The sequence below is a fragment of the Halomonas sp. AOP7-E1-9 genome, assembly GCF_052376035.1.
In the GTDB taxonomy this organism is placed as follows: Bacteria; Pseudomonadota; Gammaproteobacteria; order Pseudomonadales; family Halomonadaceae; genus Vreelandella; species Vreelandella citrativorans.
In genome coordinates, this window is the sequence record NZ_JBQSVC010000002.1 from 1 (window position 1) to 209,261 (window position 209,261).

Sequence of the window (209,261 nt, forward strand, 5' to 3'; positions counted from 1 at the left end):
AATGAAATTGCCACTTTCTAAAGCCCTCTCCATTGGAGAGGGCTGTTGGCATGGCTTGGATAGCATGAAACCGCATGGCTGATTTGAGTTGGTAAAGTGTGTTAAAGTTAGTGCTGATAATCCCTTAAAGCGTCAATGTGGTGGCAAGGATGTTTTCCATCGCTACGGTCCAAGTATGAAAACTGGTCAGACATTTAAATAACGAAAGGTGGCTTTGATAGAGCAGTAAGAAATCTTTTTTATAATTCGTGAAAACTCAATGTTTGTTATCTTTAGGGTTGGCGTTTTCAGTCAATGTTGATTGGGTGTTGTAAGTGATTGACGGGTTTGGTTAAGTTTTACTTTATTAAACCGTTAAAAATCGCTTAAGCGATGTTGGTTTAATCCACGTTATAAAGGCTGTGTTATGCCTTGCAGAGACGTATAAGTTAGCTACCTTGTTATGGCAATGACATTGGTCTGAAATTTAATCATACAAGGAGTGGATTAGATGACAGTCAGCAATCTATCTTTTCATAATGTGACCGCCCATAAGCATTACAGCGAGTTAGCGGATTCGCCCTCTTCGCAACATGCGAAATTTTATGATCCCTATCCATCGCGCTTGGCACAGCCTCCTCAAGCACTTTGGCAGGCGCGTCAGGACGCCGTTGTAAAAGGGCGTCACCTGTCAGGGCCTTTAAGCGAACCTCAACTGGATGAATTTGAACGTAAAGGCTTTTTGTTTATCCCGAATCTGATTAGCGGTAGTGAGCTTGATGAGCTACGTGCTGAGATGCAGGCACTTATGAGTACGGATACTTACCGCGATAAAGACTTCAGTATTACTGAGCCTGAAAGTAACGAAATTCGTTCACTGTTTGCGGTACACCACCTTTCAGAACGCTTGGGCGCACTGGCCAGAGATGAGCGCGTGGCGGGCGCCGCTCGGCAGGTGATTGGTGATGATCCTTATGTGCATCAGTCACGCATTAACTACAAGCCGGGGTTCGCCGGTAAGGGCTTTAACTGGCACTCGGATTTTGAGACTTGGCACGCTGAGGATGGTATGCCCGGCATGCATGCAGTGAGTGCGTCCTTGATCCTGACCGATAATCACGAATTTAATGGCCCGCTGATGCTGATTCCTGGCTCGCACAAGAAGTTTGTGCCCTGCATGGGGGAGACGCCAGTGGATAACCATAAGCGTTCGTTGAAAGCGCAGGAAGTGGGCGTGCCAAGCCCAGAGGCTCTCACTGAACTGGTCGCCGAGCACGGTATTGAAGCGCCGAAAGGTAAGGCCGGTGGGCTATTGCTGTTTGATTGCAATACACTGCATGCCTCAAACGCTAACTTGTCGCCGGACCCGCGCAGTAACGTATTCTTCGTCTTTAACCGCCCCGATAATCGCTGCCGCGAGCCATATGCGGCCCCGCAGCAGCGTCCGGACTTTCTAGCCCATGACCCAGGCCATGAGTGGCGAGTCGATAAGTGATTGGGAGGATGAACGATAACCTCGTATTAGGTTGTGGAACATGCACATAGGTAGGGTAAACTGTTGCGTCTGTTGTTAAGAACGCGGCACGTATAATGAGAAGGAGAGTACCCGCCATGCGTCTTGTTCCACAATTTACTGACGGTCAGGCATTTCCCCATGCATTGGGTAAAGTCGTATGTGTTGGCCGCAACTATGCTGATCACGCGAAAGAACTGGATAATCCCGTTCCCAGCGAGCCGCTGTTATTTATTAAGCCTGCGACGAGTGTCGTGGATATAGAGCAGCCGCTGAGCCCGCCTTTTTCTCAAGGCGATGTACACTACGAAACCGAACTGGCCCTATTAGTTGGGGAAACCCTCACCCACGCGACGCCGGATGAAGCGGAACGTGCGATTGTGGGTATTGGTTTAGCGCTTGATTTAACGCTACGCGATGTACAAACGAAGCTGAAAGAGAAGGGCCACCCGTGGGAGATCGCCAAGGGTTTTGATGGGTCTTGCCCGCTATCCAGGTTCCTGCCGCTAAGCCGAGTACCCAACTGGAATGCGCTGGCCTTTACGCTGGAGGTTGATGGTGAAGCGCGCCAGCATGGGGAAGGTTCGGATATGATCTTTGCGATTCCCTCGCTGGTCGCGGAAATGAGCCGTCATTTCACGCTTGAGCCGGGTGATGTCATTTTAACCGGCACCCCCGCCGGTGTCGGTGAATTAACTCGAGGCACATCACTGCGCTTAACGCTGACCGGCGGTCTGGAAGTGACAACCACTGTTACTGAATAAGCCAGCGTTGCATAGTGAAAGCGCCCCTTGGTCATCCAGGGGGGACGCTTTCTATTGGTGCTGAAAAGTAAGGCAAAAAAGTAAGGCGATAGCGTTACTCTAAATACGTATAGCCTTCCAGTCCTTCGTGCAGGCTTGCCGCAAAGCTTTCCTGCTCTTGCTCTGAGAAATCGCTATTGACGATCTGCTCAGTCAGCTTTTGCATAAGTTCCTTGGCGTCAAAGTTGACGTAGGCCAGTACATCGGCAACGGTATCACCCGCCAGCGGATTGGAAAGCACCCACTCGCCGTGCTCGTTTAATGCGGCGTCAACCGAGTCGGTATCGCCGAACAGGTTATGCAAGTCACCCAGAATTTCTTGATACGCCCCCACCAGGAAAAAGCCTAGCCAGCGCTCATCTTCCGAGGGCCATTCGGGAAGGGGTAGGGTGCTTTCTACACCTTGTCCATCAACGTAGCTGTCGATACGTCCGTCTGAATCGCAGGTAATATCCTGAATGACAGCACGGCGTGTTGGGGGTTGATTCAGCCCGCTTAATGGCAGTACCGGGAAGATCTGCTCAATGCCCCACACATCAGGCACCGACTGGAACAGCGAAAAGTTAACAAACAGCTTGTCAGCCAGCTTCTCGGCGAGCTCGTCCATAATTTCGCGGTGTGCCCGATTACGAGTATCCAATTGACTGCGCAAACGCGCACAGGCGGCCAAATACAGGCGCTCGCCTTCGGCACGGGCATTGATATCGCTCAGGCCCAGCACAAACCTGTCCTGTAACTCGCTTACTGCCTGCAAGAGGTCATGCCAGGCCTCGACCAGCATGCGCGGCTCCTGAGGCGTGGCAAGCTGGTCGAACACGCGCCACAGGGCATCAACCTGTATATCGTCCCGAGGCGCCTTCTCGGGCGGCGTATCATCAATGCGCTCTTCGCCAATCACATTGGTAATAAGCACTGCGTGGTGGGCCGTCAATGCCCGGCCCGATTCGCTGATTAAATGGGGCTGAGGTAAATGGGACTCTTCGCACAGCTGAGCAAAGGCGCTCACCACGTTACGGGCATATTCACGCATCGAGTAGTTGGCAGAGCAGTAACTGCGCGAGCGAGTGCCTTCATAGTCAATGCCTAGGCCGCCGCCCACATCGACCGTATCAATCGGTGCGCCAAGGGTAATCAGGTTCTGATAAAAGCGGGCACACTCACGCAGGCCACGCTGAATGTCGCGAATATTGGCGATCTGCGAGCCCAAGTGGAAGTGCACCAGCTGCAGGCTTGCCAAGGCGTCCTGGGCGCGCAGCGTTTCCACCACTTCCAGAATTTGGCTGGCAGTCAGGCCGAACTTGGATTTTTCACCGCCGGTATTTTGCCACTTGCCTTTCCCTACTGAGGCCAGGCGCGCACGCAGGCCAATACGCGGGGTAACATCCAGCTCCCGGGCCTCTTCCATGATCATCGCAAGCTCGGAGAGCTTTTCCACGACCAGGTAAACACGGTGGCCAAGCTTCTCGCCCAGCAGGGCAAGGCGCACGTACTCACGGTCCTTGTAGCCGTTACACACGATTAGCGATGACCCGCCGCCCGAGAGAGCAAGCACGGCAAGAAGCTCGGGCTTGCTGCCCGCTTCCAGGCCCACTCGGCCATTACCGCGCTCGGAAGTCGCCAGAATTTCCTCGACCACGCGGCGCTGTTGGTTAACCTTGATGGGGTAAACCGCCGTGTAGCCGCCCTGGTAGTCAATATCACTCATGGCAGCATCAAAGGCGCCGCACAGCTGTTCAACCCGGTCGTGCAGAATATCGCTAAAGCGCACCAGAATAGGCAGGCGTAGGCCCGCCTCCTGCAACTGAATCACCAGCTCACGCAGGGGCAGGGTAGGGCCTTCGGCGTCGCTGCCTAGGGGGCGTACCAGAGCTTGGCCGTGGTCGTCTACATCAAAGTAGCCGCTGCCCCATTGGTCGATATTCCATGTGCGGCGAGCACTTAGTGCTGACCCACTTTGCGTTGCACTCATAAGTCAGCCTCAGGAAGAGGTAAGGCGCCATACGCAATGCGCGCGTTTAAGATGGTATGAAAACGCTCGGGGTCGTGAGGTGTTAAATCGTGAGCCGGTGGGTCAACGTAGACGACCAACAGGCGCGATAACCAATAGCGTAGCGCCGTCATGCGCAGCATTATCGGCCATACGTCACGCTCATCGTGGGTGAGTGGTCGGCGTGCCAGGTAAGCCCCCAGCAAGGCATTATAGCGCTCTGCATTGAGCGTGCCGTCTTCATTTGATGCCCAGTCGTTAATCACGATGGCGAGATCAAACAGCAGGTCACCAGTACAGCCATTATAAAAATCAATGATGCCGCCAAGCTGGTCGCCATCGAACAGCGTGTTGTCGCGAAACAGGTCACCATGGATAGCCCCTTGGGGCAGCTTGGCGTACTGACTGAAGGCGCTTTCAAAATCCTCGACTTCGTTTTTCATTAATGCCTGATCATCAGGGCTTAAGTACGCCAATACTTTATGGTGCATGGCCTGTAGCCAGTGCAAGTCGCGGGGGTTCGGGCGATGGCCGGAGAAGTGCTGTGAGATCACATGCAAACGCCCCAGCGTATCCCCAAGCGCCCGGCACTGCGCTAGGTTAGGGGCGACGGGATGACGGCCCGGCATACGCGGAAATAGCAGGGCCGGTTTATTCGCCAGGCTGTGCAGTGCAATGCCATCGCGGTCATGAACCGGGCCTGGCACTGGCAAACGGTGTTCATCCAGGTAGTCCAGCAGGTCGACGAAGAACGGCAGCTCTTCATGTTCACCTTGTTCAAACAGGGTGAGCACCAGTTCTCGGCGCTGCGTGGTAACAAAAAACGTTGAATTTTCGGTGCCGCCCGCGACTCCTTGCAGAGACACAAAGCCACCAACATCAAAGTTGTCTAAAAACGTAGCGACCTGTGCGTCGCTAAGCGGGGTGAATACAGCCATGAAAGTCTCGCCCAGGTTGCTAAGCTGATTATTGTAGCGGCTTGCTGGCTGAGTTGGCAGCGTTGTTAAGCGCTTAAGCGTATTTGTATCCGCCAGTTTATTTCAGCCGCTGGCGCTTAGCGCGTATCATGACCCTATACTTTTTTTGCAATGGATATTGGTTATGGCCCGTGCCCCGATCGTGCTCGTCGATGGTTCCTCGTACTTGTATCGTGCCTTCCACGCGCTGCCGCCGTTAACAACCTCTAATGGCCAACCGACGGGAGCCGTTAAGGGCGTGCTGAACATGCTCAAACGGCTCATAAAGGATTATCCGCAAAGCCCAATGGCGGTGGTGTTTGATGCGCCGGGCAAAACCTTCCGTGATGAGCTCTTTGAAGACTACAAGGCGCATCGCCCACCGATGCCGGATGATTTACGCAGCCAGGTTGCCCTACTGCATGCCTGCGTAAAGGCGCTTGGTTTGCCGCTTTTATGCATTGACGGCGTGGAGGCGGATGACGTGATAGGTACGTTAGCGCACCGTGCCACGCAGGCGGGTCGGGATGCAGTGATCTCCACCGGCGATAAAGATATGGCGCAACTGGTGAATGCGCATATCACGCTGGTTAATACCATGAAGGATGAAACCCTGGATGAGACCGGTGTGGAAGACAAGTTTGGTTTGCCGCCTGCTCTGATTATCGATTACCTCGCCTTGATGGGCGACAAGGTCGATAACATCCCGGGCGTGCCGGGCGTGGGCGAGAAAACCGCCTTGGGGCTGCTGCAGGGAATGGGCGGCGGGCTGGACACCATTTACGGGGATTTAGAGCGGGTTAAAACGCTCTCGTTTCGTGGGGCCAAAACGTTATCCAAAAAGCTTGAAGAGCACCGTGAGCAGGCCTATCTCTCCTATCAGCTCGCCACCATCAAAGTCGACTGCGATCTGCCGGTTGGGCTGGATAATTTAGATATTGCGCACCCGGATCGCGAACAGCTGGTTGCGCTTTATAAAGAGCTTGAATTCAGGCAGTGGCTGGCTGAACTGCTGGAGGGAAAAGATGAAGGCGTGGATGACGTAAAAGGCGGCGAACCGGTACCTGAGGATGCTGAGGAAACCAGTGATGCGCAGCCAGCCAGCCGTCAAGAGCGCCAGGACCATGTCATCGTTAAGCAAAGCGAACTGGACGCTTGGCTCAAGCGCTTAAAAAGCGCCAAGCGGTTCTGTTTTGATCTGGAAACGACCAGCCTGAATTACATGGAAGCAGAAATTGTGGGAATTGGCCTGGCGCTCGACGCTGGCGAGGCGGCCTATATTCCGCTGGCCCACGACTATTTGGATGCTCCCGCTCAGTTGGATAGAGCCAAGGTTTTAGCTGCGCTTAAACCGCTGCTCGAAGATCAAAAGATCGTCAAGATTGGCCAGAACCTCAAGTACGATATTTCCGTATTGGCCAACTACGACATTATCGTTGCTGGAACGCTGGCCGATACCATGCTGGCCTCTTATGTACTGAATTCCACGGCAACGCGCCACGACATGGATTCGCTGGCACTTAAGTACCTGGGCGAGAAAACCACCTCGTTTGAAGAGATCGCTGGTAAAGGCGCCAAGCAGCTGACCTTCAACCAGATAGCGTTAGAGCAGGCAGCACCTTATGCCTGTGAAGATGTGGATATTACCCTGCGCTTGTACGATGTGTTGCGCCCGCAGGTAGATAAAGAGGGGCGCCTGGCCCAGGTGCTGGATCACCTGGAGCTGCCGCTGATCAAGGTGATTTCCCGCATTGAGCGTAACGGCGTGGCGATAGATGCTGAGCGCCTACACGCGCAGAGCCAACAGCTGGATAAGCGCATTCGTGAACTGGAAATTGAAGCGTTTGACCTGGCCGGGCGTGAGTTTAATCTGGGCTCGCCCAAGCAGTTAGGCGAAATTCTGTTTAATGAGCTGAAGATCCCTGTTCTCAAGAAAACACCCAAAGGCGCGCCATCAACGGCCGAAGCGGTGCTTGAGGAGCTGGCGCTGGATTACCCGCTGCCCAAGGTCATCATGGAGCATCGCGGGCTTTCCAAGTTGAAGTCCACCTACACCGATAAGCTGCCGCGCTTGATCAACAAGGCAAATAACCGGGTACACACCAGTTATCACCAGGCGGTCACCGCCACCGGTCGTCTCTCTTCATCGGACCCGAACCTGCAGAACATTCCGATCCGCACCGAGGAGGGGCGCAAGATTCGCCAAGCATTTATTGCTCGGCCTGGCTATCGCATCGTTGCCGCCGACTACTCGCAAATTGAGCTGCGCATCATGGCGCACCTTTCAGAAGATAAGGGCCTGCTGGAAGCGTTTGCCGAGAATCGCGATATCCACACGGCCACTGCTGCGGAAGTCTTCGGCACCGCGCTGGACAAAGTGTCCAGTGACCAGCGGCGTAGTGCTAAAGCGATTAACTTCGGGCTGATTTACGGTATGAGCGCGTGGGGCCTTGCGCGCCAGCTGCATATCGAGCGCAATCAGGCGCAAACTTATATCGACCGCTACTTTGACCGCTACCCAGGCGTGGCTCGCTATATGGACCGGATTCGCACCCAGGCCGCGGAAGATGGGTTTGTGGAAACCGTGCTGGGGCGCCGCCTGTACCTGCCGGAAATCCACTCGCAAAACCGCAACCGCCGTCAGGGCGCCGAGCGTACCGCGATCAACGCGCCCATGCAGGGCACCGCCGCGGATATCATCAAACAGGCCATGATCGACGTGGACGCTTGGCTTGCAGAGGGCGAGTTCGATGCGCTGATGGTCATGCAAGTACATGATGAACTGGTGTTTGAGGTGAAAGAAGAGCAGGTGGAAGCGTTTATTGGTGAAGTGCAAACGCGTATGCAAGCCGCCGCTGAGCTTAAAGTACCGCTGATTGTTGAAGCCGAAAGCGGTGCCAACTGGGATGAAGCCCACTAAATGTAAACAGTGCTTACATGAAAACGGCCCGCCAAATGGCGGGCCGTTTTGTTTGCGTGGGGGAGGGCTTAGCGCCAGCCGACGCGGTCAAAAATACGAATGGCTTCGGGGTTATTCTCACCCAGCACATTAATATTCAGCTCATCCTTTTTGAAGTCACCCCATGACTCTAATACCGGGTCTTTCTTGACTCCTTCGACGACCGGGAACTCATAGTTACGCTCGGCGAAGATTTCCTGGGCGCCATCAGATGATAAGAATTCCAGGAATTTAATGCCGTTTTCCGGGTTTTGCGCATTGGCTACCAGGCCTGCACCGCCAACGTTAACGTGGGTGCCACGGTCGTTCTGGTTGGGGAAAATTGCTCCCACCTTGCGCGCTGCTTCACGGTCAGACTCGTTGTCGGAATGGAGCATACGAACATAGTAGTAGTGGTTGGCAACGGCCAAGTCACACTCGCCACTGGCGACCCCAAGAATCTGGTCAGTATCACCACCTTCGGGGTTACGTGCCAGGTTGTTAACCACGCCCTGGGCCCACTCTTCGGCACCCTCTTCACCGTGATGCTCAATCATGGAGGCAAGCAGCGACTGGTTATAGATGTTGTTGGAGGAGCGAATGCACAGCTGGCCTTCAAACCGAGGATCGGCTAAATCTTCGTAGCTTTCGATTTGGCTGGGGTCGAAGTTATCGCGGTTATAGAAAATTACCCGTGCACGCTGGCTAAAGCCAAACCATAAATTGTCAGGGTGGCGCATTGACTCCGGCAGACGCTCGCTCAGTACCTCAGAATCCACACTTTGGAACAGGCCATCCTGCTCGGCGCGCCATAAACGGCCCGCATCAACCGTCAGCATGACGTCGGCGGGGCTGGCAATGCCCTCACGCTGCATGCGCTCCATCAGTTGATCGGAGTCGCCTTCCAGAACGTTCACTTCGATGCCCGTCTCGTCGGTGAACGCTTTATAGAGGATTTCATCCGAATCGTAGTGGCGGGCAGAGTAAATGTTAACCGAATCGGCAAGTGCTGTACTTGATACAGCAGCGCCCGCAAAAATGGCGGCGATAGCGACTGAAAGACGTGTTGTTTTCATATAGTTAGCGTCCTAAATGATTATGAGAATAAGTTGCATTAAGTTTTAATATTGAATACTTTCGCAGTACCCGCGTCAAGGGAAAAAAGAACAAGGTGTTCGTGGTTGTGCAACCCTGCGTGCATATCAAGCGAATGAAAAATACAATGGTGTTGATATTCAACGCAGTCTGCCGAGCAGCACGCCAAAAGTGCTGGCTAAGTGAGACGCTGGTTCAACGAGAACATGGTGACATTATGGCAGTAACCGTATCAGCTCCCGATAACGCCACGCTACAGGCGCTTTCGCTACACGATGTTCACCATACGTATGCGGCAAACCAAGTGGTGAAAGGTGTCTCGTTAGAGATTTCCCCTGGAGAAGTCGTGTGCCTGCTGGGGCCATCGGGATGCGGTAAAACCACGCTATTACGTATTGCCGCGGGGCTGGAAGCCCTTCAACAAGGTAGCGTTAGCCTGGAAGGGCAGGCCGTCGCGTCACCCGGCCAGCGTCACCTTCCGCCGGAAAAGCGTAATGTCGGCCTGGCATTTCAGGACTCGGCGCTTTTCCCTCACTTAAGCGTGCTGGAAAACGTCACCTTTGGGCTCAAACAGTTGCCCGCACGTCAGCGCCGTGAACGCGCGGTCGAGCTGTTGACTCAGTTGGGGATGGCGGATTATATCGATACCTACCCGCACATGCTGTCTGGCGGGCAACAACAGCGCGTCGCCTTGGCCCGGGCGCTTGCGCCAACACCCAAGCTGATGCTGCTCGACGAACCCTTTTCGAGCCTGGATGCACGCCTGCGTGACCGTATTCGCGACGATACGCTGCACGTGTTGAAGAAACTGGGGTCAGCCACGTTACTGGTGACCCACGACCCCGAAGAAGCCATGTTTATGGCCGACCGAATTGCCCTCATGCGCGATGGCCGAATTATTCAAACGGGCACGCCACGTGAGCTTTACTGCACGCCGGTCGATCCGTTTGTGGTGACCTTTTTTGGTGAAGTAAATGAACTCAGCGGCACGGTTAAGCAGGGCCGTGTGCAGACCCCGGTAGGTGAAATAGATGCCAGCTGGCTGCCCGAAGGCAGTAAGGCGCGGATCATGATTCGCCCTGAGGCGCTGCGGCTTCAGGAACGCGACTTGCCCGCAGCCGCCCACCGCCATAGCCACGTGGTCATGGCAAAGTTACTCGGGCGCTCCAGCCTCATTCATTTGTGCGCCCACGGGGCTGATGGCCAGGAGGCGCATCTACATGCCCGCGTGCCTGGCGTCTTTCTGCCCCAGGAGGGCCAGCCGATTGATATCGACCTGGACCACTCTCAGGTGTTTGTTTTTCAGGATGAAGCCTAGGTAGACTTACTGAGTATGGCTGCCGGGCCGAGCCCGGCGCATGGCCAGGCTAAGCAGAATCACCGGCAAGATGCCGACCACCACAATAGCCAGCGACGCGGTGGAGGCCTCAGCCAAGCGCTCATCAGACGCCAGGCTATAAGCACGCACCGCCAGAGTATCGAAGTTAAACGGCCGCAGGATAATCGTCGCGGGCAGCTCCTTCATTACATCCACAAACACGAGAATTCCGGCGGCCAGCAGGCTGCTACGCATCAGCGGCGTATGAATACGGCGCAGCGTGCCACCTGCGGTTTGGCCTAAAGTGCGCGAGGCGGCGTCCATATTGGGAGTCACTTTGCCCAGGCTTGCCTCAACCGCATTAAATGACACGGCCAAAAAGCGCACGACATAGGCATAAATTAAAATAAACGCCGAGCCGCTAAACACCAGGCCGATAATTTTTCCGTAGTGGGCGTGTAGCCACGTATTCAGCGTGCTATCCAGCCAGGCAAAGGGAATCAAGATACCCACCGCCACCACCGAGCCGGGAATGGCATAGCCCATGGCGGCGATTCGGGTAAATAGCCGGGCGCCGGGCGAATTATGTAGCCTGACGCCATAGCTCAACAGCACCGCCAGGCCCACGGCAATCAACGCTGCTACTGTGGCAAGGCTTAAGCTGTTGGTAGCGAAGCGGATAAAGCGCGTGCCCAGCAGGGCGTCGCCATGCTGAATGGCAAGGTTCAGCAGAATGCCGCTGGGCAATAAAAAGCCGATGACGATAGGCAGCAAACAGGCGAGCGTTGCGCCGAGGGCGCGCCAACCGTGCAGGCGATACTCAGGCAACTGCTGGTAGCGGTTGGTGGTATGAAAATAGCGCCGCTTCCCGCGCGAGAAGCGCTCCAGCAGCACCAGTACAATCACAAACGTCAGCAAACAGGCCGCCAACTGAGCGGCTGCCACGGGTTCGCCCAGCCCAAACCAGGTGCGATAGATGCCGGTGGTAAAGGTATCCACGCCAAAAAACTGCACCGCGCCAAACTCGTTGAGGGTTTCCATCAGTACCAGCGAAACGCCGCCCACCAGGGCGGGGCGCGCCAGCGGTAGAGCAACGCTTGCAAACAGATGCCAAGGGCCACGACCCAACGTGCGCCCTACATCGAGTACGCATACCGATTGCTCAAGAAAGGAGGCGCGGGCGAGCAAATAAACGTAGGGATACAGCACAAACGTGATCAGCGTTGCGGCGCCGCCTAGCGAACGTACATTGGGGAAGTAGTAGTCGCCATACTGCCAGTTAAACCATCCTCGAAGCGCACTCTGTAGCGGCCCTGCCACCTGCAAAAAATCCGTGTAAGCGTAGGCGATAACATAGGTCGGCACCGCCAGCGGCAATAAAAGCGCCCATTCAAAGATTCGTTTGCCTGGAAAGCGACACATCACCACCAGCCAGGCGCTGCCGGCGCCCAGGATTAACGTACCCAGCCCCACCCAGAGCACAAGCCAAAAGGTATTCGACAGATAGCGGCTCAAGACGGTGCTCGCCAAGTGCTGCCAGACGCCTTCAGTCGGCACAAAGATATAGCTCAAGACGACCAGAATCGGCAGTGCCACCGTCAGCGCAATCAAGAACAGCGCACATGACCAGGGTGTGAGTGATAGCCTAAAGCGGGATATACCGTCAGCGAGTAGCGCCAATCGTGAACGGCGAGCGGGAATGGGCACGTCGTTGTCTCCTAAGACGAGGCTGGCAGGCTGACTCGTCAATGCGAAAAAATAACAGCTGTAAATAGTATCACTTGGGTAGTGTGGCTGCAGCTATCTCCGCGCCCAACCCCTCGTTAAGATACTCCGCGCCCTGTTTAGCCAATGAGTGTTGTGCAAAAGGGAAAAACGGCGAAAATAGACCTACTTTTCGAGCATTATTTTAAGCAAGAACTTAAGCAATAACGCGTGTCAGGAGTCTTGATGCCAGGGTTATCACCACCAAGCGAGCTGACGGAAACGTTAGGCATGGCTAGTGAACGGCCAGTTCAAACGCTAGTTGCCCATTCCAAGCGGCTGGAGAGGAGGCGTTGGCGTCAACTGGTATGGCTAACCGGTAGGCCTTGCGAATGCCGTGCCCACGCGCATCGGCTGTGGCAGGCTGCTAACTGGACAGCACCCTTATGGGTTGCTCATCAGGCCGATGATGTGCCCGTTGCGCCTTGGATAACGCCCCGTAAGGCGCGCACGCGTTTAGGTGCAGAGCATCAGCTCATCGTGCTGGATGCCAGTGGCGAGGCGGGCTTTGATCCTGACGCGCTAGGCGCGCTGGCAGGCACGTTGACAGCGGGAGGCTTGCTGGTGCTTATTACTCCCAAGCCTTGGGGCCGTCATCCGGACCCGGATTACGCGCGTTTTGCTGACCACCCTTGGCACTGGGAGCAGTTAACGTCGCACTATCTGGCGCGATTGGCTCGCCTGCTTTATGAGCGTACAGATGTCATCCCTTGGCATGCCCCTGGAGTGCCAAAGCTTCCCCGTTTACCCGCCAGCACGAATTGTCCACAGAGCGTTAGCGATAGCGCGTGTCTCACGGCGGATCAATCGGCTATCGTTGCCCAGCTTGTACGTTTGAAGCGCCGCCGCCCGGTGGTGATTACCGCTGATCGTGGGCGGGGTAAAAGTGCCGCGCTTGGGATCGCTTGCGCACGGCTTTTAGAAAATGGAACCTCGAATATCATTGTGACGGCTCCCAGGTTAAGCGCCGTGGAGAGTCTGTTCGCTCGGCTTGAAGCCCTGTGCCCTGACGGAGCGCGCATCGCCCCAGGACGTTTTCAACTCGCAGATAACCGCGAGCTGAGCTTTTTGCCCCCGGATGTACTTACCGAGCAGGTTGCGGCCAAACAGTTGGGAGGTGATGGCAGCTATTTAATGGTGGATGAAGCCGCGGCGATTCCTGCTGCCTTGTTGGGTCAGTGGCTGGCGGCGTTTCCACGTATTGCGTTTGCGACCACCGTTGATGGCTACGAAGGTTCGGGGCGAGGGTTTGCCTTGCGCTTTAAAGACGTATTGACCCGGCTGACGCCGCAATGGAAAGCCTTGACGCTGGACACCCCCATCCGTTGGAATGCCGGTGATCCTCTTGAAGCCGCCATAAACCGGTTGCTGCTACTCAAGGCGCCTTTGCCAGCCTTGGGGCAACGTGACAATTACGCGGATAACTCATATACACTCGAACGTGCCTGCCTTGCCCAGGAGGAAGCTGCTCTTGAAGCGCTGTTTGGCCTGTTGGTGCAGTCTCACTACCGGACCTCTCCAAGTGACGTGCGTCAGCTGTTAGACGGACCCGGAACCACGCTGCGTCTACTGGGGCACAAACATGCCCCTCAAGCGGTTCTGGTGGCACGAGAAGAGGGCGGTTTTGATGCCTCGCTTGCCGAGCAAGTCGCACGGGGAGAGCGCCGCCCGCAAGGGCATTTGATGGCGCAGTCGCTGGCCGCCCACATGGGCAGCCGTACAGCACTGACCGCCCGTTGGCGGCGTGTCGTGCGTATCGCCACTCATCCAGAGCGCCGCCGGGAAGGACTGGGGCAACAGCTTATTGCCGAGGATGTTCAGGAGGCCGCGCAGCAAGGCATTGCGCTTTATGGCGCCACCTTCGGCGCCGAAGCGTCGCTACTACGCTTCTGGCTTGCCCAAGGGTTTCAGCCCGTGCGGCTGGGCATCACCCGTGAAGCGGCTACCGGGGAATTTGCGGTGATGGTTGCCAAAGCGCTGAACGTTGAGGGGCGCGCGGTACTGCATTCGTTAACGGCAGGGTTCAGCGCAGCGCTGCCCAGCTTGCTGGCCTTTGAATTAACCACGCTGCCCGCCGAGGTAGTCACACTGTTACTACGCGGGCTGCCTTCTGCACCGCTAACCGCAAAGGAGCGCCAAGCCATCAACGATGTCGCCTATGCGCATCGTGACCCGGCGCTGGCGCGGCCTGCGCTACAAGCGCTGGCGCGAGAAGCCAGCCACGTGCCCTCATCAGGCATGGCAACCGCGCATCACCAACTGGCGGCGTGGGCCTTTCAAAACCAGCCTTTAGCCGCTGCGCATAATGCGTCCGTTCGTGCACTACGCCAAGCGGTGGGGCAGGTGGCATCAATGCATGCTTTTCCCTCGTCGCCTTGAGGAGTAAAGTGGGTCGGTTACCGATAATGAAGAGCTTTTATGAACGCACATTTAGACGCGTTAACGCCGCCTATCGTTTGGCGCCATTTTCGTACGCTGTGTAATACGCCGCGCCCTTCTGGCCAGGAAGCTGCGTTGGTCGCGATACTAGAAGCCTGGGCCGATGCTCAAGGGCTTGCTCACGACCGCGATAGTTTTGGCAATTTACGCATTTGTAAGCCGGCATCACCTGGTTGTGAACACGCCCCAGGGGTTATTTTGCAGGGCCATCTGGATATGGTGGCCCAGGCCAATGCTGACAGCGCCCATGATTTTTCGCGTGATCCAATAAGCACCTACGTCGCCGATGGTTGGCTGCATGCTGAGGGTACGACGCTCGGGGCTGACAACGGAATGGGCGTAGCGGCTATTCTTGCCGTGCTAGAGGATGCAGAGCTTACTCATGGCCCGCTTGAAGCGCTGTTTACTCTGGAAGAAGAGACCTCAATGGGAGGCGCGCTGAACCTGGCAGAGAACTGGCTGAAAGGCTCATTGCTGCTTAACCTGGACAGTGAAGACCGCGGTGAAGTGTATATCGGCTGCGCGGGCGGTGGCGATGTGGTGGTGGATGCCCAGCTACCCGTTGCCAAGCTACGCGACGATGAGCAACTGGTCGAGATTGCACTGACAGGCCTTAAAGGCGGCCATTCAGGCATGGATATCCACAAGCCGCTGGGCAATGCCAATCGCCTGCTGGTGCGTGCGCTGCGTACCCTTGAGGGGTTTGATGGGCGGCTGGTTAGCTACCACGGCGGCACGCTGCGTAATGCGATTCCTCGTGAAGCGTTTGCTCAGCTGGCCTTGCCCGCTGACGAAATGGATGCCGCCTTCGACGCGCTAAAAGCGCTGGAAAGTACCCTGCGTGCCGAGCTTGGTAGTGGCGATAGCGGTCTGGTGCTGACGGCAACGCGTGCGGTGAATAATGCGTCAGTAGACCCGCTAACCCTGGACGCCAGTGCCATGTTGGTGGCCGCGCTTCACGCAGCGCCCTGCGGCGTCGAGCGCATGAGCGCTGATGTGCCCGGTGTTGTTGAAACGTCCAATAATCTGGGCGTACTCAGCCTGAAAGAGGGGCGTTTGCATCTGTGTGCGCTGGTGCGCTCTTTGCACGATACCGCAATGATCGCTTTGGCCGACCGTTTTGAGGCACTGTTTGGGTTGATTGGCGCACGTGTCCGTGTCGAGAATAGCTACCCCGGTTGGGCGCCGAACCCTGGCAGTGCGCTGTTAGCGATTTTTAACAAACGCCATGCCGCGCTGTTTGAGAAAGAACCCGCTGTTAAAGTCATTCATGCGGGGCTTGAGTGCGGCATTCTGGGCAGTAAATATCCCCACTTGGATATGATATCGTTTGGCCCGCTGATTCGTGGGGCTCATTCCCCGGACGAGCGGGTGGAGCTTGCATCGGTCGATGAGTTCTGGCGTATGCTGCGCGCGTTGATGGAAGACCTCGCTCAGAAAGGCTAGTCTCAGCTAAACAAAAACGGCACCGAGAAGGTGCCGTTTTTGCATCTATCGCTGAGAAGAGCGCTTATCACTTACCGAGATAGGCATTCAGCATCCAGATGGTTTTTTCCTGCTCGCGAATGTAGTCGCTGACAAGCGAGGCCGTTCCTTCATCGTCAGCGTCAGAGGCGAGTGAGAGCACTTCGCGCTGTAGCTCAATCAGAGTTTGATAGCCTTTGATAATGCCGTTAACGCAGGCTTTGCCCTCGTGTACGTCTTTATCTTCCTGAATATGCGAAAGCGTGGCGTAGTCACTGTAAGCGTGCACCGGCTTGTGGCTCAAGGTGAGGATACGTTCGGCTACTTCATCGACCTTGGTCAGCAGGTCCGTGTAAAACTCTTCAAACTTGACGTGCAGTTCAAAAAAGTCGCTACCCTTCACGTTCCAGTGGTAGCCGCGCACGTTCATGTAAAAAATCTGATAGTTCGCCAGCAGGTGGTTGAGTTTCTCGGCAAGCTGGCTGGCACTGCCTTCATGAAGGCCGATGCTATTGGTATCGGTCATACTGTCTCTCCTTGTTGGAGCCGTGTAGCACGGCTATCAAATCGTTTGATTAGCATAAAACGCTGCTGGAACATTGCAAAACAGGTTTTTTGCATCGTACTCATAGCGTTATGACATTACCGTGACAGCAACACCGCCCAATTTTAATAACGGGATCTTAAAACGGACCATGTATCGACGTGGCGTTCACGAAGGCTGCCTAACTATAGTAATACTGCCGTTCGAGATATTTTTCAAGTGACCGCCGGGGTTACCCATAAACGAATAATTGTTTCACAGCGTGCCGCCAGCAACTCGGCTGTTCTGGGTAAAGCCTGCTCCAGCGTCATGGGGCCATCGGCCAAGGCAAAGGCCGCGGTTACACCTTCATCAAGACAGGCTTGCCAACCATTGCCCAAGCTGCCTGCTAAAATAACCACGGGTTTACCCAAGCGCTTGGCCGCACGAGAAACGCCAATAGGTGTTTTACCCGACATGCTTTGCCCATCCAGCCGTCCTTCACCGGTAATAATCAGGTCGGCGTTATTGAGCAGAGTGGGCATATTTGCGTGCTGCATAATCAATTCGATGCCCGGTTTCAGCGTCGCGTTAAGAAACGCGCTGGCTGCAAACCCCATTCCGCCTGCGGCACCTGCGCCGGGTAGGTCTCGGTAGTCATGCGCCAACGTGCTGGCGCAAATATCGGCAAAGCGGGCAAGCGCTTGGTCAAGCTGAGCTACCTCTTCAGGGGAGGCGCCTTTTTGAGGGCCAAATACCGCACTGGCGCCCCGCTTACCCAGCAGCGGGTTATCCACATCTACCGCTGCTTCCACGTTGAGTGAGGACAAGCGTGGGTCCAGCCCAGAAATATCCAGCAATTCAAGGCCTGCAAGCGCAGCACCGCCTGGCGCAAGTGGCTTGCCATGTGCATTCTGAAGCCTGGCGCCCAAGGCTTGTAGCATACCAGCGCCGCCATCGTTGGTGGCGCTTCCTCCCAGCAGTAGCAGTACGTTTTTGGCGCCCTGGTTAAGCGCTGCGAGAAATAACTCGCCTACCCCAAAGGTGGAGGTTTGTAGCGCGTTGCGCTCTTGAGGACTTAAGTGTTGTAATCCGCTGGCTTCTGCCAGTTCTATAAACGCGGTACGCTGTTCGCTAAGCCAACCCCAAGCGGCATCGCGGGGGCGTCCAAGTGCATCGTGAACCGTTTGATAGCACCGCTTGGCACCGGTTGCGGCAATTAATGCATCCAGGCTTCCTTCGCCACCATCAGCCAACGGGCAGCAGTGTGTTTGCGCGTCGGGGACCGCACTACGTACGCCTTTCGCCATCGCCTTGGCTGCTAATTCAGCGCTTAGGGCGTCTTTAAAACTATCGGGGCAAAGCAGGATATTCATCGCACAACCTCCGCAAATGACGGTCTCTAATCTATTGTAATGATGAGAGGAGCTTAACGCGCTGCTTGCTGATAGACTAGTTGTGATCATCGCTCGAGGATCTAACATGAAGTCGATACCGATTAGCTTAATCTGCCTGCTGGCGTTGGCTGGCTGCCAGGTGACGCCAGACCGTCTGCCCCAGGCCGAGCCTGCCCCCTCAGCGGCCTGCTATTTTTCTAACAGTGCTGAAAGAGACTCCCAAGAAGTGCTTCGCCAAAGCGTTGCGCTACTCACCGAATCGGGATTTGAACTGAATTCGACGGATGCGACGTTAGGCTTGGTCACTGCTAGCCGCACCCAAGCGCTGCGTGGCTATTACGACCCTTATGATAACGCCTACGGTTATGGGCGCGGCATACGTGCCTTCGGCGGGTTTGGATTGGGAGGCGGCGGCGGTATCGGCATCGGAATGGGCTTTGGGGGCGGGCTGCAACAGCAGCCAGTCGAGGTCGAGCGGGTCTCGCTGTTGATCCACGACGACCATATTCGTATCTCGCGCGATATCCGCCGCTTCGACCATCTGGGCGATATGCGGGAGTCGTACAGCGCGAGCAACGATGATTTTTGTCAGCGCTTTCAAACGGCGCTTGAGCAATACAGGGTGCCAACCGGGAGAGGGTTATGAGGCGAGGCCGTTGGGATATCAGGTGGGTGGGCGTGATGCTTTTGGGTGCATGGCTTACCGGCTGTGCAACGACGTCGCCGTCTGTCCCGCGTGAGCTTGTCTATCCAGCCTCGGTCGATACGACGTTTCGAAGCGCTGTGGAGCTGATGATGAAGCAAGGGTATGTGGTACGCCACGCCGATTTGACCCTGGGGCGTGCAGAAGCCTCGCTAGCCCGCTGGCCTGAATACCGTTTGCAACTGCAGGTGAGTGAAGCCGGGAGTGGTAGCCAGGTGAGTGTCATGGCTTGGCGTGGCAATCAACCATTGGCGCCTTATTTATTGGATCCGTGGCTAGTGGATTTACAAGCAACGTTGGGATTAGCACCGTGAAGCAGTGTGGTGATCAAAGAGTAAGTACTTTTTATAGCGGCAAATGTTGGGCGCTGGGCGCTGGATTGATCGGCTTGCTGATGAGCCCGCTTGCAACCGCACATCCGCATGGCTGGATTGATTTCAGTATCCGAGTCATGACCGACGAGGAGGGCGTTGTGCGCGGGTTGCATCACGCATGGCGGATGGACCCTTTTTATAGCCTGGTGGTGTTTGAAGAGCTCCAGCATGTGGATGGCGTTAGCCTGGAGGTTGGGCTTGACCGGTTAGGCACTGAAATACGCGATAATCTTGCGGGTCAGCACTACTTTACAGACGTTCGTCTGGATGGCGAGCCGTTGGCATTGGGCGAGGTAACCGAATACACGGCCAGGGAGCATGACGGGCGGCTTAGCTTTACGTTTATCCTCCCGCTACAAACGCCCCAACCCTTGGCGGGCCACGTGCTTGATTATCAAATATACGATCCAACGTATTATATCGAGATGGTTCATGAGTCAGAAAATAACCAGCCTAAAGACGACGCCTTGGTGCTGCACGGGGAACCTGCCTGCGAGCTAAGCATCTTAATCGCCGAACCTGACCCTGAGCTGGTCCTGCAAGCTGCTCTGCTGGACCAGGATGAGGAAGCCGAACCAGGGCTTGGACGGTTTTTTGCCGAAACAGGGCGTGTTGATTGCCGCTAATCACAAGCTGCAGACCCGACGAATTCTATGAATGTATGAAATAAGGTAGTGCTTTATGCGATCACTCGTTATGCGCAGGCCCATTATGCTGATTGCGCTATTAGCACTTGCTGCTGGGGCAGTGATATTTTTATGGGAAGGGGGATTACAGGGCACAAGCTACCAGATGCTGGCTTGGCAGCGGAGCTTTAACCGCTCGCTCACGCTGGCGATTACCGAGCTTGCCCGCGAACCTTCTCAAGCCACCTGGTGGGTATTATTGAGCGTCAGTTTTGGTTACGGCGTTTTTCACGCGGCAGGGCCTGGGCACGGGAAGGCGGTGCTGGCAACGTATCTGGCCTCTCATGGGGGCGCCGTGCGGCGAGCATTAGGGCTTTCGTTTGCCGCGTCTCTGTTGCAAGGCGTGACTGCCATTGTCATGGTGGCCATTCTGGTTCACGGCCTGGGGTGGCTAACGCGTCAGGCCATGGGCAGTGTTGTTTGGGTTGAGCAGGCCAGTTTTTTACTCATAACGCTATTGGGTGTTTGGCTATGCGTTCGGGCCTACAAGCAGTTGCGCCGTGCTTATCAGCCCATTACGTTTTATCCGGTTCAGCACGACCACGGCAATGGCCATAGCCATCATCTCAATCACGACCACAGTCATGGCCACCACCACTGCTGTGGCGGCGCGCATCATATTGAACCCGAGCAGGCGTTGGATTGGCGTACAGCCATCATGACGGTCGGCGCGATTGGTATGCGTCCTTGCAGTGGCGCGGTACTTTTACTCGGCGCCGCCAGCCTATTGGGGCAATTTTATATTGGCGTTTTATCGGTACTGGCCATGTCGCTGGGTACAGGAATGACGGTGTCGGCGCTGGCGCTTGCCAGCGTGTTTGCACGCCGCTGGGCAACGCGGCGTTTAGCCAGGCAGCAGCACGCTTCTCAGTCGGCGCATAAAGCGGTGGGTTGGGCGGCGCTGGCCGGCGGCATGTTGATTGTTCTATTGGGCGTTATGCTTGTCACAACGAGTGTTTCTCAACCCGCCGGGGCGCCCTTGCTTGGCGAGCCGCCCGCAAGGCAAAGCAGCCCGCTTTTAAGGCCCTGACAGCAACTAAGCGTTTAAGCGGTCAATATGCGCAATAAGTTGATCGCGCAGGTCGGCAAGTGGCTCCAACTCATACGGTTCGGCGCTGCCATTGCCCCATACCGGCGCAGGCCAAGTGGCATCAGCCTGGTGGCGCACGACCACATGGATATGCAGCTGTTTGACGACGTTACCTAAGGTGGCGATATTCAGTTTATCGCCCTCGAAGAGGGTTTTCATCACGCTGCCCAGTTGGGTTGCTTCCTGCCATAGCTGGGCCTGGTCAGTCTCGGAAAGCTCAAATACTTCGCTGATATTATTCAGCCGGGGCACCAGAATCACCCAAGGATAGCGCGCATCATTCATTAACAGCACACGACAAAGCGGCAGGTCGGCGATGGGGAAGGTGTCAGCATCCAGACGTTGGTCGAGAGTGAAATCGTTCAAAGGGCGCGCTCCAGGTAGTCTTCAATGGTGTATATGATAGCCGATGCTTTGGGTAGATGACGCGGTGTAGGGAGCAACCTTCGGGAAAACAGGCGAAATTACCCAAACACTGTTACGCTAAAAGTACCCCTTGGAAAGGGTAGGCGCTACCAGAGGCGCTGTTGCTAGACACGTTAAGGAGAACTCAAATGAAAAAGCTTTTAGCGACTGGTTTTATTCTACTTATGACAGCAGGCGCGTTGGCCGGTTGTAACACGGTGGCTGGCGCAGGCCAGGATGTGGAAAGAGGCGGCCAGGCCGTTCAGGACGCCGCAAGCTAAGGTCCATGAACCCTTGACGATGTTGAGTGGGCCAGGCAATTGCCTGGCCCACTGTGTGTTTGGCCTGCAGGTTAATAATCATTCGGGGTAGGTTTATGAATACGTGGCGATCCACTTATGGGTTTCAGTACATGAAATTATTAGCCGCCAGCGGCGGCATTATTCTGCTTTCTGCATGCGCTGCCGGTTCTGACACGGCTAGAACGTCGGGTTCGGGCGATCAAAATGGCCAACCGGTATCCATGGACAGCTGCGATACCGCCTCAATTCGCTACGCCATAGGCGAGGCCTTCGATGAAGCGAACGTTTCGCAGTTGCAAAGCGAAAGTCAGTCGCGCCAGGTGCGCGTGCTACGTCCAGGCGATGTGGCCACTATGGACCACCGGCCGGACCGCTTGAATATCCATGTTGATAGTAATGAAACGGTCGAAGCTTTACGCTGCGGTTAGCGCAATATCAGCACTACACAAGCGGCGGTGAGCACTCCCATGGTGACGTTAAATATTCGCCAGGCACCGTCGCTTTTAATCCAATGACCGATCGCCATGCCAAACCCCGCCCATAGCGCCAAACAGGGGAAGGCAACCAGCTCTACAAAACCCACCAGGATTAACGCGTTTGCAACGGTTGAACCCTGATCAGGAATAAACCCCGCGATTAACGCAAGCCCCATGACCCACGCCTTGGGATTGGCGAATTGAAACGCGGCGGCCTGCCAGAAGGTAAGGGGTACGCTGTGTGCCTTGCTCTTTAAATCAGGCGGTGGCGCGCTGGCAATTTTCCATGCGAGGTAGACAAGTAAGCACTGCCTAACCAGCGCAGGGCGAACTGTAGGGAAGGATAGCGCTCAAACAGCACGCCTAACCCCAAAGCAATACTGAAAAACAGCAAAAAGCAGCCGCCGACAATACCCACCATATGCGGCAGCGTGCGCTTAAAGCCAAAGTTGGCGCCTGACGCGGTCAACATAATGTTATTAGGGCCGGGCGTTAGGGTCATCGACATCATGTAAAGGGCGGCTGGCCCAAGAATAACCCACTGACTATTCATAACGATCCTTCCAACGCTGGCGATTCACCTGCTCTTTAAGCATTTCAAGCATATCGTAAAGCACCAATTCTGTGATTCGTTGGCTGCCTTCATCGACGGTCAGCCAGCTGTTAAAGCCGCTCTCTGCGGTGCGTTCAACCACTTGCCTAAACTCGGGAGAGTGGATGCCCAGCGCAAGCTCATCCACTAACCGTTGGGCAACGCCGCTAATAGATGCCTGCATGGCATTCGTGGCGGTTTGGCCCATCGGCAGGCGGTGCAAGCGCTGAATCTCGGGGCTTTCACGTAGCGTGCGGCTTACAAGTTCATCAATGGCTTGCATCGCGTGCGTGCGATTTTGTTGGTACGCCTCGCCCACGGTACTTTCCAGACGCTGCACAATTTCACTAATCAACTGCTTTTTGCGCGGCATGATGACTCGGTCGACCACCCGCTCAGTTAGCGAGTCGCTGGACAGAATTTGCTGCTGTACATTGCCCAAAAGCCGTAGCGCGATACGATCAGAAAGCTCCTCAAGCAGGATATCGTAATATTTAAAGAAAAATTGATATATCGACCAGTGAGTAATGTTAATAAGCCGCAGACGATGTAAGCGATGAAGTAATGACACCACACGCAGTATTCTGAGTAGGCGAAAACCGCTTAATGGAATACAGCCCAGAACGTCATACCAGTGCACAAAGGGGTAGAAAAACCAGCGATGATAGCGCCTTTCGGCCACGGCGACGGTCCAGCCCAGCAGAACATCGGCAACAAAAAAAGCGACAAAGAACAGATCAATCGTAAAAAAGCGGCTATGGACTTGGGTGTCATAAAATGTATAAAAGGCGGGTGCCAGGCCTGCAATAGCCTGGTTAACAGGCTCGATTAAAAACAGTGAATCAAACAGCAAAAGCCCTAAATTAAGCACCACCGCGATGAGAATCAGTAAATCCCAGCCAATATGAGCGTACTCAACAGGCTTGGGCAATTGTGGGTAGCGCCGTCTGGTGGGCATGTAACCTCCTTGTGAATGGGTATTAAAGCAGCATCAAGCACTTAGCCCACCTGATTCGGCCGCTGCCTACGACGCCTCGTAATATCCGGGTTAGCCTATTAAGCCTGCGCCTGGCAGTTAAGCCTGCGCCTGATAGTGCTGCTGGGTAAGTTTTTCTTCCTGCTCTGCCTGTTTACGATGCTTTTTTCGCAGTGCTGCTTTTTCAAAACGGAGCTGTTGAATAGGGGTGGTAAGCGTCAAAGGGGGAACGCTGGCGGGTTTTCCGTCAGGGTCCACCGCGACCATGGTGAGGTAGCAACTGTTGGTATGGCGGATGAGCTTATTACGGATATCTTCGGCGACCACCTTAATGCCGATCTCCATTGAGGAGCGACCAACATGGTTAACGCAGGCCAAAAAAGTGACGAGTTCGCCCACGTGAATGGGCTGTTTAAATAGCACCTGGTCGACGGAAAGGGTGACGACATAGTGGCCCGAATAGCGGCTGGCACAAGCGTAAGCGACTTCATCCAGTTTTTTAAGAATAGCGCCCCCGTGTACTTTACCGCTGAAGTTCGCCATATCGGGCGTCATTAGTACGGTCATTGACAGCTCATGCTGTCCTGGTAAGGCCGTGTGTGCGGCATCTGACATAACGTGTCCTTGGTTAACGCTGCCCGCCCTGTGGGGCGGGCAGATAAAAGCTTAGAACCAGACCAAGCCTATGGAAATAATCACCCCGGTGACAAACAGCTGAATCAGGCAGAAGCCCATAATATCTTTGGCTTTTAGGCCTGCGATGGCAAGCACCGGCAGCGCCCAGAAAGGTTGCAGCAAGTTCGTCCAGGCATCGCCCCAGGCAACGGCCATAGCCACCCGTGAGATATCGGCACCCAGCGCCTGGGCCGCTGGCAGCATCACGGGCGCTTGCACTGCCCATTGGCCGCCGCCGGAAGGCACAAACAGGTTAACAATGCCCGCGCTAATAAACGACCAAAAGGGCAGCGAGGTTGCTGTCGCAAACGAGATTAGCCACTCCGACATGCTTTGGGCCAAGCCTGACTGCACCATAATGGCCATAATGCCGGCATAAAACGGAAACTGAATAACGATGCCAGCGCCGCCCTTAATGGCTTCGTTAAGGCTAATCAGCAAACTGCGTGGCGTGCGATGAAGTACGATAGCTAAAAACAGAAACAGAAAGTTCACGATATTCAGGTTTAAACCGCCACCCCGAAGAATAAAGTGATCAAGCAGATACAAAAGCCCTGGCACGCCCACCAGTAGCGAAAGTACCAGGCTATTTTCGAGTTTTTCCGCCGGGCGGGTAATACGCTCCTTCGACGCGGGAGCATCTTCAAGCAGCTTGCTATCGACATACACACTGTCTTTTTCGTCGGGTAGCATTAACCGATTAACCAGTGGTACCACGATAAACAGACACACAACAATCGCCAGGTTAAAAAAGGCGAAGATCGTTGAGCCGGTGCCAATCACGCCAATCGCATCGGCAGTGAAGTGTCCTTCGGTGGCGATAGTCAGCGGCACGGAACCCGCAAGGCCACCGTGCCACACGATGAAGCCCGAATAGGCACTCGCCACGAGCAAGCGGTAATCCACGCGTACCAACCGAGCTAACTCCTTGGCAAACAGTGCCCCCACCACCAGGCCAAACCCCCAGTTAATCCAGCTGGCCACAAGCGAGACCAGCGTCACCAGGATAATTGCGCCACCGGCACTTTTTGCCGTTCCGGCAAGCTTTTGCAGGATACGCTTCACAGGCGGTGAGCTTGCCAGCATAAAGCCGGTTACCAGGGCCAGCAGCATTTGCATCGAGAAGGTTAACAAGCCCCAAAAGCCGTCTCCCCACATGCGCATCACCGCAAGGGGCGTTTGGCGCTCCACGGCAATGGCGGCAGCGGCCGCCACGATCGTCAGTAGCAAAACAAAAATATACGGGTCGGGGAGATAACGCTCAACCAGCTTAACCGCTGGTTTCGATATCATTTTTAGCATGACGGGCTCTCTTGTTTGTTATAGGAAGTACATGGCTAATATACGGCGATGCGCCATGGCTTTCACATTTAAAGTCGTACTTTAGAACGATAGCGCAGCTAGCCAATAACGGGAGGACGGGTTTAAACGCTTATTGCCAACGCGAGCGCCGGTAGCGTTGATAGTAACCAATCAATACACCCGAACGCACCGTAATAAACAGGGTAAAAGCGAACCATAAGCCATGATTGCCTAGCCCTTGGGTCAGCCACCAGGCCGGCAGGTAAACCAGCATGGCGATAAAGATACTATTGCGCATTTCACGCACGGCGGTAGCACCAATAAACACGCCATCCAGAAGATAGCTCCAAACGGCAATCAGCGGCATCACCACCATCCACGGAAGGTATACCGCGGCCGCAGTGCGTACTTCGTCAAGCCCGGTTAAAAGTGCCACCAACTGATTGCCGCCAAGGGCAAACCCCAGTGAGGCACCGGCCGCTGTCCAAAAGGAGAACTGCGCTGCCCTGCGAACAATGAGTGAAAGCTCCTGCCAGTCACGGCGACCAAAGGCGCGACCCACCAGCGATTCTGCCGCGTGGGCAAAGCCATCCAGGGCGTAGCTGGTGAGCATAATAAATTGCAGCAGCACCGCATTGGCGGCCAGCACCGTATCGCCTTGGCGCGCCCCTTGAGCCGTAAAGAAGGCCATGACGAACAGCAAGCCAAGCGTGCGTACAAACAGGTTGGCGTTGATATTGAAAAGGGCCGTATAGGCCGACAGTGCCAGCAGGCGTACACGCGATAAATGCCCAGAAAGCGTTTTAAGTTGGCGCGTCACCAAATAGCCGCCAAACGCTAGTGCACTGTAGTCGGCAATAACGCTTGCCCAGGCAACGCCATTGCTGGTCATTCCCAGGCCCACCACAAACCACAGGTCGAGCACGATATTGACGCTGTTGGTCAGCAACAAAATCATCAGCGTAACGCGAGAGTTTTGTTGGCCTAAAAACCATCCTAATATTGCATAGTTGGCCAACACGGCAGGTGCCGACCATAGGCGTATTGCGGCATATTCACGGGCCAGTGGCGTAGCTACCTCGCTACCGTCCAGCAACCAAAGCCCTAGGGAAATAAGCGGTGACGAGAAAAGAATCAGCAGTGCACCAATCGCCCCAGCAATGATCAGCGATTGGCCCAGTAACAGGCGCACATCGCTATCACTTTCACGGCCGATAGCCTGAGCGACCAGTCCGGTGGTGCCCATGCGCAAGAAACCAAAGCCCCAGTAGAGAAAGCTGAAAAGAGTGGCGCCCAGCGTCACCGCCGCCAGATAACGTGAATCGGGCAGATGCCCAACCACAGCGGTATCGACCAGGCCCAGCAGCGGGACGGTAATATTGGAAAGGATAATTGGCCATGCGATGGCCCATATACGCACGCGATCGTCGCTTAGGCAGCGGTAATAATGCGGTACTTCTCTAACAGCTGCTGCTGCGTTTCCTTGCGTGCCGGGTCAAGCGGAATACAGTCTACCGGGCAAACCTGCTGGCACTGTGGCTCATCGAAATGGCCAACGCACTCGGTGCACAGGTTTGGGTTGATGATGTAAATCTCTTCGCCGGGCGAGATAGCATCGTTCGGACATTCGGGCTCGCAGACGTCGCAATTAATGCATTCATCGGTGATCATCAGTGCCATGGGCATACCTCGCAAATGGCTGGCACACCCGGGAATAGCGGCAAGAAATACCCGAGTGTTTTACTCAACAATGTTAGTGGTTACGTAGTGTAGTGCTTACGCAAGGCTTCTGCGACCTGGGAAGGTACCAGTGGTGAAATATCGCCGCCCAACTTGGCAATTTCACGCACGATAGTGGAGGAAATATACGAATTTTCTACGCCAGGCGTTAGAAAAACGCTTTCCAGCTCCGGGTTTTGGGCGCGATTCATGTTGGCAAGCTGAAGTTCGTACTCAAAATCGGAAGCGCCACGCAGGCCACGTAGAATGATGGTGGCGCCTTGTTCGCGCATAAAGGTTGTCAGTAGACTGGAAAAACCCACGACTTCAACGTTGGCAAGCGATGCGCAGACGTCTTTAGCCAAGGACATGCGGGCCTCTAAATCAAGGCTTGGCCGCTTGCCGGGGCTTTCTGCCACGGCAATGATGACCTTCTCGAACATCCTCGCGCCACGCGCTATAAGGTCCATGTGACCGTTGGTGATCGGATCAAAAGTGCCTGGGTACACGGCAATATTGACGCGCGGCGTGTTCATTCCGAGGGCTCCTCGTTGATGCGACCAAAGGGGTTATCACTGGTGAGCGATACCGCCTGGGCATAGCCTGGAATATGAATGCGGTCAGCGTGAATATCCAACTCCGGCCCTTCCAGCACCTCTTCTCCAAACTGATAGCGCGGCGCATAGTGGCCTCTATCCGCTTGAACCAGATAGGCATCTGCCTGGGCGCGCACAGTTTCACGACGCGCTTTCCAGGCGTTGATGGCATCGGCGCCATGGCGCTGGAGCAACAAGCGCTCGGTAACATCGGGTGAAAGCACCACGCCGGTGGCGTTATTGCCGCCAAAGCCCTTGGCGTTAATAAAGGCAGCATCCGCCTTAAAGGCGATGGGGGTTTGGAAAAAACGTAGCCGGTCGGCGTAGACATCGTCTGCCACTTTATTAAGCGTGGGGATGCCGGGCAATATGCCATGGGCAAAACTGCCGAGCGCGCTTACGAGCTGATCGCCCGCTGCCGAGCCTTGGGAGTGGCCAATAAATGACTTGATGGCGACGACTGGCCAGTCGGTAATGCCATTCGCACGGGCAATTTCATCCAGCACATGGGACTCAGTCGTGCGATTTTTCGGCGTGCTGGTGCCGTGGGCATGCAGAAAACTGCGCTCTCTTAGTGCTTTTTCCCCTAATAGGTCACGCACCAGCGACGCGGCCTTGCCCAGGGTAATGTAATTGCCAATACCCGGCGCGGAAATCGAGCGTTTGAAGCCGTCAGCGTTGACAAAGACATCCGGTACCGAGCCCATAATGTCTGCGCCCAGTTCAAGCGCCAGCGAGTCATCCATCAACAGGATAAACTGGCTGGCTTCTGCCATGGTAAAACCACAGTTAAGCGCAAACGGTCGGCTGGCGCGCTGGTAATCCGCATCTGTTAATAGCTCCAGGGCATCAAGCGCTTTTAAGCTAGCGTCGTCTGCCAGGGCGCCCATCGCGCGAAAACCTTCAATGATTTCCGGGGTGATCGGCGCATCAGCGGTGCCTACCATGACCACTTTTCGTCGCCCCGAACGAATGTCTTCAGTACCCAAACGCAGGTTATAGAGAAAACTGGCGCAGGCGCCTAATACCGCCCCGGTACTGCCAACGCTACCCAGAACATAGGCATTTAAAAAGTCGGCGGGCATCTGCCCGTACCCTAGCGGCATCTGTTTTGAGGTGGCGCGTTGACCGCTCACCAGGCTCTTCATCAAGCCGCCCCAGCCAGCATCATCCAACTGACCAATGGAGTTGCCTGCATAAACGGCGATGTGGTCAGGATTAAGCGTTTGGCGCAGCGTTTCCCAAGACAAACCGCTGGCACCCAAACAGTCGCTAGCGCCAAAAATCGCCATCGAAAGTCCGCGAGGGTGATGCACACTGCGGTACAGGCTTGCCGGTTCAAAACCTTGAGGAAGCTGCGCTGCTGCGCGTACTTTTGGGCGCTGGGCATCGGGCAGCAGCGTCTCAAAAACGCCTGCCGGCACGGTGACCTCGACCTCACGGGCGCCCAGTTCGCGGACCTGCCAATTTTCCGGTAAATTTTCCGGAAGCTGGCGACGGCGCAGCGTAAAGCGCAGCGGCTCGCTCAACTGAAGACTGGCCTGACGATTGGCGGGCAGCCCCGGCTCCAGGAACCTGGGGTCCTCGTTGCGGCGAACCAATGTGTGGTTAAGCACCTGATCACGTAACGACTGAGCAGGCGAGTTTACGGGCTGGCCTGCGCGATCGTGCCACCCTTTTTCGGAGTGCTCGACAAGCTGCATAAGGGCCGCCAGGCCCTCCAGGGTCTGGCGCTGCTGGTCAGCGGGAAGGGCATCAAGCACGGTACGACGGAAGGCCTGATGGCCTGAGGTCCTGCCGGCGGGATTGATGCCGCCCATGCCGACAATCACCGGTAAGTGTGACAAGCCGGGTTCCTCGTGGTGCGGTGGTTTTTAATAACAGTTATTGTCAATGGCAGGGTAAAAAGTACGCTGCCATTGAGCTTAATAAATATCTCGGGCGTGATCATAGCACCGGGCACCTTATGACGTCATGCTGCAAGCGCAGGAGACTGATAGAATCACCTCTTTTAAGTCTGAGGGATGGCATGCAGAACACTTCTCGCCCCGTTATATCCAATCAGCCAGGCCCTCACCATGATCTAGCGCGCCGGATCGATCGAGCGTTGGCGACGCCACTACGTAAACCCATTGCGGCACATACTCAGGAAGCATTTGAGCAGGCTAACCGCTGGTATCAAGCGCGTCATGCTCCGTTGATAATCGATGCCGGGTGTGGTGTTGGAATTTCGACCCGCCAATTGGCTGCACAGTTCCCTGACCATGCCGTGATCGGGGTCGACCGCAGTGAAGATCGGCTAGGGCGTGATCATGGCACGCTACCGGATAATGCGTTGCTGGTCCGGGCGGACCTGGTTGACTTTTGGCGCCTGGCGGATCAGGCGCGGTGGCAACCTGAACGCCACTATTTGTTATACCCCAATCCGTACCCCAAGGCCGCTCATTTAAAGATGCGCTGGCATGGGCACCCGGTTTTACCCACACTGTTGGCACTGGGTGGCCAGCTTGAGGTGCGCTCCAACTGGCCGCTTTATATTGAGGAGTTTGCCTTGGCCGTCGCGCAAGTAACGGGCAGACAAGCAGACATCGGCGTATGGACGCCCGATAGTGAGTACTTAACCCCCTTTGAAGCTAAATACGATAAAAGTGGCCAAACGCTTTGGCGCTTACAGGTTCAACTCGAGCGCCTATAACGTTTGTGTTAGGTGAAAAGCCTGGCCTGCCCGCGTGGATGGGTATCACCCTAATGGTGGTAGGTGTGGTGGTGATGCACGTGTTTTCAAAATGAATATACATTGAGGCCGATAACAGTGACGTACTTCTTTAAAGCAACGGTGCGCAAATGGCGTGCGACGATGACCGCCGGGGTAGCCGTTGCTTCACTACTGGCGAGCCCCGTACTGTTGGCCGATTTTAGCCGTTTGGGGCAGTTGCAGGATAAGGGGTTTTCAATTAGCGCGGAGGCGCGCCTGCTTGATACTGATGCGCCTGTGCTGCTGGGAAGCATCAACCCAGCGCGCCAGATGGCGCCCGCCTCTGTTACCAAAGCCTATATGGCAGCCGCTCTATTAAATCGCTTTGGTCCTCAGCATCGCTTTACCAGCCAGTTGGTAAGCAGTGGCGCTATCGATAACGGCATTTTGCGTGGGGACCTGGTGTTTGAAGGAGGCGGCGACCCTGGGCTTACGACAGAAAATCTGTGGCGCCTGGTACAGCGCTTACAAATGGCCGGTGTTAATGAAGTGGATGGTGCGCTCGTCGTAAGCCAGTGGCGTTTTGGCCCTGTCGACTGTATTACCAACGACCGCTGCAACGCCCGCACCCGTGTGACCAATGCTTATAGCGCGCCACTTACCTCCGCGGGGGTTAATTTCGGCAGCTGGTGTGTCAACGTGGCCCCTTCTCAAGTGGCGGGTGAGCCCGCTCGTACCACGCTTTGCGATAGCCAGTTACCATTAATTGATATCGATAACCAGGTCATCACACGTCCGGCCAATAGCGGAACCGAAATTAGCGCCGAGCGAGTAACCGATGAGCGTGGCGATGTAATGCGCCTGAGTGGGCAAATTTCGACCAACGCCATGGCTCGGGATATTTATCGAGGGGCAGGCGACGCCGCTGAAGAGACCGCGCAAATACTGCTTGGCATGCTAAACCAGGCGGGCATTTCTGTCAGAGACCCATGGCGTGTCACTTCAACACAGCCTCTTGCCAGTGCGAAGCGCTTGGCGGCGGTGGATGGCCAACCGCTACAAGAACTCCTGCTGCGCACCATGAACTACTCCAATAACTATATGGCTGATGTGCTGGCCTTAAACCTGGTGGAAACGCCGCAAGCCCAGCTGCGTCAGGCGGGTTCAGCGCTGGAAGTGTATGCCCAGAGCTTATCAGGCCACGGCCCTGTCACCTTATATAGCGGTAGTGGACTGACGACAGAAAACCGTACATCGGCTCACGGCGTTAATGTAATGCTGGAGGACATGTATCTGAAGAGTTCGCTGTTCCCAAGCTTCGTGGCCGCCTTTCAGTCGCCTGCCAACGGCGTCATGCGATTTATTCGACGCGGCTCATCCACGTTTCAAAATAACGTCATGCTCAAAACAGGTACGCTGAATCAGCCTTTTGCCGTACGCGCTGTGGCAGGTTACTTTCGTACGGCCTCCGGGCGTTGGGGTGTTTTTAGTGTATTGGTGAACGGAAGTGGTAACACTCCTTATATAAGCTGGTCTGAGGTGCTTGATCCGTTGTCGCTCGATTTGGACGCAATGATTCTGGCTAATTAATTTCCTCGACGCTTAAAGTGAGACGACTTGCATGAAACCAGAGCATACCGGTCTAACCCATTTGGTGTACTCAACGCGCTACTCTTGGAAAGGATTAAAGGCTGCCTTTCGTAACGAAACGGCCTTTCGCCAGGAAGTGTGTATCACCGCCGTGTTGTTGCCTTTTGCTTGGTGGATCAGTAATGACTCGCTAAGCTGGTTACTGCTGGTGGGCAGCTTGTTTTTCGTGCTCATTGTTGAGCTGTTAAACAGTGCGATTGAAAACGTGGTCGACCGCATTGGTACAGAGCATCACGAACTTTCCGGGCGGGCCAAGGATATTGGGTCCGCCGCCGTCATGCTGTCGTTGATAACGGCCGGGCTTACCTGGGGGCTTTTGGGTGGGCAAAAAATCTTTGGCTAGCGTGTAAACGCTTGGCGGTGAGGTAGCTATGCAACTGGATAATTCGTTTATACCTTTAAACGCGCTGCCTGAGGCGCTTCAGCAAGAGGGCCAAAAGGTGGGTCAGCGGCTGAACGATGCGCTTGGCCAAGCGGATAATACTGCCTCAATGACCCAGCAGCCGCTGCCCTCGGGATGTTGGCAAGCGCTTACTCAACCACGCCTCGAGGCGCTGGCCAAGGTGCTAAGCGTATCCACCTTTGTGCTGGATACGTTCACCCGCTACCCGGGCTGGCTTGCAACGCTTGAAGCCAACGGCGAATTGGATGCGGCACCGGCCCGGAACGATCAACAACAGTGGCTGCACGACGCACTGGAAAGCGCAGAAGATGAAGCGGCCATGCAGCGTGTGTTGCGGCGTTTTCGGCGTGCACGAATGGTGGGCATCATCTGGCGGGATCTAAATCGGCCTGACGGTTATACCATGTGGGATACCACTCAAGCGGTTTCTCAACTGGCTGAGCTGTGTCTTGAGGCCGCGTTACGTTGGCTTGAAGGTTTTTATGCGCCTCGCTGGGGTATGCCAGCGCCCCGTGCCGATGGCGCTGCCCAGCGCTTGGTCGTTCTTGGAATGGGTAAGCTGGGCGCGGGCGAACTGAATCTCTCCTCTGATATCGACCTGATTTTTGCCTTCCCTGAAAAAGGTGAGACGCAGGGCGGGCGCAAGCCGCTGGAGCATCAGGAATACTTTACCAAGCTGGGCCAAAAGCTGATTGCCGCGCTGGATGCCATGACCGCAGATGGCTTTGTCTTTCGGGTGGATATGCGCTTGCGGCCGCTAGGCGATGGCGGACCGCTGGTAGGCAGTTTTGCCATGCTCTCAAGCTACTACCAGGACCAGGGACGCGAGTGGGAGCGTTACGCCCTGCTCAAGGCGCGCCCGGTGGCGGGAAATATAGAGGCGGGCATTGAACTATTGGCTGGCCTGCGCCCGTTTGTTTATCGCCGTTACCTGGATTTTGGCGCCATTGAGTCGCTGCGCGAGCTAAAAGCCATGATTAACCGTGAAGTAAAGCGCAAAGGGATGCAGAGCAACATCAAGCTCGGCCCTGGCGGCATTCGCGAAGTAGAATTTGTGGTGCAGGCGTTCCAACTGATTCGGGGCGGGCGGGATACGGAGCTGCAGGTAACGTCGTTGAAAACGGCCTTGAATCGCCTGCCCGAACTGGGGCTACTGCCTCAAACGGTGGTCGATGAACTCATGCCTGATTACGCGTTTCTGCGCGACCTGGAGCACGTCATCCAAGCGCTTGAAGACCGCCAGACGCAAATGCTGCCGACGGATGAGATCGACCAGGCCCGGATTGCTTTTGCCATGGGCTATCAAGATTGGGCACTACTGATGGCGGCGCTTGATGATGTTCGAGAGCGTGTTCGGCATCATTTTGATGCAGTGATTGCTGACCCCGAGGAGGATGCGGAAGAAACCAACGACGCAAGCCGCTTGGCGCCTGCGCAGTGGCGGTTGATCTGGCGCAACGAGCTGGAAGCGGACGAAGCAATCGCTTACTTACACAGTGCAGGATTCGCCGAACCCGATAAAGTATTGAAGCGTCTGCAGAGTTTTTATCAATCGCGTCAGGTGCAAAGCATGCAGCGAATCGGTTTTGAGCGTCTTGATGCGCTAATGCCGCTACTGCTGGCCGCCGTGGCTGAAAATGAGACACCGGATATCGCGCTTGCCCGCGTACAGCCTTTGATTGAGGCGGTACTAAGGCGAACCGCCTATTTAGCGCTGCTGCGTGAAAACCCTCAGGCGCTTGAGCATCTCATGCGCTTATGCGTTGCCAGCCCATGGATTGCCGAGCGCCTTTCTCGCTATCCGATTCTGTTGGATGAGCTGTTAACGCCAGAAACTCTTTACACCCCAGCGGATAAAGCACGCTTGGCCGATGAGTTACGTCAAACGTTAAACCGGCTGCCTGAAGATGATGAAGAAGCCCAGCTTGAAGCATTGCGGGTGTTTAAACATGCCAAAATGCTTCACGTTGCCGCCTCTGATATCGCTGGTACGCGTCATTTAATGAAAGTAAGTGATTACTTAACGTATATTGCTGAAGTGATTCTGGATGCCGTTTTGGCGATGGCCTGGAAACATGTGACCCGTAAGCACGGAGTGCCCAAGGGGCTTAACGACCATGAACCGGCTTTTCTGATTATTGGCTATGGAAAGTTGGGCGGTATCGAGCTGGGTTATGGCTCTGATCTTGACCTGGTTTTTCTGCATGATAGCGACGGTAAAGGGGCAACCGACGGTCCTCGACCCATTGATACGCCGCTGTTTTTTACCCGTTTGGGCCAACGCATTATCCACCTGCTAACCGCGGTGACGCCCGCAGGCAGCTTGTACGACGTCGATATGCGCTTGCGCCCCTCAGGCAATGCGGGGCTATTGGTGACCTCGCTTGATGCCTTTGCCGACTATCAACAGCAAAATGCCTGGACTTGGGAGCATCAGGCGCTAGTGCGCGCACGGGTCGTCGCCGGAAGCAGTGCGCTTGCCGAACGGTTTAACCAGATTCGTGGAGACATCCTGGGCAGGCAACGTGATAAACACGCCCTGCGTGATGATGTAGTCAACATGCGCCACAAAATGCGAGACCACTTGGGCAGTAAAACCCAGGAACCGCGCTTTAATTTAAAGCACGATGCTGGTGGCATGGTGGACATTGAATTTCTCTGCCAGTACGCAGTGTTAGCGCTGGCTAACCAAACACCCTCGCTGGCTACCTACAGCGATAATATGCGTATTTTAGAGATGCTTGCCGAGAGTGGGCACTTACCTTCAGAGGAGGCTGAGCAGTTAAAAGAAGCTTATCTGGCCTACCGCAGTAGAACACACCGCGCAGCACTGACTGGCGAGAAACTCATTGGTGAGGTCGATGACTTTAAGGAGCATCGCGCTGCCGTCGAAGCCCTTTGGCAACGCTTTTTAGAGCCCTAAACCAGGGCTTGAAAGTTGGGCTCGAGTAGTTTGTTCTGGAGAATTGGCTCTGTGTCTTTCAGTCAAACGCCGCTATTCAGAACAGAGGAGCCGTCATAAAGGCTTCCTTATTGCTTTGGGAAGCCTCATGCCGATGATTAGCGCCGTTAATCACGCGGCGTTGCCTTGTTATCTTCGTGTGTTTTTACCTCGTAACTTCCTTCCAGAACATCCTGCTGATGTGACCGCGTATGAGGCTCTGCGTAGCCGCCGCCAATATCCTGAGCTTGCTCAGCGCGCATCTGCTCCATTCGCTTTTTCATTTTATGGCGCACAAAAGGCATCATGGCCCAGCCAATTAAAAGAAAGAACAGGCCTAATATGACGCCAACCACCATTAGCACGCCAAACGCCAGCCACGTTAGCAGCAATTTTAAGCTGCCCATTAGCCCGCCGGGCTGCGACTGCGCTGCGCGTGTACGCCATTGTTGAGCAGCTTGCCAAGCGGCGTTACGTTGATCGCGATTCATCTGTGGCATAAAAGCCTCCATCGTCGTGTGCCTTATTGGAACATAGTTTGTTAGCCAAGTTCACTGAAGGCTGGCCTATATCTTGCTTTACTAGCGTTAGGGAAACGGTTTGCCTTGAAATACCTCCTATAAGGAACGCTCATGCAAGATAATAGTATTCTTGAACTTGCTTACGGCATTACAACGATTACGCGAGAAAAAATCGGCATGATTGAAAAAATCATGCAGCAAACTGAAATTTTGGCTTTGAATGCACGTATAGAAGCGGCAAGAGCAGGTCCCAGCGGTGCGGCCTTCTCTGTCGTTGCTCAGGAGATGGGACGTGTATCCGGTGCGATCAATGAAATCGCCCGTGATTTTCGACACCAGGTGGAGGCGCACACTGAAAGTATTGAAACGGCCGGTACGTCAATGGCCAATGAGTTTCGCGGGCAGCGCTTTACCGATATTGCTTTGAATGCAGTTGAAATCATTGACCGTAATTTGTTTGAGCGCTCCTGCGATGTGCGCTGGTGGGCGACGGATAGCGCTGTGGTCGAGGCCATACAGCATCCCAATCAGCAGCGCTGTGATTATGCGAGCCATCGGCTGGCCACTATTCTGCGCTCGTATACCGTTTATCTGGATTTATGGGTGGCAGATGCAGAAGGCAATGTGATTGCCAGCGGTCGTCCTGACCACTATCCTGGCGTAAAAGGTGTAAACGTAGCCGACACTGAATGGTTCAAGCGTGCCATGAAAACACCTGATGGAGACGCGTTCGTGGTTAACGATATTGAGCACAATGCCCTGTTGGACGACGCAGCGGTGGCAACGTATGCCACGGCTATTCGCAAAGGCGGAGAGAGTGATGGTGTTGCCATTGGCGTTTTAGGCATATTTTTTGACTGGGCCCCTCAGGCAAAGGCGGTTGTTGAAGGGGTCGGGTTAACCGAAGAGGAGCAGGCTTGTAGCCGCGTTTTATTACTCGACTCCAAGAATCACATCATTGCAGATACTCAGCAAAATACCGTTGGCAACCGGTATCCGTTAGCACGCGACAGCGAACAACGCGGGTATTATCAGGAGAAGGGGAGCTTGATAAGTTTTGCTGAAACGCCCGGCTATGAAACGTATCGAGGATTAGGCTGGTTGGGTGTTGTTGAATATCAGGTAATAGAAAATCCGACTGGATAGGATTGCTAGCACCAAAATAATGCGACTTGGCTAAAAAAGAGCATTTAATGTTCTGTTTTGGTGCAGTGAGCGCGCTAAAGAAGGTGACGGAAAACAATTGTTTGCCCATTTAGATAACGGCGTTAAATACGCATGCCCTTCATGAATAAACGAAGACTGTACATAAACATCGTTAACCCGCTAGGGTTACAGCGTCTATGTATAGTTTCTTTCATTCAATTACTTATCTAACAAGGTGGTTGTATGGCAAATCATGGAGGAAAGTCGGTGTTTATTGCATCGGCTGTCATCATTTTCAGCCTGGTCGTAGTGGGCGCAGCCTTTCCCGAAGGGTTCGGAAGTGCAGCCGAGTCGGCTCTCGCATCGGTAACACGGCTTTTTGGTTGGTTTTATCTATTTTCTGTATTTGGGTTCGTTGTGTTCCTGTTTTCACTCGCCTTTAGCAAATATGGCAAGGTGCGTTTGGGGCCTCAGGACAGTACGCCCAACTACACTTTTTTCTCATGGATTAGCATGCTGCTGGCAGCCGGGTTTGGTGTAGGGCTCGTGTTTTATGGTATGGCCGAACCCATGACGCACTATATTGAGCCGCCCTATGGCGATGTGCCGGCCGAAACGGAAGCCGCTGCCCGCTACGCTATTCAATACAGTTACTTCAACTGGGGCGTTCACCAATGGGCGGCCTTTTCGGTGGTGGGCCTGATCATTGCCTATTTCCAGTTTCGCAAAGGCCAAGCGGGGCTTGTTTCATCGGTGCTTTCGTCCGTTACCGCTAAAAGGCCGCGGCTTCGTCCTTATGCCTCGTGGTTGGATGTATTTGCGGTTGTCGCAACCGTAATGGGGGTGGCAACCTCGCTAGGGCTTGGGGTATTACAGATGAACGGCGGCTTGAACGCTGTTTTTGGCTTGCCGGAAAATGGATTTTGGCAGTTTATTATTTTGCTGGTGATGTTCTGCGCCTATATGGCGTCAACATGGTCAGGGCTTGATAAAGGTATTAAGCGCCTTTCAAACCTGAACATGGTGCTGTGCATCGGGCTAATGGTGTACGTATTGGTGACCGGCCCGACCATTGCGATCCTTGAAACGATTACGCTAGGCATTGGTGACTACCTTCAGAACTTTATTGGGATGAGTCTACGTATCTCCCCGTATAGTGATAATGAGTGGGCCAGTAGCTGGACGATTTTCTATTGGGCCTGGGTCATTGCATGGTCACCGTTTGTAGGTACGTTTATTGCGCGTGTGTCCCGTGGCCGTACGATTAAAGAGTATGTGTTTGGCGTATTGCTGGTTCCGCCACTGTTGGCTTGTCTCTGGATTGGCGTATTTGGGGGAGCAGCGCTAAACATGGAGCTTAACGGCACAAATGTAGGGTTAGCGGCCGCCACTCAGGAAAATATCACCGTGGCGCTGTTTAAAATGTTCGAGCTGATGCCGTTCTCTAACGTACTTTCTGTTGTTGCCATGATGCTCATCTTTATCTTTTTGGTAACATCGGCTGACTCTGCTTCTTATATCGTGGCGCAGATGACCGACAACGGCTCTATTAATCCCCCGCTTTATAAACGTATCATCTGGGGTGTGCTGATTGCGGCAATTTGTTTAACGCTGATTGTGGCGGGAGGCCTTTCCGGGCTTCAGTCAGCAGCAGTGCTGTCGGCACTACCGTTTACCTTTATTCTGTATATGATGGTCATTGTGCTGGTACGTGAGCTACGCGCAGATCGTAAGGCTATGTTGACCCAGCTCTATCGTCGCCACGGTGAAACGCCTGTTGGCGCCGATGCCTTTGAAGCTGAGCAGATGGGCGAAGAGGAGCGCTTACGCCGTGCACCTAATGTTATCAATCGGCGTATTAATAGCTAGGTCAACTTAATCAGGTCTTCAGGAGCAAACACATGGAGCGAGGATGCTGATGGCTCGGCGAGGACGCCACGGTGCAACACGACGCCAGCCCAAGGGGCAGGCGCTTGAGCGTTGGCTGGACCGCTGGCTGGACCGCGTCGTTACGGTCGCCGTTGTAACGGCACTGGTGATTGGTCTGTCGGCTGTCTTGGCACATTGGCTTTTGTAGGCCAACCTGGTGTAACGCAGTCCTGATTGAAATGCAGTCAAAACGCCCGGCGATAAGCCGGGCGTTTTCTTATACAGTAAGCTTTAAGCGTTTTGTCATACTTTACAGGCGCTAATGTGCAGGCTTGCCACTGCCCCTAAAGAGAGACTCCCGATGTTGCTAAATGCTGCCAAGGCTGCTTCTTCCTACGCTTCACGCCGCGAAATATTCGGCTGGGCCATGTTTGATTTCGCTAATCAGGCGTACACCTTGCTGATCATTACGGTGGTATTTGGTGAGCTGTTTACCACCGTGATTGTAGGGGACCGAGGCGATGGTTTTCGGTTGGCCAACTTTCTATGGAGCCTGGCGCTAGCGGTCAGCTATTTAATGGTGGTAATAACGGCCCCACTTTGCGGTGCGATTATGGATTATCGGGCCGAGAAAAAACGCTTTCTGTTTTTTAGCTATCTGGCCACGGTCGCCACCACCGCGATGCTTTACTTTGTATCTCCCGGCTATGTCGTGCTGGGGCTTGTTCTTATTGTGCTGTCCAATTACGCCTACTCCATGGGGGAGTCCTTTATTGCGGCCTTTCTACCGGAGCTTGGGCCGCCTGAAAAGCTTGGCAAGATTTCCGGGTTTGGCTGGTCGCTTGGGTATATTGGCGGACTGTTTGCTGCGGGCTTTACCCTCGTCGTACTGGGGGAGGCAACCGTTGAAAACTATGAGCGTATCCGCTGGGTGGGGCCCTTCGCGGCCGGTTTTTTCTTGATTACCGCTATTCCCACCTTCCTGTGGCTTAAAGAGCGCGGCACGCCCAAACCTTCTGGGGTGGCGTATTGGGATATTGCTCAACAGCGCGTACGTTCAACCCTGCATGAGTTGCGCTATTTCAAAGACTTGAGTGTGTTCCTGGTCTCGCTGCTGTTTTCCATGGCGGGGGTCTACATCATTATTGCGTTTGCGTTTATCTATGGCGCCCAGGTGATTGGCTGGGATGAAAGCGTACGTAATATCATGTTTATTATCGTTCAGATAACCGCGGCGGCCGGAGCGCTCGGGTTTGGCTGGCTTCAGGATCGGTTAGGCGCGAAACACACCTATCAAATAACGCTTGGCCTGTGGGTGGTTGCGATTATTGCCATTTGGGCAACGCCCGAAATAACCGCTTGGGCCAATGTGCATTTTGGTTGGCAGTGGCAGGCACAGCATGTCTTTCTAGCGGTTGGTTGCCTGGCGGGGCTCAGTTTAGGGTCTAGTCAGTCGGCAAGCCGCGCCTTGGTGGGTGTGTTTTCACCGCTTGAAAAATCGGCTGAATTTTTTGGCTTTTGGGGTCTGGCGAATAAATTGGCAGGCGTGATGGGCATCGTGATGCTGGGTGTACTGCAAACGATGGTTGGCCTACAAGCGTCTATCCTTTTATGTGCAGGCCTGTTTGTTATCGCAATGCTGATTTGTGCAAACGTTAATGAGCGACGAGGGCGTGATGCCGCCATCGCGTGGCAGAGCGCTTAATATACCGCAAACGGGGAGCACATAATGCAGACAGCACAGCGTGGCAGCATCGTGATGATGCTGCTTTTCTGGGTACTGTTAATCGGCTTGGGTACCTGGTGGCTGGATGGGGGGATGGAAAAAATACTGAACCCTAATGCCCATATCGTGCAGACTGCGACTGACGGCGGCCCCGTTACTTTACAGCGTAACCGTTCGGGGCACTTTGAAGCACCGGGCGAAATTAATGGTGAGCCGGTGACGTTTTTACTGGATACCGGCGCTACCTATGTGGCCGTTTCAGATGAGCTGGCCAATCGGCTGGGGCTCGAACGTGGGCGCAGCGCCTGGTTTAATACGGCCAACGGTCGCGTACAAGGAAACCTTACTCAGCTTGATGAAGTAACGCTGGGGGGGATCAATATCCGCAATGTACAAGGCTCCATCAGCCCCGGCATGGAGAATCATGTCGTGCTGCTGGGGATGAGTTTTTTGCATCTGCTGAATATTGAAATACGCAGCGGCGAAATGGTTCTGAGCCTACCCGATGCATAAGCGATACTTGTGAATAGTGTATTGGTGTGCTTAGCTAAAAGCCCACGGAAACAAATAGGCAAGGAGTGGCTATGGGTATTGAAGTCGGTGGATTACTAGGTCTGATTTGGCTCATTATTATTATTTGGGCCATTGTCAAAGTTGCTAAAAGTTCGGCAGGCGGTCTGGCTAAAGTGCTGTGGATATTAGCGCTGCTGATCTTCCCACTGGTAGGCCTGATTGCATGGCTACTATTAGGGCCCAAAGGATAGCCAAGCGGGCTAAAGGCTGCGCTGCTGGTTAGCGGTGGCGCTGCAAGTATCGGCTTTAAAAAAGGCAGGCATCGCGCCTGCCTTTTCTATAAGTATGTACCATTACGCACTGTTTCCATTACTGGGCGGCGCTTTATAGTGGCCAGGGATGGTTACTCTTTCCCCGTTGGGTAAATCGCGCACCTGAGTAGGAACATAAACACGCTTGATAACACTTTTAGCTTTACCATCTTTCATGGCTTACTCCTCCAGCCAGATTGTCGACAGTCCGCTGTCTACATTAGTCCTCTGTTTTGGAAGAATCAAGCGGTGTGCGACGGCGAGTAGAGAAAAGCGGCTACTGCTCAGGAGAAGTGTTTGCTGGGTTTTGAGGTATCCTGTGAACAGGTAACCGGCTACCTTTTGAGAACGACTGACGACATGAATGACTAACTGCCTAAGCGGAGTGAAGGATAAGATGGATAATCACTTGGAACAGAAATTTCAGGCGCTTGGGTCACAAGAAACCGTTATGCCTGACTATCCCGCTCAGGATCATATTCTGATCATAGAGGATGATCAGCGCTTGGCTGAGCTGACTCGCGACTATCTGGAAGCCAACGGTTTCCAGGTCACGCTAGAGGCCGATGGGGTGAAAGGGATGGACCGCATTCTTACGCTACAGCCTGACTTGGTCATTTTGGATTTGATGTTGCCCGGCGAGGATGGTTTGTCGATTTGTCGCCGAGTGCGGCCCAATTTTGCGGGCCCCATCATGATGTTGACGGCACGTACTGACGACGTGGACCAAATCCTTGGGTTGGAAATGGGGGCAGATGACTATGTGCCCAAACCGGTGCAGCCTCGTGTGTTGCTCGCCCGTATGCGTGCCTTGTTACGGCGTGCAGATGGCCCTGCGCCCAATGGCGAAATGCGCCTACGGTTTGAAAATTTGGAAATTGATAATGCGACCCGAGAAGCGTGGCTTGCCGGTGAACGTATTGATTTAACCAGCGCCGAGTTCGACCTGTTGTGGTTACTTGCCCGCAATGCGGGCCGGGTATTGACCCGTGAAGAGATCTTCAATGAGTTACGTGGCATTAAGTACGATGGCCAGGATCGTTCTATCGATGTACGCGTATCGAGTATTCGACCCAAGGTGGGCGATGACCCCAACCAGCCTCATCGAATCAAGACAGTGCGCAGCAAAGGCTACCTTTTCGTGAAGGACAGTTGATCAACACAGGGAAGGAAAAGGATTTATGCAGCGGCTGCTTAGCCATAGCGCGTTTTTAAAATTCTATCTACTGCTAGGCTTGGCGCTTTGTGTCGTACTGCTCATCGCGCTCGGCGGCCGCTCTTTTATTGAACAAGTCCGGCGTGAGGATTACCACGAGCAGCTGGCAGCACTGCCCATGTCATTAATGACCCAGCAACTGGCTGATGTCTCCGAAGAAGAAAGAAATTCGCTGGTTAATTACTTTGCCGAGCGGCTGGGTATGCAGCTTACTTTGCGGCGTATGAGTGAGGTAGAGCTTGGCTACTTCGCTGATAAACGCATTGAGCGTGGTAGCGTATTAGTGACTGAAGATCCTTGGCGTCTTCGTCAGCGAGTGCCTGAAAGTCAATGGTTTTTGGAAGCGACCCTGCCTGCCTGGAGCGAACGCCAATGGGAGGGCAGCCTGCTGCTGCTGGGCGAGTGGCTAAAAGCCTTGCCACGTGACGAGCGAGAAGCCAACCTGACGTCGCTGCGTTCCGGCAACTGGCCGCTCACTCTGCTTAATACGCTGCCCGATAACGTAACGTCTCAGCAGCAAAGCCAACTGGCGTTAGGCAACGTATTAACGCTGCTCGTATCCGAAAAACTGGCCGTTAGCCTGCTTTATCAACTGCCCGATGAAGACGTCTGGTTAATGGCCGGTCCTGTCTCGCGCGGTGATACGCTGCCCATGAATTTACAATTGCCGCTGTTGATTGGTGTCATGGCTGTGTTGGGTTTAATTATCTATCTGATTATGCGCAGCATCGAAGCACGTATGGCGCGCCTTGAACTGGCGGCTACCCGGATTGCCAGCGGCCGTCTTGAAACGCGCGTAAAAATAGAAAGTGACGACTTTCTGGGCCGGTTAGGCATGGCGTTTAACGGCATGGCAAGCCAAGTGCAAACGCTGCTGCGTGGCCAGCAAGAGATGATTCGTGCGGTCTCCCATGAGCTTCGCACGCCGGTGGCGCGTATTCGCTTTGCCGTACAGATGGTCGAGGACATGACTGATCAGCCCGCTATTCGGCGCCAGTTGCAGGGAATTGATGCCGATATTTCGGAGCTTGACGAGTTGGTGGATGAAATCCTTACCTATGCTCGCTTGGGCGGTGAAACGGTGAACGGGGCCGAGCTTGAAATGGCGCTGGTGGACTGCCGGGCAATGGCCGAGCGTGTGATTGATACGCTGGCGCCACTCAATGAAGGGCTTACTATTGAACTGGCGGATGGGCCGGATATTGAGCTTTTAGCCGAGCCTCGCTATTTACAGCGGGCGCTGCAAAACCTGGTGGGTAACGCCTGCCGCTATGGCAAAAAACACCTTATTATCCGGCTTTGGAGCGAAGATCAGCTGGTGCGTATTGATGTTGAGGATGACGGCCCAGGCATTCCGGCAGATGCCCGTGTGGATATTTTTAAGCCGTTTACTCGGCTGGACGATAGTCGGGCCCGCAGCCTGGGAGGCTACGGCTTGGGCCTCTCCATCGTGCAAAAGATTATGGCGGGCCACGGCGGTAGCGTCACCGTGGATACCAGCCCTGCGTTGGGTGGCGCACGCTTTACGTTGCTGATTCCTCGTCGTGAGTCGCTGGTTTAATGCCTGTGAGTACCGCAAACGAGGTTTCACGTGCGGTACGTAGAAAATCCTTCATCCAGGGCGCTTCCAGCGTCTCTTCTCGAACGGCCGCGTACAGCGTGCTCCAAATGCCGTTTTCACCCAGCTTAACGGCGCTGACGTAATCGCGCTCCAGATACTCCGTTAGCGCCCAGTTGGGCAGGGCACATACGCCTCGGCCGCTGGCGACCAACTGCATCATCATGATGGTAAGTTCGGCGGTGCGAATCTCCTGAGGGCGTACGTTTGCTGGGTCTAAAAACTGCGTAAATACATCCAGGCGTGCCTGCTCTACGGGGTAGGTGATCAGCGTTTGGTCTGCCAGGGCTTGAGGCTCGATAAAGAGCTTCCCTGCATAAGCGTGCTGACGTGCTACGGCCAAAAGCCCTTCATAGCGAAACAGCGGCGCATAGTGAACACCCTCCAGTGCCTGAGGGTCGGCAGTAATGACCAGATCCAACTGCTCGCGTGCCAGCGCCGGTAGCGGGTCAAAGTGATGGCCGCTGGGAATATCAATTTCCACTTCCGGCCAGTGGTCGCGAAAGTAGTCGACGGTAGGCATTAGCCATTGAAAGCAGCTGTGGCACTCAATAGCCATGTGCAGCCGCCCCTGCTCGCTCCCCGCCAGCCGGGCCACGTCGCGTTCGGCTTTGCGCACTTCCGGAAGTATCTGGTCGGCCAGGGCTAATAGCCGTAAACCTGCCCGAGTAAACTCGACGGGCCGTGTTTTACGCACAAAAAGCGGGCTGTTAACCCGGCCTTCCAGGTCTTTGAGCTGGTGCGAAAGGGCCGACTGGGTAAGGTGAACGCGTTCGGCAGCCTCCACCAGTGATCCCGTTTCACGTAGGGCAAGCAGTGTGCGTAGGTGGCGTAACTCAATCATGGATAATATCTTTCAATTTGAAAGGATTTATCATGACAGTCTCTCATGTACTTGGCTATTGGCGTAGGCGTCTTTGCATGAGTTTAAAAGTGTGAGAAGCGTGCTTGCCAGCAGTAAAGCCGCTTATTAACGGCATTACTGCGCTTACTGGATTTTTCCGGTCATGCACATTGTGCTAGCTTTTGGATGCGAACGCGTAAAGCAGGGTCTCCTGAGCGCTGATCGCATCGCTATCACCAGGGTCCTGCAAGCGATAGGAGCCATCGCTTTGCAGCAGCCAGCTCTGGCAATTATCGACCAGGTAGGTTTCCAGGTCTTTACGCACTCGGGTGGCGAGCTTTTTATCCAATAGCGGAAAGCAGGTTTCTACCCGATGGAACATGTTGCGCGACATAAAGTCAGCGCTTGAACACCAGGTTTCCGATTTACCGTCGTTATGGAAGTGAAATACCCGGGTGTGCTCCAGAAAACGGCCAATAATCGAGCGCACACGAATGTTTTCAGAAATGCCCGGAAGGTTGGGTTTTAGGCAGCACATGCCACGGATAATCAAATCGCACTCAACCCCCGCTTGGGAGGCACGGTAAAGCGCTTTAATCAGCCTGGGCTCGGTGAGTGAATTACACTTGATAATGATATGCCCGCGTTTACCCTTTTGTGCCAGCTGTGCTTCACGGTCAATCATCTCCACCAAACGCTCATGCAGCGTAAACGGTGCGTGCAGCAGCGTATCAATTTTGCGCGCCCGGCCCATCCCTGAAAGCTGCTGGAAGACCTTGTGCACATCGGCACATAGCGCTTTGTTGGCGGTTAACAGGCTGTAGTCGGTGTAAAGCTTGGCGGTTTTAGAGTGATAGTTGCCCGTGCCCAGGTGCGCGTAGTGGCGCAGCTCGCCCTTTTCACGCCGGACAATATGCAGCATCTTGGCGTGGGTTTTATACGCCATAATGCCGTAAATAACGATGGCCCCGGCTTCCTGTAGGCGTGAGGCAAGCTGAAGGTTATCCGCTTCGTCAAAGCGTGCGCGTAGCTCGATAACGACGGTGACTTCCTTACCTTGACTCGCGGCATCCACAAGCGCGCTCACAATAGGCGATTCGGCGCCGGTGCGGTAAAGCGTCTGTTTAATGGCCAGAACGTTTGGGTCGCGAGCCGCCTCACGCAGTAGTTCCTCAATAGGTGAGAACGACTGGAAGGGGTGGTGAAGCAAAACATCGTTTCTGGCAATCGAGTCAAACATGGAGCCGATTTTAAGCGTCTTGGGCACACTCGGCGTATACGGGCGATACACCAGTTCGGGGCGATCAACGTCTCCCAACACCGACATCATGCGGGTCAGGTTAACGGGCCCTTCAACGCGATAGAGATCCTCGGCATCAAGCTCAAACTGGCGCATTAAAAAGTTGGTCAAGTCGTCGGGGCAATTATCGGCGACTTCCAGGCGTACGCCTCTTCCATAACGGCGGGCCAGTAGCTCGCCTCGCAGCGCCGAGGCCAGGTCAGAAACCTCTTCCGGGTCGACGGTCATGTCGGCGTTGCGCGTCAATCGGAATTGATAGCAGCCGCGCACGCGCATACCGGGAAATAGCTCCTCAGCATGGGCGTGAATCATGGAGGAGAGGAAGATATATTCAGAGTAGCCTTCGGCGCAGAGCGCTTTGGGAAGCGCCATTAAACGCGGGAGCGAGCGAGGGGCAGGAAGAATTGCCATGCCGCCTGCGCGGCCAAAGGCATCTTTACCTTCCAGCTCAACAATAAAATTAAGGCTCTTATTGACCAGCCGTGGGAAGGGGTGCGAAGGATCAAGACCTATCGGGCTGATGACGGGCATGATCTCGTTATTAAACATCTCATGTACCCACTGCTTTTGCGCTTCGGTCCACTGTGCGCGGCGCCGAAAACGCAGGCCCTGTTGCTCCAGGGCGGGTAGCAGCGTGTCGTTAAGAATTTTGTACTGACGAGCGATCTGCTGGTGGGCAATTTCGGAAATTTCAGCAAGCACCGCCTTGGGCAAACGGCCATCGGCCGCTGTTGTATCATCGCCCATGGCCATCTGGTGTTTTAAACCCGCCACGCGAATTTCAAAAAATTCATCCATGTTGGATGAGAAAATAAGCAGGAACATCAGTCGATTAAGCAGTGGATGCGCATCGTCCAGTGCCTGTTCCAGGACGCGAATATTAAATTGAAGGTGGGAAAGCTCGCGATTTAAATAGAGTTGGGGGTCGTCCAGGTCGGTTTCACTAATGGCATCCTTGGCATGCACACCGTTGGGCGTACGATTAATGCGTAACGGTAAACCATCAATTTCGACGTTGGGTGGTTCGCTAAGTGATAGCGCTGTAGATGGTGTAACGTGATCGTCCATATAAGGCTCCCCCGCATTAATGGCTTCAAACTAGCATAGCGTGATACCTGCCGTGCAAAGCAGTATGCGGGAGAAAGATGACAGATAAATGTCATATATCTGTCATCTTGAGCGCGGGCTTCTAGCGTTGGGTCTGCAATAGACGAGCGGCTTCCAGGGCAAAATAGGTCAAGATACCGTCGGCTCCGGCACGTTTAAAGCACATTAGTGATTCTAGAATCACCGGCTCGGCTTCCAGCCAGCCGTTATCGAACGCGGCGCGGTGCATGGCGTATTCACCACTTACCTGATAGGCAAAGGTGGGCACTTTAAGCTCGTTTTTAACCCGATGCACCACGTCCAGATAGGGCATGCCGGGTTTCACCATGACCATATCGGCCCCTTCACTGATATCCATGGCCACTTCGTGCAGCGCTTCATCGCTATTGGCCGGGTCCATCTGGTAGGTACGCTTGTCGGCCTTGCCTAGATTGGCCGCAGAGCCGACCGCGTCGCGAAACGGGCCGTAGTATTTGGACGCGTACTTGGCGCTGTAGGCCATGATCCGCACATTGTGCAGAAATTCTTGCTCCAGTACTTGGCGGATGGCGCCAATGCGACCATCCATCATGTCTGAAGGCGCGACAACATCCGCCCCGGCTTCAGCATGGGAAAGCGCCTGCTTAAGCAGTGTTTCTACCGTGCGGTCGTTCTGAACGTAGCCTTGCTCATCTAAAATACCGTCCTGGCCGTGACTGGTGTAAGGGTCCAGGGCGACATCGGTAATAATGCCCAGCTCAGGCAGCGCCTCTTTAAGCGCGCGCACGCTGCGCTGAACCAATCCGTTGGCATTATAAGCCTCTTCGGCAAGCTCGCTTTTCTGCTCGGTACCTACCACTGGGAAGAGCGCCAGCGCGGGAATACCTAACGCAAACGCTTCCTTAGCTTGTTCAATCAATAAATCAATCGACAGGCGTTCAACGCCAGGCATGGAAGCAATGGCTTCACGCTGATTTTCACCCTCTAAAACAAACACCGGCAAGATTAAATCAGACGGTGTCAGGGTCACTTCCTGCATCAACCTACGGGAAAAATCATCGCGGCGCATGCGGCGCAGCCGAGTGTTGGGAAACTGGCGGGGAGTGAGTGTGCTCAAGAGATCTCTCCGTAATAAAGGGTCATAAATAAAGATGCCCATAGGCTTGGATTGAGTATATCAGGCATGTCTTACGGCGAAAGCCGTCTTGTGGCAAACCGCCACACTGACTAAAGTGAGCGATTGCTTTGCTGTATTGCATTCGGCAGACACTGCGATAAGGGAGATAGGCATGACCAAACAGGTGGCAGTGGTATTAGCGGGTTGTGGCGTTTTTGATGGTTCTGAAATTTATGAAACCACGTTAACGCTGTTGCGTTTGGACCAGTTGGGCATCGGTTATCGCTGCTTTGCGCCCGATATTGAGCAACATCATGTTGTTAACCATCTCACTCAGGAAGCTGTAGAAGGTGAGTCACGCAACGTGCTTCAGGAGTCAGCGCGCCTTGCACGTGGCGACATCCAGCCGATGACTGAGCTAAAGGCTGATGAGTTTGACGCGGTCATTGTGCCGGGTGGGTTTGGCGTGGCGAAGAATTTGTCTGACTTTGCAAGCGCAGGGGACGGCATGCAGGTGTTGGAGGCACTAAAAGACGCGCTTTCCGGCTTTCGGGAAGAGGAAAAACCGATTGGGTTAATGTGTATTGCGCCGGTATTGGTGCCACGGCTTTTGGGTGAGGGTGTTGCGGTTACCGTGGGCCATGACCCAAGTGTGTCGGGGGCTATCAGCGCCATGGGTGGCCTGCATCGCAGCTGCACAGTGGATGACATTGTGGTCGACCTGGAGCACCGAGTGGTCACCACGCCCGCCTATATGCTGGCAACGCGTATCAGTGAAGCCGCCACCGGTATTTTTAAGCTGGTAGACCGCATTGACGAAATGATGGGCTAATAAGCGGTAGACGCTGCGCTATAAAAAAGCCTCTGTCATGAATAATGACAGAGGCTTTTTAACGTGGTGATAACGTCAATAACGATGCGGGTTTCAGGTGGTAGAAGCGCCGTTTACGGCTACTGCTCCTCGGTAACTTGCTCATCACGCCGCTTGCGCACCAGGCGACCAAACAGCAGGCCTACCTCGTAAAGCAGGTACATGGGCACTGCCAACAGGCTTTGTGATACCACATCTGGCGGCGTTAGCAGCATCCCTATGACAAAGCAGCCCAGAAAAACATAGGGCCGCTTTTTGGAAAGGCTCTCTACGCTGGTGGCGCCCGACAGGATTAGCAAAAAGGTCGCAATGGGGATTTCAAACGCCACGCCAAAGGCGAAAAAGAGCTTCAGTACAAAGTTCAGGTACTGGTTAATATCGGTCATGACCGTGACGTTTTCAGGCCCAGCCTGGGTGAAAAAGGCAAACAGTAGCGGAAATACCACATAGTAGGCAAAAGCCGCACCCGCATAAAAAAGCCCAATACTTGAGACCAGAATGGGAATCGCCAAGGCTTTTTCATTATCGTATAGCCCTGGCGCGATAAACGCCCATGCCTGATGCAGTACAAAGGGTATAGCGATAAAAACGGCGACCACCAGGGTTAGCTTAAAGGGCGCTAGAAAGGGCGAGGCTACTTCGGTCGCAATCATCTGCGAACCCGGCGGTAGCAGAGCCATCAGCGGCTTGGCCACAAAGCCATAGATATCATTGGCAAAAGCATAAAGGCCCAGAAAAACCACTAAAATGACCACCACCGCACGGACAAGGCGCATGCGAAGCTCAATCAAATGCTCAATCAATGGGGCCTGCTGCTGATCGTTCTGGGGTTCCCGAGCGTCGCCAGAGGTACTCATGGGTTCTGACTATCCTTTTTAGAGGTCGCCTTTAAGGGCTCGTTGGAGGTATGGGGCGCCGCTTCGTTCACTTCCCGCTGCGCTTCATCCAACTGGGCACTTGCCTGGGCTACACGTTGCTCCGTTTCACTCTGGCTTGCCGATGAAGAAGTGCTGCGCGAGGAGGGAGTGTCGAGAATGCTCTCAACGTCTTTTTTAGCACTCTTCAGACTATCGTTAATGGTCTTTTGCTGTTCGTTCAGCGTTTGGCGCAGCTCTTCTGCTTCAAGCTGCGCGCTAATTTCGCGCTGCATGCCGGATATCGTGCGCTTGATTTTACCAACCCAAAGGCCTGCCGTACGCGCCGCCCGAGGGAGGCGCTCAGGGCCAAGTACCAGTAGTCCCACGACACCGACAAGCATCAGTTCAAGAAAGCCGATATCCAACATAAATTATTTGGACTCTTCGTTACGGGCCTTGCGATTTTCGTCGGCCTGAACGTCATAAGTGTTGCCAGGTTCTTCGTGGCTAACCTTGGCATGCGGAGGCTCGGCGTCTTTCTTTTCGTCGTCTTTCTCGTCTTCATGCACCGCTTTTTTAAAGCCTTTAACCGCGCCGCCCAGGTCGGTGCCCACATTGCGTAGCTTTTTGGTGCCGAAGATTAAAATAATGATGCCTAATACAATTAGCAGCTGCCAAATACTGATGCCACCTAACATATGCGTATCCTCGTTAATTCAAATGCGTGTTATTTATTATGGCGTACGTGCGGCTTTTTCGTCATGGCCGGAAATGCCAAAGCGCCGCGCCAACTCGTTTAACACATCCTGATGATCCAGCTCCAGGTGAGAGAGCATAACCAGCGTATGGAACCAAAGGTCGGCGGTTTCCGAGACCAGTGCCTGGCGCTGCTCGTGGCTGCCGTGTTCTGCATCCTTTGCGGCAAGCAGCGTCTCGGTGGCTTCTTCACCCACTTTTTCGAGTATCTTGTTCAAACCCTTATGATGCAAGGAGGCAACGTAAGAATCTTCAGAAGAGGCGCTGCGCCGCTGCTTTAGTACCTCGGCGAGGGTGTCCAGCACGGGGGCGTGATTAGACGTTAAAGGGGTATTCATGAGTCTCCTTTACAACAGTGAGCATCATCATTCGTTAGTGAAAGTCCCACCACGTGCGAACGTCCAATCACGGTTATAACAATGCTATTGCCATAACAGTAGCAGCAAGCCAATGGCGGCTGCGCCTAAAATCGGCCAATCCTGAGTAGCGGCCCAACTGGCAAGCGGCTGCCAGGCCAGTGCAATTGCTACCAAGAGCAGGCCAATTCGTAAGCGGTGATGGCGTTTTCCTTGATCCGCCATTTGGCGCTGCATGTGATGAATCGAGTCGACCTGTTGGTGACGCTGGCGATGTTCAACTTCCATCCGGGTCAGCGCCTGGTGGGCAAGAACGGGCAGTTCAGGCAACTGATGAGAAAGCTCAGGCGCTTGGCGCTTTAACGACTCCCACAGCCCGCTAATGCCCGCGCGGTCTTTCATCCACTGTTCAAGATAGGGCTTGGCAGTGCTCCATAGATCAAGTTCCGGGTAGAGCTGGCGGCCAAGGCCTTCAATATTGAGCAGGGTCTTTTGCAGCAGTACCAACTGAGGCTGGACTTCCATATTAAAGCGCCGAGCCGTTTGAAAAAGCCCTAACAGTACTTGGCCAAAGGAAATGTCTTTTAAAGGCTTTTCAAGGATCGGCTCGCAAACGGTGCGGATGGCCGCGGCAAACTCATTCGCGCGAGTATTCTCGCCCACCCAGCCAGATTCGATGTGCAGCGCGGCGACTTCATAATAGTCTTGATGGAAAAATGCCAAAAGGTTACGCGCGAGATAGTCCTGATCCTCGCGGGTTAAACTGCCCACAATCCCACAGTCGATCGCAATGTATTGAGGATCTTCGGGATTATCGCAATTAACAAAAATATTACCCGGGTGCATATCAGCGTGGAAGAAGTTGTCGCGAAATACCTGGGTAAAAAAGAGTTCTACGCCGCGCTCAGCGAGTTTCTTTAAGTTGACCCCACGGGCGGTCAGCGTCTCCATATCCGCGACGGGTACACCGCGAATACGCTCCTGAACCATCACGTGACGGCGAGTGAAAGGCCAATAAATAGTCGGTACAAACAGCAGCGGTGAATCCTTGAAGTTACGCTTGAGCTGTGAGGTGTTGGCCGCTTCTTTATAAAGGTCCAGTTCGTCGAATAGCGTGGCCTCATAGTCGCGAATCACTTCGACCGGGCGCAGTCGGCGGGCTTCAGGCACCTTGGCAAACAGTTTGGCAACCTGATACATCAGCGCCATGTCCTGGCGCATGATGCGGTCGATACCGGGGCGGATAATTTTAACCACCACCTCTTCGCCGGTATGTAGCTTGGCCGCATGTACCTGAGCGATGGATGCCGAGGCAAGTGGCGCCTGCTCGAATTCAGCGAACGCTACATCAAGTGACATCTCCAGCTCTTTTTCGACCCGGGCGGCGGCAAGTTCGCCCGGAAAGGGCGGCACCTGATCCTGTAGGCGCCTAAGCTCGTTGGCGACATCATCCGGCAAGAGGTCTCGACGCGTGGAGAGCATCTGGCCAAATTTGATAAAAATAGGCCCCAGCGCTTCCAGCGCCAGGCGCAATCGCTCGCCACGACTGCGATGACCAACCGAAAAAAGTCGCAGCGGTGAAAACCATAAAAGCGCTCGCAGCCAAAACGGCAGCCGCTCCATGGGAATCAGAGTGTCTAGCCGATGGCGCGCAATCACCCAAAGAATTTTGAACAGACGCAGGCTCATGCCGACGGCTCCTGTGAGGCAAGCGATGAGTCACGCAGCAGACGGCGATGGAGTCGGTTAAAGCGGGCTTCCAAACGGTCAGTTGCCACTTCAAGTTCGGTTAAGTGGTCACGCAGCACGTCACGCTGCTGGCGGCCTGGCAGTAAACGCGCTTCTTCAAATACATACTCTGAGACATCCTGAAGAAGCTCATTCTTGGTACGCAGCCCCCAGCGCGTCAGGCGGCGCACGCCTTCGGCCAACGAGTGAGCGGGGATATCGCCCAACCAATTGGCAAGCTCGGCTTCCCAGTCGATATCCAGGTCAAACAGCAGGTCGCGGGTGGCTTCCAGCAGATGAATGCGTCCGCGAACCGCGAGCTTGCCGTCAAACATGAGCCGCTCAATGGAGGCGCCGCTGATCCATTCAGAGAAGGTTTCAGGCGTGAGTTCTACCACCGCGTCGACATCGGCTTCGTCTACGTCATCGCCACGTAGCAGGTCAATACCCGCCAAATGGTAATGCAGTACCAGCTGCAGATGTGGCTTTTCCAAACGCACCAAAAGCCGACTGCCTGCCAGGGCCGCTAAGCGAGCCGGTGCGGCAGGGTCGCGAGCGAGCAGGGCATTCAGCGTACGTTCACAACCGGCCAACACAAGTGTCGGGGTTAACAGCATGCTGACCTCGTGATCGTTGATACCACTATCGACGATAACGTCATAACTTGATGCCACGGTGCAAGGCCACAATGCCGCCTGTCAGGTTGGTGTACTCCACCCGCTCAAGGCCTGCTGCTTCCATCATCGCTTTAAGCGTTTCCTGGTTCGGGTGCATGCGAATGGACTCCGCTAAATAGCGGTAGCTTTCGCCGTCTCCAGCGACAAGCTCGCCCATTTTAGGCAGCAGGCGGAAAGAGTACTCATCGTAGGCTTTAGAAAGCAGCGGGTTATTGGGCTTGGAGAACTCCAGCACCAGCAAGCGGCCACCCGGTTTTAGCACGCGGGCCATGGAGCGTAGCGCGGCGTCTTTGTTGGTCACATTACGCAAGCCAAACGCAATCGTAATACAGTCAAAACTATTGTCAGGGAAGGGCAAGCACTCAGCGTTGGCCTGAACGTATTCAACATTGCCACCGACGCCATTATCCATCAGCTTGTCGCGGCCAACCTTCAGCATGGAGGCATTGATGTCGGCAAGCACGACTTTGCCGCGCGGGCCAACAATACGTGAGAACTTAAGGGTTAAATCTCCGGTGCCCCCCGCGATATCTAAAACGTGGTGGCCGGGGCGAACGCCCGCACGCTCAATGGTGAAACGTTTCCATACACGGTGGATGCCCATCGACATTAAGTCGTTCATAACGTCGTAACGGGCGGCGACAGAGTGGAACACATCCGCTACACGTGATGCTTTCTCGTCGACCGGGACTTCTTGATAACCAAAATCGGTGGTGCGCTTTTCCGTGGGGCTCATGGGGCTTTAGCTCCCGAGTTCGAGGCGGTAACAATCGACCAGATGGTCGTCGTATAAAAAAGTTTGGCGATATTGTAGCCTTGTCTGCCCCAATTTGTCTGCGCCTGGTCGGATGCGCTGGGTCATGGTTTTTGAGTTTGGTTCTTGGGTTATGGTTCTTGAAGCATGGTTCTTGAAGCATGCTTCTCGAATCACAGCTGCTTGAATTGGATACCTGCCGGCTCGCGCGATGCACCGGCTTCTTTTAGCCGCTGCAGGTAGTTCTCCCAATAGGCTTTTTGATGCGTGGCGAGTTCAAACAGGTATTCCCAGCTATAAATGCCGCTGCTATGCCCGTCATCAAAGTAAAGCTGTAGCGCATAGTTGCCTGTCTGGACGATGTTTTGTAGCCCAACATCCTTTTTACCGACTTGAAGCACAGCGGTATCACCGCCATGACCACGTACCTCCGCAGAGGGCGAGTAAACCCGCAAAAACTCTATCGGCAACCGGAAGCTCTCACCGCTGGCATAGCCAAGCTCAAGTTCGCGGGCCTTTTTATGATAGTGAACCCGGTTGGGGGCGGGAGCGTTCATGCACAAACCTCTTGGCTCATTGCCGAGATAGCTTGCCCACCTTCTGCGTCCCATTGAAACAGGCATCAGTGGGCAAGCGATTTAAGCGATCATTACAGGATATAGCGCGACAGGTCTTCGTCGACAGCCAGTTCACCTAGTTGGGCATTCACATAATTGGCATCAATGACCAGCGGGCTGTCCATATCGCCGCCCTTGAACGAGGCTTCTTCCAGCAAGCGCTCCATCACGGTGTGCAAGCGGCGAGCGCCGATATTCTCGGTGCCTTCGTTAACCTGCCAGGAGATCTCGGCGATACGCTCAATCCCGTCAGGGGTGAACTCAATACCCAGCCCTTCGGTTGCCAGCAGCGCCTGGTACTGTTTGGTCAATGATGCGGATGGCTCGGTCAGAATGCGCTTGAAGTCGCCCGGCGTTAGCGCATCAAGCTCCACGCGGATCGGCAGGCGGCCCTGTAGCTCGGGGATCAGGTCAGACGGACGCGCCAAGTGGAAAGCGCCGGATGCGATGAACAGGATATGGTCAGTTTTCACCATGCCGTACTTGGTGGAAACCGTAGAACCTTCGATCAACGGCAGCAGGTCACGCTGAACGCCTTCACGAGACACTTCACCACCGCTGGACTGTCCGCTGCCCTTGGCAACTTTGTCGATCTCATCCAGGAACACGATGCCGTGCTGCTCTACGGCCTCAACGGCACGCGCTTTGATTTCATCTTCATTCACCAGCTTGCCGGCTTCTTCATCGCGCAGCAGTACCAGCGCTTCTTTGACCGTTACGCGGCGCTGCTCGCGTTTCTGCTGGCCCATGTTGGAAAACAGGCTCTGCAGTTGATTGGTCATCTCTTCCATGCCAGGCGGCGTCATGATGTCGACACCTGTGCTCTGGGAAGATACCTCTATATCGATCTCTTTATCATCCAGCTGGCCTTCGCGCAGTTTTTTGCGAAAGCTTTGACGCGTGCTGGAGTCTTCACGAGGCTTGTCTTCCTGGCCGCGGGGCGGCGGCAGAAGCGCATCAAGCACGCGATCTTCAGCGGCATCGTCGGCACGATGGCCGACTTCCTCTTTGGCATGCTCGCGTACCATTTTCATGGCCGATTCCATCAAATCGCGAATGATGGATTCCACATCGCGGCCAACGTAGCCTACCTCGGTAAATTTAGTGGCTTCTATTTTGATAAACGGTGCACGGGCGAGTTTCGCTAAGCGACGCGCAATCTCGGTTTTACCCACGCCGGTCGGTCCGATCATCAAAATATTTTTCGGGGTTACTTCAGGACGTAGGTCGTCGTCAAGCTGCATGCGGCGCCAGCGATTGCGCAGCGCAATGGCAACGGCGCGCTTGGCGTCTTGCTGGCCGATGATGTATTGATCAAGCGCGTGGACGATTTCGCGGGGTGTCATCTGAGTCATTAAGTCAGCCTCAACGTTCGTTGATATTCAGCTCTTCGAGCGTCACGTGATGGTTGGTGAATACACAGATGTCACCGGCAATTTGGAGCGATTTCTCGGTGATTTCACGCGCGGAAAGCTCGGTGTTCTCAAGTAGTGCTCGGGCGCTTGCCTGGGCAAAGTTGCCGCCTGAGCCAATCGCGATAATGCCGCGTTCAGGCTCCACTACATCGCCGTTGCCGGTAATGATCAGCGAGGCGCTGTGGTCAGCGACGGCAAGCAGCGCTTCCAGCCGGCGCAGGGCACGGTCGGTGCGCCAGTCTTTGGCTAGCTCAACGGCCGCCTTGGTCAAGTGACCCTGATACTTTTCAAGTTGGGCTTCGAAGCGCTCAAACAGCGTAAATGCGTCAGCGGTGCCGCCTGCAAAACCGGCGAGCACTTTGCCACGGTAGAGGCGACGCACCTTGCTGGCGTTGCCTTTCATCACGGTGTTGCCAAGTGATACCTGGCCGTCGCCTGCCAGGGCAACCTGATTACCGCGACGTACGGATACGATAGTGGTCATGGAGATAACTCCTTGGGGGAGGCGTGCTCCCGATAACTGAACGGCCGCTTAAACGATGATAGAGCGACCGCCTATAAAAGACGATGAACAATAAAGTGCGGGCGGCTGATAAAAAATCAACCGCCCGCTGGGTAACGCCTACCGCTTTATTCGTTTGAGACCCGGTTCTTAAAATCAGTTTTGCAGCTGTATCAACAAGGGTTCAATACCTTGCGTGGTCATTAAATCCTGAGCGCGGTTCAACTCGCGTGTGTCTTCGTAAGGGCCTACCTGGACACGGTGCCACGTATCGCCGCCCGCTTGCACTTCGCTGATTTGCGCCAGTAGGCTTAAGTTGCGTAACCGGCTGCGTAGTTGCTCGGCATCGCTTAGCTCACGAAACGAAGCGGCCTGCAATACGTAGCGATTAGGCGCGCTGGTGCTGGCGGGGGCTGCCGGCTGCGCGGTACTTGTCTGCTCTTCTGGTCGCGTGTTGGCCGCAATCACCTGAGCGATAGGGTCGTCAGTTGATGACGTTTGGGTTGAGGCGCTCTCGGCGGCTTGCACATCAACTTGCTCGGCAACTTCTGGGCGGGTAACGCTTGAAGGAAGCGTGACGCCTGGGGCAATGACCTCGGTTTCAGGCAGCAAGGTATAGAACTCGAACGTGGGCATCGAGGGTTCGCTTGCGGTTTCGTTTTCCCTGGCGGCGGCACGTTCGGCACTTTCGGGTTTGGAGAGTACCGTTGCCTGCGGTTGGTCACTTGGCGTGTCCTGCCAGGGCGCCGTGCCGTGCTGGTGCTGAGCAAGGAAAAAGCCTGCGGCCAAACCGGCAAGACCCCATAGCCACCCCGGCAGGCGAAATCCTCTGCCTTTGGAAGAGCGAGGGGCTTTACGCTGCGAGGTAGCGCCCTGGCGAGAGCGAGCAGGCTTTTTGCGCGGGCTGGCCATGGCTTACATCTCCTCGGGGGCACTAACGCCCATCAAGTCCAGGCCATTACGCAGTACCTGACGGGTTGCCAGACCCAGCGAGAGACGCACGTTACGCAGCGTATCGTCTTCGACCATGACTTTGACCGCGTTGTAGCAGGTATGGAAATCCCCCGCCAGGTCCAGTAGATACTGAGCCACTTGCTGTGGTTCGCGGTTTTTCGCCGCGTTTTGAACCACTTCTGGGTAGCGCGCCAGGCGGTTAAGCACGGCTTTTTCCTGATCGCTGTCCAGCAGCGCGAGATTGGCAAGCGCCAAGGCATGATCAAAAGGCTGACCCGCTGCCTCAGTTTTACGCAGCATGCTGCTTACGCGCGCGTGGGCGTACTGAATGTAGTACACCGGGTTGTCGTTGGACTGCGAGCGCGCCAGGTCAATGTCGAAAGTTAGCTGGGAGTCGGCGCGGCGTGCAGCGAGGAAGAAGCGCGTGGCATCACGGCCCACTTCATCAATCAGGTCGCGCACCGTAACGTAGCTGCCTGCCCGCTTGGAGAGTTTTACTTCAACGCCTGAGCGCGTGACCATCACCATCTGATGCAGTACGTAGTCGGGCCAGCCTTTGGGGATGCCCACTTCCAGCGCTTGAAGGCCCGCTCGCACACGGGTAACGGTCGAATGGTGGTCGGCCCCCTGCTCGTTAATGACGGTGGTAAAGCCGCGCTGCCATTTATCCAGGTGGTAAGCAACGTCGGGCAGGAAGTAGGTATAGCCGCCTTCACGCTTGCGCATGACGCGGTCTTTGTCATCGCCAAAGTCAGTGGTACGCAGCCACATGGCGCCATCTTCTTCGTAGGTGTGGCCGTTGGCGACGAGTTTTTCAACCGCTTCGTTGACCTTGCCGTCCTGATAAAGCGATGACTCCAGGAAGTACACGTCAAATTCAACGCCGAAAGCTTTTAGGTCCAGATCCTGTTCGCGGCGCAGCCAGGCAACGGCAAACTCTTGAATGGCGTCCAGGTCTTCGGCGTCTGCCTTGGCGGTTACTTCGCGATCATCAGCGGTAACCGTTTTACCCGCCACGTAGTCGTTGGCGACATCGGTAATGTATTCGCCGCGATAGCCGTCTTCCGGCCAGCTTTCATCATCAGGGCCCAGGTTTTTGGCGCGCGCCTGTACCGAGCGGGCCAGGTTGGCAATCTGTGCGCCTGCATCGTTGTAGTAAAACTCACGCGTGACATCGTAACCGGTTGCTTCCAGCAGGCGGCACAAGCAGTCGCCAATCGCGGCACCTCGGCCGTGGCCTACATGTAACGGGCCTGTTGGGTTGGCCGATACAAATTCGACCTGCACTTTTTCCGCCTTGCCCATCATGCTGCGGCCAAAGGCGTCGCCGCTATCCAGCACTTGCGCCACAATTTGGGCGGCGGCATCAGGGGCGGCAAAAAAGTTGATAAACCCGGGCCCAGCAATTTCGGTTTTTTGAAGTGCATCGCTTTCTGGCAGTGCGGCAATCAACGACTCGGCCAGCTCACGAGGGTTTTTACCGGCAGGCTTGGCCAGCATGAGTGCCAGGTTCGTGGCGTAATCGCCGTGCGCCTTGTCTTTGGTGGGGTCAACTTTGATGTTGGGCTGAAGGTCATCAGGCAGCACGCCTTGGTGCTTAAGCGCATCAATGGCGCCGTTGAGCAGGGAAACAATCGTGTCTTTCATTTAGGTATCCGGGTAACGTCGGTGGCGGCGTGTGCAAGTGCGCACTTACGAAGTGCATCAGCAAAGCGGCCATTATCAGCATTTGGCGCGCAGTTTCAAAGGTGTTGATGCGATCCTTGCATAAGTGCCCTTGGCAATCCTGGCTATTTCAACGGGCGCGACGCAGACTAGGCAAGCGTTTGAGGGTCGATATCAATCGACCAGCGCACCTTGCGCGCCTCGCGGTTGGCCTCAAGCCATTGCACCAGCCAACTGGCCGCCACGTGCAATTGACTGCGTTTATTGGCGGTCAGCATTAAGTGCATGTGGTAGCGATTTTGACGTCGCTCCATGGGCGCAGGCACGGGGCCCAAGCAGTAAGTGGTAAGGCCTGACGTTTTCAGCCACTCGCGCAGCGCCTGGCCCGCCTGTTGCGCTAAGGCAAGGGCAGCCGGTTCCTGGGGGCTTTCGATCCTTAGTAGCGCCATAAACGTGAATGGCGGCAGGTGTGCCTGGCGGCGCTCTTCCAGCAAGTTTCTCGCCAATGCTCCGTAGCCCTGTTCGGCCAGCAGCCCTAAGTGAGGGTCATCCGGATGCAGTGTTTGCACCAGTACCCGCCCCTGGTCGGCTGCACGTCCTGCGCGCCCGGCAACTTGTTCCAGCAGCTGCGCGCTATGCTCCAGGGCACGGAAGTCGGCGGCGTAAAGACCGCCGTCAGCATTCACCACAACCACCAACGTGACGTGGGGAAGATGGTGCCCCTTGGCAAGCATCTGCGTACCCACCAGCAGGCAAGGTTCGCCACGCTGAATCTCTTTTAGAATCTGCTCAAAGCTGTCTTTCTTGCGGGTGCTGTCGCGATCAATACGGTGCACGGTGACCTTGGGGAAAAGGCCCTGGAGCGTCTCTTCGGTACGCTCGGTGCCGCTTCCCAGCGCGCGTAAGTCACCGCTGCCGCACTCGGGGCAGGCATCCGGCAGGGCACGACGACTATCGCAGTGGTGGCAGGCAAGTAACGGCGGCTGGCGGTGCAGCGTCATGCGTGAATCGCACTGGCCGCATTCCGCCATCCAGCCGCAGGCGTGGCAGGCAAGCGTCGGCGCAAAGCCGCGCCGGTTGATGAAAATCAGCACCTGCTTGCCCGCACTCAGGGTGCTTTTGATCGCTTTAATAGCACCCGGTAGCAGGCCCCCTTGACGGCGCTGGTGGCGTAAATCAAGAAGCTCCAGCTTGGCGGGCTGATGACGGCTGGGCCGCTGAGTAAGGCGCAGGTGGCGATAACTACCGGAAAGCGCCTGCTGTAGGCTCTCAAGCGAAGGCGTGGCGCTGCCCAGCAGTAGTGGAATGCCGTGATAATGAGCGCGTGCAACGGCCAAGTCGCGGGCGTGGTAACGCAGCCCGTCGTGCTGCTTGTAAGAGCCGTCGTGCTCTTCATCGACAATGATCGCGCCTGGGTTGGCAAGCGGGGTAAAGATCGCCGAGCGCGTTCCGATGATAATCAGCGCCCGCCCGTTTGCCGCGGCTTCCCAAACGTCCAGCCGTTCGGGGTCGGTTAAGCCGGAGTGGAGTGCCACTACGGGCACCCGAAAGCGGCTTCTAAAGCGCGCCAGGGTTTGCGGCGTCAGGCCGATTTCCGGCACCAGTACCAGCGACTGCTTGCCTTTGGCGGCAATCGCTTCAATCAGCTGAAGATACACTTCTGTCTTGCCGCTGCCGGTAACGCCTTCAAGCAGGCAAGGGTGGTAGCTTTCAAGCTTTTCGTGTAGCGCCGCAAGGGCGGTGGCCTGCTCACGATTGAGCGGCAGTGCCGGTGTGGCAAGCAAACTGCCACTCGGCGTCTCGGGGGCGGTCAGGGTGATTTCCTGGTGGGTGACCAGCCCCTTCTTGCCCAGTGCTAGCAGCTGGTCGCGGCTAAAGCCGTGGGCGCTGACGGCCCGCGAAGGCAGGCCGTGCGGATGTTGGCATAAAAGCGCATACAGCTCGGCTTGTTTGGGCGCTCGGCTTAAATCCGGCTGAGTATGCGTTACGGCAAACCACAGCGTTTGCGTGCGCCCAGCCATCGGGTGGCCTTGGCGCAGCCGTGCAGGCAGTGCATGGTGGAGCGTATCGCCCAGGCTGTGTTGGTAGTAGCGTGCGGCAAACCGGCATAGCCACAGCCAGTCATTGGGAAGTGGCGCATCGTCCAGCGCTTCGCTGACAGCACGTAACTGGCTGCGTGGTAGTTCACTGGTGGCAGCCAGTTCAGCTACCACGCCTACCACTTCGCGACGCCCAAAAGGTACGCGTACACGAAGCCCTGGCTGCCAGCCGCAAGGGGGAGTGCGGCTGGCGGGCAGGTAATCAAACAGGCGTCGGAGTGGGGACGGCAAGGCGACTTTTAGCACCTGCAAAGAAACAGTGTCAGGCAATTGGCCTCCGGCGATAAGTTTTGCTAAAATATGCGGCCGCTCTGAATCTAAACGATCAGACGGTTAACCGGTTAGTAGTTTTTCCAAACCCGTATGCGGTGCCTGGCAACGGATCAGGTGGCGGCATACCGCTTGAGAGATCATCACGATGAGACAAGGTATTCACCCGAATTACAACACGGTCACCGCTAATTGCTCTTGCGGTGCTAGCTTCCAGGTGGGCTCTACTTCTGGCCAGGATTTCTCGCTAGACGTATGCTCCAACTGCCACCCGTTCTACACAGGTAAGCAGAAGCAAGCGACCACCGGTGGCCGTGTAGAGCGCTTCAACAAGCGTTTCGGCGCTGCTGTTAAGCGCGGCTAATCCTAACGGATCAGCCACACTGCAAGTGCGGGTAAAATACCAGGTACTTGTAAGAAAAACCCACGCTACGGCGTGGGTTTTTTTATGGGCGAATTTCTATAAATGCCTGTTTGGATGAACAAATGGCGAGATGGAAGGGTTTTTCATAAATGCTGCGATACAGCAATAAGCAATGCGTTATAGCTAAAATGCTTCTGCATAAGATTCAGCAAATGGTTGGGAAAAGTAATTAACGTGAAGGAAAAATCGCTAAAAAAAGCGTTTTCTTTTTGAGTTGACGACGCGCTTGAGGCGTCTTGAGTTTTTCTATATTCTGGAAGCACTTATATCTACTTTAGGCTAATTGGACCCTCATTATGACGGATGCAAATAAGCAGGCAGCACTGGACTATCATGCGAAACCGATTCCCGGCAAGCTATCGGTGGAGTTAACCAAGCCCACCGCAACAGCCCGGGACTTGGCACTGGCATATAGCCCTGGCGTTGCTGAGCCGGTTCGCGAAATTGCCCGCGATCCTGAAAATGCTTACCGTTATACGGGCAAGGGTAATTTGGTCGCCGTTATTACCGATGGCAGCGCCATTTTAGGCTTGGGGAATCTTGGCCCGCTGGCCAGTAAGCCGGTGATGGAAGGCAAGGGCGTGCTGTTCAAGTGCTTTGCCGGGATCAACTCGGTAGATATTGAGGTAGACGCAGAAAGCCCGCAGGCGTTTATCGACACCGTTGCCCGCATTGCCGATACTTGGGGCGGCATTAATCTTGAAGATATCAAAGCGCCCGAGTGCTTTGAGATTGAAAAAGCGCTGGTTGAGCGCTGCAATATCCCCGTCTTTCACGATGACCAGCACGGCACGGCTATTGTAACGGCCGCGGGTATGCTGAACGCGTTGGAAATCGCTGGTAAAACGATAGATAGCGTGAAGATCGTTTGCATGGGGGCCGGTGCGGCAGCGATTGCCTGCATGCGCCTACTGGTTTCGTGTGGCGCCAAAAAAGAGAACCTGGTGATGCTGGATCGCCGTGGCGTTATCCATACCGGCCGTGATGGTATCAATGAGTACAAGGCAGAGTTTGCGCTGGATACCGAAATGCGCACTCTGGATGATGCTATCGACGGCGCCGATGTGTTTATCGGTCTTTCCGGCCCGGGCTTGCTGTCGGCTGAGCAGGTTAAAAAGATGGCCGCTGACCCGGTGATTTTCGCCTGCACCAACCCGGACCCGGAAATTCATCCTGACGTTGCCCGTGAAGCGCGCCCGGATGTGATTATGGCGACCGGCCGTTCAGACTTCCCTAACCAGGTAAACAACGTGTTGGGCTTCCCGTTTATTTTCCGTGGGGCGTTGGATGTGCGCGCTACACGGATTAACGAAGCCATGAAGCTTGCCGCTGTGCATGCACTTAAGGATCTGGCCCGCGAGCCGGTTCCCGAGGAAGTGTTGAATGCCTATGAGCGTACGGAAATGAGCTTTGGTCGTGAGTACATTATCCCCACGCCGGTCGATATTCGCTTGCTGGAGCGCGTTTCTTCCGCAGTGGCTCAGGCGGCAGTAGATTCAGGCGTGGCGCGCAAACCGTACCCGGCTCACTACCCCCTCAAAACGATCAATGAGGCTTATGGCCAGTGATGTTTCGGGTGTTTAACACGCCGGTTTGATGGCTCCTTTCAACGCCCGCACTTGCTGCGGGCGTTGTGCTTTTAAGGAGCGGTTTCTAAAGGCTTTTGTACGAAGCTTAGCGAATCGGCTCGTCATGCACGCGTGTTAGCCCTTCCTGGGCGGTAGAGGCAATCAAGCGGCCATCACGGCGATAGATATGACCGCGTGCCAGGCCTCGCGAGTTGCCTGCCCAAGGGGAATCAATCACGTATAAAAGCCACTCATCCAGCCGTGCGTCCTCATGGAGCCATAGCGCGTGGTCAAGGCTTGCGATACGCAGTTTTGGGTCAGTGAACTGAATGCCGTGGGGCAGTAGGCTGGTGGTCAGTAGATTGAAATCAGAGGCGTAGGAGAGCAAGTGCCGGTGCAGGGTGGGGGCATCAGGCAGCGTGCCTGCAAAGCGAAACCATAAACATTGCCCAGCCGGGTCGCCGCTATCTGGATTGCCTTTAATATGCAAAAACTCGATAGGGTGGCCCGGAAAACGTGAGTGCTTGGCGGCGCCGCTCTCAATCAAGGCTTCCGGCGACTCGACATGGGGCATGGCGCGCTGGTGATGAAAACCTTCTTCAGGGCTGTGAAACGACGCGCTACAGAAGAAGATCGGTCGGCCTTTTTGAATCGCCGTAACGCGGCGCGTGGTAAAGCTCCCGCCATCGCGTACGTTATCCACCTGATAGACCACTGGGCGATGCGGGTCGCCAGGGCGAAGAAAGTAACCGTGTTGAGAGTGTGGGTGACGCTCAGCGGGTACCGTACGTGAGGCCGCCGCGAGCGCTTGACCAAGCACCTGTCCACCATAAAGCTGAGGAAAGCCCAGGTCTTGGCTTTGCCCTCGAAAGAGCGTCTCTTCGAGGACTTCAAGCTCAAGCAGGTTTACTAACGTATTCAGCGCGTCGGTCATTCCAGGTATCCTTGGTGCTATCTATTGTTGCCCATAGTGGCGGATATCACATACGGCGAGGCCGCCGTTGCTACCATCATTTTGCTACCTTAGCGGAGTTTGCCTTGATACGCAGCGATGAATTTTACATGCACCGCGCCCTTGAACAGGCGCATTTGGCGGCTGAGGCGGGTGAAGTGCCGGTAGGGGCCGTGGTGGTGAATAGCGAAGGAGAGATTCTTGCCGCTGCCCACAATGCGCCAGTGCTTAGCTGTGACCCTAGCGGCCATGCGGAAATTCGTGCCCTGCGTGAAGCCGGGCAGCAGAGAGCCAACTACCGGCTGGAAGGGTGTACGCTGTATGTCACGTTGGAGCCGTGCATGATGTGCGCGGGGGCCATTGTGCATGCACGCCTAAAGCGTTTGGTTTATGGCGCTGCTGAGCCTCGTACCGGTATGGTGGAGTCCAAGGCTAACCTGCTGGCCCAACCGTGGTTTAATCACCATGTGGAGGTGACGGCGGGCGTGCTGGCGCCATCGGCCAGCAAGTTATTAAAAGCGTTTTTTGCGGCAAGGCGCTAGCGTGTTTTATAGCTCTCTGGCGTGTCAAGAAGCCGCGGGATAAACGTCACCTGGTGGCCACGCACAATGAGTTGCAGAGCAAAGGCTTGGAGTGCGTTAGCGTGGTTGTATCATAGTGGTGATATGACTGCGTAGTGGCTCATGCCCCCGCCTCAGCCTGCGTAAGCGTCGCGTGCTTTAACGCGACCAGGTCAGCGCTGCCGGTACAAAAACAGGCAACGCGCAGCTGCTCAATGAGCGTTTGAAAGTGCTCGATAACGGCATCGCTGGAGGTGGTGGCACTGCTCAGCACCGCCGCTGCCTGACCTACCAGATGAGCGCCTAAACAGAGCGCTTTAGCCGCATCAATACCGCTGGCCACCCCGCCTGAAGCGATCAGCGGCATACCGGGCAGTGCCTGGCGCAAATCGTGCAGTGCTTGTGAGGTGGGGATTCCCCAATCGGCGAAGGCCATGGCGATGGCACGCGCTTGAGGTGTGCTGGCGCGCTCGCCTTCAACTGCCGCCCAACTGGTGCCACCCGCACCCGCAACGTCCAGCATCGCCACGCCTGCTTCGGAAAGTTGGCGACCCACAGAAACAGAAAGCCCAGCCCCAACTTCCTTGACCACCACAGGCACTTCCAGTTTGGCAACGGTGCGCTCAATGGCGGTGAGTATGCCTCGCCAATCGCGATCTCCACCTGTTTGTAGCGCTTCCTGTAGCGGGTTGAGATGAATAATGAGTGCGTTAGCTTCGATCATATCGACCGCGCGTCGGGCATAATCAAGCCCGCGTTCGCCTTTAATTTGGGCGGCTCCCAGGTTGGCCAGCAATGGGATGTCGGGAGCAATTCGGCGCAGTTCGCTCGTGAGGCCCCAGTTGGCTTCGCCTTCAATGGCCACGCGTTGTGAACCCACGCCCATGGCAAGGCCCAGCGTTTGAGCGGCCTCTGCCAAGTGCCGGTTGATATCCTTGGCTCGACTCGCTCCGCCGGTCATCGAACTGATGAGGATGGGCGCTTTTAGAGGTTGCCCGAACAGGTAAGTCCCCAGATCAATATCATCCAGGTTTAATTCCGGCAGCGCACAATGCTCAAAGCGCCAGTGTTCAAAACCTGGACGAAGGGTGCCGACGGCCTGGCGTGGGTGTAGCACGATATCCAGATGGTCGTTCTTACGCTGAGTCAGTTCGGTGTCTTTCATCGTCACTCCCTTGAACCTGAATCTGGCGGAAGCCGCCTGCCAAGTAGGAAACAGTACGTGGTCGGTTAGCTGATGGCTGTGCATGCCTTCCGGCGAAGTCATTAATGGTTTTTGATGTAACCAACTCTTATCTATCTACCCCGTTTCTATTGGTTTAACCAGACATGGCCAACTGCTTATCCAACCAGGTTGGCATAAAGTACCAATGCCCTGGTCGCAGGCGCAGGATAAACGCTTGTAATCGCCAGTACGTTTTTACCTGCTATTTGAAAAGCGTAATCCAAACACCAGAAATTTTCTTTAACCACGAAGGGCAACGTGGGCTCGAGCTGGAAGGCTCTGTAGTGAGGCTATTGATTCAACGGCGGAATTAACTCAAATGGCAGTAGGAGAGAACCGCCGGTTGCGGTTTGACCTAACTGGAAAAATTGCTGACGGCTGTGCTCAACGTACTCAAGCATCTCATAGTAGCGCCGGATATTGCGCACATAAATGACCGGCTCACCACCACGCGCATAGCCGTGGCGCGTTTGGCTATGCCACTCCTGTTGCTGTAACAGGGGAAGCGCCTCGCGAACATCTTGCCAACGGTTGGGGTCCCCACCGAGCTCTTCGGTAATTTTACGTGCATCGTAAAGGTGACCAAGGCCAACATTGTAGGCCGCCATGGCCATATAAAGACGATCATCTCCGGTAATGCTTTCAGGCAGGCGGTCTTTTAGGCTGCGCAGGTAGCGGGCGCCACCATCAATGCTTTGCGCCGCGTCTCGGCGGTTATCCACACCCATTTCGCTGGCGGTAGGGTGGGTGAGCATCATAACGCCTCGCACGCCGGTGGGTGACACCGCTTCCGCGTCCCAGTGGGATTCCTGATAACCCACTGCCGCCAGCAGTTTCCAGTCAAAACCTGTGTCACGTGCCGCCTGTTTAAACAGGTCGGCAAACTGGGGTAAACGTGCATCCAGGTGCGTTAAAAAGGTGCGCGTACCCACGTACTCTAAATAATCGTCATGGCCAAAGTAGCGGTTAACCAGGTGGTCGAGCGTGCCATTTTCCTGAAGGGTTTGCAGGAAGTCATTGGCGGCTTCGAGCAGCCCTAAACCGCGGCCGCGAGGAAGCGCCCATACCATGGAAAGCGGGTCGCCCATTAAAAAGCCGCGCTCTACATTGGGGAAAAAGAGTCGGTTAAGCCGGAACTGATGATCAAAAATAACCGCTGCGTCCAGCACGCCGCTCTCGACCTGGACAAGCAGTTCATCGACATCCAGCTCGTGAGACTCTTTCCAGCTTAAGTCAGCGTAGTCGCGCTGCAACTCACGCAGCGCTTCGCTGGTACCTGCCTGGCTTAGCGTGCCAATCTCAAGGCCTACCAGATCGCTGGGTGCCTTTATGCCGTGTAAACCGCGCCGGTACACCAGCAGTGGTTGCATTTGAATGATGGGGCGGGTGTAGTGCACATCGGATGCGTCAGGGAGTAGGGGTAGGGCGGCAGCGCCAAAATCGCCCTGTTCACGCACGGCCGACAATACGCTTTCAGGATGATGCTTGGCGTTGAGGTTGAGGCTTACTCCCAAATACTCGGCAAACTGATGCATCAGCTCATACTCAAACCCAGTGGGTCCCTGGCGGCCTTCGTAGTAGGTCGTGGGCGTGTTGCGCGTTTGAGCCGTGATAAAATCTTTTGCCTGGATATGCGTTAAATGCTCACCATGTGGCACCTTGGGAAGCGTGGGCGCAAGTACCAATAAGATGATGATAAATAAGGTTAAATAAAGGCGAGCGTGCGCTAAAGAATGGGCATAAATCAATGTCGGCATAAGGTCTTGTCGGCATGAAACAAGCAGCCACAATACCCAGCCATCGCCATGCTGTCACCTTGTTGATTTCGTGTGGCCGCCGCTTTCCAGTATCATAGGGCTCAATAAGTGTCATTTAAGGGGTCGCCTAGCGGCCTGCTATTTCCCTGCACGAATTCTCCCTGCTCTAGAGGCTTCAGGATATGCTCGAATTGCGAGGCGCGCCCGCCCTTTCTACCTTCCGTCATACACGGTTGCTAACGGTGCTGCGTGAACGTGTTCCCGAGGTGGAGGCGCTGTCTGCCCACTATGTTCATTTGATTGACCACCGTGAAGAACTCAGTGATGCCTCTCTCGAGCGTTTGGCGCAACTGTTGGATTACGGCATCCCTACCCATGCCGAGATACCTGCCGACGCTCAACGTTTTCTGGTCGTACCGCGGTTAGGTACCCAGTCGCCCTGGTCATCAAAAGCGACGGATATTGCGCATAACTGTGGGCTGTCGGGCATTCGCCGCATAGAGCGTGGCGTTGATTATCGGGTAGGGTTTAGCCGTGCGCCCAGCGAAGAGAGCCTGACTGCGCTGATGGCGCTGCTGCACGACCGAATGACCGAAACCGTGCTTAATGACGCGGCTGAAGCGGCGGCGCTATTTGCTCACCACGACCCGGCACCGCTGGGTAGCGTGGATATTTTAAACAGCGGACGCGATGCGCTGGTAACCGCTAACCGTGAGTTGGGTTTGGCGCTTGCCGATGACGAAGTCGACTACCTGGTTGATGCCTTTAACGAGCTTCAGCGCAACCCCACCGACATTGAGCTGATGATGTTCGCCCAGGCGAACTCTGAGCACTGCCGACATAAAATCTTCAACGCGGACTGGATCATTGACGGCGAGCCGCAAACCCATTCGCTGTTCAAGATGATCAAGAACACCTTTGCAACCTCTCCTGAAAACGTCTTGTCAGCCTATAGCGATAACGCCGCCGTTATCAAAGGCAGCCAGGCGGGTCGTTTTTATCCCACGCCGCTGACCGGTGCTGAGGGAGAGCGTGCGCTGTACGGGACGCATCAGGAGCCGATTCACATTCTGATGAAGGTGGAAACCCATAACCATCCCACCGCGATAGCACCGTTCCCCGGTGCGGCGACAGGCTCGGGTGGTGAGATTCGCGATGAAGGTGCCACCGGTATCGGCGGTAAGCCCAAAGCGGGCCTTTCCGGTTTTACCGTTTCCAACCTGCGTATCCCCGAGTTTGTACAGCCTTGGGAAGCGTTTGATTATGGCAAGCCCGAGCGTATGCAGTCCGCCCTTGCCATCATGCTGGAAGGCCCGATTGGCGGCGCGGCGTTTAATAACGAGTTTGGCCGCCCAAACCTTACCGGTTACTTCCGTACCTATGAGCAGGACACCCTCAACGAGGGCGGTATTGAGCGTCGAGGTTTCCACAAGCCGATCATGCTGGCGGGTGGTTACGGCAATATTCGCGCCCAGCACGTTCAAAAGGGCGATATTCCTGTCGGCGGTAAGCTGATTGTGATGGGTGGCCCAGCGATGTTGATCGGTCTGGGCGGCGGCGCGGCCTCCAGCATGTCTTCTGGCACCTCAAGTGCCGACCTGGACTTTGCTTCTGTACAGCGTGAAAACCCGGAAATCGAGCGACGTGCTCAGGAAGTGATTGACCGCTGCTGGGCGATGGGGGACAAAAACCCGATCTGCTTTATCCACGATGTGGGGGCGGGTGGTCTTTCCAACGCGCTGCCGGAGCTTGTTAAAGACGGCAACCGGGGTGGGCTGTTCGATTTACGTGCGGTGCCTAATGCTGAGCCGGGTATGAGCCCGCTTGAAATCTGGTGTAACGAAGCGCAGGAACGCTACGTGCTGGCCGTTGCGGCTGAGGACCTAGCAACGTTTGATGCGCTGTGTAAGCGCGAGCGTTGCCCCTATGCGGTGGTGGGTGAAGCGCAGGCTGACCACCATCTTGAAGTGCGCGATGGCCACTTCAACAGCAAGCCGATTGACCTGCCCATGAGCGTGCTGTTCGGTAAAGCGCCGAAAATGCAGCGCAGCTTTGAGCGCCATGCGCCAGAGCTTTCCGGTGTAATGCTGGATAATCTCGACCTGCGTGAGGCGCTTGATCGCGTCCTACGCCTGCCCGCCGTGGCCTCCAAGAGCTTCTTGATTACCATTGGCGATCGCTCAATTACAGGCCAAGTGGCGCGTGACCAAATGGTCGGCCCTTGGCAGGTGCCGGTTGCAGATGTAGCGGTCACAACGGCCAGTTATGACACCCATGCCGGTGAAGCGATGGCGATGGGGGAACGTCCGCCGGTTGCCTTGATTAACCCCGCCGCCAGCGCACGCCTGGCGGTCGCCGAGGCGATTACGAATCTCGCGGCAGCGCCCATTGCCAAGCTAAGCGATATCAAGCTTTCTGCTAACTGGATGAGCGCCGCTGATCACCCTGGCGAAAATCAGGCGCTTTATGATGCGGTTCACGCGGTGGGGATGGAGCTTTGCCCGGCGTTAGGTATTGCGGTGCCGGTCGGCAAAGACTCCATGTCGATGCGTACCTCCTGGCAGGATGTGAGTGACCAAGGGGATAGCGAAGAGAAAAGCGTTACATCACCGCTGTCGGTGGTGATTACCGGCTTCGCGCCTGTGACTGACGCGATGGCAACCCTGACGCCACAGATCAACCTGGATCAAGATGAGTCGGATCTTATTCTGATCGACCTGGGGAACGGTCAAAACCGCTTGGGCGGCTCTGCGCTGGCGCAGGTATATGGTCAGGTAGGCGATACCTGCCCGGATGTCGACGACCCAGAAGATATCAAAGCCTTCTTTGAGGTGATCCAAGGGCTTAATCGTGACGGTAAGCTGCTGGCGTACCATGACCGTAGTGATGGCGGCTTGTTGGTCACGCTGTTGGAAATGGCCTTTGCGGCGCACGCCGGCCTTGAGATCAAACTCGACTGGATGATCGACGAGCCCGTTGAGGCGCTTAATGCGCTGTTCTCGGAAGAGTTGGGTGCGGTGATTCAGGTCAACCGCGAACACACCGAAGAGGTGTTAGCGCAATTTGCAGTAGCGGGTATTGAAACCTGTGGCGTTATCGCCCGGCCGCGTTACGACGACCAGGTGCGAGTAACTCTGTTTGAAGAGCCGCTGCTGGAAACCACTCGCCAACTGACACAGCGTACCTGGTCTGAAACCAGCTATCGCTTGCAGGCACTTCGCGATAATCCCGAGTGCGCTAAAAACGAGTTCGACAACCTGCTCGATACGCGTGACCCAGGCCTTTCAGCGACGCCCACGTTTGATATTAACGAGGATGTCAGCGCGCCGTTTATCAATATGGCCAAGCCCGCTGTTGCGGTACTGCGTGAGCAGGGCGTTAATGGCCAGGTCGAGATGGGCTGGGCATTTGATAAAGCCGGCTTTGAAGCCATTGATGTTCACATGAGTGACATTCTGGAAGGCCGTGTTGCTCTTGATGAGTTCAAAGGGCTCGTTGCCTGTGGCGGTTTCTCTTACGGCGATGTGTTAGGCGCTGGTGGTGGTTGGGCGAAATCCGTGCTGTTTAACGAGCGGGCACGCGATCAGTTTGCCGCCTTCTTTACCCGCGAAGACAGCTTCTCGCTGGGCGTGTGTAACGGATGCCAGATGCTTTCGCAGTTGAAGTCATTGATTCCAGGGGCTGAAAACTGGCCAGGCTTTGTGCGTAACGAGTCCGAGCAGTTTGAGGCGCGGGTAGCCATGCTGCGCGTTGAAAAAACGCCCTCGGTTCTACTGGCCGGCATGGAAGGTTCTCTGTTGCCTATTGCGGTGGCCCATGGGGAAGGGCGTGCTGAGTTCCGCGATACTGCGCACCTGCGTAGCATGCAATCCAGCAATCAGATTGCGCTTCGTTACATTGATAACTATGGGCAGGTGACCACGCGCTATCCAGCTAACCCTAACGGTTCGCCGTCAGGTATCACCGGGTTAACCACCACCGATGGCCGCGTCACGATCATGATGCCTCATCCGGAGCGCGTTACCCGCGCGGTAACCAACTCCTGGCGTCCGGCAGAGTGGACAGAAGATGGTGCCTGGCTGCGCATGTTCCGCAACGCGCGTGTTTGGGTCGGTTAATATCTCACGCCGTTAAGCCATGCGTAACACATAACGGCGGCCCTTGGGCCACCGTTATGGCTAACGCTGTTCTTGGCTGCTCTTGCCCGCTTGAGCCAGCAAAGTAATTTTCTGGCTGTTGGAGTTATATGCCGCCACCTGCTTTACGCCCTTACCAAACGGACGCGGTGAAACGTGTTATTACGCATTTTCGTGCGTCCAGCGAACCCGCGGTGGTGGTATTACCTACGGGAAGCGGGAAGTCGTTGGTGATTGCCGAACTGGCCCGCTTGGCGAGAGGTCGCGTATTGGTATTGGCGCATGTACGCGAGCTGGTGGAGCAGAATCACGCCAAGTACCAGGCCTATGGGCTTAAAGCCGATATTTTCAGCGCGGGTTTAAAGCGCAAGGAAGCGTCGCGCCAGGTCGTGTTTGGCTCGGTGCAGTCGGTAGTGCGTAATCTGGAGGCGTTCAATGACGAAGGCTTCACTCTGCTGGTCATTGATGAGTGCCACCGGGTGTCGCTTGATAAAGACGCAAGCTACCGCCAAGTGATTGATCACCTGCGGGCACAAAACGCGAAGTTGAAAGTGTTAGGGCTGACCGCGACGCCTTACCGGCTAGGCCAAGGGTTTATCTACCATCGTCATTACCACGGCATGGTGCGCGGCAGTGACGCAAGCTTTTTTCGTGACTGCGTGTTCGAACAGCCGCTGCGCTTGATGGTCAAGCAAGGCTATCTTGCCGAACCCAAACGCCTGGATATGGCGATTGAAGGGTATGATTTTTCCATGCTGGCGTCGGCAGAAAACGGCCATTACCGTGAAGCGGAGCTAAATCTCGTCGTGGCAGGCAATCGCGCCACCCCCATGATTATCAGTCAGATTGTTGAGCGTGCCACTGAGCGGCATGGGGTGATGATATTTGCAGCAACTGTCGCCCACGCTGAAGAGATCATGGGGTATTTGCCTGCCGACCAGGCAGCGCTGATTACCGGAGCGACCCCGTCGGTGGAGCGTACTAAGCTGATTGATGCCTTTAAGGCGCGTGAGCTTAAATACCTGGTGAATGTCTCGGTACTGACGACCGGCTTTGATGCGCCGCATGTAGATTTGATAGCGATGCTTCGGCCTACGGAGTCGGTCAGCCTTTATCAGCAGATTGCGGGCCGGGGGCTTCGACTCTCGCCAGGTAAGCAGGATTGCCTTATTTTGGATTACGCGGGCAACCCCTGGGACCTTTACGCACCAGAAGTGGGCGAGCCAAAACCGCCGGGCGACAATGAGCCGGTGCAGGTTGAATGCCCGGCCTGCGGCCACGCTAATCTGTTTTGGGGCAAGCGCGACGGCGAACTGGTCATTGAGCATTTTGGGCGCCGCTGCCAAGGGCTGCTTGAAGATGATAAAGGCAAGCGCCACCAGTGTGATTTTCGCTTTCGCTTCAAGGTGTGCGATAACTGTGGCGCTGAGAATGATATTGCGGCGCGTCGCTGCCACGGCTGCGAACAGCTGCTGGTGGATGCTGATGACAAGCTTAAAGATGCACTCAAATTAAAAGATGCCCGAGTATTACGGGTAAGTGGCATGCAATTGGACGCAACCCTTAATGGCCGTGGTCTGCCGCGTCTGAAAGTGACCTATTACGATGAGGATGGCACAACACTCTCTGAGTGGTTTGCTTTGGAAACCCCCGCCCAGCGCCGCGCCTTTTATGCCGCCTTTTTGCGTCGGCATTTGCGCGCTCCGGGTACGCCCTGGCAACCCCTCAAGCCAGAGGACGTTATTAGCGAGCAGCGCCGCTTGCGCTATCCGGATTTTGTGGTCGGGCGCAAGGTGGGCCGACATTTCCAGATTCGCGACAAGCTCTTCGACTACGAAGGACGCTATCGTAAAGCTGCCGAAGCAGGCTAACGCACCGTGCGCCAGGCGCAACGTCAGGTGCCGACTTTGTTACACTGCCTTCTAGGGGCTGTCTGAAAAGTCGACGAGCGAAGACAAGACAAGGCAAAAATTGGCGAAAAAACGGAGTTTACATGTGTAAATGAGTATTTTGATCGGACTCGCGCACGAGCCAATTTTTAACGCCGTATTGTCGAGCGCAGACACTTTTCAGACAGAGCCTAATGCCCACTGACCAAGAGATACCGACTGAGTGAGCGACACACACAACGCCACCGCTGATCCTGAACGCATGGCTACGTTGGCACAAGAGCCAATCGTCGAGGTGCTTGGGCGGCTGTTCGATGAGCCCATTACTCAACTGCCGGAGGATTTGTATATTCCTCCCGAGGCGCTGCGCGTTTTTTTGGAAACCTTTGAAGGACCGCTGGATCTCTTGCTTTACCTTATTCGTCGGCAAAATTTAGACATCTTGACGATCAACGTGGCCGCGATTACCCACCAGTACATTGAGTACGTAGAGCTGATGCAGGCGATGGAGATCGAGCTTGCCGGTGAGTACTTGCTGATGGCCGCGATGTTGGCGGAAATTAAATCGCGCTCGCTACTGCCTCGGCCGCCCAAAGCGGAGGGCGAAGGTGAAGAGGACCCCCGGGCAGAGCTGATTCGTCGCCTGCAAGAGTATGAGCGTTTAAAAGCCGCTGCTGAAACGCTGGATACATTGCCTCGCGTAGGGCGTGATTGGTTTAGCGTACAGGCTGGTTTACCCCCGCTTGAGTCGCGGGTGATTCACCCGGATGTAGAACTGGACGAACTGCTGAGTGCTCTTTCCGATATCCTTAAACGTGCCGAATTAACGCAGTCCCATCAGATTAGCCGTGAGGTACTGTCTACCCGTGAGCGTATGCTCAAGATCATGGAGCAGCTCAGCGAAGACAGCGCACACCAACGCTACACACCTTTTGAAGCCCTGTTTACCATGGAAGAGGGGCGGGCAGGCGTGGTCGTCACCTTTATGGCTATTTTGGAGCTAGCGAAAGAGGCAATGATCGAAATTGTCCAGAACGCACCACTTTCTCCTATCCATGTACGGGCGCGCAGCGGCGCGATAGTGGATGAAGAAGCCGCTTTTGAAACGCTTGCTGTTGAGGAAGCAGACGGCGCCTTTGAAGAGCCTGCCTTTGAGCCTGATGAGGAGGCACCATGAAGGACACCACCTTAGACAACATTATAGAAGCCGCGCTGCTCGCCGCAGGCGAACCGTTGGATGTCGAGCGGCTCGAAACGTTATTTATCGACGATGAGTGCCCGCCGAGACGAGAGTTGCGTGACGCATTAGCGCGCCTTGCTCTGCGCCATAAAGAGGGCGCGTTAGAGTTAGTGGAAACCGCATCAGGGTTTCAGCTGCGTATTCAGCCACGCCTTGCGCATTGGGTGTCACGCCTCTGGGACGAACGCCCCCAGCGATATTCGCGTGCGCTGCTTGAAACGCTGTCGTTGATTGCCTATCGGCAGCCTGTCACCCGTGGTGATATCGAAGAAGTACGCGGGGTCAGCGTGAGCAGTTCGATCATGCGCACCTTAATGGAGCGTGGATGGGTTCGTGTTGTTGGCCACCGCGATGTGCCCGGGCGGCCAGCCGTCTACGCCACTACACGAAGCTTTCTGGACGATTTTGGCCTGAAAACACTGGATGCACTTCCCCCCATGCATGAATTGGTTAATTGGGAGAAGAGGGAAGAGGCTGAGTTACCGGCTTCACAAGAGGCTCTCCTCGAAGAAGAGAGTGAGGAAGAGAAGCCCAAAGAAACACTGGACGAAGCGCCAGAAAGCGTGCAGGATGCGCCACCCAAGACGGCTGAGAGAGCCGACGACCACGCCGAGACGGCGTTAACCCAGCCGCTAAGTTTTGCTGATTTAGAAGCTCGACTTGCGGCACGTGCGCAGCGCTCACATGATGACAGCGCACGCACGCAGACCAATGATATGAGGTCAGACGATCATGACTCAGAGTAACAACACCCCTCCCGTTAGTGAAAAACTCCAGAAAGTGCTTGCCCGAGCGGGGCTGGGTTCGCGGCGCGAAATGGAAACCGCTATTTCTGATGGCCGAGTAAAGGTCAACAGCCAGGTCGCCAAGTTGGGTGACCGCGTTGAAATTCGCGATAAAGTAAGTTTCGATGACCGCCCCGTTACACTGCGACCCGAGAACGAAGCGCCGCGTCGCGTCATCATGTACAACAAGCCAGAAGGCGAGCTGTGCACCCGTAAAGACCCGGAAGGCCGTCGTACCGTATTTGAGCGTTTGCCACGGCTAAAAGGCGAGCGCTGGATTGCCATTGGCCGACTGGATATCAATACCAGCGGTCTGCTGCTTTTCACGACCGATGGCGAGCTTGCCAACCGGTTAATGCACCCCTCAACCCAGGTTGAGCGTGAATACGCCGTGCGCGTAATGGGCGAAGTAAAGCGCGAACACATCGTAGCGATGGTGGATGGCGTTATGCTGGAAGATGGCCCTGCTCGCTTTACCGATGTGCAAGAGTTTGGTGGTGAAGGTATCAACACCTGGTTCCACGTCGTCATTCTTGAGGGACGTAACCGCGAGGTGCGCCGCCTGTGGGAGTCTCAAGAGCTAACGGTTAGCCGCCTGAAGCGTGTGCGTTACGGCAACATTTTTATTGATAAGCGTGCTAAAGCGGGAGAGTGGGTCGAGCTTTCGCAAGACGAAGTCGATGATCTCGCCACGATCGCTAACCTTGAAGCACGTAAGGTGCCTGAGCTGACGCCTGACGAGAAGAACCGTTGGAGCCGCGACAAAAATAAGCGTCGTCCGGTACAGACAATGCGCAAGCCTAAACGCCGCTAATTTTATAACTACCCAAACCAGGGGTGGAAAATTGGTTCGCACTGGCCAGCCATCAATCGCTTGATGGCTGGCTTTTAAGTATCTGGGTACCTTAAAACGATCGTTGTTGTACCAGGCATGATCGTGGCGGTAGAGACTCGCATGGGCCATGAAACCCGCTTTAATTACACTGCGGGATCAAAGGCTAATCCTGTGGGTGCAGTGCGGGAAAAAGTTAAAAACTTCTTGCCATGGCTGATCATAGTCTGTACTATATGCATCCGTTCGAAGGGGTCGTTAGCTCAGTTGGTAGAGCAGTTGACTTTTAATCAATTGGTCGTAGGTTCGAATCCTACACGACCCACCATCGAACAGCGTAATTAGACATACCGCTATGTCAGTACGGTAAGCAAAAATTTGGGTCGTTAGCTCAGTTGGTAGAGCAGTTGACTTTTAATCAATTGGTCGTAGGTTCGAATCCTACACGACCCACCAAATTCAACACCCTTGGTAGCTTGCTGCCAGGGGCGTTTTGCTGTGTGCCTGATGTGCACAGCCGCGCAATATACCACTTGCAGAAGACAACAATTTGCCACCACAATGGCTGCATGCAATGTGATTAAGAAAAGTTCATTAGAGAAAGCTGTTAAGAGAAAACAGTTTAGAGAAATAGTTTAGAGAAATAGTTAGTAGCGCAGTAGGTCACCGCGAGAGACGCAGCGGCCTGTTGCAATCGCGAGCGGCATGTGTGGATGACACAGGTCGCGACTAGTGTTTAACAGGGGGATTCCCTGTTCGTCACAGTGGTAGACACGATGACTATTATGACTTCTCAAGCTGAGCTTGATGCTCCGCTCCCTAGCCCGTATTGCCCTACTCGTATTCCCGCAGAAGACCAAGCGCGTGTCGAAGAGATAAAGCAACTGCTGCACACGCACAATGCCGTCTTGGTCGCGCACTACTACACCGATGACGCTATCCAACAGTTAGCGGAAGAAACCGGTGGCTGCGTGGCAGACTCCCTTGAAATGGCGCGCTTTGGTGCCCAGCATGATGCTACTACGTTGATTGTGGCAGGTGTGCGTTTTATGGGAGAAACAGCCAAAATCCTTTCGCCTGAAAAACGCGTATTGATGCCCACGCTGGAGGCAACCTGTTCGCTGGATATTGGCTGCCCGGTAGATGAGTTCAGCGCCTTTTGCGATGCCAACCCCGACCGAACCGTGGTGGTGTATGCCAATACATCAGCAGCTGTAAAAGCACGTGCTGACTGGGTGGTGACGTCATCCATTGCAGTTGACGTGATTGAGCATCTGCAGGCAAAAGGTGAAAAAATCCTTTGGGCGCCGGATAAGCATCTGGGGGGGTATATTCAGAAAAAAACCGGTGCTGATATGCTGATGTGGGACGGCGCCTGTATTGTGCATGAAGAGTTCAAGGCGAAAGGTATTGAAGACTTAAAACGCCTTTATCCTGATGCGGCGGTGCTGGTGCATCCTGAATCGCCGGACTCGGTGGTCAATATGGCGGATGTGGCGGGGTCGACGTCCCAGTTAATCAAGGCCGCTCAAACCTTGCCCAATAACCAGCTTATTGTGGCAACAGATCGCGGCATTTTCTTTAAGATGCAGCAAGCGGTGCCGGACAAGACATTGTTTGAAGCGCCGACAGCCGGTAATGGCGCTACCTGCCGAAGCTGCGCGCACTGCCCGTGGATGGCCATGAATGCACTGGATAATCTGGCGGATGCGCTGCGCTACGGCAGTGGGGAAATTCATGTTGATGAGTCGCTACGCCAGAAAGCGCTAAAGCCGCTTGAGCGTATGCTGAATTTCAACGCTAAATAGAACAGCTTCACGCTGTGACCAGCCCATCAGGCTCCTGGCCCTTCGCAGGCCAAGAGCTTTATGCGTGTCATTCATTTCAAAGCGTTACGTCGTTAAAAGTCATCCAGCGCTTTACGGTATTCAATAAAGGCTTCTCGGCGCTGTTCAATACGTGCAAGCGCTTGCTGGTCGTTCTCTTGCTCGGCCGCGTTGCGAGCCAGTGAGAGTTGCTGAATGCCTCGGTCGACTCGCCCTGTCAGCTGTAAATGCTCGGCGCGCGCCAAATGCCCCCAACCGTTGTGCCCGCTTCGCCCAGCGGCTTCAGCCAGCAGGTTAAAGCCAGGAGGGTATTCAGGGTTTTGCGCTGTTATGTTACGTAGGAGCTGATAAGCGGCTTCTGGGTCTCGCTGCAGTTGTGCCTCTGCCAAAATCAGTTGGGCGGGCAGATAAGACGGCATCAGCCTCAAAAGGCGCTGGCTTCGGGTAATGGCTTCATCATAGCGTTGGGCCTCCAGCGCGACGCTTGCCGCAGATGCAGGCAGCATGCCGTAATCCGGTAGCTCAGCGGCCAGTTGATCGAGCATTTGTAAGGCTTGATCCGTTTGACCATTACGCGCAGTCATTAATGCCTCTAGATAGCGGCGTGCAGGCTCTTCTGCGTCATCCTGGGCAAGGCGGGAAGCGGCTTGTTGCGGGGAGTTTTGGTAAATGCTCAATAGGGCGCGAGCGCGCATCATGTCGTAAAGCGTATTGCTGGTATAGGTGCTGGCCACACTGAGCTGCGAGGCACGCCCTTGTGCATCGCTTAAGCGGCTATCTGAAACTGGGTGGGTCAATAGAAACTCAGGCGGGTTGCCGCCTTGTAGTCGCGCCAAGCGTTGCATGGCAGAAAACATGCGGACCATGGCATGAGGGTCGTAGCCAGCATCGGCCATCGCCTGTAAGCCGATACGGTCAGCCTCTTGCTCAAAACGTCTTGAGTAGCTGAGCTGGTCCTGGATCAGGGCAGCCTGTGAGCCCATGGCGGCGGCAAGGCCCGCTTCGCCACCTCCGCTGGCCGCTACCAGCATGCCCGCTAGCATGGCCGCCATGGCAGGAAGTTGTGTCTGTTCTGCTCGCGCGCTACCTCGGGCGTAGTGACGCTGTGATAAATGGCCAAGCTCATGAGCAATCACCGAGACAAAAGCACCTTCATCTTCAGCAAAGGAAAAAAGCCCGGAATTGATTCCCACCACGCCACCGGGAACGGCAAAGGCATTGAGTGATCGGTTATCGACCATCACCATCGTCGTTTGCAGGTCTCCCAATTGGCTGTATGGCAGCAGGCGCGCCACAAGGCTTTCCAGGTAATCGCTTACGATAGGGTCTTGCCACTGAGGCGCCTGGGCCCGGAACTGACGTAGCCATGCTCGGCCCAAACGGAACTCTTCACTGCTGGCTGATGACGAGGGACCGCCAAGCGTGGGCAGATGATAGTCATTAAGTGCGTAGCTTGGCGGGCTTGAGACGCTAATGCTGCAAGCAACAATTAGCGCGCAGAGCCCGCGGGGATAAGCAGTCCGTATGTGCGGCATGGCATCCTCATTGATAAGGGTAAAGCGCAGCGGTTACCGCTGTGACATTGATTGATGCTGTAAAGTGCCGTTAAATCAAGTGAACAGTGATCATCGCAACGTAAACAGTTTATGCAACAATGGCGAGATCATGCAGGCATTTTTAGGGAGCAGGTATGTCTGAATCATTCGTACGTTTTCATCCAGACGTGGTGCTTGATGCGTGTGGGCTGCCGTGTCCGATGCCGTTACTCAAGACTAAACAGGCGTTAGCCGGTTTGGCGGCTGGGCAGTTGCTTGAAGTGCGTGCCACTGATGCAGGCTCATGGCGCGATATAGCGTCGTTTACTGATCAAGGCAATCATGAGATGGCGGCGCGAGAGCAGCATGAAGGCACGTACTTTTTTTGGATACGTAAGGCGGGAGACGCACACTAATGACCATGCGTACTATTCTTAAAAGCTGGGTTGAACGCTATTTTTCTGATGAAGAAGCGCTCGTCTTATTGCTGGTGTTGGTGGCTGGCTTTACGGCCATTATCTTGTTTGGCCACATGCTGGCGCCGTTTTTTACCGCGCTGGTTCTGGCTTTTCTGCTGCAAGGGGTGGTGAGCGCTTTAACGCGAAGAGGGATGCCTCATCTTTTAGCCGTTACTCTTATTTTTCTAGCCTTTATCAGTGCTTTGCTAACCCTTGCGTTCATTTTAATGCCGCTGATTTGGAATCAGTTGGTAGGGTTTGTACATGAAACGCCGCGCATGTTTGCCAGCGGCCAGGGGTGGTTGGATGAGATGCAGGCGCGCTACCCAAACCTGGTTACGCCTGATCAAATGCAGAGCTGGATCGGTGTAGCAAGCCGTGAAATTAGCCAGCTAGGCCAGCGTGCGCTGACGCTCTCCTTGGCCTCTTTGGGTAATGTCATGTCGCTGATTATTTACCTCGTCCTTGTGCCCATTCTGGTCTTCTTTATGCTGAAGGACCGCGAGGCGCTGGTTGGGTTCGCGGTTTCGCTGTTGCCACAAAAACGTGCGCTGTTAACGCGCATCTGGCAGGAAATGGATCATCAGATTGCGAACTATATTCGGGGCAAGTTCATCGAAATCATCATTGTGGGTACGGTAGCGTTTGGCACCTTTACCTTTTTTGGCTTGCCGTATACAGCGCTGCTGGCCGTTCTGGTGGGCTTTTCGGTGCTGGTGCCTTTTATCGGCGCTGCGGTGGCTACACTGCCGGTCATGGCGGTAGCAGGTTTTCATTTTGGATTAAGCGATCAGTTTATTTATGTGCTGGTTGCCTATGGCGTGATTCAGGCACTGGATGGAAACGTTCTGTCGCCAGTGCTGTTTTCTGAAACCAATAATATTCATCCCGTTTCCATTATTGTCGCGGTGCTTTTCTTTGGCGGTATTTGGGGCTTCTGGGGCGTGTTTTTCGCCATTCCGTTGGCCACACTGCTAAAAGCGTTGGTCTACGCTTGGCCGAGGGGTGTTCGTGAGCAGAATGGGGAAGAGGGTATTATCCAGGCGGAGTCATAAGACCGCACGGCCGCTGCCCGAGGGTTAACAATGCCCTTGGTTTAACACGCTGAGTCTTTTGAAAAGTTAACGCCCGCTTGGTGATGACACCGGGCGGGCGTTTTTATTAACGACTCGCGTGTAGTGCTTCCGCGGCAGCCAGCACTTCCTCTACGTGGCCTGGCACTTTAACGCCACGCCATTCGTTGGCAAGGTTGCCTGCTGTATCTATTAAGAAAGTACTGCGCTCAATGCCCAGATGCTCCTTGCCGTACATTTTTTTCAGTTTGATAACATCAAATATCGTACAGACGGTTTCATCCTTGTCGGAAATGAGCGGGAAGTTAAAATCCTGCTTGGCTTTAAAATTTTCCTGGGCACGCAAACCGTCCCGAGACACTCCTAAAATAACCGTATTGGCGTTATCGAACGCTTTTTTATGGTCGCGGAAATCGCCGCCTTCGGTGGTGCAGCCGGGTGTGCTGGCCTTGGGATAAAAATAGATAACGACCTGTTTGCCACGTAGTTCCGACAGTGTGATTGTCGTATCGCCCGTCGCACTTGCAGAAAAATCGGGGACAGGTTGGCCTAATTCGATATGCATGCAGACTCCTAATCGTTGACGACTTATAGGGTGATTACACGCAACCTGAGGCAGCATGTCAAAGGCATGATAGGTGTGCATCACAAACTCACAGCGGTTTGCGCTGTACAGGCTCGAATCGCCTGAGTACCATTTACCCTCTGTAGGCCCAAACGGGCAGTCGCCATGATGCGTAAAAGAGTGGTTCGGCGCCTTGTCTGGATGTCCATGTTGGGCTTGGTCTCATAATTTTGTAGATGAGGAATAAACGGATGATCACAGGCAGCATTGTCGCCCTGGCGACGCCGATGAAAGTCAATGGCGACATCGACTGGGAGGCGCTTCGTCGTCTGGTGAACTTCCACCTTGATAACGGAACAGACGGCATCGTTGCCGCAGGCACCACTGGCGAGCCCACGACCATGACGTTTGCAGAGCACTTTGACGTGATCCGCAGTGTGGTGGAGGAGGTCAATGGACGCATTCCGGTGATCGCCGGTACGGGTGCCAATGCGACGTCTGAAGCCGTCGAACTTGCTCGGTACGCCAGTGAAGTAGGGGCTGATTACTGTTTGTCCGTTTGCCCCTATTATAATAAGCCGACTCAGGAAGGCTTGTACCAGCACTTTAAGGCGGTGGCAGAAGGCAGCAAACTACCGGTTATCATGTATAACGTGCCGGGGCGTACCTGCTCTGACCTGTACAATGAAACGGTTGTACGCTTGGCAGGCGTTGATAACATCATCGGTTTGAAAGATGCCACTGGAAACCTTGAGCGCGCAGAAGATCTAATTTCGCGCTTAAAGGGCAGTGACTTTATGCTGTATTCCGGTGATGACGCGACGGCCTGCGAGTTTATGCTGATGGGTGGGCATGGTGATATTTCGGTGACGGCGAACGTTGCCCCTAAGGCAATGCATGAGCTATGTGTGGCCGCTGTCGCTGGCGACGCAGATAAAGCGCATCAAATTAATACCCGTTTAATGCCGTTGCATACTAATCTGGGCATTGAATCCAATCCTATACCGGTAAAATGGGCGCTTAACCGGATGGGGTATATGGATGCAGGTATTCGTTTGCCACTGACATGGTTATCCGAGAAGTACCACGCCACTGTCAGTGAAGCGCTGCAACTGGCGGGCGTGATTGAGGAGTAATGCTCTTTCATTACACCCAGCGCGATACCCTTTGTTACCGGGAGCACAGTGATGTGCTGCCGGTTAACTGATTTGTTGACTGTTAAGGTGGCTTGATGAGCTTTGTGCTTGAAAAACGTGCGCTTAAATGGATACCGCTGGCACTCGTAACGGCTGTCGCTCTGGCAGGTTGCGCGCGCGATGGTTATTACCACGACCGTAACCTGGATTATACAGAAGCCGCTCCGGCGCCCCCTCTGGTGCTGCCAGAGACCCGCAATGCGCAGCGCTATCAGGATGCACTGCCCGTTCCTCAAGCAGCCATGCAGGGGGTCCGCATCGAAGAAGCTGCGGAAATACGCGCTCCTCAGTCGTTATCGATTGGCAGTGGTCTAGAGCCCGAATACGTGGAACGCCGGGAAGCAGGTAGCCAAAGCTGGCTAGTGGTGGCGGCCGATACGGGCGCCGTCTGGCCGCAGTTGGAGTCCTTTGCGCGTAGCCGTCAACTAGGTGTGGAGCAAAGCGATGCGTCGCAGGGCGTTATCGTAACGTCGCAGGCCGATTTACGTCTGCAAAGTGCCATGCGTTCTGGCAGCAGTGAAGTGCGCTGTGAACGTGGTGGCCAGACCATGACGAGCTGCCTCGACGCCTTGGAAGAGTTTCTGGGGGCGCGTAGTGCGTCACAGAGCGTGGCTTCCTCCTGGAATGCCCAACGCTTGAATACCCAGCAAACGCTACAGCTTCGTCAGCAGGGTGATGAGTGGGAAGCTGTCATTCCCCAGCCGATTGATCGTGTTTGGGCTGAACTCAATCACTATCTCGCGTTGGATTTCACCCTACAAGGTCAGCGTAATCTGCTCGCTACCAGCCCGGAGCGTCATGAATTTCTGGTGGAATACATGACCGAGACTGAGCGTGGTCGCAACCCGCTGCAAATTGTATTTAGTGCCGATGTGCGCAAGATGCCCCAGGAAATACGTATTGTGCTGCAGCCCGATGGCAATCAGACCATTTTACGCGCGGTGAATGCCAGTGAGCGTGAGTTTAATGCCGATGACCAGCGTGAGCTGTTAGAACGTGTTGCTGGCTATTTACGTTAATCTGTTTATTTGATCCCTTTCGGAGCTGTCATGGAAAAGCGCCAAGAACTTTATGCCGGTAAGGCAAAATCTGTATATCACACCGATGATCCGGATCTGCTGGTGCTGCAGTTTCGTGATGACACCAGCGCTTTTGATGGTAAGAAGAAAGAAGCGTTGGCCCGTAAAGGGATGGTCAATAACGTCTTCAACGCGTTTATTATGGAGCGTTTGCAAGAGGCCGGTATCCCTACGCATTTTGAAAAACAACTCTCCGATACCGAGAGCCTTGTTAAAAAAATGCAGATGATTCCGGTCGAGTGTGTGGTACGCAACATCGCTGCGGGTGGGCTGGTAAAGCGGCTGGGCGTTGAAGAAGGTGTTGCACTTACGCCGCCTACCTTTGAGCTGTTCTTGAAGAACGACGAAAAAGGCGACCCGATGATCAACGAGTCGTTGGCAGAAACCTTTGGTTGGGCAACGCCCGAGCAGCTGGCCAAGATGAAAACGCTGACCTTCAAGGTTAACCACGTGTTAAAGCAACTGTTTGCCGAAGGCGATATGCTGCTGGTGGACTACAAGCTTGAGTTTGGCGTGTTCAAAGGCGAAGTGGTGCTGGGCGATGAGTTTTCACCGGATGGCTGCCGCCTGTGGGATGCCAATACCCGAGAGAAGCTGGATAAAGACCGCTTCCGCCAAGGCCTGGGCGGCGTGATCGAAGCCTACGAAGAAGTAGGTCGGCGTCTGGGAATCACCTTTCCTGCCTGATCGCCCGTACTAGCCAGTCATGATGTCGATAGCCACCACTTCTAACGTGGTGGCTTCGTCGTTGTGTAGGGCTCGAAACTTCACATCGACATCGCGCAGCCTAACGCCGTAGACACGCCCAGGCACCTCGCTTTGCTTGTAAGCGGGGCGTGGGTCTTGCCCAAGCACTTGCTCGATCAAGGCATACAAGCTTGCGCTATCAACGCGGCGTGCCAAGGTATCCAGCGCATCGTGGCTGAACGTGACGGGCAGCAACACGGGGGCTTGCGGTGCAAAACCGGCGACAGCTTCAGGGCGTGCTTCGGCCCAGGGCAGGTAGGGCTTGATATCGACCACCGGGGTGCCGCTCACCAAATCGCAGCCTTCGAGTCTTAAACGAACCCCTTGGTGTGTGTCGATACCGGCCAGCGTTACCAGCGAGAGGCCCAGCCGGTTAGGTCGATGGGTACTGCGGCTGGCAAATACGCCTACCTTGCGGTTGCCCCCAAGCCGTGGTGGGCGTACTAATGGCGTCCAACGCTCTGGGCTTTGATGAAAAATAAATGACACCCAAAGATGGCTAAAATCCTCCAGTCCACGCACCGTTAAGGGGTCGTTATAGGGTGCCGTTAGCACGAGACTGGCGTTGGCCGCCTGCGCCAGGCCCGGTTGGCGGGGGATGCCAAACTTGTCCGGGTAGTCGCTAACAACGTAACCGATAGGCGTCAGCGTAAAGGACGCACTTTCAGGGGCATTGTGCATGCTACTGCCTTATGCTGAGATAGGCGGCCAAGTATAAAGCAGGCTGACGTTATACGCCGAATGCTTGATCCCCATTTCGATAACTGCTTAGAGGTGATGCATGCCAACGACCGAGGAGCTTTCTGCGCCAAAAGCCCCGGCGGCGAGGGTGACCTACCGCGCTGCTTTAGCGCGCGACGCCGCCGACCAGGCAGAAGTGTTTTACCATGCGGTCATGCAAGGCGCAGCCAGCCACTATGAGCTTAGCCAGCGGCGCGCCTGGGCCAATGCGCTGCCCCGTGAAGCCAGCGCCTGGGCGGTTCGCCACGCGCTTTACACCACACTGGTGGCGGTGTGCGACGGGCGCTGTGTGGGCTTCCTTGAGCTTGATGTGAAGGAAGGGCGTATCGAAACGCTGTATGTGTGGCCCTCGCTGACCGGGCGTGGTATTGGCACCACACTGTTGATTCATGCTGAGCGTATGCTGTTGGAGCAGGGAGTTGATCGCATAGAGATTGAGGCGAGCCTGATGCTTTATGACCGCCTGCTGCGCCGAGGCTGGGAAAACCTGGGCGAGCAGTGGGTTGAACGAAGCGGTGAGTCACTTCAGCGCTATCGGATGGAAAAGCGCTTGAGCGCGATTGAAACCTGAGCCTGAGACTAAATCTGAAGCTGAGCCTGGCTATACGCTATAGCTGCGGGTAATTCGCATGGAGAGATCAATGGACTGGATATCTTTGGTCAGCGCGCCGCTGGAAATACAGTCGATCCCCGTATCGGCAATCGCTTTGAGCGTAGCCGCATCGACATTGCCTGAGGCCTCAAGCGTGGCGCGCCCGCCGTTCAGTTCGACTGCTACGTACAAATCTTCAAGTGCGAAATTATCCAGCATGATGATGTCAGCCCCGGCCGCCAATGCCTGGTCAAGCTCTTCAAAGGTCTCTACTTCCACCTCTACCGGCACATCCTTGGCAAGTGCCCTTGCATGACTCACCGCGGCCTTGATGCCGCCGCATGCCGAAATGTGGTTCTCCTTGATTAAGAATGCATCCCAAAGACCTATTCGATGATTGTGGCCTCCGCCACACGTAACAGCGTATTTTTGCGCCAAACGCAGGCCGGGAAGCGTTTTGCGGGTATCGAGCAGGCGAACGCCGGTACCCTCAATCAAGTTGACGTAGCGGCGCGTTGCGGTTGCCGTGGCAGACAGCGTTTGTAACATGTTGAGCGCCGCGCGCTCCCCGGTTAACAAACTACGTGCCGGGCCTTCCAGTTCCAAAAAGCCTTGGCCTTTATCCAGCAAGTCGCCGTCAGCGGCTAGCCAGCGAAGCGTGACGCGCGCATCCAACTGCTGAAAAATTTCATCGACCCACGCAGTCCCACACAGCACCGCAGACTCACGGGTAATCACCGTCGCCGTTGCCCACTGGTCCTCGGGAATTAGCTGGGCAGTAATATCGCCTGAGCCTATATCTTCGTTAAGCAGGCGAGTCACGCAGGTGCTGATCTCTTCAGCTAGCGCATTTTGGTTATTCATGGCGGTGAGCTCTCTGGGCATGATCAAATGAGACCGGCATTATAGTAAAAGAGAGCCGCTAATGAGAGCAGTGAAAAGAGCGCGACGTAAAGGAGACTTTGTGGGTGATTAATGACCAGACACACGACGGCTGGTGGGGCAGGGCGCGCAGGGTTGACTCGCCCAATTATGATGCGCGACCTACTGATGACGTATCGTTATTGGTACTGCATGCGATCAGTTTACCTCCTGGGCAATTTAGTGGTGATGCGATAGAGGCGCTGTTCACTAATCAACTGGCAACGGACCAGCACCCTTTTTTTGCCGAGATTGCCCATTTACGCGTTTCAGCGCACCTGCTTATCCGGCGTGATGGTGAGTGCGTGCAGTTCGTGAATACGGATCAGCGCGCCTGGCACGCTGGGCGTTCACGCTGGTGGGATAGCCACGCCATGCAGTGGCGGCAGGCATTGAATGACATTTCACTGGGCATTGAGTTGGAAGGTGATGACATAACGCCCTTTACCAAGGCGCAGTACCACGCGCTGGCAGAAGTCACTCAGTGGTTAATGGTTCGCTACCCAGCGCTTGATGCGTCACGAATGACGGGCCATGCGCATATCGCGCCGCTGCGTAAAACGGACCCAGGGCCCGCCTTTGATTGGGCCTACTTTTACCAGTGTTTGGCGAAAACCCACCTTGATACGCTTTAAAAAGAGCGATTAAGTTGTTCAACGACAAGAAAATAAAACGGTAGTTTAGCTACACTGCCTACGCATAAAGAGTAATAGGAAGCACTGTCGAAGCGTCTATGTTGCAGTGCAATAGTTTGTTTTCGATACGCTTTTCCACTACTCCGGAATTGGCAGCGTGGCGACTTTGCGGTATCTTCCTACATACAAAAGGCTAACTTTTACGACATTTATGTAGCTTTACTACATTCAGTGGTCTGTAGCTCGTTGAATATAGAGCTAAAAAAACATTAGCGTTACCGCGCAAATGCTTTTCTGCGGTGGCCATCAATCACCGCAGCTGCCCCAAACCCGTACGGGTTGGCGGGGCTCATGTCATTTATCGTCATTCGGAGAGACCTCTATGAGTCTGGAGACAAGAGAAGATCTCGATCCGGTCGAAACCACGGAGTGGCTGGAATCCCTGGAATCGGTGCTGGATCGTGAGGGCGAAGATCGCGCCCGTTACCTGATGACCCGCCTGGCGGATCGATTGCGCCGGGATGGGATGAAGGTGCCCTTCTCGGTGACAACCCCGCACCGCAACACGATTCCGCTGCATCGTGAAGCGCGGATGCCTGGTGATCTGTTCATGGAGCGGCGCATTCGCTCCTTGATTCGCTACAACGCGATCGCCCAGGTCATTCGTAATAACCGGGCCAACCCCGGGCTTGGCGGCCACATTGCCAGCTTTATGTCATCGGCAACCCTTTATGATGTGGGCTTTAACCACTTCTTCCGTGCGCCTAAAGATGACTTCGCTGGCGACCTGATCTACATCCAGGGTCACGTAGCGCCGGGCATTTACGCACGCTCCTTCCTGGAAGGTCGTCTGTCTGAAGATCAGATGGATAGATTCCGTCAGGAAGTAGATGGCGATGGCTTGTCATCGTATCCGCACCCTTGGCTGATGCCGGATTACTGGCAGTTCCCGACCGTCTCCATGGGCCTTGGCCCAATCCAGGCGATCTACCAGGCCCACGTGATGAAGTACCTGCATCATCGTGAAATGAAAGACATGTACGATCGCAAGATCTGGTGTTTCATGGGCGATGGCGAGTGTGATGAGCCGGAATCCTTGGGTGCCATCTCACTGGCAGGTCGTGAGAACCTGGATAACCTGATCTTCGTTATCAACTGTAACTTGCAGCGTCTGGACGGCCCTGTACGCGGTAACTCTCGCGTTATGGACGAGTTTGAAGGCGTTTTCCGCGGTGCCGGTTGGAACGTAATTAAAGTCGTTTGGGGTCGTCACTGGGATCCGTTGTTTGAGAAGGATAGTAAAGGCGTCCTTCAAAAACGTATGGATGAAGCGGTCGACGGTGAGTACCAGAACTACAAGGCTAACGGCGGCTCTTACACCCGTGAGCACTTCTTTGGTAAGTATCCTGAAACCGAAGAAATGGTTAAAGATCTTTCCGATGATGATATCTGGAAGCTCAATCGCGGTGGCCACGACCCGTTCAAGGTCTATGCGGCCTACCATGAAGCCGTTAACTCCACTAACGGTAAGCCGACGGTTATTCTGGCGCATACGGTAAAAGGTTACGGTATGGGTAGCGGCGATGGCGAAGCAGCCAACGAAGCGCACCAGGTGAAAAGCATGGAGTACGAAGCACTGCGGACCTTCCGCGACCGCTTCGGTATTCCGCTTTCCGATGAGCAGCTCAAGGAAGTGCCTTACTACAAGCCGGAAGATGATTCGCCCGAGCTTAAGTATATGCACTTGCAACGCGAGCGTTTAAACGGCTACCTGCCCAGCCGCAAAAGTGATTTTGAAGCGTTGGAAATCCCCACGCTTGAAGACAAAACCTTCGCCACGCAAATGGCCGGTTCAAAAGGTCGTGAAGTATCGACCACCATGTCCTTTGTGCGCGTGCTCAATGGCTTGGTTAAAGACAAGAAGCTTGGCAAGCTGGTCGTTCCGATTATCCCTGATGAAGCGCGTACCTTCGGTATGGAAGGTATGTTCCGTCAGCTCGGCATTTATACCGCCGAAGGCCAGAAGTATGAGCCGATGGATAAAGGCCAAATCATGTACTACCGCGAGGACCAGAAAGGCCAGGTTCTCGAAGAAGGTATTACGGAAGCCGGCGCGATGTCCGCGTGGATGGCGGCTGCCACGTCTTACAGCAATAACCACCTGACGCTGTTGCCGTTCTACATCTACTACTCGATGTTTGGCTTCCAGCGCATTGGTGACTTGGCCTGGGCCGCAGGTGACCTGCAGGCACGTGGCTTTATGGTCGGTGGTACCGCCGGGCGTACGACGCTTAATGGCGAAGGTTTGCAGCACCAGGATGGCCACAGCTTAATCCAGGCGTCGACCATTCCTAACTGCCGTAGCTACGACCCCACGTATGGTCACGAAGTCGCTGTCATCGTTCAGGATGGTTTGAAGCGCATGTTCACTGATAAAGAGAACTGCTTCTACTATCTGACGGTGATGAACGAGAACTACGAGCATCCGGAGCTTGAAAACGTACCGGTCGACGATATCGTCAAAGGCATGTACCTGCTGCATGAGACGAAGGGCGACAAGGGCCGCGTTCAGCTGATGGGGTCTGGCACCATTCTGCGTGAAGTGGAAGCCGCCGCTAAGCTGCTCGAACAAGACTGGGGTGTTGGCGCTGATATCTGGAGCGTGACCAGCTTTAACGAACTGCGTCGTGAAGCGCTGCTGCTTGAGCGTGAATCCTTCCTGAATCCGGACGCTGAGGCCAACAAGCCGCACGTGACGAAATGTCTGGAAGGCCGTGACGGCCCGGTCATTGCTTCGACGGACTACATGAAGCTCTATGCGGATCAGGTCCGTGCATGGGTACCAGGCGACTATACTGTTCTGGGTACCGATGGCTATGGTCGTTCGGACACGCGCAAGAAGCTGCGTTACTTCTTCGAGGTGGATCGCTACTTCGTTGTTGTAGCGGCCCTGCGAGCACTGGCTGAGCGTGGCGAGATTGAACGTAAGCAGGTTGGCGAAGCCATGAACAAATATGGCATCGACGCTAACAAGCCGAACCCGCTGACCAGCTAAACCGCTGCCCGGCGGGTTAAGTGCCCGCCGGCTCGATCCGATTTGAAAGGAGCGCGACCTTGAGTAGCGAAATCATCAAAGTGCCCGACATCGGCGGTAGCGAAGGTGTCGAAATCATCGAGATCGCGGTGTCGGAAGGCGACGTCATTGCAGCGGAAGACACCCTGATCACGCTGGAGTCTGATAAAGCCAGCATGGATATACCGGCCCCGAAGGGCGGTAAAGTCGTTAAAGTGCTGGTTAAAGAAGGCGATACCGTTTCCGAAGGCGACGATATCGTTGAGCTGGAAGCGGAAGGCGGCGGCGATGCCGAGGAAGAGGACGACAAGCAAGCGTCCGAACCCGAGCAGAAAGAAGCCCCTGCGGCCGAAGAGAAGCCCAAGTCCGAGCAGAAAAGCGCCAGGAAATCCGGTGGCGGTAAGCAAACCGTGGATATCAAGGTGCCGGACCTAGGCGGCTCTGACAACGTTGAGATCATCGAAGTTGCGGTGAGTGAAGGCGATAGTATCGATGCTGAAGATACGCTGATCACCCTGGAGTCTGATAAAGCCTCCATGGATGTGCCGAGCCCGCATACCGGCAAAATTGTCGCGTTTACCGTTAAAGAAGGCGACACGGTTTCTGAAGGCGATGTTATCGGCCAGATGGAAATCGAAGGTGAAGGTAGCGACGAGGCCGACGATGAAGCGTCTGCTGAGGAAGAGCCGAGCGCCTCCAGCAGCGAGCCTGAAGATACCCGCAGCGACGACAGCGAAGACGACGCGGCCAGCGGCGAGCCAGAGCGCAAGGAGGTCCGCGTTCCGGATATTTCCGGCTCTACCGACGTACCGATTATTGAGATCGGTGTGGCAGTAGGCGATGAGATCAGCGAAGAAGATCCGTTGATCACGCTGGAGTCTGATAAAGCCTCCATGGACGTCCCCAGCCCCTATAAAGGCAAGCTCCTTGAGCTGACCGTTAAAGAGGGTGATACCGTTTCTGAAGGCGATATCATTGGTTATATGGAAGTAGCGGGCGCGAAGAAAGCCGCTTCCAAGCCAGCGCCGAAGAAGGAGACTGCTCAGAAAACCGCTGAGAAGAGCACTGCCAAGCAGGGCGCATCAACCGTAGGCGGTACGCCCAGCCCTGAAGCGCAAATGGCCGCGCACAAGCCGCGTGATGGCAAGTTGGTACACGCAGGCCCAGCCGTGCGTATGCTGGCCCGCGAGTTTGGCGTCGACATTGGCCTGGTTAAGCCCAGCGGCCCCAAAGAGCGCGTGCTCAAAGAGGACGTTCAGGCCTATGTGAAGCAGGTCATTGCGAACCAGGGCAAGGCGCAAGCATCGGGCGGAGCAGCTGCCGCCACGGGTGGCGCCGGTATTCCGCCGATTCCGGACGTCGATTTCAGCCAGTTCGGTGAAGTGGAAGAGAAGCCGATGGGCCGCCTGTTGAAAATGGGCGCGACCAATCTGCATCGTAGCTGGCTCAACGTGCCCCACGTGACCCAGTTTGACGAAGCGGATATCACCGAGCTTGAGAACTTCCGTAAGTCGATGAAAGCCGAAGCTGAAGCGCAGGGGGCCAAGTTAACCCCGCTGCCCTTCCTGGTGAAAGCGTGTGCTTTTGCGCTGCGTAAGTTCCCGCAGTTTAACGTCAGCTTAAAAGGCGACGGCGAAACGCTGGTATGGAAGAACTACGTTCATATCGGTATTGCTGTTGATACCCCTGATGGCTTGATGGTGCCGGTACTGCGTGATGCCGATAAGAAGTCCTTGATCGAGATTGCCAAGGACATGGCAGAGCTGGGTAAAAAGGCACAAACCAAGAAGCTCAAGCGGGAAGAGATGACCGGTGGCTGTTTCACTATTTCGAGCCTGGGTTCGATTGGTGGCACGGCGTTTACGCCGATCGTGAATGCGCCTGAGGTGGCTATTTTGGGTGTTTCCAAAGCCCAAATGAAGCCGGTTTGGGATGGCGGTGCCTTCCAACCGCGCTTGATGATGCCGCTGTCGCTTTCCTATGATCACCGGGCAATTAACGGTGCGGATGCTGCGCGTTTCACGGCATTCCTGGCGGATGTGTTGACCGATATTCGCCGCTTGTTGCTGTAATCAGGTTGTCGGCATGATGTGGATTGTCGTGGCGCCGTTTGATGCGGTATCACGGCAATCCACGCAGCAGTATATGAGAAAGTAGCTGCAAATTAGGTTTAGTCAACGGCGCCCAGTGATGGGCGCCGTTTGCGTTTAGCGCTTCAAACGAGGCGGTCGGTGCGCCTGGCGTGCATCACTTGGCTGTTTTATTTAAAAAATCTTACAAAAATACCCTTCTCAGGCTTTTGGGGAGTTGTGCCGCATGAGTGGCCCAGTTATTGTCGGTTAATTCATTTTATTGCGTTTTACTTTCAAGGAGCAGTGGCTATGCGTTTAATCCTGTTGGGTGCCCCCGGCGCGGGGAAAGGGACTCAAGCTCAATATATTTGCGAGCAGTTCAAGATTCCTCAGATTTCCACCGGGGATATGCTACGCGCGGCAATCAAAGACGGCACCGAGCTGGGGCTAAAAGTTAAAGAGATAATGAACAGTGGTGGCCTGGTGTCCGATCAGATCATTATTGACTTGGTGAAAGAGCGTATCAGCCAGCCAGATTGCGAGAACGGGTTCCTGTTTGACGGGTTCCCGCGGACCATCCCTCAGGCCGATGCCATGAAAGAGGGTGGCGTGAAGATTGACCACGTGCTTGAGATCGCTGTCCCGGATGAAGAAATTGTCAACCGCTTGGCGGGGCGCCGCGTTCACCCGGCATCCGGGCGTGTTTACCACGTCGATCATAATCCGCCTAAAGAGCCTGGCAAAGACGATGTAACGGGCGAGCAGCTTATTCAGCGTGAAGATGACCAGGAATCAACCGTGCGTAACCGCTTGTCGGTTTATCACGATCAAACGGCACCGCTGGTGGATTACTACCAGCAGTGGGCAAACAAGGACGCTGAAGCAGCGCCCCAGTACCACCGTGTTGAAGGCGTAGGCAGCGTTGCCGATATTACGCGCCAGGTAAAAGAAGCCCTTGGCTGATTAAACGATGCTCGCTAAGCCGATGGCCCGCCAAGCGCGGGCCATCGTCGTATGGGCGCACTAAAGGTATAATGTTCGACTACTTATCACGAGTGCGGAATTGCTATGTCGTTACACCTTCTTGCGCTAGATGCCTCATCCAGCGCCTGCTCGGTAGCACTGCTACGTCAGAACGGCGCTGACCGCGAATGTCTAGCGCGCTACGAGATGACGCCGCGTGCGCATACTCGGCGGTTAATGCCGATGGTGGACGAGCTGTTAGCGCAAGCGCAGATTACACCGGCGGCGCTCGACGCCATTGCCTTTGGACAAGGGCCGGGCTCATTTACCGGGCTGAGAATCGCTACCGGAACGGCACAAGGCCTGGCCTTTGGTTTGGACCGGCCATTACTCGGTGTCTCAACGCTCAAGGCGTTGGCTCTCCAGGCCCATCGGCGTTTTCACTTTCGCTATATCGTCACTGCTCTGGATGCGCGTATGGGCGAGGTCTACGCGGCCACTTGGCACTGTTTGAACGATAGCGTGAGTCTGGAGCAAGCTGAAGCCGTGTTGGCCCCGGAAGCGTTTTCACTACCTGAAGATGAAACTGACTGGGTCGGTGTAGGCTCAGGTTTTACACTTTGGGAGCGCTTTGCAGCCACGGTGCAAGTGAGCATGAGCCAGCACCTGGTTGATATGGAGCCTCGCGCTGAAGAAATGGCCTGGTTGGGTGCCGATGATTTTGCGGCAGGGTTAGGTCAGCCGGCGCATCTGGCTCAGCCGGTGTATTTGCGTAATAACGTTGCCTGGAAAAAGCCGGCATGAGCCTGCCTGAAAAGGCCGTACTCCCAGAAGGACTGGCGCTTACGTATTGCGAGGGACGTTTAGTGCTGGCAGGGGATGAAAAACGCTATGGTAAACCACTAAGCGTTGATTTTGCTGCAGGTAAAGCAGCCCATCGGCGTCAGTTTGGCGGTGGGCGAGGCCAACTGGTTGCCAAGGCGTGCGGGCTTGCTAAAGGCGTGACGCCAAGCGTTGTCGATGCGACGGCAGGGCTTGGGCGGGATGCCTTTGTACTGGCCGCACTGGGCGCTCATGTGCTGCTGGTTGAGCGTGTCGGCGCGATTGCCGCGCTGTTGGAAGACGGCCTGCTGAGAGCCGCTAAAGCGCATGATATCGCTGATATCATCGCTCGCATGACCTTGCGCCATGGCGACGCGGCTCAGTCGCTTGAAGCGTTGGTTACCGAGGCCGCGTTTGATCCACAGGTCGTGCACCTGGACCCGATGTTTCCGCATCGGGAAAAGTCAGCGCTGGTCAAAAAAGAGATGCGTCTGTTTCGCGAATTGGCGGGCGATGACGATGATGCGCCGCGTTTGTTGGAAGCCGCTCTGGAGGTAGCGACACACCGGGTGGTGGTAAAACGTCCCCGTAAAGCCCCTCCGATTGCAGGCCCTGCGCCTCAGCATGTGTTGGAGGGAAAGACCAGCCGCTATGATCTCTATGTTAAGCAGTCGCTTCATCGTTGAGTCGATACGCATTACGCATTAACGAGGTATTTCATCAGGAGCAGAGCGCTATGAAGTATCAGCCCCTGACATGGCATGCGGGCAATCGGTTTACCCTGCTGCCAGAGGCGTCTCGCTTTCTACCCGCCATGCTTGAAGCCATCAACCACGCCAATCACTATGTGTTGGTTGAGCTTTACTTGATGGAGTCGGGAGCGCTTGCTGACCAGGTGATACAAGCACTGACAACGGCAGCCCAGCGGGGTGTAAGGGTGTATCTGCTGTTGGATGGCTTTGGTTCCAAGGGGCTTGCTAGCAGCGACCGCGAGCGGCTTCTTGACGCGGGCGTGGCGCTGCGCTTTTTCAATCCGGTGGGGCTCCACTCACTGGCTCGGAACCTTAGTCGTGACCACCGCAAAATTATAGTGGTCGATGGACAAATAGCCTTTACCGGTGGGTTTGGCGCCGTCGATGAATTTTTAGAGGCATGGTACGACATTGCCGTGCGTATTGAAGGCCCGGTCATCGCCGACTGGGAGATGCTTTTTCGCACCCTTTGGCGTTCGCGCTTAACACGCGCAGAGGATAAGCGTCCTCCGGCGCCTCTTCCTCAACAGCGCCAGACAGAGGCGTTTGAAGGCGGGGCAATCGGCCGAGCCATACAGGGCCGAGGCTACCGGTACCAGGCGATTCGTCACTCGCTTTACCGCCGGGTGCAGGGCGTTCAAGGGCGTCTTTGGCTCTGTACGCCCTATTTCGTGCCTACGTTTACACTGCGCCGTCGCTTGGCGCGGGCTGCAAAGCGGGGCGTGGATGTACGCCTTTTGCTGCCCGGCGCGAAGCATGACCACCCCAGCGTGCGTTACGCAGGACAACGTTTTTATCAGTCGATGCTTAAAGCGGGCGTACGCATTTACGAATTCCAGCCGACGTTTATTCATGCCAAATTTGTACTCGCGGATGACTGGGTGAGTATTGGCTCGTGTAACTTCGATCACTGGAATCTGCACTGGAACCTGGAGGCCAATCAGGAAGTGATGGACGAGCGGCTTGCTCAGGATGTGTGCGCTATGTTTGAGCGTAATTTTTCGGCCAGCAAGGAAGTGCTGGCCGAGGAGTGGGCCGCGCGCTCTTGGAAGCAGCGCGCCTTTGAATGGATATTTGGTACGCTGGATTCAGTGATTACCCGGCTTAAGTAACGATACCGGGTTGAATGAACACTGACTTAGCGGCGCTTGCGGCTCTTGGCAGGCGTTTTTTTGCGCGGCTTGGGTTTGGGCGTTTCCGGTGGAACGCGGTAATGCAAATACAAATCAAGCACGAGCTCTGGCAATTGCGCGACCAGGCTTTCCTGGTGTGCCGTGTCGCTTGCCATCTCGGCCATGTCGGGCTCATCATCAAATAGCCCGGAAAGCAGCATAAAGGGCAAAAGCAGTGTTGCCGCGGCTTCTTCATCCTCCTGGAACCACGCGCTTTCATCGCTGAAGACGCCTTCCATAAAGCCCGCGCACCAGTCGCCAATCGGTGTTTCTTCCGCAGGCAGCCCATCCAGGGTTAAATCAAAAGGCAGTTCAGGAAGCCCGCCTTGCTCCAGCACGGCCATTGCATTGTTGCGCAGCAGGGTTAGCAGATTAACAATTTCATTGCGCTCGTTATCATCGGCATAGCGCGGTTCGCCTTGAAACAGCTCAACGAGCCACTGGGCCGGTGATACTTCGCTGGGGGCTACCGCGAGTGCCACGAGAAAGCCGTGGGCGGAGATCACGTCCAGCGCGTCTTCATCGACCTGGTCTGAGTCGAGGAAATCATCCAGCCTGTCGAGCTGCTCATCGGTCAGCAGTGGCTGCGGAGGGACAGTCTCTGGCGCGTTTGCATCGTCGGGGCGCTCTGCCATAGCAAGCCTCATGAGTTGGGTCGTTTAAAAAATGATACTAATGGGTAACCATCATTTAGGCATTCATTAATGACAAGTTTATCACTAATAGGCGCATCGCTAACGGGTACATTGCCGCTGCCGCCCTGGCCGGAAGATGAATTGGCGGCGCTGTCACCCGAGGCGCTACAAAAAGCGGCATTAAGCCGGGTCGAGCAAGCGTGGCAGCGCTGCCTGGAAGTGTATCCGCAGTTGCCGCGGCCCCGCGTATGGTTTGACTTAAAGGGCGCTTCAGCGGGGCAAGCCCATTGGGGGCGCGGTGGCCTGCGGTTTAATTTTATTTTGCTTAGTGACAATCGTACTGCGTTTTTTAGCGATGTGATTCCGCATGAGATGGCGCATTGGCTGGTGTTTCATCTACGTGATGGGCGACGCTTAAAACCACACGGGCAAGAGTGGAAAACCGTGATGCGGGACTTGTTTGGGCTAGCCCCTCACGTTACCCACCGCTTCGACGTTCATAAGGCTCAGCCTGCACCTTACCGCTATCAGTGCGCCTGCCGTGAGCACTTGTTGACGGCCAGGCGTCATGCGCTAGTTAACAAGGGGCGCCGCTATCGTTGTCGTCATTGCCAGGAGACGTTGGTCTATATCGCTTACGATAATCATTGAAAGTCATCCAGGTTGCTGTTTTTTAAATAAAAAATGTTAATACCAATGTCTAAGAGGAAGCCGCCTAAGGGAGGTTTATGCTAGGGGAACATTCAGTGGTGTCGGGGCAACAAAGAATAATACCGACTACATTCCTATTGAGAGTGCGTTTCTACGGACATGAGGCAACTATGAGCGAACATCAAAACGTCTATCCGGTGCGCGATGCTATCGCCGCCAACGCCTGGGCCGATAAAGAAAAGTTCACGGCCATGTACCAGCAGTCCAAGGATGATCCCGAAGGTTTCTGGGCAGAGCAGGCCAAGCGTCTTGATTGGATTAAAGTGCCAACCATCATCAAGAACACCTCATTTAAACGGGATAATGTGGATATTCGGTGGTTTGAGGACGGCGTACTCAACGTGAGTGCCAACTGCCTTGACCGGCACCTTGAACAGCGCGGTGATCAAACGGCGATTATCTGGGAAGGCGATAATCCTGATGAATCCAAGCACATTACCTATCGTGAACTGCATGAGCGCACCTGCCAATTGGCCAATGCTCTGAAGTCGCTGGGTGTTGAGAAAGGCGATACGGTGACGATGTACATGCCCATGATCCCAGAAGCGGCCATGGCAATGCTTGCCTGCGCACGGATTGGTGCGGTCCACTCGGTCGTCTTTGGTGGCTTTTCGCCCGATGCGGTAGCCCAGCGGATTATTGGTGCTGATTCCAAACTGATTATTACCGCCGACGAGTCAGTGCGTGGTGGCAAACACGTGCCGCTCAAGGAGAACGTCGATTCAGCACTCACCCGCGAAGGCACCGACGTCTGCAAGAACGTACTGGTCGTAAAACGTACCGGCGGTGACATCGACTGGAAAGAAGGCCGCGATCTCTGGTTTGATGAATTGGTTGATCGACAGCAAGCGGTGTGCGACGCCGAGCCGGTGGGCGCCGAAGATCCGTTGTTTATCCTGTATACGTCCGGCTCAACAGGTGCACCTAAAGGCCTTAAGCACACGACGGGTGGCTACCTTACCTACGCCGCCATGACTCACCAGTATGTGTTTGATTACCAGGAGGGCGAGGTCTATTGGTGCAGCGCTGATGTGGGCTGGGTGACCGGACACAGCTATATCGTCTACGGGCCGCTTGCCAACGGTGCGACCACGTTGATGTTTGAAGGCGTGCCCAGCTATCCGACTCACGGGCGCTTGGGTGAAATTGTTGATAAGCATAAGGTCAACATTCTGTACACCGCGCCCACTGCCGTGCGTGCCCTGATGGCCCATGGTGACAACGTGATGAGCACCAGCTCACGCGACAGCCTGCGCCTGCTGGGTTCGGTAGGCGAGCCGATTAACCCGGAAGCTTGGGAGTGGTTCTATCGGGTGATTGGCAACGAAAACTGCCCCATTGTGGATACCTGGTGGCAAACGGAAACCGGCGGCATCATGATTTCTCCGCTGCCCGGCGCAATGGATCTAAAACCTGGCTCTGCCACGTTGCCCTTCTTTGGCGTACAACCAGCCTTGGTGGATAACGAAGGCCACCAGCTGGAAGGCGCCGCCGAAGGCAATCTGGTGATCCTTGATTCCTGGCCGGGGCAGGCGCGCTCTATCTGGGGCGATCACGAACGCTTTGTGCAGACCTACTTCTCCACCTACGATGGCATGTACTTCACCGGCGACGGCTGCCGTCGTGATGAAGATGGCTATTACTGGATTACCGGACGTGTGGATGACGTGCTTAATGTGTCGGGCCATCGCATGGGCACCGCAGAAATAGAGTCCTCGCTGGTTGCTCACTCGGCGGTGGCTGAAGCGGCGGTGGTAGGTTTCCCCCACGATATCAAGGGGCAGGGCATCTATATCTATGTAACACTGAACGATAGCATTGAGCCATCTGATGAGCTTAAGAAAGAGCTGACCCAGTGGGTACGTAAAGATATTGGGCCTATTGCCTCCCCCGATGTGATCCAGTGGGCGCCGGGGCTGCCTAAAACGCGCTCGGGCAAGATTATGCGGCGTATCTTGCGCAAGATTGCGGCCAACGAATGCGACGGCCTGGGGGACACAAGCACGCTGGCTGACCCCTCAGTGGTTGACGAATTGATTGAGCATCGAGCCAATCAATAGTAGCTTACTACTCAGTGGCTTAAGCGTGATGAGTGCTACGTAAGTTGATGAGTGTCAGCCAAAAAGAGCGCAAATAGCAGCATGCTGCGCTTATGCGTTGTAGTGCCGACCAGAGGGTCGGCACTGTTGCGTTTAAAAGGGTGACATAATGATGACAAAATATGCAGGTATGCTTGGGCATGAAGAAACCTTGGGGTACCATGCGTTGACCGTTTGAGCCTAGCGTCGTAGCGGCACGTATTTCCGCTGCACGAGGAACCGGAGGAATATCCATGGCAGTAGCCCATAAGTTTATCGTTGCAGACGACCATCCGCTGTTTCGTGCAGCGCTCACTCAGGCCTTGCGCCAATTAGCCCCGCAGGCTGAGATTGTCGAAGCCGACACCATGGAAGCCACAACGGAAGTGGTCAATCGCCATCCTGATGCCGACCTGATCTTGCTGGACTTGCACATGCCTGGGGCGCATGGCTTTTCAGGGCTCATTCAGTTGCGTGGCCAAATGCCGGATATTCCGGTGGCGGTGGTGTCGGGCAGTGATGAACCTTACGTCGTGCGGCGGGCAATTGACTACGGTGCTTCGGGCTTTATTCCTAAATCATCGTCGTTGCAGCTGATTGCTGAAGCGGTAGGCGAAATTCTTCAGGGTGAAGTCTGGCTGCCAGAAGCGTTGGCTAACGTGTTGGAAGAGACCAGTGAAGAGGAGTCGCGCTTTGCCGAAGCGATTGCTTCGTTAACGCCCCAGCAGTTTCGTGTGTTGAATATGCTAACCGAAGGGCTGCTCAATAAGCAGATTGCCTACGAGCTCAACGTTTCTGAAGCAACGATTAAAGCCCATGTGACGGCGATTTTACGTAAGCTGGGCGTTCATTCGCGCACACAAGCGGTCATTGCGGCGCAAAAACTGGAAGTCGAGCCGCCTAAAGTCGAGTCATAAACGCTCTCGTGGCGTGATTAAAAAAAACCGCTTACGCGCAACGTAAGCGGTTTTTTTCTGCGGTACATATAGGCTATGTATTGGCCCGGCTGGCCTGTAACGTGCGGGTCAATAGCGCGCGAAGGGCGGCAGGTTTTACCGGTTTCAGCAGCAGTTGATAGCCGTCGCGTTTGACCATGTCCGCAACGGCTTCGGTACGGTCAGCGGTAATCACAATGCCGGGCACCGCGCCCGATAAGCGCTCGCTCAGTGCGTCCAGAGCCATCAAGCCGGTCACTTCATTGTCCAGGTGATAGTCAGCGAGGATCGCATCCGGGTCGCCATCCATGTTGCGCAGGATGGATTTAGCGCCCCCAATGCTGGTGGCGGTAAAGACTTCACACCCCCAGCCGCTGAGCATGGCGGTCATGCCTTCCAAAATCAGGGTTTCATTGTCTATACACACAATGCGCGCACCGGCTAGCTTATTGCCGCTGCGCCGGTTGGTAGGCTCTTGCTCGGCAGCGGTGATTGCCCTGGCCGCTACCACAGGCACGCTGACGGAGAACACGGTACCAATGCCTTCCCAGGAGCGAACCTTAATCGGGTGGTCAAGCACTCGGCTCATGCGATCAGCAATAGAGAGCCCAAGTCCCAAGCCTTTTTCACTCTCCTTGTGACGCGATACCTGATCCAGACGGCGGAACTCCTGAAAGATTTCCGTGAGCTTGGACTCGGGGATGCCGGGGCCGCTGTCCCAGACTTCTATTAAAAGCCGCTGTCCTTGGCGACGACAGCCCAGCAGCACATGCCCATCCTGCGTATAACGCACCGCGTTGGAAAGGAAGTTTTGCACGATCCGACGCAGCATCTGCGGGTCCGAATCAACCCATAGCTGGGTTGGCACAACGTTGAGATCCAGGCCGCGGTTATCGGCCATGACTTCAAATTCAGCGCGCAGCGGGCGGAATATATCGGCGAGTGCAAAGTGGCTGCGGCGCGGTGTCAGCGCGCCAGCGTCCAGTTTGGAGATATCCAGCAACGTGCTCAACAGCTCTTCAGCGGCCTGTAGCGAGTTATCAATATGCCCGATGGTACGCTGCGTATCCGGAGTGGTTACGTTTTGCATAAGCGCTGACGTAAACAGCCGAGCAGCATTCAGCGGCTGCAATAAATCGTGGCTTGCTGCTGCTAAAAAGCGTGTTTTAGAGGCGTTGGCATCTTCCGCCAGTTGCTTGGCCTGGCGCAGGGCCTGCTCGGCCTCGGCGCGAACACGGTTCTCCTGACGCAGGGCGGCGTTGGCTTCAGAAAGCGCCTGGGTGCGCTCGCGAACGCGCTCTTCTAGTGTTTCATTGGTCTCTTCAAGCGCTATTTCAGCTTGTCGACGCTCAGTAATATCTTGATAAAGCGAGAAAAAGCCCAGAATCGACTGGCTGTCACCAAAGTGAGGGGTATAGGTGACCAGCATATGGCGCATGACATCGTGGACGTGCATGGAGACTTCAAAACTTACCCGCTCTCCATTCAGTGCTCGGGCGACCCAAGGGCCACGCTCTTCTGACTGCTTAAGTGACAACACATCCTCAAAGCGTCGGCCAATCACCGCATTACGATCAATGTTAAATGCTTGCTCATAGGCGCGGTTGGTAAACAGGTAGCGGCACTCTTTATCAAAGTAGGCAATGAGCGCAGGGACATTATCGGTGTAAATACGGATATTGTTTTCGGAACGAATCAGTGCCTCTTCAATCCGCTTTTGCTGGGTAATATCCTGGTACGTGTAAACAAATCCACCGCCGGGCATCGGGTTACCCTGAACTTCCAGCACGCTGCCATCCTGACGATAGCGTACGTAGCGATGAGGGTGACCTTCGCGAATATTATCCAGCAGTAGCTGGACATGTTCTTCGGGGTCGCCCGGGCCATATTCGCTGTTATGAGCGTTATAGCGGAAGATGCGATCAATTGGCGCGCCGACGCGAATTAAATGGTCGGGAAAGCGGAACAGCTCAAGATAGCGTTGGTTCCAGACGACCAGGCACAGATTTTGGTCAACAACGCTAATCCCTTGGTTAATGTTTTCGATAGTGGCCTGCAGCAGTGCCCGGTTGAACTCCAGTACCTGTGACGCTTCATCAACAATAGAGATAACATCGGAAATGCCGATTCCGCGTCCTTGTAGCGCTGAGTTAACGACAATGCGTGCCGAGGATGCGCCGAGTACCGAGGCAAGAAACCGCTCGGTAAATTGAATAACATCAATGGAGGCGCGTGTGCTGTAGTCCAGTGGCTTGCCCAGGCGGCGCGCGTAATCCTCAAATGCCCGTTCCACCTGGCTTGCGCCCAAAAAGCGCTCACATAATACTTTTAGGTCGCCCACCGTCGTGGCACCTGTCCACGGGCGGTTCACCGAGGTCTGGCGCGTTTCAACACTATCGACAAATAGCGAGGCCTGGATACGCTCAACCACTCGCTGCGAGGTCACCTGGGAGATGAAGATATAGCAAAACAGGTTAACGCCCAGCGATAGCATGACGCCGTGGGTAAAGCTATCCCCCAGGTTCAGGCCAAAAAGGGCGGTGGGGGAGAGCCAGGCAATCCCCATCGGGCCGTCTGAGAGCCATGCCAGGGGCAACACGCCGGCATTCGTCATGGCGGGCAACAAGAGGCTGTAAACCCAGATGGCAAAGCCTGCGTTCATCCCCACGATAACGCCCAACCGGTTACCGCGTTTCCAGTAAAGCCCGCCAATGACCGCAGGGGCAAACTGCGCGGCGGCTGCAAAGGAGAGCATGCCGATAGAAGCAAGCGAAGTGAGCTCGGCGATGAGTCGGTAAAAGCCGTAGGACATCGCCAACACGACAGCAATGGTGATGCGACGGGCTCGCAGGACCAGGCGTCCGTAGTCACGGGCTTTGGTATCAAACCAGCGCAACCGGAACAGGGCCGGGATAACAATTTCATTGGAGATCATGATGGAAACGGCGACCGCTGCAACAATCACCATGCCGGTGGCGGCTGAAAACCCGCCAATGAAGGTCAGCAGCGCTAACCACTCATGGCCCGAGGCCATGGAAAGCGCCAACACATAGGTATCAGGCTCGACGCCGCTCTCTGAAAAGAGCAGTAACCCGGCTGCGGCCAAGGGCACAACGAAAAAAGCGATAGCCAACAGATAAAGCGGAAACAGCCAGCGGGCTTTGGTGGCGTCATCCGGGTGAATATTTTCAACCACGGCCACATGGAATTGACGTGGCAGGCAGAGAATCGCCAGCATCGCGAGCAGCGTTTGTGCCCAAAAACTTTGGCCGAAGTCCTGGTTGGCGAGCTGGCGCTGAAGGCCAAGCTGGCTCTCTGCGTGCCCCATTAGCTCGCTTAAGCCATCGAACATGCCCCAGGTAACAAAGGCGCCTAGCACAATAAATGCGACAAGTTTGACGATGGATTCAAAGGCGACGGCATGAATCAAGCCTTCATGGTGCTCGGTCGCATCGGTATGACGGGTACCAAACAAAATGGCAAACACAGCCATAATAACGGCTACATAAAAGGCGGTGTCGCCAAAGAGCGGGCTTCCCACGCTATCGCTGGCATCGGTTAGCACGCTAAACGTGGACGAGACAGCCTTTAGCTGTAGCGCGATATAGGGAAGCGTTCCGATCAGCGCGACCAGGCTTGCAAACGCGGCAAGCGACTGCGTCTTTCCGTAGCGCGAGGCGATAAAGTCCGCGATAGAAGTGACGTTTTGGTGTTTGGCAACGCGGATCATTTTGGCGAGAACCGGCCAAAACAGTAAAAATGTCAGGATAGGACCAACAAAAATACTCGCAAAGGACCAGCCTGCCGTGGCTGCCTGGCCTACTGCGCCGTAAAATGTCCAGGAGGTGCAGTAAATGGCCAGCGCCAGGCTATATATGAGGGGGCGCCGGCGGCTGGCGCCGTGGGTACGGGCACGGCGGTCGCCGTGCCAGGCAATACCGAAGAGAATCGCGATATAAAGAAAGGATACCGCGACCAGCAGCCCACCGTGAAACATGCCTATTTCCCCCACCAACGTTTATCTCGCCCAGCGAGCGGCGCGTGTAAAGAGCCCCATTCTAGGCGAAGAGCAACGCTTGCGTCTCTCCTATGCGTCGGCATTCCCGCATACGGTGGCTAACAGCGTGGATGTTTCGCGCAAGAGACGAAGTTCGCTCAACTGCGCCTCGCCAGCCTCGTTGCTTAGCGGCACCAGTTCACGGCTTTCGCAGTTCAGCAAGTAGGGCTGAGTAGACACAAAATCAGTATGACGGCGAATGAACTGGTAAAGAATAAACTCCACCACCTGATCACCTTCAATATCGCGGGTAATAATGTTGTCGCTATCCACCACGCTAAACTGGGTCGTGATGGGGAAAACAAACGTCCATGGGCGCCATACTTCTGTTCCGGTGGCACTACTGACGATGACGGATGATTCAGGTAACTGGTGTTGTTTGTGCTCAAACCACGAGTACTCCACGTGAATCTGATAACCGAGCATACCCAGCCCCGCAAACACCGGCACTATCCATTTAGGAAGCCGGTTGCGAGATAGATTGCGTAGAATCAAACCAATCCCCGCAGCGGCCAGTGCAGCAAAAATAGCGGCAATCAAGTGCCATATCATAAAGCGATTTCCTGAAAGAGAACGGGCTTCCCAAAGGAAGCCCGGTTCGACATGGATTCCGTGAAATGCGCTCTGGCGAGCGCATTCAGGAACGATTATGGCTTAGTGATCAACTGCGGCACCAGCACCTTTTGGATAGCGTACGCTTTGCACTAGCTCCTGGATCTCTTTAGGCGGCGGCGCCGTCATGCTAGAGACAAGGAAGGCAACGGCAAAGTTGATCATGGCACCCACCGCACCGAAGGAGAGCGGGGAGATACCGAACAGCCAGTTATCCGGGGTATTGGGCAGCATGTTGGTGCCCGGGATAAAGAACCAGCCGAGGTAGGTAAAGATATACAGCAGGGTACACGCCAGGCCTGACAGCATACCGGCCACGGCTCCGGTGCTGTTCATGCGAGTTGAGAAAATACCCATCATCAGTACCGGGAACAGCGAGGCGCCGGCAATACCGAAGGCCAGGGCGACGGTCTGTGCCGCAAACCCTGGCGGGTTCAAGCCAAGATAGGTGGCCAGCAAGATAGCCCCGCCCATTGAGATGCGTGCTGCTAACATCTCCTTCTTCTCGCTGATATTCGGATTGATCGTGTTCTTGATTAAGTCATGACTGATCGCCGACGAGATAGCGAGAAGAAGACCCGCCGCTGTCGAGAGGGCAGCCGCAATACCGCCCGCCGCGATCAAGCCAATTACCCAGGCGGGTAGGTTGGCGATTTCTGGGTTAGCCAGAACCAGAATGTCATTGTTGACCGTCAGCTCATTGCCTTCCCAGCCGCGACTATCAGCGATAACGTCAAACTCAGCGTTGGCATCGTTATAGAACTGGATGCGGCCGTCATCGTTAAAGTCAAAGAACGTGATCAGGCCAGTCTCTTCCCAGGTGCGGAACCACTCAGGACGATCCTCGTAGAAGATTGGCTCGGCACCGGCCTCCTCATAATTCTCAACCTGGCCGGTTAGCTCAGGATAAACGGTGGTCATCAGGTTCAGACGTGCCATGGAGGCTACGGCTGGCGCTGTTAAGTACAACAGCGCGATGAAGACCAGCGCCCAGCCCGCAGACCAGCGTGCGTCAGCCACCTTGGGAACCGTGAAGAAGCGAATGATAACGTGGGGAAGGCCAGCGGTACCGATCATTAGCGAGAGCGTGAACAGCACCATATTCAGCTTGTTGTCGACGTCGGCGGTGTAATCCTGAAACCCAAGTGCCATGACGACATCATCAAGTTTTTGCAGCAATGGCAGGCCAGATTCCGTGTGGGAGCTGAACATACCGAACATGGGGATGGGGTTGCCCGTCAACTGCATGGAAATGAACACAGCCGGGATGGTGTAGGCCACAATCAGTACAATGTACTGGGCGACCTGAGTATAGGTGATGCCTTTCATACCGCCGAAGACGGCGTACAGGAAAACAATCCCCGCAGCGATCCAGATGCCCCAGGTGCTAGGTACTTCCAGAAAGCGTGAGAAGGCAACGCCAGCCCCGGTCATTTGCCCGATTACATAAGTAACTGATGCGATAATCAGGCAGATAACCGCGACGACCCGAGCGGTACGGCTATAGAAGCGCTCACCGATAAAGTCTGGAACGGTAAACTTGCCGAATTTACGCAGGTAGGGAGCGAGCAGCATAGCCAGAATAACGAAGCCGCCGGTCCAGCCCATCAGGTAGGTTGAGTTGGCGTAACCGCCGGAGGCGATCAGGCCCGCCATGGAAATAAACGAGGCCGCTGACATCCAGTCGGCCGCTGTGGCCATACCGTTAGTGATCGGGTGAACACCACCGCCAGCCACATAGAACTCTTTTGTGGAGCCCGCGCGCGCCCATATCGCGATACCGATATAGAGCGCAAAGGAGGCGCCTACAAAAAGCAGGTTGATTGCAAATTGGCTCATTCTGACTTACTCCTCAAGGCCAAATTTCTTATCGAGCTGATTCATTCTCCAGGCGTAGAAGAAGATCAGAGCAATAAAGGTAAGGATCGAGCCCTGCTGAGCAAACCAGAAGCCCAGGTCTGTTCCCCCTATTTGAATGCTTGCTAGAAGCGGTCTAAACAAAATCGCGCATCCGTAAGACACGAAGGCCCACACAATAAGGCATCCGGTAATTAAACGAACGTTGGCTTTCCAGTATTCCGCAGCATTGGATTTGTCATCTGCCATTGTGTTGCTCTCCACTTGTGTTTTTAGGTTTGGAAAGTTCACCAGGAATAGCGTTTAGCATGTCAGGGTAATTGCACGCTAAAACTACCTACCGCTTGGTTTTGTCTCTTGGTTGGTTATTGATTATTGCCGTTGATACAAGCGTTTTATGAGATTTTGGTAAGTTTTGGTTAGCACTGTGCAATTACCCTGAATGATGCATTGTCAATACTGGACAATAATCGCTAAAAAATAATCCCAGACTTTGGTATCACTATCTACTATAGACTAAATAAAGAGTTTCAAATGGCTGAATATTAGCGTTTTTACGTACATTTTTTCAGCAGACTACTCGTTAGTTGAACGATGGTCTAGGGTTTGGTTAAAAGATAATATTTGCTACTTTAAAATAGCGTTCAATGCTAACGGTTAGTTGCTGGGGAGGTGCTACTTTAGTCGTTTAAACCAACGTCGGGCGACGTTGGAATAATAGATAAAGGTATATAGAGTAGTATGTGTTTCTTAGTGGCAGGTTTTGTACAGGCTTATTTGGGTTAATTGGTTTACTTTATTGAGAAGGGCTTATGCTAGGCAGTAGTCTGACGCTACCGTTACTAATAAAAAGTAGTAGGCTGGCTCTTAAACACCGTAAACCAGAAAGAAGTACCTCACCCGTTGATTGACGTACTTCCAATTTTACGGACGTCGCTTTTTTCTTTTGTAGTGTAAGGACATGCCCCATGGTTGATGTTGATCTGTCCCAACTGCCATTTACGTTGCTTGATGACACGGGGCGCGAGCATGTTCGTCGAGGCATGGACCTTGCCTATTTTGACCGCGATGACATTATCCTGGAAATGGGCGAGCAGGGTGCTTACGTTTTTCTTATTCATAAGGGAGACGTCGCTGAGATAGACCCCTCCTTGCCTGCGGCAAGTGCTCACATTGGGCACTACACGGCAGGGGACTTGTTTGGCGCCATTAGCATCTTGAACGGAAAAAGCCGCTACCGTTTTCAGGCTGAGCAGGAGTGCCTTTGCTACACCATGCCCAGCCTTCTGTTTAGCCAGCTGTGTCGCCAGTACCCTCCTTTTGAGCAGTTCTTTAGGCAGTCACTTGCTCACAAGGCGCGCTTGTTGACAGAAAAGCGCGCCGACGGTGGCGTCACCATGGCAGGCTTTATGCTGGCCCGCATTAGTGAATGTATGCGAGCGCCCCTGCTGATGGATGCTTCTACCACTATTGCCGGGGCGGTTGAAAAGCTTAACGAAAGCCATGCTGACAGCCTGCTGGTGGAAACCCAAGGCAAGCTTGGCATGGTGACGAAAACCGATTTGCTCAATGGCCTGGTCGTGAGCGGCTTCACGTCAGCCACTCTGGTGGGTCAGGTGGCGCACTTCTCCCTTGTCACGGTAACGCCTGAGCAGTACCTGTTTGAAGCCCTGGTGTTAATGACTCGGCACAAGGTTACCCGCGTTGTGGTGATGGAGCAGGCCGCGTTAAAAGGCGTGGTCGAGCTGACGGATGTGCTGAGTTATTTTTCCAGCCGAAGTTACGTTGTTAGTCTGCAGGTGGAGCAGGCTGATGACTTGGAAACGTTGGCAGTTGCTAGTCATCGTACCCCTGAACTCGTCACAGCCCTTATGGCACAAGGCGTTAAGCTTAATTTTGCCATGGACCTGCTGGCGGCCTTGAATGGCCGGATTATGAGCAAGGCCTGGGATTTTGTTATCAATGAGGAGCATCATCAGCATAGCTGCCTGATGGTGATGGGGAGTGAAGGGCGCGGCGAGCAAATTTTGAAAACGGATCAGGATAACGGTCTGATTTTAGACGACGACGCCCAGTGGCCAAGTGTCGCCGATGATATGCAGGCCTTAACCGAGACGCTCATAAAACTGGGTTACCCGCCGTGCCCTGGTAATATCATGGTCTCTAACCCCGAGTGGGTTGCCAGCGTTTCTCAGTGGAAGAAGCGTATTGCTCAATGGGCCAACGTGCGCGATGGCGATAGTTTAATGAAACTTGCCATTATGCTGGATGCTCATTCAATGGCAGGGAATCCATGTTTACTTGAAAGCGTGCGCGAGGCGCTATTTGCGCGCTGTGCCCATGATGAAATTCTGCTTTCCTACTTTGCGCGTGCGGCTCTGCGTTTTTCAACACCGCTGACGCTTTTTGGTTCGCTTAAAAAGCCTCAGCACGGTATCGATATCAAAAAAGGCGGCATTTTTCCGATTGTCCACGGTGTACGTACCATGGCGCTTGAGCGGCGCATCAGCGTAACCTCGACGCTGGGCAGGTTGGAGGCACTGGTTGATGATGGCCGCCTTGAACGGCGCACAGCTGATGATTTAGGAGAGGCACTTTCACTGTTGACCGAGCTGCGTCTTAAACAGCAACTTAGCGGGCAGGATATGGACGATGCGCGCTCCAATCACGTGGTGGTGCAAGAGCTCTCGTCACTTGAGCGCGATTTATTGCGCGAGTCGCTACATATCGTTAAAGACTTTAAACAGCGCCTCTCCTATCGTTACCATTTAGAGTATTCATGAGCAGCGCTATGCAAGGCAGCAAAAAAGGCATGGCACTGCTGGGGCAAACGCTGCGCAGAATGTTTAAGCGTGAGCGAGATCGGCGCCGCTATGCGAATTCGCCTTACGCCTGGCTTTTCCAGCCCTATATGGGGGAAGAGCTAGTGGCGCTGGCTTGCGAATCACTACCCGGTGAAACGCCGGTATTAAGTGTGGCTGCTGTGGTACTTAATCAACAGCAAGTGCACACAAGCCAGCATCAGCAGCTTTACAATCCCGCCACGGCGGTACCCCTCTGTGCCGAGACACTGCATGCGTTTACCGATTTTATTGGCAACCGGCCGCTGGTCGGGTGGCAACTGGACCAGCAGTTTTGCATGCTTAATAGAGCCTTTAGAGCGCACCTCGGGTTTGGGCTACCTAATGTTCAGGTCGATGTGGCCAAACTGCATCAACGCCAATTGCGCCGTTTACACCCGTTAGTGGAGTCTTCCCAACCGTTTTCCGAGGCGTTGGCCTGCTGGCAAGTGCCTACTATCTCGACCCAGAGATTGCTAGGTAAAGCCACCGCAAGCGCCTTGCTGTATATGCGCTTACAGCGTGATATGACGCAGTCGGGTTAGCTTCTAGCGTAGTGGTGCCTGTGCCGATGGCCGTATTGATAACCGTATTGATAACCGTATTGATAACCATAGTGATGACCGTAGTTATGATCATAGTAACGACGTGATTTTGCCAGTTGGGTGAACGGCGGGAGTATTGTTAGAATAGCGGCTGCTCCTTCTACCATTGGCAGTGCTTATATCATGCAACACCTTGATCATTTTGACCCCGCCGCGGCAACCGTTGCACCGACGCCTGACCTGCAAGGCCAGCCGGCGCTTGAGGATGCCAAACAGAAACGCGAATTCAACAAGTTGCAAAAGCGGCTGCGGCGCGAGGTAGGTAATGCAATTATCGATTACCAAATGATCAATGAAGGCGATCGGATCATGGTCTGCCTGTCGGGGGGGAAAGACAGCTACACCATGCTTGAGATTTTACGCAACCTGCAGCGCAATGCGCCGGTGAATTTTTCACTGGTGGCGGTCAATATGGACCAAAAGCAGCCTGGTTTTCCTGAGCATATACTGCCCCGGTATCTGGAAAAACTCGGCGTGGAGTACCGCATTCTGGAGCGCGATACATACTCGGTAGTGAAAGAAAAAACGCCGGAAGGCAAGACAACTTGCGCGCTTTGCTCGCGGTTAAGGCGCGGGTCGCTTTACGGGTTTGCCGAAGAAATCGGCGCCAACAAGATCGCCCTTGGCCATCATCGTGAAGATATTCTGGAAACGCTGTTTCTGAATATGTTCTTTGGCGGCAGCCTGAAGGCAATGCCGCCCAAGCTGCTTTCCGATGACGGCAAGAATGTCGTGATTCGTCCGCTGGCCTACTGTAAAGAGGCGGATATTGCGGAGTTTTCGCGCCTGATGGAGTTCCCGATTATTCCCTGCAACCTGTGCGGTTCGCAGCCGAACATGCAGCGTCAGGTCGTTAAGGAAATGCTGGCCGAGTGGGACAAAAAGTATCCGGGGCGTTTGGAAAGCATGTTTAAAGCGGTCACTAACGTCGCGCCTTCGCAGCTAGCTGACCGCGACCTGTTTGACTTTGCGGGACTGGAAGCCAAACAGGAAGCACTCATGGCGGGGCGTATTGAAGCATTTAACGTGAGCTAATCACCGGCTCTTCCTCTTCAGCAAGCGCTATAAGCCGCTGCATATCGAGGATGTTAACCTCGCGCCCTGAGACGGCCACCACGTCTTGCTGCTGAAAACGGCTCAAGATACGGCTGACCGTCTCAACCGCCAGCCCCAGATAATTGCCGATATCCGCACGCGCCATTGAAAGCCTAAAGCTGTAAGGCGAGTAACCCCGACGCCGAAAACGCTCTGAAAGCGTCAGTAGAAAACTGGCCAGCCGCTGGTCGGCGGTTTTGCGCGACAACAGGCGCATCATGCGCCGGTCATCGCGAAGCTCCTTGCTCATACTGCGGTACAGCTGACCACGAAGCTCCGGCAGCTCCTCTGAAAGCAGGTCCAGCCGATCAAAGGGAATTTCGCAGATGGTGGTGGTTTCAAGGGCAATCACGCTGCCTGGGTAGTGCTCTTCGTCAATGCCGTCCAATCCGACAAGCTCGCTGGGCAAAAAGAAGTTAGTGAGCTGATCGTTGCCATTACCTTCGCTGGTTACCTGTTTTAGGCTGCCTGAGCGAACGGCATACACACTGGTAAAACGGTCGCCTTGACGAAACAGTGTTTCGCCCTTTTTCAGCGGTGCTCGGCGTCTGATGATGGCATCAAACTGCCCCATGCCTTCAAGCTCAAGCGCTAGTGGAAGGCAAAGCGAGCTTAGGCTGCAGGTCTGACAGCGTGCTTCTTGAAGAAGCGAGCGTCGTTGGCTTGTCGAGGGTAGCATGACTATCTCCCTGTTTCTCTTTTGCCTAAATGGCTATCTACCGCAGGCGTTGATGCCGCCGGTTAAACGATTCTTGAGTAGCGTTGGCCTGAGTGCCCCGGAAGGTAAGCATCAAACGCCATGGCCAGTTGGCGAATCAGTAAACGGCCCATTGGCGTCGCCTCAAGCGTATCATCCAAGCGAACGATTAGCCCGTCCTGTTCAGCAGTGCGTAGGCTTTCCAGCGCACTGGCAAAGTAGTCGTTGGCGTTAACCTGCCATTGCCGGCTAACCGCTGCTAAATCCAGGCGCATATCGCACATTAAACGTTCGATAACGTCGGCTCGTATTAGGTCATCCTGATTTAATCGTACGCCTTTCACGGTAGCCAGTCGACCTTGATCCAGGTTCTCTTCGTAGCTAGCCAGGTCAGTAGGGTTTTGCGCATAGCTATCGCCTATTCGGGAAATAGCTGACACGCCCAGACCGATAAGATCGCATCTGGCATGGCTGGAGTAGCCCTGAAAATTGCGCTGTAGGGTGCCGTTGGCTTGGGCAACCGCCAGGCTGTCATTGGGTTTGGCAAAGTGATCCATCCCAATATGTTGATAGCCCGCAGCGGTCAGCATGTCGATGGTCGTACGCAGAATCGAAAGCTTTTCATCCGCACCTGGCAGGTCATCCACGCTGATACGTCGCTGAGGCTTGAAGCGTTCAGGCAAATGCGCGTAATTAAACACGGATAAACGCGCCGGATTTAACGCGATCACCTGTTCAAGCGTCTTGGCGAAGCTCCTTTCCGTTTGAAAGGGCAGACCGTAGATTAAATCCAGATTCAGCGAGAGAAAGCCCAACCGGTGTGCTTCATCCATTAGTGTTTCGGTAAGCACGCGAGGCTGATGACGGTTAATCGCCTTTTGAACGCGTGGGTCCAGGTCCTGTACGCCAAGGCTCAGGCGGTTGAAGCCCAAAGACTGCAGGTGGCGCAGGGTTAAAACATCGGCTTCGCGCGGGTCGATCTCAATGGCGTAGTCACGCTCTGGTGCGTTTGAAAGACCGAAGCGTGCGTCCAGGCGGTCAATCAAGTCGCCCATCTGCTCCAGTGAAAGAAACGTAGGGGTGCCTCCGCCCCAGTGCAACTGATTGACAGGGCGCTTTGTATCCAGATGACGGGCCGTCAGGACCATCTCACGATCTAGCCGATAGAGATACGACTCGGCCAGGGCGGTGTTCTTCGTGGCAATTTTATTGCACGCGCAATAAAAGCAGATTTTGCGACAAAACGGGATATGGACATAGATGGAGAGCGGGCGCTGGCTTGCGTTGCTGCGCTCAATGGCCTGGGTCGCATTTTCGGCGGTAAACCCTTCGTGAAAGGCCAGCGCCGTCGGGTAGGAGGTGTAGCGTGGGCCGCTTTTATCATAACGGCGCAGCAATGCGTCATCCCAGCGGGTGCTGGATGACGCGGTAGCAGTAACGGATGAGGGGACAGCCGTGGCACATACAGGCATGAAGAGGCGCTCCGGTAGCTGAAAATACGTTTTAAAAGCTACCGATAGGCTAGAGAACATAGCGCTGTAGTGCGTTGCGCCAGGTCAATGATTGGCGTGTGAGTGTCCGCCTGAATGCCCACCTGAGTGCATGTTGAGTGCCCAAAGCTGCCATACGGCAAAGCCGATAATGACGAGCGCAGCGATGGTTCTTGTCGCGGGGTGACGAATAAGATGTTTAAGCTTGCGTGCAGCAAGTCCTGTGGCCAGTAGTGTAGGCAGGGTGCCCAGGCCAAAAGCGCCCATTAATAAAGCCCCTTGAAGCGGCCGGGCCGTCGCCAGGCTCCAGGCCAGCATTGAATACACCAGCCCACAGGGCAGCCAGCCCCAAATGGCGCCTAGCGCGCATGCCTGGGGGAAATGAACCACCGGCATCAAGCGTCGGCCCCAGGGCTCAAGGTGACGCCATAATCGTTTGCCCACGGCTTCCACGCGCAAAAGCCCTTTCCACCAGTTAGCAATATACAGCGCCATGAGAATCAGCATGAGCGCTGCAACGCCTTGCAACAACTGGCGCGCCAGCAGTGAGGGCGAAAGCACGGTGCCCAACGCGGCTACCAGCGCGCCTGCCGTCATGTAGCTTAATATTCGGCCCAAGTTGTAGCTTAGCAGTAGGCCGCCCATACGCGCCGAGCTACGCATGCTGGGCGGAATGGCAAAGGTTAATGCGCTCATGACGCCTCCGCACATGCCGATGCAGTGGGCCCCGCCCATCAATCCAAACACGAACGCGGCGATAAGCGGAGGAAGATCAAGCCCGGTCGGGTTCATGGCACGCCTTTGACTGCTGAAGTGGATAAATGGGAGGTGGATACGTTGGAAGTAGATAGCCTGTGTGAAAAGCGTAGCGTATTAGCAATGACGGCAAGCACACTGACGCCAGCGCCCGTGATGGCGCCAAACGGCGATAGAACGCCTACTGCCGCCAGGCAAAGCGCTATCACGCTGATGGAGGCCGCCATACCCATTGAGTGTTGTATGCAGCGCTGCGTGGCGCGCGCAATGCCAAGGGTTTCTACGGCGCGCCCGCTTCGTGGGCTGAGTATGACCACGTCTGAGCAAGACGCTATCGCCTCGTCTGCTGCCTGCGTTGTTGTGGCCAATGAAAGCAGGACGCAAGGATTCGTCATCACCACGCCTCGTGTGCGTAACTGCTGGTAAGCGACCGTCAGCGCCGCTGGGGTTGCCAACGCCAGTGCGCAAGGACTGCCTGCTATTAGCAGAGAAAGCAGTACATCCAATGCCAGTAGCGGTTTAAACCACCACCAAAGGGCTGCCACGCTCAGCGTTATGATAAGCAGGCCAGCGGTCCATTTGTGCACGCTGCGCGCGTTAATACTGGCCAGGTGCTTCCCAGTAAAAGCAGCGCCAACTAGGGCGCTTAGTACTGCAATACGGGTATGGGCAGGCGGTTGGACTACGTTAATCACCAGCGGGTTTTCGAGGTTTTGGCAGCCTGCCAGCACGCTATCTCCTTTCGCGTAACTCACCGGGAGCGGTTCGCCGGTGAGCTGTGAGGTGTTCAGGCTTGATGCGCCTTGCTCGATAATGCCGTCAGCAGGTATCCGCTGCCCCGCGTTCACTACGATACGATCACCTGGGCAAAGCTCACACGCGGGTAAAATTCGCTCGCTTTTATCGGGGTTACGCCGAATGGTTGTGGCGGGTAGGGCTCCTTTAAATGTGTCTTGAGGGCTTCTTAAAATGGGTAATGATCGAGCGCAGCCAAAAAGCAGTAACAGCGTTGTGAGCAGCGCAATCATGCCAACGTACATGCCAACGTTGTGCTCCCCTGTGTGAAAAAACGATGCGTAGCCGCTGGCCAGGTAAGCGCAGCCCAGTGCCAAGGTAATGGGCACGGCCGGACCCAACAAGCCACGCTTTATATCGGCAAGCGCTTGTCGAAAAAAAGGCGGCGTGGCAAACAGCATGACAAGCGTTGCCAGTACCATGGGAAGCCAGTGAAGCAGCGTAGTAGTATGCGTATTGAGATCCCCTCGTACTTCACTCGGCAAAAAAAGCATGAGCAGCGTGATACCGAGAAGGCACGCCCCCGATACTCCCAGCCGCCAGGCACACAGGCGTTTTTTATAGCGCACGCGTTCCTGTGCAGGGTCTGGCTCAAAAGGCAGGGCGCTGTAGCCAATGCCGGCAAGCTCGGCCAGTAGCTGGGAAAGCTTAAGCTTGCTGGGGTGCCAGCTAACGTGAAGGCGATGCCGTGATAAATCGACGGCACTTGAAATGATGCCTTTCAGCGCATTTAAGCGATGTTCAATTAACCAGCCACAGGCATTGCAGGTAATACCTTCTACCGCGAGCGTAGCGCTTAACTGGTCACTGTCGACGCCAGGGGGCAACGTTTTCCGGAATTTTGCCTCAAATTCAGGGCTGTCGAAATACGCCCATGCATCGCTATCGAGTGTCTCTCCGGCAGGCGTTTCGGGCAGCTCAGTGCGCTGCTGGTAATAGCGCGCCAGGCCGCCCTGTACAATGGCATGGGCAACGGCCTCGCAGCCTGGGCAGCACAACGGGTACGTGGTATCGCCCAGCGTTATATGCCAAGGCGCATTGCTCGGAACAGGGCTGCCACAGTGGTAACAAGAGGAGGCCGATAACGTTGTCATGGCTTCGCTGCCCGTGCTTTAAATAACCGTATCATCAACGCTTTATCAGGTAAGAGTGTTTCCTTAAGGTAGCAGCCATCGGAAAACTCTTGAATGAATAGTGAAGGTTTAGCGGATTAAAATGCCAGGAGAAAGAAAACAGTGATGCCAGACGCTTATGCAGGATATTTGCCCCTTCCACCAGACGCGCTGGAAGATGTCTTGGCGAAAACTGAAGCCCCCGGCTTCTTTTTGGTGGAGGGGCTTGGGCCGCTGGCAGTGGTGGGGCGGGCGCGTATCGGGCGAATTTTATGGGCGCATGGCGCAGGTGCTGGGCATCAGTCATCTTTTATGCAGCGCATGATCAATGGGCTGGCAGCCCAAGGGCTTCAGGTGTTTGCGATTGACTTTCCCTATATGCAGCAGATTAATCAACAGGGTAAACGCCGCCCGCCACCGCCGGTTGCTCACACGGTAGCGCATTTTACTGCCTGGTATCGTCTGCTTGCGCCATTAGCGGCATCGCCACTGTGGGTGGGCGGAAAGTCGATGGGCGGACGAATTGCGACGATGTTGGCCAGCCAGCAGGCTTGCCCTGGTGTTATCGCCGCGGGCTATCCGTTTCATCCGCCGAAAGCGCCTGAAAAACGTCGGTTAAGTCACTGGCCTGATATTCACTGTCCGGTATTGGTACTGCAAGGCGAGCGTGACCCGTTTGGTACGCGTGAAGAAGTAATTGGCTATCCATTAACGCCTCAAACCAGGCTTGACTGGCTAACTGATGGTGACCATGACTTTAAGCCACGGCGCGCTTCTGGATTAAAACATGAGTTTTTGATTGACGAGGCGGCCTCACTTGCGGCATCCTTCGTCCGCGCTCATGGAACGCCTTCGGGAATGTGAGCAACGCGCTGGTTTAAATCACAAAGTTTAAACATAACGTGTTGACATTCAGCGAGGCTTCTGTAGAATGCAGCGCCACGTGACCAGCGGGTGGTTAGCTCAGTTGGGAGAGCACCAGCCTTACAAGCTGGGGGTCACTGGTTCGAACCCAGTACCACCCACCATCGAAAGATGGCCTGGAAACGTAAAGCAGTACCAAAGTAATATCAGCATGATGTAATGCGGACCGGTAGTTCAGTTGGTTAGAATGCCGGCCTGTCACGCCGGAGGTCGCGAGTTCGAGTCTCGTCCGGTCCGCCATCATCATACGGTTTACTTTGTAGCAGTTATCGCTATTCGGACCGGTAGTTCAGTTGGTTAGAATGCCGGCCTGTCACGCCGGAGGTCGCGAGTTCGAGTCTCGTCCGGTCCGCCACGATAACTTGCAGATTCGTTGATTAAAGATCAACACCCTGGGTGGTTAGCTCAGTTGGGAGAGCACCAGCCTTACAAGCTGGGGGTCACTGGTTCGAACCCAGTACCACCCACCATTTAAAGTCCTTTTAAATGGTTGTCATTGTAATACCGCGTTAAGTGCCTTATATGTGGACCGGTAGTTCAGTTGGTTAGAATGCCGGCCTGTCACGCCGGAGGTCGCGAGTTCGAGTCTCGTCCGGTCCGCCATTAAGCACCTTCGGTTTATACCGAACGAATTCTAAAACCCCGGATCATTGATCCGGGGTTTTTCGTATGTGCACGGGTTGGTTACGCCAGTCAGGCAACCGCGCTAACACCTGCCTTGGCAATCTGGACGTCCTGCTCAGGTTTTACACCGGAAATGCCTACCGCGCCGATCACTTGCCCATCGACGATCACCGGAACGCCACCTGACAATAAGCCAGGGAAGGGCGCGGAAACAAATGCAGTGCGGCCACCGTTAATCATCTCTTCAAACACCTGCGTTTCCTTGCGGCCAATAGCGGCATTACGCGCTTTATGAGAGGCGATTTCCGCGCTAAAGGGCGCGGCTCCATCCAGGCGACGTAGCGCCAGCAGGTGGCCGCCATCGTCAGTGACCACAATCGTCACCGGCCAGCGGTTGTTGTCCGCTTCTTGTTGCGCGGCATCAAGTATCTTGTTGATATCGGTAAGCGTCAGTACGGCTTTGGTTTGCATGGCATTTCCTGTTGGTTGGTTAATGGATGTTATTGAGCAAGTGCGGCGTCTACCACTTCGACCCAGTGACGAACCGGCGTCCGGTTCGCGCCTGCCAGGTGCGTTTGGCAGCCAATATTAGCCGTTACGATAAGCGCTGGGTTGCCTGCCTCCAGGGCATTGAGCTTATTGTCGCGCAGCTGTGTGGCCAGTTCCGGCTGGGTGACCGAGTAGGTGCCCGCTGAACCGCAGCAGAGATGAGCATCCTGCACCGGGGTCAGCGTAAACCCTAACGTGGTTAATACGCCTTCAACCGCGCCGTTAAGCTTCTGGGCGTGTTGTAGCGTGCAGGGGCAGTGAAAGGCCAGCCGCTGAGTCTCTTTTACCTGAAGGGCGTCCAGGGGTTCCTCGCGAAGTATCTCAACAATGTCTTTTGCCAGCGCACTGACTCTCTGGGCCTTTTCAGCATAGCGCGGGTCATCCTTGAGCATATAGCCATACTCTTTGATAAATGCCCCGCAGCCACTGGCCGTTTGAACAATGGCTTCCGCTCCTTGCTCAATATGTGGCCACCAGGCATCAATATTGGCGCGCATGCGTGCTCGGCCGTCATCCTGGGCGTTGAGGTGAAAGTCAATGGCCCCGCAGCAACCCGCTTCTGTGACGGGCGTTAAGCTAATATCCAGTCGGTCCAGCAGCCGCGCTGTGGCGGCGTTGGTGTTGGGCGATAACCCAGGCTGCACGCATCCCTCTAGCATCAGCATTTTCCGAGTATGCTGCGTACTGCCCGGCCGTTTGCCGGCATCAACGGGCGCGGCTGGCATTTTATTGCGTAGCTTGCCTGGCACCAGCGGCTTGAAGGTTTGGCCCAGTTTAAGCAGCGCCTTGAAGCGCGTTGGCTCCACCATCATTTTACGCAGTGCGTAGCGCTGGGCACGCTCGGCTGGCGGGCGCGGTACCCGACGCTCAATTTCAGCGCGGCCGATATTTAACAGCTTGTGATACTCGACCCCGGAAGGGCAGGTCGTTTCACAGTTCTGGCAGGTTAGGCAGCGGTCCAGGTGCAGCCGGGTTTCTGCGGTGACCTGGTCATCGTCGTCGCGGCTTTCCAGCAGCTCCTTCATCAGGTAGATGCGCCCGCGGGGGCCGTCACGCTCATCGCCCAGCAACTGGTAAGTGGGGCAGGTCGCGTTACAGAAACCGCAGTGTACGCAGGTGCGCAAAATGCGCTCCGCCTCCTGAATATGCGGCTTTTGAAGATCCGCATCGGTAAAATGCGTTTGCATATCAGTTCTCCTGATTAAAGCGCCGCATAAAGACGACCGGGATTAAAAATAGCGTGAGTATCCAGCTCCGTTTTCAGCCTACGGTGATACTTTTCAACCACGCTGTTTAACGGCGTAAAGGGCTCAGCGGCCCCACCTTGCGCCTGCGGGGTGTAGCAGGTAGCGTGCCCGCCGGCGGCCTGGCATGCCTTGCGTAATGTTGCTGCATCGAGGGTGGTTTTTACCCAGCGCTGGCTGCCGCCCCAGTCGTAAAAGATATCTTGCTGGGGAATATCCAATGCAAGCGGGGCAGTGTTCGGAGGGAGTGAAAGGCGCCACAGCGGTGGGGCATCGCGGTACTTAAAGAAGTCATGGGTATGATCACGCAGCGAGGCCCAAAAGCTGGCCTCCAGCGGTTCGCCCCCCAGGCGCTCACGGGTCGCTTTTACCGAGCTTTCGCCCCCCTCCAGGCGAATAAATAACTCGCCTGCGTGCCAAGCGGCGGCAGTGATGGGAAGCGGCTCGCGGCCAAGTTCAGCCAGTTTGTGTAAGGCCTCTTCAAGGCTTAGTGACAGGCGCAGACAGTGGCTTGCGGTGGGAACAGGCAGCACCTTAAAGGAGATGTCGGCCAGTACGCCAAGCGTGCCTTGGGCACCGGTCATTAAGCGGGAAAGATCATACCCCGCCACGTTTTTCATCACCTCGCCACCAAAGCGCAGCAGCTTGCCCTCTTGGGTAATAATGCGTGTGCCGAGCACAAAGTCGCGTGCGGCACCCGCCCAGGGGCGCCGGGGGCCAGAAAGCCCGGTGGCTACGGCGCCGCCAATGGTGCTGTTCTCACCAAAGGAGGGCGGCTCAAAGGGGAGCATTTGATGGTGTTCGGCAAGCGCTGCCTGAAGCACGCTTAATCGTGTGCCCGCCCGCACGGTGACCACCAGCTCTACCGGGTCGTAAGAGACAATGCCGCTGTGCTCTGCCATGTGCAGCGGCTGGCCTTCCACAGGGCGGCCATAAAACGCACGAGTGTTCCCCCCTGCAATACGCAGTGGCGTGCGCGTTTCATAGGCGTTACGCACCTGGTCACACAGGCGCTCAGAGATATCGCGGTCTGCGGCGTTAATCGCTAGATCGGTCATGAGTGTTCCTTATGCCATCAAAAACGCGGAAGCTCCGGGTGCGGCAATTCATTGTTATGCACATGCATGGCGCCAAATTCGGCACAGCGAGCAAGCGTAGGGATGTTTTTACCGGGGTTGAGCAGGCGCTTTGCATCAAACGCGGCTTTTAGCGCATGAAAAATGCGAATCTCATCGGCCTGGAACTGGCTGCACATCTGATTGATTTTTTCGCGCCCCACGCCGTGCTCGCCGGTAATGGACCCGCCCGCTTCCACGCAAAGCTCCAGAATCTTGCCGCCAACGTCCTCGGCAAGCGCAAGCTGCCCCTCTTTGTTGGCATCAAACAGAATCAGCGGGTGCATGTTGCCATCGCCTGCGTGAAACACGTTGGCCACGGCCAGACCACTCTGTTCAGAAAGTGCGGCGATGCCCTTGAGTACGCGCGGCAATTCGCGGCGAGGGATCGTGCCGTCCATGCAGTAGTAGTCAGGCGACATACGGCCAACCGCTGGGAAGGCATTTTTACGTCCGGCCCAAAACATGGCTCGCTCAGCCTCATCGCGGGCCTGTTGAATCTGTGTGGCGCCTGCCTTTTCGAGTACCCGACGTACCGTTTCACAGTCGTCATCTACATCTGCCTCAACGCCATCCAGCTCACACAGCAAAATGGCTTCAGCATCCATGGGGTAGCCTGCTTTAACAAAATCTTCAGCCGCTTTAATGGCTAGCCTGTCCATCATTTCCAGCCCGCCTGGAATGATGCCTGCGGCAATAATGTCGCCCACCGCTCGGCCCGCTTTTTCAATATCGTTGAAGCTTGCCATCAAGACCTTGGCGGTTTCCGGCTTGGGCAACAGCTTAACGGTAATTTCAGTCACCACACCGAGCATGCCCTCTGAGCCATTCATCAGTGCCAGAAGATCAAACCCCGGCGCATCCAGCGACTCGGCGCCCAGCGTCATGTGCTCGCCTTCAATAGTGAGCACGTCAACACGGAGTACGTTATGCACCGTGAGCCCGTACTTTAAACAGTGCACGCCGCCTGCGTTTTCTGCCACGTTGCCACCAATTGAGCAGGCGATTTGAGATGACGGGTCAGGGGCGTAGTAAAGCCCGTAAGGCGCGGCCGCTTCAGAAATAGCCAGGTTGCGTACCCCAGGCTGCACGCGCGCCAGGCGGGCGTCCGGGTCAACGCTTAAAACACGATTAAAACGCGACATTACCAGCAGCACACCTTGTTCAAGCGGAAGTGCGCCGCCGGAAAGGCCGGTGCCCGCTCCGCGCGTCACTACGGGCACATCCAGTGCGTGGCAGCGCTTTAGCAGGGCTTCAACCTGCTCAAGGTTCTCGGGCAGCGCCACCAGCATGGGTAGCACCCGGTACGCCGCCAAGCCATCGCACTCAAAAGGGCGCAGGTCTTCTTCCCGGTGCAGCAGGGTCATGGAGGGCACTGCCTGCTGTATATCGCTTAAAACCTCGGCTTTATCGCGGTGGACCAACTCGCCGTCAAGGCGCTCATCAAAGAGAATATTCATCACAACTTCTCTGGTTTTTTTATCGTTAAAGGTAACCGCACGGTCAATTCGCTATGGCATCAGTCTGAGCTTTTTTTGTGCGGCTGTCCAGGGTGTGGTGCAATGGTCAGACCAGTAATTAGTCGATGTTGAAACGCGCTGCCGCCTGCTTGCCAACGGGTAAATCTTACCTTGCCATGGGCGACCAACCAGCGCCTGGATGAGAGAAAACAGATGTCCTTTTCCAATCAAGAACCTGTGCTTGGCCTGCGTACGCCTGACCATGTTGCCGCCCGTTTGGAGCGCTTGATTCTGGATGGCGTCTTTCGGCCAGGCCAACTGCTGCCTTCTGAACGGCGCCTCTGCGAGCGGCTTAAAGTATCCAGAGCTTCGCTGCGTGAAGGTCTGCGCATTCTGCGTAGCAGAGGCGTGATTGAAACTCGCCAAGGGCATGGCTCAACCGTGGCATCGCTTCTCCCCATGCAGGATAAAAGCCCGTTGATGCACCTGTTCCATGATCACCCACGCACGCTGTTTGATCTGCTCGAAGTGCGCGCTCTGCTGGAAGGAGAGTCGGCTTTTTTGGCGGCGACGAGAGGTACCTCCATGGACCGCGTGTTGATTACCCGGCGCTACCAGGAGCTGGCGGATTATGCCGAGCACGCCGAGTGCATTGACGTTGAGCGGCTGGCGCGGCTTGACCACGCCTTTCATCTCGCCGTCTCCCAGGCATCGCACAACCCGGTGCTGGTACATACACTGCAAAGCCTGACCGACCTGCTGCTAAGTTCGGTATTTGCCTCGGTTAAGCATCTTTACCACCGTACGGGCCCGCGTGAAATGATCAACCGCCAGCATGCCTGGCTGCATGATGCGGTTGTCGCCGGCGACGCCGAACAGGCCAGGCGGGTGGCGCTGGAGCATCTCACCAGCATTACCGAGCTGCTACGGGAGCTGGAAGTAGAGAGCGAACGTCTGGAGCGCTCAGCCATGCGTATGGAGCCGTGGTAATGCTTTGCTGATGAAAATACCTGGCTAAAAGATTCACGTTGCTCAGCGGCTGACACAGACGCTAGCCTAGGCGATGACAATAATCAAAGGAGAGCGATGTGGCTATTTACCAGTTCGGTGAGCACCAGCCTGATATTCATGACGACGTGTACGTTGCTGAAACCGCAGACGTGATAGGGCAGGTAACCTTAAAAGCGCGCTCCAGCGTCTGGTATCAAGCGGTGTTGCGCGGTGACAGCGACCTTTTGGAAATAGGCGAAGAGAGCAATATTCAGGATGGCGCGGTATTGCATGCCGACCCAGGATATCCTCTCAAAGTGGGGCGCGGTGTCACGGTGGGCCACCAGGCCATGCTGCATGGTTGTAGCGTAGGCGATGGCTGTTTGATCGGTATTCAAGCCGTGGTGCTTAACGGCGCGGTGATCGGCGAAAACAGCCTGGTAGGTGCGGGGGCATTTATTAAAGAGGGCGCTGTGTTTCCGCCCAACTCGCTGATTGTGGGCTCACCTGCGCGGGTAGTACGCACGCTTTCTCCTGATGCCATAGAAGGGCTTAAGCTAAACGCGCAAAGCTATGTTATACGCGGCCAGCAGCATGCAACCTCGCTAAAACGCATCGATTAGCACATCAACTAATGCGTAGCTTTCTAACGACGTTCCTTTCGCGTACTTTTCTTTAAAGCACAACACCCCAAGGCAGGGCTTGGGGTGTTGTAAATGGTGACGCTAATCAGATGTTCTACATAAGTGGGTCCGTAACGCCAATCACATAGAACGCTACCATCGCAATAATACCCGCGAAGACAAGATAGTAGATGGTGGGAATAATGGTTTTACGAATGGTCGTACCTTCACGGCCCAGCAGGCCAACGGTCGCAGAAGCCGCCACAACGTTGTGAATCGCAATCATGTTACCCGCAGCGGCACCGACTGCCTGCAGAGCCACCATCATGGCAGTTGAAACGCCCAGCGTTTGGGCGACGTTAAATTGAAACTCTGCCAGCATCAGGTTAGAAACCGTATTGGAACCTGCAATAAAGGCACCCATGGCGCCCACTGTGGGGGCGAAGAAGGGATAAATGTTGCCCATGCCATGAGCAACTGCCTGCGCCATCATTACCGGCATTGACACCAGGTCCGCCCCGTTAACCCCTGAATTGATCAAAATACGTACCATGGGTACGGTGAAAATCAATACAAAGCCTGCGCCCAATATCGTTTTGGTGGATTCTGATACCGCCGCGCTTATTTTGCTCGGATTCATCTTGTGCAGGAAGTAGGTCACGATCACTACCGCCAAAATAATCCCGCCTGGCAGGTAAAGCGGCTGTACCCCCCCGCTAACGCCCGTTTCGCCTAGAATATTGTTCCAGTTCAAGCTGATAGAGGTGAGTGCCACCCGCAGCGGTTCAATGGTTCGTGAAGCTACCAGGAACAGCGCCAGCAATACGTAGGGAACCCAGCCCATAAAAGTAGACATCGGGGCTTTTCCGGCCACATCTTCAAGCTTGGTTTGCAGGTTGCCAATCCACTCATCCGGCCAAGAGGTTGATTCCGGAAAATCCCAGGTATCTTTGGGAAGTAAAAAGCCTTTACGCGCTGCCGGTACAACAATCGCCAGGCCGACCATGGCACCAATCATGGAGGGAAATTCCGGGCCCAGGAAAACGCCCACCAGCATATAAGGAATCACAAATGAAATGCCGGTGAAAAGGGCAAACGGTACAATCGAAAGCCCCTCTTTCCAGGAGCGGTTGGCGCCGAAGAAACGCACCATCACCAGTACCAAAATCAGCGGCATGCAGATGCCGATGATGCCATGCGTAATAGCCACTTCGCTGGTGATCAGTTGGAAAAATGTGCCCCAGGTGGAGCCATCCGCTTCCAATTGTGCCGTTATGCCCGCGCGGTCCAGCCCGCTGCCCACGCCCACGATAATAGGCGTGCCCACGGCGCCGAACGACACCGGGGTAGATTGGATCATCATGCCCACTACGACCGCGGCAAGTGCCGGGAAGCCCAAGGCAACCATTAGCGGTGCGGCCACGGCGGCGGCGGTGCCGAAGCCAGAAGCGCCTTCAATAAAGCAACCAAACAGCCAGGCAACGATCAGTGCCTGAACGCGACGGTCCGGACTGATGCCTGAAAAACCATTGCGAATAGCGGTAATGCCCCCTGAATGCTTCAAGGTGTTGAGCAGCAAAATGGCGCCAAAAATAATCCACAGCAGGCCTGCTGTTTGGATAAGGCCTTGGATAGTCGAGGCGGCCACGCGGCTAAATGACATATCCCAAACCGTCAGCCCAATAGTGGCTGCGGTGAGGAATACAATCGGCATCGCTATTTTGGCCGGTATTTTAAAACCAACGAGTAAAATACCTGCCAGCAGTAATGGCAAAAAAGCCAGAAGAGCAAGTGTTGTTTCGTTCATAAGAAAACTGCCTTTTTATTTATGGGTATGCGCTATCTCTGTCTAATGGTTTAAGTGCTAAGAAGCCTCTGATTAACTATTGCGCTTGGTCATACTGCGTTAAAAATCATCTCGTGCGCGAGTCCGATCAAAATGCTCATTTACAAATTGTAAATTCCGCTTTTTCGTTGATTTTTGCCTTGTCTGACCTGTGCTCATTACGTTAATCAGAGGCTTCCTAAGCGCAACATTGAAAAGATACGGCTCAGAGCAAATAATAACACTATTACGAAACAGGTCTTGCCAAAAGGGGCAAGTTTGTAAGGTCTATATAAGCCCTTGCGTGAATTATAAATGATTGTTTTATATGTGTTGTTAATTGTTTTTAAGCTTCATTGAAGAGGGTCGTTATTAGACTAAAAGACAGTGCTGAGACTCGCTACTTCTCCAGCCAGTGCTTTAAGCTCAATGGCGATGAATGCGCCATTTTTAAATTTCCTCTTTTCATTAACGGTAAGGGCAAAAACATGACACGTACGCTCTATGACCTGTGTGGCCGTGACGAACGACTGCGTTTTTCTCCCTATTGCTGGCGCTTGCTCATAAAGGTCTGGCCTATAACACCATCGCTTGGCGGTTTGAGGACAAGCAGGCGCTGGCGTTCGCCGACTACGATAAAGTCCCGGTGCTGTGCGATGGGGATCAGGTCATTACCGATAGTTTTAAGATAATGCGCTACCTGGATAAAGCCTATCCCGATGCCCCTGTTTTGGGTGAAGGAGTGGCGTACCAACGCGCGCTGTTTTTTAAATACTATGTCGAGCGCAGCGTAACGCCTGCCCTGTTTCGTAGCGTTGCACCGGATTTATTGGCCGCCATTCACCCTGATGATCGTGATTACTTTCGTAAAACCCGTGAAGCGCGCTTTGGGGCACGCCTGGAAGATGTGCATAACCCCGAGCAGGGCAAGCAGCAGCTTTACCAAGTGCTGGCGCCGGTACGTGATCAGTTACATGGCAGTCCTTTTCTAGATGGCGAAACACCCAGCGGTATCGATTACTTACTGTTTGGAAGCATGATGTGGACCCACACCGTCTCGCTCGAGCCGATGACCGAACCCGATGATCCGGTTACTGAGTGGTTTACGCGTATGCTGGATGCTCATAATGGGGTTGCGCGCCAGGCAATCACGATTCGTGATTTAAATTAAAAATCGAATAACCTGCTGATTTAAAATCATATTGAGAGCTGTAGAGGCATGTAGCGCACGAGAATATAAAAAACCATGTTGCGATGCACAAAAGGCGCTGCTAGGTTTACGTACAGCAGCGGCAAATGCCAACGCAATAGCAGCGCCTCCACGACTAACGGGCGGCGGCCTGCTAGCTAACTCAAGGAGATGTCGTGATGATGAAGACTGCAGAGAATAACACCCAACAGTTCGAGTCTGCCTTTGTATCACCCATGCGTTCTTACACGCATGCAGCGCTTGATTACTATGAAAAGCTGATGGGTGCTCAACTTGATGCTGCCCGCGCTTACTCAGATATGACCATTTCCCAAGCACGCACCTGGCTGGAAGTTAAAGATGCCGATGGCTTTAAGAAAGCCATGGAAAGCCAGCAGCGCGTTGCCAGTGACTTCATGGAGCGGGTGAAAGGGGATTCTGAAAAAGTCACCTCTATCAGCCAGAGCTTTATGCAGGACAGCGCCAAAATGGCCGAAGAAAATGTCCAGAAGGCGAGCAATACCACGCAGAAAGCGGCTGATAACGTTCAGAAGTCAGCAGAGTCGGCAAAAAAGTAGATCCCTGTTAAGCCATTTGCATGGCGCTGAAAGCGCTGCGGTCCTCTGGACGCAGCGCTTTTTTATTGCTCATCATTAGCCGAACGTCATGTAATATCGCCCACCCAGGCAAGGCCAAGCGCGATATCATGACGCGATGCAAATGTAAGGAGGCGATAGGAGAGCCACATGAGTGATGCGCAGGCGACCGCGAAGCGGGTTGCTCCAGAAAAAGAGGGCGATGAACGTCACGATGCTATATATCGTGCGGTAAGTGATGCGATTGTTGAACAGCGCCTAAAACCCGGTGCCAGGCTGCGTGAAGATGCGCTTGCTGACGTGTTTAGCATTAGCCGTACCGGCATACGCAAGATTTTACAGCGTCTTGCGCTGGAGCAATTGGTAACCCTAACGCCCCGCCGCGGTGCCAGTGTTACCCGACCCACCGCCGATGAAGCCAAGGATGTTTTCGATGCCCGCCAGCTTGTCGAGTGCGGATTAATGCCCGATGTGGCAAAGCGAATCGGTGAAAAAGAAGCTGCTGAACTGCGCGAGATGGCCCGCGAGGAGCGTCACGCGCTGCGTAGTGGTCAACAGAGCACCGCCATTCGCCTGTCAGCAGATTTTCATGTGCGCCTCGCCCAGCTTTCTGGCAACGCCACGCTTGCCGAATTTGTAGAACGCCTCTGCTCGCGCTCATCGCTTATTCTTGCGGTATATGGCCACCGTGGCCACCTGGGCTGCGAATCCCACGACCATGACGACCTGATCGGCTATCTGGAATCCGGCAACGGCGAACGCGCCAAAGCCTTTATGAGCCGCCACCTAAAAGCGATTGAAGCCTCGCTCTCCATGGTCGAAGAAGAGGAGAGCGCCCCGGATCTACAGCAGATATTTGGGGGCTGAGGCGAGCTTAATCGCTAACGCCGCGAGCAGGGCTTACATCAAGCTCCAGAACGCCTCGACCAGCGGGTTTTTCAGGTTCTTCTTCAGGGTAAACAAGCCAATATCGTAGGGCGCTAGTTCTGGCGCTACGTCGAGTACTCGAATGCGACCCACCAATGGACTGTTGTCGAGGACGATTTTAGGCACCACGCCAATGCCAAAGCCCAAGCTCACCATGCTGACAATGGCTTCATTACCGGTGACCTGGGCATAAATACGTGGCGCGATGTCCAGCTTGCGAAACCATTCATCTACACGCGCTCTGGAGACGCCGCTTTCCGATAGAATCATGGGCGTGTTCGCCCATTCTGCCGGTGTGAATGGTGTGCCGGTTGGCGCATTCGGCACTTGCTGTTCCAGCGGGGCAATAAACAGCAACGGCGACGTAGCGATGGGCTTAAAGGCCAAGCCTCGCGGTAGATGGGCAGGCTTTGCTGCAATGCTAAGGTCTTCTTTACCATCCAGTACGTGCGCAATGGCGTGTTCCGGGTCACCGGTGCGCAGTTTGATTTCAATGGCCGGGTAGGCGATACGAAAGCGGCGAAGCAGCTCGTGCAAAAAGCTGTAGCTTGCCGTCACCGAGCCATACAAACTGATTTCACCGCTTAATTGGTCAAGATTGTCGGTTAACTCATGACGAATCAAATTCCATTGGCTGCTGGCATCGCGGGCATATTTGAGGAATTTTTGCCCTTCCTGAGTCAACACCACGGTCCGGTTGTCGCGGTTGAACAGCGACACGCCCAGTTCGTCTTCCAAATGGCGGATGTTGCGCGAAAGCGCAGAAATGCTGACGTAGCACTCATCGCTTGCACGGCCGAAATGCAGCGTTTCGGCCAGCGCGAGGAATTGTTTCAAAAGTTTAAAGTTCATAAGCGCCATGATAATAGCGTTTTGTGAAAATAGGGACGTGTTGTTGCAAATATATCAATTTAAGAAATAGTCGTTTTTGGTTAGATTGGATTCACTTACATAGCGCTGGATCCCGTATTGAGCGGCTGTGTCATTTTTTTCGTGTCGGTGTGTCGTGCATCGATAGCGTGATGATACTTAATCAGGATGTAAACGATGGCTAACTATTTCAATACCTTGCCGCTACGCGAACAGCTGGCTCAGCTTGCAAAATGTCGTTTCATGTACAGCTCAGAATTTGCTGATGGTGTCGACGCGCTGAAAGGCAAGAAAATGGTAGTGATTGGCTGTGGCGCGCAAGGTCTCAACCAGGGGTTGAACCTGCGCGACAGCGGCCTGGACGTTTCCTACGCACTGCGTCCTGAAGCCATTGCGCAAAAGCGTCAGTCCTGGAAGAACGCCTCTGAAAACGGTTTCGTGGTGGGTACTTATGAAGAGCTGATCCCGACGGCGGACGTGGTTCTGAACTTGACCCCGGATAAGCAGCACACCGCAGTGGTGAACGCTGTCATGCCGCTTATGAAAGAAGGCGCTTGCCTGTCTTATTCCCACGGTTTCAACATCGTAGAAGAGGGCATGCAGGTGCGTGATGACCTGACCGTCATCATGGTGGCGCCCAAGTGCCCGGGTTCTGAGGTGCGTGCTGAATACGTTCGTGGTTTCGGCGTTCCTACCTTGATCGCTGTGCACGAAGCCAATGATCCCAAAGGCGAAGGGCTTGCGCTAGCGAAAGCCTACGCAGTGGGCACTGGCGGCCACAAAGCGGGCGTGTTGATGTCCTCTTTCATCGCGGAAGTTAAATCCGACCTGATGGGCGAGCAGACGATTCTTTGCGGTATGCTGCAAACCGGTTCTATCCTCTGCTTTGATAAAATGATCGAAGAGGGTATTGAGCCAGGTTATGCCTCCAAACTGATTCAGTACGGCTGGGAAAACATCACCGAGGCGCTTAAGTACGGCGGCGTGACCAACATGCTGGATCGTCTTTCCAACCCGGCCAAGATCAAGGCCTTTGATCTGGCGGAAGAGCTGAAAGACATCATGCGTCCGCTGTACAACAAGCACCAGGACGACATCATGAGCGGCCACTTCTCCCGCACGATGATGGAAGACTGGGCAAACGATGATGCTAACCTTCTGAAATGGCGTGCAGACACTGCCGAAACCAACTTCGAGAAAACGCCTGCTGGCGACGTTGAAATTTCCGAGCAGGAGTTCTTCGACAACGGCATCTTGATGGTCGCCATGGTGAAGGCGGGCGTTGAGCTTGCGTTCGAAACCATGACCGCAGCGGGCATTATTGCCGAGTCTGCCTACTACGAGTCGCTACACGAAACGCCGCTCATCGCGAACACCATCGCGCGCAAGAAATTGTACGAAATGAACGCGACGATCTCTGATACCGCAGAGTACGGTTGCTACCTGTACAACCACGCCTGTGTGCCGCTGTTGGCAGACTTCATGAAGGGCATTAAATCCGATGTCATCGGTAAAGGCCTTGATCTGGACGACAACGGTGTCGATAACGCACGATTGATCGAGGTCAACGATGCGCTTCGCGCTCACCCGGTGGAAGCTGTTGGCGCCGTGCTGCGTGGCCACATGGCGGATATGAAGAAGATCGTTTAACCCACGGGTTAACCGTTAGCTAGTCAATGGAAAGCCGAGATATCCACCACGATATGCTCGGCTTTTTTGTCCCTGGATAAAGACTTTCCGAACCCTGATTTTTTACCAATGTAAGGAACATGTTCATGGAGCCTTCAACCCGCTTGGCGAGCATTCAGCTAAACAATGCGACGATCAGTTTTGATGATCGCTTCACCCTAAGCGAGATTGACTGGACCATCGAACCTCACCAGCATTGGGTCATCACCGGCGCTAACGGTTCCGGTAAGTCGGCCCTGGCGGCGGCACTGGCTGGCGTTGGCAAGATTGAAGCGGGCACTGTTCAAGGGCTTCCCGAGCGCGTCGGGCTGGTCTCTTTTGAAGTGCAGGCCGAGCTTATCGCAGAAGAGCTGAAAAAAGACGATGCCGACATCATGGATGTCGTGTCGCTTGGCACGCCGGTCAGTGAAATGATTTTCGAGCACTGCCAAGATGCCGAACTCGCTGGCGAGCTGGTTGAAAAATTCGGCCTAACGACACTCCTCGACCGCGCCTTTCGCAAACTCTCCACGGGTGAAACCCGCAAAGTTATGCTGATCCGAGCGCTGGCTAACAAGCCCGATCTGCTCATTCTAGATGAGCCGTTCGATGGCCTGGACGTCGACACGCTCGCCATGCTGCAAGCCCATCTTGCCTCTATTATCGAAAGCGTCCCCATGGTGATGGTGCTCAATCGCTTCGACGAAATGCCGGACTTCATCACTCACGTGGCTTACCTGGATAAGGACCGGCCAGACCCGGCGCAAGAGAATAAAAAGCAAGGCAATAGAGCGCGTAGGGAAGGTGGGCGACTGGCGTTCACAGTAGACCGCCAGGATGAGGCCGCCTTCAACGAGCTTTACCAACTGCTGCATTTGAAAACGACTGACCTAAGCGTGCCCGAGGCCGACCCTGCCCATCAGTTGCCCGCGCTCGACCCCAACCAGCCGTTAGTGAAGCTCAAGCAAGCGACGATTAAATACGGCGATACCGTCATTGTGGACTCGCTCGACTGGACGATCGAACGCGGGCAACACTGGCAACTGAGTGGTCCTAACGGCAGCGGTAAAACCTGCGTATTGTCCTTGATCACGGGAGACCACCCGCAATGCTATACCAACGATATTTTCGTGTTTGGCTTCCAGCGCGGTAACGGCGAAAGTATCTGGCAGATCAAGCAGTTTATTGGCTATGTCTCCACGGCCCTGCAATGGGAGTATCGTGTCAGCACTAGCTGCAGGAACGTCATCATCTCGGGCTTTTTTGATAGTATCGGCGTTTACACAAAATCTACCGATAATCAGCAAAAGATTGCCGACCAATGGCTTGATTTACTGGGTATGAAAACGCGTGCCGACCAGCCGTTCAATAAGCTTTCCTACGGCGACCAGCGGTTGCTACTGATTGCCCGTGCCATGGTGAAGCACCCGCCGCTTCTAATACTCGACGAGCCCTGCCTGGGCCTTGATGACATGAACCGCCAGCTCGTTCTTGCGCTCATCGAGAAAATCTGTGAAGGCAAGGAAACCACGGTGCTCTACGTCAATCACCACACGGAAGACAGAATAAAGGAAATAGACAACCATTTAACGCTTGAGAAAAACCACTAGGCGCTGACGTTTTCGTTGCTGCCTCACTCTAAAAAAGCGCCATCGGCACAAAGCTGATGGCGCTTTCAAATTGCCTAAACTGTCAGTTTTAAATTATCAGTTTTTAAATCACCAGTTTTTAAATCACCAGTTCCTGAAACATTCGTTAAAGCTCACTCACCTCAACTTGCCTTCTGCTGGGTAAGGGTGGGTGCTGCCTTAAACTGTCGCATCAAGCCAAAGTAGAACGCGCCTCCTAATCCTGCACCAATGAGCCAGCCGTAGCCGTCCAGGCTTGAAAGGGCAGGGACTAGCACCGTGGAGAGCGAGAACAGCGCTGCGCAGCCAAACGCAAGTAAGGCGCGGCGGTTCCATCCGTTTGTGTAGTAGTACGCGCTGCCAGGGGCTGAGGAGAATAGCTCCTGCATATTGAGGTGTTGGCGCTTAATCAGGTAGTAGTCCACCACAATAATGCCATAGAACGGCGCGACAATAGCGCCAAGGGCATTGACAAAGCCGGGGATGCCAATCTGACTAATCACCGAGATCCACAGCGCTCCCACAAAGAAGGCGATAACGGCGGTTATCAAGCCACCCACCTTAAAGCTGATTTTGCTGGGGAAGAGGTTGGCCAGGTCATAAGCCGGCGGAATAAAGTTGGCGACCAGGTTAATGCCCACGGTAGCGGCAAAAAAGGTGAGGGCGGCGATGATGGTCAGCGGTAATGAATCAACGCGCTCAACAATATCGGCGGGGTTGGTGAGCGCCTCGCCAAACAGTACCAGCGTACCGGCAGTAATAATAAGCGCGATAAACGAGAAAAACGCCACGTTAAGCGGTAACCCAAGCAGGTTGCCCAGCTTCATTTGCCGCTCGGTTTTTACAAAGCGGGTAAAGTCGCCAAAGTTGATCACCACGGCCGCAAAGTAGGCCACCATGGTGCCTACAATGGCAAGAAACGCGCCCACGGCGCCCACGTTTTGCTCACCGCTGCCGCTAAAGATGGTCCCAATGGCGGGCAGCAACTCGTCTCCTGCCTGGAACCAGACAATTCCCATCAGCACGACCATAACCACGTACACCAGCGGGCCTGCCCAGTTCAAAAAGTGCTTAATCCGCTCGATGCCTTGCCAGAAGATCGCGATTTGAAAAAGCCACACGATCACAAATGACACCCATGCGACGCCAGAAAGGCCCAGGAAGGTCGTGCCGCTGCCCGCCCCGATAAAGGCGGTAATCAGCAGGGCGACTGCCGTTGATGCGAAATAGGTCTGCACGCCATACCAAAAGATACCCACAATCGCGCGTAGCATGGCGGGAAGGTTGGCACCGCGCACCCCCATACTAGCGCGCACCATCACTGGGAAGGGGATGCCGTATTTAACGCTTGGTTTGCCCGTTAGGTTCACCAGAAACATGACAATAACACCGGCTAGAATAATCGCTGCCATCACTGCCCAGCCGTTCAAGCCATAGGTGAGGAATAGCGATGCCGCGAGGGTATAGCCAAACAGGCTTTGGATATCGTTGGACCACACGTTAAAGATTTCAAATGCGCCCCAGGTGCGTGCCTGGGGCTTTAAGGGGGCCAGATCTTCATTATAAAGCGAGGGATCGAACTGCTTGATATCAAGATCGCTGTTAGGCGGTTGCTCATGCATGGCAGGCTCTCTCTGCATTAATCGTCAGCACGGCTGCACGTAGGCAGCCGTCGGATTGGGGAGGGTTAGCGTGTAAAACGCTGGCAGGCGGGCCAGTGTTTCATCAGCAGGTAATAGGTAAGGCCGGCGGGAATTAAACTGGCGTACCAGGAGACCGCAGAGAAAAAGAGTGCTGCCAGGATGCCCACCGCGGTTGCAACGAGAGCCGCTTTATTGACGCCTTGATAAGGGCCGGTGGGATCGTAGAGCTTGCTGATATCCAACGTGCGGCGGCGGATGATGTAGTAATCCACCACCAGAATGGCAAAGATGGGGCCCAGAAAGGCCGAGTAGGTTTGGACAAACAGCTGTAAACCGGCGGCCGAGCCCGGTTGAACCAGCTTCCAGGGGAAGGTGGCAAACGCTAACAGGCCGACAATGACGGTCGCGACCGGGAACTTGATCTTGAAGATGTCCATTAGTACATAGGTAGGCGGCACCACGTTGTTCAGTACATTGGTCGTGACCTGGGCAAAGGCGATAAACAGCAGAGTGGTCATTAGTAGCGGCGTGTTATCCACGGCATTGGCAAACACCTGAATGGGGTCTGCGGTGCCCGTAGCTTCCGACACCATATAGCCGATCAGGCCCATAAACAGCGTACAGGGTAGAATCGACATGGCGTAAATGGTGGTAAGCAGGCTCTGGGCCGTGCCTTTTTTATGCTCACGCGAGTAGTCGCTGACGTTAAGCATCATGGTGCTGTAGATGCCTAAAAAGAGCATGGTGGCGCCCCAGAATGGCATGCCCCAAGAGCCTTCCATGGTGAACAGGCTGGCGGATAATTCATCGCCATAGCGCTGCACCGTGGCGTAAAACATGTACATCAGCGAGGCCAAAATAAACGCGCTGCCGATATTTTCCAGCCACTTGATACCTTGAAAGCCCATCACCGAAAGGCCGATTTGCAGGAATTGGAAGGTAATAAAGTAAAACACCAGGTTATCAAAGCCGAACAGGGTTGCTGACACCATGTTGAGTGCGCCTGCGCCAATCCAGCTTTGAAAGCCGTACCACACCACGGCAGGTAACGCGCGAACCAGGCCGGGAATACGCGTACCGGTAAACCCAAATGTGCTGCGCGCCTGCACCATAAACGGAATGCCGTATTTGTAGCCCGCTGCACCGTTAATCGCCAGTGCAATGCCGATGACAAAGCACCCGATGGCGATGGCAAGCGTTGCCTGTAGCAGGTTTAACGTACCGACAACGCTTGAGCCCATGGCAAAGGTGCCGATGGAAACGCACCCACCAAACCAGGCCAGAAAGTAGGAGCCTCGCCCCATAATTCGGGTACCCTGGGGGGCCAGGCTTTCCTCCCCCAGGGCTTTAGTGCGCGCTGTAGAAGCGTCTTCTGACGCAAGAGCAGCATTTGAAATGCTCATGATGTCGTCCTCGCAAGATTATGAGTATTGTTGGTTTCTCAGGTTGTAGCCTGAAAGATGCTTGCGGCATGGCGTACTACTGGACGTTCTGGTTCTTTTACGAATGCACTGATTAACGAATTTCTGACCTTCTGATGAGCGTGCTATTTAAGCGGCAATGGAAGGTTTGATAGGGCGGCAAACTTACCGGTAAAGGGTTTGGGGCGTGGGTAAGCAAGGTCGCCATGTTTGCTGGTATGCAGTCCCAAGCCGACCAGGGATTCTGCAAGCTTCAAGGCTGCGCTTACACCTTCAACGACGGGAATACCCACTTCGTGGCTAATCTGTTGGGTGAGGTTCGCCATACCACCACAGCCCAGCACGATGGCGCCGATATCATCTTCGTCCCTGGCGCGGCAGCACTCCTCGACAATTCGGGTAAACGCCGCATCGGGGTGGTGCTCAAGGTCTAGTACCGGAATTTCAGCGGCTCGAATGCGTCGGCAGTGGTGGCGAAAGCCGTACTGCTCAAGCAGGTGCTCGGCAATAATGCCGGTACGCCCCAGGGTGGTAACAATGGAGAAGCGCGTGCTGATTAGCGTGGCTAAATGGAAGGCTGCCTCAGCAATGCCAATCACCGGGGCACGGGTTACTTCACGCGCGGCAAGCAGACCAGGGTCGCCAAAGCAGGCCACAATATAGGCATCAATACCGCCTTGTTGCTCACCTTTAAGTACTTCTTCGGCCACGCCTACCGCGCTTACCACTTCATCAAAATGGCTCTCAATGGAAACCGGACCTGATTCAGGTTGAGACGCGCTTATGCGGGTCCCCGGAGAAGCGTAAAGCTCAGCAGCCTGCCCAATGGCTTGGGTCATGGATGCCGTCGTATTGGGGTTAATAATATGTATGTGCACAGCACGCGATCCTGTAGGTAAACGATCCGATGTATCTTGTATACAAAAATAGGGGGCTTTATCGCCAAGAGCAAGGCCTTTACTCTCATTAAAAAGGCTAATAGATTCGTCTACACGCTCAGGTTTGGCGCTTTTTAAGTTATAAGAGATACGATGGGTTGATCAGCCATTCCTGGGAATATTGCCGTGGGCTATTAATATGTTTATTTTGTATACAATAATGGTCAATTAATTGAATTTATACGCTTGGTGATAACCGAAGGGCCCGCTGATGACGCTAACCACTGACCTCTGCTATCCGCGTGACTTAAAAGGCTATGGGCGTACACCGCCGCATGCCAACTGGCCAGGCAAGGCCAAAATCGCCGTACAGTTTGTCCTCAACTATGAAGAGGGTGGGGAGAACTGCGTGCTGCACGGAGATAATGGCTCTGAGCAGTTTTTATCCGAGATCATCGGCGCAGCCAGTTACGCTGACCGCCACTTGAGCATGGAGTCGATCTACGAGTACGGCTCTCGGGCAGGCGTGTGGCGTATTCTTCGCGAATTTGAGCGGCGGGGGCTGCCTTTAACGGTATTTGGTGTGGCGATGGCGCTAGAGCGAAACCCTGATGTCGCCCAGGCATTCAAGGAGTTGGGGCATGAGGTCGCGTGTCACGGCTACCGCTGGATTCACTACCAAGAAGTAGCCGAACACATTGAGCGTGAACACCTGCAAAAAGCCGTGGAGATATTTCAGCGCTTATACGGGGAGAAGCCAGCGGGGTGGTACACCGGGCGCGATAGCCCCAACACCCGTAAGCTGATTATGGATGAAGGCGGTTTTCTTTACGATAGTGACTATTACGGCGACGATCTGCCCTTTTGGACGACCGTTACCGACAGCCAGGGGAGTGATCACGCTCATCTGATTGTGCCCTATACGCTGGACACCAACGATATGCGCTTTGCTGCGCCGCAGGGCTTCAATACGGCGGATCACTTCTTTACGTATCTGCGCGATGCCTTTGATGTGCTGTATGAAGAGGGGGAAGAAGCGCCCAAGATGCTCTCTATCGGCATGCACTGCCGCTTGCTGGGACGCCCGGGACGTTTCCGCGCCCTACAGCGCTTTTTAGACTATATAGAGACCCATGATCGCGTATGGGTCGCTCGACGCGTCGATATCGCCCGCCACTGGGCGAAACACCATCCGCCCGTTACCTCATAAAAGGCCATTCAATGAGCAATCCGGTTTACTATGCCCCTCAAGGTGGGCATCCACCGCAAACCCAAATAACGGCGGATCGGGCCGTTTTTACCGAAGCCTACGCGCTAATCCCGAAAGGCGTCATGCGCGATATCGTCACCAGTAACCTGCCGTTTTGGCAGGGTACCCGCGCTTGGGTGCTGGCGCGACCGCTCTCCGGCTTCGCCGAGACCTTCTCCCAGTACATCATGGAAGTGCAGCCCGGCGGCGGAAGCGACAAGCCTGAGCCTGAGGAGGATGCCGAAGGTGTGCTGTTCGTGGTCGAGGGCGAGCTGTCGCTGAGTCTGGACGGCGTGCGCCACGCCATGGCCCCGGGCGGCTATGCGTTTATTCCGCCGGGGGTGGAGTGGCGAGTGCGCAATGAATCCCGCGAAGCCGTTCGCTTTCACTGGATTCGCAAGGCCTTCGAGTACGTGGACGGCCTTGATGTACCGGAAGCCTTCGTCACCAACGAGCAGGCGATCACGCCCAGCGAGATGCCCTGCACGGAAGGGCGCTGGTCGACCACCCGTTTTGTCGACCCTAACGATGTGCGCCATGACATGCACGTCACCATCGTCAACTTCCAGCCCGGCGGCGTCATTCCGTTTGATGAAACCCACGTCATGGAGCACGGCCTTTACGTGCTGGAAGGCAAGGCGGTGTATCACCTAAACCAGCAGTGGGTGGAAGTGGAAGCAGGGGATTTCATGTGGTTGCGCGCTTTCTGCCCTCAGGCTTGCTATGCCGGCGGCCCGGGACCGTTTCGCTACCTGCTTTACAAGGACGTCAACCGCCACGCAAAGCTCAAGCTCTTTCGCTGAAATGAAGTTTTCGTTGAAATGAAGAAAGCCATGAGGAGGCCTGCATGCTGACTCTCACCGCCGAGCCGTTGACGCGTGAGGCCTTCGCGCCTTTTGGCGAGGTCATCGACGCGCGCGAGTCACCCTCGTTTGCCATTAACGCCGGGCGTACCCAGCGCCATCACGGCCTGGCGAAGGTGCAAACCCTGGGTGAAAACGCCCACACGCTGATCAATCTGTTTGTGAGTCAGCCCGTTTCCTTACCGCTTGAGTTAACCTTTTTAGAGCGCCATCCACTGGGCAGCCAGGCATTTATGCCGCTGCATCAGGAACGCTTTATTGTGGTGGTCGCACCGCCAGGCGAGACGATTGATCCAAAGACAGTGCGTGCGTTTGTTACCGACGGCCGTCAGGGCGTTAACTACCGAGCAGGCACTTGGCATGCGATACAGTCGGTGCTTGAGCGTGAAGGCGAGTTCTTAGTGGTGGATCGCGGCGGCGAAGGTAATAACTGCGAAGAGTATTCGCTCGAAATTACGGTCGATTTACGCGAATAACTTGTGCACACGCCTTACGGTTGTCATCCTGGTGGTCTTATACTGATAGGCTAATGACAAACCCCGTGATTGTTTAGGAAAACTATGAACGCACAGACACATATCCCGCTTCGCCGTACCAAAATTGTTGCCACCCTGGGGCCCGCCAGTGACCGTGAGGGCGTTTTGGAGGCAATGCTGAAAGCGGGGGTAGATGTCGTACGTTTGAACTTCTCCCACGGCACGCCCGATGATCATCGTCAGCGTCTTTTACGGGTGCGCGAAATTGCTGCCAAGCTGGGGCGCAGTGTGGCAGCACTGGGGGACCTCCAGGGCCCCAAGATTCGCATTGCCCGCTTTAAAGAGGGCATGGTGACCCTGAAAGAGGGGCAGCCGTTTGTGCTGGATATGGCGATGGACAGTGATGCAGGCGACGTTCATCAAGTGGGCTGCGACTACAAAACCCTTGCTCAGGATGTGGGCGCTGGCGACCGCCTGTTGCTGGATGACGGCCGTGTGGTGCTGGACGTTACCCGCGTAGAAGGCCAGCAGGTTCATACCCACGTGGTAGTGGGGGGCAAACTCTCCAATCATAAAGGCATCAACAAACAGGGCGGTGGGCTTTCTGCCCCGGCGCTAACGGATAAAGATAAACAGGATTTAAAAACCGCCGTTGAGATTGGCGTTGATTACCTGGCGATTTCTTTCCCGCGCCATGCCGAAGACATGCTGGAAGCGCGCCGTCTGCTGGGTGAAGAGGGCAAGGAGATTGGCCTAGTGGCCAAGGTTGAGCGTGCCGAGGCTGTGGCCGATGAGGCAACGCTTGACGGCATTATCGAAGCCTCTGAAGCGGTGATGGTGGCCCGAGGCGACCTGGGGGTTGAGATTGGCGACGCCAAACTGGTGGGCGTGCAAAAGCGCATGATCAAACGCGCCCGCTCGCTCAACCGTGCGGTGATTACCGCCACTCAAATGATGGAAAGCATGATCTCGGCGCCGCTGCCTACCCGCGCTGAAGTGTTTGATGTGGCCAATGCCGTGCTGGATAGCAGTGACGCCGTGATGCTTTCAGCGGAAACTGCCGCAGGCGACTATCCGGTGGAAACCGTGGAAGCCATGGCGCGTGTCTGTTTGGGCGCTGAGCGTGAAAAGGTGGCACAAGAGTCGGGCCACCGGATTCATGAAGGCTTTACTCGCCCCGATGAAACCATTGCCCTTTCTGCGATGTACGCCGCCAACCATATGACCGGTGTGGCCGCGATTGCCTGCATGACCGCCTCCGGCTATACCCCCTTGATTGCCTCGCGCATCCGTTCTGGTTTGCCGATTGTCGGCCTTGCCCATAACCCCATCGCCCAACGGCGTATGGCGCTATATCGTGGCGTCGTGTCGCTACCGTTTGATACCTCAGAAATGAGTGCGACCGAGCTTAATCGTCGTGCGCTGGAACTGCTGGTGCAACATAAGCTTGCCGAGCCGGGGGATCATGTCATCCTGACACGGGGTGATCACATGAATGCTCATGGCGGTACCAATACGATGAAAGTCATGACGATTGACCAGCCTACCGATTAAAGGACCTGCCTCCATGAACCCGACTCGTCGTCTTATGCTAAAAGCTGCGTTAGGTTTGCCTTTGGTCGCGCTGCTTCCCGGTACGGTTTGGGGCGCGCTCGCCTGGGCCGAGGGCGCTGACCCAGAGAGCGATTTACTGTCCTTGGCTATTCATAATGACGGAGGCCCACACCGGCTGGAAGTGGAAGTGGCTAAAAGCGCGGCGCAGCGTCAGCGAGGGTTGATGGAGCGTGAATCGCTGCCTGAAAACCGCGGCATGCTGTTCCGTTTTGAGAGCGAGCAGCCTGCTGGCAACACTTTTTGGATGTACCGCACGCGCATTGTGCTGGATATCGCGTTTATCGATCAGGAGGGGCGTATCGTAGCAATTAACACCATGCCTCCCTGTGAGTCCAGTGTTCCGGCCAATTGTCCCTCCTATCCGGCAGGTGCTGCATTTTGGGCGGCCCTTGAGGTCAATGGCGGCTACTTCGCTGAACGCGGCATTAAAGTGGGCGACTGTATTTCGATTCCGGATCAAGCTGGCTTCTGCAAGCCCATCGATCAGTAGGTCTCTTCAAGGCGCGACGGCGCTTGTATCGCCATAAGAATCGGTAAAAAGGAACCACACCACGCTTAGGGCGTGGGTGGTTCTGGTCGTTGCCGGCGTGTAGGTAGCGAACCTCAGGGAGCCTCTGTGCGGGCTTTAGCGCCCAGGGGCATTTGGCTACCCCTGCCTATTGAGCTATACCTTATTAAGCCACCAACCCCTTGACGGGCCAGGCAGGTTTTCGGGAAGTTTGGTTGCTTATCTCATACCCCCTATGCAAAAGAGGCATAGCAATTAACGGTGACTAAACGTTACGCAGCGTTAGAGTCGTGTTTCAATAGGCGCCGCTCGTATCCTTGAAGCCACGTATTGGCTTCGCTAATTAGCGGTTTTTTCGCTAAAGTAGTTAAGGTCGGCACTTCAGGATGTCGAACTATAACAGTTTGTCTTGAAAACGTTTTGGACGAAAAATCACCCGAGGGAACAGATCATCGGTGGTTCCAAAACGCATAACGCTCACAACATCAAGATAGAGGTGTATCCATGAATCGCCATGTGTTTTCTACCGCCACTTTTTCTGGCGCGTTGATCGCAGCAGCTACGTTTGCTGCCCCCGCTGTTGCTCAAGAGCGCTATATTACAATCGGCACAGGCGGCCAGACCGGTGTTTACTACGTCGTAGGCCAGTCGGTCTGCCGTATGGTTAACCGTGGCAGCGAAGAGCACAGTATTCGCTGTAATGCGCCTTCTACAGGCGGCTCTGTTGCCAACGTGAATGGCATGAAAAGCGGTGAGTTGGATATGGGCGTTGTCCAGTCTGACGTTCAATACCGTGCTTACAACGGCGAAGCCAACTTTGAAGAAGAAGGCCCCTGGGGTGACATGCGTGCGGTATTCACCATGCATGGTGAACCTCTTACCGTTGTCGCGCGTGCGGATGCGGGTATCGACAATATCAGCGACTTCCCGGGTAAGCGCGTTAACATCGGTAACCCAGGCTCTGGCCAGCGCAACACCATGGATGTCGTCATGGAAGCGTTTGGTTGGGACGAAGATACGTTCGCGTTGGCATCTCAGTTGGATGCGGCGGAACAGGCTTCAGCTCTGTCTGATAACAACATCGATGCGATGGTCTATGTGGTAGGCCACCCGAATGGCTCCATCCAGGAAGCCACCACCACGATTGATGCGAACCTGGTATCGGTCACTGGTGATGAAATCGATACGCTGATCGAAGAGTATCCTTACTACACGCGTTCTGTGATCCCCGGTGGTCTGTACCGTGGTAACGACGAAGACGTTGAAACCTTCGGTGTAGCAGCCACTTTCGTTTCATCGACTGACGTGGATGAAGAGGTTATTTACGAAACGGTTAAAGCGGTATTCGATAACTTTGATCGCTTCAAGCGCCTGCACCCGGCGTTCGAAAACCTTAACGAAGAAGACATGATTTCTGACGGTCTAACTGCACCGCTGCACGATGGCGCTGCACGTTACTACCGCGAGCGTGGCTGGATCGAATAAGATCCTAGTGTGACGCTATTAGCCAGGATCAATAGTGATTGCTTTTGAAGTTTAAGCGCGGGCACCTCGGGTGTCCGCGCTTCTTGTTGAAAGCGCTGATTGTCAGCGCTGACCATTAGGCAGGGCAAGCGTATGCGTGATGACAAACAACCCTCTAACGCCACTGAGAGCGACCTGGAGGATATGGTCGCCGCCAGTGACACAGGGGCAAGGAAGCCTCACGGCGTACCCGGTAAGTTGCTGGTAAGTATTGCAGCAGCGTGGTCGCTGTTCCAGCTATGGATTGCATCTCCACTCCCTTATATGATCGGCTTCGGTGTTTTTAGTGCCACTGAAGCACGCTCTATTCACTTGGCGTTTGCGCTGTTTTTGGCCTATATGGCCTATCCTGCGTTAAAGCGCTCACCGCGCGACCGTATTCCGCTACAAGACTGGATGTTTGCAGCGGTAGCGGCCTTTTGCGGTGGGTATCTGTTTCTTTTCTATTCAGAGTTGGCGCAGCGCCCCGGGCGCCCTATCACGCAGGACATCGTGGTGGGCATCGTCGGCATTATCATGCTGCTGGAAGCTACTCGGCGTGCGCTTGGCCCACCCCTGATGGTGGTTGCCGCGATATTTATTGGCTACTCCCTGTTTGGCCCGTACATGCCGGGCATTCTTGCCCACCGAGGCGTCAGCCTGGGAGGGTTGATCAACCACCAGTGGTTGGGTACCCAGGGCGTCTTTGGTATCGCGCTAGGTGTATCTACCAGCTTTGTCTTTCTGTTTGTGTTGTTTGGTGCGTTGCTCGATAAGGCCGGTGCCGGTAACTATTTTATAAAAGTCGCATTCTCGATGTTAGGCCATCTTAAAGGCGGCCCTGCAAAAGCGGCCGTTGTGGCATCAGGCATGACCGGGCTAATTTCCGGCTCCTCGATTGCCAATACGGTAACAACGGGCACCTTCACTATTCCCATGATGAAACGGGTGGGGTTTAGCGCTGAGAAAGCCGGTGCCATTGAAGTCTCCTCATCGGTGAATGGGCAAATCATGCCGCCGGTAATGGGCGCGGCTGCGTTTTTGATGGTTGAGTATGTCGGCATCCCGTACGTGGACGTTATTAAACATGCCTTCCTGCCTGCGATTATTTCCTATATTGCGCTGATTTATATCGTTCACCTGGAAGCCCTTAAAGCCAATATGCAAGGGCTGCCTTCCAATAACCCAGCCCGTCCATTACTCAACAAAATCATAGGATTTTTAACCGGCCTGCTGCTGTTAATGGGGCTGTCGGTGGTGGTCTATTACGGCCTTGGGTGGCTCAAGCCCTTGCTGGGTGAGGCAACGCCGTGGGTCATTTCAATCGGCCTGGCGATTATTTATGTAGGGCTTTTGAAAATCGGGTCTCACTATCCTGAGCTGGAAATGGATGACCCTAACGCCAAGGTTATTAAACTGCCGCAGACACGACCCACCGTAATGGTCGGTTTGCACTATATCTTGCCGGTTGTTGTGCTGGTTTGGTGTTTGATGGTCGAGCGGCTCTCGCCTGGGCTTTCCGCTTTTTGGGCCACGGTGTTCATGATCTTTATTATGGTGACGCAGCGTCCCATTATTGCCGTCTTCCGTGGGCGCAGCAAAATGGCCGCCGATATCAAAGAGGGCTTTTTAGACCTGTGGGACGGCCTGGTGACTGGCGCGCGTAACATGATCGGTATCGGTATCGCGACGGCCACAGCGGGTATCGTGGTGGGTGCGGTGTCGCAAACCGGTGTGGGCCTTGTGCTTGCAGATGTGGTTGAAATCCTGTCAGGCGGTAACCTGATGATGATTTTGTTTTTAACCGCCTTGCTGAGCTTGATTCTAGGCATGGGCTTGCCCACGACCGCTAACTATATTGTGGTTTCGGCCTTGATGGCGCCGGTGATTGTGATGCTGGGTCAGCAAAATGGCCTGATTGTGCCGCTGATCGCTGTCCACCTGTTCGTGTTCTATTTCGGCATTATGGCGGATGTTACGCCGCCCGTGGGGCTGGCCTCTTTTGCGGCTGCTGCTGTGTCCGGAGGGGACCCGATTCGGACAGGCTTCCAGGCGTTCTACTACAGCCTGCGTACGGCAGCGCTTCCGTTTCTGTTTATCTTTAATACGGACCTGCTGCTCATTGATGTTACCCCGATGCAGGGCGTGGTGGTGTTTATTGTGGCCACCGTGGCGATGCTGATTTTCGCCGCAGGCACGCAAGGCTACATGCTGACGCGCAATCGTTGGTATGAGTCGCTGCTGCTGCTATTGGTCGCTTTCACGCTCTTCCGCCCAGGCTTCTGGATGGACAAGATACATGACCCGTATGCGTCAGTGCCGCCTGCCCAGTTTGCTGATGCCCTTGAGCGTGTCGAGGATGGCAGTAACCTGCGGGTACAAATCGCTGGTGAAGATGCTTTTGGCTCGCCAATGACGACCTACGTACTGGTCCCGGTGCCCCGCGGTGATACGGGCCAGGAGCGCCTGGAAAACCTCGGTATGGAGCTGTATGTAGACGGTGATCAAACGCTAGTCGATTTCGTCGCCTTCGGCAGCCAGGCCGCCGACCTGGGGTTTGACTTCGACCAGGAGATTATCGAAGTACTGGCCCCTGTAGACCGCTGGACGAAAGAGTGGATGTGGCTACCGGCGTTGGCAATATTTGGTTTTGTTGTGCTCATGCAGCGTCGCCGGCGTAGTAAAAAGTCTGATCATGATGGCGCGGCAGTGGCCTAGGGAGGTTGTCATGTACCAAAAAATATTACTGCCCGTGGACTTGAATGAAGAGGGTTCCTGGAAGAAAGCGTTGCCCACGGCGGTAACGCTTTGCCAGACCTTCGGTGCGTCGTTGCACATTGTCACTGTGCTGCCAGAACTCAAAATGCCGATGGTAGGGGCTTACTTCCCCAAGAATTTTTCTGCAAAAGCGCATGAAGCCATGAAAGAGGCGCAGCATACGTTTATTCAGGACAATATTCCGCAGGATGTTAAAACCCAAAGCATTATTGTCGATGGCTCCCCCTGGGAGGCCATCATTAAGGTGGGTAAAAAGCTGGACGTGGACCTGATCGTGATGGCTTCTCATACTCGGCATAAGTTTGTCGACTATGTACTGGGCCCGAATGCTGAGCATGTTGTTCATCACTCAAAGGTGTCCGTCATGATCGTTCGCTAGGCGCTTTTTAAAAGGTATCAGGCACTATGAAAACTCCAGCTCATATGAGCTGGAGTTTTTTTATAACCCCACGGTAATGTTTAGTAAAATAGTAGTCTTTAAGTAGCTGTGTAGGTGTATCTAATTGTAATTAATATAGAAAGTCGCTTTTTTTCCTGACCTGGGTAAGCCGATCGCGATACTCTACGGGTGTTTGTATCGAAAGTTGAATAGAAAACTATAGAGCAAAGTTATATGAGGATGTCATCGTGAGAACATTATTACTGGGGTGGGTTCTGCTGGTGCTAGGGTCTCCCTTGGCTGGATTTGCCGATGTGTCCACCCCCTTGGAAGCACCAGATGGTAACGTTTTGCTGGAAGTAAGAGGCAATATTGTAAATGTGAATACCGAAGCGGGTGCCGACTTTGATATTGACATGTTAGAGGGGCTGCCACAGCACGCGTTTGAAACGAGTACGCCCTGGACAAGTGGCGTCAGTCAATATTCAGGCCCGTTGTTACGTGATGTGCTTGAGCACGTAGGTGCCAAGGGTGATGCGATAGAGGTATCGGCCCTTAACGGCTATGTGGCTGACATACCGATCAAGGATTTTTATGATTACGACGTCATTCTGGCACTTAAACGAAATAACCAGCACATCCCTATTCGCGAGTTTGGGCCTCTTTGGGTGCTTTATCCGTTTGATCAGGACGAAAGTGAAAAAGTGCGCTTTAGAGCTGTTTGGCAGGTTAGGCGTATAGATGTTCTTTAACCGAGCCAAAGTGCGCTCGCCCCGCCTGCTGCGTTATCCTCGCCGCCTTAAACTGGTGGCCATTATTACCGTGCTGCTGTTTGCATCGGCGCTGGTAGTCGCTGCTCTGGCCTCTTGGCGGCAGGACAACCTCACACAAAGTTTGCGCGAAGATACCTCATGGGTAGCCTATAAACTCGATCGTGATGCAGTACAGCTGCTTAACCACTTGCTTTCAGCATCCCGTGCAGAGATGCCCCCGGTGGTACAAAACGAGCTGAATATGCGTTTTGAACTTTTGTATAGCCGTCTTATGTTGCTTCAAGAAGGGGAAGTCAACTCACTGATTACTGACATTGAAGGGGCGAGGCAGTTGCTAACGCAAATAGGCCAGCAGATGGAACCGCTGGACCTCTTGTTTGCACCTCATGAGGTGCTGGATCAACTGCCCATTGTGTTAATTGAAGCAGAGCTTGAAGCACTCACCCAGCTAACCGAGCGGTTTGTCATCACCATCAATGGTTACCTGGCGGAGTCTGCCACTGAAGAGCGCCGTGTGTTAAGCGCGCTCTATAAATTATTAATGACGCTGCTGGTCGGTATGAGCCTGGCTGTGTTGTTGGTCATTGCGTTCCTGATCCGAGAAATGCGTGAAAGTGCGACAGCCCGGCGTCGACAGGAGCAACTAAGCCAACAATTGGAAGTGACCGCCGAGCAGGCGCAGGCTGCTAATCATGCCAAGTCCGACTTCCTGGCCATGGTCAGTCATGAGATTCGTACCCCGCTTAATGGCGTGATCGGCATGAGCGAGCTGCTCAGTGAGCCAGCAAGCTCGGCCCAGGTAGAAGATTACGCGCGCACGATTCATGAGAGCGCCAACCAGCTGTTGGCCATGATCAACGAGATTCTCGATTTCTCCAAAATCGAAGCAGGCCATTTAACACTTGAAGCGTCACCTACTGAATTAAGGCCCTTGGTTGATAGCGTAGTAGCGCTATTTGAACCGCGTTCGAGGGCCAAAGGGGTGGCGTTAAGCATGCATATCGACCCGCTGGTGCCGCGTTGGGTGATGGCTGATGCGGGTCGTCTGAGACAGATTTTGCTTAACCTTGTGGCGAACGCGACCAAGTTTACCGATCACGGAGCGATCACTGTTCGGGTCTCTTCAACGGTGGAGCACCTGCTACTGGAAGTTAGCGACACCGGGTGCGGGATTAGTGAAGAGCAGCAAACGGCGTTATTTGAACCTTTTCAGCAAGCGGGGGCATCGGTCGCTCGCCGCTACGGGGGGACGGGGCTTGGGCTTGCTATCTGTAAGCGCCTAAGTGAAGCCATGAACGGGCAGTTGGGTGTGCAGAGTAGGCTGGGACAGGGAAGTACATTTTGGTGCAAACTGCCGCTGGTTAAAGCGATGCCCGTCGAGGCAGTGCTTCCTAATGAGCAGACGAGAAACTTTGCGGGTACAGCACTGCTGTTAGTGGAGGATAACGCCATTAATCGCAAAGTCGCGACCGGGCTTTTGTCACGCTTGGGGTGCGAGGTCGTGTGTGCCGAGAATGGGCAGGATGCGCTAGACATGGCGGCGTCCTTGCCGGTGCACTTAATCTTTATGGATATACAGCTGCCTGATATGGACGGTTTGATGGTGACGCGGCACCTGCGTGAGCAAGGAGGCTGGTTGGCGGACGTGCCCATTATTGCCATGACAGCGGGAGGCAATGACCGCCAGCGCTGCCTGGCTGCCGGAATGAACGACTACATTACCAAGCCGCTTTCGCTTCTGGCGCTTGGTGACGTGCTTGCTCTGCATTTATCGCCGTCAGCGCTAGCCCGTAAGACAGCGGTGCCCGCGCAGGAGCAGGGCGATACGTTTGAGCATGATGTTTTTGAACGCGATGTTTTTGAACACAATGTACTGAATGCTGACACGCTCACCATGCTTCAGGAGAGTTTGGGCGATGAGCACTTGATAAACCTGGTTGCTTTGTATCATCAGCAGATCAGCGACTATGTGTCCCAACTGAGCGCATACCTTGCCACGCCGGAAGCGTCTTTTAGCGAACAGGCTCGGCAGCAGATAGCCAGATTGGCACATCAGCTTCGTGGGGAGTCGCTGAGTATGGGCGCAGAGGCGCTGGCGGAGAAGGCCAAAAGCCTTGAAGTGTTAGCTCGTGAGGAGGGAAATACAAAAAGCCAGCTTGATGAATCACTTGGTGTAGTGCGCCACACCGCTGCACGAACCCACAGCGCACTCAAACGTTGGCGGCAGAGGCAGTCTTCTACCAAGGGATAAGGGCTAACCCTAGCATCAAGCTATATCGTCATTGGCAATAATAAACAATACTGTTAGGGCACGTTTAATAATCATAATCCTCAGGAGCCTTCTCATGATTTATGCCAATCCGGGTGATAATGGGTCCGTCGTCTCGTTTGAAAAACGCTATGGCAATTACATCGGAGGTGAGTTTGTACCGCCCGTTAATGGGCAGTATTTCGATAACATTAGCCCTGTCAATGGCCAGGTCTTCTGCGAAATTCCGCGCTCTACTGCTGACGATATCGATAAAGCCCTGGATGCCGCCCATAAGGCTGCACCTGCTTGGGGGAAAACCTCTGCCGCTGAGCGCAGCAATACCCTGCTAAAAATTGCTGATCGCATTGAACAGAACATTGAAAAGCTGGCCGTGGCAGAAACCTGGGATAACGGCAAGGCCGTGCGTGAAACCCTGAATGCTGATATTCCTTTGGCGGTTGATCACTTCCGCTACTTTGCGGGCTGCATTCGGGCGCAGGAAGGCTCCGCTGCCGATATTGACGCCAACACCGTGTCTTATCATTTTCATGAGCCGCTGGGCGTGGTGGGTCAGATCATCCCCTGGAACTTCCCTATTTTAATGGCTGTTTGGAAGTTGGCCCCCGCGCTTGCCGCCGGTAATTGCGTAGTACTTAAACCCGCCGAACAAACGCCCGCATCTGTGCTGGTGCTGATGGGGTTGATTGGTGACTTGCTGCCGCCGGGTGTGGTTAATATCGTCAATGGTTTCGGTGCAGAAGCCGGCCAGGCACTGGCCAGTAACAAACGTATCGCCAAAATCGCCTTTACCGGTTCCACGCCGGTGGGGTCACATATTCTTAAGTGCGCCGCTGAAAACATTATTCCTTCCACCGTGGAGCTGGGCGGTAAATCACCCAATATCTACTTTGCCGATATCATGAGCGCCGAGCCGACGTTTATCGATAAAGCGGTAGAGGGCCTAGTGCTGGCCTTCTTTAACCAGGGCGAAGTGTGCACCTGCCCCTCACGTGCACTGATTCAAGAGAGCATGTACGAAGAATTTATGGCCAAGGTGCTTGAGCGCACCAGGACTATTAAGCGCGGCAACCCCTTGGATACCGATGTGCAAGTAGGCGCTCAAGCCTCTCAAGAGCAGTACGACAAGATCATGTCGTACATGGATATCGCCCGTGAGGAAGGCGCTGAATTTCTGACCGGTGGAGATAAAGAAAGCTTCGACCCCAGCTACGACAAGGGTTACTACATCCAGCCGACGCTACTGAAAGGCGACAATAAGATGCGCGTCTTCCAAGAGGAGATCTTTGGCCCGGTGGTGGCGGTCACCACCTTTAAGGATGAAGAAGAAGCGCTGGCGATCGCCAACGACACCGAGTTTGGCTTGGGTGCAGGTGTATGGAGCCGGGATATTAACGTTGCCTTTCGCATGGGGCGGGGCATTCAGGCTGGTCGCGTATGGACCAACTGCTACCACCAATATCCCGCCCATGCGGCATTTGGTGGCTACAAGAAGTCCGGCGTTGGCCGTGAAACCCACAAGGTGGCGCTTGAGCACTATCAGCAAACCAAGAACCTACTGGTCAGTTACGACATCAATCCGCTCGGTTTTTTCTAATCCGCGCTCGCTCCCCCGCTCGGCATGGTGCCGAGCGGTATTATCTGCCCCTCTGACGACAGCCCGCTTGCGACGAATAATGGGTTACACCCTCTCTGCTGTTGATTCTCAGCCTTGAGGCGCGAGGCTCGAACGATTAGGCACAAAAATCCCGGCACATAGGCCGGGATTCGTCTTTTGGGTAAATGCGATCACAGTTACAGCTGAGCATTCTCCGGCGGTTCGCCGATGCTGCCAGGCATGGGTTGTACGGTGCCGCGTTCCTGGCCTGCCAGGGTCAAAAAGTGCAGGTGGCGCTCGTACTCGCCTACCAGGTCGCCAATCGCTTGGCCGCGGGTATAACCGTTCAGGTCTTTATCCAGCCCGCCTTCAGCCAGATAGACATCCAGGCGCACATAGAAGTCATCGTCGGCTTCAATAAAGCTCGGTGTGCGCATCCGGTGTGGATACACCTGATAGACAAAGCTGGTGGCATCGCCAAAATCCACCTGCAGCGTTAGCCTGGGGAGCGGCTCGCCTTCCAACTGCTCTTCACTCACATTGGCGGGCTGGCCACGGCTTTCAAGCTCTTGGGCAAACTGGGTCATGGCTGGGCGAATCGAGTGCTTGATGGTTGCAGCAGCGCCAGCTCGGTTGGATGTGTCCAGGGCGCGGTCCAGGCGCTCCTTCCAATCGCCGCCTGGAGCGCTGCCGGTAATGGCGCGGCGTGCATCGGCCTTGTTGCCTTCAAGTTTTAGCGCCTTGTACATCCCCACCATGACCGCAAAAATTACCACCGAGAAGGGTAGCGCGGTAATCACTACTGCGCTTTGCAGAGCGTTAAGCCCGCCGGCCATCAGTAGAGCAATGGTGATCAAGCCAATCACCGCTGACCAGAAAATGCGCAGCTTGATGGGCGCATCGTGGTTAACGTCACTTAAGATAGACGTAAAGTTAGCCAGCACCAGCGCGCCGGAGTCAGCGGAGGTAATAAAGAACACAACGCCCAGGATCGTGACAACCGCTGCCGTGATGGCTGCGTAAGGATAGTACTCAAGTAGGGTGTAAATCGTAGTTTGCGGTGTATTAAGCGCCTGCTCGCCGAGTGCTGCCACGCCCTGGTTGGCGACCAGCTCAATACCGCTATTACCCAATACCGACATCCATACCATAATGAAGGCAAGCGGTATAAACAGCGCACCGGCGACAAACTGGCGAATGGTGCGACCACGAGAAATACGCGCCAGGAAAAGACCCACAAACGGTGTCCAGGCGATCCACCAACCCCAGAAGAAGATCGTCCAGCCCATCTTCCACTCCTGGGCGCCATCATCGGTAAAGGCGTGCGTGTCAAAGCTTGCCGCCACAAAGCCGGAAAGATAGTCACCGGCGTTGTTAACTACCTTATCGAGCAGTGTCAGCGTGTCGCCTGAAAACAGTATGAACAGCATCAGGCAGAGTGCCAGCAGCATATTAAACTCGGATAAGCGGCGGATACCCTTTTCGACCCCGGTAACCACGGAAATGGTTGCCAGTATGACCACCAGGACAATCAAAAGAATTTGTACCGTAATCGTTTCCGGTACATCGAACATGTAGGCCAGCCCGTAGTTAAGCTGAATGACCCCAATGCCGAGGCTGGTGGCAATACCAAATACGGTAGAAACCACCGCCGTGATATCCACCGCGTTACCGATAGGCCCATAAATACGCTTGCCCAGAAGCGGGTAGAGCGCGCTGCGAATGGCTAGCGGCAAACGGTGGCGATAGCTGAAGTAGGCCAGCGCCATACCCATCAACACGTACAGCCCCCAGCCGGAGAGCCCCCAGTGCAGATAGGTTTGAACGACGGCGTTACGCATCGCAGCCTGGCTTTCGGGGGGCAGGTCGGGCGGTGCCAGGTAGTGAGAAATCGGTTCAGCCACGCTGAAAAACAGCAAATCAATGCCGATACCTGCAGCGAACAACATCGCAGACCAGGAAAGCAATGAAAATTCAGGCCGCGAATGATCGGGACCCAAGCGGATGCTGCCAAACCGAGACATGCCAATCACCACGACAAAGACCAGGTAAGCCACAATCGCCAGCATATAGTACCAGCCAAAGGTGGTACTGACCCAGGCAAGCGCTGCATTAAAAAATGCACCAGCCTGTTCCGTGAACAGCAGAGTGAGCACAAGAAATATCAATATACCGGCCATACTGCCATGAAAAACCACGGGGTTGAGGCGGTCGCGAGAGGGCAGGGAGGGGTTGTCTTTCGCCATGCAGGCGGACTCCATTGGTTGAGACAAGTGATGAAACATTTTATTTTGAATGAACGTTCAATATAAAATACGCTGTTTAAGCGCTTACTACAAATCAGTCTTGATAGTGATAGGAAATGGTAGGTGAGGTTTTGGCAAGGCGCGCATACAAAAACGCCCGGCAAAAGCCGGGCGTCTTGACAAGACTTAACAGTAAAAAAGCGCTTACTCGCTAGCGGTTTCCGTAGCGTCTTCATGCTGAACGCGCGGGCCGTGTCTACCGTGGCTTCTACCATCCCTGTGGTGCTCGTCACGCATTTCTTTCATGGCGTTCTTTAAAGATTCACGCTCCTCTTCGGAAAGAATATCCGCAACTTTATCCTGGTGCTCTTTACGCAACGCCTGCATGGCTTGGAAGTGCTCTGCGTTTAGCTCGTTGAGGGCCGTTTGCTGCTCCTCGTTCAAACCGGCGCGGTCGTACACTTCATGGCGGCGCTCTTCCATGCGCTGCGAGAAGGTTTCGCGGTCAGCGCCTGAATGACGACCTTCATGCTGGTCTGCCTGTGCAACCACAGCAAGTGGGGTTAGCGCGATAGCCAGCAGAGCCGGGGCAAACACTTGGCGTAATGACATTTTCATAACGTACCTCCTGGTAAGTTGACAATGTCAGTATCGAGCGGGGGAGTGCAAACCGTATGCACGGAGTGTGCAATAACGGTGATGATGCAGGGGGGGATATCTGACGTATAGCAGTTATATGGTTAGACTTTAGTTGGCTTTTTGCGTCATGCAAGGTTGGTGAAAGGTTTGTGGGATAGCTTTGTCCTCCGCAGGCAGTAGCCTGTTTGAAGACTTTATAATTCTATAAAAAAGAGAACTCGCTATGCTGTAGCGCCGCACGATAATTCGGGTGCCTGACGCAAGATAATGGCATTTCTCTATTTTTCACTGGCTGAAAAGCCCATTTCAATTTTTGCCCCCTTCCTAACTCTTCGTGGCGGCTAGATACTTCCCTGCTGCCACGAGCTTTCAAGCTTATTGAGCTGACCTACACATAGGCATTATTAGACTGCTATGCCATTCTGATTCGGTGAAAGCTACTACAGGGAGTCAGCTCATGGGTATTGTCGGTAAGTTGCGACCTTTAATCACCGGAACACCAACATCTACGTCACCAAAGGCTATACCGAGCGGTCAGCCTGTTGGCGTAAGTCGCTCGGGGACTTCACCTGCCCACCAAGTGCCTAGCGAAGCGAATATGGTAGAGCAAGGCTGGCAGTTAGGCGATTGGTTTACGCCTGATTGCCTGGTATCTATTGCGAACGCTGAGGGCGGTTGGGACATAGCCAGAGAGCGGATGCAAAAGGTGGCGTATGAAATTACTCGGCCTGAATATCCTGCCTCTCAGCAAGAGTGGTTTCGTTCATTTGCTTCTAGTGTCGTTGCTAACGATCCTCTGTACCAATCAACTATTCGAAAGGTTAAGGCAGCGATCGCTGCACATCCTGGGGTAATGCAAAGCGAGATTTATAAAGGTCGCAGCGAGCAAGAGAAAGAAGGTGCGCGCTATGTCCTTTATTTTGCAGAGGCGTTGGGGGCTATCTATCGCGAGAAGTCAGGCCGCTCGTATCGCCTTTACCTTTCCGCTCCAGCAAACAGTGGCCATGTAGCTCCATCAAAAGCTGACACTAGCACCACAGCAAGCGAATCGGCCAAACCTGAGGACTTTTACGGCCCTGCTTTTGATCGTATTGAGGCTGATATTAATTGGAGCGACGCCGCTCGTGGACAAGTCTGGGCCACGCTCCAGCCTCTGATCGGCCAAGCCCCCAGCATTGCTCAAAAGTCCTTGATGCCAGTGTGGCCAGAACACTTTTCGTGGCCTGCCGGTGAAGAGGCATTAAGCAAGGCAAGCCAGCCCGTCAGTGCCAAAGGCTTTGCAAAGCTCCTATCCATTGAAACGAGCAAGCTAGCTTACAACCTTTATAGGGTTCAGCAGACACGCGAGCTCTACGAAGACCCGGCACTGGTAAAAACACGCAACACGGTCATGATTGAGCATCAATGCGCTGGGCATGATGTGCCTGAGAACCCTGTTTTAATGAGTGCAGAAGAGTTTCAGAGCGCTAATGTTGAGCCTTGTCGGGTGATTGGCTGCCAATGGAATATCTCGACATTGAACCAGCGAGGCTTAGCTAAGAGGGGGTTAATAGCGCCATAAAGGTGTTTCAACTATCGAGTAAGCACCGTTTGCAAAATAAGCGGCGCTCATAGGCGCTCTCTACGGCTCAAAACGTTAGGCTCTCAAAGGGGCTCTGTGGACTGGCTATTTTAGAGGGCGGTAAACGTTTCGAGGTGAACGATTACCGCCTTTCTTGCGGACTACAGGGAGATATTACCGCTAACGTGAGTGAGCCAAGGCTGGTTCGCCATCCCCAGATACCTCATCTGCCTAAGCAGGGTACACCAGACGAATATTGGCCTCTTGGCTCACATGATTAAGAATAGCTATTCCTGTTCATGCAGGTCAATCTGTTCAGCTTAAACACTCAAACGCTTGAGTATGGATGCATGCTGCTCTAGGGTTATCAGGCTTGCCATCGGCATGGCTGCCGACCCCTTCGCTATCACTCAAATACTGAATGATGGCGTTGATGAGGGCTAGCGCGGGTGCCTCCCGCGCGGCAGGCTCCCACGATCCCTCTGCTAGGTAAATCTAGCCAGTACTGAAGTGCTCCGTCACGCTGTTTCACTTGCCACCAAGCTGCGTTGTTTTTTAATGATGGTGTAAATCTGTGCAGAGGATAGATCGTGCTTTTTAGCCAGTGCGGCTACGTTGGCACCATCAAACTCTTTGTAGATTTGCCGATGTTTCAGGGCAGTTCTAAGTGCTCTACCTTTGGGTAGGTAGACACTTCGGCCACCAGCTAAAAAGGCCAGCGCCTCAATAGCAGTGCTTGCGAGTGCATTGGCTTCCTCAGGCGCATGGCCACACTTGATGAATGCGCCTTCTATCACATCGGCCATTTCCATCATGCCTTTGGGCCAATGACGTTGGTTGCTGTCTGACATGGTTGCCTCGCTTACCTAAATTGAACCGTGGGCTACTGAACAGGTGGTTGTATTACTGAGTAAACAGCTCGCTAATCCCCATTGCCTTTAGCTGTTCAAGTTGCTCATTAGTCACTGCCTGGCGTTCTGCGGGTGAGCTCGCTAAACGCCCAGAAAACAGTACGCCGTTATCGGCATCATGCTGCTGTACGCTTTCGAAGGACCTGAGCGGCAAGGCCGGGATCATTGCACTGGCCCACTGGACGGGCAGCAGCCGTACTTTCGTGTCCGGAACTGCCGACGTTAGTAATCCAACCATTCCTTGAATCTGCTGATAGCTTTGCTGTAAGGCTTGGGCATGTTTCAGATAGTCCTCTGAAAGCGCCTCCACACGGGCAATTACCAGCTGTTCAGTGACTTCTGCGGATTGGGCTTTTAGTTGTTCATATCGCGCTTGAATGGCTGACCGTCGGCGCTCCAGTCCCGCAAGCGTTTGGTGTTTATTGCGCTCTTGTGTGATGGCATCAACTTGTGAGCCATCGCTATCAGATAGCATTTCTTCTATCTGGGCATCGAGTTGATGTAATAGCTCAGGTTTGGCATCTCCCGTTGCAATGTCCGCCAGCACATCCTCTCGGGCACTTTGTAGCGCTTCCAGCGTTTCATCGTGGGAATCGTCAAAGTGAGAGGTGGCTTGAGTGGACTGAATCAACTCATCTAATCGTTTTAGTTCCTCACGGGCCTTATTAAGAGCCTGTAAATAGGCTTTAACGTCCTGCTCGCTGGAGCCTGTGCTCAATGCTTCAATGCGCTGCTGGAGTGTCGCTGCTTGACTATCCAGCTCGTTTAGACGGAGATCGCCCTCTTCAATGCTTTTCTGTAAGCGACTGATTTCCTGCTCTGCTGCCTTCAAGCTTTGGTGGCTATACGAGGGGCCATCAGGGCTATTTTCGCGGGCTACAGCAGCCTTGTATCCTTCGGCTTTTTCTCGGGCTTGTCGAAGCTGGGTATACTGACGGTTGATATTTTCTTTTAATCGCCCACGCTCGCTCTGAAGACCGGCCAGTTGGCTCTTAACGTCATTCCGCTCAGACAACCGCTCTTCCAGTGCGGAGACGGGAACAGTGCGCTGTTGTAGAGAAATCTTTGGCATAAAGCGCGAGACGGCCTGGCTTAAGAGGCGTTTAGAAGACGTATGTTTAGATGTGGTGGATGTAGTGGTTGTCACGGTAGCCCCCTGGTATGGCTGTTGATAAAAACCGCGCTCTATGCAAAGAGCCGATTTAAATTCTTCAAGTGCATTACACCAAGGTTGTTAAGGCAGTCGAATATAAAGCGCTTTAGGAATTTTTGAGGGGAGATAGGCTCACTGTGATCATGGAGGGACGTAGCAAATAGCGAAATACTAGCAATATCTTTCTTAATGTTGATCAGTCCTTTTACGTGCCACCATCGCCTTAAGTGCGGTAATGGCTTTGCTGGTGGTGTCAGTATCTGCGAAGCGAAGGGTGCTGATGCCAAAGCTGTGCTCAAGCCAGTGATCCAGAGATCGCGAGTCATCATAGGTGGCGTATTCATGCCAAAGCTGCTGAATAAGCCGAACCTGATTTGGTGTGGCCATACCTGCTCTGTGCCCATAATCACCGCTTGAATGGGTAGACTCGAACCCTAGTTTTTTCAACCGCTCCATCACGGCTTCAAAGCCTGTAAGGTCTATGTCACGTGTGCTTCGACTGCCTGTCTCAGCTTCAAGCAAATCTCGCCACTGTTGGTCGCTGAGCGCTAATTGGCGCCGTGCAACCTGAAGCAATCGTTTCTTACCGGGGTAAAGTTCCATACTAACCACCGTTAGACGCGCGTTAGTTTTGCGCTGGCGGCGATATCGGCTCGCCGCCGCGTGGTTATCCTTCCTGACGCTAAACGCGCCTTAGAAGGGCTTTTAGGTCGACTTAGCTAGCAACCAGCTCAGCACACCGCTGAGCGTTATAGCGCTCTTCACATAGTTGGCAGAGTTCGACAGCCTGTTTCACTTCCTTTTTGCAAAGTGATAACAAGTTGAGAACGTGCTCTATGTCTTCAAAGCTGGGCGGTGACATATCTAAATAGCCTGCTCGGATCATGCTATTGATCAGGGCGTCCAAGGTGTTTAACTGACCACCTAGCGTAATCAGAGGAAGATCAAGTTTCGCGGTAGTCTTGGCATTACTGGCGGGTGTTGCTGGCATCACTCAGGCTCCCTTAACGACATCGGCATTAACTTTGCGCTGACCCAGCTCTACGGCGAGGTTCATGCACCGGACAATAAAATTGTTAACGATCAGAGGGTAAAGCAGTGAGATCGGCGCTTTACTGCTGCGGTGCTGAAGGGTTAGCCGTTCCCGCATAGCGTTGTAGGCATCCTCTTCAAACACGTCTTCCGCTGCTTTTCCGAGCCGCTTGAACTTCATGGCCACATAAGCTTCCAGGTGGTCATCCAGTGGTGCCAGCTCTGCCACTTCAATGCGGCGAATGACTTCGCGGGCCTGCCAGTTACGGCGCTCATCAAGTGTACCCTTCAGTTCAGGCTGCCCCACCAGGATGATGCCAATCAGGCGACGAAAGCCGTCCTCAAGCTCCCAGAAGCGCTTGAGATACTTTAGCGTTGAGATGGTTAAGTCGTGTGCCTCTTCAATGATCAAGACATGGCTTGTGCCACTGCGGCTTGACCCCGTCAGCAAACGTTCAATTTGCCGGGCTTTCGCTTCCAGTGAGCGCTTCGGGCTCTCTTGGGAGATATCCTCAATAATGGCATCACACAAGGCACTGGCAGTCAGGCGACCCTTGTCGATCGTGCGGGGAATCACGGGGGTAATGGCGTGCTCTTCTCGCTGGATGCGGTCGATCAGGTCACGGCGTAATACGCTTTTACCTGCGCCAGACTCCCCAATGACGGCTAAGAAGCCTCCATGTTTGGCGGTACTGAACATGTGCTCGCGGATGTAGCGCTGTTCAGGGGATAGAAAAACGTCCTCAGCTCCCTGTACATCGTCCATGAAGGGGTCGCGGAACAGGCCAAAATGGCGGCGTGCCATCTGTGTTAGCATTGCTTTCTCCGGTAGTTGATTAAGGTCTGAAACGGCAATCGGAGCGTAGTCCCGGCGTTGGTGCGCATTATCTTGGCGGATGGGGCGCACTACGCTGGGGCTCTCGTCATCTACATCAAATGCCACTAATATCTCCTCTTCTTTCACGCCGATTTGGCGCATGTACTCGCTGATCTGCTGTTGCAGCGAGGCTTTTGGCGTTCTCGCAGGCCAGATGTTTTGGCTCAAGAGGTGGCCGATGGTTGGCTGTGATGGCTGCCTGCCATTGGCTAGCTGCAAATGAGCGGCCAAAGAGGCTTGGCTGACCCCTAGGCGGGCTAGCATGCGGCGGGCCTTGATAGGGCTTGCCTTCGCTGGCGTTGGTGCCACATCGGCATCGTGGTGTATGGCTTGCATCAGCATTTCCTCCATTTACCCAGTGACACGAGCAACGGGCCGTGTTCTAACGGGCGCGTTTAGCTGTTGAGCAAGAGCATCCAGCACCTCTTCAGGCACGCCATCGGGATAACTTGCTCTGACAAGATCACTTTCATCGGGCGTAAGCGTGCGCCCTAACTGCTCTCTTAGGCGCTTCAATGCTTCGATCAGGGGCATCGGTGCCAAAGACGGTGCTACGTGCTGCGCTAACTCCAATGGCTTGCCGCGGCGTGCCATGTAGGATGGAAGCGTCTCAGCAGCCAAGTAGCTAATCGGGTCAATCGATCCGTTGAAAGGCGTTTGGCGCTTGCTCCGTGCCTTATCCACTTCCTGCTGGGTCTCAACGCCATAGGTAGCCTTATCCATGGCTTTACGGTTGGTATCCACATCGGTATCCGGCTTGGCAGCATAGTTATTGCCGAATACAGGGCTATCGAGATAGAAGCCCGCTATATCACGCTCCATGGGTACGCACTCGACTTTTGCCTGCTCTCCTTCCAGCGAGACGAAAACGTTGGGGGCCCGGTAGGGGTTAACAGAGACCGTGATCATTTCGCCCACCCGAACGCCTTCTAAGCTTTCAACCGAATAGTTAGCGGGCTCAAAGCCTTTAATCGCAAAGGAGATTGTTAAGTCCCCCTTCACCTTACGTTGCTGGGGTTTGGTGCTAAGAAGCTGTTCACACAGTTCACGCGGTGGGCATACCCGTAACTGATCAGACTTAATGGTTTGCCATAGGCCATAACGGGTACTGCGGGTGCGCGTGTGTCGCTTGGTGGCGTTAAAATGCCGCATCCATGCATGTGCCGCCGTATTGAGGGCTTCCAGACTCTCCACCTTCATGAGCGACAAGCGACCTTCAAAACCCCGCTCTACCAGATCGTGCGTGCGTTCTACCTGGCCTTTGCTGCGTGGTTGACCTGGTGTGTGCGCCCAATGCTCTACTTGAAGCTGATCCAATAGGTTCCGAATAAGGTGCGACTGGTTAGCGCTACCGGCATCCCAAACCATCATGTGAGGCACGCCATGGAAGGGATCATGGGGATGATCACGCTCTGGCCATGCGCGCATTAAGAACTCAAACAGTGTCTCCTGGTCTTCCCCGGCAGCCTGAAAATATTCGACGTAGAACGCGCCGGTATAGTGGTCGGTAATTAGGTAGCGGAGCACACGCTGATTAACGACCTTGGCGACATTCTGCGGCTTGTTTTTGTAGAACCGCTTCTCATCCATGACCGCTAGACCGCCTTTGTCCAGGTAGTACAGCACGCACACCGAGACATCGAATTGATGCACATAGTTGGGGTGTAGACTGCGCATCTGGGTAAACGGTGTAGCCCGTGTTATTTGATCCGGATGCAGACCATGCTCACGCATCACCCTGGCGTAGGTATCGGCTGAAGCACGAGTGGTAACGCCGCTGGCAGGGTTCGCTAAAGCAATCTCCACCGCGTCTTCAATGGAGAGCAGACGCTTACCGGTATCACGGGTGCTTTGACGCATAATACTGGCCACCATGGCGGCTTCCTCTCGACTGACCTGACTAACACCGCGATCCCGGCGACGCTGACGCTGAGCATCCCATCCAGCAGCCTTCAGGCCACGGTAAACGCGATCCTTCGAGCAGCTCAGAAACTGAGCAGCCCGCGCCACGATCTGGCCTTTCTGCCCGCGTGGTGCCTCACTTAGCTGTTGAGCTACGTGGTCAAAATGGCGGAGTTCGTCGGCGTTGAAAGCATTCATGACGGGTTGATCTCCTGCATCCAGCTATCATCAACGTCCAGATCGACAGGCTCCAGGCCAAGCTCACGCTCCATTTGATCCAGCTCGATACGTAACCGGGCCACTTGCTGAGCGCAGGCATGGTGCAGTTCGCGAGGCGCGTCTTCCCAGTCCAGTATCTCTACCATCACTGAGCGCAGTGGTAGCAAGAGACTCCGCGCCTTAACGCCTTCTGCCTCCAATCGTTTAGAGAGTTCGCCTACACGCTGGTCAGGCGTGAGGTTCTGGCGACGATGGAGCTGCTCTTCCAACTCGGCAATACGGTTGGATTTGTCCTGGGTAACACGGCGCGATGCTTCCAGTTCTTGCCGACTTTCCTCCGCCTGCTGACTTAAAGCTTCCTTCTCTTTGGCATGCCGAACGGCCATGTCTTCGATCAGTTCAACAAGAGCATCTTTGTCGCCTACCTGAACCGCCTCACCCTGAATAATCAGTTCGCGCTCTTCATCTGGAAGCTGACGAAGTTTGCGCAGTTCGCGGTAGCCCGCGCCGATTGATCTGAGATTTTCTAACGCTTCCTCACCGAAAATGGATAGGTTGCGAAGGTCATCATCTACTGATGACTTTGAGCGACCAATAGCACGGCAGTAGCCTTCCCAAGTGCCTACGTCGTCGATTTTATTACCCTGTGTATCAACGCCTGATGTGCCCTTAAGTTCTTTATATGCCTTGGTTTCTTTAACTTTGGCGAGCGTTTTCAAAGTGATGACGGTCGTCAGTTTTGCGACCGCATTCATTGAACGGGCTTCCCCCAAAAGCTGATTTGCCTGATCACGGGCCTGGGTATACCGCGCAAGATCAGATTTCTCAGCGCCCTCGATTAACGCTTGGTTCTCCAATTGCTGCTCGGCTAAATCAGCCTGATCAAGGTGGTTTTGGAGTTCATGAGTGCCTATGGCAGGTTTGCGACCATCCATTCTTGAACTCCTCCTTAATGGTTCTTACTAGTGTTGGCGTTCCGGTAGGCTTCTGGACTCAGACCCATACTGCGACACACCGCCAGCTCGGTATCCGTCAAGCCATTCTTAAGCGCTTGAGCACTCGTACCAGGCTGCTTGTCCAGGTATGAACGGCAAGCGGCCACACCCTGTTGACGCAACCAAGCTTCAGTCTGGGGGCCATGTATCCGTCCATCCTGCCGTCCCGCTGCTATCAGCATTTCAAGCTCCTGGGAGTCACCTCCATCGGAGTTGGCTTGCTGGTAAGCTTCAGGAGTAATTCCCATTTGCTGACATACCGCCAACTCTGTTGCTGTCAGTGATGTGTGATTATCCATAAGTCAGTTCCTCTCCAGTGACGTCTCGATATTCTTTCTGAATCGCCTGTAGGCGGTGAAGCGCGTCCCGCTGATAAGCGTGAGCGATGCTGGCAAGTTGAGTGGCCACGCGCCAAACAGACGGTTTTCCTCCCGACGCAGGGACTTCAACTACCCAGCCATGAGCCTCTAACGTTTTCATCAGCCGCCAAGCGGTGGTCGGGTTAACCTTCGCCGCAATGGCGATATCGATGAGCTGTTTGCCCTGGTACCCATCGGCGATCAGCACATCAAACAGTGCAAGTGCCTTGCTAACAGATTGATTAAGCTTTACCTCACTCATCGACATCACTCCGCTTGAGCCCTTGGCGGTATTTCAGGCGCTGAATGTAACGATGAATAGAGCTGCGACCTGGTGCCCGCGCTCCAAACTGGCGGCGGCATGCATCCTCAATCTGCTGATAGGAAAGCGAACCGCTTAGCCCATGAATGAACGCTTGCACTTCTGGATCACGCTCGACTTTTAAGCGGCTGTCGCCACCCATTAGCAACTCAATGCTTGATAGACCGGGATCGTTCGCGGCCACTGACTGTCCGTAGTACTCGCGATTAGCCAGCTCTCGTAGTGTGGCGCCCATCACAGCAAGGGCATCGCCAGTTGAGAGCTGCTCAATTGCCACTAATACGGCATCACGCCGTTGCTTCAACTCGGTTGCACTCATCATGACGCTTCCTCCTGGATGCCTATGCCCTTGGTCTCAAATAGCGCTACATTTGGCATGACATGGCTCCTCGCCCTTCAAAGTCGGCATAGATTCGGTTGTAGGTTTCGGCTCTTTGCTGAATCAGCGACCGAAGTTCACCGATGGTCAGTTCGTTGACTGACTTTCCGGTGGCCTCAACCAGCCTTGCTAAGCCCGCCAACCAATGAGGGTTGGTCTCCGCAACCGCGCCTACTTCATAGCCCACATCGGATAAATCACTCTCGGTTTGCGACATCTGGAAGCTCATGACGTCATCTCCAATTCCAGCCCTGGCTGTCGATGCTTTTCGACGTTCTGGCGATGCCAAGCCACGTCTTCCAGCAAGCTGGTCAGCACTGACAAGGCTTCATCGGAGCCTTTCTGACGCTCGTAAAACTCAACTAGCAAGCCCACGGCACCAGCAAACGAGGCTTGCAGCTCGTTCAGATCGGTAGCAGTCACCCGCTTACCCGTAGGTATCTCGATAAGCATCTTGTTGGCGGAATGCCCGATATACCGAGTTACCAGGTCAATGCCGCAGGCAGCCTCGAAGGGGCGAATCAGGATTGCAGGCATACGACCGCTTTCGAGCCACTTGTAGAGCACCCACTTATTGGCAAGGCCCATCAGATCGGCGATCCGGTCAACTGAGTGGTTGTTCTTTTCGCGGGCAAACTCCATGCAAAGCTCCATGGCTTGGCGCAAAGAGCAGGGGCTGACCCGTTTCCAATTTCGTCTTGTCATTGCCCATACCTCCCAAAGTGCTTGTCCAAATAAACACCGCTGTTGCTGCTGTTTACTCAGCTAGCGACGGTCTAATGTTTGCTAAACGGTTTGCAGCTTCGCTACAGCAGAGGAAGGTGAAGAGATGCCAGAGTCTTTGACTATACGTGCCCTTAGCTCGCGCCCCTTTGGGCCATTCCATGAGCCAAGCAGGCAGTCGCGCGCGTTACCCATACTTATGCCCTGGTTACGGCACCAGCTATTCAATGTCGTACCACGAACGACGAAACCTGCTCGCACCATGTTGTAGAGTTCGACGCTCGGCATAGTCGGATTGCTGTTCATAAGAACTTCCCTCATCATGTATCGGCTTAGTAGATACATCCGGTAATGTGTTACCGAATTGGTTACTAAGGTATCCATAATGGAAACACTCGTCAACCACTTTTAGCGGTGACTTGAGCATGTCTCTTGAAAAAGTCTTAGAACGATTGGCACATCTAACAGGGGCAGGTAGCGATGCTGAGTTAGCTCGCACGCTAGACGTCAGCAGACAGTCACTATCGAAGTGGAGGTCTAGAGGCTCTATACCTTATGAAAAACTTCAGGATTTTGCTGAGAAGCATGACCACTCTCTCGATTACCTTCTTATGGGCAAAGAGCCAGAAAGTGGTGAATTGGAGATTGATGATGCTAAGTTTCGAGAGGTGTGGGCTATTCTCCGCTCTGAGGACTGCACTCTAAGGCACTTAGATGGGGACTTGCTCCTTGGCCAGGCCATATACATCTACAACCAGTTTGCTCATATCGCTGACCAAAAATCGCGTGCGAAAGCTATGCGTGGCGTTGTTAGGTTATTGAATAGTTTGACATTGAGAACAGAAGCTCAAAATCTTAGGCATTACGTAAGCACCCACCCTGAGATGCCAAAGGAAGTCATCGAGGAATATGAAGGTCGCGCCCAAATGCTGGAAAGCCAAGCCATCGGCGAAGAGCGTGAAATGCAAAAGGCTGAAGAGGAAGGACAGCAACCACAGGGACTTGGCCACAGCGTTCACCAAAGTATCACTGGTAGCGGCAACCAAGTAGCTGGGCACGACTTCCAGAATCAAGGGGATAATAAGGGCAGTCACGGAGGTGATCGGTGACCGAAAATGATCAACCCACCCGAGTAACCCAGGAGGTAGGTGGACAAGGCAACCAGGTCGCTGGACGCGACTTCTACAACCAGGTTCAGGAGTACTCACCACCAACTGATAGCCCCGACCTCCAGCCCTGCAAAATCTGTAAATGGCCTATCTCCGCAATAAATCCTGGCGTATGTGGCAAATGCAGTCACAACTACCCGCTGGAGCGAGCTTTTGCTGCCGAACGTGAACGGAAGCAGTACTTACTACGCGGGCAATGCTTGATCTTGGCTATTGGCGCAGTGGTGCTGGTAGCAGCAACCACCAGCAATCGTACCTCTCTCGACTTCTTGGATGCTATGGCCGTCTGTGGTGTTGCGGCAGTCGCAGCTTGGGGAGTGTTGAGCTATGTAAGGGCAGAGTGCTCGGTAAGGTGGAAGGCGTTCAAACGACGTTGGAAGGATTGAGTACTCTGAGGGCTATTTATCAGTTCATTCAGCGCCGTTCGATATTGAGCCTCTAAAATGAAACTGGCTTTTCATTTACGGGTTCGGCAAGGTTCAGGTAAACCCACTTAGACCCGCGATTATCTTACGGCGCTCCATGTATTTATCTTAAGACTGAACACTATGCCCAAGAAAATCTGTGCTCCGTTTAGCTTCAATATGAAATCACTACTCGCTGGTGCCACGGTTGTTGCCGCGTCACTCGCGTTAATCATGCCTACCGCTGCGGCAGATGATTATCCTGAACGCCCGGTCAATATGGTCGTCGGCTTTGGTACCGGCGGTAGTGCTGACCGTTTGGCGCGTATTATGTCAGGCTATATCGCTGAAGAGATTGGCGTGCCAGTGCAAGTGACTAACCGTCCAGGCGCAGGAACTCAGGTCGCATCCAACTACGTGCTGAACATGCCGGACGATGGATACACCACCTATGCCTCAACCTTTGCTCCTTACCTGGCCAACTCGATTCTGACCGGTGGTGCCAACTTTAGTGTTGATGATTTTTCGTATATCAACTTTCAGTGGTTCGACCTGGATCTGATCGCCGCCAATAAAGATAGCGGATACGAAGATCTTCCTTCGTTGCTGGAAGCGATTCGCGAAGAGCGCGGCCAGGTGCGTGGCGCGGTGGTTCAAGGCTCAGCCGGTCACCTGATGATCCGTCTGCTGCTGGAAGAAGCTGGTATTCCTCAAGAAAACCTTAACCTGGTGACGTACAACAGCGGCGGTGAAGCCCGCTCAGCGGTGGCTGGTGGTCAGGTGGATTTCGTTTCTATCAGTGCCCAGGGCAGTGAGGGAATTCGTGAGTTCTTGATGCCGCTTGCTATCGTGAGTGACGAGCGCATCGACCAGTGGGATGCCCCCACGATCAACGAAGCGCTGGCACCGATGGACGTAGAAGTTCCGGTACTGCAGGGCTCGATGCGTGGTTTTGCGGTCACTAGCGAAGTTGAGCGTCAGCATCCTGAGCGCTTTGAAGCACTTGCTTCAGCCATCCAGAGCGCGCTGGCCCGTAAAGACGTTCAAGAGCACCTCGAGCGTAATGAAATGGGGGGGTGTTTGGATTGGGCCCGAGCGCGCCAACGAGCTGATGCGCGAAAACTACGCTGTATTTGAAAAATACGCCCACCTGCTTAACTGATCTTCCTGTCATGGCTGGTCAACTTTCATGTGGCCAGCCTGGAGTTGAACCATGTCTGCACAGAAACGTGACTATGGGGACTTTTTAGTTCTCATCGGTCTGGCTTCCTTTACGTTGTGGTATTTGCTGGATGCGATCAGCGTCTCGGCACAACCCCAGAATTTGCTCCTGATACTGCCGCTTTCAGTCATTGTCCTGTCGATTATTGCCATTGAGCTGGTGCTACGCCTAAAGCAAGGGACGCTATTCAGCATCGCTGCCGACGAGGAACCGTTACATCAAACGCTGCCCGTCGTAGTTCTGTTTGGTGCCTATGTGTTATCGCTCGAAACGCTCGGTTTTGATGTGGCGACCGTGCTGTTCATCGCGCTCTTTTTGATCCTCAAAGGTGAGCGTAACTGGTTAGCGGTGGTGGGCTTTAGCGCAGCGTTCGGGTTCGCCGTGGCGTTCTTCTTCTCCCAGATGCTGCCCTATCCCATGACGCTGCTACTGCTACCCAGTTAAGGAGGCAATATGATTGATTTTGGCGCAGTACAGCAGGGTCTTGACCTGCTCTTTTCTAATTTTGGCCCTTGGCTCGTGGTAATACCCGGCATTGTGTTGGGGCTAATCTTTGGCGCAACGCCGGGGCTGCAGATTTCCATGGCCATGGCGATCTTCCTGCCCATGACCATGTACATGGATTTCATTCAGGCCATGCTGTTCTTAACCGCTATTTTTACCGGCGGTTCGTTCGGCGCGGGTATTCCTGCCATTTTGATGAATATCCCGGGCACTTCATCGGCCATTGCCACTGCCTTTGATGGCTACCCGATGTCGCGCAAGGGGCAGCATAACCAGGCGCTGGGCGTGGCGTTGGCCGCCTCCGTGGTGGGCGCGCTGATGGGTTATCTCGTGCTGTTTTTCATGATTCAGCCGCTCTCCTATCTGGTGCTGAGGCTCGGCCCTTCCGAAATGTTTGTGGTCATCCTGTGGGGCATGACGCTGATTGCGAGCCTGAAGGGCGAGCAGGTACTTAAAGGCTTGGTGGCGGGCTTTGTCGGCCTCTTGGTGGGAACCATTGGGTTTAGTGAAATTGGTCTGGCGCGTGGCACCATGGGGCAAACGTATCTGCTTGATGGTATTCCGGTTATTCCTGCCATGATGGGCATGTTTGCGGCCTCAGAACTTTTCAAGCTTGCCAACAAAGGCTTCATCGTTGAATCCGCCGATTCTCGTAAGGTGAAAATCAGCGAGATATTTGAAGGCTGTAAGATGGCAATGCGCTATCCGGTTGTGATGATTCGTGGTGGTTTGATAGGTGTGTTAGTAGGGGCCGTGCCTGGCGTTGGCTCCTCGGTTTCCAACTTGCTTTCCTATATTGAAACCAAGCGTCGTGATAAAGATCCTGACTCGTTTGGCAAGGGTAACCCGAAGGGCGTGGTGGCATCAGAAGCCGCTAACAGCAGCTCTGAAGGCGGCTCAATGGCTACTCTGCTGGCGCTTGGCATTCCCGGCGGTGGTGCAACGGCGGTAATGTTGGCTGCGTTTGCCATGTATAACATCACCGGCGGGCCGCAGTTTATTCGTCAGCAAACCGATGTGGTCTACGCGATTATTTTTGCCAACTTCGCCCAGGTATTTCTGCTGGTGGTCGTGGGTCTGCTGTTTATCCCGCTGTTGGCCAACATCGTCAAAGTACCCATGCGCTACCTGATTCCCTCGGTACTGGTACTCGCGGTTATGGGATCGTTTGGCTTGACCGGCAATATGACAGGTCCCGCCACTGTGCTGGTATTTGCAGTGATTGGTTGGATCTTTCGCCATTATGGCTACTCGGTGCCTGCCGCCGTTATCGGTATGCTGCTGGGCTCGCTGGCGGAGAAATCACTGCTCCATTCGTATCAAATCAGCGGCGGGGATATCACCTATGTCTTCGAGCGCCCGGTGACCTTGGGGATTCTAGGACTTCTATTGATTTCACTGTTTAGCCAGCCGTTAATGGCGCGCTTTAGTGCCTGGCGTGCGGCCAAACAGGCGTAACATAATGGCAAAAAAAACGCTGAAAACGTTAGTCTTGGGTTGCTTGGGTGGCGTTATTGCCACCCTTTTTTCATTGCCCCTGGCCTGGATGCTGGGCGCACTTTTTATGGTAATGGCGGTATCGCTTGGCGGTGTTAAAACCGGCGTTGATAAGCGCTTGCACCGTGTGGCTATTGCCCTGCTGGGACTCTTTATCGGGAGCCGCATTCAGGCCAGTGAACTGGTCAGTCTGGTGCAGTGGTACCCAAGTGTATTGGCAATGCTGGTCTATATGGGGCTTATGCTGGTGGGCGGGTACTTTATCTTTACCCGCGCCAACGTAGGGCCCATGGATGCGATGTTCTGCGCCTACCCAGGGAGCATGAATTCAGCCCTAGTGCTTGCTGAGCGCGCCAATGGCGATGTGCGCTGGATCGCTATCGCGCACTCGCTGCGTCTGGTCACCGTGGTGTCCGGGGCGGCACTATTGGCAAGCTTCTTTGTGGATGATGTCACGCTGCAAAGCTCGCCCGTATCGCTCTCGCTGATGGATGCGCTGCCGCTGTTATTGGTCCCGCTTTGCTGGTGGCTTGCCCGCTTGCTGCGCATTCCCATTCCGGAGTTTTTAGGCCCGATGGCCGCAGGCGCCATCATCGCGAACCTGGGGATGGATTACTCGCTGCCCACCTGGACGGTGTTCACGGCCTTTTTGGTGCTCGGCTCTTCGGTCGGCGCGCGTTTCTCAGGAACCCACTGGTCTCAGGTAGTCAGCGTGGGGCGGTTTGGGATGGTGTATGCACTGTTTGCCCTGATTGTCGCAGCGCTCATAGCTTGGCTGGTCGCCAGCATGACCCAGCTTTCTTTTGTGGCGGTGTTGCTGGCGCTGATTCCCGGCGGCGTCGGGGAGATGGCCGTCATCGCCATGGTGATGGATATCGACCCGGTGTATGTAGTGTCGCACCATGTCTTGCGCCTGTTACTGCTGATCTTTATGACCCCGCTGGTCATTCGTATTGCAAAGCAGGCGGCTGCATAGCGGGAAACGCCACCGTCACGGCGAAACCGCCTTGTGGTCGGTTATTAAAAGAGAGGAGAGCGGCGTGGGCGGTGGCGATCTGCTCCACAATAGCCAAGCCTAAACCGCTACCGGGCGCGTGCGGATTGTGGCGGGAAAAGCGCTCGGTCAGCTTGCCAAGTTGCGCCTCTTCCACGCCGACTCCCTGGTCGCTCACCGTCAATATTACCTGTTGCTGCTGCGTTGTTAGGGCGATATCGATTGGACCCTGATAGGCTTCAGCGCCTCCCGCGTGCAGGCTGGCATTCTCAATCAGGTTAATCACCAGCCAGAGCAGCATGATCGGATCGCCCAGCACTTTGGAAATGGTATGAGGCTGATCGAACGACAGCTCCTGGCCTTTCTGATAGATGCTGGTTGCTGTTTGCGCGCAGCCATCCTGGCATATTGCCACCAGATCGACGGCTTCAAGATGGGCCTCATCCATCAGCTCGCTGCGGGTCTTGGCATATTTCAAAAGCTGTTGGACCGTATGGCTGGCATGTTCCGAGATACGCTGTATTTCAATAAGGTTGGCTCGAACGGCCGATTCCTGGGTCGTTTTTAGCGAGATTTCGGTTAGCGCACGTATTTCAGAAATGGGCGTTCGCAACTGATGGGACACATCGGCATTTAATTGCTGTGTACTCTCAATGCTGCGACGGATACGTAGCATCAGCTGGTTAATGCTGAGAATCAGTGGGCGAATCTCTTTTGGAGCGTCGTCTTCAAGCGGCTGAAGGTCATGAGAAGAGCGGCGGCGAAGCGCTTGGCTTACGGTATTAAGCGGGGCTAATCCACGATAGATCGCCAGTAGAGCGATGGTGATAGCAAGAATTCCGGCAACAATCGTCAACCCGGTGAGTGTCACCATAAAGTCATTGGTAAGCGTGTAGCGCGCCTCTTTGGACTCCGCAACGATCACTTCAATATTGATGTTCTCGCGGCCCCGGCTAAAAGGAAACGTCAGGGCGACGGCGCGTAGCTCGTTGCCCGCGTACGTCACGTCGTAAAAAACCGGCTCAGAGAGGTCAGTAGGCGGGTCGCCCAAGCCTTGAAAGCCAGCAATCATATCGCCGTCTACTTCCTGCATCCGATAGAATATTTTGCCTTCACCACGACTACCTAGGGTGCTAATACTAAAATAGTGCATATTAATGCGTAGCGCGCCGTCTACCGTGTAGATGCGTCTTTCCAAGCGCTCGGCGGCATTGAGCAGCATATCGTCGAAGGTTTCGTTAATCTGGCGTGTCAGCAATAGATAGCTCGAAAGAAGCGCCAGAAATGCCAGGGCAGTAAACGGTAAACCAATCCACAGCAGCAGGCGGCTTTTTATCGATTTGATAGCAAGCATATCAAGCGTCGGATTCCTGGTTGGGGGCTTCTTTGGGGGCCAGGTAATAGCCTAAACCGCGGACCGTTTTCAAGCCGAAGTCGTAGCCAATTTTCTTGCGGATGCGTGAAATATAAGTCTCCACCGCTGCATAACTGACCGGCTCGCCCATAGTGGAAAGTCGATCAATAATCTGGTCCTTACTGACGAGTCGATTTTGATTAATCATCAGATATTCCATTACTTCCAGCTCTCGACGGTGCAGCGTTACAGGCTGGCCATCAATTCTTAGCTCCATTGCGTCGGGTAAAAATGCCAGACGGCCACAGCTAAGTGTTTCACCACCAAAATGCTTGGCACGCCGGACCAGTGCCCGGGCTCGGGCTACTACTTCATCAAGTGAGAAGGGCTTGCAAAGGTAGTCATCTGCGCCCTCTTCAAGCCCTAAAATGCGTTGGTCCAGCGTGTCTCTGGCGGAAATAATCAGCACGGGGATAGTGTTCTGCTGATGGCGCAGTTTGCGTAGAAGGCTAATGCCATCCAATTCAGGCAGGCCCAAATCCAATACCATCAGATCGAAACCACCCTGCACGAGCATTGGGAGTGCGTGTGCGCCGTCGTTAGCGACGGTGATGTTGAATCCTGCCTCGCTAAGTGCTGTGGCCATCGAGCGCGCTAAATTGTCGTTATCTTCTACTATAAGCGCCTTCATGTTTAATCCTGCGGGTTAGCCCTCGGGCTGATATTTATACCCTACTCCATACACCGAACGAATGATCTCCTGCTCGGGGAGGGCTTCAGTGATTTTTTTGCGCAGCTTTTTAATATGGCTGTCGACGGTGCGTTCAGAAACAATCCGGTTGTCTCGGTACATATGGTCCATTAGCTGCTCACGGCTAAAGATTCGTCCAGGTGACTGCATCATTACTCGCAGCAGCTGAAATTCAACCGCGGTGAGGCCCAAGTCATGGCCGTTGGCTAGTGCCTGCCAGCCATCGTCATTCAGGGTCACCGGGGTTGAAACCGCTGCCTCAGGGGTGTGGGCCTGTTCGGCAAGTGCTTGGCTGCGGCGTAGTACCGCTTTCACGCGGGCGACTACTTCGCGGGGGCTGAAAGGTTTGCAGATATAGTCATCGGCGCCCAACTCCAACCCTAGCAGTCGGTCTACTTCCTCCACCTTGGCGGTCACCATAATAATTGCGATAGCAGGCCACGTCTGACGTATTTCCCGGCAGAGCATCAAACCATCTTTGCCGGGCAGCATGACATCCAAAAGCACCAACGTGGTGGGGTGCTGCTGCAACCAGGGTATTACATCGTCGCCATGACCCAGCGTTGCAACATTAAAACCGTGGGAGCTTAAATAATCATCCATGAGGCGGGCAATTTTTGGCTCGTCCTCAACAATCAATAGCGGGGCGTCTTGGAACATGGCGGACTCGCTTGTCATTAATGGGAAGTCAGTAACGGAAAACGTAAGGTCCAGCAAAGCCCGCCTAGCGGCGCATTGGATGCCTCAAGCGTTGCACCGTGCGCAATCACCAAGGCGCTTGCAATGGATAGCCCTAGGCCACTACCGCCGCTTGCCCGATTGCGTGACCCTTCAACACGGTAAAGGCGCTCGGTAAGCCGGGAAAGCTCACTTTCCGGAACGCCCGGTGCGCTATCCTGCCAAACAATCACCGCCTGGGCACGCTCAATGTTGAGCGTTACTTGAAGTTTGCCCGGTGCATCGGTGTAGGCGCAGCTGTTATCCAACAGATTATTCCACAGCTGATGCAGTCGCTGGGCATCACCTCGAATCATTACGCCGGGGGCTATGTGCGTCGTCAGCGTAAGGCCGCTGCCATTGAGCCAGCGGTCCGCATCTTCAAGGCGGCTGGCCAGGCTTTCGCTAAGGTTCATGGGGGCCAGATGAATATCAAGCGCGCCAGCATCGCTTTGCGAAAGTAGGCGTAAATCGGCGACCAAGTGCTCAAGCTGGGCAACTTCCTGCGCCAGCGAGCTGAGGTTTTCCTGATTCAGTGGGCGAATGCCGTCCTGCATGGCTTCAATTTCACCACGTAGCACGGCCAAGGGCGTGCGCAGTTCGTGGGCGGTGTCGGAGACCCAGCGTGCACGGGCGTCACGGTTGGCTTCCAATGTGGCGGCCAGTACGTTGAAGTCCCGCGCCAAACGGGCAAGCTCATCCCGACCACGTTCAGGTAGGCGAGTATGGTAGTTGCCTTCGGTAAGCCGCCGCGTGGCGATAGCCAGTGCCCGCGTACGTCGGCTTAACCACCACGAGAGCCCGGCGGCCAGCAGCAGCGATGCTAGCCCAATCGAGATAACAATAATGACCAGGTTGCGCTGTTGCAGCTCTAGAAAGCGATTTTCCATGCGCTCCATCATCTGCTGAGGAGGGCGAAACCCTAACGAGCCAATGGCCTCGCTGTCGCTGTGAAGCGTGAGCCAGCGCCAATCGCCGGGGCCCATACGGCCATTCATGGGTGGAATCACAAACTCACCGTTTGGCGCACGCAGCGCAAAATCCTGCGCTTCGCCCAAGGGGGAGGGGCGTTCACGATGCTCCTGACCCAGTTCAAAACGCACGATATGCGGCCAGCGTTCCGGGTTGTGTTCAAGCCAGCGCCAGTCCTGCTGGGTTTCCCAGCGGGTAATCAAACCATCGGCCAGCAGCATGGCACGGCGTTCCTGGGCCTGGTTTAAATAGTCGATAAAACCACGGTCGATACTGTAGGAAACGGCTAGAAACATGGTGGCGGAAATGGCCACGTTAACGCTGAGTATGGCCGAGAACAGCTTTAGTCCTAGCCGGGAAGGACGCCAAGTGGGCAAGGTAACGGCCATCAGGAAGTGCCCTCCTGAAGAGGTTGCCGAGGCATGCTAAGTCGCTCGCGCCAGTTCTCCAGACCCAGGTAAAGGCAGGGCACCAGTATCAGCAAAATGACCGTCGCGAAGATCATGCCAAAACCCAGCGAGATTGCCATGGGAATCATAAAGCGTGCCTGCCGCGAGGTTTCCAGAATCATGGGCGCCAGGCCCAGAAAGGTGGTAAGTGTGGTCATCATGATAGGCCGCAGGCGCCGGGTAGCAGCCGCCACAATGGCAGCGCGTGGCGCCATCCCTTCGCGCCGCTTGCGGTTGGCGTAATCAATCAGTACCAGCGCATCGTTAATCACCACGCCGGAAAGCGCCAGCATGCCCAGCAGGCTGATAATCGAAAGCCCAAACCCCATAATCATGTGGCCCACCACAGCACCAACAACGCCAAACGGAATGGCCGCAAGCACCAATAAGGGCTGCAAATAGCTTCTGAAGGGAATCGCCAACAGTGCGTAAAGGGCGGCCAGCATAAGCCACATGGCGGTGCGAAGGGCGGCCAGATTGTCGGCGGTATCTTGCTGGCGGCCGCCCAGGCTGACCTCAAGCCCCGGCCAGGAGTTTGTAAGCGTTGGGAACACGTCTTCTTGAAGGGTGGCCAGTACCTGGTTAATGGTTTGGTCGCCCTCTGAATCCGCCGTCACGGTGATAATGCGCCTGCCATCTATGCGCTGCAGGCTGCTTGAGGCTTGGCTTAAGGTAATGTCTGCCACGCGAGAAAGCGGCACGCTAAGCCCGTCGGGCGTGCGTACGGGCATGCGGTAAAGTTCGTTTAAGCTCGCGCGGTCGGTTTCGGGCAGGCGTACCTCTACGCTGATCTCGCTACGCCCCACAAACTGTTCAACCGCCGTGGCACCTTGTAAAGGTCCGCGCAGTGCCTGGGCCAGGTCGCTGCCGGTCAGGCCTAGCGCTCGGCCTTCTGCGGAAAGGCGCATTTCAAGCTGAGGTTTGCCATCGCCAATCCCGCTGTCAATATCGGTTAGCTCATACTCACCAAGCACTTCGGCCAACCGGGCGGCGGCGGCTTCCAGCACTTGGGTGTCGGGGTGAGATAAGCGCAAGCTAAGCGCAGCGCCGCTGCCGGGGCCGCCAAAATCTGACTCAAAACGTACCGACTGAGCGCCAATTAAATCCCCCGCCAGCTCGCGCCATTCACCTGCAATACGTGAAGGCGGCCAGGCGTCCAGGCTGCTACTTGCGATATCGAGCCGTACCTGCAGCTCTTCGCCATCCAAGCGGCTGCGCGTGCTGCTAAAGGCTAGCGTCTCTTCGCGCTCGCTCAGCTGCTGGGCGGCGTCCAGTAGCTGTTGGCTAAGCTCTCGGCTAACGCTGATGTTGGTGCCAATCGGCAGCGTTACCGTTGCCTGAACCTGATCGGATTCGGCACGCGGCATGAGTGAAAAGCCCAACCGTCCACTCATGGACCATGCCAGCACTACCACCAGCACCGCAACACCGATGGAGACACTCAGTAAGCGTTGATTAAGTGCGCGTTGTAGAAACGGCTCAAACTGATGGTATGTGAAGTGATGCAGCCCGCCCTGCAGGCGCTGGCGCAACGCTTCCAGCGGCCGCTGCCAAGCCGGTGTTTCACGCGGTTTACGGCTATGTGCCAAGTGGGAGGGGAGGATAAACAGCGCTTCGGCCCAGGAGATCAAAAACACCGTGACGACCACCACGGGCAGAGTGGCAAACAGCATGCCCAAAAAGCCGGGTAAAAACAGCAGGGGCAGAAACGCCACGATATTCGACAAAATGGCAAAGGTGAGCGGAACGGCAATTTCACCTGCCCCTTTGACCGCCGCATCGCGCAGCGAGTAGCCTTCCTCACGATAGCTGTAGATGTTTTCGCCCACCATGATCGCATCATCCACCACGATCCCCAGCGCGATAATGAAAGCGAACATCGACATCATATTCAGCGAGACGCCGATCCAGGGCAGAAACAGCATGGCGCCCAAAAAGGCCGTAGGAATACCCAGCGTGACCCAAAATGCTAGCCGCGCTTCAAGAAACAGCGCCATGAGTACCATCACCAGCGCCAGACCCATCCAGGCATTCTTTAACAGCAGGCTTAAGCGGTCCTCGTATATTTCCGAGCTGTCGCGTGCAACGTCCAGGCTAACGCCCGGCGGTAGCCCCGCTCGCAAGCGCTCCAGTTCGCCGTAGACCGCCTCGGAAATGCTGGTCGGGGTTTGGTGGCCAATTTGATAAATGTTGACCGATAGGCCCGGCTCGCCATTGTAAAACTCTTCACGATCCGTTTCGGCAAAGCCGTTGCTCACGCGGGCGATATCACCCAGCAAAATGGGCGTGCCCTGGGCAGTGGTAAGGATTGGCAGGTCGGCAAACTCGGCGGCGCTGTTGCGTCGGCCTTGGTAGCGCACCAGCCACTCGCCTTCAGCCGTGGTGAGTTGGCCACTTGCCAGGTCCAGCGCTTCAGCCCCAATGCGGCTGGCAAGCTGCTGATGATCAAGCCCGTAGCGCTCAATAGCTTCTTCATCCAGATGAATCTGGATCTCGCGCTCGCGATTACCCGAAAGCTCGGCGCGCGAAATACCCTCAGCGGCCTGCAGTTCAGCGCGCACATCCTCGGCGGCGTCGTGAAGAGCGGCAAGCCCAACCGAGCCGTAAACCTGAAGGCTGACCACACTGCGCGAGCCGCCCGCTAGTGTGAAGCGGGGCGGGTCGGCGGCACTGGGTAGGGTAGTGATGGCGTTGACCGCCTGCTGAATATCCTGATAAACGCGCATCACATCGACGCCGTCAATCAGCGTCGCGCTGACCATACCGCTGCCTTCACCAGCGCTGGAGGTCAGCTCATCAATACCTTCTACATTCGATACCGCCGCTTCAACGGGAAGCAATAGGCTCTGCTCGACATCTTCTGGCGTGGCGCCGGGGTAGCTGATGCTGACCTGAACAATTTCAATTTCAAACTCAGGAAAGACCTCTTTTTTAATCGCGAGCGATGCCATAAGGCCCCCCACGATAAACAGCAGCATCAGCAGATTAGGCGCAACGCCATGGTCAATCATCCAGGCAAGCGGACCGCGACGCATTAGCTGCTCTCCTCATCACGGGTGGGGGCATCGTTGCGCGAGCGAACGCGAACCTGTTGTCCTTCCTGGGGCTGGGCAAGTCCTGAAGTAACAACGCGCTGGCCAGCCTCCAGGCCGCTGCGCACCAGCGCTTCATTTTCACCCCGATAGGCAAGCGACACCGTTGTACTGTGTAGGCGGTCTTCATCGTCCACCCACCAAACGCGCTCACCTGGGCGTAGCGCCGCTGAGGGCAGGGCAATCAGGTCTTCCTGCGCCTGAGTTTGAAAGGCTATTCGCATTACATCGCCCAAGCGCAGCGCGGGGCCATCGGTATCCAGCGCCAATGGGTCATTCACCGCAATCAACAGCTGTGCCTGAAGTCCGCTCTCTTCCAGATTAGGTAAGATCGATATCAGTGCGCCTTCCCGCGAAGCGCCTTCTGGCCAGCCCCGGCTGGTAATCGTGACCTGACTACCCGGCGCCAGCCATTCAAGTGCATCGCCGGGCAATGAGGCGCGCACCCAGAATTGCTCAACACCGACCAGATTAATCACCTCGGTTCCTTGGCTTAGCAGGCTGCCAGCGCCCACCAAGCGCTCTTGCACCATCGCCTTCCACGGGGCGGTCAACGTTGCGCGCTCAAGGTTGAGCGCTGCCTGGTCGCGTATTACACGTGCCTGAGTCAGTTGAGCCTGGGCCTGGCGAAGTTGAGGCTCGCGCAGGACCAGCGAGCGTCGCTCGGCGGAAAGCTGGCGCCCAAACGACTCGTACTCACTACGGGCGCGCTGCTGTTCGGCATTTTCAAGCGCCACCTGCGCTTGGGCGTTGCTTAGCTGGGCCTCGGCGTCCTCCAGGGCAAGGCGCAAATCGGCTTGGTCGATATATGCAACGGGCGCGCCTTCCTCAACGACCTGGCCTGGAAAAACGCCCTCCCCAAAGCGTTCCAACTGACCTGCCACGCGGCTGGCCAGCAGGGCTGTCTGCTCGGCTTCTACTCGCCCAAAGCCGCTCAGTAGAGGCGATAGGGCGCTCTGTTCGACCGTCATGACATTGACGACAGGCGGCGTAGGTGGCGGGGGAGCACGCCGCTCAATACGCGGCGGCTGGTTGATAATCCACCAGGCGCAGGCTAAGCCGATGGCAAACACCAACAGGGCCAGTACGGCGCCTAAACGGACACGGCCTTGTTGCATCGAGGAGAAAGAGTCATGAGGTTTTATTAACACGGAGTACCCGTTGCAAGAGCGAAAACGTAGTAAAAGCGAAAATTCCGGTATAAGAAGCGTATCATGCTAGCATCACGCACTGGCTCGCAGAGATTAGGTAAGCATTATGAAAATAGCGTGCAACTCTTCGCTAACCTAGGGCGTGTCCTCATTTTGAAAGAAAGGCTGTCCCTCATTGATTTTCTGTGGGGTTATGCGACTCTTCTCAACAGAGGGGGAGTACTGCCATGACACGATATGTTTTGACCGATGATATTTGGGAACAGCTTCAAGTCACCATGAAAGCAAAGGGTTGCCACCGCTGGCCCAATGATCGAAATATAATGGAAGCAATACTCTGGAAACTCCGAACCGGCGCTCCCTGGCGCGATATTCCGAGTGAGTTTTGCCCCTGGAAAACGGCCTATAATCGCTTCAACCGCTGGGCCACCAAAGGATTGTGGGAGCAATTTTTTTTGAGCTACGAGGCGAAATTGATACGGAGTGGGTATTCGCCGACGGAAGTTACCTCCGCACTCACCAGCATGCGAGTGGAGCTCGGCATGGAGAAGAGCGGGCCATTGGAAAATCACGAGGAGGAGCTACCACCAAACTTCATATGCTCGCCGATGCGCATGGAAATCCGGTCGATTTTGAAGTCACTGGGGGTAACGTCCACGACGCCACGGTTGCAGAGCACCTCATAAAGAAGGTCGATCAAGCCGACCACTTCATTGCTGACAAGGGCTATGATTCAGAGGCCATCCGTGACCATGCCAGGGCAGGGGGCATCAACCCGATCATTCCCAAAAGATCAAACAACAAGACGCCAAATCCGGGGTTTGATGCCTTTCTCTACAGGCATCGCCATTTGGTAGAAAACCTCTTTGCTCGGCTGAAACACTTTCGCAGTATTGCCACTCGCTTTGAGAAACTGGCACGAAATTTCAAATCCATGGTTTACCTAGCGTGCACCTTCATTTGGTTGAAAATGAAATGAGGACACGCCCTAAATACCTGCGACTTCTCACGACACCTATTTCTCATAAATACCGTCCGGCCAATGAGTCTTGTGCAAGCGTATGAAAAACACCGCCACCCGCGATAAGTTAATTGATACTGGTGCTGAGCTGATTACCCAACAAGGGTATAACGCAACGGGCATCAATGCCGTACTTAACGCCTGCGGCGTGCCCAAGGGGTCGTTTTACCATTACTTTTCCAGTAAGGAAGATTTTGGCCTGGCGGTGATTGAGCGGTTTGCCAACGACTATGATGCTAGTCTGGTCGCTCTGCTTGAAGATCCGATGACACCCCCTCTTTACCGCCTGAAGCGCTACTTTGCCGCCAGCCGCGCTTATATGAGCGAGCGCGACCATGCGGCCGGCTGCTTGATCGGCAATTTAGGACAGGAGATGGCGGGGCAGAGTGTTCGCTTTCGCGAGGCGCTTAATCACGCGTTCCTGCGTTGGGAAGCACGTTTTGCTCACTGCCTGCAGGCAGCCCAGGCCCAAGGGGCTCTCACTCAAGCACTGGACCCTCATCAGTTGGCAAGCTTTATTCTTTCCGGCTGGGAAGGGGCAATTTTGCGTGCCAAGACCCTGAAGTCGGATGCTCCCATGGAAGTGTTTGAAAAGCTGCTGTTCGAGCAGGTGCTGACGTCGCCAGTTGAATGAGCAACCCTTTAAGCCACCGGTTTATTCATATCGATTACTGAGCCAGGAGCCTGCCATGTTCCAAGGGTTTGAAAAGCATTTGCGTTACATAAAGGGTGTTGGTATTGCTTTTCGTATAGGAGGCCACGGTCCCGCGTTACTGCTGCTCCATGGCCACCCGCAAACCCATGTGATCTGGCATAAGGTGGCTGAAACGCTTGCCCAGCACTTCACCGTAATAGCCGCCGACCTGCGCGGCTACGGCGATAGCGGCAAACCCGACGATGACGCCGAGCATCTCAATTATTCAAAGCGCACCATGGCAGCTGATATGGCCGAGCTGATGAGTGATCTGGGGTTCGAGCGCTTCAAAGTGCTGGCGCATGATCGCGGTGCGCGGGTCGCCCACCGCTTGGGTGTTGACTACGCCTCACGCGTTGAGCGTATGGTGCTTCTCGATATTGCGCCGACCCTTGCCATGTACCGCGGCACCAACGAGGCCTTTGCGCGCAGCTATTGGCACTGGTTCTTTCTGATTCGCCCCCAGCCGCTGCCTGAAATGCTGATCAATAGCGCCCCGGCCCAGTACCTGAAAAGTGTGATGGGTGCGCGCAGTGCCGGGATGGCGCCGTTTACTCCGGAAGCGCTGAAGGAATACGAACGCTGCCTGGCACTGCCCGGCACCGCGACCGGCATTTGTGGCGACTACCGCGCCAGCGCCACGATCGACTTAGTCCACGATCAGGCCGATATCGACGCTGGTGTAAAACTTACCTGCCCGCTAAAAGTGATGTGGGGCGCTGAAGGCGCGATTGAAGCCTGCTTTGATGCACTAAGCGCATGGTGCAAGGTGGCGACTCAGGTGGAAGGCAAAGCGCTGCCCTGCGGCCACTATATTGCTGAAGAAATTCCAGAAATTGTTTTAAGAGAGGTTATGATATTTTTACTCAAATAAGTTACCAATGTTATATTAGGTGGTATTAAGTATATGGTGTTTGAAAGGCTTCCTTATTTTAAAAAACATCTTTAATTATTCTAAAAAATAATTAATAATAATTTTGCTAGAGGTGATTGGTATTAACAGCTTTTCACCCTGTGTGATTTTATTTGTCGTCACTAATAATAAATGAGGTCTCAGTGAGTTACTCTATATTGAAGAGCTATAACGATATTTCTGATTATATAAGTCAGGTTTCATTGATTGCAGATGAAAATAAAGAATCGTTTGGTTTTTTACCAAAAGCTACTTACGACCAAATGGCAGCAAAAAACCAACTATGGGTAGCAGTAAACGAGGAGGGTGAGCTTAAAGGATATCTTATGTTTGGCGGCACAATGCCTACCCTTAAAGTTTTTCAAATTTACGCATGTAATACCGTAAAGGGTCATGGGGTCGGAAAGAAGTTGATAGACTCTTTAAAGGAATATGGTAGTAAAGAGAATTATCATACTATTTCAGCTAAAGTTGCATCAGATTTATCGGCTAATTGTTTTTGGGATAGTGTTGGGTTTGTTATTCACAGACAAATTAACGGAAGTAAGGCAAAAAAAAGAATTATTAATATTAGAGGGTTTTCTCTAAAAGAAAACGATTTGTTTGGCGATGAGGCTAAAGAGGTTTTAACACCAGTTGTAAGCAGTCCTGTGTTGGCTAGGTCTATATATGCTTTGGATCTGAATTTGTTGTTCGATATTGTTCAGGCAAGAAAAGGGTTTGAAGATGTAGTTAAACTGATGAAGATTGGCTTTCAGGGGGCAGTTACTCTATGTGTTACGCCAGAGTTTAAAAATGAATTAAGGCGTCAATCGTTTAATTTTAAAGATGATGCTATTCTTAGGTTGGCAGAAGTATTTCCTGAGCTAAGAGTAGAGGAAGATGTGTCTGCTTTAATCGATTCGTTAAGAGATATGATATTTCCGTTCCGATCTTTAAAACGAAAAGGTTTTCATAATGACGAGTCAGATTTAAGGCATTTAGCCTACTGTATTTTTTTAAAGGTTGAAGGATTTGTTACTCGAGAAAAGGCACTTTTGAAAGCTTATGATAAAATTAAAGATGAATACGGTGTTGCAATTGTGTCTCCCTATGAGCTGACGATTGACGAAGAAGTTTTTAATAGCCCTTTAAATTCGGATTTTAGGTTTGAAGTGTCTAGTTGTAATTCTTGCGTTAGAAATTTTGTAAATAGTTTTTCTATTCCAGAAGGTGTGCTTAATATATTTTTTAAGGATATAAAGTTTGGGGAAAATGAAATTGTTTATGAAGCTAAACAAGATGGTTGCTTATTTGGAGTGTGCGTTTTTCAAAAGCCAGTAAAAAACTTAGGTATTGCGAATGCTTGCTTGTATATCGATGAGGGGGCTCCGCATGCTCTAGCTGCTATTGATCACTTTATTGAGAAGGCTCTAAGGTATAAAGCTGGATTTGCTTACCGATTAGATTTTTATATTGGCAAAGGTCAAGATGTAACAGAGCAGACATTACTCAAAAAAGGCTTTTTTAAGTCAGGTGAAAGGTTTGTTAAAGTAATTTTTGATTTTTTTGTAAAAAGTGAAAATTGGCCTTTCTTTGCTAAAGAATTCAAATCTCTTTGTGGTCTTTCATTTCCTAAAAGAATGCCTGCTAAGAAAGAGTTGTTAAATACAGGAGTTTGTTTTTCTGATAGTGAAGGGAATATTAATACATTGTCTTGGTTCGATTTTGAAACTATAATATCGCCAAGGTTTATACTGAATTCTACACGTGAGTGCACTCTTGTAGCTATTCGTGAAAATTATGCTAATGGCTTAATTGCAGGGTTAACTGATCAGTTGTCGCTTTTGCCTAGTTATGAGAAATTGCTTTTGTTAGAGAAGGCTTATTTTAGATCAAGTAATAAATCTACTTTTTTTCCTAGAGGTGGTATTGTAGCTTTTTATGTATCAGGTCAAAAAAGTGCACAAGAAATAATTGGTTTTGCACGTATCACATACTCAGCTTTAGTGACTGTTAATGAAGCTTTGTTAAAAGTCGATAGGCAAGGTGTTTTATCCCGTGAAGAATTGATCAGTATTGCTGATAGAAATGGTAGGCTTCATGTTTTTACCTTTGATAATTTTTTAGAGTTTGATCGCCGTGTACCATTTAAACGTGCTAAAAGCATTGGTTTGATTAGTAAGTCTAATTTAGTTTCTCCAGAAAGACTTGGTCCTAAAGGGCTAAGTGTTTTAGTTAAAGAGGCTTTTAATGAATGATGCAATAATTTCTATTAAGCCCAAGCACGTTGAAAATATTTTATCTGGTGAGAAGAAAGTGGAGCTTCGTACTAGAAAGATAAATTTACCTGTTGGGTCTAGGTTGTGGGTTTATACTACTCTTCCTGTTGGTAAGATTAATTTGCATGTAGAAATTTCATTTGTAGTTAGTCTTTCACCAAAAGAAATGTGGGATGAATACAAAGATCAAATATGTATCACAAAAAAAGAGTTTGATGATTATACACGAGGAAAATGCATTGTCTCTGCAATAGGGCTAAATAAAATTAATATATTGGATAGAGGTATTTGTTTGCAAAAGCTAAGGGAGTATGAGAAGGGGTTTCAGCCCCCGCAGTTTATCTCAATGTTATACCCTGAGAGAGCTTTGTATTCAGCTCTGTACAATTAGCTTTGTGAAAGCTGTTCTTTTAACGTTGCGAATGTTAATTGTTTAAGTTGTGAGTTTTTACTTTGAACGATTTATAGTTATTCGTTTTTATCCGGTTTATATAGTTAATAAAATTCGATACCTATTTATAACATTTCTAGCAGATGAAATCGTTGATTGGGTTTCTACACGAGACGAAGCGGGTCAAAAACTGGATAATGGGCGGCAATTCGCCGAGGGCTCTGTTTTCAACCGCCCAGGCACACTCATTGCTCTGGATGCCCGCTCATGGAAATCAAAGTCAACTATCTCGATAACCTCCGCCTGGAGGCCAAATTCGACGACTTCACCGTTATTTCAGACCAGCCGATTCGCTACAAGGGCGACGGCTCGGCGCCTGGCCCGTTTGACTACTTCCTGGCGTCATCTGCCATGTGCGCCGCCTACTTTGTGAAGGTGTACTGCAACGCGCGGGATATTCCCACCGAAAACATCCGCCTCTCGCAGAACAATATCGTTGATCCGGAAGACCGCTATAAGCAGATATTCAAGATACAGGTCGAGCTTCCCGAAGATATTTCCGAGAAGGATCGCCAGGGTATTCTGCGCTCGATTGATCGCTGCACGGTCAAGAAGGTTGTTCAAACCGGCCCTGAGTTTCAGATCGAAACCGTCGAGAATATCGATGAGGATTCCCAGGCGCTGTTGATGGGCGCCCCGCAAGGCAGCGAGCGCACCTATATCGAGGGAAAGGATTTACCCCTTGAAGATACCATCGCCAATATAAGCGCGCTGCTGGCTGATCTTGGCATGAAGATCGAGATCGCCTCTTGGCGTAATATCGTGCCTCATGTCTGGTCGCTGCATATTCGCGACGCGGCCTCGCCCATGTGCTTTACCAACGGCAAAGGTGCCACCAAAGAGAGCGCACTGTGCTCGGCGCTGGGCGAGTTTATTGAGCGCTTATCCTGCAACTTCTTCTACAACGATCAGTTCTTTGGTGAAGAGATCGCCAATAGCGAATTCGTACACTACCCCAATGAGAAGTGGTTCAAGCCAGGGCCTAACGATGAACTGCCCGCTGAAATTCTCGATGAGCACTGCTTGGCGATCTACAACCCGGAAGGCGAGCTTTGCGGCTCGAATCTGATTGATACCAACTCCGGCAATGAGGCGCGCGGCATTGTCTCGCTGCCCTTTGTTCGTCAGTCGGATGGCGAAACGATCTACTTCCCTTCCAACCTGATTGAAAACCTGTTCTTGAGCAACGGCATGAGCGCAGGCAACACGCTGGTGGAAGCTCAGGTGCAGTGCCTGTCGGAAATTTTCGAGCGGGCGGTCAAACGGGAAATTCTGGAGCAGGAAATGACCCTGCCAGATGTACCGCAAGATGTGCTGGCGAAGTACCCAAATATTGTCGAAGGCATTAAGGCGCTTGAGGCCCAGGGCTTCCCAGTGCTGGTAAAGGACGCCTCCATGGGCGGTCAGTTCCCGGTGATGTGTGTGACCTTGATGAACCCGCGCACCGGCGGTGTATTTGCCTCCTTCGGCGCCCACCCAAGCTTTGAAGTGGCGGTGGAGCGCAGCCTGACCGAGCTTTTACAGGGTCGCAGCTTTGAAGGCCTGAACGATCTGCCGCTGCCAACGTTCAACTCGCAGACCGTTTCCGAGCCCAACAACTTTGTTGAACACTTTATCGACTCCTTTGGTGTGGTTTCCTGGCGCTTCTTCAGTGCCAAGGCGGATTTCGAGTTCAGCGAGTGGGATTTCTCCGGCACCAACGAAGAAGAGGCCGAAACGCTATTTGGCATCTTCGAGGAGTTGGGGGCGGAGGTGTACATGGCGGTCCATGAGGATCTCGGTGCGCCGGTGTGTCGTATTCTGGTGCCGGGCTACTCTGAGGTGTATCCGATTGAAGACTTGATCTGGGATAACACCAACAAGGCACTCGATTACCGTGAGGATATCCTCAACCTGCACCAGCTAGAGGATGACCAGCTCACCGATTTGGTCGAGCGCCTCGAAGAGAGCCAGATGGATGATCACGCCGATATCACCACCCTGATCGGCATTGAGTTTGATGAAAACACGGTATGGGGCCAACTCACCATTCTGGAGCTTAAGCTTCTGATCTACTTGGCGCTTGGCCGTCATGAAGAAGCACTTGATTGTGTGCAGATGCTGCTGCAGTACAACGACAACACCGTTGAACGTGGTCTCTTCTACCAGGCGATGAACGCGACGCTGGAAATTGCCCTGGACGACGAGCTTGAAATCGACGACTACCTTCCTAACTTCCAGCGCATGTTTGGCGAAGAGACCATGGCGGCGGTTGTCGGCTCGGTGGAAGGCAGCGTGCGCTTTTACGGTCTGACGCCCACCAACATGCAGCTTGATGGTTTGGAGCGTCATCAACGTTTGATTGAAAGTTACAAGAAGCTTCACGCCGCGCGGGCGGCAAAAGCAGGCGCTTAATCGCCTCCCGTTTCACTTATTCAATGGAAATGCCATGACACCGATGGCATTCAGCACTCCCTTGATGGCCGCAGCGCTAACGTTCGTATGCACCTAAACAGCAAGCGGGAGAGCTACAGCACGTATTAAACGGGAGTGGTTTTAAAACGCTGTGGGGGTAGCTCACAGCGTTTTTGTAGCGTGCAATGAAGCGTCAAAGCGAGAGAAAAAACAGAATCAAAGGGGGCGAGAGCAGCGAAAGAATAAATCCGCTAACCACCGCGATGGGCACGCAGGCGACGCCGCCGTGCTGTTGAATCACAGGCAGGGTAAAGTCCATTGATGTGGCGCCGCCATAGCCAATGGCAAGGGCGGTGTGGCGGTGAATCACTAACGGAATCAAAATAAACGCCAGGAGTTCCCGGGAAAGGTCGTTAAAAAACGCCACGCCGCCCATTAGCGGCCCTAGCTGGTCGCCAATTAAAATGGCCGACAGTGAATACCAACCGAAGCCAGACGCCATGGCGAGTCCTTCATTCCAGCTAAGCGAGAGCAAGGGGGCGGCAGCCAATCCCGCCAGTAGCGAGCTAACGGCCAGCGTTACCGCAATAGCAAGCCCCAGCCGGTTGAGCAGAATTTGCTTAAGCGGCATGCCAGAGTTGCGTAGCTGACAGCCAATCAGTACTAACAACGCGTAAAGCACCCATTCAGCTAACAGCTCTGCGGCCGTAAAAAGCGTCTCGCCTAGCCTTGGGCCCAGCAGCAGGCCTGTTATAACGCCGACCGCCACTACGGCCAGCAAGAGTAACGAGCCTTGCATGGCGGCCAGCTTACTGGTCGGTGCGTTTTTAACCACAGGTGAATCCCCCGTTTGTAGTGCTACCCGGCGAGACAGCCACCATAAAGCGGCCAGGTTAAACGCCGTGGTAATGCTAAACAGCAGCAATGCATTACCCCCTAGCCGTGAAAGCTGGCTTGTTAGATTTTCAAGTCCTGCCAAGCCTACCCCCATGAAGAGCAAAATAAGATAAACCGAGCCGCTAACGGCACGGTTGATCAGTTGCTGGAGGTAAGGAGAGCGAATGCGTAATAAATAGCCCACTATCAGAGGCAGAAGAACAATCAATAATCCAGACAGCATGTAGGGTGTGGCGCCTTAAGGGTTGAATTGAGTAAGCCTGATGCGGGTTTGACGGCGACCCTCTTTTTGATACTCCGCCGAGACAATCAGGCCGGGCCAGTCTGGGTGAAAGTTGATTTCCAGATGGCGGTCAGGCTTTTCGATATCCGTCAAAATGACCTGCTGTACCTCAAACTCACCAGCGGGCACGTTGACCGTGTGCGTGCCTGGCGTAGCGTAGTACTGGAAGTGCTCATCGCGGCCGCGGTGGTCAACAAAATCGAGATCACACGGTGCGCTGCGCGTACACGTTTCATGGCCTGCCCGTCGAGAGAGATCAACCAGCGCGGCTTGACGATCAAGCGTCGCAATATCGTTATCGGTTAATCGATAGCTGTCGCCTACGCCAAGAAGCGAGTAGCTGCTGCTAAAAAGCAGTGAACGGACGGCGTCATCATCCGCTGAAAAGCGGCTGTACTCCTGGCCGCTGACAATAGCCAATGAAAAGCGCATATCGCTTAGCCAATGCTGGCCTTCCTGGCTGAGCGTATGGGTAATCGTTGCACTTGGCCAGTTGCGGGTTTCCAGCCGGTATTGCGCTTCAAACGGCGCTATTTTCGGTGCTATGTCCGGCGCTATGTCAGCAAACTTGCTGGCGGTTTCTTCACTCGCATTGGCCGGTAGAGAGCTGAGCGACAGACAGGCGGTGCCCAACAGTATACAAGCCGATACAGCATTTAAACGGGCGGGTCGCATCCTGATACTCCTTATGAGCAAGCGATCCTTGTTAGCAAGCGCTGTTTTCACATAAGCCCGATAAGCGGGGCTGTCTTGGGTTTAAAAGGCTGTTGGATTGACGAGTAAACAAAGGGTTCGTTCCAGCGGCTCTCTTTTTTACGAGGCCCGTTTTTACAAGGCCAGCTTTTACAAGATAAGTACCTCAAACCATATCAGCCAAGTGCTTCCATGGCTTGGCAAACAGTTTAAGCGCTTTGAGTGTGCATCTTAACATTTGATGCGCACGTGATGCTGGTGGTGTATCGCGATGAAAGAAGCGCCACCCGCTTCATGTAGACAGAGGCGCCCATGCTGGTTTTAACGGACTTAGTATCCTTGTGTGGGGTTAACCGTAGGCAGGTCTTCACCCGCTTCAAAGGCATGCAGGTAGGCAATGACCTGGTCAATCGCATCATTCACCGGAGTGGGCGCTGCCATGTGGGGCGTGACGACGACGCGGGGGTGCTGCCATAAGGAGCTTTTAGCGGGCAGCGGCTCTTCACAAAAAACATCTAACAACGCGCCGCGCAAGTGGCCTGACGTAGCGCTATCACCCAGCGCTTCAAGAAGCGCCTGTTCATCAATCAAGCTGCCTCGGCCTGGGTTGATCACGCTGGCGCCCTTGGGCAGTTTGGCGAGCCGTTCGGCGTTCAGAATACTCTGTGTGGCGGGGGTGTCGGGCAGGATAGTAACCACGCTTTGCACTTGGCCAAGAAGCTTGTCCAGTCCTTCATCACCATGTAGGCACTGTACACCTGTGATGGTTTTGGGTGAACGGCTCCAGCCCAGCACCGGAAATCCCGCTTGCTGCAAGGCGCTGGCAACATGCGCACCGATAGCGCCCAGGCCGAGCACACCTATTGGCCAATCAGCTTTGTCTGCCAAGCGTTGCGGCTGCCATTCAGCGTTGGCTTGCTGAACGGCGTAACGGTCCATACTGCGGTAAAAATGTAAGACGCCGTAAAGTACGTAGTCGGCCATTGGCTCGCTCATGCCCGCATCGCGCAACTTCACGATGGGAACATTGGCGGGCAGCCCTGGTGTGCCGAGTAAGTGATCTACTCCTGCGCCCAGGTTGATGATGCCTTTAAGCCGAGTCTGCTCTTTCAAGAGATACGCGGGGGCTTTCCATACCGCAAGATAGTCAGCATCTTGTCGTGCCTCTTCGGGAGCGTCGCTGGTCACGACCGTTGCGTTAGGAAGCGCTTCGGAAAGGGCGTCGCGCCATTGAGTGGCATCATCGGTGTGCACAACAATTTTCATTTCGGCTCCTGCGTGGTGAATGGGTGTCTCTCACTCTATTTATTTATCATGGGGAGGTTGTCTGCACGCTGCAAGCCGTAACATGCCACGGCGTTTGGCCTACATTGACCCACGCGTGGTTGAGAGCTACCTGGGTGGCCGTACATTGGAGCATTTTCGGCAATTGGTTGAGAATAAGCTTGAAAATTAACAGTTGATTGGCCTCAATGAGCGCGCCGTACTGAAGCTTTTACGTAGCCGGTTAAGAGAGCCGGCAACATGAGTTAAATAAAGGCTTTGACCCGCAACCACGGGGTGGTGCTAGTATCGGGCTAAGACGACATTGGCAAGCCTTCAATGGCGGTAGCCTGGTCGCCCTTGTGCCCCGTTGCTTGGCGTAAAAAACGCGCACCGGTTCTTGGTGATCTTTGATGGTGAGTTGCCCGATGACTCAGGTTTCCCTGCCCTTCACGCGTGAAGAGTATGCACAGCGCTTGTGGAAGGTGCGTGCTGAAATGGCCGGCCGCGGCATTGATGTATTGATCGTCAGTGATCCGTCGAATATGGCATGGCTGACCGGCTACGACGGCTGGTCATTCTACGTACACCAATGTGTACTGGTTGGCCTGGAAGGCGAGCCGGTATGGTTTGGGCGTCGTATGGACGCTAACGGCGCACTGCGCACCTGTTGGATTGACCCAGTCAATATTACTTATTACCCGGATTACTACGTTCAAAATCCGGATATGCACCCGATGGATTATCTGGCGCAGTCGATCTTGCCTGATCGCGGCTGGCATACCGGCGTAGTGGGTATGGAGATGGATAACTACTATTTCACCGCCAAAGCCTACCAGAGCCTGCTACGCGAGCTGCCCCACGCGCGCTTTATCGACGCCAATGCGCTGGTGAACTGGTGCCGGGCAATCAAGTCGCCTCAGGAAATCGCCTATATGCGCATTGCCGGCAAGATTGTTGAAGGCATGCACTCGCGCATTCTGGAAGTCATCGAGCCGGGGCTTCCCAAGAGCAAGCTGGTCTCGGAAATCTACCGGGTGGGGATAGAAGGCTTCTTCGATGAAAACGGGAAAGTGTATGGTGGCGATTACCCTGCCATTGTCCCCATGCTGCCAACCGGTAAAGATGCCGCTGCCCCGCATTTGACCTGGGACGATACGCCGTTTCGTGAAGGCGAGGGCACGTTCTTTGAGATTGCCGGGGTGTTCAAGCGCTATCACGCGCCCATGTCGCGTACCGTATTTCTGGGACGACCGCCGACCGACTTCATTCGTGCTGAATCGGCCCTTCTTGAAGGTATCGAAAACGGTTTGGAAGTTGCTAAGCCGGGAAATAGAACGGCGGATATTGCCATGGCGCTAGGTGCGGCGATGGATAAATACGGTTTTGACCGCGGTGGCGCACGCTGCGGTTACCCCATCGGTATTTCGTACCCGCCGGACTGGGGCGAACGCACCATGAGTCTGCGTCCCTCGGATGAGTCCATCCTGCAACCTGGTATGACCTTTCATTTTATGCCTGGACTTTGGGTGGACGATTGGGGGCTGGAAATTACCGAAAGTATCCTGATTACTGAAACAGGCTGCGAGACGCTGGCCAACTTCCCGCGGCAGTTATTTGTTAAATGATGATAAGTCGTTAAAGAATAAGCCGCTAAGTAACTGATTAAGGAGTCGTTATGACCCTGCGACCGAGCCCGATTTCCGCGACTGTCGACTTTGATGCTGACGGCGTGCAGCACGGTTTTTTAAAGCTGCCCATCTCCACCGATATCTCGGCTTGGGGGGCGGTAATGATCCCGATTACTGTGGTGAAAAATGGCGAAGGCCCCACGGCGCTATTAACCGGCGGCAACCATGGCGACGAATACGAAGGCATTACCTCGCTGCTCAAGCTAGCTAATGCGCTCACCGCAGAGGACGTCAGTGGGCGGGTAATTATCGTGCCGTGCATGAATACGCCCGCCGTTATGGCAGGCAAGCGGACATCGCCGATGGATAAGGGCAATCTTAACCGCAGCTTCCCCGGTGACCCCAACGGCAGCGTAACGCTGCAAATTGCCGACTACTTTACCCGCGTTTTGGTGCCCATGAGCGATGTGGTGCTGGACCTACACTCCGGTGGCCGCACGCTGGATATTCTGCCGTTCGGTGCTTCCCATGTGCTGGATGACAAAGCCCAGCAACAGGCCGCGCTGGAAGGCGCCAAAGCGTTTGGCGCGCCTTACGCCATGGTGATGTTTGAGCTGGATGCCGAAAAACTCTTCGATACTGCCTGCGAGCGCCAAGGCAAGGTGTTTGTGGCCACAGAGCTTGGCGGTGGTGGCACCTCCACGCCACAAAGTATGGCGATTACCGAGCGCGGCGTACGTAACTTTCTGATCCATTACGGCCTGCTAGAGGGTGAGGTGGATATGCCGCAAGGCGGCCAGGTCTATCTCGACATGCCTGACGCCAGCTGCTACGTACAGAGCCAGCACTCCGGCGTACTTGAGCTTTGCGTGGCGCTGGGCGATGCCGTGACCAAAGGGCAGGTGTTGGCTTACGTGTACGATATGACCCGTACCGGTAGCGAGCCGGTTGCTTACCGCGCCGAACGCGATGGCATTTTGATGGCCCGGCGCGCCCCGGCCCTGGTCAATATGGGGGACACCATTGCGGTGATTGCCGATGTTGTCGACCGCCTGGAGGCATAGCCCAAGGCATGATGAAACTCGACCGTTTTGATCTTAAAATTCTCGATATCCTCTCCCGTGATGGGCGGATCACCAAGTCCAAACTGGCCGAGGCGATTAACCTCTCGGTCAGCCCCTGCTGGGAGCGAGTCAAACGCCTGGAAAAAGCCGGGGTCATTCAGGGCTATACCGCGCGCATCAATGCCGATGTACTGGTGCCGCGCAACCCTGTGTGGGTGCAAATTGAGCTTAAAGCCCACAACGCCGAAAGCTTTGCGCGCTTTGAAGCTTTGGTCATGGATACGCCAGAGGTCACCGAATGTGTCGCTGTCGGCGGTGGGGTCGATTATCTGGTGAAGTTTGAAGCCTGCACGATTGATAGCTACCAGCGGCTCATGGATAAATGGCTGGTATCCGAAGCGGGCATTGAGCGTTACTTCACCTATATCGTGACCAAAACGGTTAAGCGTCAGCCAATGGGCATTGATGTTGACGACGTTCTTTAACGGCGTTTCTTGGTCCTCACGCGTTCCCTCCAAAAAAACACGCTGCTAAACGTCCATAGACAAAAAAAGTCGCACGATAAGCCCTGGTTTTCAAAAACACTTCGTGCGTCTTCTCCCTTACGCTAGGCACATCGAAAGGATCGACCAAAAGCCGGTCTTTTCAATCGTCAACGTGCAACGGTTTGTCGCCGGTTAATGGCTTCAACCAAGGGAGGTGCCCATGACCACACTATCGACCACGCTGGTGAAACGGCTAGAAGATCCGCGCCTGTTTCGCCAGTACGCTTATGTGAATGGCAAGTGGACGCATGGGGAAGGTGGCCGTGAAGAAGCGGTGTATGACCCGGCAACCAACGAAGCTATCGGGCATATTCCTCTGCTTGAAGCCGAGCAGATTACCGCGGCGGTGGATGCCGCTGAGTCGGCCTTTGTTCACTGGCGCGCACTGCGTGCCGACGAGCGCTGCGAGCGCCTGCTGGCTTGGTACGATTTGATTCAGGCCAACCGCGAAGACCTGGCGACCATCATGACGCTGGAGCAGGGCAAACCGCTGCCCGATGCACGGGGCGAAGTAGAGTACGGAGCAAGTTTCGTGCGCTGGTTTGCGGAAGAGGGTAAGCGCACTTACGGGGAAACGATTCCCAGCCATATCCCTAATGCCTCGCTGGGCACTATTAAAGAGCCTGTTGGCATTGCCGCGATGATTACGCCGTGGAATTTTCCGCTGGCAATGATTACCCGTAAAGCGGCGGCCGCGCTGGCTGCTGGCTGCCCGGTGATTGTGAAACCCGCCAATGAAACGCCTTTTTCAGCGCTGGCGCTGGCAGAATTAGCCGAGCGGGCAGGCATACCGGACGGTATCTTTAACGTGGTCTTGGGTGAGCCTGCCGAGGTTTCTAAGATACTGTGCAGCGAGCCACGCATCCGGGCGCTGTCATTTACCGGCTCCACCCGCGTTGGCCGCCTGTTAATGGAGCAAAGTGCTGGAACTGTTAAGCGCCTTTCACTGGAGCTGGGCGGTAATGCGCCGTTTATCGTCGGGCCGGATATGGACCCCAAAGAGGCGGCTTACGCGGCGGTGGACGCCAAGTTTCAAACGGCGGGGCAGGACTGTTTGGCGGCCAACCGGATTCTGGTGCACGAATCCATTCATGATGCCTTTGTTGAGCAGTTTACCGAGCGCATGGCGGCATTAACCGTCGGCAATGGTTTGCAGGGAGAGATCGATCTCGGCCCGCTGATTCACCGCCAGGCCGTAGAGAAGGCCGCCGCGATTGTTGATGATGCGATTTCTCGGGGCGCCACACTGGTGATGGGAGATCAGAGCCAAGCGCCAGGCGAAAACTTCTTTATGCCGGTGCTATTAACAGGCGTAACGCCTCAAATGAAAGTTTGGCGGGAAGAGAATTTTGCCCCGGTGGCCGGAATTACCGCTTATTCGAGCGACGAAGAGGTCATTGAGCTTGCCAATGATACCGAGTATGGCTTGGCGGCCTATGTATATACCCATGATATTCGCCGGATATGGAAGCTGATGCGTGGGCTGGAGTACGGCATGGTCAGTGTAAACTCCGTCAAGATGACCGGCCCGCCGGTGCCCTTTGGCGGCGTGAAGCAGTCTGGCCTTGGCCGTGAGGGCGGCGCCACCGGTATCGACGAATATCTCGAAACCAAGTATTACTGCTTAGGCGCGCTGGGTTCTGTATCAGGGAGCTAGAGTAGATAGTTTCGCAGTAGAGGCTAGTTAGGCACTAAGCGAACCGTCTTTTTCAGGGATGAAAAAGCCGAGCGCCCAGGGATGGGTTTACAGCGTGTTCGCGTGTGACTAACCAGCCGTGAAGCCCGCAATATTTCAAATTCCTTCCCGCTGATCGGGGAGGTTTATCGTACAGAGAGAACGTTATGAGCCAACATCAGGATCTGATCGAACGCGACCGCAAAGTCACTTTTCACGCCTCTACCCACCTGCGTGACTTCGCCCATGGCGATGCGCCGGGCCGTGTGATTACCGGCGGTAAAGGCATCAATATCGTGGATAAGGATGGCCGCGAATTTATCGACGGCTTTGCCGGGCTTTACTGCGTTAATATCGGTTATGGCCGCACGGAAATTGCCGAAGCCATTTACAAGCAGGCGATGGAGCTCTCTTACTACCACACCTATGTCGGCCACTCGAACGAGCCGCAGATCGCGCTTTCTGAGCGTATTCTGAAAATCGCTGGCATGAACATGTCCAAGGTCTACTACGGCATGTCGGGCAGTGACGCTAATGAAACCCAGCTGAAAATTGTGCGTTACTACAACAACGTACTCGGCCGCCCGCAGAAGAAAAAAGTCATCTCGCGTATGCGCGGCTACCATGGTTCGGGCATTGCTTCTGGTTCCTTGACCGGTCTTAAGGCGTTTCATGACCACTTTGACCTGCCGATTGATACCATTCGTCATACTGAAGCGCCGCACTACTACCTGCGTGCCGCCGAGCAGCACGGCATGACGGAGCTTGAGTTTTCCTCCTTCTGTGCCGACAAGCTGGAAGCGATGATTCTCGAAGAAGGCCCGGATACGGTGGCTGCGTTTATCGGCGAGCCGGTGTTGGGCACAGGCGGTATCGTACCGCCGCCCGAAGGTTACTGGGACGCGATTCAGGCGGTGTTGGCCAAGTACGATGTGCTGTTGATTGCCGATGAAGTGGTATGTGGCTTTGGACGTACCGGATCTGATTTTGGTAGCCACCACTACAACATGAAGCCGGACCTGGTCACGATTGCCAAAGGCCTGACCAGCGCCTATCAACCGCTTTCTGGTGTGATTGTGGGCGAAAAGGTATGGCAAGTGCTTGAGCAGGGTACGGGTGAGTTTGGCCCAATCGGCCACGGTTGGACTTACTCTGGCCACGCGCTGGGCTGTGCCGCCGGTATTGCCAACCTGGATATCATCGAGCGTGAAAACCTGGTGGGCAACGCGGCTGAAACCGGTGCCTACTTCCAGGCGCAGCTTAAGGCCACGTTTGAAGGTCATCCGCTCTTGGGGGATGTACGCGGTGTTGGCTTAATGGCTGCGCTGGAGTTCTCACCGGATGCCAAGCAGCGCTTGCACTTTGACCCGGCCCTCAAAGTGGGCCCGCGAGTGGCCGCAGCCGCCATGGAAGAGAACCTGATTGCTCGCGCCATGCCCCAAGGCGACATTTTAGGTTTTGCGCCTCCGCTGACCATTAACCGCGCAGAAGTTGATGACGTGATTGGCCGTGCCAAGCGCGCCATTGACCGGGTAACCGATGAACTTACCTGCTCAGGCGATTTAAAAGCGGGCCATCAGGAAGCTGCGTTCACGATTTAATGAAAAGACGCTGATCTTGTAACGCCGCTGCTCATTTATGCAGCGGCGTTTTTGTTTTTTGGTCGGGCAGCTATGCTACTAACTACAGTAACGGTGAACGGATACGTTAGGAGTGGCTATGCAACCGGTATTGGCTTTCGATGTATATGGCACGCTGATTGATACCCAAGGCGTTACGGCGGAACTCGAACGGCGACTTAACGATGCCGCCAACGCAGAAGAATTTGCCAAGCGCTGGCGGGAAAAACAGCTTGAGTACAGCTTTCGTCATGCCTTAATGGGCGCTTATGTGCCTTTTTCAGAATGCACGAGAGAAGCCCTGGTGTTTACTAGTCGTGCGCTGCAAGCAGGTCTTTCTGGCAATGACCACGACCACCTTATGGATGTATATGCAGAGCTCCCAGCCTTCCCGGATGTGGTGGATGCGCTTGATCAGTTACGTGATGCGGGCATTCGTTGCGTGGCGTTTTCCAATGGCACGACGGAGGCGGTAACACAGCTGCTGATACGTGCCGGCGTAGAAAGCCACATGGATGCGGTGATAAGCGTGGACAATATCAAGCGCTTTAAGCCAGACCCAGCGGTATATAGCTATCTTCGCTCACAGCTGGAAGCGCGCCCTGAGCATACCTGGTTAATTTCAAGCAACGCCTTTGATGTGATTGGTGCAACCCATGCCGGGCTGCGAAGTGCCTGGGTGCGGCGTCATTCCGATGCGCCCTTTGACCCCTGGGGCATTGAACCTGATATGACGGTGCCTGACCTGGAGGCCTTGGCCGAGCGTATTATTTGCCAGGTTGTTAACCGATAAGAACAAGCCGCATAATGACGTACGATTCATATATCAGGACGTGATCATGTCAGAGAAAATTTACTGTATTGCTGGCTTCAAACCCAAACCAGGCAAAGAGGAAGCGGTGTTCAAAGCGCTTCAGTCGCTGGAGCCAAACACACACCGGGAAGACGCCTGCATTCACTACACGGTGACCCGCCAGATCGATAACCCCTTCGCTCAAGGCACCAGTTATCCGATTGTATTCCATGAAATCTGGGCGAGCCGTGAAGAGTTTGAAGCACATTGTCAGCGTAAAGAGATCCAGGACTTCTTTGCCAAGCACGTTGAATCACCGGATGGCGATATCGAAGATGCCAACGTATGCGTGTATACCGATGAACCGTGGAATTTTGACGCCCCCAAGGTATAACCCCAGCGTGTAGAATGGGCCCACGACACCGATAAGCACGGAGCAAACATGACCGAAAAGAAAATGAACGTTGAAAGCTTTAACCTGGACCATACCAAGGTCAAAGCGCCTTATGTACGTCTTGCTGATATCAAGCAGGGCCAGAACGGCGACCAGATTCATAAATATGATCTGCGTATCTGCCAGCCGAACAAAGAGCACATGGAGATGCCTGCGCTGCATTCTCTTGAGCACTTGATGGCTGAACTATCGCGTAATCATACCGATAAAGTGGTCGATATCAGCCCGATGGGCTGCCAAACCGGCTTTTACATCGCGATGATCAATCACGATAACTACGACGACGTGTTAACCATCATTGAGCAAACCCTGAACGACGTTCTGGTGGCCACCGAAGTGCCTGCCTGTAACGAAATGCAGTGCGGCTGGGCCGCGAGCCACAGCCTGGAAGGCGCCCAGAAGCTCGCCCGTGACCTGCTTGCCAAGCGTGGCGAATGGACGGAAGTATTTGCATAAAACGGCCTTTTCAAACCGTTTTTAAGACCGTTCGTTTGACGCCGCTGCAGAGAAAACAAGAACGCCTTCTTCACGGAGGCGTTTTTTTTGAATATTTCTTATAACCGCGTATCAGCGGCCAGTTGTTCAATAGAGCGGGCGACATCCTGAGCGTCGTGGAGAATCTTGTTCACAATCGCATCAATTTCGCTAACCCTGGATTGCCCGGCTTTGCTTTGTTGAATGACCTGTTGCATGGCTTCGGTGGTGCGTTCGACAAGGTTACTGTTGTCTTTTAGCACCTGGGAAATTTGTGCCACGGCTTCGCTTGATCCTTTAGCCAGTTGGCGTACCTCGTTAGCAACCACGGCAAAGCCGCGTCCCTGTTCACCTGCGCGGGCGGCTTCAACCGCGGCGTTAAGAGAAAGCAGGTTGGTTTGGCTGGCTATCTTGGCAATAGAGGCCGTAATTGCATGAATACTTTGCGACTGTTTATGCAGCGCCTCTACAAGCTCTTGTGCCTGGACCAGCGTTTGAGCGGCTTGCTCTGAGCCTTTTACCATCTCATCCAGGTGGTCGAGGCTATCTTTGGCGGTACGTTCAATTTGTGACGTGCTGGTTTGGGCGGAGCCAATCGTTCCCGTTGTCGCATTGGCTTTGTCGACCAGTTGGGTGATATCTGCTGCGAATTTTACCACCTCGGTAACATTGCCATCTTCATCTTTAACAGGATTGTAGGTGGCTTCTAGCCAGATGCTTTGGCCATTTTTAGTGATGCGCTCAAAGCGGCCTTTGGTAAAGTCCCCTTGGGCCAAGCGCTCCCAAAAGTGAGGGTTTTTACGATAGAAGTCAGGTGGGCAAAACATACGGTGGTGTTGACCAATAATATCTTTTTGTTGATAACCCATCGCGGCTTCAAAGTTTTTATTGGCTTCGAGTACTTTCCCTTGAGGGGTAAACTCAATGACGGCCATTGAGTCATTGAGCGCCCTTAGCACGGCCTTTTGCCGTTGAGACTCCTGATGGCGCTGGGTAACATCATTCGCTACTTTCAGGATTTCTGTCACATGGCCGCGAAAATTTCGTATAGGCACATACGTCGCTTCTAACCAGACTTCTTCATCGTTCGCACGTACGCGACAAAAACGCCCCTGACGGCTATCTCCAGCAGCTAATGAGTGCCAAAACTGCTGATACTCAGCACTGCTGACTTCCTGATCATCGCAAAACATGCGGTGATGCTTACCCTTTATATCGTCTAGTTGATAGCCCATCGCCTCAAGAAATGGCGGGCTGGCATCCTTAATAATGCCCTGAGGCGTAAATCGAATACACGACGTATGGCGTTTTAAGGCGAGGTAGAGAGGGGCATTAAAAAAGCTTATACGCATTTTTTTGCCTTCTATATTAGGAAGCAGCTAAAAAAGAAGTAGCCAAATAGGAAGGAGCAGGAGCGCTTTAACTATAGTTGACTTTTTGCAATATAAAACTGCGTGACGAAGATGACAAGCATCAGCTATAGAGAGGAGGAAATTGAGCCAGCAGGGAGCGTTATCCATGCCTGAAAAGGCGTACAGAGGTCTATTGACAGATACCTAGATTGCTCCTATAAACACTTATACTCACTACCTCAGGTTCTCATGTTCCTTCTCATCACGATTGCCACGCTTTCCATCGCACTGTCTTTTTTGTGTTCTATTCTTGAAGCGGCTTTACTCTCTATTACGCCCAGCTATATTGCCAAGCTAAAAGAAGAGAAACCCAAGCTGCATGCCTCGCTTAATCAGCTTAAGACCAGCATTGACCGGCCCTTGGCGGCGATACTGACGCTTAATACAATTGCGCATACCGTTGGTGCAACGGCAGTGGGCGCGCAAGCGGCAGTGGTATTCGGCGAAGCCTCCATTGCCATTGTGTCTGCTGTCATGACAATGCTGATTCTGGTGCTGTCTGAAATTATTCCCAAGACGATTGGCGCCACTTATTGGCGCGGGCTGGCACCACTTTTGCCGCGTTTACTAAAGCCGATGATAGTGGGGTTACTGCCCTTTATCTGGATGTCGGAGCAGATTACGCGTCGGCTGGGTACGTCAGAGCATGATGTTGATCTACGTGATGAGATCAAAGTGCTGGCGCGCGTAGGGCTTGAGGAAAAGGTGTTGGATGCCGACGAGTCGCGCACCATCATCAATATGCTTAACTTGCATGACATTGCCGTAAGCCAGGCCATGACGCCAAGAACGGTATGCGTGACAGTGCCCCCTAACATGGACGTCAAAACATTTGATCAGCAGTACGGTAAGACATCCTTTACGCGCTTTCCCGTTATGGATAACGGTGAAATGGCCTTTGGCTATGTGCATAAATCCGATACATATCACGCCGATGACGCCAAAACCATGCGCGAGCTTATGCACCCCATTGGCAGTGTCGATATTGCGCACAATGTAGAGCAGGTTTTTGCTTCAATGCTCAAGGACCATCTGCACATGCGCGTTGTGTATGACGAGCATGGCACCTTTGTAGGCCTTATTACGCTTGAAGATATTATTGAAACCATCCTGGGTCAGGACATCATTGATGAGACTGACAGCGTGGCTAATTTAAGGCATCACGCCAAGCAGCGCTGGCTGACACGTGTAAAGCATAAAGTCCCCAATGCTAGCGCTTAGGCTAGCCGTGCGAAGGGGGCTTCAAAAGTGGCGGGAGCTGTCCTTTGAACGTCAGCCAATAGCACGGGTGAATATTCGCTTTCTTAGCACTAAATGTTCTATAGTGGATTGCTTAAAGGTGGTTTAAGGTATTAAAAGCAGTAATCACCCGCGAAGGAGGCACAATGTCATTACGTATTAATGCGGTCGTTCCCGATTTTGAAGCACAAACTAGCCAAGGGCCTATCCAGTTCCACGAGTGGATTGGTGATAGCTGGGCTATTTTATTTTCACACCCCAAGGACTTTACACCGGTTTGCACCACGGAGTTTGGTGCTGTAGCCACGCTAAGCGCCGAGTGGAAAAAGCGCGGCACTAAGGTGATTGGTGTGTCGGTTGATGGCGTTGAGGATCACAAACGCTGGGCCGACGATATCACCCGGTATAGCGGCAGCGACGTTGATTTTCCGATCATCGCCGATGAAGGCCTTAAGGTTTCCAAACTGTTTGATATGCTGCCCGAAGATGCCTATCTGCCGGATGGCCGTACGCCAGCCGACAGCGCCACGGTACGCTCGGTGTTTATCATTGGGCCGGATAAGCAGCTAAAGCTATCCATGACCTATCCCATGACGGTAGGGCGTAATTTCGCTGAAATTCTACGTGCTCTGGATGCCCTGCAGGCAACCGTTAAGCACGGTGTGGCAACGCCCGCTGATTGGACAGTTGGCCAGGATGTGATTATTCCGCCAAGCGTTTCAGATGACGATGCCAAGCAAAAATTTGGTGAGTTTGACGCGGTGCTGCCTTACCTGCGTAGAACATCGCTAAAATAAGCGCTCAGTCATAGCGTTCTTACTAAAGCCCCAGGGTTATTAACGCCTTGGGGCTTTTTTAATGGCGCCTGATAACCCATGACGATGTTGCTAACACACGTTGTTTAAGCGTCGTTGATATGCTTGGTCTGTTAGTTTAAGGCTTTGGTTAGCCGCTGAGCTTTCGCGATGGTTTGGGCGGCCTGGCCTGTATTGCGCATAACGCGGTGTAAGTGTTTAGGTCGTTTCGCCCTCTTCAACACGCTGTGTGATTGTTGGTTGGCTAGCAGTGGGCAAGCAGGGCTCGTAACCAAAAGCGCCCTTGATGAAAGGGCGCAGATAGCTAACGAAACGTATTCAAGCCGAATATTTAGGCGTGGATGTACTCAACCAGCGCTTGTGCAAAGGTATCGGTGTTGCCCGTGCCACCCATATCGGGTGTGACCATGTCACGGCGGGTTTCTAACACCGAGCGAATGCCGTGACGGATAGTTTCGCCTTTGTCTGCCATGCCCAGGTGATCAAGCAGCTGCGCGGCAGCCAATAATAGAGCGCAGGGATTGGCGAGCTTTTTACCCGCAATGTCAGGGGCGGAGCCGTGTACCGCTTCAAAAATTGCCGCTCTTTCACCAATATTAGCGCCAGGTGCCAAGCCCAGCCCGCCCACCAGGCCTGCACACAGGTCTGAGAGAATATCGCCAAACAGGTTCGTGGTAACCACCACATCAAACTGATGCGGGTTCATCACTAACTGCATACAGGCGTTATCGACAATCATCTCTTGAAACTCAATGTCGGGATATTCGCTTGCGATCTCACGCGCCACATCCAAAAACAGCCCTGAGCTGGTCTTGATAATATTGGCTTTATGCACTGCAGTGACCTTTTTCCGGCCACTGCTTTTGGCCAGCTCAAACGCATAACGCACAATACGCTCGGAGCCTTTACGGGTTACCTTGATCACTGAAATGCCGGTGTTACCGTCGTCGATCATCTCCTGGCCGTCAGACAAATACGCACCTTCGGTATTTTCGCGTACGGTGATCATGTCGATGTCTTCAAAGCGCGAGCGAGTGCCAGGAAAACTGATTGCCGGGCGTACGTTGGCATAAAGGTCAAAGTGACGGCGTAGCTGTACGTTAATGGAGGAGAAGCCCTTTCCAATGGGCGTGGTCAGCGGGCCTTTTAAGGCAATGCCGTGTTTCTCTATAGCATCAAGCGATGCTTGCGGGATCAACGTTCCATGATTTTCCAGCGCTGACAGGCCTGCATCCACAAACTCGTATTCAAAGCCGCACTCCAGCGCATCGAGCACGCGCAGGGTGGCATCCATAATTTCAGGCCCAATGCCATCGCCTTTAATCACCGCAATTGAATGGCTCATGTGCTACTCCTCTGGAAGATGGGAACGCGTTGGTCGAAATGTTGACCAGGTTCAATGATGGCGCCTTATGCGCTTGATGCCCATGGTAAGCGATGGTGACGCCGAAGCGCATCCTGCGCTGACTATTTAAGTATACAGCCAGGCCTCAAGTGCGCCGGGGTGCAGAAGAGGTAGGTTGCTGGTAAACTCTGCGCCGGTTCTGCCGCTTAACCTTCAGTGGCAGGGTAACTTCGTAAAATATCTCGGCAAGGCATCTGCGCAATGAAACGTTCATTGGCAACATCTGTAGTACTTACCACTGGGTTGATGACTCCACCCTAGGTATTCCCTCTTTCGAAAACGCCATGGCGCGAAAGCGCTTCCACGGCGTTACGGCATTCTATTGCCGTTATTTGGCTACTGACGCTCCTGGCGTCTTCATCCTGCAGCCTGACTCATACAATCTGGTTTTGAATGACGTGACATCTGGCCCTGTGGGGCGGAGTTAGCGCGTCTTGTTTAATCAATAACGATGGACTCCCTGAATGGCACTTTTCAGCAAGCATGAGTGGTTTTCCAATATTAAAGGCGACACTCTTTCGGGCCTGGTCGTCGCGCTGGCGCTGATTCCCGAAGCGATCGCGTTCTCGATTATCGCAGGCGTCGACCCGAAAGTAGGTCTTTATGCCTCGTTCTGTATTGCGGTGATTATCGCCTTTACCGGTGGGCGGCCGGGGATGATCTCTGCGGCCACTGGCGCCATGGCGCTATTGATGGTCACGCTGGTGCGCGAGCATGGCCTTGAGTACTTGCTGGCGGCAACACTTCTAACCGGGGTGTTTCAGATTATTGCCGGGTATTTAAAACTCGCTGAGCTAATGCGCTTTGTGTCGCGCTCGGTCGTTACTGGCTTTGTGAATGCGTTGGCCATTTTGATCTTTATGGCCCAGTTACCTGAGCTAACCAATGTCACTTGGCATGTGTATGTCATGACCCTGGCCGGTTTAGGCATTATCTATTTATTCCCTTATCTGCCGGTGATCGGTAAAATGCTACCCTCGCCACTGGTGTGCATCGTGGTGTTAACCATTGTGTATATGGTGAGCGGTATGGATATTCGCACGGTGGGTGATATGGGCGAACTTCCCGATACGCTGCCGATTTTCCTGTGGCCGAATGTCCCGCTTAACCTTGAAACCTTGATGATTATTCTGCCTTACGCCTTGATGCTGTGTGTGGTGGGTCTGCTGGAATCGATGATGACAGCGACCATTGTGGACGATCTAACTGACACCTCGAGTGATAAAAACCGCGAGTGCAAAGGCCAGGGTGTTGCCAATATTGGTGCCGGGTTGCTGGGTGGTATGGCAGGTTGTGCCATGATTGGTCAGTCGGTGATCAATATTAAATCCGGTGGCCGTACGCGGCTATCCACATTGATTGCGGGCGTTGTACTGCTGCTGTTGGTCGTGTTTCTCGCCGACTGGGTCTCACAAATCCCCATGGCCGCGCTGGTAGCTGTCATGATCATGGTGTCGATAGGCACCTTTAGCTGGGCGTCGATTCGGGATATTAAAAAGCATCCTCTCAGTACCAATATTGTCATGTTGGCGACGGTCGCTGTGACCGTAAGTACCCATAACCTGGCGATCGGGGTCTTTGTTGGCGTGCTGCTGGCGGCGCTGTTTTTTGCCAATAAAGTTGGCAATATCATGTACATCGGCTCTACTGAGATAGAGGCGGGCCGGGAGCGTGAGTATCAGGTCGTTGGGCAGGTCTTCTTCGCCTCTTCCGAGCGCTTTATGGCGGCGTTTGATTTCAAGGAGAGCCTGGACAAGGTAACGATCAATGTATCCAACGCGCACTTCTGGGATGTTACCGCTGTACAGGCACTTGATCGGGTCGTTATCAAGTTCCGCCGTGAAGGCACTGACGTCGTGTTGGTTGGGATGAGCGAAGCCAGCGCCACGGTGGTTGACCGCTACGCGATGCACAACGATCCAAAGGCGGTCGAAAAACTGATGGATGGCCACTAAGCATCTAATAAAGGAGAGCAGCATGCCGGAACATGTAGTTGCCGCAATTGATGGTTCCCGGTTTTCGCAAGGCGTTTGCGATTACGCTTCTTGGGCAAGCCTTGCGCTGGGCGCGCCGCTAACCTTTGTGCATGTGGCCGATAACCATTCAGAAGTGCCAGGCGAGCCGGATCTTTCGGGCCAGCTGTTTTTTGGCGCCCGCGAGCGCTTGCTGGAGGAGTTGATGGGCCTTGATGAGAAGCGTGCCAAGGTCAACCGCGAACAGGGCAGGTTGATGCTGGAAGCAGCCCAAGCGCGCGCCGTTGAAGAGGGCGTTAGCGACGCCGTTACTCGCCAACTGAACGGTACTTTGGTGGAAACACTGGTCGGGCTTGAAAATGAAATGCGCCTGCTGGTGATGGGTAAGCGCGGCGAGACGGCTCATCAAGCCAGCGAGCATCTTGGCTCCAACCTTGAGCGGGTGGTGCGTGAAATGCATCGCCCTATTTTGATGGTGCCCGCCACGTTCAAGCAGCCTGAAAAAGTATTGATTGCGTATGATGGCAGCAAAACGGCTCGCAAAGGTGTGGAAATGCTAGCCCGTTCGCCACTGTTTTCAGGCAGCGAGTGCCATGTACTACTGGTGGATACGGACAATGCAGAGAATCGCCTGGAGCTTGGTTGGGCGCTAGGCACCCTACGTGAAGCAGGCCACAAGGCAGAAGGCGCTATCCGCAACGGCAATGTAGATGATGTGCTGCAAACCTACGAACAAGAGCACGCCATTGACCTCTTGGTCATGGGCGCTTATGGGCACTCGCGCATCCGCCACTTGTTGGTTGGCAGCACGACGACAGCGATGCTGCGTAGCAGCCGTATCCCCGTTCTTATTTTGCGCTAAGTCTCTTTTGTGTTCCTACGGTAAGTCGCTTTGCTACGGGTTAGTAGAGCGACTTTTTAACAATGAAAAAGGGAAAAATTAAAATCTGCAAATGCTGAAATGAGCTTCTATGTTTATTTAAGAGTGTCTTGAACTATTCATCTCTTGAGTAGCGTAAGGAGCCTGACGTGAATCTACCCACGCTTGAACGAACATCACAGCCGTTTAATCCCACCTCTTCCTCTCATCGCTTTGCAGCCAGCCTAATGGCCCAGGCTGATATACAGTTCAACGGCGATCGCCCTTGGGATATGCAGCTTAAAGCGCCTGGTGTGATCGAAAATGCACTAGCGCGTGGCAATCTGGGCTTAGGTGAAAGCTATATGCAGGGGGACTGGGACTGCGATCGGTTGGACGTATTTTTTACCCGCTTGCTGCGCGCGCAATTGCATCAACGTATTAAGCCCACGCAATTGATTTATCACGCGTTGCGTACTCGGTTGTTAAACCGACAAAGCGTTAAGCGGGCTTGGGAAGTGGGCGAGAAGCACTACGATCTTGGCAATGAGTTTTATGCGGCCATGCTTGACCAGCGTATGACGTATACCTGCGGTTATTGGAAAGACGCGTGCACGCTAGATGAAGCACAAGAGGCGAAGCTGGACTTAATTTGCCGAAAGCTGCAGTTAGCACCGGGTATGCGCGTACTTGATATCGGCTGTGGGTGGGGGAGCTTTATGGCTTATGCGGCCGAGCATTATGGCGTTGAGTGTGTCGGCCTGACCATCTCCAAAGAGCAGGCGGATTTTGGTAAACGATTGATCAAAAAAGGCTTGCCGGTAGAGTTCCGTTTACAGGATTACCGCGATGAAACTGAAAGATTTGATCGTATTGTTAGTATTGGCATGTTCGAACATGTGGGCCGTAAAAACTATCGCGCCTATATGGAAGTGGTCAGTCGCTGCCTAAAGGATGAAGGCCTTTTCTTGCTTCATACGATTGGCAAAAACCTTGGTACGACGATGTCCGACCCCTGGATCGATAAATACATTTTTCCGAATGGCGAGTTGCCTACCTTAAGCCATATTACCGATGCGGCTGAAACGCTTTTTGTGGTGGAAGATATACATAACTTTGGAGCTGACTACGATAAAACGCTGATGGCCTGGTATCACAATAGCGAAGCCAATTGGCCCCAGTTTAAAGGTCAGTTTAATCCAACGTTTTATCGTATGTGGCGCTACTACCTGTTGAGTTGTGCGGGAGCCTTTAGAGCACGTGAGATTCAGCTGTGGCAACTGGTGTTCAGCAAACAGGGTGTAGCGGGAGGATACGCGCGGGTTAGCTAGCTGCCTCGCTCACGGTCAGGCAGCAATTTACCGGGTACCCAGCGTAGATAGAAGATCATTCCAAAAAGCTCTACCAGTGACTGAAAAATAATCACTACGACTGCGGGTTGCCATGCGCCAGGCAGAGCCAAGGCGATGGGCAGCATGACAAACGAGTTGCGTGTGCCAAAGCTAAAAGCCAGCGTGCGGGCACTGGCGGTTGGCAAACGGAACAGCCTGCCCAGCGCACGACCCAGCCAGCCCGCAAACACTAAAAAAACCATGAAGATCAACATGACCTGAGTCATCACATGATACAGCCCGCCCAGATGGTTGACCTGTGACGTTGCAATAATAAAGACCACAAAGGCAAGCAGTGGCACGGGCAGTATGCCCAGGTGATAGATGGCGCGCTTGGTGCGCCTATGCCGAGTAGCAGCAAATTCCGTTAGCCCGGCAAGCGCCAAGGGAAACAGGATAAGGCCCGCAAAGGCAACGATTAGTGAGGTGGAGAGTGCCAGATGAAACCACTCCGATCCCAGAAAGAGCCAGAGATAAATAGGTAGAGCGACCATCTGCACCAGTAGCAGCAGCGGAGCGGCCGCGACAGCGCGGGGCGCATCTCCCTTGCCCAAGTGAGTAAAACTGATAAACCAGTCGGTGCAGGGCACCAGCAGTACCAGCAAGACGCCGGCCAATACCGCAGGTGAGAGCGGCAGCCAAGCGACCACCAGCCCCAGAAAGGCCGGAATGGCGATAAAGTTGCCCACTAGCAGCGCCGTCATAAAGCGGCCGTCGGTAAGGCCGCGCGCCACGCTAAGCAAAGGAATCTGGCTAAAGGTGGTGTACATCAAAAGGCCTAACAGCGGCCACAGTAACTGCTCCAGCACATCGGCCAGCGCCGGTGACACAACGCCCAAGGCCAGCCCTAG

General features: G+C 54.3%; 179 protein-coding genes, 7 tRNA genes and 2 pseudogenes. 104 read left to right on the plus strand and 84 right to left on the minus strand.

The genetic code is table 11. From position 1 onward, the window contains the following. Positions 1–490: 490 nt before the first annotated feature. Together thpD and ACT3R4_RS01675 are read left to right on the plus strand one after the other, a co-directional pair. Positions 491–1,474, plus strand: a complete 984-nt coding sequence (gene thpD, locus ACT3R4_RS01670) for an ectoine hydroxylase (protein ID WP_193053325.1) — start codon at positions 491–493, stop codon at positions 1,472–1,474. Between the two features lie 116 nt (positions 1,475–1,590). Next, positions 1,591–2,256, plus strand: a complete 666-nt coding sequence (locus ACT3R4_RS01675) for a fumarylacetoacetate hydrolase family protein (protein ID WP_172117345.1) — start codon at positions 1,591–1,593, stop codon at positions 2,254–2,256. 94 nt (positions 2,257–2,350) lie between these two features. On the opposite strand, the gene speA is transcribed toward ACT3R4_RS01675, so the two are convergent. Beyond that, entirely contained in the window at positions 2,351–4,264 is a 1,914-nt protein-coding gene (gene speA / locus ACT3R4_RS01680; RefSeq protein WP_193053324.1) for a biosynthetic arginine decarboxylase, read from the minus strand. Beyond that, positions 4,261–5,220, minus strand: coding sequence for a homoserine kinase (locus ACT3R4_RS01685; RefSeq protein ID WP_441677319.1), 960 nt, complete (start codon positions 5,218–5,220; stop codon positions 4,261–4,263). The genes speA and ACT3R4_RS01685 overlap by 4 nt, the downstream gene beginning before the upstream one ends. Positions 5,221–5,383: 163 nt before the next feature. On the opposite strand from ACT3R4_RS01685, the gene polA reads away from it, so the two are divergent. Further along, entirely contained in the window at positions 5,384–8,158 is a 2,775-nt protein-coding gene (gene polA / locus ACT3R4_RS01690) for a DNA polymerase I (RefSeq protein WP_441677317.1), read from the plus strand. Between the two features lie 68 nt (positions 8,159–8,226). Here the strand turns inward: polA and ACT3R4_RS01695 are convergent, their stop codons facing one another. Next, positions 8,227–9,252, minus strand: a complete 1,026-nt coding sequence (locus ACT3R4_RS01695) for a Fe(3+) ABC transporter substrate-binding protein (protein WP_441677315.1) — start codon at positions 9,250–9,252, stop codon at positions 8,227–8,229. Positions 9,253–9,488: 236 nt separating this feature from the next. Here ACT3R4_RS01695 and ACT3R4_RS01700 point away from each other — a divergent pair, with 236 nt between their 5' ends. Continuing rightward, positions 9,489–10,589, plus strand: a complete 1,101-nt coding sequence (locus ACT3R4_RS01700; RefSeq protein ID WP_441677313.1) for an ABC transporter ATP-binding protein — start codon at positions 9,489–9,491, stop codon at positions 10,587–10,589. 6 nt (positions 10,590–10,595) lie between these two features. Here the strand turns inward: ACT3R4_RS01700 and ACT3R4_RS01705 are convergent, their stop codons facing one another. Beyond that, positions 10,596–12,296: an ABC transporter permease gene (locus ACT3R4_RS01705; protein ID WP_441677311.1), complete on the minus strand. Its 1,701-nt coding sequence runs from the start codon at positions 12,294–12,296 to the stop codon at positions 10,596–10,598. Positions 12,297–12,539: 243 nt separating this feature from the next. On the opposite strand from ACT3R4_RS01705, the gene ACT3R4_RS01710 reads away from it, so the two are divergent. Continuing rightward, complete coding sequence (locus tag ACT3R4_RS01710) at positions 12,540–14,732, plus strand: tRNA(Met) cytidine acetyltransferase TmcA (protein ID WP_441677309.1); 2,193 nt, start codon at positions 12,540–12,542, stop codon at positions 14,730–14,732. Positions 14,733–14,771: 39 nt separating this feature from the next. Beyond that, positions 14,772–16,238: an aminoacyl-histidine dipeptidase gene (locus ACT3R4_RS01715; protein ID WP_441677307.1), complete on the plus strand. Its 1,467-nt coding sequence runs from the start codon at positions 14,772–14,774 to the stop codon at positions 16,236–16,238. A gap of 67 nt (positions 16,239–16,305) precedes the next feature. Here ACT3R4_RS01715 and ACT3R4_RS01720 read toward each other — a convergent pair whose 3' ends face one another. Together ACT3R4_RS01720 and ACT3R4_RS01725 are read right to left on the minus strand one after the other, a co-directional pair. Continuing rightward, positions 16,306–16,782, minus strand: coding sequence for a Dps family protein (locus tag ACT3R4_RS01720; RefSeq protein ID WP_441677305.1), 477 nt, complete (start codon positions 16,780–16,782; stop codon positions 16,306–16,308). Positions 16,783–17,015: 233 nt separating this feature from the next. Next, on the minus strand, positions 17,016–18,155 hold the full coding sequence (locus ACT3R4_RS01725) for a glycerate kinase (protein WP_441677303.1): 1,140 nt from the start codon (positions 18,153–18,155) through the stop codon (positions 17,016–17,018). A gap of 106 nt (positions 18,156–18,261) precedes the next feature. Here ACT3R4_RS01725 and ACT3R4_RS01730 point away from each other — a divergent pair, with 106 nt between their 5' ends. Genes ACT3R4_RS01730 through ACT3R4_RS01745 form a run of 4 tightly spaced genes read left to right on the plus strand, consistent with a single transcriptional unit; the run spans position 18,262 to position 20,969 of the window. Continuing rightward, complete coding sequence (locus ACT3R4_RS01730; RefSeq protein WP_441677302.1) at positions 18,262–18,822, plus strand: hypothetical protein; 561 nt, start codon at positions 18,262–18,264, stop codon at positions 18,820–18,822. Further along, positions 18,819–19,193: a hypothetical protein gene (locus tag ACT3R4_RS01735; protein ID WP_441677300.1), complete on the plus strand. Its 375-nt coding sequence runs from the start codon at positions 18,819–18,821 to the stop codon at positions 19,191–19,193. The genes ACT3R4_RS01730 and ACT3R4_RS01735 overlap by 4 nt, the downstream gene beginning before the upstream one ends. Positions 19,194–19,246: 53 nt before the next feature. Beyond that, a complete protein-coding gene (locus ACT3R4_RS01740; RefSeq protein ID WP_264298632.1) occupies positions 19,247–19,879 on the plus strand; it encodes a DUF1007 family protein in 633 nt (210 codons plus the stop codon). 55 nt (positions 19,880–19,934) lie between these two features. After that, a complete protein-coding gene (locus ACT3R4_RS01745) occupies positions 19,935–20,969 on the plus strand; it encodes a nickel/cobalt transporter (protein ID WP_441677298.1) in 1,035 nt (344 codons plus the stop codon). A gap of 6 nt (positions 20,970–20,975) precedes the next feature. Here ACT3R4_RS01745 and ACT3R4_RS01750 read toward each other — a convergent pair whose 3' ends face one another. Next, the gene (locus tag ACT3R4_RS01750) at positions 20,976–21,395 is read right to left on the minus strand and encodes an HIT domain-containing protein (RefSeq protein WP_192527586.1); all 420 of its coding nucleotides are present in this window, start codon (positions 21,393–21,395) and stop codon (positions 20,976–20,978) included. 188 nt (positions 21,396–21,583) lie between these two features. Between ACT3R4_RS01750 and ACT3R4_RS01755 the strand changes: the two genes are divergently transcribed. Together ACT3R4_RS01755 and ACT3R4_RS01760 are read left to right on the plus strand one after the other, a co-directional pair. Continuing rightward, positions 21,584–21,715, plus strand: coding sequence for an entericidin A/B family lipoprotein (locus ACT3R4_RS01755; protein WP_087105855.1), 132 nt, complete (start codon positions 21,584–21,586; stop codon positions 21,713–21,715). Between the two features lie 131 nt (positions 21,716–21,846). Then, on the plus strand, positions 21,847–22,164 hold the full coding sequence (locus ACT3R4_RS01760; RefSeq protein WP_226913400.1) for an I78 family peptidase inhibitor: 318 nt from the start codon (positions 21,847–21,849) through the stop codon (positions 22,162–22,164). On the opposite strand, the pseudogene ACT3R4_RS01765 reads toward ACT3R4_RS01760, so the two are convergent. The 8 genes and pseudogenes from ACT3R4_RS01765 to ACT3R4_RS01800 form a co-directional block, all read right to left on the minus strand. Next, positions 22,161–22,765, minus strand: a pseudogene (locus ACT3R4_RS01765) (LysE family translocator). The gene ACT3R4_RS01760 and the pseudogene ACT3R4_RS01765 sit on opposite strands and share 4 nt — an antisense overlap. After that, positions 22,758–23,762, minus strand: coding sequence for an ion transporter (locus ACT3R4_RS01770; protein WP_441677295.1), 1,005 nt, complete (start codon positions 23,760–23,762; stop codon positions 22,758–22,760). Before ACT3R4_RS01770 ends, ACT3R4_RS01765 begins: the two are co-directional and overlap by 8 nt. Positions 23,763–23,879: 117 nt before the next feature. Next, entirely contained in the window at positions 23,880–24,395 is a 516-nt protein-coding gene (locus ACT3R4_RS01775) for an acyl-CoA thioesterase (RefSeq protein WP_172117363.1), read from the minus strand. A 51-nt stretch (positions 24,396–24,446) separates the two neighbouring features. Beyond that, positions 24,447–25,757, minus strand: a complete 1,311-nt coding sequence (locus tag ACT3R4_RS01780; protein WP_441677293.1) for a short-chain fatty acid transporter — start codon at positions 25,755–25,757, stop codon at positions 24,447–24,449. A 130-nt stretch (positions 25,758–25,887) separates the two neighbouring features. Further along, the gene (locus tag ACT3R4_RS01785; protein ID WP_441677291.1) at positions 25,888–27,177 is read right to left on the minus strand and encodes an MATE family efflux transporter; all 1,290 of its coding nucleotides are present in this window, start codon (positions 27,175–27,177) and stop codon (positions 25,888–25,890) included. 11 nt (positions 27,178–27,188) lie between these two features. Then, the gene (locus ACT3R4_RS01790; RefSeq protein WP_087105869.1) at positions 27,189–27,437 is read right to left on the minus strand and encodes a YfhL family 4Fe-4S dicluster ferredoxin; all 249 of its coding nucleotides are present in this window, start codon (positions 27,435–27,437) and stop codon (positions 27,189–27,191) included. 80 nt (positions 27,438–27,517) lie between these two features. After that, entirely contained in the window at positions 27,518–28,012 is a 495-nt protein-coding gene (gene coaD / locus ACT3R4_RS01795; RefSeq protein WP_441677289.1) for a pantetheine-phosphate adenylyltransferase, read from the minus strand. Further along, positions 28,009–29,892 (minus strand): beta-ketoacyl synthase, encoded by a 1,884-nt coding sequence (locus ACT3R4_RS01800; RefSeq protein WP_192527646.1) that lies wholly within the window; start codon positions 29,890–29,892, stop codon positions 28,009–28,011. The genes coaD and ACT3R4_RS01800 overlap by 4 nt, the downstream gene beginning before the upstream one ends. Before the next feature lie 209 nt (positions 29,893–30,101). On the opposite strand from ACT3R4_RS01800, the gene trmB reads away from it, so the two are divergent. The 4 genes from trmB to glnE all read left to right on the plus strand — a co-directional run bounded on the left by trmB (position 30,102) and on the right by glnE (position 35,743). Then, entirely contained in the window at positions 30,102–30,767 is a 666-nt protein-coding gene (gene trmB, locus ACT3R4_RS01805) for a tRNA (guanine(46)-N(7))-methyltransferase TrmB (protein ID WP_441677287.1), read from the plus strand. 162 nt (positions 30,768–30,929) lie between these two features. Beyond that, entirely contained in the window at positions 30,930–32,357 is a 1,428-nt protein-coding gene (gene dacB / locus ACT3R4_RS01810) for a D-alanyl-D-alanine carboxypeptidase/D-alanyl-D-alanine endopeptidase (protein ID WP_441677330.1), read from the plus strand. 31 nt (positions 32,358–32,388) lie between these two features. After that, the gene (locus ACT3R4_RS01815) at positions 32,389–32,760 is read left to right on the plus strand and encodes a diacylglycerol kinase (protein ID WP_441677285.1); all 372 of its coding nucleotides are present in this window, start codon (positions 32,389–32,391) and stop codon (positions 32,758–32,760) included. Positions 32,761–32,788: 28 nt separating this feature from the next. Then, complete coding sequence (glnE, locus tag ACT3R4_RS01820; protein WP_441677283.1) at positions 32,789–35,743, plus strand: bifunctional [glutamate--ammonia ligase]-adenylyl-L-tyrosine phosphorylase/[glutamate--ammonia-ligase] adenylyltransferase; 2,955 nt, start codon at positions 32,789–32,791, stop codon at positions 35,741–35,743. Positions 35,744–35,889: 146 nt separating this feature from the next. On the opposite strand, the gene ACT3R4_RS01825 is transcribed toward glnE, so the two are convergent. After that, positions 35,890–36,261 (minus strand): hypothetical protein, encoded by a 372-nt coding sequence (locus ACT3R4_RS01825; protein ID WP_172117370.1) that lies wholly within the window; start codon positions 36,259–36,261, stop codon positions 35,890–35,892. A 132-nt stretch (positions 36,262–36,393) separates the two neighbouring features. On the opposite strand from ACT3R4_RS01825, the gene ACT3R4_RS01830 reads away from it, so the two are divergent. From ACT3R4_RS01830 to ACT3R4_RS01855, 6 genes are all read left to right on the plus strand, one after another. Continuing rightward, positions 36,394–37,428 (plus strand): methyl-accepting chemotaxis protein, encoded by a 1,035-nt coding sequence (locus ACT3R4_RS01830; RefSeq protein WP_172117371.1) that lies wholly within the window; start codon positions 36,394–36,396, stop codon positions 37,426–37,428. 243 nt (positions 37,429–37,671) lie between these two features. Beyond that, positions 37,672–39,297, plus strand: a complete 1,626-nt coding sequence (locus ACT3R4_RS01835; RefSeq protein ID WP_172117372.1) for a BCCT family transporter — start codon at positions 37,672–37,674, stop codon at positions 39,295–39,297. A 43-nt stretch (positions 39,298–39,340) separates the two neighbouring features. Continuing rightward, a complete protein-coding gene (locus tag ACT3R4_RS01840) occupies positions 39,341–39,505 on the plus strand; it encodes a hypothetical protein (protein WP_172117332.1) in 165 nt (54 codons plus the stop codon). 153 nt (positions 39,506–39,658) lie between these two features. Further along, a complete protein-coding gene (locus tag ACT3R4_RS01845; protein ID WP_441677279.1) occupies positions 39,659–41,002 on the plus strand; it encodes an MFS transporter in 1,344 nt (447 codons plus the stop codon). Between the two features lie 24 nt (positions 41,003–41,026). Continuing rightward, positions 41,027–41,536, plus strand: coding sequence for a retropepsin-like aspartic protease family protein (locus tag ACT3R4_RS01850; RefSeq protein WP_172117374.1), 510 nt, complete (start codon positions 41,027–41,029; stop codon positions 41,534–41,536). Positions 41,537–41,607: 71 nt separating this feature from the next. Next, positions 41,608–41,787, plus strand: coding sequence for a PLDc N-terminal domain-containing protein (locus tag ACT3R4_RS01855; protein WP_172117375.1), 180 nt, complete (start codon positions 41,608–41,610; stop codon positions 41,785–41,787). 102 nt (positions 41,788–41,889) lie between these two features. Here the strand turns inward: ACT3R4_RS01855 and ACT3R4_RS01860 are convergent, their stop codons facing one another. Then, entirely contained in the window at positions 41,890–42,024 is a 135-nt protein-coding gene (locus ACT3R4_RS01860; protein WP_254908543.1) for a hypothetical protein, read from the minus strand. A 220-nt stretch (positions 42,025–42,244) separates the two neighbouring features. Here ACT3R4_RS01860 and ACT3R4_RS01865 point away from each other — a divergent pair, with 220 nt between their 5' ends. Both ACT3R4_RS01865 and ACT3R4_RS01870 read left to right on the plus strand, forming a co-directional pair. Then, positions 42,245–43,003 (plus strand): winged helix-turn-helix domain-containing protein, encoded by a 759-nt coding sequence (locus ACT3R4_RS01865; protein WP_441677277.1) that lies wholly within the window; start codon positions 42,245–42,247, stop codon positions 43,001–43,003. 25 nt (positions 43,004–43,028) lie between these two features. Continuing rightward, on the plus strand, positions 43,029–44,624 hold the full coding sequence (locus ACT3R4_RS01870) for an ATP-binding protein (RefSeq protein WP_441677275.1): 1,596 nt from the start codon (positions 43,029–43,031) through the stop codon (positions 44,622–44,624). On the opposite strand, the gene ACT3R4_RS01875 is transcribed toward ACT3R4_RS01870, so the two are convergent. The 3 genes from ACT3R4_RS01875 to hemB all read right to left on the minus strand — a co-directional run bounded on the left by ACT3R4_RS01875 (position 44,587) and on the right by hemB (position 49,028). Beyond that, a complete protein-coding gene (locus ACT3R4_RS01875) occupies positions 44,587–45,525 on the minus strand; it encodes a LysR family transcriptional regulator (protein WP_172117377.1) in 939 nt (312 codons plus the stop codon). The genes ACT3R4_RS01870 and ACT3R4_RS01875 overlap by 38 nt on opposite strands. Positions 45,526–45,700: 175 nt before the next feature. Next, positions 45,701–47,893: a polyphosphate kinase 1 gene (gene ppk1, locus ACT3R4_RS01880; RefSeq protein ID WP_441677273.1), complete on the minus strand. Its 2,193-nt coding sequence runs from the start codon at positions 47,891–47,893 to the stop codon at positions 45,701–45,703. Between the two features lie 121 nt (positions 47,894–48,014). Further along, positions 48,015–49,028: a porphobilinogen synthase gene (hemB, locus tag ACT3R4_RS01885; RefSeq protein ID WP_441677271.1), complete on the minus strand. Its 1,014-nt coding sequence runs from the start codon at positions 49,026–49,028 to the stop codon at positions 48,015–48,017. Between the two features lie 172 nt (positions 49,029–49,200). Here hemB and elbB point away from each other — a divergent pair, with 172 nt between their 5' ends. Beyond that, positions 49,201–49,860: an isoprenoid biosynthesis glyoxalase ElbB gene (gene elbB, locus ACT3R4_RS01890; RefSeq protein WP_441677269.1), complete on the plus strand. Its 660-nt coding sequence runs from the start codon at positions 49,201–49,203 to the stop codon at positions 49,858–49,860. A 119-nt stretch (positions 49,861–49,979) separates the two neighbouring features. Here the strand turns inward: elbB and tatC are convergent, their stop codons facing one another. The 13 genes from tatC to ACT3R4_RS01955 all read right to left on the minus strand — a co-directional run bounded on the left by tatC (position 49,980) and on the right by ACT3R4_RS01955 (position 62,549). Then, complete coding sequence (gene tatC / locus ACT3R4_RS01895; protein WP_441677267.1) at positions 49,980–50,756, minus strand: twin-arginine translocase subunit TatC; 777 nt, start codon at positions 50,754–50,756, stop codon at positions 49,980–49,982. Next, positions 50,753–51,184, minus strand: a complete 432-nt coding sequence (gene tatB / locus ACT3R4_RS01900) for a Sec-independent protein translocase protein TatB (protein WP_193056847.1) — start codon at positions 51,182–51,184, stop codon at positions 50,753–50,755. Before tatB ends, tatC begins: the two co-directional genes overlap by 4 nt. Before the next feature lie 3 nt (positions 51,185–51,187). Continuing rightward, the gene (gene tatA, locus ACT3R4_RS01905; RefSeq protein WP_441677265.1) at positions 51,188–51,454 is read right to left on the minus strand and encodes a Sec-independent protein translocase subunit TatA; all 267 of its coding nucleotides are present in this window, start codon (positions 51,452–51,454) and stop codon (positions 51,188–51,190) included. Positions 51,455–51,490: 36 nt separating this feature from the next. Beyond that, positions 51,491–51,850: a phosphoribosyl-ATP diphosphatase gene (locus tag ACT3R4_RS01910; RefSeq protein WP_441677263.1), complete on the minus strand. Its 360-nt coding sequence runs from the start codon at positions 51,848–51,850 to the stop codon at positions 51,491–51,493. A gap of 84 nt (positions 51,851–51,934) precedes the next feature. Then, a complete protein-coding gene (ubiB, locus tag ACT3R4_RS01915; RefSeq protein ID WP_441677261.1) occupies positions 51,935–53,557 on the minus strand; it encodes a ubiquinone biosynthesis regulatory protein kinase UbiB in 1,623 nt (540 codons plus the stop codon). Next, positions 53,554–54,213 (minus strand): ubiquinone biosynthesis accessory factor UbiJ, encoded by a 660-nt coding sequence (locus ACT3R4_RS01920; RefSeq protein WP_441677328.1) that lies wholly within the window; start codon positions 54,211–54,213, stop codon positions 53,554–53,556. Before ACT3R4_RS01920 ends, ubiB begins: the two co-directional genes overlap by 4 nt. A gap of 40 nt (positions 54,214–54,253) precedes the next feature. Next, positions 54,254–55,009: a bifunctional demethylmenaquinone methyltransferase/2-methoxy-6-polyprenyl-1,4-benzoquinol methylase UbiE gene (gene ubiE, locus ACT3R4_RS01925; RefSeq protein WP_172117386.1), complete on the minus strand. Its 756-nt coding sequence runs from the start codon at positions 55,007–55,009 to the stop codon at positions 54,254–54,256. Between the two features lie 191 nt (positions 55,010–55,200). After that, positions 55,201–55,584 (minus strand): gamma-butyrobetaine hydroxylase family protein, encoded by a 384-nt coding sequence (locus ACT3R4_RS01930; RefSeq protein ID WP_172117387.1) that lies wholly within the window; start codon positions 55,582–55,584, stop codon positions 55,201–55,203. 92 nt (positions 55,585–55,676) lie between these two features. Continuing rightward, the gene (gene hslU / locus ACT3R4_RS01935) at positions 55,677–56,999 is read right to left on the minus strand and encodes an ATP-dependent protease ATPase subunit HslU (protein WP_441677258.1); all 1,323 of its coding nucleotides are present in this window, start codon (positions 56,997–56,999) and stop codon (positions 55,677–55,679) included. A 10-nt stretch (positions 57,000–57,009) separates the two neighbouring features. Then, on the minus strand, positions 57,010–57,543 hold the full coding sequence (gene hslV, locus ACT3R4_RS01940) for an ATP-dependent protease subunit HslV (protein WP_018918810.1): 534 nt from the start codon (positions 57,541–57,543) through the stop codon (positions 57,010–57,012). Between the two features lie 174 nt (positions 57,544–57,717). Continuing rightward, on the minus strand, positions 57,718–58,473 hold the full coding sequence (locus ACT3R4_RS01945) for an SPOR domain-containing protein (RefSeq protein ID WP_441677256.1): 756 nt from the start codon (positions 58,471–58,473) through the stop codon (positions 57,718–57,720). A gap of 3 nt (positions 58,474–58,476) precedes the next feature. After that, on the minus strand, positions 58,477–60,162 hold the full coding sequence (argS, locus tag ACT3R4_RS01950) for an arginine--tRNA ligase (RefSeq protein WP_441677254.1): 1,686 nt from the start codon (positions 60,160–60,162) through the stop codon (positions 58,477–58,479). Positions 60,163–60,329: 167 nt separating this feature from the next. Then, positions 60,330–62,549 carry a primosomal protein N' gene (locus ACT3R4_RS01955; protein ID WP_441677252.1) on the minus strand — a complete coding sequence of 740 codons (2,220 nt, stop codon included), beginning with the start codon at positions 62,547–62,549 and terminating at the stop codon, positions 60,330–60,332. A 148-nt stretch (positions 62,550–62,697) separates the two neighbouring features. On the opposite strand from ACT3R4_RS01955, the gene rpmE reads away from it, so the two are divergent. Both rpmE and ACT3R4_RS01965 read left to right on the plus strand, forming a co-directional pair. Continuing rightward, on the plus strand, positions 62,698–62,913 hold the full coding sequence (gene rpmE / locus ACT3R4_RS01960) for a 50S ribosomal protein L31 (protein ID WP_087105934.1): 216 nt from the start codon (positions 62,698–62,700) through the stop codon (positions 62,911–62,913). 356 nt (positions 62,914–63,269) lie between these two features. Then, a complete protein-coding gene (locus ACT3R4_RS01965) occupies positions 63,270–64,541 on the plus strand; it encodes a malic enzyme-like NAD(P)-binding protein (protein ID WP_087105936.1) in 1,272 nt (423 codons plus the stop codon). 106 nt (positions 64,542–64,647) lie between these two features. Here ACT3R4_RS01965 and ACT3R4_RS01970 read toward each other — a convergent pair whose 3' ends face one another. Further along, complete coding sequence (locus ACT3R4_RS01970; RefSeq protein ID WP_193056852.1) at positions 64,648–65,475, minus strand: acyl-CoA thioesterase; 828 nt, start codon at positions 65,473–65,475, stop codon at positions 64,648–64,650. Between the two features lie 107 nt (positions 65,476–65,582). Between ACT3R4_RS01970 and tadA the strand changes: the two genes are divergently transcribed. Further along, positions 65,583–66,035 carry a tRNA adenosine(34) deaminase TadA gene (tadA, locus tag ACT3R4_RS01975; protein WP_318779695.1) on the plus strand — a complete coding sequence of 151 codons (453 nt, stop codon included), beginning with the start codon at positions 65,583–65,585 and terminating at the stop codon, positions 66,033–66,035. Between the two features lie 139 nt (positions 66,036–66,174). Here the strand turns inward: tadA and fni are convergent, their stop codons facing one another. Together fni and mltF are read right to left on the minus strand one after the other, a co-directional pair. Further along, positions 66,175–67,218: a type 2 isopentenyl-diphosphate Delta-isomerase gene (gene fni / locus ACT3R4_RS01980; protein WP_193056853.1), complete on the minus strand. Its 1,044-nt coding sequence runs from the start codon at positions 67,216–67,218 to the stop codon at positions 66,175–66,177. A gap of 350 nt (positions 67,219–67,568) precedes the next feature. After that, entirely contained in the window at positions 67,569–69,035 is a 1,467-nt protein-coding gene (gene mltF / locus ACT3R4_RS01985) for a membrane-bound lytic murein transglycosylase MltF (RefSeq protein WP_193056854.1), read from the minus strand. 182 nt (positions 69,036–69,217) lie between these two features. Between mltF and purL the strand changes: the two genes are divergently transcribed. The 8 genes from purL to nadA all read left to right on the plus strand — a co-directional run bounded on the left by purL (position 69,218) and on the right by nadA (position 79,725). Then, positions 69,218–73,153, plus strand: coding sequence for a phosphoribosylformylglycinamidine synthase (gene purL, locus ACT3R4_RS01990; RefSeq protein ID WP_193056855.1), 3,936 nt, complete (start codon positions 69,218–69,220; stop codon positions 73,151–73,153). Positions 73,154–73,281: 128 nt separating this feature from the next. Next, complete coding sequence (locus ACT3R4_RS01995) at positions 73,282–75,042, plus strand: DNA repair helicase RadD (protein WP_193056856.1); 1,761 nt, start codon at positions 73,282–73,284, stop codon at positions 75,040–75,042. A 280-nt stretch (positions 75,043–75,322) separates the two neighbouring features. Further along, positions 75,323–76,237: a segregation and condensation protein A gene (locus ACT3R4_RS02000; RefSeq protein ID WP_441677326.1), complete on the plus strand. Its 915-nt coding sequence runs from the start codon at positions 75,323–75,325 to the stop codon at positions 76,235–76,237. Continuing rightward, entirely contained in the window at positions 76,234–77,046 is an 813-nt protein-coding gene (scpB, locus tag ACT3R4_RS02005; protein ID WP_441677250.1) for an SMC-Scp complex subunit ScpB, read from the plus strand. Before ACT3R4_RS02000 ends, scpB begins: the two co-directional genes overlap by 4 nt. Beyond that, positions 77,033–77,899, plus strand: coding sequence for a 23S rRNA pseudouridine(2605) synthase RluB (gene rluB / locus ACT3R4_RS02010; RefSeq protein ID WP_087105950.1), 867 nt, complete (start codon positions 77,033–77,035; stop codon positions 77,897–77,899). Before scpB ends, rluB begins: the two co-directional genes overlap by 14 nt. 270 nt (positions 77,900–78,169) lie before the next feature. Then, positions 78,170–78,245: transfer RNA gene (locus ACT3R4_RS02015), tRNA-Lys, on the plus strand. Between the two features lie 52 nt (positions 78,246–78,297). Continuing rightward, positions 78,298–78,373 (plus strand) — tRNA-Lys (locus tag ACT3R4_RS02020). A gap of 320 nt (positions 78,374–78,693) precedes the next feature. Continuing rightward, positions 78,694–79,725, plus strand: a complete 1,032-nt coding sequence (gene nadA, locus ACT3R4_RS02025; protein WP_441677248.1) for a quinolinate synthase NadA — start codon at positions 78,694–78,696, stop codon at positions 79,723–79,725. 92 nt (positions 79,726–79,817) lie between these two features. On the opposite strand, the gene ACT3R4_RS02030 is transcribed toward nadA, so the two are convergent. Next, on the minus strand, positions 79,818–81,278 hold the full coding sequence (locus tag ACT3R4_RS02030; protein WP_441677246.1) for a M48 family metalloprotease: 1,461 nt from the start codon (positions 81,276–81,278) through the stop codon (positions 79,818–79,820). Positions 81,279–81,433: 155 nt separating this feature from the next. Here ACT3R4_RS02030 and ACT3R4_RS02035 point away from each other — a divergent pair, with 155 nt between their 5' ends. Both ACT3R4_RS02035 and ACT3R4_RS02040 read left to right on the plus strand, forming a co-directional pair. Next, on the plus strand, positions 81,434–81,694 hold the full coding sequence (locus ACT3R4_RS02035; protein ID WP_172117402.1) for a sulfurtransferase TusA family protein: 261 nt from the start codon (positions 81,434–81,436) through the stop codon (positions 81,692–81,694). Next, entirely contained in the window at positions 81,694–82,791 is a 1,098-nt protein-coding gene (locus ACT3R4_RS02040; protein ID WP_441677243.1) for an AI-2E family transporter, read from the plus strand. The genes ACT3R4_RS02035 and ACT3R4_RS02040 overlap by 1 nt, the downstream gene beginning before the upstream one ends. Positions 82,792–82,897: 106 nt before the next feature. Here the strand turns inward: ACT3R4_RS02040 and ACT3R4_RS02045 are convergent, their stop codons facing one another. Then, a complete protein-coding gene (locus ACT3R4_RS02045) occupies positions 82,898–83,374 on the minus strand; it encodes a peroxiredoxin (RefSeq protein ID WP_441677241.1) in 477 nt (158 codons plus the stop codon). A gap of 251 nt (positions 83,375–83,625) precedes the next feature. Here ACT3R4_RS02045 and dapA point away from each other — a divergent pair, with 251 nt between their 5' ends. The 3 genes from dapA (at position 83,626) to purC (ending at position 86,336) form a co-directional block, all read left to right on the plus strand. Further along, positions 83,626–84,510 (plus strand): 4-hydroxy-tetrahydrodipicolinate synthase, encoded by an 885-nt coding sequence (gene dapA / locus ACT3R4_RS02050; protein ID WP_193053282.1) that lies wholly within the window; start codon positions 83,626–83,628, stop codon positions 84,508–84,510. A gap of 95 nt (positions 84,511–84,605) precedes the next feature. After that, on the plus strand, positions 84,606–85,589 hold the full coding sequence (locus ACT3R4_RS02055; RefSeq protein ID WP_441677239.1) for a lipoprotein, NlpB: 984 nt from the start codon (positions 84,606–84,608) through the stop codon (positions 85,587–85,589). 30 nt (positions 85,590–85,619) lie between these two features. Next, positions 85,620–86,336 (plus strand): phosphoribosylaminoimidazolesuccinocarboxamide synthase, encoded by a 717-nt coding sequence (purC, locus tag ACT3R4_RS02060; protein ID WP_172117407.1) that lies wholly within the window; start codon positions 85,620–85,622, stop codon positions 86,334–86,336. Between the two features lie 9 nt (positions 86,337–86,345). Here purC and tsaA read toward each other — a convergent pair whose 3' ends face one another. Beyond that, positions 86,346–87,077: a tRNA (N6-threonylcarbamoyladenosine(37)-N6)-methyltransferase TrmO gene (gene tsaA / locus ACT3R4_RS02065; RefSeq protein ID WP_172117408.1), complete on the minus strand. Its 732-nt coding sequence runs from the start codon at positions 87,075–87,077 to the stop codon at positions 86,346–86,348. A 100-nt stretch (positions 87,078–87,177) separates the two neighbouring features. Here tsaA and ACT3R4_RS02070 point away from each other — a divergent pair, with 100 nt between their 5' ends. Then, positions 87,178–87,708: a GNAT family N-acetyltransferase gene (locus ACT3R4_RS02070; RefSeq protein WP_172117409.1), complete on the plus strand. Its 531-nt coding sequence runs from the start codon at positions 87,178–87,180 to the stop codon at positions 87,706–87,708. 30 nt (positions 87,709–87,738) lie between these two features. Here ACT3R4_RS02070 and nadC read toward each other — a convergent pair whose 3' ends face one another. Further along, positions 87,739–88,593: a carboxylating nicotinate-nucleotide diphosphorylase gene (gene nadC, locus ACT3R4_RS02075; protein WP_172117410.1), complete on the minus strand. Its 855-nt coding sequence runs from the start codon at positions 88,591–88,593 to the stop codon at positions 87,739–87,741. Between the two features lie 107 nt (positions 88,594–88,700). Here nadC and ampD point away from each other — a divergent pair, with 107 nt between their 5' ends. From ampD to ACT3R4_RS02110, 7 genes are all read left to right on the plus strand, one after another. After that, positions 88,701–89,285, plus strand: coding sequence for a 1,6-anhydro-N-acetylmuramyl-L-alanine amidase AmpD (ampD, locus tag ACT3R4_RS02080; RefSeq protein WP_172117568.1), 585 nt, complete (start codon positions 88,701–88,703; stop codon positions 89,283–89,285). A gap of 382 nt (positions 89,286–89,667) precedes the next feature. Beyond that, a complete protein-coding gene (gene aceE, locus ACT3R4_RS02085) occupies positions 89,668–92,340 on the plus strand; it encodes a pyruvate dehydrogenase (acetyl-transferring), homodimeric type (RefSeq protein WP_441677236.1) in 2,673 nt (890 codons plus the stop codon). Between the two features lie 59 nt (positions 92,341–92,399). Beyond that, positions 92,400–94,430 carry a pyruvate dehydrogenase complex dihydrolipoyllysine-residue acetyltransferase gene (gene aceF, locus ACT3R4_RS02090; protein WP_441677234.1) on the plus strand — a complete coding sequence of 677 codons (2,031 nt, stop codon included), beginning with the start codon at positions 92,400–92,402 and terminating at the stop codon, positions 94,428–94,430. A gap of 309 nt (positions 94,431–94,739) precedes the next feature. Continuing rightward, on the plus strand, positions 94,740–95,393 hold the full coding sequence (gene adk / locus ACT3R4_RS02095) for an adenylate kinase (protein WP_172117413.1): 654 nt from the start codon (positions 94,740–94,742) through the stop codon (positions 95,391–95,393). Positions 95,394–95,498: 105 nt separating this feature from the next. Continuing rightward, complete coding sequence (gene tsaB, locus ACT3R4_RS02100) at positions 95,499–96,197, plus strand: tRNA (adenosine(37)-N6)-threonylcarbamoyltransferase complex dimerization subunit type 1 TsaB (protein ID WP_441677232.1); 699 nt, start codon at positions 95,499–95,501, stop codon at positions 96,195–96,197. Continuing rightward, on the plus strand, positions 96,194–96,901 hold the full coding sequence (locus ACT3R4_RS02105; RefSeq protein ID WP_441677230.1) for a class I SAM-dependent methyltransferase: 708 nt from the start codon (positions 96,194–96,196) through the stop codon (positions 96,899–96,901). The genes tsaB and ACT3R4_RS02105 overlap by 4 nt, the downstream gene beginning before the upstream one ends. Positions 96,902–96,951: 50 nt before the next feature. Next, a complete protein-coding gene (locus ACT3R4_RS02110; protein WP_441677228.1) occupies positions 96,952–98,079 on the plus strand; it encodes a phospholipase D-like domain-containing protein in 1,128 nt (375 codons plus the stop codon). 26 nt (positions 98,080–98,105) lie between these two features. Here ACT3R4_RS02110 and ACT3R4_RS02115 read toward each other — a convergent pair whose 3' ends face one another. Beyond that, positions 98,106–98,774, minus strand: coding sequence for a YecA/YgfB family protein (locus tag ACT3R4_RS02115; protein ID WP_441677226.1), 669 nt, complete (start codon positions 98,772–98,774; stop codon positions 98,106–98,108). Positions 98,775–98,843: 69 nt separating this feature from the next. On the opposite strand from ACT3R4_RS02115, the gene ACT3R4_RS02120 reads away from it, so the two are divergent. From ACT3R4_RS02120 to ACT3R4_RS02130, 3 genes are all read left to right on the plus strand, one after another. Beyond that, complete coding sequence (locus ACT3R4_RS02120; protein WP_441677224.1) at positions 98,844–99,425, plus strand: SprT family zinc-dependent metalloprotease; 582 nt, start codon at positions 98,844–98,846, stop codon at positions 99,423–99,425. Positions 99,426–99,595: 170 nt separating this feature from the next. Then, positions 99,596–101,545, plus strand: a complete 1,950-nt coding sequence (acs, locus tag ACT3R4_RS02125; protein WP_193053276.1) for an acetate--CoA ligase — start codon at positions 99,596–99,598, stop codon at positions 101,543–101,545. Positions 101,546–101,817: 272 nt separating this feature from the next. Further along, positions 101,818–102,480, plus strand: coding sequence for a LuxR C-terminal-related transcriptional regulator (locus ACT3R4_RS02130; protein WP_016916171.1), 663 nt, complete (start codon positions 101,818–101,820; stop codon positions 102,478–102,480). 73 nt (positions 102,481–102,553) lie between these two features. On the opposite strand, the gene ACT3R4_RS02135 is transcribed toward ACT3R4_RS02130, so the two are convergent. From ACT3R4_RS02135 to ACT3R4_RS02150, 4 genes are all read right to left on the minus strand, one after another. Further along, positions 102,554–106,495: a hybrid sensor histidine kinase/response regulator gene (locus tag ACT3R4_RS02135; RefSeq protein WP_193056875.1), complete on the minus strand. Its 3,942-nt coding sequence runs from the start codon at positions 106,493–106,495 to the stop codon at positions 102,554–102,556. A 90-nt stretch (positions 106,496–106,585) separates the two neighbouring features. Further along, positions 106,586–107,107 carry a hypothetical protein gene (locus ACT3R4_RS02140; protein WP_172117421.1) on the minus strand — a complete coding sequence of 174 codons (522 nt, stop codon included), beginning with the start codon at positions 107,105–107,107 and terminating at the stop codon, positions 106,586–106,588. Between the two features lie 102 nt (positions 107,108–107,209). Then, positions 107,210–109,006, minus strand: coding sequence for a sodium:solute symporter family protein (locus ACT3R4_RS02145; protein WP_172117422.1), 1,797 nt, complete (start codon positions 109,004–109,006; stop codon positions 107,210–107,212). Between the two features lie 6 nt (positions 109,007–109,012). After that, a complete protein-coding gene (locus ACT3R4_RS02150) occupies positions 109,013–109,273 on the minus strand; it encodes a DUF4212 domain-containing protein (protein WP_087105999.1) in 261 nt (86 codons plus the stop codon). Positions 109,274–109,992: 719 nt separating this feature from the next. Between ACT3R4_RS02150 and ACT3R4_RS02155 the strand changes: the two genes are divergently transcribed. The 3 genes from ACT3R4_RS02155 to ttcA all read left to right on the plus strand — a co-directional run bounded on the left by ACT3R4_RS02155 (position 109,993) and on the right by ttcA (position 113,504). Next, entirely contained in the window at positions 109,993–111,807 is a 1,815-nt protein-coding gene (locus tag ACT3R4_RS02155) for a putative nucleotidyltransferase substrate binding domain-containing protein (protein WP_172117424.1), read from the plus strand. 8 nt (positions 111,808–111,815) lie between these two features. Beyond that, positions 111,816–112,409 (plus strand): DNA polymerase III subunit epsilon, encoded by a 594-nt coding sequence (locus ACT3R4_RS02160; RefSeq protein ID WP_496201195.1) that lies wholly within the window; start codon positions 111,816–111,818, stop codon positions 112,407–112,409. Positions 112,410–112,592: 183 nt separating this feature from the next. Beyond that, a complete protein-coding gene (gene ttcA, locus ACT3R4_RS02165; protein ID WP_172117426.1) occupies positions 112,593–113,504 on the plus strand; it encodes a tRNA 2-thiocytidine(32) synthetase TtcA in 912 nt (303 codons plus the stop codon). Here the strand turns inward: ttcA and fnr are convergent. From fnr to ACT3R4_RS02185, 4 genes are all read right to left on the minus strand, one after another. Next, on the minus strand, positions 113,491–114,243 hold the full coding sequence (fnr, locus tag ACT3R4_RS02170) for a fumarate/nitrate reduction transcriptional regulator Fnr (RefSeq protein ID WP_172117427.1): 753 nt from the start codon (positions 114,241–114,243) through the stop codon (positions 113,491–113,493). The two genes, ttcA and fnr, sit on opposite strands and share 14 nt — an antisense overlap. A 62-nt stretch (positions 114,244–114,305) precedes the next feature. Then, on the minus strand, positions 114,306–115,733 hold the full coding sequence (gene hemN, locus ACT3R4_RS02175; protein WP_441677221.1) for an oxygen-independent coproporphyrinogen III oxidase: 1,428 nt from the start codon (positions 115,731–115,733) through the stop codon (positions 114,306–114,308). 84 nt (positions 115,734–115,817) lie between these two features. Next, positions 115,818–116,543 (minus strand): sulfite exporter TauE/SafE family protein, encoded by a 726-nt coding sequence (locus tag ACT3R4_RS02180; RefSeq protein ID WP_172117429.1) that lies wholly within the window; start codon positions 116,541–116,543, stop codon positions 115,818–115,820. Beyond that, positions 116,540–118,396 (minus strand): heavy metal translocating P-type ATPase metal-binding domain-containing protein, encoded by a 1,857-nt coding sequence (locus ACT3R4_RS02185; RefSeq protein WP_441677219.1) that lies wholly within the window; start codon positions 118,394–118,396, stop codon positions 116,540–116,542. Before ACT3R4_RS02185 ends, ACT3R4_RS02180 begins: the two co-directional genes overlap by 4 nt. 144 nt (positions 118,397–118,540) lie before the next feature. Here ACT3R4_RS02185 and ACT3R4_RS02190 point away from each other — a divergent pair, with 144 nt between their 5' ends. From ACT3R4_RS02190 to ACT3R4_RS02215, 6 genes are all read left to right on the plus strand, one after another. Next, on the plus strand, positions 118,541–119,278 hold the full coding sequence (locus ACT3R4_RS02190; RefSeq protein WP_441677217.1) for an alpha/beta fold hydrolase: 738 nt from the start codon (positions 118,541–118,543) through the stop codon (positions 119,276–119,278). Positions 119,279–119,366: 88 nt separating this feature from the next. After that, positions 119,367–119,442: transfer RNA gene (locus ACT3R4_RS02195), tRNA-Val, on the plus strand. Positions 119,443–119,501: 59 nt separating this feature from the next. Next, positions 119,502–119,578, plus strand: a tRNA-Asp gene (locus ACT3R4_RS02200). Positions 119,579–119,616: 38 nt separating this feature from the next. After that, a tRNA-Asp gene (locus ACT3R4_RS02205) sits at positions 119,617–119,693 on the plus strand. Positions 119,694–119,732: 39 nt separating this feature from the next. Next, a tRNA-Val gene (locus ACT3R4_RS02210) sits at positions 119,733–119,808 on the plus strand. 56 nt (positions 119,809–119,864) lie between these two features. Further along, positions 119,865–119,941 (plus strand) — tRNA-Asp (locus ACT3R4_RS02215). 90 nt (positions 119,942–120,031) lie between these two features. Here the strand turns inward: ACT3R4_RS02215 and ACT3R4_RS02220 are convergent. From ACT3R4_RS02220 to glcD, 4 genes are read right to left on the minus strand one after another with little or no spacing between them, the layout of a single operon-like run. Continuing rightward, entirely contained in the window at positions 120,032–120,433 is a 402-nt protein-coding gene (locus tag ACT3R4_RS02220) for a GlcG/HbpS family heme-binding protein (protein ID WP_087111863.1), read from the minus strand. Positions 120,434–120,462: 29 nt separating this feature from the next. After that, the gene (gene glcF / locus ACT3R4_RS02225; RefSeq protein ID WP_441677215.1) at positions 120,463–121,698 is read right to left on the minus strand and encodes a glycolate oxidase subunit GlcF; all 1,236 of its coding nucleotides are present in this window, start codon (positions 121,696–121,698) and stop codon (positions 120,463–120,465) included. Positions 121,699–121,712: 14 nt separating this feature from the next. Then, positions 121,713–122,813, minus strand: a complete 1,101-nt coding sequence (gene glcE, locus ACT3R4_RS02230) for a glycolate oxidase subunit GlcE (RefSeq protein ID WP_441677213.1) — start codon at positions 122,811–122,813, stop codon at positions 121,713–121,715. Positions 122,814–122,830: 17 nt separating this feature from the next. After that, positions 122,831–124,330, minus strand: a complete 1,500-nt coding sequence (gene glcD, locus ACT3R4_RS02235; RefSeq protein ID WP_441677211.1) for a glycolate oxidase subunit GlcD — start codon at positions 124,328–124,330, stop codon at positions 122,831–122,833. Positions 124,331–124,543: 213 nt separating this feature from the next. Between glcD and glcC the strand changes: the two genes are divergently transcribed. Next, entirely contained in the window at positions 124,544–125,320 is a 777-nt protein-coding gene (gene glcC / locus ACT3R4_RS02240; RefSeq protein ID WP_441677209.1) for a transcriptional regulator GlcC, read from the plus strand. Positions 125,321–125,418: 98 nt separating this feature from the next. Then, positions 125,419–125,943, plus strand: a complete 525-nt coding sequence (locus ACT3R4_RS02245; RefSeq protein ID WP_441677207.1) for a gamma carbonic anhydrase family protein — start codon at positions 125,419–125,421, stop codon at positions 125,941–125,943. A 115-nt stretch (positions 125,944–126,058) separates the two neighbouring features. Here ACT3R4_RS02245 and ACT3R4_RS02250 read toward each other — a convergent pair whose 3' ends face one another. Further along, positions 126,059–127,750: an L-lactate permease gene (locus ACT3R4_RS02250; RefSeq protein ID WP_441677205.1), complete on the minus strand. Its 1,692-nt coding sequence runs from the start codon at positions 127,748–127,750 to the stop codon at positions 126,059–126,061. Positions 127,751–128,256: 506 nt separating this feature from the next. Between ACT3R4_RS02250 and ACT3R4_RS02255 the strand changes: the two are divergent. The 3 genes and pseudogenes from ACT3R4_RS02255 (at position 128,257) to ACT3R4_RS02265 (ending at position 130,420) form a co-directional block, all read left to right on the plus strand. Next, positions 128,257–128,939 (plus strand): annotated as a pseudogene (locus ACT3R4_RS02255) (glutathione S-transferase N-terminal domain-containing protein). 197 nt (positions 128,940–129,136) lie between these two features. Next, on the plus strand, positions 129,137–129,535 hold the full coding sequence (locus ACT3R4_RS02260) for a phasin family protein (RefSeq protein WP_193057147.1): 399 nt from the start codon (positions 129,137–129,139) through the stop codon (positions 129,533–129,535). 168 nt (positions 129,536–129,703) lie between these two features. Beyond that, a complete protein-coding gene (locus ACT3R4_RS02265) occupies positions 129,704–130,420 on the plus strand; it encodes a GntR family transcriptional regulator (RefSeq protein ID WP_441677203.1) in 717 nt (238 codons plus the stop codon). Between the two features lie 33 nt (positions 130,421–130,453). On the opposite strand, the gene ilvY is transcribed toward ACT3R4_RS02265, so the two are convergent. Continuing rightward, positions 130,454–131,332 carry an HTH-type transcriptional activator IlvY gene (ilvY, locus tag ACT3R4_RS02270; RefSeq protein WP_441677202.1) on the minus strand — a complete coding sequence of 293 codons (879 nt, stop codon included), beginning with the start codon at positions 131,330–131,332 and terminating at the stop codon, positions 130,454–130,456. Between the two features lie 195 nt (positions 131,333–131,527). Between ilvY and ilvC the strand changes: the two genes are divergently transcribed. Together ilvC and modF are read left to right on the plus strand one after the other, a co-directional pair. After that, a complete protein-coding gene (ilvC, locus tag ACT3R4_RS02275) occupies positions 131,528–133,000 on the plus strand; it encodes a ketol-acid reductoisomerase (RefSeq protein WP_172117442.1) in 1,473 nt (490 codons plus the stop codon). A gap of 125 nt (positions 133,001–133,125) precedes the next feature. Continuing rightward, positions 133,126–134,628, plus strand: a complete 1,503-nt coding sequence (gene modF / locus ACT3R4_RS02280) for a molybdate ABC transporter ATP-binding protein ModF (protein WP_441677200.1) — start codon at positions 133,126–133,128, stop codon at positions 134,626–134,628. A gap of 161 nt (positions 134,629–134,789) precedes the next feature. Here the strand turns inward: modF and ACT3R4_RS02285 are convergent, their stop codons facing one another. From ACT3R4_RS02285 to ACT3R4_RS02295, 3 genes are all read right to left on the minus strand, one after another. Beyond that, on the minus strand, positions 134,790–136,268 hold the full coding sequence (locus ACT3R4_RS02285; protein ID WP_441677198.1) for an NCS1 family nucleobase:cation symporter-1: 1,479 nt from the start codon (positions 136,266–136,268) through the stop codon (positions 134,790–134,792). 65 nt (positions 136,269–136,333) lie between these two features. Next, positions 136,334–137,692, minus strand: coding sequence for an NCS1 family transporter (locus ACT3R4_RS02290; RefSeq protein WP_441677196.1), 1,359 nt, complete (start codon positions 137,690–137,692; stop codon positions 136,334–136,336). A 143-nt stretch (positions 137,693–137,835) separates the two neighbouring features. Then, a complete protein-coding gene (locus ACT3R4_RS02295; RefSeq protein ID WP_193054403.1) occupies positions 137,836–138,588 on the minus strand; it encodes an aspartate/glutamate racemase family protein in 753 nt (250 codons plus the stop codon). Positions 138,589–138,859: 271 nt separating this feature from the next. Between ACT3R4_RS02295 and puuE the strand changes: the two genes are divergently transcribed. From puuE to exaC, 11 genes are all read left to right on the plus strand, one after another. Next, positions 138,860–139,798 (plus strand): allantoinase PuuE, encoded by a 939-nt coding sequence (gene puuE, locus ACT3R4_RS02300; RefSeq protein ID WP_172117446.1) that lies wholly within the window; start codon positions 138,860–138,862, stop codon positions 139,796–139,798. A gap of 11 nt (positions 139,799–139,809) precedes the next feature. Next, the gene (locus tag ACT3R4_RS02305; RefSeq protein WP_441677193.1) at positions 139,810–140,640 is read left to right on the plus strand and encodes a bifunctional allantoicase/(S)-ureidoglycine aminohydrolase; all 831 of its coding nucleotides are present in this window, start codon (positions 139,810–139,812) and stop codon (positions 140,638–140,640) included. A gap of 44 nt (positions 140,641–140,684) precedes the next feature. Continuing rightward, on the plus strand, positions 140,685–141,176 hold the full coding sequence (locus ACT3R4_RS02310) for an ureidoglycolate lyase (protein WP_172117448.1): 492 nt from the start codon (positions 140,685–140,687) through the stop codon (positions 141,174–141,176). 84 nt (positions 141,177–141,260) lie between these two features. Continuing rightward, positions 141,261–142,730 (plus strand): pyruvate kinase, encoded by a 1,470-nt coding sequence (gene pyk, locus ACT3R4_RS02315; protein ID WP_193054406.1) that lies wholly within the window; start codon positions 141,261–141,263, stop codon positions 142,728–142,730. A 13-nt stretch (positions 142,731–142,743) separates the two neighbouring features. Beyond that, positions 142,744–143,280, plus strand: a complete 537-nt coding sequence (locus ACT3R4_RS02320; protein ID WP_441677191.1) for a DUF192 domain-containing protein — start codon at positions 142,744–142,746, stop codon at positions 143,278–143,280. Between the two features lie 522 nt (positions 143,281–143,802). Further along, positions 143,803–144,783: a TAXI family TRAP transporter solute-binding subunit gene (locus tag ACT3R4_RS02325; RefSeq protein ID WP_193054408.1), complete on the plus strand. Its 981-nt coding sequence runs from the start codon at positions 143,803–143,805 to the stop codon at positions 144,781–144,783. Positions 144,784–144,915: 132 nt separating this feature from the next. After that, positions 144,916–147,519, plus strand: a complete 2,604-nt coding sequence (locus tag ACT3R4_RS02330) for a TRAP transporter permease (protein ID WP_193057152.1) — start codon at positions 144,916–144,918, stop codon at positions 147,517–147,519. A 10-nt stretch (positions 147,520–147,529) separates the two neighbouring features. Continuing rightward, positions 147,530–147,958 (plus strand): universal stress protein, encoded by a 429-nt coding sequence (locus ACT3R4_RS02335; protein ID WP_087111921.1) that lies wholly within the window; start codon positions 147,530–147,532, stop codon positions 147,956–147,958. Positions 147,959–148,206: 248 nt separating this feature from the next. Further along, positions 148,207–148,710, plus strand: coding sequence for a putative pterin-binding protein (locus tag ACT3R4_RS02340; RefSeq protein ID WP_441677189.1), 504 nt, complete (start codon positions 148,207–148,209; stop codon positions 148,708–148,710). Next, complete coding sequence (locus tag ACT3R4_RS02345) at positions 148,700–150,982, plus strand: ATP-binding protein (RefSeq protein ID WP_193057153.1); 2,283 nt, start codon at positions 148,700–148,702, stop codon at positions 150,980–150,982. The genes ACT3R4_RS02340 and ACT3R4_RS02345 overlap by 11 nt, the downstream gene beginning before the upstream one ends. 94 nt (positions 150,983–151,076) lie before the next feature. Continuing rightward, a complete protein-coding gene (gene exaC / locus ACT3R4_RS02350; RefSeq protein ID WP_193057154.1) occupies positions 151,077–152,597 on the plus strand; it encodes an acetaldehyde dehydrogenase ExaC in 1,521 nt (506 codons plus the stop codon). A gap of 197 nt (positions 152,598–152,794) precedes the next feature. On the opposite strand, the gene betT is transcribed toward exaC, so the two are convergent. Together betT and ACT3R4_RS02360 are read right to left on the minus strand one after the other, a co-directional pair. Then, entirely contained in the window at positions 152,795–154,843 is a 2,049-nt protein-coding gene (gene betT, locus ACT3R4_RS02355; RefSeq protein WP_441677187.1) for a choline BCCT transporter BetT, read from the minus strand. 204 nt (positions 154,844–155,047) lie between these two features. After that, positions 155,048–155,461, minus strand: coding sequence for a hypothetical protein (locus tag ACT3R4_RS02360; protein WP_441677186.1), 414 nt, complete (start codon positions 155,459–155,461; stop codon positions 155,048–155,050). Positions 155,462–156,080: 619 nt separating this feature from the next. Between ACT3R4_RS02360 and ACT3R4_RS02365 the strand changes: the two genes are divergently transcribed. Beyond that, positions 156,081–157,043, plus strand: coding sequence for a hypothetical protein (locus ACT3R4_RS02365; protein ID WP_441677184.1), 963 nt, complete (start codon positions 156,081–156,083; stop codon positions 157,041–157,043). Between the two features lie 518 nt (positions 157,044–157,561). Here the strand turns inward: ACT3R4_RS02365 and ACT3R4_RS02370 are convergent. The 12 genes from ACT3R4_RS02370 to ACT3R4_RS02425 form a co-directional block, all read right to left on the minus strand. Then, positions 157,562–157,894, minus strand: coding sequence for a Mor transcription activator family protein (locus tag ACT3R4_RS02370; protein ID WP_441677182.1), 333 nt, complete (start codon positions 157,892–157,894; stop codon positions 157,562–157,564). Positions 157,895–157,946: 52 nt separating this feature from the next. Further along, entirely contained in the window at positions 157,947–159,101 is a 1,155-nt protein-coding gene (locus tag ACT3R4_RS02375; RefSeq protein ID WP_441677180.1) for a coiled-coil domain-containing protein, read from the minus strand. Between the two features lie 192 nt (positions 159,102–159,293). Further along, positions 159,294–159,710 (minus strand): regulatory protein GemA, encoded by a 417-nt coding sequence (locus ACT3R4_RS02380; RefSeq protein ID WP_441677178.1) that lies wholly within the window; start codon positions 159,708–159,710, stop codon positions 159,294–159,296. A 112-nt stretch (positions 159,711–159,822) separates the two neighbouring features. Then, a complete protein-coding gene (locus tag ACT3R4_RS02385; protein WP_441677176.1) occupies positions 159,823–160,098 on the minus strand; it encodes a hypothetical protein in 276 nt (91 codons plus the stop codon). A gap of 3 nt (positions 160,099–160,101) precedes the next feature. Continuing rightward, positions 160,102–161,352, minus strand: a complete 1,251-nt coding sequence (locus ACT3R4_RS02390; RefSeq protein ID WP_441677174.1) for an ExeA family protein — start codon at positions 161,350–161,352, stop codon at positions 160,102–160,104. Positions 161,353–161,367: 15 nt separating this feature from the next. Then, on the minus strand, positions 161,368–163,116 hold the full coding sequence (locus ACT3R4_RS02395; RefSeq protein WP_441677172.1) for a transposase: 1,749 nt from the start codon (positions 163,114–163,116) through the stop codon (positions 161,368–161,370). Further along, a complete protein-coding gene (locus ACT3R4_RS02400) occupies positions 163,113–164,072 on the minus strand; it encodes a hypothetical protein (RefSeq protein WP_441677170.1) in 960 nt (319 codons plus the stop codon). The genes ACT3R4_RS02395 and ACT3R4_RS02400 overlap by 4 nt, the downstream gene beginning before the upstream one ends. A gap of 14 nt (positions 164,073–164,086) precedes the next feature. After that, positions 164,087–164,431: a hypothetical protein gene (locus ACT3R4_RS02405; RefSeq protein ID WP_441677168.1), complete on the minus strand. Its 345-nt coding sequence runs from the start codon at positions 164,429–164,431 to the stop codon at positions 164,087–164,089. Continuing rightward, entirely contained in the window at positions 164,424–164,753 is a 330-nt protein-coding gene (locus ACT3R4_RS02410) for a helix-turn-helix domain-containing protein (protein WP_441677166.1), read from the minus strand. Before ACT3R4_RS02410 ends, ACT3R4_RS02405 begins: the two co-directional genes overlap by 8 nt. After that, a complete protein-coding gene (locus ACT3R4_RS02415) occupies positions 164,746–165,135 on the minus strand; it encodes a hypothetical protein (RefSeq protein WP_441677165.1) in 390 nt (129 codons plus the stop codon). The genes ACT3R4_RS02410 and ACT3R4_RS02415 overlap by 8 nt, the downstream gene beginning before the upstream one ends. Before the next feature lie 43 nt (positions 165,136–165,178). Further along, a complete protein-coding gene (locus ACT3R4_RS02420) occupies positions 165,179–165,421 on the minus strand; it encodes a hypothetical protein (protein WP_496201194.1) in 243 nt (80 codons plus the stop codon). Then, positions 165,418–165,897 carry a hypothetical protein gene (locus ACT3R4_RS02425; RefSeq protein WP_441677161.1) on the minus strand — a complete coding sequence of 160 codons (480 nt, stop codon included), beginning with the start codon at positions 165,895–165,897 and terminating at the stop codon, positions 165,418–165,420. The genes ACT3R4_RS02420 and ACT3R4_RS02425 overlap by 4 nt, the downstream gene beginning before the upstream one ends. Positions 165,898–166,340: 443 nt before the next feature. On the opposite strand from ACT3R4_RS02425, the gene ACT3R4_RS02430 reads away from it, so the two are divergent. The 5 genes from ACT3R4_RS02430 (at position 166,341) to ACT3R4_RS02450 (ending at position 171,687) form a co-directional block, all read left to right on the plus strand. Then, complete coding sequence (locus ACT3R4_RS02430; protein WP_441677159.1) at positions 166,341–167,024, plus strand: helix-turn-helix domain-containing protein; 684 nt, start codon at positions 166,341–166,343, stop codon at positions 167,022–167,024. A 608-nt stretch (positions 167,025–167,632) separates the two neighbouring features. Next, positions 167,633–168,625 (plus strand): Bug family tripartite tricarboxylate transporter substrate binding protein, encoded by a 993-nt coding sequence (locus tag ACT3R4_RS02435; protein ID WP_441677157.1) that lies wholly within the window; start codon positions 167,633–167,635, stop codon positions 168,623–168,625. A gap of 76 nt (positions 168,626–168,701) precedes the next feature. Further along, complete coding sequence (locus ACT3R4_RS02440; RefSeq protein ID WP_172117459.1) at positions 168,702–169,154, plus strand: tripartite tricarboxylate transporter TctB family protein; 453 nt, start codon at positions 168,702–168,704, stop codon at positions 169,152–169,154. A gap of 9 nt (positions 169,155–169,163) precedes the next feature. After that, on the plus strand, positions 169,164–170,672 hold the full coding sequence (locus ACT3R4_RS02445; protein WP_441677154.1) for a tripartite tricarboxylate transporter permease: 1,509 nt from the start codon (positions 169,164–169,166) through the stop codon (positions 170,670–170,672). Between the two features lie 4 nt (positions 170,673–170,676). Beyond that, entirely contained in the window at positions 170,677–171,687 is a 1,011-nt protein-coding gene (locus ACT3R4_RS02450) for an AbrB family transcriptional regulator (protein ID WP_193057160.1), read from the plus strand. Here ACT3R4_RS02450 and ACT3R4_RS02455 read toward each other — a convergent pair. From ACT3R4_RS02455 to ACT3R4_RS02480, 6 genes are read right to left on the minus strand one after another with little or no spacing between them, the layout of a single operon-like run. Beyond that, positions 171,656–173,059, minus strand: a complete 1,404-nt coding sequence (locus tag ACT3R4_RS02455; protein ID WP_193057161.1) for a sensor histidine kinase — start codon at positions 173,057–173,059, stop codon at positions 171,656–171,658. The two genes, ACT3R4_RS02450 and ACT3R4_RS02455, sit on opposite strands and share 32 nt — an antisense overlap. A 1-nt stretch (position 173,060) precedes the next feature. Then, positions 173,061–173,750: a response regulator transcription factor gene (locus ACT3R4_RS02460; RefSeq protein ID WP_193057162.1), complete on the minus strand. Its 690-nt coding sequence runs from the start codon at positions 173,748–173,750 to the stop codon at positions 173,061–173,063. A 15-nt stretch (positions 173,751–173,765) separates the two neighbouring features. Next, a complete protein-coding gene (locus ACT3R4_RS02465) occupies positions 173,766–174,470 on the minus strand; it encodes a response regulator (protein WP_193057163.1) in 705 nt (234 codons plus the stop codon). Between the two features lie 17 nt (positions 174,471–174,487). After that, complete coding sequence (locus ACT3R4_RS02470) at positions 174,488–175,888, minus strand: ATP-binding protein (protein WP_441677152.1); 1,401 nt, start codon at positions 175,886–175,888, stop codon at positions 174,488–174,490. Continuing rightward, complete coding sequence (locus ACT3R4_RS02475) at positions 175,888–178,983, minus strand: efflux RND transporter permease subunit (RefSeq protein ID WP_441677150.1); 3,096 nt, start codon at positions 178,981–178,983, stop codon at positions 175,888–175,890. The genes ACT3R4_RS02470 and ACT3R4_RS02475 overlap by 1 nt, the downstream gene beginning before the upstream one ends. Beyond that, positions 178,983–180,158, minus strand: a complete 1,176-nt coding sequence (locus ACT3R4_RS02480; protein WP_441677324.1) for an efflux RND transporter periplasmic adaptor subunit — start codon at positions 180,156–180,158, stop codon at positions 178,983–178,985. The genes ACT3R4_RS02475 and ACT3R4_RS02480 overlap by 1 nt, the downstream gene beginning before the upstream one ends. Before the next feature lie 260 nt (positions 180,159–180,418). On the opposite strand from ACT3R4_RS02480, the gene ACT3R4_RS02485 reads away from it, so the two are divergent. The 6 genes from ACT3R4_RS02485 to ACT3R4_RS02510 all read left to right on the plus strand — a co-directional run bounded on the left by ACT3R4_RS02485 (position 180,419) and on the right by ACT3R4_RS02510 (position 187,925). Continuing rightward, positions 180,419–181,170, plus strand: a protein-coding gene (locus tag ACT3R4_RS02485; RefSeq protein ID WP_441677148.1) for an IS5 family transposase whose coding sequence is annotated in 2 segments (ribosomal slippage) — positions 180,419–180,647 and positions 180,647–181,170 — 753 coding nt in all. Because the reading frame shifts where the segments join, the coding sequence is not laid out codon by codon here. A gap of 82 nt (positions 181,171–181,252) precedes the next feature. Beyond that, a complete protein-coding gene (locus tag ACT3R4_RS02490) occupies positions 181,253–181,846 on the plus strand; it encodes a TetR/AcrR family transcriptional regulator (RefSeq protein ID WP_192528699.1) in 594 nt (197 codons plus the stop codon). Positions 181,847–181,901: 55 nt separating this feature from the next. Further along, positions 181,902–182,780, plus strand: a complete 879-nt coding sequence (locus tag ACT3R4_RS02495; RefSeq protein WP_192528700.1) for an alpha/beta fold hydrolase — start codon at positions 181,902–181,904, stop codon at positions 182,778–182,780. Between the two features lie 182 nt (positions 182,781–182,962). After that, positions 182,963–185,059: a GNAT family N-acetyltransferase gene (locus ACT3R4_RS02500; protein WP_441677146.1), complete on the plus strand. Its 2,097-nt coding sequence runs from the start codon at positions 182,963–182,965 to the stop codon at positions 185,057–185,059. Then, on the plus strand, positions 185,052–185,471 hold the full coding sequence (locus tag ACT3R4_RS02505; protein WP_192527384.1) for an ASCH domain-containing protein: 420 nt from the start codon (positions 185,052–185,054) through the stop codon (positions 185,469–185,471). The genes ACT3R4_RS02500 and ACT3R4_RS02505 overlap by 8 nt, the downstream gene beginning before the upstream one ends. 267 nt (positions 185,472–185,738) lie before the next feature. Next, entirely contained in the window at positions 185,739–187,925 is a 2,187-nt protein-coding gene (locus ACT3R4_RS02510) for an OsmC domain/YcaO domain-containing protein (protein ID WP_192527385.1), read from the plus strand. Positions 187,926–188,118: 193 nt separating this feature from the next. Here the strand turns inward: ACT3R4_RS02510 and ACT3R4_RS02515 are convergent, their stop codons facing one another. The 3 genes from ACT3R4_RS02515 to ACT3R4_RS02525 form a co-directional block, all read right to left on the minus strand. Then, entirely contained in the window at positions 188,119–189,045 is a 927-nt protein-coding gene (locus ACT3R4_RS02515) for a LysO family transporter (RefSeq protein WP_192527386.1), read from the minus strand. A gap of 15 nt (positions 189,046–189,060) precedes the next feature. After that, positions 189,061–189,780, minus strand: a complete 720-nt coding sequence (locus tag ACT3R4_RS02520) for a hypothetical protein (RefSeq protein WP_087111965.1) — start codon at positions 189,778–189,780, stop codon at positions 189,061–189,063. 348 nt (positions 189,781–190,128) lie between these two features. After that, positions 190,129–191,064 carry a 2-hydroxyacid dehydrogenase gene (locus ACT3R4_RS02525; RefSeq protein ID WP_192527387.1) on the minus strand — a complete coding sequence of 312 codons (936 nt, stop codon included), beginning with the start codon at positions 191,062–191,064 and terminating at the stop codon, positions 190,129–190,131. Between the two features lie 425 nt (positions 191,065–191,489). Here ACT3R4_RS02525 and doeA point away from each other — a divergent pair, with 425 nt between their 5' ends. The 8 genes from doeA (at position 191,490) to ACT3R4_RS02565 (ending at position 199,298) form a co-directional block, all read left to right on the plus strand. Next, complete coding sequence (gene doeA / locus ACT3R4_RS02530) at positions 191,490–192,689, plus strand: ectoine hydrolase DoeA (protein ID WP_087111969.1); 1,200 nt, start codon at positions 191,490–191,492, stop codon at positions 192,687–192,689. A gap of 50 nt (positions 192,690–192,739) precedes the next feature. Beyond that, positions 192,740–193,756 carry a N(2)-acetyl-L-2,4-diaminobutanoate deacetylase DoeB gene (gene doeB, locus ACT3R4_RS02535; protein ID WP_087111972.1) on the plus strand — a complete coding sequence of 339 codons (1,017 nt, stop codon included), beginning with the start codon at positions 192,740–192,742 and terminating at the stop codon, positions 193,754–193,756. Between the two features lie 8 nt (positions 193,757–193,764). After that, on the plus strand, positions 193,765–194,241 hold the full coding sequence (locus ACT3R4_RS02540) for an Lrp/AsnC family transcriptional regulator (RefSeq protein ID WP_192527388.1): 477 nt from the start codon (positions 193,765–193,767) through the stop codon (positions 194,239–194,241). A gap of 220 nt (positions 194,242–194,461) precedes the next feature. Then, complete coding sequence (locus ACT3R4_RS02545; protein ID WP_192527389.1) at positions 194,462–195,958, plus strand: NAD-dependent succinate-semialdehyde dehydrogenase; 1,497 nt, start codon at positions 194,462–194,464, stop codon at positions 195,956–195,958. Positions 195,959–196,143: 185 nt separating this feature from the next. Next, on the plus strand, positions 196,144–197,577 hold the full coding sequence (locus ACT3R4_RS02550) for an aspartate aminotransferase family protein (RefSeq protein ID WP_192527390.1): 1,434 nt from the start codon (positions 196,144–196,146) through the stop codon (positions 197,575–197,577). 118 nt (positions 197,578–197,695) lie between these two features. Then, the gene (locus ACT3R4_RS02555) at positions 197,696–198,388 is read left to right on the plus strand and encodes a haloacid dehalogenase type II (RefSeq protein WP_192527391.1); all 693 of its coding nucleotides are present in this window, start codon (positions 197,696–197,698) and stop codon (positions 198,386–198,388) included. 46 nt (positions 198,389–198,434) lie between these two features. Next, complete coding sequence (locus ACT3R4_RS02560) at positions 198,435–198,782, plus strand: putative quinol monooxygenase (RefSeq protein WP_087111984.1); 348 nt, start codon at positions 198,435–198,437, stop codon at positions 198,780–198,782. Between the two features lie 48 nt (positions 198,783–198,830). Next, positions 198,831–199,298 carry an S-ribosylhomocysteine lyase gene (locus ACT3R4_RS02565; RefSeq protein WP_087111986.1) on the plus strand — a complete coding sequence of 156 codons (468 nt, stop codon included), beginning with the start codon at positions 198,831–198,833 and terminating at the stop codon, positions 199,296–199,298. A 98-nt stretch (positions 199,299–199,396) separates the two neighbouring features. Here the strand turns inward: ACT3R4_RS02565 and ACT3R4_RS02570 are convergent, their stop codons facing one another. Next, the gene (locus tag ACT3R4_RS02570; RefSeq protein WP_441677141.1) at positions 199,397–200,668 is read right to left on the minus strand and encodes a methyl-accepting chemotaxis protein; all 1,272 of its coding nucleotides are present in this window, start codon (positions 200,666–200,668) and stop codon (positions 199,397–199,399) included. A 249-nt stretch (positions 200,669–200,917) separates the two neighbouring features. On the opposite strand from ACT3R4_RS02570, the gene ACT3R4_RS02575 reads away from it, so the two are divergent. Next, positions 200,918–201,949, plus strand: coding sequence for a CNNM domain-containing protein (locus tag ACT3R4_RS02575; protein WP_441677140.1), 1,032 nt, complete (start codon positions 200,918–200,920; stop codon positions 201,947–201,949). 164 nt (positions 201,950–202,113) lie between these two features. Next, the gene (locus ACT3R4_RS02580; RefSeq protein WP_441677139.1) at positions 202,114–202,764 is read left to right on the plus strand and encodes a peroxiredoxin; all 651 of its coding nucleotides are present in this window, start codon (positions 202,114–202,116) and stop codon (positions 202,762–202,764) included. A 349-nt stretch (positions 202,765–203,113) separates the two neighbouring features. Here ACT3R4_RS02580 and ACT3R4_RS02585 read toward each other — a convergent pair whose 3' ends face one another. Beyond that, on the minus strand, positions 203,114–204,127 hold the full coding sequence (locus ACT3R4_RS02585; protein ID WP_441677138.1) for an isocitrate dehydrogenase: 1,014 nt from the start codon (positions 204,125–204,127) through the stop codon (positions 203,114–203,116). Positions 204,128–204,651: 524 nt separating this feature from the next. On the opposite strand from ACT3R4_RS02585, the gene ACT3R4_RS02590 reads away from it, so the two are divergent. The 3 genes from ACT3R4_RS02590 (at position 204,652) to cfa (ending at position 208,350) form a co-directional block, all read left to right on the plus strand. Continuing rightward, positions 204,652–206,142 carry a SulP family inorganic anion transporter gene (locus ACT3R4_RS02590; RefSeq protein ID WP_441677137.1) on the plus strand — a complete coding sequence of 497 codons (1,491 nt, stop codon included), beginning with the start codon at positions 204,652–204,654 and terminating at the stop codon, positions 206,140–206,142. A gap of 22 nt (positions 206,143–206,164) precedes the next feature. Then, positions 206,165–207,022, plus strand: coding sequence for a universal stress protein (locus tag ACT3R4_RS02595; RefSeq protein WP_441677136.1), 858 nt, complete (start codon positions 206,165–206,167; stop codon positions 207,020–207,022). Between the two features lie 167 nt (positions 207,023–207,189). Next, complete coding sequence (gene cfa / locus ACT3R4_RS02600; protein WP_172117483.1) at positions 207,190–208,350, plus strand: cyclopropane fatty acyl phospholipid synthase; 1,161 nt, start codon at positions 207,190–207,192, stop codon at positions 208,348–208,350. Here cfa and ACT3R4_RS02605 read toward each other — a convergent pair. Further along, a partial coding sequence (locus tag ACT3R4_RS02605; RefSeq protein WP_496201857.1) for an arsenic resistance protein occupies positions 208,347–209,261 on the minus strand: 915 nt, incomplete at its 5' end. The two genes, cfa and ACT3R4_RS02605, sit on opposite strands and share 4 nt — an antisense overlap.

Bases quoted from the DNA above. Each gene is read 5' to 3' on its own strand.
- thpD (WP_193053325.1), top strand. From the start codon at position 491: ATGACAGTCAGCAATCTATCTTTTCATAATGTGACCGCCCATAAGCAT.
- ACT3R4_RS01675 (WP_172117345.1), top strand. From the start codon at position 1,591: ATGCGTCTTGTTCCACAATTTACTGACGGTCAGGCATTTCCCCATGCA.
- speA (WP_193053324.1), bottom strand. From the start codon at position 4,264: ATGAGTGCAACGCAAAGTGGGTCAGCACTAAGTGCTCGCCGCACATGG.
- ACT3R4_RS01685 (WP_441677319.1), bottom strand. From the start codon at position 5,220: ATGGCTGTATTCACCCCGCTTAGCGACGCACAGGTCGCTACGTTTTTA.
- polA (WP_441677317.1), top strand. From the start codon at position 5,384: ATGGCCCGTGCCCCGATCGTGCTCGTCGATGGTTCCTCGTACTTGTAT.
- ACT3R4_RS01695 (WP_441677315.1), bottom strand. From the start codon at position 9,252: ATGAAAACAACACGTCTTTCAGTCGCTATCGCCGCCATTTTTGCGGGC.
- ACT3R4_RS01700 (WP_441677313.1), top strand. From the start codon at position 9,489: ATGGCAGTAACCGTATCAGCTCCCGATAACGCCACGCTACAGGCGCTT.
- ACT3R4_RS01710 (WP_441677309.1), top strand. From the start codon at position 12,540: ATGCCAGGGTTATCACCACCAAGCGAGCTGACGGAAACGTTAGGCATG.
- ACT3R4_RS01715 (WP_441677307.1), top strand. From the start codon at position 14,772: ATGAACGCACATTTAGACGCGTTAACGCCGCCTATCGTTTGGCGCCAT.
- ACT3R4_RS01720 (WP_441677305.1), bottom strand. From the start codon at position 16,782: ATGACCGATACCAATAGCATCGGCCTTCATGAAGGCAGTGCCAGCCAG.
- ACT3R4_RS01725 (WP_441677303.1), bottom strand. From the start codon at position 18,155: ATGAATATCCTGCTTTGCCCCGATAGTTTTAAAGACGCCCTAAGCGCT.
- ACT3R4_RS01730 (WP_441677302.1), top strand. From the start codon at position 18,262: ATGAAGTCGATACCGATTAGCTTAATCTGCCTGCTGGCGTTGGCTGGC.
- ACT3R4_RS01735 (WP_441677300.1), top strand. From the start codon at position 18,819: ATGAGGCGAGGCCGTTGGGATATCAGGTGGGTGGGCGTGATGCTTTTG.
- ACT3R4_RS01745 (WP_441677298.1), top strand. From the start codon at position 19,935: ATGCGATCACTCGTTATGCGCAGGCCCATTATGCTGATTGCGCTATTA.
- ACT3R4_RS01755 (WP_087105855.1), top strand. From the start codon at position 21,584: ATGAAAAAGCTTTTAGCGACTGGTTTTATTCTACTTATGACAGCAGGC.
- ACT3R4_RS01760 (WP_226913400.1), top strand. From the start codon at position 21,847: ATGAAATTATTAGCCGCCAGCGGCGGCATTATTCTGCTTTCTGCATGC.
- ACT3R4_RS01770 (WP_441677295.1), bottom strand. From the start codon at position 23,762: ATGCCCACCAGACGGCGCTACCCACAATTGCCCAAGCCTGTTGAGTAC.
- ACT3R4_RS01775 (WP_172117363.1), bottom strand. From the start codon at position 24,395: ATGTCAGATGCCGCACACACGGCCTTACCAGGACAGCATGAGCTGTCA.
- ACT3R4_RS01780 (WP_441677293.1), bottom strand. From the start codon at position 25,757: ATGCTAAAAATGATATCGAAACCAGCGGTTAAGCTGGTTGAGCGTTAT.
- ACT3R4_RS01790 (WP_087105869.1), bottom strand. From the start codon at position 27,437: ATGGCACTGATGATCACCGATGAATGCATTAATTGCGACGTCTGCGAG.
- coaD (WP_441677289.1), bottom strand. From the start codon at position 28,012: ATGAACACGCCGCGCGTCAATATTGCCGTGTACCCAGGCACTTTTGAT.
- ACT3R4_RS01800 (WP_192527646.1), bottom strand. From the start codon at position 29,892: ATGGGCGGCATCAATCCCGCCGGCAGGACCTCAGGCCATCAGGCCTTC.
- trmB (WP_441677287.1), top strand. From the start codon at position 30,102: ATGCAGAACACTTCTCGCCCCGTTATATCCAATCAGCCAGGCCCTCAC.
- dacB (WP_441677330.1), top strand. From the start codon at position 30,930: ATGACCGCCGGGGTAGCCGTTGCTTCACTACTGGCGAGCCCCGTACTG.
- ACT3R4_RS01815 (WP_441677285.1), top strand. From the start codon at position 32,389: ATGAAACCAGAGCATACCGGTCTAACCCATTTGGTGTACTCAACGCGC.
- glnE (WP_441677283.1), top strand. From the start codon at position 32,789: ATGCAACTGGATAATTCGTTTATACCTTTAAACGCGCTGCCTGAGGCG.
- ACT3R4_RS01825 (WP_172117370.1), bottom strand. From the start codon at position 36,261: ATGCCACAGATGAATCGCGATCAACGTAACGCCGCTTGGCAAGCTGCT.
- ACT3R4_RS01830 (WP_172117371.1), top strand. From the start codon at position 36,394: ATGCAAGATAATAGTATTCTTGAACTTGCTTACGGCATTACAACGATT.
- ACT3R4_RS01835 (WP_172117372.1), top strand. From the start codon at position 37,672: ATGGCAAATCATGGAGGAAAGTCGGTGTTTATTGCATCGGCTGTCATC.
- ACT3R4_RS01840 (WP_172117332.1), top strand. From the start codon at position 39,341: ATGCTGATGGCTCGGCGAGGACGCCACGGTGCAACACGACGCCAGCCC.
- ACT3R4_RS01845 (WP_441677279.1), top strand. From the start codon at position 39,659: ATGTTGCTAAATGCTGCCAAGGCTGCTTCTTCCTACGCTTCACGCCGC.
- ACT3R4_RS01850 (WP_172117374.1), top strand. From the start codon at position 41,027: ATGCAGACAGCACAGCGTGGCAGCATCGTGATGATGCTGCTTTTCTGG.
- ACT3R4_RS01855 (WP_172117375.1), top strand. From the start codon at position 41,608: ATGGGTATTGAAGTCGGTGGATTACTAGGTCTGATTTGGCTCATTATT.
- ACT3R4_RS01860 (WP_254908543.1), bottom strand. From the start codon at position 42,024: ATGAAAGATGGTAAAGCTAAAAGTGTTATCAAGCGTGTTTATGTTCCT.
- ACT3R4_RS01865 (WP_441677277.1), top strand. From the start codon at position 42,245: ATGGATAATCACTTGGAACAGAAATTTCAGGCGCTTGGGTCACAAGAA.
- ACT3R4_RS01870 (WP_441677275.1), top strand. From the start codon at position 43,029: ATGCAGCGGCTGCTTAGCCATAGCGCGTTTTTAAAATTCTATCTACTG.
- ACT3R4_RS01875 (WP_172117377.1), bottom strand. From the start codon at position 45,525: ATGATTGAGTTACGCCACCTACGCACACTGCTTGCCCTACGTGAAACG.
- ppk1 (WP_441677273.1), bottom strand. From the start codon at position 47,893: ATGGACGATCACGTTACACCATCTACAGCGCTATCACTTAGCGAACCA.
- elbB (WP_441677269.1), top strand. From the start codon at position 49,201: ATGACCAAACAGGTGGCAGTGGTATTAGCGGGTTGTGGCGTTTTTGAT.
- tatC (WP_441677267.1), bottom strand. From the start codon at position 50,756: ATGAGTACCTCTGGCGACGCTCGGGAACCCCAGAACGATCAGCAGCAG.
- tatB (WP_193056847.1), bottom strand. From the start codon at position 51,184: ATGTTGGATATCGGCTTTCTTGAACTGATGCTTGTCGGTGTCGTGGGA.
- tatA (WP_441677265.1), bottom strand. From the start codon at position 51,454: ATGTTAGGTGGCATCAGTATTTGGCAGCTGCTAATTGTATTAGGCATC.
- ACT3R4_RS01910 (WP_441677263.1), bottom strand. From the start codon at position 51,850: ATGAATACCCCTTTAACGTCTAATCACGCCCCCGTGCTGGACACCCTC.
- ubiB (WP_441677261.1), bottom strand. From the start codon at position 53,557: ATGAGCCTGCGTCTGTTCAAAATTCTTTGGGTGATTGCGCGCCATCGG.
- ACT3R4_RS01920 (WP_441677328.1), bottom strand. From the start codon at position 54,213: ATGCTGTTAACCCCGACACTTGTGTTGGCCGGTTGTGAACGTACGCTG.
- ubiE (WP_172117386.1), bottom strand. From the start codon at position 55,009: ATGAGCCCCACGGAAAAGCGCACCACCGATTTTGGTTATCAAGAAGTC.
- ACT3R4_RS01930 (WP_172117387.1), bottom strand. From the start codon at position 55,584: ATGAACGCTCCCGCCCCCAACCGGGTTCACTATCATAAAAAGGCCCGC.
- hslU (WP_441677258.1), bottom strand. From the start codon at position 56,999: ATGACTCAGATGACACCCCGCGAAATCGTCCACGCGCTTGATCAATAC.
- hslV (WP_018918810.1), bottom strand. From the start codon at position 57,543: ATGACCACTATCGTATCCGTACGTCGCGGTAATCAGGTTGCCCTGGCA.
- ACT3R4_RS01945 (WP_441677256.1), bottom strand. From the start codon at position 58,473: ATGGCCAGCCCGCGCAAAAAGCCTGCTCGCTCTCGCCAGGGCGCTACC.
- argS (WP_441677254.1), bottom strand. From the start codon at position 60,162: ATGAAAGACACGATTGTTTCCCTGCTCAACGGCGCCATTGATGCGCTT.
- rpmE (WP_087105934.1), top strand. From the start codon at position 62,698: ATGAGACAAGGTATTCACCCGAATTACAACACGGTCACCGCTAATTGC.
- ACT3R4_RS01965 (WP_087105936.1), top strand. From the start codon at position 63,270: ATGACGGATGCAAATAAGCAGGCAGCACTGGACTATCATGCGAAACCG.
- ACT3R4_RS01970 (WP_193056852.1), bottom strand. From the start codon at position 65,475: ATGACCGACGCGCTGAATACGTTAGTAAACCTGCTTGAGCTTGAAGTC.
- fni (WP_193056853.1), bottom strand. From the start codon at position 67,218: ATGAAAGACACCGAACTGACTCAGCGTAAGAACGACCATCTGGATATC.
- mltF (WP_193056854.1), bottom strand. From the start codon at position 69,035: ATGCCGACATTGATTTATGCCCATTCTTTAGCGCACGCTCGCCTTTAT.
- purL (WP_193056855.1), top strand. From the start codon at position 69,218: ATGCTCGAATTGCGAGGCGCGCCCGCCCTTTCTACCTTCCGTCATACA.
- ACT3R4_RS01995 (WP_193056856.1), top strand. From the start codon at position 73,282: ATGCCGCCACCTGCTTTACGCCCTTACCAAACGGACGCGGTGAAACGT.
- ACT3R4_RS02000 (WP_441677326.1), top strand. From the start codon at position 75,323: ATGGCTACGTTGGCACAAGAGCCAATCGTCGAGGTGCTTGGGCGGCTG.
- scpB (WP_441677250.1), top strand. From the start codon at position 76,234: ATGAAGGACACCACCTTAGACAACATTATAGAAGCCGCGCTGCTCGCC.
- rluB (WP_087105950.1), top strand. From the start codon at position 77,033: ATGACTCAGAGTAACAACACCCCTCCCGTTAGTGAAAAACTCCAGAAA.
- nadA (WP_441677248.1), top strand. From the start codon at position 78,694: ATGACTATTATGACTTCTCAAGCTGAGCTTGATGCTCCGCTCCCTAGC.
- ACT3R4_RS02030 (WP_441677246.1), bottom strand. From the start codon at position 81,278: ATGCCGCACATACGGACTGCTTATCCCCGCGGGCTCTGCGCGCTAATT.
- ACT3R4_RS02035 (WP_172117402.1), top strand. From the start codon at position 81,434: ATGTCTGAATCATTCGTACGTTTTCATCCAGACGTGGTGCTTGATGCG.
- ACT3R4_RS02040 (WP_441677243.1), top strand. From the start codon at position 81,694: ATGACCATGCGTACTATTCTTAAAAGCTGGGTTGAACGCTATTTTTCT.
- ACT3R4_RS02045 (WP_441677241.1), bottom strand. From the start codon at position 83,374: ATGCATATCGAATTAGGCCAACCTGTCCCCGATTTTTCTGCAAGTGCG.
- dapA (WP_193053282.1), top strand. From the start codon at position 83,626: ATGATCACAGGCAGCATTGTCGCCCTGGCGACGCCGATGAAAGTCAAT.
- ACT3R4_RS02055 (WP_441677239.1), top strand. From the start codon at position 84,606: ATGAGCTTTGTGCTTGAAAAACGTGCGCTTAAATGGATACCGCTGGCA.
- purC (WP_172117407.1), top strand. From the start codon at position 85,620: ATGGAAAAGCGCCAAGAACTTTATGCCGGTAAGGCAAAATCTGTATAT.
- tsaA (WP_172117408.1), bottom strand. From the start codon at position 87,077: ATGCACAATGCCCCTGAAAGTGCGTCCTTTACGCTGACGCCTATCGGT.
- ACT3R4_RS02070 (WP_172117409.1), top strand. From the start codon at position 87,178: ATGCCAACGACCGAGGAGCTTTCTGCGCCAAAAGCCCCGGCGGCGAGG.
- nadC (WP_172117410.1), bottom strand. From the start codon at position 88,593: ATGAATAACCAAAATGCGCTAGCTGAAGAGATCAGCACCTGCGTGACT.
- aceE (WP_441677236.1), top strand. From the start codon at position 89,668: ATGAGTCTGGAGACAAGAGAAGATCTCGATCCGGTCGAAACCACGGAG.
- adk (WP_172117413.1), top strand. From the start codon at position 94,740: ATGCGTTTAATCCTGTTGGGTGCCCCCGGCGCGGGGAAAGGGACTCAA.
- tsaB (WP_441677232.1), top strand. From the start codon at position 95,499: ATGTCGTTACACCTTCTTGCGCTAGATGCCTCATCCAGCGCCTGCTCG.
- ACT3R4_RS02105 (WP_441677230.1), top strand. From the start codon at position 96,194: ATGAGCCTGCCTGAAAAGGCCGTACTCCCAGAAGGACTGGCGCTTACG.
- ACT3R4_RS02110 (WP_441677228.1), top strand. From the start codon at position 96,952: ATGAAGTATCAGCCCCTGACATGGCATGCGGGCAATCGGTTTACCCTG.
- ACT3R4_RS02115 (WP_441677226.1), bottom strand. From the start codon at position 98,774: ATGGCAGAGCGCCCCGACGATGCAAACGCGCCAGAGACTGTCCCTCCG.
- ACT3R4_RS02120 (WP_441677224.1), top strand. From the start codon at position 98,844: ATGACAAGTTTATCACTAATAGGCGCATCGCTAACGGGTACATTGCCG.
- acs (WP_193053276.1), top strand. From the start codon at position 99,596: ATGAGCGAACATCAAAACGTCTATCCGGTGCGCGATGCTATCGCCGCC.
- ACT3R4_RS02130 (WP_016916171.1), top strand. From the start codon at position 101,818: ATGGCAGTAGCCCATAAGTTTATCGTTGCAGACGACCATCCGCTGTTT.
- ACT3R4_RS02135 (WP_193056875.1), bottom strand. From the start codon at position 106,495: ATGTTTCACGGTGGGCTGCTGGTCGCGGTATCCTTTCTTTATATCGCG.
- ACT3R4_RS02140 (WP_172117421.1), bottom strand. From the start codon at position 107,107: ATGATATGGCACTTGATTGCCGCTATTTTTGCTGCACTGGCCGCTGCG.
- ACT3R4_RS02145 (WP_172117422.1), bottom strand. From the start codon at position 109,006: ATGAGCCAATTTGCAATCAACCTGCTTTTTGTAGGCGCCTCCTTTGCG.
- ACT3R4_RS02150 (WP_087105999.1), bottom strand. From the start codon at position 109,273: ATGGCAGATGACAAATCCAATGCTGCGGAATACTGGAAAGCCAACGTT.
- ACT3R4_RS02155 (WP_172117424.1), top strand. From the start codon at position 109,993: ATGGTTGATGTTGATCTGTCCCAACTGCCATTTACGTTGCTTGATGAC.
- ACT3R4_RS02160 (WP_496201195.1), top strand. From the start codon at position 111,816: ATGCAAGGCAGCAAAAAAGGCATGGCACTGCTGGGGCAAACGCTGCGC.
- ttcA (WP_172117426.1), top strand. From the start codon at position 112,593: ATGCAACACCTTGATCATTTTGACCCCGCCGCGGCAACCGTTGCACCG.
- fnr (WP_172117427.1), bottom strand. From the start codon at position 114,243: ATGCTACCCTCGACAAGCCAACGACGCTCGCTTCTTCAAGAAGCACGC.
- hemN (WP_441677221.1), bottom strand. From the start codon at position 115,733: ATGCCTGTATGTGCCACGGCTGTCCCCTCATCCGTTACTGCTACCGCG.
- ACT3R4_RS02180 (WP_172117429.1), bottom strand. From the start codon at position 116,543: ATGAACCCGACCGGGCTTGATCTTCCTCCGCTTATCGCCGCGTTCGTG.
- ACT3R4_RS02185 (WP_441677219.1), bottom strand. From the start codon at position 118,396: ATGACAACGTTATCGGCCTCCTCTTGTTACCACTGTGGCAGCCCTGTT.
- ACT3R4_RS02190 (WP_441677217.1), top strand. From the start codon at position 118,541: ATGCCAGACGCTTATGCAGGATATTTGCCCCTTCCACCAGACGCGCTG.
- ACT3R4_RS02220 (WP_087111863.1), bottom strand. From the start codon at position 120,433: ATGCAAACCAAAGCCGTACTGACGCTTACCGATATCAACAAGATACTT.
- glcF (WP_441677215.1), bottom strand. From the start codon at position 121,698: ATGCAAACGCATTTTACCGATGCGGATCTTCAAAAGCCGCATATTCAG.
- glcE (WP_441677213.1), bottom strand. From the start codon at position 122,813: ATGACCGATCTAGCGATTAACGCCGCAGACCGCGATATCTCTGAGCGC.
- glcD (WP_441677211.1), bottom strand. From the start codon at position 124,330: ATGAATATTCTCTTTGATGAGCGCCTTGACGGCGAGTTGGTCCACCGC.
- glcC (WP_441677209.1), top strand. From the start codon at position 124,544: ATGTCCTTTTCCAATCAAGAACCTGTGCTTGGCCTGCGTACGCCTGAC.
- ACT3R4_RS02250 (WP_441677205.1), bottom strand. From the start codon at position 127,750: ATGAACGAAACAACACTTGCTCTTCTGGCTTTTTTGCCATTACTGCTG.
- ACT3R4_RS02260 (WP_193057147.1), top strand. From the start codon at position 129,137: ATGATGAAGACTGCAGAGAATAACACCCAACAGTTCGAGTCTGCCTTT.
- ACT3R4_RS02265 (WP_441677203.1), top strand. From the start codon at position 129,704: ATGAGTGATGCGCAGGCGACCGCGAAGCGGGTTGCTCCAGAAAAAGAG.
- ilvY (WP_441677202.1), bottom strand. From the start codon at position 131,332: ATGAACTTTAAACTTTTGAAACAATTCCTCGCGCTGGCCGAAACGCTG.
- ilvC (WP_172117442.1), top strand. From the start codon at position 131,528: ATGGCTAACTATTTCAATACCTTGCCGCTACGCGAACAGCTGGCTCAG.
- modF (WP_441677200.1), top strand. From the start codon at position 133,126: ATGGAGCCTTCAACCCGCTTGGCGAGCATTCAGCTAAACAATGCGACG.
- ACT3R4_RS02285 (WP_441677198.1), bottom strand. From the start codon at position 136,268: ATGCATGAGCAACCGCCTAACAGCGATCTTGATATCAAGCAGTTCGAT.
- ACT3R4_RS02290 (WP_441677196.1), bottom strand. From the start codon at position 137,692: ATGAGCATTTCAAATGCTGCTCTTGCGTCAGAAGACGCTTCTACAGCG.
- puuE (WP_172117446.1), top strand. From the start codon at position 138,860: ATGACGCTAACCACTGACCTCTGCTATCCGCGTGACTTAAAAGGCTAT.
- ACT3R4_RS02305 (WP_441677193.1), top strand. From the start codon at position 139,810: ATGAGCAATCCGGTTTACTATGCCCCTCAAGGTGGGCATCCACCGCAA.
- ACT3R4_RS02310 (WP_172117448.1), top strand. From the start codon at position 140,685: ATGCTGACTCTCACCGCCGAGCCGTTGACGCGTGAGGCCTTCGCGCCT.
- pyk (WP_193054406.1), top strand. From the start codon at position 141,261: ATGAACGCACAGACACATATCCCGCTTCGCCGTACCAAAATTGTTGCC.
- ACT3R4_RS02320 (WP_441677191.1), top strand. From the start codon at position 142,744: ATGAACCCGACTCGTCGTCTTATGCTAAAAGCTGCGTTAGGTTTGCCT.
- ACT3R4_RS02325 (WP_193054408.1), top strand. From the start codon at position 143,803: ATGAATCGCCATGTGTTTTCTACCGCCACTTTTTCTGGCGCGTTGATC.
- ACT3R4_RS02330 (WP_193057152.1), top strand. From the start codon at position 144,916: ATGCGTGATGACAAACAACCCTCTAACGCCACTGAGAGCGACCTGGAG.
- ACT3R4_RS02335 (WP_087111921.1), top strand. From the start codon at position 147,530: ATGTACCAAAAAATATTACTGCCCGTGGACTTGAATGAAGAGGGTTCC.
- ACT3R4_RS02345 (WP_193057153.1), top strand. From the start codon at position 148,700: ATGTTCTTTAACCGAGCCAAAGTGCGCTCGCCCCGCCTGCTGCGTTAT.
- exaC (WP_193057154.1), top strand. From the start codon at position 151,077: ATGATTTATGCCAATCCGGGTGATAATGGGTCCGTCGTCTCGTTTGAA.
- betT (WP_441677187.1), bottom strand. From the start codon at position 154,843: ATGGCGAAAGACAACCCCTCCCTGCCCTCTCGCGACCGCCTCAACCCC.
- ACT3R4_RS02360 (WP_441677186.1), bottom strand. From the start codon at position 155,461: ATGAAAATGTCATTACGCCAAGTGTTTGCCCCGGCTCTGCTGGCTATC.
- ACT3R4_RS02365 (WP_441677184.1), top strand. From the start codon at position 156,081: ATGGTAGAGCAAGGCTGGCAGTTAGGCGATTGGTTTACGCCTGATTGC.
- ACT3R4_RS02370 (WP_441677182.1), bottom strand. From the start codon at position 157,894: ATGTCAGACAGCAACCAACGTCATTGGCCCAAAGGCATGATGGAAATG.
- ACT3R4_RS02380 (WP_441677178.1), bottom strand. From the start codon at position 159,710: ATGGAACTTTACCCCGGTAAGAAACGATTGCTTCAGGTTGCACGGCGC.
- ACT3R4_RS02385 (WP_441677176.1), bottom strand. From the start codon at position 160,098: ATGCCAGCAACACCCGCCAGTAATGCCAAGACTACCGCGAAACTTGAT.
- ACT3R4_RS02390 (WP_441677174.1), bottom strand. From the start codon at position 161,352: ATGCAAGCCATACACCACGATGCCGATGTGGCACCAACGCCAGCGAAG.
- ACT3R4_RS02395 (WP_441677172.1), bottom strand. From the start codon at position 163,116: ATGAATGCTTTCAACGCCGACGAACTCCGCCATTTTGACCACGTAGCT.
- ACT3R4_RS02400 (WP_441677170.1), bottom strand. From the start codon at position 164,072: ATGGATGGTCGCAAACCTGCCATAGGCACTCATGAACTCCAAAACCAC.
- ACT3R4_RS02405 (WP_441677168.1), bottom strand. From the start codon at position 164,431: ATGGATAATCACACATCACTGACAGCAACAGAGTTGGCGGTATGTCAG.
- ACT3R4_RS02410 (WP_441677166.1), bottom strand. From the start codon at position 164,753: ATGAGTGAGGTAAAGCTTAATCAATCTGTTAGCAAGGCACTTGCACTG.
- ACT3R4_RS02415 (WP_441677165.1), bottom strand. From the start codon at position 165,135: ATGATGAGTGCAACCGAGTTGAAGCAACGGCGTGATGCCGTATTAGTG.
- ACT3R4_RS02420 (WP_496201194.1), bottom strand. From the start codon at position 165,421: ATGAGCTTCCAGATGTCGCAAACCGAGAGTGATTTATCCGATGTGGGC.
- ACT3R4_RS02425 (WP_441677161.1), bottom strand. From the start codon at position 165,897: ATGACAAGACGAAATTGGAAACGGGTCAGCCCCTGCTCTTTGCGCCAA.
- ACT3R4_RS02430 (WP_441677159.1), top strand. From the start codon at position 166,341: ATGTCTCTTGAAAAAGTCTTAGAACGATTGGCACATCTAACAGGGGCA.
- ACT3R4_RS02435 (WP_441677157.1), top strand. From the start codon at position 167,633: ATGCCCAAGAAAATCTGTGCTCCGTTTAGCTTCAATATGAAATCACTA.
- ACT3R4_RS02440 (WP_172117459.1), top strand. From the start codon at position 168,702: ATGTCTGCACAGAAACGTGACTATGGGGACTTTTTAGTTCTCATCGGT.
- ACT3R4_RS02445 (WP_441677154.1), top strand. From the start codon at position 169,164: ATGATTGATTTTGGCGCAGTACAGCAGGGTCTTGACCTGCTCTTTTCT.
- ACT3R4_RS02450 (WP_193057160.1), top strand. From the start codon at position 170,677: ATGGCAAAAAAAACGCTGAAAACGTTAGTCTTGGGTTGCTTGGGTGGC.
- ACT3R4_RS02455 (WP_193057161.1), bottom strand. From the start codon at position 173,059: ATGCTTGCTATCAAATCGATAAAAAGCCGCCTGCTGCTGTGGATTGGT.
- ACT3R4_RS02460 (WP_193057162.1), bottom strand. From the start codon at position 173,750: ATGAAGGCGCTTATAGTAGAAGATAACGACAATTTAGCGCGCTCGATG.
- ACT3R4_RS02465 (WP_193057163.1), bottom strand. From the start codon at position 174,470: ATGTTCCAAGACGCCCCGCTATTGATTGTTGAGGACGAGCCAAAAATT.
- ACT3R4_RS02470 (WP_441677152.1), bottom strand. From the start codon at position 175,888: ATGGCCGTTACCTTGCCCACTTGGCGTCCTTCCCGGCTAGGACTAAAG.
- ACT3R4_RS02475 (WP_441677150.1), bottom strand. From the start codon at position 178,983: ATGCGTCGCGGTCCGCTTGCCTGGATGATTGACCATGGCGTTGCGCCT.
- ACT3R4_RS02480 (WP_441677324.1), bottom strand. From the start codon at position 180,158: ATGCAACAAGGCCGTGTCCGTTTAGGCGCCGTACTGGCCCTGTTGGTG.
- ACT3R4_RS02490 (WP_192528699.1), top strand. From the start codon at position 181,253: ATGAAAAACACCGCCACCCGCGATAAGTTAATTGATACTGGTGCTGAG.
- ACT3R4_RS02495 (WP_192528700.1), top strand. From the start codon at position 181,902: ATGTTCCAAGGGTTTGAAAAGCATTTGCGTTACATAAAGGGTGTTGGT.
- ACT3R4_RS02505 (WP_192527384.1), top strand. From the start codon at position 185,052: ATGAATGATGCAATAATTTCTATTAAGCCCAAGCACGTTGAAAATATT.
- ACT3R4_RS02510 (WP_192527385.1), top strand. From the start codon at position 185,739: ATGGAAATCAAAGTCAACTATCTCGATAACCTCCGCCTGGAGGCCAAA.
- ACT3R4_RS02515 (WP_192527386.1), bottom strand. From the start codon at position 189,045: ATGCTGTCTGGATTATTGATTGTTCTTCTGCCTCTGATAGTGGGCTAT.
- ACT3R4_RS02520 (WP_087111965.1), bottom strand. From the start codon at position 189,780: ATGCGACCCGCCCGTTTAAATGCTGTATCGGCTTGTATACTGTTGGGC.
- ACT3R4_RS02525 (WP_192527387.1), bottom strand. From the start codon at position 191,064: ATGAAAATTGTTGTGCACACCGATGATGCCACTCAATGGCGCGACGCC.
- doeA (WP_087111969.1), top strand. From the start codon at position 191,490: ATGACTCAGGTTTCCCTGCCCTTCACGCGTGAAGAGTATGCACAGCGC.
- doeB (WP_087111972.1), top strand. From the start codon at position 192,740: ATGACCCTGCGACCGAGCCCGATTTCCGCGACTGTCGACTTTGATGCT.
- ACT3R4_RS02540 (WP_192527388.1), top strand. From the start codon at position 193,765: ATGATGAAACTCGACCGTTTTGATCTTAAAATTCTCGATATCCTCTCC.
- ACT3R4_RS02545 (WP_192527389.1), top strand. From the start codon at position 194,462: ATGACCACACTATCGACCACGCTGGTGAAACGGCTAGAAGATCCGCGC.
- ACT3R4_RS02550 (WP_192527390.1), top strand. From the start codon at position 196,144: ATGAGCCAACATCAGGATCTGATCGAACGCGACCGCAAAGTCACTTTT.
- ACT3R4_RS02555 (WP_192527391.1), top strand. From the start codon at position 197,696: ATGCAACCGGTATTGGCTTTCGATGTATATGGCACGCTGATTGATACC.
- ACT3R4_RS02560 (WP_087111984.1), top strand. From the start codon at position 198,435: ATGTCAGAGAAAATTTACTGTATTGCTGGCTTCAAACCCAAACCAGGC.
- ACT3R4_RS02565 (WP_087111986.1), top strand. From the start codon at position 198,831: ATGACCGAAAAGAAAATGAACGTTGAAAGCTTTAACCTGGACCATACC.
- ACT3R4_RS02570 (WP_441677141.1), bottom strand. From the start codon at position 200,668: ATGCGTATAAGCTTTTTTAATGCCCCTCTCTACCTCGCCTTAAAACGC.
- ACT3R4_RS02575 (WP_441677140.1), top strand. From the start codon at position 200,918: ATGTTCCTTCTCATCACGATTGCCACGCTTTCCATCGCACTGTCTTTT.
- ACT3R4_RS02580 (WP_441677139.1), top strand. From the start codon at position 202,114: ATGTCATTACGTATTAATGCGGTCGTTCCCGATTTTGAAGCACAAACT.
- ACT3R4_RS02585 (WP_441677138.1), bottom strand. From the start codon at position 204,127: ATGAGCCATTCAATTGCGGTGATTAAAGGCGATGGCATTGGGCCTGAA.
- ACT3R4_RS02590 (WP_441677137.1), top strand. From the start codon at position 204,652: ATGGCACTTTTCAGCAAGCATGAGTGGTTTTCCAATATTAAAGGCGAC.
- ACT3R4_RS02595 (WP_441677136.1), top strand. From the start codon at position 206,165: ATGCCGGAACATGTAGTTGCCGCAATTGATGGTTCCCGGTTTTCGCAA.